The 230686-nt window shown below is 67.7% G+C and carries 189 protein-coding genes, 1 tRNA gene and 2 riboswitches (1 of these 192 running past the window's edge); of the genes, 102 read left to right on the forward strand and 88 right to left on the reverse strand.

Annotation, left to right across the window (positions count from 1 at the left end):
* Window positions 1-30 precede the first annotated feature (30 nt).
* From J2S75_RS08435 to J2S75_RS08445, 3 genes are all read right to left on the reverse strand, one after another.
* Window positions 31-1467, reverse strand: coding sequence for a phospholipase D-like domain-containing protein (locus tag J2S75_RS08435; RefSeq protein ID WP_307019384.1), 1437 nt, complete (start codon window positions 1465-1467; stop codon window positions 31-33).
* A 188-nt stretch (window positions 1468-1655) separates the two neighbouring features.
* A complete protein-coding gene (gene lon / locus J2S75_RS08440; protein ID WP_307019385.1) occupies window positions 1656-4085 on the reverse strand; it encodes an endopeptidase La in 2430 nt (809 codons plus the stop codon).
* A gap of 17 nt (window positions 4086-4102) precedes the next feature.
* Window positions 4103-4522, reverse strand: coding sequence for an Hsp20/alpha crystallin family protein (locus tag J2S75_RS08445; protein ID WP_244378286.1), 420 nt, complete (start codon window positions 4520-4522; stop codon window positions 4103-4105).
* Window positions 4523-4586: 64 nt separating this feature from the next.
* Here J2S75_RS08445 and J2S75_RS08450 point away from each other — a divergent pair, with 64 nt between their 5' ends.
* Window positions 4587-5633, forward strand: coding sequence for an AEC family transporter (locus tag J2S75_RS08450; protein WP_307019386.1), 1047 nt, complete (start codon window positions 4587-4589; stop codon window positions 5631-5633).
* A gap of 18 nt (window positions 5634-5651) precedes the next feature.
* On the opposite strand, the gene J2S75_RS08455 is transcribed toward J2S75_RS08450, so the two are convergent.
* Window positions 5652-7469: a heavy metal translocating P-type ATPase gene (locus J2S75_RS08455; protein WP_370874111.1), complete on the reverse strand. Its 1818-nt coding sequence runs from the start codon at window positions 7467-7469 to the stop codon at window positions 5652-5654.
* Between the two features lie 453 nt (window positions 7470-7922).
* On the opposite strand from J2S75_RS08455, the gene J2S75_RS08460 reads away from it, so the two are divergent.
* A complete protein-coding gene (locus J2S75_RS08460) occupies window positions 7923-8876 on the forward strand; it encodes a DUF2778 domain-containing protein (RefSeq protein ID WP_307019387.1) in 954 nt (317 codons plus the stop codon).
* Window positions 8877-9089: 213 nt separating this feature from the next.
* Here the strand turns inward: J2S75_RS08460 and hisD are convergent, their stop codons facing one another.
* On the reverse strand, window positions 9090-10370 hold the full coding sequence (hisD, locus tag J2S75_RS08465; RefSeq protein ID WP_307019388.1) for a histidinol dehydrogenase: 1281 nt from the start codon (window positions 10368-10370) through the stop codon (window positions 9090-9092).
* A 124-nt stretch (window positions 10371-10494) separates the two neighbouring features.
* On the opposite strand from hisD, the gene J2S75_RS08470 reads away from it, so the two are divergent.
* From J2S75_RS08470 to J2S75_RS08495, 6 genes are all read left to right on the forward strand, one after another.
* Window positions 10495-11043, forward strand: a complete 549-nt coding sequence (locus J2S75_RS08470) for a cupin domain-containing protein (RefSeq protein WP_307019389.1) — start codon at window positions 10495-10497, stop codon at window positions 11041-11043.
* Window positions 11044-11234: 191 nt separating this feature from the next.
* On the forward strand, window positions 11235-12233 hold the full coding sequence (locus J2S75_RS08475) for an ABC transporter substrate-binding protein (RefSeq protein WP_307019635.1): 999 nt from the start codon (window positions 11235-11237) through the stop codon (window positions 12231-12233).
* 228 nt (window positions 12234-12461) lie between these two features.
* Window positions 12462-13550, forward strand: coding sequence for an ABC transporter ATP-binding protein (locus tag J2S75_RS08480; RefSeq protein WP_307019390.1), 1089 nt, complete (start codon window positions 12462-12464; stop codon window positions 13548-13550).
* Window positions 13547-14725, forward strand: a complete 1179-nt coding sequence (locus J2S75_RS08485) for an ABC transporter permease (protein WP_307019391.1) — start codon at window positions 13547-13549, stop codon at window positions 14723-14725. The genes J2S75_RS08480 and J2S75_RS08485 overlap by 4 nt, the downstream gene beginning before the upstream one ends.
* Before the next feature lie 2 nt (window positions 14726-14727).
* Window positions 14728-15546, forward strand: coding sequence for an ABC transporter permease (locus J2S75_RS08490; protein ID WP_307019392.1), 819 nt, complete (start codon window positions 14728-14730; stop codon window positions 15544-15546).
* 246 nt (window positions 15547-15792) lie between these two features.
* Window positions 15793-16875 (forward strand): alpha/beta fold hydrolase, encoded by a 1083-nt coding sequence (locus J2S75_RS08495; RefSeq protein WP_370874102.1) that lies wholly within the window; start codon window positions 15793-15795, stop codon window positions 16873-16875.
* Between the two features lie 157 nt (window positions 16876-17032).
* Here the strand turns inward: J2S75_RS08495 and J2S75_RS08500 are convergent, their stop codons facing one another.
* Complete coding sequence (locus tag J2S75_RS08500) at window positions 17033-18034, reverse strand: LysR family transcriptional regulator (RefSeq protein WP_307019393.1); 1002 nt, start codon at window positions 18032-18034, stop codon at window positions 17033-17035.
* 181 nt (window positions 18035-18215) lie between these two features.
* Here J2S75_RS08500 and J2S75_RS08505 point away from each other — a divergent pair, with 181 nt between their 5' ends.
* From J2S75_RS08505 to rpe, 8 genes are all read left to right on the forward strand, one after another.
* A complete protein-coding gene (locus J2S75_RS08505; protein ID WP_307019394.1) occupies window positions 18216-19241 on the forward strand; it encodes a class 1 fructose-bisphosphatase in 1026 nt (341 codons plus the stop codon).
* A 12-nt stretch (window positions 19242-19253) separates the two neighbouring features.
* Window positions 19254-20129: a phosphoribulokinase gene (locus J2S75_RS08510; protein WP_307019395.1), complete on the forward strand. Its 876-nt coding sequence runs from the start codon at window positions 19254-19256 to the stop codon at window positions 20127-20129.
* Between the two features lie 14 nt (window positions 20130-20143).
* Window positions 20144-22165: a transketolase gene (gene tkt / locus J2S75_RS08515; protein ID WP_307019397.1), complete on the forward strand. Its 2022-nt coding sequence runs from the start codon at window positions 20144-20146 to the stop codon at window positions 22163-22165.
* A gap of 16 nt (window positions 22166-22181) precedes the next feature.
* Window positions 22182-23267 (forward strand): class II fructose-bisphosphate aldolase, encoded by a 1086-nt coding sequence (gene fba / locus J2S75_RS08520; protein WP_307019398.1) that lies wholly within the window; start codon window positions 22182-22184, stop codon window positions 23265-23267.
* 83 nt (window positions 23268-23350) lie between these two features.
* Window positions 23351-24820: a form I ribulose bisphosphate carboxylase large subunit gene (locus J2S75_RS08525; protein ID WP_307019400.1), complete on the forward strand. Its 1470-nt coding sequence runs from the start codon at window positions 23351-23353 to the stop codon at window positions 24818-24820.
* A 127-nt stretch (window positions 24821-24947) separates the two neighbouring features.
* A complete protein-coding gene (locus tag J2S75_RS08530) occupies window positions 24948-25367 on the forward strand; it encodes a ribulose bisphosphate carboxylase small subunit (protein WP_244378262.1) in 420 nt (139 codons plus the stop codon).
* A gap of 247 nt (window positions 25368-25614) precedes the next feature.
* Complete coding sequence (cbbX, locus tag J2S75_RS08535) at window positions 25615-26559, forward strand: CbbX protein (protein ID WP_307019401.1); 945 nt, start codon at window positions 25615-25617, stop codon at window positions 26557-26559.
* Between the two features lie 153 nt (window positions 26560-26712).
* Window positions 26713-27393 (forward strand): ribulose-phosphate 3-epimerase, encoded by a 681-nt coding sequence (gene rpe, locus J2S75_RS08540; protein ID WP_307019402.1) that lies wholly within the window; start codon window positions 26713-26715, stop codon window positions 27391-27393.
* 24 nt (window positions 27394-27417) lie between these two features.
* On the opposite strand, the gene J2S75_RS08545 is transcribed toward rpe, so the two are convergent.
* Window positions 27418-28350 carry a hypothetical protein gene (locus J2S75_RS08545; RefSeq protein WP_307019403.1) on the reverse strand — a complete coding sequence of 311 codons (933 nt, stop codon included), beginning with the start codon at window positions 28348-28350 and terminating at the stop codon, window positions 27418-27420.
* A 165-nt stretch (window positions 28351-28515) separates the two neighbouring features.
* Window positions 28516-29184, reverse strand: coding sequence for a DedA family protein (locus J2S75_RS08550; RefSeq protein ID WP_307019404.1), 669 nt, complete (start codon window positions 29182-29184; stop codon window positions 28516-28518).
* A gap of 217 nt (window positions 29185-29401) precedes the next feature.
* Between J2S75_RS08550 and J2S75_RS08555 the strand changes: the two genes are divergently transcribed.
* The 3 genes from J2S75_RS08555 to J2S75_RS08565 all read left to right on the forward strand — a co-directional run bounded on the left by J2S75_RS08555 (window position 29402) and on the right by J2S75_RS08565 (window position 33920).
* Window positions 29402-31774 carry a mechanosensitive ion channel family protein gene (locus J2S75_RS08555; protein WP_307019405.1) on the forward strand — a complete coding sequence of 791 codons (2373 nt, stop codon included), beginning with the start codon at window positions 29402-29404 and terminating at the stop codon, window positions 31772-31774.
* Window positions 31775-31892: 118 nt separating this feature from the next.
* Window positions 31893-32873 carry an HlyD family secretion protein gene (locus tag J2S75_RS08560; protein ID WP_307019406.1) on the forward strand — a complete coding sequence of 327 codons (981 nt, stop codon included), beginning with the start codon at window positions 31893-31895 and terminating at the stop codon, window positions 32871-32873.
* A 3-nt stretch (window positions 32874-32876) separates the two neighbouring features.
* Complete coding sequence (locus J2S75_RS08565; protein ID WP_307019407.1) at window positions 32877-33920, forward strand: FUSC family protein; 1044 nt, start codon at window positions 32877-32879, stop codon at window positions 33918-33920.
* On the opposite strand, the gene J2S75_RS08570 is transcribed toward J2S75_RS08565, so the two are convergent.
* From J2S75_RS08570 to J2S75_RS08585, 4 genes are all read right to left on the reverse strand, one after another.
* Entirely contained in the window at window positions 33921-34256 is a 336-nt protein-coding gene (locus J2S75_RS08570; protein ID WP_307019408.1) for a (2Fe-2S) ferredoxin domain-containing protein, read from the reverse strand.
* A 145-nt stretch (window positions 34257-34401) separates the two neighbouring features.
* Window positions 34402-37581: an efflux RND transporter permease subunit gene (locus tag J2S75_RS08575; protein ID WP_307019409.1), complete on the reverse strand. Its 3180-nt coding sequence runs from the start codon at window positions 37579-37581 to the stop codon at window positions 34402-34404.
* A gap of 38 nt (window positions 37582-37619) precedes the next feature.
* On the reverse strand, window positions 37620-38939 hold the full coding sequence (locus J2S75_RS08580) for an efflux RND transporter periplasmic adaptor subunit (protein WP_307019410.1): 1320 nt from the start codon (window positions 38937-38939) through the stop codon (window positions 37620-37622).
* Between the two features lie 17 nt (window positions 38940-38956).
* Window positions 38957-39781 (reverse strand): alpha/beta hydrolase, encoded by an 825-nt coding sequence (locus tag J2S75_RS08585; protein WP_307019412.1) that lies wholly within the window; start codon window positions 39779-39781, stop codon window positions 38957-38959.
* 152 nt (window positions 39782-39933) lie between these two features.
* On the opposite strand from J2S75_RS08585, the gene J2S75_RS08590 reads away from it, so the two are divergent.
* Window positions 39934-40884: a LysR family transcriptional regulator gene (locus J2S75_RS08590; protein ID WP_307019413.1), complete on the forward strand. Its 951-nt coding sequence runs from the start codon at window positions 39934-39936 to the stop codon at window positions 40882-40884.
* A gap of 11 nt (window positions 40885-40895) precedes the next feature.
* On the opposite strand, the gene scpA is transcribed toward J2S75_RS08590, so the two are convergent.
* The 5 genes from scpA to J2S75_RS08615 form a co-directional block, all read right to left on the reverse strand.
* The gene (gene scpA, locus J2S75_RS08595) at window positions 40896-43052 is read right to left on the reverse strand and encodes a methylmalonyl-CoA mutase (RefSeq protein ID WP_307019414.1); all 2157 of its coding nucleotides are present in this window, start codon (window positions 43050-43052) and stop codon (window positions 40896-40898) included.
* A 31-nt stretch (window positions 43053-43083) separates the two neighbouring features.
* Complete coding sequence (locus J2S75_RS08600) at window positions 43084-43473, reverse strand: hypothetical protein (protein WP_307019415.1); 390 nt, start codon at window positions 43471-43473, stop codon at window positions 43084-43086.
* 60 nt (window positions 43474-43533) lie between these two features.
* The gene (locus tag J2S75_RS08605) at window positions 43534-45399 is read right to left on the reverse strand and encodes a methylmalonyl-CoA mutase family protein (protein WP_307019416.1); all 1866 of its coding nucleotides are present in this window, start codon (window positions 45397-45399) and stop codon (window positions 43534-43536) included.
* Between the two features lie 10 nt (window positions 45400-45409).
* The gene (locus J2S75_RS08610) at window positions 45410-47425 is read right to left on the reverse strand and encodes an acetyl-CoA carboxylase biotin carboxylase subunit (protein ID WP_307019417.1); all 2016 of its coding nucleotides are present in this window, start codon (window positions 47423-47425) and stop codon (window positions 45410-45412) included.
* Window positions 47426-47580: 155 nt separating this feature from the next.
* Window positions 47581-49116, reverse strand: coding sequence for an acyl-CoA carboxylase subunit beta (locus J2S75_RS08615; RefSeq protein WP_307019418.1), 1536 nt, complete (start codon window positions 49114-49116; stop codon window positions 47581-47583).
* Between the two features lie 276 nt (window positions 49117-49392).
* Between J2S75_RS08615 and J2S75_RS08620 the strand changes: the two genes are divergently transcribed.
* Window positions 49393-50838, forward strand: a complete 1446-nt coding sequence (locus J2S75_RS08620) for a helix-turn-helix domain-containing protein (protein ID WP_307019419.1) — start codon at window positions 49393-49395, stop codon at window positions 50836-50838.
* Window positions 50839-50988: 150 nt separating this feature from the next.
* Here J2S75_RS08620 and glnT read toward each other — a convergent pair whose 3' ends face one another.
* From glnT to J2S75_RS08645, 5 genes are all read right to left on the reverse strand, one after another.
* Window positions 50989-52308: a type III glutamate--ammonia ligase gene (gene glnT / locus J2S75_RS08625; RefSeq protein ID WP_307019420.1), complete on the reverse strand. Its 1320-nt coding sequence runs from the start codon at window positions 52306-52308 to the stop codon at window positions 50989-50991.
* A 200-nt stretch (window positions 52309-52508) separates the two neighbouring features.
* Window positions 52509-53846 (reverse strand): FMN-binding glutamate synthase family protein, encoded by a 1338-nt coding sequence (locus tag J2S75_RS08630; protein ID WP_307019421.1) that lies wholly within the window; start codon window positions 53844-53846, stop codon window positions 52509-52511.
* A gap of 7 nt (window positions 53847-53853) precedes the next feature.
* Window positions 53854-54579 (reverse strand): GltB/FmdC/FwdC-like GXGXG domain-containing protein, encoded by a 726-nt coding sequence (locus J2S75_RS08635; RefSeq protein ID WP_307019422.1) that lies wholly within the window; start codon window positions 54577-54579, stop codon window positions 53854-53856.
* A complete protein-coding gene (locus J2S75_RS08640) occupies window positions 54576-55457 on the reverse strand; it encodes a class II glutamine amidotransferase (RefSeq protein WP_307019424.1) in 882 nt (293 codons plus the stop codon). Before J2S75_RS08640 ends, J2S75_RS08635 begins: the two co-directional genes overlap by 4 nt.
* Before the next feature lie 140 nt (window positions 55458-55597).
* Window positions 55598-56284 (reverse strand): helix-turn-helix domain-containing protein, encoded by a 687-nt coding sequence (locus J2S75_RS08645; protein WP_370874103.1) that lies wholly within the window; start codon window positions 56282-56284, stop codon window positions 55598-55600.
* 171 nt (window positions 56285-56455) lie between these two features.
* Between J2S75_RS08645 and sthA the strand changes: the two genes are divergently transcribed.
* Together sthA and J2S75_RS08655 are read left to right on the forward strand one after the other, a co-directional pair.
* Window positions 56456-57850 (forward strand): Si-specific NAD(P)(+) transhydrogenase, encoded by a 1395-nt coding sequence (gene sthA, locus J2S75_RS08650; protein WP_307019425.1) that lies wholly within the window; start codon window positions 56456-56458, stop codon window positions 57848-57850.
* 172 nt (window positions 57851-58022) lie between these two features.
* Window positions 58023-59549 (forward strand): FAD-binding oxidoreductase, encoded by a 1527-nt coding sequence (locus J2S75_RS08655; RefSeq protein ID WP_307019426.1) that lies wholly within the window; start codon window positions 58023-58025, stop codon window positions 59547-59549.
* An 18-nt stretch (window positions 59550-59567) separates the two neighbouring features.
* On the opposite strand, the gene folD is transcribed toward J2S75_RS08655, so the two are convergent.
* The 6 genes from folD to J2S75_RS08685 form a co-directional block, all read right to left on the reverse strand.
* Window positions 59568-60437 (reverse strand): bifunctional methylenetetrahydrofolate dehydrogenase/methenyltetrahydrofolate cyclohydrolase FolD, encoded by an 870-nt coding sequence (gene folD / locus J2S75_RS08660; RefSeq protein ID WP_307019427.1) that lies wholly within the window; start codon window positions 60435-60437, stop codon window positions 59568-59570.
* 10 nt (window positions 60438-60447) lie between these two features.
* Window positions 60448-61317 carry a formyltetrahydrofolate deformylase gene (gene purU / locus J2S75_RS08665; protein WP_307019428.1) on the reverse strand — a complete coding sequence of 290 codons (870 nt, stop codon included), beginning with the start codon at window positions 61315-61317 and terminating at the stop codon, window positions 60448-60450.
* A 101-nt stretch (window positions 61318-61418) separates the two neighbouring features.
* Window positions 61419-62042: a sarcosine oxidase subunit gamma gene (locus J2S75_RS08670; protein ID WP_307019429.1), complete on the reverse strand. Its 624-nt coding sequence runs from the start codon at window positions 62040-62042 to the stop codon at window positions 61419-61421.
* Window positions 62035-65007, reverse strand: a complete 2973-nt coding sequence (locus J2S75_RS08675; protein ID WP_307019431.1) for a sarcosine oxidase subunit alpha family protein — start codon at window positions 65005-65007, stop codon at window positions 62035-62037. Before J2S75_RS08675 ends, J2S75_RS08670 begins: the two co-directional genes overlap by 8 nt.
* Window positions 65004-65288 (reverse strand): sarcosine oxidase subunit delta, encoded by a 285-nt coding sequence (locus J2S75_RS08680; RefSeq protein WP_307019432.1) that lies wholly within the window; start codon window positions 65286-65288, stop codon window positions 65004-65006. The genes J2S75_RS08675 and J2S75_RS08680 overlap by 4 nt, the downstream gene beginning before the upstream one ends.
* Window positions 65289-65433: 145 nt before the next feature.
* Window positions 65434-66684 (reverse strand): sarcosine oxidase subunit beta family protein, encoded by a 1251-nt coding sequence (locus J2S75_RS08685; RefSeq protein WP_307019433.1) that lies wholly within the window; start codon window positions 66682-66684, stop codon window positions 65434-65436.
* 137 nt (window positions 66685-66821) lie between these two features.
* Between J2S75_RS08685 and J2S75_RS08690 the strand changes: the two genes are divergently transcribed.
* On the forward strand, window positions 66822-67793 hold the full coding sequence (locus tag J2S75_RS08690; protein WP_307019434.1) for a LysR family transcriptional regulator: 972 nt from the start codon (window positions 66822-66824) through the stop codon (window positions 67791-67793).
* A 119-nt stretch (window positions 67794-67912) separates the two neighbouring features.
* Here the strand turns inward: J2S75_RS08690 and J2S75_RS08695 are convergent, their stop codons facing one another.
* The 5 genes from J2S75_RS08695 to J2S75_RS08715 form a co-directional block, all read right to left on the reverse strand.
* On the reverse strand, window positions 67913-69127 hold the full coding sequence (locus J2S75_RS08695) for a beta-ketoacyl-[acyl-carrier-protein] synthase family protein (RefSeq protein ID WP_307019435.1): 1215 nt from the start codon (window positions 69125-69127) through the stop codon (window positions 67913-67915).
* Entirely contained in the window at window positions 69127-69396 is a 270-nt protein-coding gene (locus J2S75_RS08700) for an acyl carrier protein (protein WP_244378203.1), read from the reverse strand. Before J2S75_RS08700 ends, J2S75_RS08695 begins: the two co-directional genes overlap by 1 nt.
* A gap of 137 nt (window positions 69397-69533) precedes the next feature.
* Window positions 69534-70985: a GH1 family beta-glucosidase gene (locus J2S75_RS08705; protein WP_307019436.1), complete on the reverse strand. Its 1452-nt coding sequence runs from the start codon at window positions 70983-70985 to the stop codon at window positions 69534-69536.
* 45 nt (window positions 70986-71030) lie between these two features.
* Window positions 71031-72368: a GntP family permease gene (locus J2S75_RS08710; protein ID WP_307019437.1), complete on the reverse strand. Its 1338-nt coding sequence runs from the start codon at window positions 72366-72368 to the stop codon at window positions 71031-71033.
* Between the two features lie 145 nt (window positions 72369-72513).
* Window positions 72514-73593, reverse strand: a complete 1080-nt coding sequence (locus J2S75_RS08715; RefSeq protein ID WP_307019438.1) for an Acg family FMN-binding oxidoreductase — start codon at window positions 73591-73593, stop codon at window positions 72514-72516.
* 115 nt (window positions 73594-73708) lie between these two features.
* Between J2S75_RS08715 and J2S75_RS08720 the strand changes: the two genes are divergently transcribed.
* The 3 genes from J2S75_RS08720 to J2S75_RS08730 all read left to right on the forward strand — a co-directional run bounded on the left by J2S75_RS08720 (window position 73709) and on the right by J2S75_RS08730 (window position 77351).
* Window positions 73709-75127 (forward strand): glycoside hydrolase family 5 protein, encoded by a 1419-nt coding sequence (locus J2S75_RS08720; protein WP_307019439.1) that lies wholly within the window; start codon window positions 73709-73711, stop codon window positions 75125-75127.
* Window positions 75128-75137: 10 nt separating this feature from the next.
* Window positions 75138-76652, forward strand: coding sequence for a malonate--CoA ligase (locus J2S75_RS08725; protein WP_307019440.1), 1515 nt, complete (start codon window positions 75138-75140; stop codon window positions 76650-76652).
* A gap of 63 nt (window positions 76653-76715) precedes the next feature.
* Window positions 76716-77351 (forward strand): LysE family translocator, encoded by a 636-nt coding sequence (locus tag J2S75_RS08730; protein ID WP_307019441.1) that lies wholly within the window; start codon window positions 76716-76718, stop codon window positions 77349-77351.
* A 15-nt stretch (window positions 77352-77366) separates the two neighbouring features.
* Here J2S75_RS08730 and J2S75_RS08735 read toward each other — a convergent pair whose 3' ends face one another.
* The gene (locus J2S75_RS08735) at window positions 77367-77639 is read right to left on the reverse strand and encodes a metal-sensitive transcriptional regulator (RefSeq protein ID WP_307019442.1); all 273 of its coding nucleotides are present in this window, start codon (window positions 77637-77639) and stop codon (window positions 77367-77369) included.
* 70 nt (window positions 77640-77709) lie between these two features.
* Between J2S75_RS08735 and J2S75_RS08740 the strand changes: the two genes are divergently transcribed.
* Window positions 77710-80163 carry a heavy metal translocating P-type ATPase gene (locus J2S75_RS08740; protein WP_370874104.1) on the forward strand — a complete coding sequence of 818 codons (2454 nt, stop codon included), beginning with the start codon at window positions 77710-77712 and terminating at the stop codon, window positions 80161-80163.
* Here the strand turns inward: J2S75_RS08740 and J2S75_RS08745 are convergent.
* From J2S75_RS08745 to nadA, 5 genes are all read right to left on the reverse strand, one after another.
* Window positions 80052-80657 (reverse strand): metal-dependent phosphohydrolase, encoded by a 606-nt coding sequence (locus J2S75_RS08745; protein WP_307019443.1) that lies wholly within the window; start codon window positions 80655-80657, stop codon window positions 80052-80054. The two genes, J2S75_RS08740 and J2S75_RS08745, sit on opposite strands and share 112 nt — an antisense overlap.
* 190 nt (window positions 80658-80847) lie before the next feature.
* Window positions 80848-82143: a D-amino acid dehydrogenase gene (locus J2S75_RS08750; protein WP_307019444.1), complete on the reverse strand. Its 1296-nt coding sequence runs from the start codon at window positions 82141-82143 to the stop codon at window positions 80848-80850.
* 74 nt (window positions 82144-82217) lie between these two features.
* Window positions 82218-82339, reverse strand: a riboswitch (glycine riboswitch).
* Between the two features lie 3 nt (window positions 82340-82342).
* Window positions 82343-82444: riboswitch (glycine riboswitch) on the reverse strand.
* A 99-nt stretch (window positions 82445-82543) separates the two neighbouring features.
* Window positions 82544-83407 (reverse strand): carboxylating nicotinate-nucleotide diphosphorylase, encoded by an 864-nt coding sequence (gene nadC, locus J2S75_RS08755; RefSeq protein WP_307019445.1) that lies wholly within the window; start codon window positions 83405-83407, stop codon window positions 82544-82546.
* Between the two features lie 175 nt (window positions 83408-83582).
* Window positions 83583-85127, reverse strand: a complete 1545-nt coding sequence (locus J2S75_RS08760) for an L-aspartate oxidase (RefSeq protein ID WP_307019447.1) — start codon at window positions 85125-85127, stop codon at window positions 83583-83585.
* Window positions 85128-85165: 38 nt separating this feature from the next.
* Window positions 85166-86224 carry a quinolinate synthase NadA gene (gene nadA / locus J2S75_RS08765; RefSeq protein ID WP_307019449.1) on the reverse strand — a complete coding sequence of 353 codons (1059 nt, stop codon included), beginning with the start codon at window positions 86222-86224 and terminating at the stop codon, window positions 85166-85168.
* A gap of 210 nt (window positions 86225-86434) precedes the next feature.
* On the opposite strand from nadA, the gene J2S75_RS08770 reads away from it, so the two are divergent.
* Together J2S75_RS08770 and J2S75_RS08775 are read left to right on the forward strand one after the other, a co-directional pair.
* Window positions 86435-86674 carry a FitA-like ribbon-helix-helix domain-containing protein gene (locus tag J2S75_RS08770; protein WP_307019450.1) on the forward strand — a complete coding sequence of 80 codons (240 nt, stop codon included), beginning with the start codon at window positions 86435-86437 and terminating at the stop codon, window positions 86672-86674.
* Window positions 86671-87090: a type II toxin-antitoxin system VapC family toxin gene (locus J2S75_RS08775; protein ID WP_307019451.1), complete on the forward strand. Its 420-nt coding sequence runs from the start codon at window positions 86671-86673 to the stop codon at window positions 87088-87090. The genes J2S75_RS08770 and J2S75_RS08775 overlap by 4 nt, the downstream gene beginning before the upstream one ends.
* A 3-nt stretch (window positions 87091-87093) precedes the next feature.
* On the opposite strand, the gene J2S75_RS08780 is transcribed toward J2S75_RS08775, so the two are convergent.
* Window positions 87094-88092 (reverse strand): NUDIX hydrolase, encoded by a 999-nt coding sequence (locus J2S75_RS08780; RefSeq protein ID WP_307019452.1) that lies wholly within the window; start codon window positions 88090-88092, stop codon window positions 87094-87096.
* A gap of 123 nt (window positions 88093-88215) precedes the next feature.
* Here J2S75_RS08780 and J2S75_RS08785 point away from each other — a divergent pair, with 123 nt between their 5' ends.
* Entirely contained in the window at window positions 88216-89052 is an 837-nt protein-coding gene (locus J2S75_RS08785) for an aldo/keto reductase (RefSeq protein ID WP_307019453.1), read from the forward strand.
* Window positions 89053-89136: 84 nt separating this feature from the next.
* Here J2S75_RS08785 and J2S75_RS08790 read toward each other — a convergent pair whose 3' ends face one another.
* Window positions 89137-90093, reverse strand: a complete 957-nt coding sequence (locus J2S75_RS08790) for a DMT family transporter (protein ID WP_307019454.1) — start codon at window positions 90091-90093, stop codon at window positions 89137-89139.
* A 63-nt stretch (window positions 90094-90156) separates the two neighbouring features.
* Here J2S75_RS08790 and J2S75_RS08795 point away from each other — a divergent pair, with 63 nt between their 5' ends.
* The 9 genes from J2S75_RS08795 to ade all read left to right on the forward strand — a co-directional run bounded on the left by J2S75_RS08795 (window position 90157) and on the right by ade (window position 99025).
* Window positions 90157-90756: a TetR/AcrR family transcriptional regulator gene (locus J2S75_RS08795; protein WP_307019455.1), complete on the forward strand. Its 600-nt coding sequence runs from the start codon at window positions 90157-90159 to the stop codon at window positions 90754-90756.
* 36 nt (window positions 90757-90792) lie between these two features.
* Window positions 90793-91491 carry an energy-coupling factor ABC transporter ATP-binding protein gene (locus J2S75_RS08800; protein WP_307019456.1) on the forward strand — a complete coding sequence of 233 codons (699 nt, stop codon included), beginning with the start codon at window positions 90793-90795 and terminating at the stop codon, window positions 91489-91491.
* Complete coding sequence (locus tag J2S75_RS08805) at window positions 91488-92099, forward strand: energy-coupling factor transporter transmembrane component T family protein (RefSeq protein WP_307019457.1); 612 nt, start codon at window positions 91488-91490, stop codon at window positions 92097-92099. The genes J2S75_RS08800 and J2S75_RS08805 overlap by 4 nt, the downstream gene beginning before the upstream one ends.
* Complete coding sequence (locus J2S75_RS08810) at window positions 92096-92653, forward strand: biotin transporter BioY (protein WP_244378171.1); 558 nt, start codon at window positions 92096-92098, stop codon at window positions 92651-92653. Before J2S75_RS08805 ends, J2S75_RS08810 begins: the two co-directional genes overlap by 4 nt.
* A gap of 4 nt (window positions 92654-92657) precedes the next feature.
* Window positions 92658-94061: a class I adenylate-forming enzyme family protein gene (locus J2S75_RS08815; RefSeq protein WP_307019458.1), complete on the forward strand. Its 1404-nt coding sequence runs from the start codon at window positions 92658-92660 to the stop codon at window positions 94059-94061.
* The gene (locus tag J2S75_RS08820; protein WP_307019459.1) at window positions 94058-95230 is read left to right on the forward strand and encodes a thiolase family protein; all 1173 of its coding nucleotides are present in this window, start codon (window positions 94058-94060) and stop codon (window positions 95228-95230) included. Before J2S75_RS08815 ends, J2S75_RS08820 begins: the two co-directional genes overlap by 4 nt.
* A gap of 96 nt (window positions 95231-95326) precedes the next feature.
* Complete coding sequence (locus J2S75_RS08825; protein WP_244378167.1) at window positions 95327-96112, forward strand: DeoR/GlpR family DNA-binding transcription regulator; 786 nt, start codon at window positions 95327-95329, stop codon at window positions 96110-96112.
* 212 nt (window positions 96113-96324) lie between these two features.
* Entirely contained in the window at window positions 96325-97284 is a 960-nt protein-coding gene (locus J2S75_RS08830; RefSeq protein WP_307019460.1) for an aldo/keto reductase, read from the forward strand.
* Between the two features lie 4 nt (window positions 97285-97288).
* On the forward strand, window positions 97289-99025 hold the full coding sequence (ade, locus tag J2S75_RS08835) for an adenine deaminase (protein ID WP_307019461.1): 1737 nt from the start codon (window positions 97289-97291) through the stop codon (window positions 99023-99025).
* Window positions 99026-99045: 20 nt separating this feature from the next.
* On the opposite strand, the gene J2S75_RS08840 is transcribed toward ade, so the two are convergent.
* The 3 genes from J2S75_RS08840 to J2S75_RS08850 all read right to left on the reverse strand — a co-directional run bounded on the left by J2S75_RS08840 (window position 99046) and on the right by J2S75_RS08850 (window position 102066).
* Complete coding sequence (locus J2S75_RS08840; protein WP_307019462.1) at window positions 99046-99966, reverse strand: LysR substrate-binding domain-containing protein; 921 nt, start codon at window positions 99964-99966, stop codon at window positions 99046-99048.
* Window positions 99967-100093: 127 nt separating this feature from the next.
* Window positions 100094-101347 carry an NAD(P)/FAD-dependent oxidoreductase gene (locus tag J2S75_RS08845; protein WP_307019463.1) on the reverse strand — a complete coding sequence of 418 codons (1254 nt, stop codon included), beginning with the start codon at window positions 101345-101347 and terminating at the stop codon, window positions 100094-100096.
* Window positions 101344-102066, reverse strand: a complete 723-nt coding sequence (locus J2S75_RS08850) for a lysophospholipid acyltransferase family protein (RefSeq protein ID WP_307019464.1) — start codon at window positions 102064-102066, stop codon at window positions 101344-101346. The genes J2S75_RS08845 and J2S75_RS08850 overlap by 4 nt, the downstream gene beginning before the upstream one ends.
* Before the next feature lie 1086 nt (window positions 102067-103152).
* On the opposite strand from J2S75_RS08850, the gene J2S75_RS08855 reads away from it, so the two are divergent.
* The 9 genes from J2S75_RS08855 (at window position 103153) to J2S75_RS08895 (ending at window position 115768) form a co-directional block, all read left to right on the forward strand.
* Window positions 103153-104322: an ABC transporter substrate-binding protein gene (locus J2S75_RS08855; RefSeq protein WP_307019465.1), complete on the forward strand. Its 1170-nt coding sequence runs from the start codon at window positions 103153-103155 to the stop codon at window positions 104320-104322.
* 283 nt (window positions 104323-104605) lie between these two features.
* On the forward strand, window positions 104606-105646 hold the full coding sequence (locus J2S75_RS08860; RefSeq protein ID WP_307019466.1) for an ABC transporter ATP-binding protein: 1041 nt from the start codon (window positions 104606-104608) through the stop codon (window positions 105644-105646).
* Entirely contained in the window at window positions 105643-106587 is a 945-nt protein-coding gene (locus J2S75_RS08865) for an ABC transporter permease (RefSeq protein ID WP_307019467.1), read from the forward strand. Before J2S75_RS08860 ends, J2S75_RS08865 begins: the two co-directional genes overlap by 4 nt.
* A 135-nt stretch (window positions 106588-106722) precedes the next feature.
* Window positions 106723-107523 carry an ABC transporter permease gene (locus tag J2S75_RS08870; protein WP_307019468.1) on the forward strand — a complete coding sequence of 267 codons (801 nt, stop codon included), beginning with the start codon at window positions 106723-106725 and terminating at the stop codon, window positions 107521-107523.
* 9 nt (window positions 107524-107532) lie between these two features.
* The gene (locus J2S75_RS08875) at window positions 107533-108984 is read left to right on the forward strand and encodes a gamma-aminobutyraldehyde dehydrogenase (RefSeq protein WP_307019469.1); all 1452 of its coding nucleotides are present in this window, start codon (window positions 107533-107535) and stop codon (window positions 108982-108984) included.
* Between the two features lie 200 nt (window positions 108985-109184).
* On the forward strand, window positions 109185-110285 hold the full coding sequence (locus J2S75_RS08880) for an efflux RND transporter periplasmic adaptor subunit (RefSeq protein WP_307019470.1): 1101 nt from the start codon (window positions 109185-109187) through the stop codon (window positions 110283-110285).
* A gap of 9 nt (window positions 110286-110294) precedes the next feature.
* Window positions 110295-113369, forward strand: coding sequence for an efflux RND transporter permease subunit (locus J2S75_RS08885; protein WP_307019471.1), 3075 nt, complete (start codon window positions 110295-110297; stop codon window positions 113367-113369).
* A gap of 579 nt (window positions 113370-113948) precedes the next feature.
* On the forward strand, window positions 113949-115136 hold the full coding sequence (locus J2S75_RS08890; protein ID WP_307019472.1) for a YadA-like family protein: 1188 nt from the start codon (window positions 113949-113951) through the stop codon (window positions 115134-115136).
* A 5-nt stretch (window positions 115137-115141) separates the two neighbouring features.
* Window positions 115142-115768, forward strand: a complete 627-nt coding sequence (locus tag J2S75_RS08895) for a hypothetical protein (protein WP_307019473.1) — start codon at window positions 115142-115144, stop codon at window positions 115766-115768.
* A 144-nt stretch (window positions 115769-115912) separates the two neighbouring features.
* On the opposite strand, the gene bcsN is transcribed toward J2S75_RS08895, so the two are convergent.
* Window positions 115913-116734, reverse strand: a complete 822-nt coding sequence (bcsN, locus tag J2S75_RS08900) for a cellulose biosynthesis protein BcsN (protein WP_307019474.1) — start codon at window positions 116732-116734, stop codon at window positions 115913-115915.
* 386 nt (window positions 116735-117120) lie between these two features.
* Here bcsN and J2S75_RS08905 point away from each other — a divergent pair, with 386 nt between their 5' ends.
* From J2S75_RS08905 to J2S75_RS08925, 5 genes are all read left to right on the forward strand, one after another.
* Entirely contained in the window at window positions 117121-118095 is a 975-nt protein-coding gene (locus J2S75_RS08905) for an IS1595 family transposase (protein WP_307019475.1), read from the forward strand.
* A gap of 14 nt (window positions 118096-118109) precedes the next feature.
* Window positions 118110-120290 carry a UDP-forming cellulose synthase catalytic subunit gene (bcsA, locus tag J2S75_RS08910; RefSeq protein WP_307019476.1) on the forward strand — a complete coding sequence of 727 codons (2181 nt, stop codon included), beginning with the start codon at window positions 118110-118112 and terminating at the stop codon, window positions 120288-120290.
* 158 nt (window positions 120291-120448) lie between these two features.
* A complete protein-coding gene (locus J2S75_RS08915; RefSeq protein WP_307019477.1) occupies window positions 120449-122887 on the forward strand; it encodes a cellulose biosynthesis cyclic di-GMP-binding regulatory protein BcsB in 2439 nt (812 codons plus the stop codon).
* Between the two features lie 50 nt (window positions 122888-122937).
* Window positions 122938-123978 carry a family 8 glycosyl hydrolase gene (locus J2S75_RS08920; protein ID WP_307019639.1) on the forward strand — a complete coding sequence of 347 codons (1041 nt, stop codon included), beginning with the start codon at window positions 122938-122940 and terminating at the stop codon, window positions 123976-123978.
* Window positions 123966-126047 carry a hypothetical protein gene (locus J2S75_RS08925; protein ID WP_307019478.1) on the forward strand — a complete coding sequence of 694 codons (2082 nt, stop codon included), beginning with the start codon at window positions 123966-123968 and terminating at the stop codon, window positions 126045-126047. Before J2S75_RS08920 ends, J2S75_RS08925 begins: the two co-directional genes overlap by 13 nt.
* 25 nt (window positions 126048-126072) lie before the next feature.
* On the opposite strand, the gene J2S75_RS08930 is transcribed toward J2S75_RS08925, so the two are convergent.
* A complete protein-coding gene (locus J2S75_RS08930; RefSeq protein WP_307019479.1) occupies window positions 126073-127713 on the reverse strand; it encodes an NAD-dependent malic enzyme in 1641 nt (546 codons plus the stop codon).
* 84 nt (window positions 127714-127797) lie between these two features.
* Window positions 127798-129120, reverse strand: a complete 1323-nt coding sequence (locus tag J2S75_RS08935) for a DUF2254 domain-containing protein (RefSeq protein ID WP_307019480.1) — start codon at window positions 129118-129120, stop codon at window positions 127798-127800.
* Here J2S75_RS08935 and J2S75_RS08940 point away from each other — a divergent pair.
* Complete coding sequence (locus J2S75_RS08940; protein ID WP_307019482.1) at window positions 129112-130347, forward strand: YheC/YheD family protein; 1236 nt, start codon at window positions 129112-129114, stop codon at window positions 130345-130347. The two genes, J2S75_RS08935 and J2S75_RS08940, sit on opposite strands and share 9 nt — an antisense overlap.
* On the opposite strand, the gene J2S75_RS08945 is transcribed toward J2S75_RS08940, so the two are convergent.
* Together J2S75_RS08945 and J2S75_RS08950 are read right to left on the reverse strand one after the other, a co-directional pair.
* Window positions 130320-131342 carry a hypothetical protein gene (locus J2S75_RS08945; RefSeq protein ID WP_307019483.1) on the reverse strand — a complete coding sequence of 341 codons (1023 nt, stop codon included), beginning with the start codon at window positions 131340-131342 and terminating at the stop codon, window positions 130320-130322. The genes J2S75_RS08940 and J2S75_RS08945 overlap by 28 nt on opposite strands.
* Window positions 131320-131574 (reverse strand): acyl carrier protein, encoded by a 255-nt coding sequence (locus tag J2S75_RS08950; protein ID WP_307019484.1) that lies wholly within the window; start codon window positions 131572-131574, stop codon window positions 131320-131322. Before J2S75_RS08950 ends, J2S75_RS08945 begins: the two co-directional genes overlap by 23 nt.
* 262 nt (window positions 131575-131836) lie before the next feature.
* On the opposite strand from J2S75_RS08950, the gene J2S75_RS08955 reads away from it, so the two are divergent.
* The 4 genes from J2S75_RS08955 to J2S75_RS08970 all read left to right on the forward strand — a co-directional run bounded on the left by J2S75_RS08955 (window position 131837) and on the right by J2S75_RS08970 (window position 136968).
* Window positions 131837-132586, forward strand: coding sequence for a response regulator (locus J2S75_RS08955; RefSeq protein ID WP_307019641.1), 750 nt, complete (start codon window positions 131837-131839; stop codon window positions 132584-132586).
* Window positions 132587-132591: 5 nt separating this feature from the next.
* Window positions 132592-133854, forward strand: coding sequence for an ATP-binding protein (locus tag J2S75_RS08960; RefSeq protein WP_307019485.1), 1263 nt, complete (start codon window positions 132592-132594; stop codon window positions 133852-133854).
* A 72-nt stretch (window positions 133855-133926) separates the two neighbouring features.
* Window positions 133927-135249 carry a PQQ-dependent sugar dehydrogenase gene (locus J2S75_RS08965; RefSeq protein WP_307019487.1) on the forward strand — a complete coding sequence of 441 codons (1323 nt, stop codon included), beginning with the start codon at window positions 133927-133929 and terminating at the stop codon, window positions 135247-135249.
* Between the two features lie 96 nt (window positions 135250-135345).
* Window positions 135346-136968 carry an ABC-F family ATP-binding cassette domain-containing protein gene (locus J2S75_RS08970; protein ID WP_244378111.1) on the forward strand — a complete coding sequence of 541 codons (1623 nt, stop codon included), beginning with the start codon at window positions 135346-135348 and terminating at the stop codon, window positions 136966-136968.
* A gap of 9 nt (window positions 136969-136977) precedes the next feature.
* Here J2S75_RS08970 and J2S75_RS08975 read toward each other — a convergent pair whose 3' ends face one another.
* The 6 genes from J2S75_RS08975 to J2S75_RS09000 all read right to left on the reverse strand — a co-directional run bounded on the left by J2S75_RS08975 (window position 136978) and on the right by J2S75_RS09000 (window position 142187).
* A complete protein-coding gene (locus J2S75_RS08975) occupies window positions 136978-137481 on the reverse strand; it encodes a GNAT family N-acetyltransferase (RefSeq protein WP_307019488.1) in 504 nt (167 codons plus the stop codon).
* A complete protein-coding gene (locus J2S75_RS08980) occupies window positions 137478-138527 on the reverse strand; it encodes a histone deacetylase family protein (RefSeq protein ID WP_307019489.1) in 1050 nt (349 codons plus the stop codon). The genes J2S75_RS08975 and J2S75_RS08980 overlap by 4 nt, the downstream gene beginning before the upstream one ends.
* Window positions 138524-139465, reverse strand: coding sequence for a 3,5-dioxohexanoate:acetyl-CoA acetone transferase (gene kce / locus J2S75_RS08985; protein WP_307019491.1), 942 nt, complete (start codon window positions 139463-139465; stop codon window positions 138524-138526). Before kce ends, J2S75_RS08980 begins: the two co-directional genes overlap by 4 nt.
* On the reverse strand, window positions 139465-140820 hold the full coding sequence (locus tag J2S75_RS08990) for an aminotransferase family protein (RefSeq protein ID WP_307019493.1): 1356 nt from the start codon (window positions 140818-140820) through the stop codon (window positions 139465-139467). Before J2S75_RS08990 ends, kce begins: the two co-directional genes overlap by 1 nt.
* Window positions 140821-140989: 169 nt before the next feature.
* The gene (locus J2S75_RS08995) at window positions 140990-141502 is read right to left on the reverse strand and encodes a c-type cytochrome, methanol metabolism-related (RefSeq protein ID WP_307019494.1); all 513 of its coding nucleotides are present in this window, start codon (window positions 141500-141502) and stop codon (window positions 140990-140992) included.
* Between the two features lie 256 nt (window positions 141503-141758).
* On the reverse strand, window positions 141759-142187 hold the full coding sequence (locus J2S75_RS09000; protein ID WP_307019495.1) for a hypothetical protein: 429 nt from the start codon (window positions 142185-142187) through the stop codon (window positions 141759-141761).
* A gap of 497 nt (window positions 142188-142684) precedes the next feature.
* Between J2S75_RS09000 and J2S75_RS09005 the strand changes: the two genes are divergently transcribed.
* From J2S75_RS09005 to J2S75_RS09020, 4 genes are all read left to right on the forward strand, one after another.
* Window positions 142685-142849, forward strand: coding sequence for a hypothetical protein (locus J2S75_RS09005; protein ID WP_307019496.1), 165 nt, complete (start codon window positions 142685-142687; stop codon window positions 142847-142849).
* A gap of 250 nt (window positions 142850-143099) precedes the next feature.
* Window positions 143100-144161, forward strand: a complete 1062-nt coding sequence (locus J2S75_RS09010) for an HlyD family secretion protein (RefSeq protein ID WP_307019497.1) — start codon at window positions 143100-143102, stop codon at window positions 144159-144161.
* Window positions 144158-145135, forward strand: a complete 978-nt coding sequence (locus J2S75_RS09015) for an ABC transporter ATP-binding protein (RefSeq protein WP_307019498.1) — start codon at window positions 144158-144160, stop codon at window positions 145133-145135. Before J2S75_RS09010 ends, J2S75_RS09015 begins: the two co-directional genes overlap by 4 nt.
* Before the next feature lie 26 nt (window positions 145136-145161).
* Window positions 145162-146286, forward strand: a complete 1125-nt coding sequence (locus J2S75_RS09020; protein WP_307019642.1) for an ABC transporter permease — start codon at window positions 145162-145164, stop codon at window positions 146284-146286.
* A gap of 15 nt (window positions 146287-146301) precedes the next feature.
* Here the strand turns inward: J2S75_RS09020 and J2S75_RS09025 are convergent, their stop codons facing one another.
* Complete coding sequence (locus J2S75_RS09025) at window positions 146302-146796, reverse strand: lasso peptide biosynthesis B2 protein (protein ID WP_307019499.1); 495 nt, start codon at window positions 146794-146796, stop codon at window positions 146302-146304.
* A 160-nt stretch (window positions 146797-146956) separates the two neighbouring features.
* The gene (locus J2S75_RS09030) at window positions 146957-147646 is read right to left on the reverse strand and encodes a FadR/GntR family transcriptional regulator (RefSeq protein WP_307019500.1); all 690 of its coding nucleotides are present in this window, start codon (window positions 147644-147646) and stop codon (window positions 146957-146959) included.
* A gap of 182 nt (window positions 147647-147828) precedes the next feature.
* Here J2S75_RS09030 and J2S75_RS09035 point away from each other — a divergent pair, with 182 nt between their 5' ends.
* From J2S75_RS09035 to J2S75_RS09055, 5 genes are read left to right on the forward strand one after another with little or no spacing between them, the layout of a single operon-like run.
* The gene (locus J2S75_RS09035) at window positions 147829-148833 is read left to right on the forward strand and encodes an ABC transporter substrate-binding protein (protein WP_307019501.1); all 1005 of its coding nucleotides are present in this window, start codon (window positions 147829-147831) and stop codon (window positions 148831-148833) included.
* A gap of 10 nt (window positions 148834-148843) precedes the next feature.
* Window positions 148844-149674, forward strand: a complete 831-nt coding sequence (locus tag J2S75_RS09040; RefSeq protein ID WP_307019502.1) for an ABC transporter permease — start codon at window positions 148844-148846, stop codon at window positions 149672-149674.
* A gap of 2 nt (window positions 149675-149676) precedes the next feature.
* On the forward strand, window positions 149677-150483 hold the full coding sequence (locus J2S75_RS09045; RefSeq protein ID WP_307019643.1) for an ABC transporter ATP-binding protein: 807 nt from the start codon (window positions 149677-149679) through the stop codon (window positions 150481-150483).
* Between the two features lie 11 nt (window positions 150484-150494).
* A complete protein-coding gene (locus tag J2S75_RS09050) occupies window positions 150495-151247 on the forward strand; it encodes an ABC transporter permease (RefSeq protein ID WP_307019503.1) in 753 nt (250 codons plus the stop codon).
* Window positions 151247-151951: a fumarylacetoacetate hydrolase family protein gene (locus tag J2S75_RS09055; RefSeq protein WP_307019504.1), complete on the forward strand. Its 705-nt coding sequence runs from the start codon at window positions 151247-151249 to the stop codon at window positions 151949-151951. Before J2S75_RS09050 ends, J2S75_RS09055 begins: the two co-directional genes overlap by 1 nt.
* Window positions 151952-152085: 134 nt before the next feature.
* Here the strand turns inward: J2S75_RS09055 and J2S75_RS09060 are convergent, their stop codons facing one another.
* Complete coding sequence (locus J2S75_RS09060; protein WP_307019506.1) at window positions 152086-154176, reverse strand: DEAD/DEAH box helicase; 2091 nt, start codon at window positions 154174-154176, stop codon at window positions 152086-152088.
* A 371-nt stretch (window positions 154177-154547) separates the two neighbouring features.
* Between J2S75_RS09060 and J2S75_RS09065 the strand changes: the two genes are divergently transcribed.
* The 5 genes from J2S75_RS09065 (at window position 154548) to J2S75_RS09085 (ending at window position 159684) form a co-directional block, all read left to right on the forward strand.
* Entirely contained in the window at window positions 154548-155963 is a 1416-nt protein-coding gene (locus J2S75_RS09065) for an MFS transporter (protein ID WP_307019507.1), read from the forward strand.
* 93 nt (window positions 155964-156056) lie between these two features.
* Window positions 156057-157229 (forward strand): YheC/YheD family protein, encoded by a 1173-nt coding sequence (locus tag J2S75_RS09070; RefSeq protein ID WP_307019508.1) that lies wholly within the window; start codon window positions 156057-156059, stop codon window positions 157227-157229.
* Window positions 157230-157329: 100 nt separating this feature from the next.
* Window positions 157330-157403: transfer RNA gene (locus tag J2S75_RS09075), tRNA-Gly, on the forward strand.
* 360 nt (window positions 157404-157763) lie between these two features.
* Entirely contained in the window at window positions 157764-158699 is a 936-nt protein-coding gene (locus J2S75_RS09080; RefSeq protein WP_307019509.1) for a 2-hydroxyacid dehydrogenase, read from the forward strand.
* Between the two features lie 394 nt (window positions 158700-159093).
* Window positions 159094-159684 (forward strand): SCO family protein, encoded by a 591-nt coding sequence (locus J2S75_RS09085; RefSeq protein ID WP_307019510.1) that lies wholly within the window; start codon window positions 159094-159096, stop codon window positions 159682-159684.
* Here the strand turns inward: J2S75_RS09085 and J2S75_RS09090 are convergent.
* Window positions 159629-161563, reverse strand: a complete 1935-nt coding sequence (locus tag J2S75_RS09090; RefSeq protein WP_370874105.1) for a glycosyltransferase — start codon at window positions 161561-161563, stop codon at window positions 159629-159631. The genes J2S75_RS09085 and J2S75_RS09090 overlap by 56 nt on opposite strands.
* A 237-nt stretch (window positions 161564-161800) precedes the next feature.
* Between J2S75_RS09090 and J2S75_RS09095 the strand changes: the two genes are divergently transcribed.
* The 3 genes from J2S75_RS09095 to J2S75_RS09105 all read left to right on the forward strand — a co-directional run bounded on the left by J2S75_RS09095 (window position 161801) and on the right by J2S75_RS09105 (window position 165031).
* The gene (locus J2S75_RS09095) at window positions 161801-162562 is read left to right on the forward strand and encodes a transporter substrate-binding domain-containing protein (protein WP_370874112.1); all 762 of its coding nucleotides are present in this window, start codon (window positions 161801-161803) and stop codon (window positions 162560-162562) included.
* Between the two features lie 88 nt (window positions 162563-162650).
* Window positions 162651-164303 carry a lysine--tRNA ligase gene (locus tag J2S75_RS09100; RefSeq protein ID WP_307019513.1) on the forward strand — a complete coding sequence of 551 codons (1653 nt, stop codon included), beginning with the start codon at window positions 162651-162653 and terminating at the stop codon, window positions 164301-164303.
* A 170-nt stretch (window positions 164304-164473) separates the two neighbouring features.
* A complete protein-coding gene (locus J2S75_RS09105; protein WP_307019514.1) occupies window positions 164474-165031 on the forward strand; it encodes a hypothetical protein in 558 nt (185 codons plus the stop codon).
* A 109-nt stretch (window positions 165032-165140) separates the two neighbouring features.
* Here the strand turns inward: J2S75_RS09105 and J2S75_RS09110 are convergent, their stop codons facing one another.
* From J2S75_RS09110 to J2S75_RS09170, 13 genes are all read right to left on the reverse strand, one after another.
* Complete coding sequence (locus J2S75_RS09110; protein WP_307019515.1) at window positions 165141-166832, reverse strand: thiamine pyrophosphate-binding protein; 1692 nt, start codon at window positions 166830-166832, stop codon at window positions 165141-165143.
* 81 nt (window positions 166833-166913) lie between these two features.
* The gene (locus tag J2S75_RS09115; RefSeq protein WP_307019516.1) at window positions 166914-167396 is read right to left on the reverse strand and encodes a DUF2214 domain-containing protein; all 483 of its coding nucleotides are present in this window, start codon (window positions 167394-167396) and stop codon (window positions 166914-166916) included.
* Between the two features lie 8 nt (window positions 167397-167404).
* A complete protein-coding gene (locus J2S75_RS09120; RefSeq protein WP_307019517.1) occupies window positions 167405-167800 on the reverse strand; it encodes a DUF6152 family protein in 396 nt (131 codons plus the stop codon).
* Window positions 167801-167913: 113 nt separating this feature from the next.
* On the reverse strand, window positions 167914-170361 hold the full coding sequence (gyrB, locus tag J2S75_RS09125; RefSeq protein WP_307019518.1) for a DNA topoisomerase (ATP-hydrolyzing) subunit B: 2448 nt from the start codon (window positions 170359-170361) through the stop codon (window positions 167914-167916).
* Between the two features lie 186 nt (window positions 170362-170547).
* A complete protein-coding gene (gene recF, locus J2S75_RS09130) occupies window positions 170548-171711 on the reverse strand; it encodes a DNA replication/repair protein RecF (RefSeq protein WP_307019519.1) in 1164 nt (387 codons plus the stop codon).
* Window positions 171708-172823, reverse strand: coding sequence for a DNA polymerase III subunit beta (dnaN, locus tag J2S75_RS09135; protein ID WP_307019521.1), 1116 nt, complete (start codon window positions 172821-172823; stop codon window positions 171708-171710). The genes recF and dnaN overlap by 4 nt, the downstream gene beginning before the upstream one ends.
* A 223-nt stretch (window positions 172824-173046) precedes the next feature.
* A complete protein-coding gene (dnaA, locus tag J2S75_RS09140; protein ID WP_307019644.1) occupies window positions 173047-174465 on the reverse strand; it encodes a chromosomal replication initiator protein DnaA in 1419 nt (472 codons plus the stop codon).
* Window positions 174466-175655: 1190 nt separating this feature from the next.
* Window positions 175656-175922, reverse strand: a complete 267-nt coding sequence (gene rpsT, locus J2S75_RS09145; protein ID WP_244378045.1) for a 30S ribosomal protein S20 — start codon at window positions 175920-175922, stop codon at window positions 175656-175658.
* A 172-nt stretch (window positions 175923-176094) separates the two neighbouring features.
* A complete protein-coding gene (locus tag J2S75_RS09150) occupies window positions 176095-176868 on the reverse strand; it encodes an enoyl-CoA hydratase (RefSeq protein WP_307019522.1) in 774 nt (257 codons plus the stop codon).
* 9 nt (window positions 176869-176877) lie between these two features.
* The gene (mutM, locus tag J2S75_RS09155) at window positions 176878-177792 is read right to left on the reverse strand and encodes a bifunctional DNA-formamidopyrimidine glycosylase/DNA-(apurinic or apyrimidinic site) lyase (protein WP_307019523.1); all 915 of its coding nucleotides are present in this window, start codon (window positions 177790-177792) and stop codon (window positions 176878-176880) included.
* Between the two features lie 6 nt (window positions 177793-177798).
* Window positions 177799-178761, reverse strand: coding sequence for a class I SAM-dependent methyltransferase (locus J2S75_RS09160; protein WP_307019524.1), 963 nt, complete (start codon window positions 178759-178761; stop codon window positions 177799-177801).
* Window positions 178761-179402: an HAD family hydrolase gene (locus J2S75_RS09165; RefSeq protein WP_307019525.1), complete on the reverse strand. Its 642-nt coding sequence runs from the start codon at window positions 179400-179402 to the stop codon at window positions 178761-178763. The genes J2S75_RS09160 and J2S75_RS09165 overlap by 1 nt, the downstream gene beginning before the upstream one ends.
* A gap of 12 nt (window positions 179403-179414) precedes the next feature.
* Window positions 179415-179936, reverse strand: coding sequence for an invasion associated locus B family protein (locus J2S75_RS09170; protein ID WP_307019526.1), 522 nt, complete (start codon window positions 179934-179936; stop codon window positions 179415-179417).
* A gap of 330 nt (window positions 179937-180266) precedes the next feature.
* Here J2S75_RS09170 and coxB point away from each other — a divergent pair, with 330 nt between their 5' ends.
* From coxB to J2S75_RS09245, 15 genes are all read left to right on the forward strand, one after another.
* Window positions 180267-181136, forward strand: a complete 870-nt coding sequence (gene coxB, locus J2S75_RS09175; protein WP_370874106.1) for a cytochrome c oxidase subunit II — start codon at window positions 180267-180269, stop codon at window positions 181134-181136.
* Window positions 181137-181201: 65 nt separating this feature from the next.
* Window positions 181202-182794, forward strand: coding sequence for a cytochrome c oxidase subunit I (ctaD, locus tag J2S75_RS09180; protein WP_307019528.1), 1593 nt, complete (start codon window positions 181202-181204; stop codon window positions 182792-182794).
* Window positions 182795-182916: 122 nt separating this feature from the next.
* A complete protein-coding gene (locus J2S75_RS09185; RefSeq protein ID WP_244378030.1) occupies window positions 182917-183870 on the forward strand; it encodes a heme o synthase in 954 nt (317 codons plus the stop codon).
* A 22-nt stretch (window positions 183871-183892) separates the two neighbouring features.
* On the forward strand, window positions 183893-184075 hold the full coding sequence (locus J2S75_RS09190) for a cytochrome c oxidase system small membrane protein (RefSeq protein WP_307019529.1): 183 nt from the start codon (window positions 183893-183895) through the stop codon (window positions 184073-184075).
* A gap of 7 nt (window positions 184076-184082) precedes the next feature.
* Window positions 184083-184706, forward strand: a complete 624-nt coding sequence (locus J2S75_RS09195; protein ID WP_307019530.1) for a cytochrome c oxidase assembly protein — start codon at window positions 184083-184085, stop codon at window positions 184704-184706.
* Window positions 184707-184889: 183 nt separating this feature from the next.
* Window positions 184890-185726 (forward strand): cytochrome c oxidase subunit 3, encoded by an 837-nt coding sequence (locus J2S75_RS09200; protein WP_307019531.1) that lies wholly within the window; start codon window positions 184890-184892, stop codon window positions 185724-185726.
* 103 nt (window positions 185727-185829) lie between these two features.
* Window positions 185830-186216: a DUF983 domain-containing protein gene (locus J2S75_RS09205; RefSeq protein WP_307019532.1), complete on the forward strand. Its 387-nt coding sequence runs from the start codon at window positions 185830-185832 to the stop codon at window positions 186214-186216.
* Window positions 186213-186956 (forward strand): SURF1 family protein, encoded by a 744-nt coding sequence (locus J2S75_RS09210; RefSeq protein ID WP_307019533.1) that lies wholly within the window; start codon window positions 186213-186215, stop codon window positions 186954-186956. Before J2S75_RS09205 ends, J2S75_RS09210 begins: the two co-directional genes overlap by 4 nt.
* A 78-nt stretch (window positions 186957-187034) precedes the next feature.
* Window positions 187035-188444, forward strand: coding sequence for a threonine synthase (thrC, locus tag J2S75_RS09215; protein ID WP_307019534.1), 1410 nt, complete (start codon window positions 187035-187037; stop codon window positions 188442-188444).
* Complete coding sequence (locus tag J2S75_RS09220; RefSeq protein WP_307019535.1) at window positions 188441-189727, forward strand: M16 family metallopeptidase; 1287 nt, start codon at window positions 188441-188443, stop codon at window positions 189725-189727. Before thrC ends, J2S75_RS09220 begins: the two co-directional genes overlap by 4 nt.
* 18 nt (window positions 189728-189745) lie before the next feature.
* Window positions 189746-190402: a GNAT family N-acetyltransferase gene (locus J2S75_RS09225; protein ID WP_307019536.1), complete on the forward strand. Its 657-nt coding sequence runs from the start codon at window positions 189746-189748 to the stop codon at window positions 190400-190402.
* A 166-nt stretch (window positions 190403-190568) separates the two neighbouring features.
* Window positions 190569-191030 carry a (2Fe-2S)-binding protein gene (locus tag J2S75_RS09230; RefSeq protein WP_307019537.1) on the forward strand — a complete coding sequence of 154 codons (462 nt, stop codon included), beginning with the start codon at window positions 190569-190571 and terminating at the stop codon, window positions 191028-191030.
* 103 nt (window positions 191031-191133) lie between these two features.
* Entirely contained in the window at window positions 191134-191610 is a 477-nt protein-coding gene (gene bfr / locus J2S75_RS09235) for a bacterioferritin (protein ID WP_244378011.1), read from the forward strand.
* Between the two features lie 389 nt (window positions 191611-191999).
* The gene (locus J2S75_RS09240; RefSeq protein WP_307019538.1) at window positions 192000-193043 is read left to right on the forward strand and encodes a Fe(3+) ABC transporter substrate-binding protein; all 1044 of its coding nucleotides are present in this window, start codon (window positions 192000-192002) and stop codon (window positions 193041-193043) included.
* A gap of 89 nt (window positions 193044-193132) precedes the next feature.
* On the forward strand, window positions 193133-194797 hold the full coding sequence (locus J2S75_RS09245) for an ABC transporter permease (RefSeq protein WP_307019539.1): 1665 nt from the start codon (window positions 193133-193135) through the stop codon (window positions 194795-194797).
* A 344-nt stretch (window positions 194798-195141) separates the two neighbouring features.
* Here J2S75_RS09245 and groL read toward each other — a convergent pair whose 3' ends face one another.
* The 4 genes from groL to J2S75_RS09265 all read right to left on the reverse strand — a co-directional run bounded on the left by groL (window position 195142) and on the right by J2S75_RS09265 (window position 198514).
* Window positions 195142-196782: a chaperonin GroEL gene (gene groL, locus J2S75_RS09250; protein ID WP_307019541.1), complete on the reverse strand. Its 1641-nt coding sequence runs from the start codon at window positions 196780-196782 to the stop codon at window positions 195142-195144.
* A 45-nt stretch (window positions 196783-196827) separates the two neighbouring features.
* On the reverse strand, window positions 196828-197115 hold the full coding sequence (locus J2S75_RS09255; protein WP_026221330.1) for a co-chaperone GroES: 288 nt from the start codon (window positions 197113-197115) through the stop codon (window positions 196828-196830).
* 261 nt (window positions 197116-197376) lie between these two features.
* The gene (locus J2S75_RS09260) at window positions 197377-197901 is read right to left on the reverse strand and encodes a phasin (RefSeq protein ID WP_307019542.1); all 525 of its coding nucleotides are present in this window, start codon (window positions 197899-197901) and stop codon (window positions 197377-197379) included.
* A gap of 238 nt (window positions 197902-198139) precedes the next feature.
* Window positions 198140-198514: a phasin family protein gene (locus J2S75_RS09265; RefSeq protein ID WP_307019543.1), complete on the reverse strand. Its 375-nt coding sequence runs from the start codon at window positions 198512-198514 to the stop codon at window positions 198140-198142.
* A 320-nt stretch (window positions 198515-198834) separates the two neighbouring features.
* On the opposite strand from J2S75_RS09265, the gene J2S75_RS09270 reads away from it, so the two are divergent.
* Window positions 198835-201474 (forward strand): histidine kinase dimerization/phospho-acceptor domain-containing protein, encoded by a 2640-nt coding sequence (locus tag J2S75_RS09270; protein ID WP_307019544.1) that lies wholly within the window; start codon window positions 198835-198837, stop codon window positions 201472-201474.
* A gap of 69 nt (window positions 201475-201543) precedes the next feature.
* Window positions 201544-203157: a DUF6538 domain-containing protein gene (locus J2S75_RS09275; RefSeq protein ID WP_307019545.1), complete on the forward strand. Its 1614-nt coding sequence runs from the start codon at window positions 201544-201546 to the stop codon at window positions 203155-203157.
* Between the two features lie 144 nt (window positions 203158-203301).
* Here the strand turns inward: J2S75_RS09275 and J2S75_RS09280 are convergent, their stop codons facing one another.
* The 4 genes from J2S75_RS09280 to J2S75_RS09295 all read right to left on the reverse strand — a co-directional run bounded on the left by J2S75_RS09280 (window position 203302) and on the right by J2S75_RS09295 (window position 209166).
* Window positions 203302-204132: a ParB N-terminal domain-containing protein gene (locus J2S75_RS09280; RefSeq protein WP_307019546.1), complete on the reverse strand. Its 831-nt coding sequence runs from the start codon at window positions 204130-204132 to the stop codon at window positions 203302-203304.
* A complete protein-coding gene (locus J2S75_RS09285) occupies window positions 204129-204788 on the reverse strand; it encodes a hypothetical protein (RefSeq protein ID WP_307019547.1) in 660 nt (219 codons plus the stop codon). Before J2S75_RS09285 ends, J2S75_RS09280 begins: the two co-directional genes overlap by 4 nt.
* A 95-nt stretch (window positions 204789-204883) precedes the next feature.
* A complete protein-coding gene (locus tag J2S75_RS09290) occupies window positions 204884-208360 on the reverse strand; it encodes a class I SAM-dependent DNA methyltransferase (RefSeq protein WP_307019548.1) in 3477 nt (1158 codons plus the stop codon).
* Window positions 208361-208404: 44 nt separating this feature from the next.
* The gene (locus tag J2S75_RS09295; RefSeq protein ID WP_307019549.1) at window positions 208405-209166 is read right to left on the reverse strand and encodes a recombinase family protein; all 762 of its coding nucleotides are present in this window, start codon (window positions 209164-209166) and stop codon (window positions 208405-208407) included.
* Between the two features lie 290 nt (window positions 209167-209456).
* On the opposite strand from J2S75_RS09295, the gene J2S75_RS09300 reads away from it, so the two are divergent.
* Window positions 209457-210566, forward strand: coding sequence for an FRG domain-containing protein (locus J2S75_RS09300; protein ID WP_307019551.1), 1110 nt, complete (start codon window positions 209457-209459; stop codon window positions 210564-210566).
* Between the two features lie 156 nt (window positions 210567-210722).
* Here J2S75_RS09300 and J2S75_RS09305 read toward each other — a convergent pair whose 3' ends face one another.
* Window positions 210723-212714, reverse strand: a complete 1992-nt coding sequence (locus tag J2S75_RS09305) for an AsmA family protein (RefSeq protein WP_307019552.1) — start codon at window positions 212712-212714, stop codon at window positions 210723-210725.
* Window positions 212715-212938: 224 nt separating this feature from the next.
* On the opposite strand from J2S75_RS09305, the gene J2S75_RS09310 reads away from it, so the two are divergent.
* Window positions 212939-214936: an acetoacetate--CoA ligase gene (locus J2S75_RS09310; RefSeq protein WP_307019553.1), complete on the forward strand. Its 1998-nt coding sequence runs from the start codon at window positions 212939-212941 to the stop codon at window positions 214934-214936.
* A 47-nt stretch (window positions 214937-214983) separates the two neighbouring features.
* Here J2S75_RS09310 and J2S75_RS09315 read toward each other — a convergent pair whose 3' ends face one another.
* The gene (locus J2S75_RS09315; RefSeq protein ID WP_307019554.1) at window positions 214984-215607 is read right to left on the reverse strand and encodes a MarC family protein; all 624 of its coding nucleotides are present in this window, start codon (window positions 215605-215607) and stop codon (window positions 214984-214986) included.
* A 130-nt stretch (window positions 215608-215737) separates the two neighbouring features.
* Between J2S75_RS09315 and rnhB the strand changes: the two genes are divergently transcribed.
* Complete coding sequence (gene rnhB / locus J2S75_RS09320; RefSeq protein WP_307019555.1) at window positions 215738-216373, forward strand: ribonuclease HII; 636 nt, start codon at window positions 215738-215740, stop codon at window positions 216371-216373.
* A 109-nt stretch (window positions 216374-216482) separates the two neighbouring features.
* Here the strand turns inward: rnhB and cydB are convergent, their stop codons facing one another.
* The 3 genes from cydB to J2S75_RS09335 all read right to left on the reverse strand — a co-directional run bounded on the left by cydB (window position 216483) and on the right by J2S75_RS09335 (window position 220069).
* Window positions 216483-217508 (reverse strand): cytochrome d ubiquinol oxidase subunit II, encoded by a 1026-nt coding sequence (cydB, locus tag J2S75_RS09325; RefSeq protein WP_307019556.1) that lies wholly within the window; start codon window positions 217506-217508, stop codon window positions 216483-216485.
* Window positions 217505-218914: a cytochrome ubiquinol oxidase subunit I gene (locus J2S75_RS09330; RefSeq protein WP_307019557.1), complete on the reverse strand. Its 1410-nt coding sequence runs from the start codon at window positions 218912-218914 to the stop codon at window positions 217505-217507. Before J2S75_RS09330 ends, cydB begins: the two co-directional genes overlap by 4 nt.
* A gap of 237 nt (window positions 218915-219151) precedes the next feature.
* A complete protein-coding gene (locus J2S75_RS09335) occupies window positions 219152-220069 on the reverse strand; it encodes a uracil-DNA glycosylase (RefSeq protein WP_307019558.1) in 918 nt (305 codons plus the stop codon).
* 114 nt (window positions 220070-220183) lie between these two features.
* Between J2S75_RS09335 and J2S75_RS09340 the strand changes: the two genes are divergently transcribed.
* Together J2S75_RS09340 and J2S75_RS09345 are read left to right on the forward strand one after the other, a co-directional pair.
* Window positions 220184-221842, forward strand: a complete 1659-nt coding sequence (locus tag J2S75_RS09340) for an electron transfer flavoprotein-ubiquinone oxidoreductase (RefSeq protein ID WP_307019559.1) — start codon at window positions 220184-220186, stop codon at window positions 221840-221842.
* A gap of 9 nt (window positions 221843-221851) precedes the next feature.
* On the forward strand, window positions 221852-222883 hold the full coding sequence (locus tag J2S75_RS09345) for a hypothetical protein (RefSeq protein WP_307019560.1): 1032 nt from the start codon (window positions 221852-221854) through the stop codon (window positions 222881-222883).
* A gap of 83 nt (window positions 222884-222966) precedes the next feature.
* On the opposite strand, the gene J2S75_RS09350 is transcribed toward J2S75_RS09345, so the two are convergent.
* On the reverse strand, window positions 222967-223428 hold the full coding sequence (locus J2S75_RS09350) for a hypothetical protein (RefSeq protein ID WP_307019561.1): 462 nt from the start codon (window positions 223426-223428) through the stop codon (window positions 222967-222969).
* Between the two features lie 99 nt (window positions 223429-223527).
* Entirely contained in the window at window positions 223528-224946 is a 1419-nt protein-coding gene (locus tag J2S75_RS09355) for a DUF1254 domain-containing protein (RefSeq protein ID WP_307019562.1), read from the reverse strand.
* Between the two features lie 194 nt (window positions 224947-225140).
* Here J2S75_RS09355 and phnC point away from each other — a divergent pair, with 194 nt between their 5' ends.
* The 4 genes from phnC (at window position 225141) to J2S75_RS09375 (ending at window position 230023) form a co-directional block, all read left to right on the forward strand.
* Window positions 225141-225983, forward strand: a complete 843-nt coding sequence (phnC, locus tag J2S75_RS09360) for a phosphonate ABC transporter ATP-binding protein (RefSeq protein ID WP_307019563.1) — start codon at window positions 225141-225143, stop codon at window positions 225981-225983.
* Window positions 225984-225997: 14 nt separating this feature from the next.
* Window positions 225998-227002, forward strand: a complete 1005-nt coding sequence (gene phnD / locus J2S75_RS09365) for a phosphonate ABC transporter substrate-binding protein (RefSeq protein WP_307019565.1) — start codon at window positions 225998-226000, stop codon at window positions 227000-227002.
* Between the two features lie 136 nt (window positions 227003-227138).
* Window positions 227139-227963: a phosphonate ABC transporter, permease protein PhnE gene (gene phnE, locus J2S75_RS09370; RefSeq protein ID WP_307019566.1), complete on the forward strand. Its 825-nt coding sequence runs from the start codon at window positions 227139-227141 to the stop codon at window positions 227961-227963.
* 311 nt (window positions 227964-228274) lie between these two features.
* Window positions 228275-230023, forward strand: coding sequence for an ABC transporter ATP-binding protein/permease (locus J2S75_RS09375; RefSeq protein WP_307019567.1), 1749 nt, complete (start codon window positions 228275-228277; stop codon window positions 230021-230023).
* Window positions 230024-230027: 4 nt separating this feature from the next.
* Here J2S75_RS09375 and clcA read toward each other — a convergent pair whose 3' ends face one another.
* On the reverse strand, window positions 230028-230686 hold the 3' portion of the coding sequence (clcA, locus tag J2S75_RS09380; protein ID WP_307019568.1) for a H(+)/Cl(-) exchange transporter ClcA. It continues 643 nt past the right edge of the window; only the last 659 of its 1302 coding nucleotides appear in the window; the start codon falls outside the window, past its right edge; its stop codon occupies window positions 230028-230030.

A 230686-nucleotide genomic window follows, 5' to 3' on the forward strand; every position in this document is an offset into this window, starting at 1 on the left:
CGCGTCGAGCACCGCCGCGAGACGGGCCGCTCACAGATAGGGCGAGGCGAGCCAGATGGCGCGGTTGCGCAGCCGCTTCAGGAACGGCCGTGCGGCGAGGGTGTCCAGCGTCTCGCGGCTGCCGGCCGCCGTCATGGCGCTAATCCGGGCCTCGATCTCGGCAGCGATGGCGGGATCATAGAGTTCGAGATCCAGCTCGAAATTCAGCCTCAGGCTGCGCGGATCGAGATTGGACGAGCCGACATAGGCCCAGCACCCGTCCACCGCCATCAGCTTGGAATGGTCGAACATGCCGCCCGCCCGCCACACCCGGCACTCGCCGGCCAGTACCTGGTCAAGCTGCGCGGTCATCGCATAGTCGACCAGCTTGAGATTATTGGCCGAGGGGATGACGACATCCACCTCCACCCCGCGCCGCCCGGCGACGGAAAGCGCGCCGATAAGTTGCTGGTCGGGCAGGAAATAGGGTGAGCACAGGCTGACCCGGCTCTGCGCCATGGTGAGCGCGCCCATGATCATGCTGTGGGCGCAGGCAAGGTTGCGGTCGGGGCCGGAGGGCACCACCCGCACCGCCACCGGGCCGCGAGGCTCGGAATGATCGCCTTCCGCCCAGGCCGGCCCGTCGAGATGCTCCTCGGCCGTGAAGGCCCAGTCCTGCGTGAACACGGTGAGCAACTGCTCCACCGCCGGCCCCTCGACGCGGAAATGCGTATCCCGGGCGGGGTCGTCGCCCGCGTGGGCGGTGGTGAACTGGGCGCGGATGTTCATGCCTCCGGTGAAACCGAGCGTGCCGTCGACGATCAGCATCTTCCGGTGGCTGCGCAGATTGGCATAGGGCAGGCGCAGGCCGATGAGATTGCCCATGAACAGGTCGGTGACCACCCCGCCCGCCTTCAGCCGCCCGACGATGGAGGGGCGGGAGTAGCGCGCGCCGATGGCGTCGATCAGCACCCGCACCGCTACGCCGCGCTTATGCGCCGCGATCAGCGCGTCGGCGAATTCGACGCCGACGGGGTCGTTATCGAAAATGTAGGTCGAGAGAGCGACATGACGCTGCGCTCCCCGTATGGCGGCGAGCATGGCGGGATAGGCTTCGTCGCCGCTGTCCAGCAGCGTCACCGCATTGCCCGTCGTCAGCGCGAAGCTGGAGACGCGGTCGCCGAGCCGCTTCATCGCCGAGAGGCTGGGCGAGAGGGCGATGGCGGCCGGCGGGCGCTCGTGCCGGCGGTGCTGCCGTTCCTGGCTGGCGCGCCGGCGCCCCGCCGCGCTCTGGCGGATGCGGTTGATGCCGGCGACGAGATAGAGGAAGGCGCCGATCAGCGGCGAGAGCAGGATGACGCCGACCCAGCCGATGGCGGCGCGCACATCGTCCTTGGTCATCGCCGCATGGATGGCCGCGACGACGCCCACCGTGCCGCTCGTGACCAGCACGACATGCGGCCAGTAGGTCGACCAGAAACTCTCCATGGCACCCATTGATCGGTTAAGGCAGAGCGTCGTCTCTAGGGTTCTGTTTTGACGCAATTTCTTTACGCGAACCGGAATCCGCTTCGCGCGAAAAATGCTCTAGCCGGTTTCCCCCGCAGCGTCATCTCTGGGCCGAGCAAGGGCCGCCCCGGAGGTTCCGGGACAGCCCGCTTCGTGTCGCCGCCGCGTCAGCTCGCGGCCTTGAGCGCCGGCGCGTCGCCCACTGGCGCGGGCTCCAGCGCGGCGGCGATGGCCTCGTCCACCCGCTCCAGCCAGACGAATTCCAACCGGTCCCGCGCGTCCTGAGGAATGTCCTCATAGTCGCGCCGGTTGCGGGCCGGCAGCATCACGCGGGTGAGGCCCGCCCGCGCCGCCGCCACCACCTTCTCCTTGATGCCGCCGACTGGCAGCACCAGCCCGCGCAAGGAAATTTCGCCGGTCATCGCCGTGTCCTTGCGCACCGTGCGGCCGGTGAGCAGTGAAACCAGCGCGGTGAACATGGCGACGCCCGCGCTCGGCCCGTCCTTCGGCGTGGCGCCGGCCGGCACATGCACATGCACGTCGCTGGTGGCGAACACTCCGGGGTCGATGCCGAGTTCGACGGCGCGGCTCTTGACGAGGCTCCACGCCGCCTGCGCGCTTTCCTTCATCACGTCGCCGAGCTGGCCGGTGAGGATCAGCCCACCGCGCCCGGGAATGCGCGTCGCCTCGATGAACAGGATGTCGCCGCCCACCGGGGTCCAGGCAAGGCCCGTGGCCACGCCTGGCACCGAGACGCGCAGCGCCACCTCATCCTCGAAGACCGGCGGGCCGAGCAGATCGGGCAGCGTGCCGACACTGATCTTCGCCGTCTCGGCGGTGCCTTCCGCAATGTCGACGGCGACATGGCGGATGGCGCGCCCGATCTCGCGCTCCAGATTGCGCACGCCGGCCTCGCGGGTGTAGGCGCGGATCATGGCCTTGAGGGCCTCGTCCTCGACCTCCACCTGCTCGGGCGTGACGCCATTGGCCTCCAGCTGCCGGCGCACAAGATAGCGGCGGGCGATCTGCAGCTTCTCGCTGTCGGTGTAGCCGGTGAGCTGGATGATCTCCATGCGGTCGCGCAGCGGGCCGGGGATGGTGTCGAGCATGTTCGCGGTGGCGATGAACACCACGCGCGACAGGTCGAACGGCACGCCGAGATAATTGTCGCGGAAGGTGCCGTTCTGCTCGGGGTCGAGCACTTCCAGCATCGCCGCCGACGGGTCGCCCTGGATGCCGGAGCCCATCTTGTCGATCTCGTCCAGCATCATCACGCAGTCGCGGGTGCCCGCCTTGCGGATGCCCTGGATGATATTGCCCGGCAACGCGCCGACATAGGTGCGGCGGTGGCCGCGGATTTCCGCTTCGTCATGCACGCCGCCGAGCGACACGCGGACGAATTTGCGGCCCATGGCGCGGGCGATGGACTGGCCGAGCGAGGTCTTGCCGACGCCCGGAGGGCCGGCAAAGCACAGGATCGGCGCCTTGCCATTGGGCGCGAGCTTGCGCACGGCGAGATATTCGACGATGCGGCGCTTGATCTTGTCGAGGCCGAAATGGTCCTCGTCCAGCACCTTGCGCGCTTCAGTGATGTCGATCGGCGCCGTCTCCGGCAGTGTCCAGGGCAGGGCGATCAGCCAGTCGAGATAGGTGCGGATCATGCCATACTCGGCGCTGGCGTCCTGCATGCGGCGCAGCCGGCCCAACTCCTTGCGGGCCATCTGCTCCACATCCTCCGGCATGCCGGCTTCTGCGATCGCCTTTTCCAGATCGGCGATTTCCTGGCTGTTGCCGCCATCCTCGCCCAGCTGCTTCTGGATCGCCGCCATCTGCTCGCGCAGCAGCACCTCGCGCTGGCGTTCGTCCAGCGAGGCCTTGGTCTGCTTGCCGATTTCCTGCGACAGCCGCAGCACCTCGATGCGGTGGGCAAGCAGGCGCGAGATCTTGGTCATGCGCGCGGCGATGTCGACCGTCTCCAGAAGCTCCTGCTTCTCGTCCGGCGAGATGTCGGCATAAGCGGCGATGAGGTCGGCGAGGCCGGTGGGCGAATTGGCGCCGCGCACCGCGGCCACCAGTTCGGCGGGGGCTTGCGGCAGCAACTCCATCACCTCATTGGCCTGGCCCTGCAAATGGACGAAGCGTGCCTCGATCTCGGAGGAGCGCTCCTCGCTCTCCTCGATCCGCGTGACGCGGGCGGTGAGGAAGGGCTTTTCGTGCACGAACGCATCGACACGGAAGCGCTGCTCGCCCTGGCAGACGAGGTGGTGGGTGCCGTCCGGCGCGGTGACATAGCGCAGGATATTGGCGATGACGCCCATGCGGTGCAGGTCGGTCGGGCCGGGCTCGTCGACGCTGGCGTCGCGCTGCATGAGGATGCCGACCGGCCGCCCCTCGCGCACCGCCTGCTGGGCGGCGGCGATGGAGGCCGGGCGCGCCACCGCCACCGGCATCACCACGCCGGGAAACAGCACGAGATTGCGCACCGGCAGCAGGATCAGCTGATCCTCCGGCACATTGGCGTTCGGAGCGTTACCGCTGCCATTGCCGGTGTCGGCCATGCGGAGCGGGGAAAACCTGTCAAAATCGGGGTGTGTCATGCTGTGTCTCCCCCTCCTCAAACCTTGCGCAGCACAATGGCGAGGCAGCCATTGACGACGCGCGGGTGATTGACCTCATAGCGGCCGGGCGGCAGAGCGAGCTGGCGCTCGAACCGGCCCTGGGGCAGCTCCATGCGGTGAATGGTGGCGTTGTGCAGCTCGGGCGGCAGGATGCGCGCGCCGGCGATGGTGAGCACGCCGTTCTGGATCGAAACCGTCATGCGGTCGGGGTCGACGCCGGGAAGGGCGGCCAGCACCAAGAGTTCGTGGTCGGTCTCCAGCATGTCGACCGGCGGCTCCCAGCACGGCGCGCGATGGCGCGCCGGCGCCTCGGCGCGGGCGACCGGCTGGAACATCTGCCGGTGCAGGCGGTCGGCGCGGTTGAGCATCTCGACCGCGTCTGACCACATCCACAGGCGGGGGTCAGTCTTCTTCATGGGGTTCTCCTGGGGCGGTCCCTTTTTCCCTCTCAGGTAGGGCCCGGCCAGGGCTCATATAGTGATGCCGTTCGGCAACACCAGTGAGCGACGCGGGGCGGAGGCGGCGATCTGGAAAATCGCCCGAGTGACGTCGGGCGCGATTTCCGGCAATCCTGACCACGCTACCGCCGGGAGCGGCGGGCCGGGGAAGGTGCCGGGAATGTCGGAAATACTGCTGATCGTGCTGTGCCTCGCCATCGGCGTGCTGCTGCGCCTGTCCGGCCGGCTGCCGGAGAGTGCGACCAAGGTGCTCGGCGGCTGGGTGATCAATGTCGCCCTGCCGGCGGCGGCGCTCCACAGCGTGCAGGGCGTGACGCTGCACCCGGACTGGTGGCTGGCGGCGGCGACGCCCTGGCTCGGCGTGCTCGTCTCCATCGCCCTGCTGGTGCCGCTCTGCCGCTGGCTCGGCTGGTCGCGCCAGCGCACAGGGGCGATCCTGCTTGTGGCCGGCTGGGGCAACACCTCCTTTGTCGGCCTGCCGATGATCGCCGCCTTCGCCGGCAGCCAGTGGCTGGGGCTCGGCATCGTCATCGACCTGTTCGGCACCTATCTCGCCGTCTCGACGCTGGGCCTCGCAGTCGCCACGGTGGCGATATCCGGTCGGCTCGACCTCGCGGTCGTGGCGCGGCGCATCGCGACCTTTCCGCCCTTCTATGCCGTGCTCATCGCATTTGCGACCAACCATCTCGCCCGGCCGGACTGGCTGGCGCAACTGATCGAGATCCTCGCCAACACGCTCACCCCCATCGCGCTGGCGGCGGTGGGCTTCGCGCTGCGGCTCGACCGGCTGGCCGGCCGCACCGGGCCGGTGGCGCTCGGCCTGTGCCATCGGCTCATCGTAGCGCCGGCGCTGCTCGTCGGCTTCTATCTCGCGCTCGGCCAGGCGGGCGATCCCGTCGCCAAGGTGGCGATGCTGGAAATGGCGATGCCGCCCATGCTCGGCGCCAGCATCATCGCGATGGACCATGACCTGGAGCCCGACCTCGTGGCGCTGCTGATCGGGCTCGGCGTGCCGCTGTCGCTGCTCACCGCCTGGGGCTGGTGGTCGCTCATCGCGCCGCTCTCCTGAACCCGTCCGGCGGGCAGCTCAGCGCAGGGCTCGCAACGCGTTGAGGATAACCGCCACGTCGATCGCCTCCTGCAGCAGCGCCCCCTGCACCGGCGCCAGCAGGCCGAAAGCGGCGGCGATCATGCCGAGCGTCGAGAGGCCGATGCCGGCGACGACGCTTTGCAGGGCAATGGCGCGGGAGCGGCGGGCGATGCGCATGGCGTCGATCAGCCGGTCCAGCCGATCCACGAGAATGACGATGCCGGCGGCCTCCGAGGAGGCGCCGCCCGCCGAGGCGCCGCCGCCCATGGCGACGCCGATATCGGCGGCGGCCAGGGCCGGGGCGTCGTTGACCCCGTCGCCGATCATCATCACGGGGCCGTTGGGATGTTCGGCGGCCACGGCGGCGGCCTTATCCTGCGGTGTCATGTTGCTCAGCACGGCATCGAAGCCGAGCCCGGCGGCGATGGTTTCGGCGCGTACCGGCTCGTCGCCGGTGGCGAGGATGAGACGGGTGACGCCCAATTCGCGCAGGGCGCCGAGCACGGCCTGCGCTTCTTCCCGCACCGAATCGGCCAGCAGCAGCGCACCGGCGAGCGCGCCATCCACCGCCACCGCGACCACCACCGTGCCCGGCCGCGCCGTCCATTCCGCCCGCGCGGTGGCGATGTCAGGGTCGATGGCGGCGGGCGCCAGCTGCGCCGTGACGAAATCCCAGCCGCCGACCGCTACCGCGCGGCCGTCGACGCGGCCGGTGAGGCCCGCGCCCGGTTCTTCGACGACCTGCTGCGGCGAGCCAAGGGCGAGGCCGCGGTCCGCCGCCGCTTCCACCAGCGCGCCCGCCACCACATGAGCGGAGGCCTGGTCGAGCGAGGCCGCCAGCCGCAGCACCTCGCCCGGCGCGAAGCCATTGCGGGCACGGATGTCGACGAGCCGGGGGCGCCCGCCGGTGAGTGTGCCGGTCTTGTCGATGAGCACGGTGCGCAGCGCCGCCAGTCGTTCCAGCGCCCCGCCTTCCTTCACCAGCACGCCGCGCCCGGCGCAGCGCGAGATGCCCGAGATGATTGCCACCGGCACGGCGAGGATGAGCGGGCAGGGCGTGGCGATAACCAGCACCGCCAGCAGGCGCACGGGATCGCCGCTGAACGCCCAGGCGGCGCCGGCGATGGCCAGCGTCAGCGCGAGGAAGCCCAGCGCGTAGCGGTCGGCAAGGCGGACCATCGGCGCCCGGGAGCGTTGCGCGGTCTCCACCAGCCGAACGATGCCGGCATAGGTGCTGTCCGCCGCCGCCTGGCGGGTGAGCAGGTCGAAGGCGTCCCCGGCATTGGTCGAGCCGCTCATGACGGGCGCACCGCGCGCATGGCGCACCGGCAGCGGCTCGCCGGTGAGCGCGGACTGGTCGAGAACCGCCTGCGCGCTTTCCACCGTGCCGTCGACCGGCACCACCTCGCCCCGCCGCACCAGCAGCCGGTCGCCGGGGCGCAGCGCGTCGAGCGGCACCTCGGTGATCCGGCCGTTCTCATAGCGCGCGGCGGTGCGTGGTACACGGGCCAGCAGGGCGCTCATTTCCCGCGCCGCCCGGCGTTGGGCGAAGCCTTCCAGCGCCTCGCCGCCGGTGAACATCAGTGCGACGATGGCGCCAGCGAGGTTCTCGCCGAACAGCAGGGCGGTGCCCATTGCAAGCGCCGCGATGAGGTCGAGTCCGAATTCGCCCCGCTTCAGGCTTGAGAGGATGTGGCAGACCAGTAGCGACAGCACCAGCGCCGTCGCCCCGGCCCAGAGCCGCTGTGCCAGAATATCCTGCCCGCTGGCGAAGGCGAGCCCCCCGGCGGCGAGCGTCAGCAGCAGTCCCGGCAGCAGCAGGCGGCGCAGCGGGGCGAGGCGGGATGCAAGGCCGGCGACAGCGGAGGCGTGCACAAAGACACCCTGGGTTCGGCGCTGGGATGATCCATCGCCAATCCAGTCTTTAGTAGTTCTAAAAAAGGAGCGAGGCCATCGGCAAGATCATTCGTCTGCGGGCGGGAGGCCACCTTCCGCCCGCTTCTTCGGGCAGCCGCCGTGCGGGCCGCGTCGGTGTCATGGCCGGGTTGTCGTCACGTCATTAATGAAATATTACCTAAACTTGGCTAGGAACGATTTGGCTTGGGGGCCACCGGCGAGCCAGGGCTTGGGCGCCGGTGCCGTGTGCAACCGAAGGCTGACGCCGGGCGTGGACGATCTGCGGGTCGTGCGCGAACGTTCGTCATCTGTATAGAGATGTCTATGCGGCTAGTTGGCTCGTTCCTTATCGGCTCGGCGGGGTTTGTTGGCGTGGCGGTTGCCGTCGCGTGGATTTCCAACACCGCTATTCCGACGCCGGCCGATGCCGCGCGGGTCGATCCTCCGCCGATGGCAAGCCCCGTTTCGCCCGAAGTCGACACCGTGGTGGTGGACGAGCCGTCGCCGCCGCCGACCTACACGGTCAACGATATTCGCAATTTCCGCGCTGCCGGCGTGTTCGAGCCGCCGACCCACTGGCTGTTCGATCCCGCGCCGATGGTCGCGCGCCCGGCCGCCGTCGCTGCCGCCCCGGACGAGGTGGTGCCGCCGATGGAGACGGTGAGCACCGTGCCGCTGCCCATGGCCAATCCGCTATTCGCCGGCCGCGTCATGTCCGGCGACGAGCCCGAGGACACGCTGACCCTCGCCCCGCGTCCCCCGCGCAAGCCGGCGATGGGCACCGAGGTCGCCGCGCTTCCCCCGCCGATGGAGGAAGACCTGGCCCCCGAGCCGGAGGCGCCCGCCGCCACCGAGGCGCCGAAGGACGAACTGCGCTACCCCACGCGCGAGGACAAGTTCGCCATCTACGACATACGCGCCAAGAAGCTCTATCTGCCCAATGGCAAGAAGCTTGAGGCGCATTCCGGCTATGGCGACAAGTTCGACGATCCCCGCTACGTGCATGTGAAGATGGTCGGCCCCACGCCGCCGAACCGCTACAAACTGCGTATGCGTGAGGCGCTGTTCCATGGCACCGAGGCGGTGCGGATGACGCCGGTAGGCGACGGCAAGATGTATGGCCGCAACGGCTTCCTGCTCCACCCCTATCTGCTTGGCCCGCGTGGCGACTCCAATGGCTGCATCTCGCTGGCCGATTACGATGCCTTCCTCGTTTCCTTCAAGAAGGGCGAGATCGAGGAAGTCGTGGTGGTCGAGGCGATGCCGAAATCGGCCGAGCCCGCCAATCCCTTGCTGTCCTGGCTGACCGGCGGCAAGCGGGACTGAGCGCGGCAGCGGTGGCGCTTTCCATCCCGGAAGGGGATGGCTGACAATTGTGAGCAAGCGTTTCGAGGCGTTCCCCTTTCAGGGCGGCGGTCACATGAAAAACCCCATGGCCGGAACCGGCCATGGGGTTTTTCCGTCAGATGTGAGGGCTCGAGACGCGCCCCCGTCCGAACCGGGGCTCGGGGGACGGGGGCGCGCTCGACCTGCCGCCGCTTAGCCCTGAAGGCGGAAGGCGGCGGCGCGGCGGTGACCTTCGAGCCCTTCGCTGGCGCTCTGGCGCACAGCCGGCGGGGCGACAGCAGCGACGCCGCGCGCATCCAGCCATTGATGGGTGCAGATCTTGACGAAGGAGCCGACCCACAGCCCGCCGGTGTAGCGACCGGCGCCCATGGTCGGCAGGGTGTGGTTGGTGCCGCAGCACTTGTCGGAATAAACGACGCTCGCCAGCGTGCCGATGAACAGCGAGCCGTAATTGCGCAGCTTGGCGGCGGTGGCGTGCGGGTCTGCGGTGTGGACCTGCAGATGCTCGGCGGCGATGTGGTCGGAATAGGCGATCATCGCCTCTTCGCTGTCGCAGACGACGATCTCGCCGAAATCCTCCCAGGCCTTGCCGGCGACCGGCGCGGTGGAAAGCGTCTTCAGCTGCTTCTCAACCTCGACCAGCGTCGCCTCGGCGAGCGCGCGGCTGGTGGTGATGAGGCCGACGCGGGTGCGCACGTCATGCTCGGCCTGAGCCAGGAGGTCGGTGGCGATCATCTCGGCGTCGCCGGTCTCGTCGGCGACGATGAAGATCTCGCTGGGGCCGGCCAGCTGGTCGATGCCGACCGGGCCGAAAACCTGCCGCTTGGCCTCGTTCACATAGGCGTTGCCGGGGCCGACCACCTTGTCAACGGCGGGAATGGTTTCGGTGCCGAAGGCCATGGCGGCGATGGCCTGCGCCCCGCCGACGCGGAAGATGCGGTCGGCGCCGGAGAGGTGGCAGCCGGCGATCATGGCGGGGTGGGCGGTCGGCGGCAGGCAGGCGATCACCTCGTCGCAGCCCGCCACCTTGGCCGGCACGATGGTCATGATCGGCGCGGAGAGCAGCGGGTAGCGCCCGCCGGGCACATAGGCGCCGACGCGCTCGATCGGAATGACGCGGTGGCCGAGATGCAGGCCGGGCAGGGCCTCGACCTCCAGCGGCAGGATGGTGGCGAGCTGCGCCTGCGCGAAGGCCCGGACCCGCTCGATGGCGAATTCCGTGTCGGCGCGGGTCTGCGGGTCGAGCGCCGCCAGCGCGGCCGCGCGTTCTTCCGCGCTCACCTCGATGGCGGTCACGTCGCTCTTGTCGAACAGCTTGGAATAGTGCCGCACCGCCTCGTCGCCACGGGTGCGCACCGCGTCCAGCACCTCTTTGACGGTGGTGGCGATCTCGTTCGTGTCGCGGCCGTCATCCGGGCGCGGCGCCTTGAGGGGGTGAATCTGGTCGGCGAGAGTGGAGCTGAGCGCGGACATGGCGATTTCCTGTGAGCACGGGTGCGATGGTGAGGCCCGCCGCGCATGCCGGCAATTGGCGACCGCGCAGCTGTCTATTATATTCTCCACCTGCTGAAGGTTTGTGCGCCACACGAGGGTACCTATGCCGCATATTGGACCCGGCATTCGCGAGCTGCGCCGCCGCCGCAATCTCGGCATACGCCGCCTCGCGCTGCGTTCGGGCGTCTCGCATTCCTCGATCTCGCTGATCGAGCGCGACCGCATCAGCCCCTCCATCGACACGCTGGCCGCCATATTGGAGGCGCTGGGCACGACGCTGGTGGGCTTCTTCTCCGAACTGCAGCAGATGTCGTCCTATTCGCCCTTCTACGAGGCGTCGGAACTGCCGGAAGTCGGTAGCGGCGAGGCGATTTCCTACCGGGTGATCGGCATCAATCACCCCAACCGGCAGATTCTGGTGCTGCATGAGACCTATGCCGTCGGTGCCGATACCGGCGAGGCCTTCTCCCACACGGCGCAGGAAGCGGGCATGGTCATCCGCGGCGCGGTGGAGGTAACGGTGGAAAGCAATTCCAAGGTGCTCCGCGCCGGCGACGCCTATTACTTCGACAGCAAGCTGCCGCACCGCTTCCGCAATGTCGCGGATGAGCCGAGCGAGATTGTCAGCGCCATCAACCCGCCCACATACTAGGCGCCGCGCCGCCTTCAAATGCGGCAGGCTTGGTTATTATATTAACCGGGTTACCCCCAGGGGGCCCGGCCATTCTATTACCCATGGCAGCAGCGTGCTTTGCTGCGGCACCAGCGACAACAGGGGGAACTTCCATGAAGGCCACTTCCACTCTTCTGCGGATCGGCGGTGCCGGCCTCGCGCTCGGCCTGATGATGGCCGGCGGCACGGCCTCGGCCCGCGATCTCACCGTCGTGTCCTGGGGCGGCAACTACCAGGACGCCCAGAAGAAGATCTATTTCGAGCCCTTCTCCAAGAAGATCGGCAAGCCCGTGCTCGACGAGAGCTGGGACGGCGGCATCGGCGTCATCGCCGCCAAGGTGAAGGCCGGCGTACCGAACTGGGACGTGGTGCAGGTCGAGACCGAGGAACTCGAACTCGGCTGCGCCGATGGCTTCTACGAGAAGATCGACTGGTCGAAGCTCGGCGGCAAGGACAAGTTCCTCCCCGCCGCGGTGAGCGATTGCGGCGTCGGCGCCATCGTGTGGTCGACCATGCTCAGCTACGACGCCAACCGGCTGAAGACCCCTCCGACTTCCTGGGCGGATTTCTGGGACGTGAAGAAGTTCCCAGGCAAGCGCGGCTTCCGCCGCGGCCCGAAATACTCGCTCGAATTCGCCCTGATGGCCGACGGCGTGAAGCCGGAAGAGGTCTACAAGGTGCTCGGTACGCCGGAAGGCGTCGACCGCGCGTTCAAGAAGCTGGACGAGCTCAAGCCGCACATCGTCTGGTGGGAAGCCGGCGCCCAGCCGCTCTCCCTGCTCGCCTCGGGCGAGGTGGTGATGTCCACCGCCTATAATGGCCGTCTCGCCGGCATCAACAAGACTGAAGGCAAGAACTTCCAGGGCGTCTGGCCGGGCAGCATCTACGCCATCGACAGCTGGGTCATCCTCAAGGACAGCCCGAACGCCAAGGAAGCGATGGACTTCATCGCCTTCGCCAGCGAGCCGGCCAACCAGTCGAAGCTGCCGGACTACATCGCCTATGGCCTCCCCAACAAGGAAGCCGCCGCGATGGTGCCGGCCGCGCTGCAGAAGGACCTGCCGACCACGCAGGCCAACCTTACCGGCGCCATCGCGCTGGACGGCGCCTTCTGGGTCGACAATGTCGAAGAGCTGACCAAGCGCTTCAACGCCTGGCTTGCCAAGTAATCGTCCCAGCGGCTCACCGGGCTGCGCCGCGGCGCAGCCCGCTCACGGCTATTTCCGGACCGCGCCCCACCTCCGGCGCGGCCCGGTCACTTCTCCCCCAGCTTTTGACCGGCGATGGCGGGACGGTGCCCGCCCGGGCCGAAAGGCGGGGACGGGTCGGGCCCGCGCTTGGAGCGGGCGACCCGTCCGGGTAACGTCAGGGCCAAGGCCATCACTCGGAGATTGCGGTTGGCGCCCTTCATTCATTTCGACCAGGTCACCAAGTCCTTCGGCACGTTGAAGGTGGTCGACAAGCTCGACCTCGAAGTCGCCAAGGGCGAGTTCGTCAGCCTGCTCGGGCCTTCCGGCTCCGGCAAGACAACTCTGTTGATGATGCTGGCCGGTTTCGAGCAGCCCACCCACGGCGCCATCTGGCTCGACGGCACCCGCATTGAGAGCCTGCCGTCGCACAAGCGCAATATGGGCGTGGTGTTCCAGAACTACGCGCTTTTCCCGCATATGACGGTGGCCGAGAATGTCGCCTTTCCGCTCGCCATGCGCGGCGTGGGCAAGGCGGAAGCGGCGGCGCGGGTGACGCGGGCGCTCGATATGGTGCGCCTCGGCCATCTCAAGGACCGCCGACCGGCCCAGCTTTCCGGCGGCCAGCAGCAGCGTGTCGCGCTCACCCGCGCTCTGGTGTTCGAGCCGACCGTGGTGTTGATGGACGAGCCCCTCGGCGCCCTCGACAAGCAATTGCGCGAGCACATGCAGCTTGAACTGCGCGACCTGCACCGCACGCTCGGCCTCACCGTGATTTTCGTCACCCACGACCAGTCCGAAGCGCTCACCATGTCGGACCGCATTGCCGTGTTCAATCATGGCCGCATCGAGCAGCTCGACACGCCGGAAGGCATTTATGACCGCCCGCGCACCCGCTTCGTCGCCGAATTCATCGGCGAGACCAACCTGTTCGAGGGCGTGGTGAAGACGGTCGCCGACGGCATCGCCGAGGTAACGATCGCCGAGGACGTAACGGTGCGCGCGACCCAGCTCGGTCCGGTCGAGGTCGGCGCGCCGATCCTCGCCTCAGTGCGGCCGGAGCGGCTGCATCTGCAGGACCAGCCGGGGACGGGCAATGTCATTCCGGTCACCGTCACCGACAATGTCTATCAGGGCGACCATCTGCGGACCCATCTCGCCGGCCCGGGGATCGAACTCGTCGGCAAGGTGCAGCGGCGCGTGCCGGTGGGCCCGGTGGGCAGCACGGCGTTCGCCTGTTTCGAACCGTCCGAATGCACGCTGATCGCGCCGGACGCGGCGGCGGGGCGCGCCGCATGAGCGGGTCCTCCACACGCGGCCGCCTTTCCGCGCTGCTTCTGGTGGCGCCGCTGTTCCTGTTTCTGGCGGCGTTCTTTGTCTGGCCGCTGGTGATGATGATCTCCGTCTCCGTCACCGACGGCACGGTGCGGCAGGTGATGCCGGCCACCGCCGAGGTGATCGGCGACTGGGACGGCACCGGCCTGCCGCCGCCGGAGGTGCAGCAGGCGCTTATCGCCGATCTGCGCGCACCGAGCGAACAGATGGCCTTCGGCGACGCGGTGCGCCGGCTCAACAGCGAGGTGTCGGGCTTCCGCACCCTGCTGAGCCGTACCGCCAGCGCCGTGCGCGATGCGCCAGCCGGCCAGCCCGTGGACCTCGCGGCGGTCGATCCGCGCTGGGGTGAGGGGCGCTACTGGCAGGCGCTGCAGCGGGCGATGCCGAACTATACCGACCGCAACCTGCTCGCCGCCGTCGACCTCAAGCGTGACACTGAGGGCAGCATCACCGCCGACGCCTCGGCCAACCGCGTCATCATGCTGCGCACCTTCACCATCGCCGCGCTGGTGACGGTGCTGTGCGCCCTCATCGGCCTGCCCTATGCGATGATCGCCGCCGCCGCCACCGGGTGGGTGCGCAATGTGATGCTGCTCGCCGTGCTTCTGCCGCTGTGGACCTCGCTGCTGGTGCGCACCGCTTCCTGGGTGATCCTTCTGCAGAATGAAGGGCTGATCAACAAGGCGCTCATCGCCATCGGCATCGTCGACCAGCCCCTGCAGCTCATCTTCAACCGAACCGGCGTGGTCATCGCCATGACCCATGTGCTGCTGCCCTTCATGGTGCTGCCGATCTATTCCGTGCTGCTCGGCATTCCGCGCAATCTGATGCCGGCGGCCTCCTCGCTGGGGGCGAACCGGCTGCGGGCGTTCTGGCATGTGCTGCTGCCGATGGCGCTGCCCGGCGTCGCCTCCGGCGCGCTGCTCGTCTTCATGGTGGCGCTTGGCTACTACATCACCCCGGCGCTGGTCGGCGGGGCGGAGGACCAGATGATTTCCTCCGTCATCGCCTTCTTCGCCACCGGCACCGCCAATTGGGGCATGGCCGGCGCGCTCGGGCTGATCCTTCTGGTGACGACGACGGCGCTCTATCTCGTCTATGGCCGGCTGTCGCGCTCGCCCAACATGGTGGGGGCCTGACCATGTCGGCATCGTCTCCGGCCCTGCGCGCCGGGCAGATCGTCTTCGGCGCCGCCGTGGTGTTCTTCCTGGTGGCGCCGATCATCGCCATCCTGCCGCTGGCGTTCAATTCCAGCGTGTTCCTCAACTACCCCATGGAGAGCGTCTCCTCGCGCTGGTTCGTCGAGTTGCAGACCAGCGACACCTGGCGGCGCGCTATTCTCAACAGTCTCATCATCGGCTGCGGCGCCACGGCGCTGTCGACGGTGATCGGCACGCTGGCCGCGCTCGGCCTGCGCCATGCGCGCCTGCCCTTCGCCAATCTGCTGCGGGTGATGTTCCTGCTGCCCATGGTGGTGCCGGCGGTGGTGCTGGGTGTGGGCATGCAGATCCTCTACACCCGCCTCGGCCTCGCCAGCACCTATCTCGGCGTGATCGTCGCCCATGCAGTGCTGTGCGTGCCCTTCGTCATCGTCAGCGTCTCCGCCTCGCTCGGCGGCATTGACGGGTCGATCGAGCGGGCGGCGAGCAGCCTCGGCGCCAATCCGGCGACGGTATTTCGGCGCATCACCCTGCCGCTCGCCCTGCCGGGCGTGGTGTCGGGGGCGGTGTTCGCTTTCGCGACCTCGCTGGATGAGGTGGTGATCACCCTGTTCGTTGCCGGCCCCAACCAGCGCACGCTGGCCCGGCAGATGTTCGCCAGCATCCGCGAGAATGTGAGCCCGACGATTGCGGCGGCGGCGTTCCTGCTCATCATCGGCACGCTATGCCTCGCCGGTCTCGCCGGCCTGCTGCGCTGGCGCCAGAGCCGGCTCGCCAAAGCCGTGGCCGACGGCGCTTAGGGTCTGAGTCGTCACGCGGGCGCTCGCACGCCCGACGGGCCGCGTTCTCTATTTCGTTTGCTTTCACCTGCGCTGGCAGTGCTTTCGCTTCTTGCGAATTGAGGCGAAAAAGCGAAAGATGATGTCAGCCGTCCCGCTTCGGGGACCCGCAGCCGCGCCAACGGCCGGGTCGCCAAAATGCCAGAGGGGGGCGTCGATCAGAACCGGGCAGCACGCCCGGCGTCACAGGGAAGAAACGGAGTTCGCATGTCGATGATGATACGCGGATTGCGAGGGTTGGCGATTGCCGCCACGATCGCGATCACTTCAGTCGCCACCGCCTTCGCGGCCGATTACCCCGCCCCCAAGCAGGGCGTGTGGGTCGCCAAGGATTTCAAGTTCCATACTGGCGAGGTGCTGCCCGAACTCAAGCTCGGCTACACCACCGTCGGCGAGCCCAGTGGCGAGCCGGTGCTTATCCTGCACGGCACCACGGGCTCGGCCGCCTCAATGCTGACACCGGCCTTTGCCGGCGAGCTTTTCGGTCCGGGCCAGCCGCTGGATGCCAGCCGCTACTACGTCATCCTCACCGACTCCATCGGCGCGGGCACGTCCGCCAAACCCTCTGACGGCTTGCGCGCCAAGTTCCCGCGCTACAATTACGACGACATGGTCCGCGCCCAGTACGACCTCGTCACCCAAGGGCTTGGCGTCAAGCATTTGCGGATGATCATCGGCTACTCCATGGGCGGCATGCACGCCTGGCTGTGGAGTTCGAAATACCCGGACATGATGGACATCGTGGTCCCGATGGCCTCGCAGCCGACCGAAATGTCGAGCCGCAACTGGATGATGCGCCGCATGATCATCGACGCGGTGCGCAACGATCCCGACTGGAAGGGCGGCGACTATACCGAGCAGCCCAAGGCGGTGCAGGTCGCGAATGTGTATTTCGGCATCGCCACCAATGGCGGCAACATCGCCCTGCAGAACATGGCGCCGACACGGGAGAAGGCGGATGCGCTGCTCGACAGCCGCCTGAAGGCGCCGCTCACCGTGGACGCCAACGATTACATGTACCAGTGGGACGCATCGCGCGACTACAACGCCGCGGCGGGGCTGGACAAGATTACCGCCACCGTGCTCGCCATCAATTCCGCCGATGACGAGCGCAACCCGCCCGAAACCGGCATCATGGACCGTGAGATCAAGCGGGTGAAGAACGGCCGGGTGCTGCTCATCCCCGCCAGCGCCGACACGCGCGGCCATGCCACCCTGGCCATGGCGAAGTTCTACGCCAAGGAGATCGCCGCGCTTCTCGCCACGGCGCCACGGGCCGGCAATCCGTAAGGGTGACCGCCCCGACGTTGCAGGTTCGGGGCAAAGGGCGGCGCTTAGAGCACGTTCCGATCTGATTGCATCGCAATCAGATCGGTAAAGCGTTCTCTATCAATCATTGAGAGACTGATTCACCGATCAGGTCGATTCAACCTGATCGGATCAGGCTCTAGCCACCCTTGTGCGGCGGGGCTTCCTGGAGTTCCGCCGCCTTCCCTCGCTCCGCTTCCAGCGCAGCACGAGCCTCGGCGACGCCGGGCAGGTGCAGCGTGTCCGGCAGGAATTCCGGCCCGCGCCGGGCGAGGAATTCGGTCAGCGCCGCTGCGGGCGGGGTCAGGCGCTTGGCCGAGCGTTTGACCACGAACCATTGCCGCACCTCCGGCAGCCCCTCGACATCGAGCACGGCGAGTCGCCCGTCCGCCACCTCGGCGGCGATGGTGTGGGCGGAGATGAAGGCGAGGCCGAGCCCTGCCATCACCGCCTGTTTGATGGTCTCGTTGGAATCGATTTCCATGCCGATGCGTGGGTCGAGCCCCCATTGCTGGAAAAAGCGCTCCATCAGCCCGCGTGTGCCCGAGCCGGGTTCGCGCGACATGAAGGTGGCGTTGGCGATGGCGGAGGGGGTGATGCGGCGGCCGAGCAGGGGATGATCCGCCGGGGCGATCAGCACATGCGGATGGTCGCCGATCAGCGTCTTGTCGACTTCGATGTCGAGCGGCGGTCGCCCCATAATGGCGACATCGATCGCGTCCGCCCGCAGGCCGGCAATGATCGCCTCGCGGTTGCCGACCGAGATCACCACGTCGATGCCGGGATGGGCGCGGGTGAAGGCGCCGAGCGCCGCCGGCACGAAATACTTCGCCGTCGACACCAGTCCCACGGACACCCGCCCCGAGCGCAGCCCCTTCATCGCGTCCAGCGCGGCGCCGCAATCGGCCAGCGCCTGTTCGATGCGGGCGGTGGCGAGCAGGATTTCGCGACCGGCGGCGCTGGGCTGGAAGCGATCGCCCGCGCGGTCGAGCAGCGGCAGGCCGAGATAATGCTCGAGCAGCTGCACCTGCATCGTCACCGCCGGCGGGGTGACATTCAGCTTCTTCGCCGCCCCGGTCACGCTGCCGGTTTCGACGATGGCGGCGACGGCGCGCAGCTGCTTCAGCGTGGCATTACGCATAAACCATTACACTTCAGATAAATTGAACCTAAAGGTCAATTTATTCGAATTTCCTTACGCCGGCAAATCAGGCAGTCTGATCTCAACAAAAGGCGTCCGCCGCTTCGGGTCCCCGCCCGAAGGCTTACGGAAACGACACGCCAAAGGGCTCAAGCCCACAAGAACATAACTGGGGAACGCCATGACACGCCCGACATTGCAGGACCACCTCGAGGGGTGGTCGCAGGCCGACGCCTTGCGTCGCGACATTGCCAGCGCCGTGATCGCGCTGGCTGACGCCGGCCGCCAGATTTCCGAGCTTCTCGCCGCCGGTCCGCTGGCGGGGGCGCTCGCCAACGTGCGCGGCTATCACGCCGATGGCGACAGCCAGAAGGAACTGGACGTCATCACCGACGATCTGGTTCGCGAGGCCCTTTCGGAGGCGCCGGTCGCGCTGTTCGGCTCCGAGGAGGCCGATGCCGCGGTGGTGCTCAATCCCGCCGGCACGCTCGCGGTGGCGGTCGATCCGCTGGATGGCTCGTCCAATATCGACACCAACGCCACGGTCGGGACGATCTTCTCCATCCTGCCTTATATCGGCACCGACTCGCTGCTGCAGACGGGGCGGGCGCAGCTCGCCGCCGGATTCCTGCTCTACGGGCCGCAGACCGCGCTGGTGCTCACCGTTGGCGACGGGACGCAGATCTTCATCCTCGATCGTGCCAGCGGCGCGTTCCTGCTCGCGGAACAGCGGGCGCTGGTGCTGCCGGAAACGGCCGAATACGCCATCAACGCTTCCAATCTGCGTCACTGGGACGTGGCGATCCGCTGCTATATCGAGGACTGCTTGGCCGGCGCCGATGGCCCGCGCGGCAAGGATTTCAACACGCGCTGGGTCGCCTCCATGGTGGCCGATGTCTACCGCATCCTGGTGCGCGGCGGGGTCTATCTCTATCCGGGCGACGCCCGCCGCGGATACGGCCATGGCCGGCTGCGGCTGGTCTACGAGGCCAATCCGGTCGCATTCCTGATGGAACAGGCGCAGGGCTCCGCCACCGACGGCCGGCTGCCGATCCTCGACATCGTGCCCGAGCATCTGCACCAGCGCGTGCCGCTGGTGTTCGGCTCGCGCGCCGAGGTCGAGCGCATCGCCCGCTATCACCGCGACGCCGCCGCCATGCCGGAGCGCTCGCCCCTGTTCGGCCGTCGCGGCCTGCTGCGCGCCTGACGGAGAGGACCCATGTCGATCCATCACCCCATCATCTCCGTCACCGGCTCCTCCGGCGCGGGCACCACCTCGGTGCGGCGCATCTTCGAGCAGATCTTCCGCCGCGAGGACGTGACTGCCGCCTATATCGAGGGCGACGCCTATCACCGCTATGACCGCGCCGAGATGAAGCGCGTCATGGCCGAGGAGGCCTCGCGCGGCAACCACCACTACAGCCATTTCGGGCCGGATTCGAACCTGTTCGAGGAACTGGAGGAGACCTTTCGCTCCTATTCCCACACCGGCACCGGCAAGTACCGCCATTATGTCCATGACGACAAGGAAGCGGCGGAATATGGCGGCGCGCCCGGCACCTTCACGCCCTGGGAGCCGATTCCGACCCCGACCGACCTGCTGTTCTATGAGGGGCTGCACGGGGCGGTGGCCAGCGGCAACATCGATGTCGCCCGCTATGCCGACCTGAAGATCGGCGTCGTGCCGGTCATCAATCTCGAATGGATCCAGAAGATCCACCGCGACCGCTCCCATCGCGGCTATTCCACCGAGGCGGTGACCGACACCATCCTGCGGCGCATGCCGGACTATGTGAACTACATCTGCCCGCAGTTCACCCATACCGACATCAATTTCCAGCGCGTTCCGACGGTGGACACCTCGAACCCGTTCATCGCCCGGTGGATTCCCACCGCCGACGAATCCATCGTCGTCATCCGCTTCAAGAGCCCGCGCGGGATCGATTTTCCCTACCTGCTCTCGATGATCCAGGGCTCCTGGATGAGCCGCGCCAATTCCATCGTGATCCCCGGCGGCAAGCTCGACATCGCGATGCAGCTCATCCTCACGCCGATGATCCTCAACCTCGTCGAGAAGAAGCGGCGCGCCGCGTGAACCGGGAGGACAGCATGTTGACCAGCCATTCTGAAGCCCTGCGTCCGCCTCAGGACCCGGCCGATATCCCGCATGACGACATGGCCAATGCGCTGCGCGCGCTCGCCATGGACGCGGTGGAAAAGGCCAAGTCCGGCCATCCCGGCATGCCCATGGGCATGGCGGATGTCACCACCGCCCTGTTCTCCCGCTTCGTGACGCTGGACCCCAGCCGTCCCGACTGGCCGGACCGCGACCGCTTCATTCTCTCCGCCGGTCACGGCTCGATGCTGCTCTACGCGCTCAACCATCTGCTCGGCTATGCCGACATGGGTACGGAGCAGCTCAAGAGCTTCCGCCAGCTCGGCGCCGTCACCGCCGGCCATCCCGAGCATGGGCACACGCTCGGCGTCGAGACCACCACCGGCCCGCTGGGGCAGGGGCTCACCACCGCGGTCGGCATGGCGCTGGCCGAGCGCATGCTCAATGCCCGCTTCGGCGACGATCTCGTCGATCACCGCACCTGGGTCATCGCCGGCGATGGCTGCCTGATGGAGGGCATCAGCCACGAGGCCATCGACCTTGCGGGCCACCTCAAGCTCGCCAAGCTCACCGTGCTCTGGGACGATAACGGCATCTCCATCGACGGCAGCACGGCGCTCTCCACCTCAACCGACCAGCTCGCCCGCTTCGCCGCCTCCGGCTGGAAGGTGCTGCGGGTCGACGGCCACGCCCATCACGCGCTGATCGACGCCATCGCCGAGGCGCGGACGAGCGACCGGCCGGTGCTGATCGCCTGCCGCACCACCATCGGCTATGGCGCCCCGACCAAAGCCGGCACCGAGGCCGTGCACGGCGCCCCGCTCGGCGCGACAGAAATCGAGGGCGCCCGTGCCGCGCTCGGCTGGAACTACCCGCCCTTCGAGGTGCCGGAGAGCGTGCGCGCTTCCTTCGCCGCCATAGCCCGGCGCGGCCGCGAGGCGCGCGAGGCCTGGGAGAAGCGGCTCTCCGCCTCCGGCCGTCGCGCCGATTTCGAGGCGGCGATGGAAGGCGACCTGCCGGCCGATTTCGACGAGAAGCTCGCCGCCTACAAGCGCGAACTCTCCCAGACTGCGCCGAAGGTGGCGACGCGCAAGGCCTCCGAGATGGCGCTCGGCGTCATCAACCGCGCCACCGATCTCACTATTGGTGGCTCGGCCGATCTCACCCATTCCAACCTCACCGTTACCAAGGGCATGGAGTCGGTGACGCCGGGCAATTATGCCGGCCGCTACATCCATTACGGCATTCGCGAACATGCCATGGCGGCGGTGATGAACGGCCTCGCCCTGCATCGCGGCAGCATTCCCTATGGCGGCACCTTCATGGTGTTCTCCGACTACGCCCGAGGTGGCATGCGGCTCTCGGCGCTGATGGGCCAGCGCGTCGTCTATGTGCTGACGCATGATTCCATCGGCCTCGGCGAGGACGGGCCGACGCATCAGCCGATCGAACATCTCGCTATGCTGCGGGCGACGCCGAACCTCTATGTGTTCCGCCCCGCCGATGCGGTGGAAACGCTGGAAGCCTGGCAGCTTGCTCTGCATGCGGAAGGCACGCCCTCGGTGCTGGCGCTCTCCCGGCAGAACCTGCCGACCTTCCGTACCGAGCATTCGGAAGAGAACCTCGTCGGCTATGGCGCCTATGTCGCCCGCAAGCCCAGGCGCCGGCGTGACGTGACGCTGCTCGCCACCGGCTCGGAAGTCGAGATCGCCTTCAAGGGGGCGGACCTTCTGGCCGAGCGCGGGGTCGACGCCGCCGTGGTCTCCATGCCGTGCTGGGAGCTGTTCGAGCGCCAGAGCCATGAATACCGCCGCGCCGTGCTCGGCACCGCCCCGCGCGTCGCCATCGAGGCGGCGGCCCGGCTCGGCTGGGACCGCTGGATCGGCGAGCGCGGACGCTTCATCGGCATGGAGGGCTTCGGCGCCTCCGGCCCGGCGGCCGATCTCTACCGCCACTTCAACATCACCCCGGAGGCGGTGGTCGACGCGACCTGCGACCTCCTGACCTGCGCCTGAGCCAGAGGAAGAGCCAATGGCCCGCATCACCCTTCGACAGCTTCTCGACCACGCCGCCGAGCACAGTTACGGCGTGCCGGCCTTCAACATCAACAATATGGAGCAGGGCATCGCGATCATGGAGGCGGCGCAGGCCGTCGACTCCCCGGTCATCATGCAGGCCAGCCGCGGCGCCCGCTCCTATGCCGGCGACATCATGCTCTCGCGCATGATCGACGCGCTGACCGAGATGTATCCCGCCATCCCGATCTGCATGCATCAGGACCACGGGAACAACGAGGCGACCTGCCTCTCCGCCATCCAGCACGGCTTCACCTCCGTGATGATGGACGGCTCGCTGAAAGAGGACGCCAAGACCCCGGCGGATTACGACTACAACGTCGCCATCACCCGTCGCGTGGTCGATGCCGCCCATTGGGTCGGGGCTTCGGTGGAAGGCGAACTCGGCGTGCTGGGCTCTCTGGAGCATGGCGCCGGCGAGCAGGAGGACGGCCATGGCGCGGAAGGGCAGCTCAGCCACGACCAGCTGCTGACCGACCCCGACCAGGCGGTGGATTTTGTCGCCCGCACCAAGGTCGACGCCCTCGCCATCGCCATGGGCACCTCGCATGGCGCCTACAAGTTCTCGCGCCAGCCGGACGGCGACATCCTTGCCATGAACATCATCGAGGAAATCCATCGCCGCCTGCCCAATGTCCATCTGGTCATGCACGGCTCCTCCTCGGTGCCGCAGGCGCTGCAGGACCTGTTCAACGCGAGCGGCGGCGAGATGCCCCAGACCTGGGGCGTGCCGGTGGAAGAGATCGTGCGCGGCATCCGCCACGGGGTGCGCAAGGTGAATATCGATACCGATTGCCGCCTCGCCATGACCGCGCAGTTCCGCAAGGTGGCGCAGGGCAACAAGGCCGAGTTCGACCCGCGCAAATTCCTCAAGCCCGCCATGGACGCGATGCGCGACCTTTGCCGCGCGCGCTTCGAGGAATTCGGCACGGCCGGCCACGCCTCGCAGATCAAGGTGCTGCCGCTGGCCGCCATGGCCAAGCGCTACGCCTCCGGCAGCCTCGATCCGGTGATCGGCGGCGCCCGGGTGGCGGCGGAGTAACGCCCCTCCAAGGGGGGCCCAACAGGACATCAAGGCGCGCGCCCACCGCGCGGCGCCGACGGGAACGCACAGGGAGAAGATCGATGAACGCGATCGACAAGACCAAGCCCGCCGAGGAGAAGCGCAGCCGCTACAGCGCCGGCGTGATGGAATACCGCAAGATGGGCTACTGGCAGCCCGACTATGAGCCGAAGGACACGGACGTGATCGCCGTGTTCCGCATCACCCCGCAGGACGGCGTCGACGAGATCGAGGCCTCGGCGGCGGTGGCCGGCGAAAGCTCGACCGCCACCTGGACCGTGGTGTGGACCGACCGCCTCACCGCCTGCGACAAGTACCGCGCCAAGTGCTATCGGGTCGATCCGGTGCCGAACGCGCCCGGCTCCTGGTTCGCCTATATCGCCTATGACCTCGACCTGTTCGAGCCCGGCTCCATCGCCAACCTCTCCGCCTCGATCATCGGCAATGTGTTCGGCTTCAAGCCGCTCAAGGCGCTGCGCCTTGAGGACATGCGCCTGCCGGTCGCCTATGTGAAGACTTTCGACGGCCCCGCCACCGGCATCGTGGTGGAGCGCGAGCGGCTCGACAAGTTCGGCCGGCCGCTGCTCGGCGCCACGGTGAAGCCGAAGCTCGGTCTGTCCGGCCGCAACTACGGCCGGGTGGTCTATGAGGCGCTGAAGGGCGGGCTCGATTTCACCAAGGACGACGAGAACATCAACTCGCAGCCCTTCATGCATTGGCGCGACCGCTTCCTCTACTGCATGGAGGCGGTGAACAAGGCGCAGGCCGGCACTGGCGAGGTGAAGGGCACCTATCTCAACATCACCGCCGCCACCATGGAAGACATGTATGAGCGCGCCGAGTTCGCCAAGAGCCTCGGCTCCTCCATCGTCATGATCGACCTGATCATCGGCTACACCGCGATCCAGTCCATGGCCAAGTGGGCGCGGCGCAACGACATGATCCTGCACCTGCACCGCGCCGGCCACTCCACCTATACGCGGCAGAAGAGCCACGGCGTCTCCTTCCGCGTCATCACCAAGTGGATGCGTCTCGCCGGCGTCGACCACATCCATGCCGGCACGGTGGTGGGCAAGCTGGAGGGCGACCCCCACACGACCAAGGGCTATTACGACCTCTGCCGCGAGGATTTCGTGCCGCAGAACCTCGCCCATGGCATCTTCTTCGATCAGGACTGGGCCTCGACCCGCAAGCTGATGCCGGTCGCCTCGGGCGGCATCCATGCCGGCCAGATGCACCAGCTCATCGACCTCCTCGGCGAGGATGTGGTGCTGCAGTTCGGCGGCGGCACCATCGGCCACCCCATGGGCATCCAGGCTGGCGCGACCGCCAACCGCGTGGCGCTGGAAGCGATGATCCTCGCCCGCAATGAGGGCCGCGACCTGCTCAATGAGGGCCCGGAGATCCTGAAGGACGCCGCGCGCCACTGCCTGCCGCTGAAGCAGGCGCTGGAGACGTGGAAGGACGTGACCTTCAACTACTCCTCCACCGACACGCCCGACTTCGTGCCGCAGGCCACCGCGGCGGAGTGACGAGGCCGTATCCCGGACGCGCCCCAGGCGCGATCCGGGATCGCGAGACCAGCGTGGAAACCCTTTTCCGGAACCCGATCCCGGTTCGGCCCCCGGCCGACCGGGATGACGAGAGCGAGACACCACCATGCGCCTGACTCAGGGAGCCTTCTCTTTCCTGCCCGATCTCACCGACGAGCAGATCACCCGCCAGGTCCAGTACTGCATCGACAAGGGCTGGGCGGTGAACATCGAGTTCACCGATGACCCGCACCCGCGCAACACCTATTGGGAATTGTGGGGCCAGCCGATGTTCGACGTGCCGGACGCCGCCGGCGTCATGTTCGAGTTGAACGAATGCCGCAAGGTCTATGGCGGCCGCCAGTACATCCGCCTCAGCGCCTTCGACGCCACCCATACGTGGGAGTCGCTGCGCCTTTCCTTCATCACCGACCGTCCTGCTGAAGAGCCCGGCTTCGCGCTGGAGCGCCAGGAAATCGACGGAAGGTCGATCCGCTACACGACGCGCGCCTATGCGGCCAACCGCCCGGAGGGCGCGCGCTACTGATCCGTCGGTCTCCCACTACTCCCCCGACGGAGAACCGCGGTCGTCCGGTTTCCTCCCCGGCCGCGAGGGACCGATGTCGGAATGCCGCGCCCGGCATCGGTCCCCTTTTTCTTTTGCGACAAACATCCTTCGAGGCTCGCTTCGCTCGCGCCTCAGGATGACGTGGCACAACGAGAATATTGAACCACGTCATCCTGAGGTGCCCGGCGCAGCCGGGCCTCGAAGGATGATGTCAGGAGCAACGCCCATGGACGCCGTGATCGACGACCCGAACGTCGCCCCCGAGGCTACGCCGAAGGCCCCCGATTCCATCGACCTGCGCGCCGAGTTCACCGCCAGCGGGCTCGCCGATGTGTTCGACCAGCTCGACCGTGAACTGGTAGGGCTGGTGCCGGTGAAGCGCCGCCTGCGCGAGATCGGCGCGCTGCTGCTCGTCGACACCGCCCGCCGCCGCTTCGGGCTGGAGGCGGTGAGCCCGACTTTGCATATGAGCTTCACCGGCAATCCCGGCACCGGCAAGACCACGGTGGCGCTGCGGATGGCGGAAATCCTCCACAAGCTCGGCTATGTCCGCAAGGGCCACCTCGTCACCGTGACGCGCGACGATCTCGTCGGCCAGTACATTGGTCACACGGCGCCGAAGACGAAGGAAGTCCTGAAGAAGGCGATGGGCGGCGTGCTGTTCATCGACGAGGCCTATTATCTCTACCGCCCCGAGAACGAGCGCGATTACGGGCAGGAGGCGATCGAAATCCTGCTGCAGGTGATGGAGAACCAGCGCGACGACCTCGTCGTCATCCTCGCCGGCTATGCCGACCGGATGGAACGCTTCTTCACCGCCAATCCGGGCTTCCGCTCGCGCGTCGCCCATCATGTCGACTTTCCCGACTATTCCGCCGCCGAGCTCGACGCCATTGGCGGGCGCATTCTCGACACCATGAACTACCGCATGAGCCGCGAGGCGGAGGAGGCGTTCCGCCGCTATATCGAGCTGCGCATGCAGCAGCCGCATTTCGCCAATGGCCGCTCGATCCGCAACGCGCTGGACCGCGCCCGGCTGCGTCAGGCCAACCGGCTGTTCAATTCCGACCGGCCGGTGACGGCGGACGACCTCGTCACCCTCGCCGCCGAGGACATTCTCGCCAGCCGGGTGTTTTCCGGCGGCATCGACAGCTACCCGCCGCTGCGGTGAGAGCGTCAGGGCTCGATTCGGCCCGGGAGTGACGCCGCCAGCTTCGTCATCCCGGCCGAAGCGCAGCGCAGAGCCGGGATCGCTTTCCATTCGCACGATCCCGGATCGGCCTGTGGCCGTCCGGGATGACACCCGAGCAAGGATGATCGCTTCATGGTTCTCATCGCCCCCTCCATGCTCGCCTCCGACTTCGCGCGCTTCGGCGAAGAGGTGCGCGACGTCGCCAGCGCCGGCGCCGACTGGATCCATCTCGACGTGATGGACGGGCATTTCGTGCCCAACATCACCTTCGGGCCGGATGTCATCAAGGCCATGCGCCCGCACACGGACAAGGTCTTCGACGTGCATCTGATGATCGAGCCGGTGGAGCCCTATATCGAGGCCTTCGCCAAGGCGGGCGCGGACATCATCACCGTGCAGGCCGAGGCGACGCACCATCTCGACCGCTGCCTCCAACTCATCCGCTCCCTCGGCAAGAAGGCCGGCGTGGCGCTCAACCCGGCGACGCATGAGAGCGCCGTCGCCTATGTGCTGGACAAGGTGGACCTCATCCTGCCGATGACGGTCAATCCCGGCTTCGGCGGCCAGGCCTTCATTGCCGATGTGCTGCCGAAGATTTACCGGCTGCGGGCGATGATCGGCGAGCGCCCGATCCATCTCGAAGTCGATGGCGGGGTGACGCCTGAAACCGCCGCGCTCTGCGCTGCGGCGGGGGCGAATGTGCTGGTGGCCGGCTCGGCGGTGTTCAAGGGCGGCCGCGAGGCCTATGGCGCCAACATCGCCGCCATCCGCGAGGCCGGGCGCACCGCCCGGCGCGGGCGCGCCGCCGCCTGAGCGTGAAGCGGCCGCCGCTCGTCGTTAATTGAAGGCGTCTTCCGTCAGGTTGAGGATCAGCACCTGCCGCGCGCTGTCCGGAATGGACGGCGAGGCGCGCAACTCGACCCCGAGCGCGGGGCGGCGCTTCTGGATGATCTCCGCCACATCACTGGCCATGTCGGCGCTGCCGGCATGGAAGGAAAGCGTGTTGCTGGTGGTCTGCACCACGCCCGTGTCAGACACAACGACATCGAAGCCGGCCGCCTTCAGCGGGGCGGTGAAGGCGTCGACCCGCGCCTTGGGCACGGTGTTGATCGGCGCGAAGATGCGCACCGTATAGCCCGCCCCCGGCAGCGCCGCCGTCGCCGGCGCGGGCGGGTTTGCGGCGGGCGCATTCTGGGCCGGAGTCGGCGTGGTGCCGGCCAGCGGCACCAGCGGATCGGCCGGGGCGGAGGTTGCGGGGCCGGGCGTGGCGGGTGAGGGCGCGGCCGATGCCGGCGCGGCGAGGGGCGTCGCGCTTGCGGCCGGTGGCGTCGCCGGCGCGGCGGCCTGCGGGGCCGGCGGCACTTCCAGCGCTGCAAGACGTTCGGAGAGCATAGCTTCGGCCCCGCGCAGCGTGGTGACCTCGTCGCGCAGGCTCAATACCTGCGCCGCGAGAAATGCGACACCGGCGAGCAGCAGCACCAGCACCAGCCCGAACAGAATCGGCAGCACCGGGGGCAGGGTGCGCGGGGCGGGGGCCTCGGCGCGCCTGGTCTCCAGCTCCAGCCGGCGCATCTGCAGCTTCAGCTGCTCGATGCCGAGCCAGCGCTGGAACGCCACCGGGTCCTGCGGCGGGCCCTTGGCGCGGTTGGGTGAGGCGGCGGGGGCAGGAACTCCCGGGGCAGGGGCCGCCGGCGCACGCGGCGCGGCGCCGGCCTCTTCGCCGGCACGGGCCCGCACGGGGCCGATGGAGGGCTCAAGCTTGTCGATCATTCCGCGTTCCCGTCCGCCCATGGCCAGGCTTTCCGCCCCGTCGCCGCCGCGCGAACGGCGCGGTGCTCCAGAGGCTTTCTCCCGGCCATAGTAGCGCAAGCCAAGGAGCGGGCGGACGAATCCTTACGAAATGGTTAAGACGGCCGATGGGCTCGCGGTGGCCGTTCAGCCCGCAGGTGCTCCGCTGGGCCGGCGGCGCGTGCGCGGCCGCTTGGCGATGCGGCCCTTGATCACCCGCAGCACCACCACGGTGGCGATCAGCATGACGAGGGTGATGCCGACCATCATGACGAGCCATTCGCCCTGGCTGTGGCCGCCCATTTCGCTGGCGCTCTTCCCGGCCAGCCAGCCCGGGGCGAGCATGACCGGCGCCCAGACGATGGCCGAGGAGACGTTGGCGAGCTGAAACCGGCGCTGATCCATCCGCATCATGCCGGCGACCAGCGGCATGGTGGCGCGCACCGGCCCGAAGAAGCGGCCGACGAACACGGAGGCGAAGCCGAAGCGGCGGAAGAACAGCCGCGCCTGCGCCACCTGCTCGCGGTAGCGCAGCAGCGGCCGGCGATGCACTACGCGCGGCCCGAGCCAGCGCCCGAGCCAGTAGGAGACGACATCGCCGAGAACCGCGCCGGCAATGGCGGCGGCGATGACCGGAAGCGGTGAGACGATTCCCGTGCCCACAAGCCCGCCAATAGCGAGCATGAGGGCGGTGGCGGGGATGAGAATGCCAACGAGGACCAGCGATTCGCCGAAGGCGATGAGGCCGATGACCAGCGGGACCAGATAGTCGTGGCCGCTCAAAAACGCGACCACCTCGGCGGATAGAGCTTCCATAGCCTCTCACTGACGCAAGGTAACGGCACCAATGTGCTGATGAAGGTGACGGGAGCAAGGCGGGGCGACATTGCGCCGCTGCGTCGGGTCCGCGATAGCGGCGGCGGAACCTTTCACCGCGACGGGCGTTTAACGAGCCGCACCCGCCATTCCGGCTCCCTCACCTCGGCGTGCTCTGGGCCTCACCGCCGAAGAGCCGCGAACGACGGAAGGCCTCATGCCGCTGCGTGCTCTAAGCCGCCTGCTCCTCGCCCTTTCCCTTCTCCTCACCCCGCTCTTCGCCGGCCCACTGGCGGCCCAGACCGCCGGTGCCTCCACCGCCGTCGAGGCCCCACCCGCCGCCTCCCCGGTGCCGGAGGGCCGCACCAGCGATCTCAGGGCATTGCTCGACACGCTGAGCAATGAGGCGGCGCGCGCCCGCTTCCTCGGGCAGCTGCGGGCACTGGTGGATAGCGAGGCCGGAACGGCGGCGCCGGCGGGCGCCACTGAGCAGGCCGCGCCGGGCCGCGACGACTGGCTCTCCGGCGCTACCCAGTCGCTCGGCGCCTTCTCCGGCTCCGTGCTCTCGCTGGTCGGCGAGATCGAGCAATTGCCGGCGCAGGCCGAGAAGCTGTTCAGCGACCTCGCCGATCCATTGGTGCTGGAGCGCGTCGGCTGGGCGGTGACGATGATTATCGCCGTACTCGCCGCCGCCCTGCTGGCCGAGTATATCGCGAAGCGGCTGCTCGCCGGGCTGCGGCGGGCGATCGAGGCCCGGCCGACGCGCGGCCTGTTCATGCGCGCGCTGCTGCTGGCGCTGCGCACGCTGATCGACATCGTGCCCATCGCCGCCTTCGCGGCGGCGGCCTTCGGTGTGCTGGCGCTGGTGGAGCTGAATTTCATCGTCCGCCTCGCCGTCGTTACCGTCATCAACGCCAATGTGCTGGCGCGGCTGATCCTGGTCGGCGCGCGGGCGGTGCTGACGCCGGACGCGCCGCAGATGCGGCTGTTTCCGCTCGATCACGAAAGCGCCGCGTATGGCTATCTCTGGGTGCGCCGCTTCACCTACACGCTGGTCTACGGCCATTTCCTGCTGCGTGCCGCCTGGGTGCTGGGCCTTGCTTTGCCCACCTACCGCTTCTTCGGCAATCTGCTCGGCCTGTTCGTCGCCGGCATGGCCGTGGTGTTCGTGCTGCAGATCAGGGGCGGGGTGGCGCGACGGCTGCGGCGTCTCGGCGCGCGCGAGGGGCGGGTGGCGCGGCTGCGCAACGCCGTCGCCGATTTCTGGCACGTCCTCGCCATTGCCTATGTCATCGCCGGCTTTCTCGTCTGGACGCTCGATGTCGATGGCGGCTTCGCCTTCCTCGCGCGCGCCACACTGCTCTCGCTGCTCACTCTCGCCCTCGCCGCGCTGATCATCGCGCTGATGCTGCGGGCCTTCGAACGGGTGTTCAAGCTCAATGCCGAGATGCGCACCCGCTACCCCTTGCTGGAGGCGCGCGCCAACCGCTATCTGCCGGCGCTGCGCAGCGCCATGCAGGGACTGGTGATGCTGGTCGCCGCGCTGGTGCTGCTGGAAATCTGGGGTGCCCGCCCGTTCGAGCGGCTGGCGTCCGAGGCCGGGCGGCTGGCGGTGGGGCGGCTCATCTCCATCGGCGTGGTCGTGCTGGTCGGGCTTGTGCTGTGGGAAATCTCCACCGCCTTCGCCGAGCGGCTGCGGGCCGCCAACCCCAATTCCACCCGGCTGAAGACGCTGCTGCCGTTTTTGCAGAACGCCTTCCGCGTGGTGCTGCTCACCATTGGCAGCCTGATCCTGCTCTCCGAAATCGGCATCAACATCGCTCCGCTGCTGGCCGGCGCCGGCGTGCTGGGCCTTGCCATCGGCTTCGGGGCGCAGACGCTGGTGAAGGACGTGATCACGGGCGTGTTCATACTGATGGAGGACACCATCTCGGTGGGAGATGTGGTGGAGGTCGGCGCCCATGCCGGGCTGGTGGAGAAAATCACCATCCGCACCGTCCATATGCGCGACTTCGACGGTAACGTTCATTCCATCCCCTTCGGCGAGGTCCAGACGGTCAAGAACATGTCGAAGGACTTCGCCTATGCGGTGGTGGATGTGCGCATCGCCTATCGCGAGAGCATCGATGAAGCGCTGGCACTGATGGCGGAAGTCGCGGCCGATATGGCGGCGAACGGGCCGCTGGCGGAAACCATCACCGAGCCGTTCGAGGTGGTCGGCGTCGAGGCGCTGGACCCCTCGCATATCCAGCTGCGCGGCCGATTCAAGACCCGCCCGCTCGGTCAGTGGAACGTGCGGCGTGAATTCTACCGCCGCATCAAGGCCGCCTTCGATGTGCGCGGCATCGAGATGCCCTATCCGCATCAGACGGTTTATCTCGGCACCGACAAGAAGGGCATGGCCCCGCCGCTGCGGGTGGTGAACCAGAGCGCGGAGGAACTTGCCCCGCCCGCGCGTCCCCGCCGCGCCGCCGCACGCGCGGCAGCCGCCACGCCGGGCCCGATGATCGAGGAGCACCCCGGCGCGCGCGAGCGCAGCGAGGAGGATGAGGAGCCGGTGCTGCCCGCCATCGAGGAGCGGCGGCATTAGGCGCCCGCTTGGCGCAAACGCCGCCCGGAGGTAACGGGAGAGGATTGAGCGGGCGCGACAAAGCCGCGATGATGCGGCGCGCCGGCTCCGGGCCGGAATCCGTGGAGCCGCGCCTTTCATGCTGAGCCGTCTTATCCGCCACCCCGTGTCGCTAATCATCGGGGTGATCCTCGGCTTGTTCGCGGCGTATGAGACCAGCGTGCGCTTCTTCGCCTATACCGGCGATGCCTATGTGATGAGCGACATCGTCGTGCTCTCCGCCCAGGTGGAGGGGCCGGTGTCGCGGCTGGCGGTGCAGAACAACCAGAGCGTCACCGCCGACCAGCTATTGTTCGAGATCGAGCGCACGCCCTATGCCTTGAAGCTGCGGGAAACGCAGGCGGCGCTGGCCACCGCCCGCGCCAATCTCGAACTGGCGCAGGACGAGGTGAACGCGGCCAAGGCCGCCGTCACCTCCGCGCAGGCCGTGCAGACCAACGCCGAAGACCAGCTGACGCGGATCAAGACCCTGGAGAAGGAAGGCTATTCGCCCGAAGCGACGCTCGATGTCGCCACCCGCGATGTCGCCACCGCCAGCGCCAATGTGACGGCCGCCGGGGCGCAGCTCGCGGTGGCGGCGCGGCGCGTGTCGGTGGCGCAGGCGGCCATCGAATCCGCCGCCGCCGCAGTGGCAAAGGCGCAGTACGATCTCTCGAAAACCGTGATCAACGCCCCCGATGCCGGCCGCGTCGCGCCGTTCGTCACCCGTGTGGGCGATTATCTTCGCCCGGGCAGCGAGGTGATGGCGATCGTCACCGACAAGCGCCGCCGGGTGGTGGCCAATGTCAGCGAACGCCATCTCGCCCGCATCCGGGTCGGCCAGCGGGCGCTGCTCACCCTCGGTTCCGACCCGTGGGCGCTGCATTGGGGCCGGGTCAGCGGCATTGCCGGCGGCGTCGCCCGCACGCCCGACAACCCGCAGGTCATTCCCTATGTCGAGCCGACCACGGACTGGGTGCGGCTGCCCCGGCGCTTTCCAGTGGAGGTGACGCTGGACGCCTGGCCCGAGGGGCTCGGCCTGTTCAACGGCGCCGATGCCCGCGTGCTGATCTGGTTCTGAGCCATGGTGGAGCCGGGCGGCGGGATCAGCGATATCGACCGGCAGGCCTTCGCCACCGCCACCGGCGTGCTGGCGGCTGTCTATATCGCCCTGCTGATGGGGCTGGATGAGCCCTATTGGGCAGCGCTCAGCGTGATGATTATCGCCAATGTCGACCGCGACGCGCTGTTCACCAAGGGCGTGCTGCGGGTGCTCGGCACCTTCATCGGCGTGATCGGCGGCTACTATATCGGCCAGTGGGCGGAGGGCTATAATCTCATGCAGCTGGCGCTCGTGACCATTGCCGCGGCGGTGGGCACCTATGGCCGCCAGCGCAGCGCCTATGGCTATGCCTGGTTCTATGGTGGGCTCACCTTCGCGCTGGTCATGCTCTACACCATGACCCAGCCGGCGCAGCTTTACGGCTTCGCGCATTATCGCTGCTTCGAGATCGTGATCGGCGTGGTGTGCGGCACGTTGTCGAGCTGGGCGCTGGGGCCGCGGGCGGGGGAACTGCATGCGCGGCTGAAGGCGCAGGCGGCGGCCACCACCGCGCTCAATGCCGAGCGCCAGTCGCTCATCGCCGGGCTCGGCGCCTTCACCATCATCATCGTCTGGTCGCTGTTCGATCTGCCGCAACTGCCGCAGGTGCTGATTTCCAGCCTCATCGTGGTGGACAGCGACCCGCTGGCGACGCGTCATCGCGGTTTCCAGCGCATTCTGGGCTGCATGCTCGGCGGCACGGCGGCGCTGCTGGTGATCCTGATCGACGCCGCCGACCCCTGGTGGTGGGCGTCGATGCTGTTTCTCGGCGTGTTCTCCTTCGCCCGCATCCACCTGGGCAAATCGACCCAGGCCTATATCGGCACCCAGTCCGCCATCGCCTATCTCGTCACGCTGGTCAGCGCTTCCCCGCCCGACAGCCTCGCCCCGCCGGTCGACCGGCTGGTCGGCATCGTCATCGGGGTCAGCTTGATGACGGTGCTGGTGTGGGCGCTCAACCCGCCGGCCAAGGCGGGCTCGTCGGCGGAAACGCCCACGGACACACCGGCGAAGAAGCCCGCCTGATCAGTCCTCCTCCCGCGAGGGGGCAATCGCGTCAAGCAGCGTGTCGGGATCGGTCCCGCGCGGCACGCTGAGCCAGCGCCCCGGGCGTCCGGCGGGAATGACGATGACGGCGTTCTTCGGGCAGATGTCCAGGCAGGGCACCTCGATGACCGCGACCCCCGCGCCCTTGCGGTGCGGCTTCTTCATCGGCTTGCCGCCCTCGCGCCGGGCGATGGCGGCGCGCAGCGCCTTGGGCAGGGTCTCGTCAGAACCGGGGCCGAAGCCGCCGTCGAGCTTCTTCGCGCATTTGCGGCAGACGAGGACCACATCGGTCCAGTCGGCTTTGATCGGCTTCATGCGCGGCGGCATCCTGGCGGCGGGAGGCTCTATGTGCCATCGCCCGCCGCTCCTGTCGAACGAGACCGGCCGGAAGAACCGCGCTCCCATGCGCCGAGGGGGCAACCGACGCGTGGGAAGCGGCCTCCCGACCGGGTAGCAAGGCTCACTCGGCCGCAAGCGGCGCGATATGGGCCTCGCCGTGCTGCCGCAGCGGGCGGTTGCCCGCCAGACGCCGCAGCAGCACGTAGAAGACGGGCGTAAGGAACAGCCCGAAGAAGGTGACGCCGATCATGCCGGCGAACACGGCGATGCCCATGGCATGGCGCATCTCGGCGCCGGCGCCGGTGGAGAGCACCAGCGGCAGCACGCCCATGATGAAGGCGAAGGAGGTCATCAGGATCGGCCGCAGGCGCAGGCGGCTGGCCTCGATCGCCGCCTCCACCGGGTTGCGGCCCATGAATTCCAGCTCGCGGGCGAATTCGACGATCAGGATCGCGTTCTTCGCCGACAGGCCGACCAGCACGACGAGGCCGATCTGGGTGAAGATGTTGTTGTCGCCCCCGCCCAGCCACACGCCATAGAGCGCCGCCAGCAGGCCCATGGGCACGATCAGAATGATCGCGATGGGCAGCGTCAGGCTTTCATATTGCGCCGCCAGCACGAGGAAGACGAGCAGCAGGGCGAGCGGGAAGACGATGAGCGAGGAATCGCCGGCGAGAATCTCCTGATAGGTGAGGTCAGTCCATTCATAGTCGAAGCCCGGCGGCAGCACCTCGGCGGCGATCCGCATCGCCGCTTCCTGCGCCTGGCCGGAGGAATAGCCGGGCGCGGGGGAGGCGTTGAAGTCGGCGGTGAGGAAGCCGTTATAGCGCTGGGCCCGCTCCGGCCCGGCGGTGGTCTCCACTGTCAGCAGCGCCGAGAGCGGGATCATCTCGCCCGAGAGCGAGCGCACTTTCAGCTTGCCGATGTCCTCCGGCCGGGCGCGGAACGGCGCGTCGGCCTGCGCCCGCACCGAGTAGGTGCGGCCAAACTTGTTGAAGTCGTTGACATAGAGCGAGCCGAGATAGACCTGCAGCGTCTCGAACACGGAACTGATCGGCACGCCGAGCTGGCGGGCCTTGGTGCGGTCCACATTGGTGAAGATCTGCGGCACGTTGATCTGGTAGGTGGTGAACTGCCCCGTGAGTTCCGGCGCCGCCATCGCCTTGGCCATGAAGGCGTTGGTGACCTCGTTCAGCGCCTCGTAGCCACGGCCGGCGCGGTCCTCGATCTGCATTTTGAAGCCGCCTACCACCCCGAGACCCTGCACCGGCGGGGGCGGGAACATGGCGATGAAGGCCCCCTTGATCACCCCGTATTTCTGGTTCAGCGCCCCGGCGATGGCACCGGCCGAGAGTTCCGGGCTCGTGCGCTCCTCGAACGGGTCGAGCACCGAGAACACGATGCCGGCATTGGACGAGTTGGAGAAGCCGGCGATGGAGAGGCCGGGGAAGGCCACCGCGTTCGAGACGCCGGGCTGGGCCAGCGTGATCTCGGTCATCTGCCGGATCACCTCTTCCGTCCGGTCGAGCGTGGCACCGTCGGGCAGCTGGGCGAAGCCGACGAGATACTGCTTGTCCTGCGCCGGCACGAAGCCCGGAGGTACCGCCTGGAACAGCCACCAGGTGGCGCCCAGCATCACGGCGTAGAACACCATGACGAGGCTTTTCACCTTCAGCGTGCCGCGCACGCCGCCGCCATAGCCGCGCGAGCCGCGGGCGAACACCCAGTTGAAGCCGCGGAAGAACCAGCCGAACAGGAAGTTGATGACGCGCTGGAGCGCGTCCGGCGGGGTATCGTGGCCACGCAGCAGCAGCGCCGCCAGCGCCGGCGAGAGGGTAAGCGAGTTGATCGCCGAGATCACCGTCGAAATGGCGATGGTGAGGGCGAACTGGCGGTAGAACTGGCCCGACAGACCGGTGATGAAGGCGAGCGGCACGAACACCGCCACCAGCACCAGCGCGATGGCGATGATGGGACCGGACACCTCGCTCATCGCCTGATAGGCGGCGGCGCGGGGCGTCAGCCCGTTCTCGATGTTGCGCTCGACATTCTCCACCACCACGATGGCGTCGTCGACGACGATGCCGATGGCCAGCACGAGGCCGAACAGGCTCAGCGCGTTGATGGAGAAGCCGAACAGATACATCACCGCGAAGGTGCCGACGATGGAGACCGGCACGGCGAGCAGCGGGATGATCGAGGCGCGCCAGGTCTGCAGGAACACCACGACGACGATGACGACCAGCGCCACCGCTTCGAACAGTGTGTGCACCACGGCGTCGATGGAGGCGTCGACGAAGCGGGTGGTGTCGTAGACGATGTCGAAGTCGACGCCTTCCGGCATCGTCTTCTTCACTTCCGCCATGGTGGCGCGGACATTCTCGGCGATTTCCAGCGCGTTGGAGCCCGGCGCCTGGAACACGCCGAGGCCGACCGCCTGCTTGTTGTCGAGCAGCGAGCGCAGCGCATAATCGGCGGCGCCGAGTTCGAGCCGCGCCACGTCGCGCAGGCGTACCACCTGCCCGTTGGCGCCGGTCTTCACGACGATGTCGCCGAACTCTTCCTCGGTCTCCAGCCGGCCTTGCGCGTTGATGGTGAGCTGAAGGTCGACGCCCTCCAGCGCCGGCGAGGCGCCGACGATACCGGCGGCGGCCTGCACGTTCTGGGCGCGGATCTCGCTGACCACGTCGCCGGCGGAGAGCCCGTGCTCGGCGATCTTCTGCGGGTCGAGCCAGACGCGCATCGAGTAGTCGCCGCCGCCGAAAATGTCGATCTGGCCGACGCCACCGATGCGGGCCAGCCGGTCCTTCACGTTCAGCACGGCGTAATTACGGAGATAGGTGATGTCGTAGCGGTCATTGGGCGAGATGAGATGCACCACCATGAGGAAGGTGGGCGAGCTCTTGGCCGTGGTGATGCCGAGCGCGCGCACCTCTTCCGGCAGGCGCGGCTCGGCCTGGCCGACGCGGTTCTGCACCAGCTGCGTCGCCTTGTCCGGGTCGGTGCCGAGCTTGAAGGTGACGGTCAGCGTCATCACGCCGTCCGTCGTCGCCTGCGAGGACATGTAGAGCATGTCCTCGACGCCATTGATCGCTTCCTCGATCGGGGTGGCAACCGTCGCGGCGATGACCTTCGGGCTGGCGCCGGGATAGGTGGCGCGGACGATGACCTGCGGCGGCACGACTTCCGGATATTCAGAAATCGGCATCACCCGCAGGGCCAGCAGCCCCGCGAGGAAGATCAGAACGGAGAGGACGCCGGCGAAAATCGGCCGGTCGATGAAGAATTTGGACAGATTCATAGCGTCCTCCCCCAAGGAGGCAGAGCGGCGGGCTGCGATCAGCGCGCGGCGACGGCGGTGTTCGGGTCCGTCGCGGAGGCGGCGGAAGCGGATTCCATGGGCACGATCTCAGGCGCGACGACCGCGCCGGGGCGCACGCGCTGCAGGCCGTTGACGACGATGCGCTCGCCTTCCTTCAGCCCGTCGGTGATGACGCGCAGCCCGTCGGCCGGCGGGCCGAGCGTGACCTTGCGCCAGACGGCCTTGTTGTCGTCGCCGACCACGAAGACGAACTTCTTGTCCTGGTCGGTGCCGATGGCGCGCTCATTCACCGCCAGCGCCGGCTGGGTCTTGGCGCGGCCCATCTTCACCCGGGCGAACTGGCCGGGAACGAGGCGGCCGTCCTTGTTGTCGAACACGGCGCGCAGGCGGAATGTACCGGTGGCAGCATCGACCTGGTTGTCGACCAGCTGGAGATGGCCGCGCACCGGGCGGGCGGCCGTGGTGGCGGTGGTGATCTCGACCGGAATCTGGTCGATCTCGGTCAACGCGATGTCATGCTCGCCGACCGAGGCCAGCGCCTCGGCGACGGTGTTCTCGTCGGCGTCAAAACTGACATAGATCGGATCGACCGAAACGAGGCTGGTGAGCACCGGCGAGGAGGCGCCGGCGGCGACGAGGTTGCCGACCGTCACCTCGATCCGCCCGACCCGCCCGTCCACCGGGGCACGCACCTCGGTGTAGCCGAGATCGAGCTTGGCGGTCTGCACGGCGGCATCGGCCGCGCGCAGATTCGCCTCCGCCTCGCGGAAGGCATTGGTGCGCTGGTCGAGATCGCGCACCGAAACGGTGCGGTTGTCGACGAGCTGCTTGCCGCGTTCCAGCTCGCTGCGGGTGAGTTCAACGCGGGCGGCGGCGGCTTCGCGCAGCGATTCCGCGCGGGTCAGCGCGGCCTGGAACGGCGCGGGGTCGATGGTCACCAGCAGGTCGCCCTGCTTGACCAGCGCGCCCTCGCGGAAATGGATCTTCTCCACCGCGCCGGCGACGCGCGGGCGCACCTCCACCACCTCGACGGCCCGCAGGCGGCCGGAGAACTCGTCCCACTTCATGGTCTCGCGGGTCTTCAGCACCGCAACTTCCACCGGCATGGCCGGCGGGGCGGCAGCTTCCGCCGGAGCGGGATCGGTGGCCAGCGCGGTCGAACTCGGCCACGCCACGAACACCGCGCCGCCGGTGGCGATGAGGGCGAGGGTCAGCGCCAGCCCGGCCTCGCGCCAGCCTTTGGCGCGGCGCCCACGCGGAGCGGCTGCATCGTGGGCGATGACGGCGTGTGCGATCGGTGTCGGGGCGGCATCGGTGCCGAAGCGGTTGTCACTCATGACCTGTCTCCCGGGCCTCAGGCCCGAATGGTGCGAAGCGGTGCGGCGGAATGTTCCGCCAGAAAGGTGCCGAACAGTCCGCGCAGGACCGTTTCCCAGGCCGGGGCCGCCTCGATGGCGGCGTCGATGCTCTGGTTCGAACAGTTGGTGCCTTCGAGCAGATGGCTTTCCACCGACACACCGCCCGCACGCAGACGCTCGGCATAGGCGAGGCTCTCGTCGCGGATCGGACAGTCGGCGGAGGTGACGATCAGCGCCGGGGCAAGACCGCCGAGCCGGCGCGAGCCGAGCGGGGCGGCATAGGGATGGGCGGCGCGGTCGGCGCTGCCGAGATAAAGGTGCCAGCCATCCGCCCATTTGCAGCCCGAGGCTCCTGCCGATGCAGCGTGGATCGAGCCAGTACACAGGCTGGGATCGACCATGGGCGAGATCAGGATCTGCCCGGCCAGTGGCGGCGCCTGCTGGTCGCGCGCCATCAGGCTGAGGGCGGTGGCAAGGTTTGCCCCGGCTTCCTCGCCGGCGACGAACAGCCGCGCGCCGCGGCCCGCCCATTTCGACCGCTCGGCCGATAGCCGGCCCAGCGCCTTGAAGGAGAGGTTCAGCGCCGCCGGAAACGGGTGTTCCGGCGCCAGCGGATAATCAATCGACACCACCACCGCGCCGGCTTCGGCCATGATGCGGCAGAGATGGGCGCTGCAATCGAGGTCGCCATCGACAAAGCAGCCGCCATGCAGATGCAGCACCAGCGGCGCGGGACGCAACGGCATGGCGGGGCGGTAGACGCGCGCGGCCAGCGCCTCCCCGTCCATGTCCAGCCTTGCCTCGGTCCACGCTGCGGTCATTGCGCCCACTACCGGGAGGAAGCCTCGGCTTCCACCCGATTCCAACGGTTGTTGCTGTTGCAGTGCGGCGAAACCTAGACCTGCATCGGGCTCGAAAAAATAGCCGATTGGCGATAACATTATTCACATATGGAAATAATCGCACGGTAGCCATGGACCAGATTGCCGCGATGCGGGCCTTTGTCCGGGTGGTGGAAGCCGGCACGTTCAGCCGTGCCGCCGACCTGCTCGACATGCCGAAACCCACCGTGACCAAGCATATCCAGCAGCTTGAGGCGCATCTGCGCACCAAGCTGCTCAACCGCTCGACCCGCCGCGTCGCCGTGACCCCCGACGGCGCCGCCTATTATGAGCGGGCGGTGGCGCTGCTCTCCGATCTCGATGAGCTCGACGGGTCAATGACCCGCTCGCAGGCGAGCCCGGCCGGGCGGCTGCGGGTGGACGTGCCGTCCTCGCTCGCGCTCTACGCTCTCATCCCGGCGCTGCCGGACTTCTTCGCCCGCTATCCCGACATCCAGCTCGATCTCGGCGTTACCGACCGGCCGGTGGATCTGCTGGCCGAGAATGTCGACTGCGCGATCCGCGGCGGCGAGCGGCTCGACCCGACGCTGATTGCCCGCCGCATCGGCGCCCTGCCGCTCATGCACTACGCCTCGCCCGCCTACATCGCCCGCCACGGCCTGCCGGAGCATCCGCGCGACCTCGCGCAGGGGCACCGCGTCATCGGCTATTTCAGCGCTCGCACCGGGCGGCCCATGGCGTTCGACATGGTGCGGGGCGAGGAAAGCTATGAGCTGCGCCTGCCGCATGTGCTGGCGACGAATGATTCCACCGCCTATCTCGCCGCCGGCCTCGCCGGGCTCGGTATCACCCAGACGATCGATGCGATGGTCGGGCCTTATCTCGAGACCGGCGCCCTGGTGCGGGTGCTGCCCGAGTGGCAGGCGGGCCCCATCGTGCTGCATGTCGTCTACGCGCCGAACCGGCACCTGAGCAGCCGGCTGCGGGTTTTCGTCGACTGGGTAGCGGAACTGTTCGGTTCCGGCGGCGCCTACCGCCCCGCCGGGCCGGCGCTGCATCTGCCGGTGCGGGCGCCGGGGTGAAGCGGCGCCCTCTACTCCGCCGCGTCCTTCGCATGGCCGAGGCGGGCGGCGAGTGTGTCGACCAGTTCGCCGGCGGCCTCGGCGATCACCGTGCCGGGAGGGTAGATCGCCTCCGCCCCGGCGGCGCGCACAGCGTCGTAGTCCTGCGGCGGCACCACCCCGCCCACCACCACCATGATGTCCGGCCGCCCCTGCGCGGCCAGCGCCGCCTTCACCTGCGGCACCAGAGTGAGGTGGCCGGCGGCGAGCGAGGAAATGCCGATCACATGCACGTCGTTCTCCACCGCCTGCCTTGCGGCTTCCTCGGGCGTGGCGAAGAGCGGGCCGATATCGACATCGAAGCCGAGATCGGCAAAAGCGGAGGCGATCACCTTCTGGCCGCGGTCATGCCCGTCCTGCCCGACCTTGGCGACGAGGAGGCGCGGGCGCCGGCCTTCCTCGCGCTCGAACGCCTCGACGCGTGCCCGCACCTGCGCGACCCTGTCGCCCATCGCTCCCGCCTCCCGCCGGTAGACGCCGGAGACCGCACGGATTTCCGCCCGGTGCCGGCCGAAGACGCGCTCCAGCGCGTCGGAGATTTCGCCCACCGTCGCCTTGGCGCGGGCCGCATCGATGGCGAGGGCGAGCAGATTGGCGCCGCCGCGTGCGCCGTTCTCCAGCGCGGCCAGCGTCTGCGCTACCGCCTGCGGATCGCGCTCGGCCTTCAGCCGCGCCAGCTTGTCGAGCTGCGCCGCCCGCACGGCGGAATTGTCGACCTTGAGCACGTCGATCGGCATTTCCCGCGCGGGCCGGTACTTGTTGACGCCGACCACGGTCTGGGCGCCAGAGTCGATCCGCGCCTGCGTCGTGGCGGCGGCCTCTTCGATGCGCAGCTTCGGGATGCCGGCCTCGATCGCCTTGGCCATGCCGCCCAGTTCCTCCACCTCGGCGATATGGCCGAGCGCCTTCTGTGCCAGATCGGCGGTGAGCTTTTCCACGAAGAACGAGCCGCCCCAGGGGTCGATGGCCCGGGTGGTGCCGCTCTCCTGCTGCAGCAGTATTTGCGTGTTGCGGGCGATGCGGGCGGAGAAGTCGGTGGGCAGCGCCAGCGCCTCGTCGAGCGCGTTGGTGTGCAGCGACTGGGTGTGCCCCTGCGTCGCCGCCATCGCCTCCACCATGGTGCGCATGACGTTGTTGAACACGTCCTGCGCCGTCAGGCTCCAGCCCGAGGTCTGCGAATGGGTGCGCAGCGGCAGGGACTTGGGGTTGGCGGCGCCGAGATCCTGCATCAGCTTCGCCCAGATCAGCCGGGCGGCGCGCAGCTTGGCGACCTCCATGAAGAAGTTCATGCCGATGGCCCAGAAGAAGGAGAGGCGCGGCGCGAAGGTGTCGATGGGCATTCCCGCCGCCACCCCGGCGCGCACATAGTCGATCCCGTCGGCGAGTGTATAGGCGAGCTCCAGATCCTGCGTCGCCCCCGCCTCCTGCATGTGGTAGCCGGAGATCGAGATCGAGTTGAAGCGCGGCATCTCCTTGGAGGTGAAGGCGAAAATGTCGGAGATGATCCGCATGGAGGGGCCGGGCGGGTAGATATAGGTATTGCGGACCATGAACTCCTTGAGGATGTCGTTCTGGATGGTCCCGGAGAGCTGGGCGGGTTTCACCCCCTGCTCCTCCGCCGCCACGACATAGAGCGCGAGGATCGGCAGTACCGCCCCGTTCATGGTCATGGACACGCTCATCTGGTCCAGCGGAATGCCGGAGAACAGCGTGCGCATGTCGTAGATCGAATCGATGGCGACCCCCGCCATGCCGACATCGCCGGCGACGCGCGGATGATCGGAATCGTAGCCGCGATGGGTGGCGAGGTCGAAGGCGACCGAGAGCCCCTTCTGCCCGGCCGCCAGATTGCGGCGGTAGAAGGCGTTGGAATCCTCCGCCGTGGAGAAGCCGGCATATTGTCGGATGGTCCAGGGCTGGGTGGCGTACATGGTGGGGTAGGGCCCGCGCAGGAACGGCGCGATGCCGGGATAGCTGTCGACGGCGCCGAGCCCCGCAATGTCGGCGGGGCCATAGAGCGGCTTCACCGCCAGCCCTTCCGGCGTCATCCAGTCATGGGCGACGGCTGCCGGCGCGGTCGGTTGCGGCGCCTGCCAGTCGCGGACGGCAAAATCCGGGATGCGGCTCATCGCGCGTCCTCCCGGTGAGAGGTGCTGACGGCTAGGCCCGGCGTGCCACGAAGGAGCCGCTGCAGTTCTTCTCCGCCGATTGCCATTTGCCGGTGGCCACATCGCCACGCACCATGCCGCGCGCCGAAAGCGTGTCGCCCCCGCGCTCCACACGGATGTCGATCCGCCCCAGAGCGCTCACCGTGCCGGTGGCATTCACCGGCCACAGCCCGCCATAGCTGATCTGGCCATCTTCCACCGCCAGCCGGAACTCCAGCCGCGTGTCGCACGGCCCGGACACCGGCTCGGCCGAGACCTGCCAGATGCCGTCGTGCAGGCTCAGCGCGCTCAATTCCTGCGCCGTTGCCGGCGCCGCCAGCAGCATCCCCCAAAGCGCCGCGCCGCAGGTCGCGCGACGCCACCCGTGATCCAGCGTTTTCATGGTCTGTCCCTAGGTTGATGGCAGCCTGAGAGCTACCCCTGGGGCAACGGATGGCCGGGCTCATGGTTCCCTCCTGCGGCCAAGGCCGAGACGGGCCTGGGCGTCGTCGAGAAAGGCGACGAGGTCGAGGCCCGCAGCAAGATAGGCGTCGACGCCGGCGGCGCGCTGGGCCGCCTCGTCCTCGCCCGGCTTGCCGGCGAGATAGACGGCAACGGCCCCGGCTTCCTTCAGCGCCTGCGCCGTCTCGACCGCGCGCTCGGCATAGGTCGCGTCGGAACCGCACAGGCAGGCGAGGCGGGCGCCGGAGGCGCGGAACGCCTCCACCAGCGCCGGTTGATCGGTGAAGCCGTCATTGCCCGCCGCCGCGATGCCGCCCGCCTCGAAAGCGGCACGGGCGAAGCCGGCGCGGGCGGCGATATCCGCCGGCGTGCCGAGCCCGGCGAGAAACACCGACGGCCGCGCCGCGGCGGCCGACGCGCGCAGCCGCTCGAACGGTTCGGAAAGGCGCGCGCCTACCAGCGGCTCGCACAAGAGCGCGCCCTCGGCAGGCGCGGCGGCGGGGCGGAGGCGGGAAGGGGCCAGAACGGCCGGCACGTTTTCGTGGAGCAGCGGAAATTCCGAGGTGCCGGTGATCGGCAGCCGCCGGGTCGCCACCTCCTGCGCCCGCGCCTGCCGCGCCGCCGCCACGCGCCGCTGCCACGCGCCGGAGGTGAGCGCTTCCACCATACCGCCCTCGCGCTCGATGGCGCGGAACAGCTCCCACGCGGCGGCGGCTAGTGTTTCCGTGCGTTCCTCGATGGCGCCCGCCCCGGCACCGGGATCGGCGACGCGGTGGACGTTCGATTCCTCCATCAGGATGATCTGGGTGTTGCGCGCCAGCCGCCGCGCATCGGCGTCGGGTAGGCCCAGCGCCTGGGTGAAGGGCAGGACGGTGATGCTGTCCGCCCCGCCGACGCCGGCGGCGAAGGCGGCGATAGTACCGCGCAGCAGGTTCACCTGCGCGTCGTGCCGGGTCAGCGCGCGCCAGGCGGTTTCCATGTGGATCGTCACCGGGGAGGGCGCGAGCCCGCACGCCTCCAGCACTGCCTGCCAGAGCAGGCGGAGGGCTCTAGGCTTCGCCTGGGTGCCGAACTGGTCGACATCGGCAACCAGCGTCACCTCGATCAGCCGCGCCGCCGCGTCGAGTGGCAGGCCGGCGGCTTCCAGCGCGCGCAGATAGGCGGTGGCGGTGGCAAGAACGGCGGCGAGTTCCTGCGCGTCGGTGGCCCCGGCCGCGTGGTGAAGGCGCCCATCCGCCCGCACCATCGGCGCCGTGAGGCCGCGCCCGTGCAGGGCGGTCACCGTCTGGCCGAGCCGGGCGGCCAGCGCCTCCCACTCGATCGGCGCGGCGCCGAGCGCGGCGAAGTCGCCAATGGGGTCGAGCCCGAAGCGCAGGTCGAGCGCCGCCGGGTCTGCCTTCTCATACAGCCGGGCCAGAGCGAGGGCGATGTCGCGGCCCTGATAGGCGCCGGCCTCCACCCGCAGCGTCGCCATCTCGGGCAGCAGCCCGTCCAGCGCCGCCACAACGTCCTCATGCCGCAGTGGCAGGCCGAAGCCGGCGGCGGAGGGTGCGGAGGCGAAGACCAGCGAGATGCCATCGGCGCCGCCATTGAGATCGGCCAGCATCTGCGCATTCGCGCTGGCGGCGTCGTCATGGTCGATGCGGGCGATCACCTTCCACGGTGCCCCCGCCGGGCGGCCGGCGATGGGGGCGGCATCACGCCGCCGCTCGGGGAGCGCGTCGAGGCGGATGCCATCCGCCGTGCGCGTTACCATGCGCTTGTCATAGGCGCCGCCCTTGAGCACGCCGTCGACCAAGGCGAGCCAGTCCGCGCGCGTGGCGGGCGGGAAGCTGTCGAGGTCGAGATCGAGCGGGCGCGGGTCCATGGGCCTCTCCTCAAGCGAAATCGAGGATGACGGCGTCGACCGCCAGGCTGTCGCCGGCCTTGGCGTGGATCTTGGCGACGGTGGCGTCGCGCTCGGCGCGCAAAACGTTCTCCATCTTCATCGCCTCCACCACCGCCAGCGTCTCGCCCGCCTTCACCTCCTGCCCGGCGCTGACGGCAATCGAGACGACAAGGCCGGGCATCGGGCAGAGCAGGTGCTTGCCGCTGCCGGCCTGCTGCTTCACCGGCATCAGTGCGGCGAGCTCCGCCTCGCGCCTGGTATAGACGAGCGCCTCCACCGCGATGCCGCGGTGCGCCAGCGCCACGCCGTTGAGGCGCGGGCGCACCTGCACGGCCACCGCCTCTTCGTCGAACACGCCGTTCCACACCGGCTCGCCCGGCTGCCAGCCCGAGCGCAGCTCATGGGTGGAGACCGGCCGCCCGGCCTCATCAAGGAAGCTGACGATGAAACCGCCCGCCGCGCGGTCGACCTCGCAGGCGAGCGTGAGGTCGCCGAGCCGCACCACGCGCTGATGCTCGAACACGACAGGCCGCCCGGCGAGCTGGCCGGAAATCTTGCGCTTGCGGGAATTGCCGACATTGTCGATCACCGCCGCCACGGCCGCCAGCGTGCGGGCAAACGCCGCGCTCGGCGCGGTGGCGTGGAAGCCGTCCGGGTATTCCTCCGCGATGAAGCCGGTGGAAAGCCGGCCCGCCCGCCAGCGCTCATGCGTCATCAGCGCGGAGAGGAAGGGGATGTTGTGCTGGATACCGTCAATGGCGAAGGCGTCGAGCGCGTCGGCCTGCGCCTCGATCGCCGCGGCGCGCGTCGGCGCATGGGTGATCAGCTTGGCGATCATCGGGTCGTAGAACAGCGAGATTTCCCCGCCCTCATAGACGCCGGTATCGTTGCGCACGGTGATGGCGTCATTCACCCCCTCCGCCGGGGGACGATAGCGGGTGAGGCGGCCGATGGACGGCAGGAAGCCGCGATAGGGATCCTCGGCATAGACGCGGCTTTCCACCGCCCAGCCGGAGAGTTTCACATCGGCCTGCGTGACGGGCAACGCCTCGCCCGCCGCGACGCGGATCATCTGCTCGACCAGATCGATGCCGGTGATGAGTTCCGTGACCGGATGCTCCACCTGCAGGCGGGTGTTCATTTCGAGGAAATAGAACGACTTGTCCTGCCCGGCGACGAATTCCACCGTGCCGGCGCTGTCATAGTTCACGGCCTTGGCCAGCGCGACCGCCTGCGCGCCCATGAGGGCGCGGGTCTCCTCGTCCAGCAGCGGCGAGGGGGCTTCCTCGACCACCTTCTGGTTGCGGCGCTGGATCGAGCATTCGCGCTCGCCCAGATGGATGACATTGCCGTGCTTGTCGCCGAGCACCTGGATTTCGATATGGCGCGGCTGGACGATGAACTTCTCCACGAACACCCGGTCGTCGCCGAAGGAAGACTTGGCTTCCGAGCGGGCGCGGTCGAACCCTTCCTGCACCTCGTCGCGGGAATGGGCGATGCGCATGCCCTTGCCACCGCCGCCGGCGGAGGCCTTGATCATCACGGGATAGCCGATCTCGTCGGCGATGCGCGCGGCGTGGGCGGCATCCTCGATCACGCCGAGATAGCCCGGCACGGTGGACACCCCGGCCGCCGCCGCCGCCTTCTTGGATTCGATCTTGTCGCCCATCGCCTCGATGGCGCCGGGGTTCGGGCCGATGAAGACGAGGCCGGCGTCCTTCAGCGCAGCGGCGAAGCTCGCGCGCTCGGAGAGGAAGCCATAGCCGGGATGGATCGCCTGCGCGCCCGTCTGCTTCGCGGCGGCGATGATCTTCTCCGCGTCGAGATAGGACTGCGCTGCCGGGGCCGGGCCGATGTGCACCGCCTCATCCGCCATCGCCACATGCAGCGCGTCGCGGTCGGCGTCGGAGTAGACCGCGACGGTGGCAATGCCCATGCGCCGGGCGGTCTTGATGACCCGGCAGGCGATCTCGCCACGGTTGGCGATGAGGATCTTGGAGAACATGGGCGTCCCTGACCGTTCGTTTCTTTGCTGTCGTCATCCTGAGGTGCCCGGCGCAGCCGGGCCTCGAAGGATGGTCGTCTCGTGCCCTGTTCGGCATCCTTCGAGGCTCGCTGGTCGCTCGCACCTCAGGATGACGGCGTTGCGGCGGCAAGCGCCTACAACGGCAGATTATCGTGCTTCTTCATCGGCGCCTCGATCTTCTTCGAGGCCAGCATCGCCAGCGCCCGCGCGATGCGCTTGCGGGTCGCGCGCGGCGTGATCACCTCGTCGATATAGCCGCGTTCGGCCGCGACAAAGGGCGAGAGGAAGCGCTGCTCGTACTCTTTCGTCCGCGCCGCGATCTTCTCGGGATCGTCAATATCGGCGCGGAAGATGATCTCCACCGCCCCCTTGGCGCCCATGACAGCGATCTGCGCGGTCGGCCAGGCATAGTTCACATCGCCGCCAATATGCTTGGAGGCCATCACGTCATAGGCGCCGCCGAACGCCTTGCGGGTGATGACGGTCACGAGCGGCACGGTGGCCTGCGAGTAAGCGAACAGCAGCTTGGCGCCGTGCTTGATCAGCCCGCCATATTCCTGCGCCGTGCCGGGCAAAAATCCCGGCACATCGACAAAGGTGACGATCGGGATCTCGAACGCATCGCAGAAGCGCACGAAACGCGCCGCCTTGCGCGAGGCATCCGCGTCCAGTACCCCGGCCAGCACCATCGGCTGGTTGGCGACAAAGCCCACCGTGCGCCCCTCCACCCGGCCGAAGCCGGTGAGGATGTTCTTGGCGAAGCCCTGCTGAATCTCGAAGAAATCGCCCTCGTCGGCGACTTTCGCAATCAACTCCTTCATGTCGTAGGGCTTGTTCGGGTTGTCCGGCACCAGCGTGTCGAGCGAGGGATCGAGCCGCTCGCCATCGTCGAAGCTCGGCCAGACCGGCACGCCGGAACGGTTGCAGGCGGGCAGGAAGTCGATCAGCCGGCGCATCTGCAGCAGGCATTCGACATCGTTCTCGAACGCGCCATCGGCGACCGAGGATTTGGTCGTGTGCACCTTGGCGCCGCCGAGTTCTTCCGCCGTCACGCTTTCATTGGTGACGGTCTTCACCACCTCCGGCCCGGTGACGAACATGTAGGAGGTGTCGCGCACCATGAAGATGAAGTCGGTCATGGCCGGGGAATAGACATCGCCGCCGGCGCAGGGGCCCATGATGACCGAGATCTGCGGAATGACGCCGGAGGCGGTGACGTTGCGCTTGAACACCTCGCCATAGCCGCCCAGCGCCGCCACGCCTTCCTGAATGCGCGCGCCGCCGGCATCGAACAGGCCGATGATCGGCGCCCGCACCTTGAGCGCCATGTCCTGGATCTTGGTGATCTTGGCCGCGTGCGCCTCCGAGAGCGAGCCGCCGAACACGGTGAAATCCTTGGCGAAGACGAACACCTTGCGCCCGTTCACCGTGCCCCAGCCGGTAACGACGCCGTCGCCGGGAATCTTCTCGGCCTTGTCCATGCCGAAATCGGTGCAGCGGTGCTGCACGAAGGTGTCGAACTCCTCGAAGGAGCCGGTGTCGAGCAGCAGTTCCAGCCGCTCGCGCGCGGTGAGCTTGCCGCGTTTGTGCTGGGCGGCGACGCGCTTCTCGCCGCCGCCGGCCCGCGCCCCGGCGCGGCGCTGTTCCAGTTCGTCGAGAATGGGCTTCATCGCGCTCCCCCAGCCGGCATTCGGACCGTTGCATTGGTTCTAGGCGCTTGCGACGGAAAACATAAGCTGTGAAAATGCGGATCGTGAAGTTGTAAAAACTTCACAAAAATGACGGTTCTATGCCGCCGCCTCTCGCGCCGTCATCCTGAGGTGCGAGCGCGGCGAGCCTCGAAGGATGTTCGTCCGGGCGCGCGTGAGCGGCCATCCTTCGAGGCTGGCCCCCGGCCAGCACCTCAGGATGACGGTGCTCTGTAGCTGGTTCTGGGAGAGGCGATTATGTCCCGAAAAGTCTTCGCCGGCCATGCGGTGCGCCATGTGCGTGAGCGGCTCGGGCTGACGCAGATGGATTTCGCCCGGCGCCTGTCGCTTTCCCCGAGCTACATCAACCAGATCGAGAGCAACCAGCGCCCCGTTACCGCCGCCGTGCTGCTCGCCATCAGCCGGGTGTTCGATCTCGACATCACCCGCTTCGGCGCTGACGATCTCGACCGCGTGGTCGCCGATCTGCGCGAGGCGCTGGCCGATCCGGTGTTTCGCGGCATCGAGCCGAGCCTGCAGGATCTGAAGAACGCCACCACCCATGCCCCCGCCTTTGCCCATGCTTTCCTGCGCCTGCACGGGGCGCTGCGCCGGCTGGAGGAGCGCCGCGCCGCGCAGGAGGATGCGCTTGTCTCGGTGGCGCGCGAGGTCGACGGGGCGGCGCCGGACGAGGTGCGAAATCTCGCGCCCTATGAGGAAGTGCGCGACCATTTCCACTACATCGACAATTATGTCGACGGACTCGACCGTGCCGGCGAGGAGCGCAACGCGGCGCTCGACCTGTTCGGCCGCGACGATGCGGTGGGCGTGCTGGCGGCGCATCTGCGCCAGCGCCACGACATCACGGTGGAAATGGCACCCGCCACCCGGCTCGACGCGCCGCTTCTCGCCTATGACCGCCACCGCCGGGTGGCGACACTGGCGCGCACGCTCGACCCCGCGAGCCGCGCCTTCCGCCTCGCCGCCTTTCTCGCCCGCTTCGAGCAGAACGAGATCATCGACCAGCATGTGCAGGAGGCCGGGTTCCGCAGCCCTACGGCGCGCGACGTGTGCCGGCTGTCGCTGCAGAACTATTTCGCCGGCGCGCTCCTGCTGCCCTATCGCCGCTTCGCCCGGCTGGCGCGCGAGACGCGGCACGATCTCGACCGGCTGGCCGCCCTCACCGGGGCGAGCCTGGAACAGGTGTGCCATCGCCTCTCGACGCTGCAGCGGCCGGGCGAGAAGGGGGTCCCGTTCTATTTCCTCAAAGTCGACCGCGCCGGCAATGTCATCAAGCGCCACAGCGCCACGCGCTTTCAGTTCGCCCGCTATGGCGGCGCCTGCCCGGTGTGGAACGTGCACGAGGCGTTCGAGCAGCCTTCGCGCACGCTGGTGCAACTGGGCGAGATGCCGGACGGGGCGCGCTATCTGTGCCTGGCGCGCGGCACGTCAAAGCCGGCGCTGCGCCACGGCGCGCGCGAGCGCCGCTTCGCGCTCGGCATTGGCTGCGAGATTTCCTATGCCGGCGAGCTCGTCCATGCCGACGGGCTGGACCTGAAGGCGGCCGCTCCCGCGCCGCTCGGCGTCAATTGCCGCATCTGCCCGCGCACCGCCTGCCCCGAGCGTGCCTTCCCCCCGCTCGACCGCGCCATCGTGCTCGATCCCGACCAGCGCGACGTGGTGCCGTTCTCCGTGCGGGAGTGAGGGGCGCTGGGAACGGTTCTGCCCGCATCGTCATCCCGGCCGGAGGCGAAGCCGGAGAGCCGGGATCGTGCGCAGGATGGAGCCGGATGCGATCCCGGATACGGCCTCGCGGCCGTTCCGGGATGACGCCGGCGCGGGGAAAACTCCCCCTCAGATATCCAGCGTGTTGTCGCGCTCCCACTGGGTGAGGTGGCGCGAATAGGCGTTCCATTCCTCGTGCTTGAGCTTGGAATAGCCGTCCACCAGCGGCGCGCCGAGCGCGCTGCGCAGCACGCTCGACTTTTCCAGCGCGCGGATGGCGTCGAGCAGGTTCAGCGGCAGCTTCTTGGCGCCCCTCACCTTGTGGCCGTCCGTGTACATGTTGATGTCGAGCCGCTTGCCCGGGTCGCGCTGGTTCTGGATGCCGTCGAGCCCGGCGGCCAGCATGGCGGCGGGGGCGAGATAGGGGTTGGCGGCGCCGTCCGGCAGGCGCAGTTCCAGCCGGCCCGCATCGGGAATGCGGATCATGTGGGTGCGGTTATTGCCGGTATAGGTGACGGTGTTGGGCGCCCAGGTGGCGCCGGAGACGGTGCGCGGGGCGTTGATGCGCTTGTAGGAATTCACCGTCGGGTTGGTGAAGGCGCACAGCGCGTCGGCCGAGTGGATCAGCCCGCCGATGAAGCCGTAGCCGAGGGCGGAGAGGCCGAGTTCGCCGTCCTCGTCCTCGAACAAATTGGCCCCCTCCGGGCTCCACAGCGAGGTGTGCATGTGGCAGCCCGAGCCGGTGAGGTCGATGAAGGGCTTGGGCATGAAGGTGGCGCGCAGCCCGTGCTTCTCGGCGATGGAGCGGGCCATGAACTTGAAGAACACATGCCGGTCGGCGGTGATGAGCGCGTCGGCGAAGTCCCAGTTCATCTCGAACTGGCCGTTGGCGTCCTCATGGTCGTTCTGGTAGGGGCCCCAGCCGAGGGTGAGCATGCAGTCGCAGATTTCCTTGATGACGTCGTAGCGGCGCATCAGGGCGGACTGGTCGTAGCAGGGCTTGGTGGCGTTGTCGGCGGCATCGGAAATCTTGCTGCCATCGGCATTGGTGAGGAAGAATTCGCACTCCACCCCGGTCTTCATGACATAGCCGAGGCTTTCGGCGCCGAGCATGGTGGATTTCAGCACGTTGCGCGGCGCCTGGGCCACAAGCTCGTCGTTCATCACGAGGTCGGAGGCGAGCCAGCCGACTTCCGGCTTCCATGGCAGCTGGATCAGGCTGGAGGCGTCGGGAACGGCGAACAGGTCGGCATCGGCCGGGCTCATGTCGAGCCAGGTGGCGAAGCCGGCGAAGCCCGCCCCGGCCTTCTGCATGCCGCTGATGGCGCTGGCGGGCACGAGCTTGGCCCGGAGCGCGCCGAACAGGTCGACATAGGAGATCAGGAAGTACTTGATGCCGAGCTCTTTGGCGGCATGTTTCAGATCGGCTTGGGCAAGGTCGTTGGCCATGGTGCTATCCGGTTTCGCTGTTCCCCGGCCCGTTCGGGCTCGTTGGTGAATGCATTTTCAGGGCCGTTCCTTGCCCTTCGTCCCACCGTTCCGTCATCCCGGAACGGCCGTCAGGCCGTGTCCGGGATCGCGAAACAATCAGGCACGCGATCCCGGCTCTGCGGCTGCGCCTCGGGCCGGGATGACGGTTGCCAAACCCCTCAGAAACCGCCGTTGCGGCCCGGTATCCAGTCGGTGCCGGCCAGCGGCACATTGGCCATGGCGGCGGCCTCGATGGTCAGCGCGACGAGGTCTTCCGGCTCCAGATTGTGCACATGGCTCTTGCCGCAGGCGCGGGCGATGGTCTGGCACTCCAGCGTCAGTACGGCGAGATAATTGGCCAGGCGGCGACCTGCGGCCACCGGGTCGAGCCGCTTCATCAGCTCGGGGTCCTGGGTGGTGATGCCGGCGGGGTCGCGGCCCTCGTGCCAGTCGTCATAGGCGCCGGCGCGGGTGCCGAGCGCCGCATATTCGGCGGCATAATGCGGGTCGTTGTCGCCCAGCGCCACCAGCGCGGCGGTGCCTATCGCCACCGCATCGGCGCCGAGCGCCAGCGCCTTGGCGACGTCCGCGCCGTTGCGGATGCCGCCGGAGACGACGAGCTGCACCTTGCGGTGCATGCCGAGGTCCTGCAGCGCCTTCACCGCCTGGCGCACGGCGGCGAGAGTCGGGATGCCGACATGCTCGATGAAGATTTCCTGCGTCGCGGCGGTGCCGCCCTGCATTCCGTCGACCACCACCACATCGGCGCCCGACTTCACGGCGAGGGCCGTGTCGTAATAGGGGCGGGCGGCGCCGACCTTCACATAGATCGGCTTTTCCCAGTCGGTGATCTCGCGCAGTTCCTCGATCTTGATTTCGAGATCGTCCGGTCCGGTCCAGTCCGGGTGGCGGCAGGCGGAACGCTGGTCGATACCGACGGGCAGGGTCCGCATGGCGGCGACGCGCTCGGTGATCTTCTGGCCGAGCAGCATGCCGCCGCCGCCGGGCTTGGCGCCCTGGCCCACCACCACCTCGATGGCGTCGGCGCGCTTGAGGTCGTCCGGATTCATGCCGTAGCGCGAGGGCAAATACTGGTAGACGAGCTGGGTGGAATGCCCGCGCTCCTCATTGGTCATGCCGCCATCGCCTGTCGTGGTGGAGGTGCCCATGGCCGAGGCGCCACGCCCGAGCGCTTCCTTGGCATTGGCCGAAAGCGAGCCGAAGCTCATGCCGGCGATGGTGATCGGGATCTTCAGCTCGATCGGCTTCTTGGCGAAGCGGGTGCCGAGCACGACCTCGGTCGAGCACTTCTCGCGGTAGCCTTCCAGCGGGTAGCGCGACATGGAGGCGCCGAGGAACAGCAGGTCGTCGAAGTGGGGCACCTTGCGTTTGGCGCCGCCGCCGCGAATGTCGTAGATGCCGGTCGCCGCCGCGCGGCGGATTTCCGAGAGCGTGTAATCGTCGAAGGTAGCGGACGCGCGGGGCGTCGTGCGCGGAGTATTGCTGTGGTCGGTCATCGCGCCCTCAGTAGCTCGACACGTTGTCGACGTGGAAATGGTAGAGCGTGCGGGCCGAGCCGTAGCGGCGGAACTCCGCGATATCGACCTCACCGAGAATGCCGGCCGCTTTCAGCTTCTCGGCCAGCAGGGCCTTGTGCTCCTCACGCATCTCCTTCTCGATGCAGTCGGCACCGAGCGAGGAGACGGAGCCGCGCACGAACAGCTTGGCCTCATACAGGCTGTCGCCCAGCGCCTCGCCGGCATCGCCCAGCACGGTGAGGGTGCCGGCCTGCGCCATGAAAGCGCTCATATGGCCGACCGAGCCCTTCACCACGATGTCGATGCCCTTCATCGAGATGCCGCAGCGGGCGGAGGCGTTGCCGTCGATGATGAGCAGCCCGCCATGGGCGGTGGCGCCGGCGGCCTGGCTGGCGTCGCCCTTCACATGAACGAAGCCGCTCATCATGTTCTCGGCGACGCCGACACCGGCATTGCCATGGACGATGACGCGCGCCTGCTTGTTCATGCCGGCGCAGTAATAGCCGACCGGCCCGTCGATCTCGATGGTGACCGGCACGTCGAGCCCGGCGGCGATGGCGTGGCGGCCGGCGGGATGGGCGATCTTCCACAGCGTCTGGTTGGTGTCGGGCGCCAGCTTGTGCAGCGCGCCGTTCAGCTCGCGCAGCGGGGTGGTGGCGAGGTCGACGAGGGTTTCGCCCTCGGCGGTGGCAGGCTTCAGCGAGAGGTTCATGCGGCGCGATCCCAGAAATAGACACGTGCCGGCTCCGGCTCGAACACCCGCGCGGTCTCGATGCCCGGCAGGCCGGCGAGCGCGCGGTATTCGGAGGCGAAGGCGACGTAATCATCGGTTTCGGCCATGACGGCCGGCTTGCAGGCGATCGGGTCGCGCAGCACGCCGAAGCCGCTCTCCGTGCCGACGACGAAGGTGTAGAAGCCGTCAAGGTCGCCCAGCGAGTGCTCCAGCGCCTCGCCCAGCGTATCGCCGCCGCGCATGCGGTAGGTGAGATAGGCGGCGGCGACCTCGCTGTCGTTCTCCGTCGTCACCGGCAGCCCCTCGCGGGCGAGCAGCCGGCGCACGCCGGCATGGTTGGACAGCGAGCCATTATGCACCAGGCACTGGTCCGGCCCGGTGGAGAAGGGGTGGGCGCCATCCGTGGTCACGGCGCTCTCGGTCGCCATACGTGTGTGGCCGATAGCGTGGGTGCCGCTCATCTCCTCCAGCTTGAAGCGCTTGGCGACATCGGCAGGCAGGCCGACCTCCTTGTAAAGCTCCATGCGGGTGCCGGCGCCGACCACGCGCAGCTCAGGCGCGAGGCGGGCGAGCGCGGCGCGGACGCTCGCTTCCTCCTCCACCGGCACGCTCAGCACGCCATGGGTGTCGCGGGGACGAATGGGATGGCCGATCGCCTCGCCGAGCGCGGCGAAATCGGTGCCGGCGGGCCCGCGCAGCGTCAGTTTCACGAAACCGGGCGTGCCGCCGCCATAGACCGCGAAGCCGGCGGAATCCGGCCCACGGTCGCACATGATGTCGAGCATCTGCGAAAGCAGGGCGCCGAGCTCCGGCTCCAGCTTCGGCTGCTTCAGGAACAGGCCGACAATGCCGCACATGGCTTGAGAACTCCTGCAGGCAAGGGAAGGGCAAGGGCCATGAGGCCGTGCCTCCTCTTGTAGGAGCGGCGCGGGCGGGCGTCAATCTGTGTGAATATAATTTTCTTCTGAGGAAAATATCGCGGTGTTCCGTTCCGGCCTCAGCGTTCGCTCTCACGCGGGTACATGATGATGGAGAGGTAGCGCATCGGCCGCACCAGCAGTTCCTCCGGCCCATGGGTGGCGGCGCTGTCGAACAGCAGCGAGTCGCCGGGCTTGAGGTGATAGGTGCGGTCGCCATGGCGGTAGATCACCTCGCCGGAGAGCATGTGGATGAACTCCACCCCGGCATGGCGGAAGCCGGTATAGGGCACCGCCTCCTCGCTCAGCGTGATCAGATAGGGTTCGACCCCCACCTCGCCGCCGAGCGCGTGGCCGAGCAGTTCATATTCGTGCCCCACCTTGGTGCCGCGCCGCTCGATCCGCACTCCGCCGCCGGCCGGCACGAAGGAGCAGTCGCGCTTTTCCTCGAAGCTGGTGAACAGGGTGGAGATCGGCACGTTCAGCACGGTGGAAATGGCTTGCAGCGTCGCCAGCGAGGGCGAGATCAGCCCGTTCTCGATCTTCGAGAGCATGCCGACCGAGATGCCGGCGGCGCTGGCGACATCGGAGACGGTGAGGTCGAGATCCCTGCGGATCGCCCGCACCTGATGGCCGAGCGCCTGTTCCAGCGTGCGCTCGCGCGCCACCGGGGCGCCCGAACCGGTGGTCAGTTCCTCCGCCGGCACCTCGGCCATCGTTGCGCGCGCCTTGCGCCGTCCATCCGTCACGCGAGCTTCCCCCTTCATTTCCCTTGGGCGATGGGACGCGGTTTGCCGGCAAAAGCAAGCCCCCCGACAGGCTCGCCGGGCAAGATCACTCGGCAATGTGCCCGCCCGGCACTGTCATGGAGCCTTGGCATTCATCGTGCATCGAAGGGCGAGCCCCTACCTCGTTGCCACAGGACGGTTCGTCGCGCCATGTACGATTTCGACATGATTGTCATTGGCAGCGGCCCCTCCGGCCGCCGCGCCGCCGTCCAGTCCGCCAAGATCGGCAAGTCGGTGCTGGTGGTGGAAAAGGGGCGCCGCGTCGGTGGCGTGTCGGTCCACACCGGCACGATACCCTCCAAGACGCTGCGCGAAACCGTGCTCAACCTCTCCGGCTGGCGCGAGCGCGGCTTCTATGGCCGCTCCTACCGGGTGAAGCAGGATATCGGCGCCGGCGACCTGATGGCGCGGCTGCACAAGACGCTGGACCATGAGGTTGAGGTTCTGGAACACCAGTTCGCGCGCAACGCGGTGAAGACCGCGCGCGGCGAGGCGCGTTTTGTCGACCCACACACCATCGAGATCACCGCCGAGGGCGGGGAGGTCGACACCGTCACCGGCGCGCATGTGCTGATCGCGGTCGGCACCCGCCCATTCCGGCCGGACTATGTGCCTTTCAACGGCATGAGCGTGTTCGACAGCGACGAGATCGTCGACCTGCCGCGGCTGCCGCGCAGCCTCGCGGTCATCGGCGCCGGCGTCATAGGCGTGGAATATGCCTCGATCTTCAGCGCGCTCGACGTGTCGGTGACGCTGATCGAGCCGCGCGCCACCTTTCTCGACTTCATCGACAAGGAACTGATCGAGGAATTCACCCACGAACTGCGCGACCGCAATGTCGGGCTGCGCCTCGGCGCCGCCGTCAGCTCCATCACGCTGGATGCGCGCGAGCGGCCGGTGTGCAAGCTGGCGGACGGGCGCACCGTACAGTCCGACATGCTGCTCTTCGCTGCCGGTCGCGTCGGCGCCACCGACCGGCTGAATCTGGAAGCCGCCGGCCTTAGCGTCGATCATCGCGGGCGCATCACCGTCGAGCCGAAGACACTGCAGACCGCCGTGCCGCATATCTATGCAGCGGGGGATGTCATCGGCTTCCCCAGCCTCGCTTCCACCTCAATGGAGCAGGGCCGCGTCGCCGCCTGCCACGCCTTCGGGCTGGAGCCCCCGCCCCCGCCGGAATTCTTCCCCTATGGCATCTATTCCGTGCCTGAGATGTCCACCGTCGGCATGAGCGAGGAGGAGGTGCGCAAGCGGGAGATACCCTATGAATGCGGCATTGCCCGCTTCCGGGAGACGTCGCGCGGCCACATTATGGGGTTGAACAGCGGGATGATGAAGATGATCTTCTCGGTGAAGACCCGCCGCCTGCTGGGCGTCCACATTGTCGGCGAGGGCGCCACCGAGCTGATCCATATCGGCCAGGCGGTGCTCAACCTCAAGGGCACGATCGACTACTTCATCGAGAATACGTTCAACTATCCCACCCTTGCGGAGGCCTACAAGATCGCCGGCCTGGATGCTTGGAACCGCATGACCCGGGTGTGAGCCCCGCCGCCGGTGCCCGCGGAGGGGAGTGGTGCAATCAAAAATTGATTTTATGCAACCCTGAGATTTATTGCTATCCCCTTCACAAGTCGCCACCAATATGGGACGCATGGGGAAAAGGCGTGGGGGCCGCTTTGCGGAGGTCCGTATCCGCGTCACGGGGGGCCACCAGATGAACGCAGCGCCACGGCTTAACCGCCGCAGTCTTCTCCTCGGCACGGCGGCGAGCGCCGCGCTGGCTGGCTTCGCGCCGCTGCGGGCGCAGGAAGCGTCGACCCCGGCCCCAGCGCCTGCTCCCGCAACGGTCACGCCCCCGGGCCCGCTGGTGGATCGCTGGCAGGCACTGGCCCGCATTACCGATGGCGCGCTGCTGCGCCCCTCCGATGCCGGCTTCGCCGCCGAGGCGCTGCCCAACAATCTGCGCTTCCGCCATGTCCGGCCGGAAGGCATCGTGCGCTGCCGCACGCCCGAGATGATCGGCAACGTGCTGAGCTGGTGCCAGGACTATGAAGTGCCCTTCGCCCTGCGCGGCGGCGGCCATTCCTATGCCGGCTTTTCCACCACCCATGGCCTGCTCATCGACATGGCGGCGATGAACACCATCGCCTATGACCCTGCCACGGGGCGGGCCAAGGTCGGCGCCGGTGCGATCAACCAGCCGATCTACGACGCGCTGCGCCAGTCCGGGCGGATGATGACGCATGGCCGCTGCCCCACCGTCGGTGTCGCCGGCTTCGTGCTCGGCGGCGGCATCGGCTTCAACATGCGCCGGCTCGGCCTCGCCTCGGACAGCCTCATTGCCTCCGAGATCGTCACCGCCGATGGACGGGTGCGCACCCTCTCCGCCAGCGAGGAGCCGGACCTGTTCTGGGCGATAAGGGGCGGGGGCGGCGGCAATTTCGGGGTGAGCACCTCCTTCACCTTCGACACCATGCCGGCCGACCGCCAGATCACCGCCTTCCGCATCGTCTGGCGCCAGAACACGCGGAAAGTGGCCGGCGCGCTGTTCGCCGCGCTCGACGACGCGCCGGTGACGCTCGGCACCCGCATCAGCCTCGCCGGCGTGACGCCTAAACTTCATGCCGGCGGGCGGCAGGTGTCGATCACATTGCTCGGCCAGTTCGCCGGTGACAGGCAGGGGCTGGAAAAGCTGCTGCAGCCGGTGATGGCCGTCGCCGTGCCTGAACTGGCCGACATCCGCGAACTGCCCTATTGGGACGCGCAGGCTTTCTTGATGGAGCCCGGCGCCCCGGCCTGGTACCGCGAGCGCTCGGCCTTTCTCGACACCGCCCCAACCGATGCGTTTCTCGACCGGGCGTTCGATCATCTCGTGCGCTGGCCCGGCACCGGCGCGCATGGCGACCTGTTCTTCTTCCAGACTGGCGGGCGCATCAACGAGACCGCGCCGGCGGCGAGCGCCTTCGTGCATCGCGCCAGCCGCTGGCTTTCCGTGGTGGGGGTGAGCTGGAGCGAGGACGACACGGTGCGTCCGGAGATCGTGCGTGCCGCCAAGGACTGGCAGGACGCACTCTACCGCGCGGTCGACCATGCCGGCGGGCACGGGGCCTTCGTCAATTTCCCCGACGCTTCGCTCGCCGAGTGGCGCGCCCGCTATTACGGCGCCAACCTGCCGCGCCTTGCCGCCATCAAGGCGGCGGTCGACCCCGGCAATCTGTTCAGCTTCCCGCAGGCGATCTGAGCCTTCGCGGCCGCCGCGTCAGGTGAGCTGGCGGCGCGCGGCGGTGAGGGTGTTGGCCAGCAGGCAGGCGATGGTCATCGGCCCGACGCCGCCCGGCACCGGGGTGATGGCCCCGGCGATGCCCTGCGCTTCCTCGAAGGCCACATCGCCCACCAGCCGCCCCTTGCCATCCGCGCCAGTGATGCGGTTGATGCCGACATCGATCACCGTCGCGCCCGGCTTGATCCAGTCGCCGCGGATCATCTCCGGCCGGCCCACCGCGCCGATGAGGATATCGGCGCGCCGGCACACGGCGGGCAGGTCGCGGGTGCGCGAATGGGCGAGGGTGACGGTGCAGTCCTCCCGCAGCAGCAGCTGGGCGAGCGGCTTGCCGACGATGTTGGAGCGCCCGACCACCACCGCTTCCAGCCCGGCGAGGCTGCCGAGCGTGTCCTTCAAGAGCATCACGCAGCCGAGCGGGGTGCAGGGCACCAGCGCATCAAGCCCCACCGCCAGCCGGCCGGCATTCACCACATGGAAGCCGTCGACATCCTTCGCCGGGTCGATGGTGGCGAGCACCGCCTGCGCATCGATATGCCCGGGCAAGGGCAGCTGCACGAGAATGCCGTGCACGGCAGGGTCGGCGTTGAGCGCCCGCACCAGCGCCAGCACCTCGTCCTGCGTGGCCTCCGCCGGCAGCTTGTGTTCGATCGAGGCCATGCCGGCCTCCAGCGTCTGCTTGCCCTTGTTGCGGACATAGACCGCGCTGGCGGGGTCCTCGCCCACCAGCACGACGGCGAGGCCCGGAGTCACGCCGGTCTCCTTGATGAAGGCGGCGACCTCGCCCTTCAGCCGGGCGCGCATCGTCTCGGCAAAGGCCTTGCCGTCGATCAGCCGGGTCTCGATCATGAAAGCCTCCTCAGTCGCGGAACACGACCGTCTTGTGCCCGTTCACCAGCACGCGGCCGTCGAGATGCCAGGCCAGCGCGCGGGCGAGCACGCGGCGCTCGATGTCGCGGCCCTTGCGCACGAGGTCCTCGGCCGAGTCCTGATGGCTGATGCGCTCGACATCCTGCTCGATGATCGGGCCTTCGTCGAGATCGGAGGTGACATAGTGCGCCGTGGCGCCGATCAGCTTCACCCCGCGCGCATGCGCCTGGTGATAGGGCTTGGCGCCCTTGAAGCCAGGCAGGAAGGAGTGGTGGATGTTGATGCAGCGGCCCGACAGCTTGGCCGATAGCCCATCCGACAGAACCTGCATGTAGCGCGCCAGCACCGCCACTTCGGCGCCGCTCGACTGGAACAGCTCCCACAGCTGGGCTTCCTGCTCCATCTTGGTCGATTTGGTGATGGGCAGATAGTGGAAGGGAATGTCCGCGAAATCGAGATGTGCATAGGTCTCGCGCGGGTAATTGGCGGCGATGGCGACGATGTCCATGGGAATTTCGCCGATGCGCCAGCGATAGAGCAGGTCGGCGAGGCAATGGTCGAATTTCGAGACCAATAGCATCACCTTCGGCTTGCGGCCACGCGGGCGCAGGCGCCAGTCGAGCGCGAATTTGCCCGCCACCGCTTCGAAATCGCTCTTCAGCGCCTCCAGCGGGCCGGCGCCGGCGGGGCGGTCGAACATCACCCGCATGAAGAAGCGGCCGCTTTCCGTGTCGTCGAATTGCTGGGCTTCGAGGATGTTGCCGCCCTGCTCGAACAGGAAGCCGGCGACGCTGGCGACGATGCCGGGCCGGTCGGGGCAGGACAGGGTGAGCACATAGGGGTCGCGGGTGTCGGTCATGTCAGGTCTCGTCGAAACGCCGGTCGCGGCGTCGGTGATGCGCGCGCCGACAGGCTTCTAGGGGAGAAGGGGCGAGGGGGGAAGCGCGCTCTGCGCCGCCGTCAACCTCGTCCCGCCGTCCCATTCTCCAGAGCGAGGCCGAATTCCGCGCCGCTGGCGACGAGGAAGCGGGTGAAACTGGCTTCAAAGCTGCGCGCCACGAGGAGGCGCCAGCCGCTCTCATGCACCCGCCACAGCGTCACGCCGATATGGGCGATCACCGTGGTGGCGGCGTGCCCGGGCAGAAACACGCGGGGGTCGAGGTCGATCAGCGCGCCCTTGGCGAGGAGATCAGGCACCTTCTCGCCCGTGAGATTGAAAGCGACGGAGGCGTCGCTCTGTTCGCTCACCGCCGCCTCGGCCCCCAGCAGCGCGCGCAGCGTGCCTTCAAGGTCCGGCTCTATGGTCGACAGCACGAGAAAGCGCCCCGGCCCGGTGCCGACCACGGTGGAGGCGGCGCTGATCGCCGCGCCGGCCCGGTCGGCCACCTCCACCCCGAAGGCCCGCCCCAGCCGGGCGGCGACGCTGGCGGCAAAGCCGTTGCGGGCGACGACAAGGGCGATGAACGGCGTGTCCGTGGTGGAGACGGTGACGCCGGGCTCGCCCGCCGCGCCATAGCGGCCGGAGGGTGGCACGCGGTCGAACGGGATGCCCGCGAGGGGATCGTGAGACGAATGGTCAGCCACGGAGACGCACTCCTTCCGGGTCGATGAAGCCGGGCGCGCAGATTTCGACTTCGATTTCCTCGCCGCGCACCGGATCATAGGCGCGCACGCGCTCGCCGAGCCGCTCCGGCCCGCGCTTGATCAGGCCGAGGCCGATCCAGTGGCGCAGATGCGGGGAATAGGCGACCGAGGTCATGTAGCCCTGGTCGTTCGCCAGGGTGGGCGCCGCGCCGAGCTTGAGGAAGTGCGCCCCGGCCCGCAGCCGGCGCGAGCGGTCCACCGGCCTGAAGCCGACGAAGCACGGGCGCTCCGGGTCGGTCAGGCCCGGCCGGGCGGCCATCACGCGGCCGATATAGTCCTTCTTGGTCGAGGCCATGCGGCCGAAGCCGAGATCGCCCGCCGTGGTCTGGCCGGAAAGCTCGTTGCCGGAGACATGGCCCTTCTCGATCCGCATCACCCCCAGCGCCTCGATGCCATAGGGCGTGATGCCGAACTCTTCGCCCGCCTGCATCAGCGCCGCCGCCAGCGCCGCGCCATGGCGGGCCGGCACCGCGATCTCATAGCCGAGCTCGCCGGAGAAGGAGAGGCGGAACAGCCGCGCCTTGACCCCGCCCATGACCGTGCACTCGATCGCGCCCATGAAGGGCAGCGCCGCGTTGGACACGTCGCCATCGGCCACCCGGGCCAGCACGTCGCGGGCACGCGGGCCGGCGAGGGCGATCTGCGCCCATTGCTCGGAGACGGAGGACAGCGCCACGTCGAGTTCCGGCCACAGCACCTGCAGGCAGAATTCGAGATGCTGGAACACCTTGGCCGCATTGGCCGTGGTGGTGGTCATCACGTAATGCTCAGGCGACAGGCGCGCGGTGGTGCCGTCATCCATCACCATGCCGTCCTCGCGCAGCATGACCCCATAGCGCGCCTTGCCTACCGCGAGCCCGGCGAAGCCGTTGATGTAGACGCGGTCGAGGAAGGCGCCGACATCCGCCCCCTGCAAATCGATCTTGCCGAAAGTCGAGACGTCGATCAGCCCCACGGAGGCGCGCACGGCCGTCACCTCGCGCGAGACGGTCTCCAGCCAGTCTTTTTCGCCCTTACGCGGGAAATACTGCGCGCGCAGCCACGCCCCGGTTTCGATGAACACCGCGCCCTGCGCGCGCGCCCATTCATGCGTCGGGGTGAGGCGGACCGGGCGGAAATCCTTCCCCCTATGATGCCCGGCCAGCGCGCCGAGCGACACCGGCGTGTAGGGCGGGCGGAAGATCGTCGTGCCGGTCTCGGGGATCGAGGCGCCGGTGAGGCTGGCCATGATGGCGAGGCCGGTGACGTTGGAGGTCCGCCCCTGATCGGTCGCCATCCCGAGCGTGGTGTAGCGCTTGAGCAGTTCGACCGAGCGGAAGCCCTCTTTATGGGCGATCCCGACATCCTTGGCGGTGACGTCGTTCTGCAAATCGACAAAGGCCGGGCCCTTCGAGCCCTCGACATGCCAGAATGGGGTGAGGGCGAAGGCGGCATCCGCCACTTCGGGCACGTCGGGCGCCGGCACGGTGAAGCCGAGCGCCTCAGCCGCTTCCGCCCCCATGGCCGCGCCGTCCTTGAGGCACGCGCCGAGGCCGAAAATCCCACGCGCCGCCCCGGCCACGGAGAGCCCCGGCGGGCAGGTGCCCGGCACGAAGGCGGCGAGACCCGCGTCCCACATCGGCTTGCCGCCATGGTGGCACGTGAGATGCACGGCGGGCGACCAGCCGCCCGATACCGCCAGCGTGTCGGCGGCGATCCGCTCGGTGCCCGAGGGCGTGGCGACGGTGAGTCCGGTGAGTGTCTTGCCGGCCGTGGCGATCACCTGCGCGCCGGTCAGCACGCGGAGGCCCTCGGCACGCGCCGCCGCGACCAGGGCCGGCGCCACCTCGGCGCGCACGTCGATGATGGTCTCCACCGGCGCACCAGCGGCCTGGGCGGCCAGCATCTCCCGCCAGGCGCCGTCATTATTGGCGAACAGCGCGATCTTCTGCCCCGGCAGCACGGCGTGGCGCTGCACATAGGTGCCGACCGCGCCCGCCAGCATCACCCCCGGCCGGTCATTGCCGCCGAACACGATGGGTCGCTCGGTGGCGCCCGCCGCCAGCACGGCGCGCCGCGCGATAAGCCGCCACAAGCGCTGGCGTGGCTGGAAGGGCAGGGGTTCGGGCAGATGGTCGCTCACCCGCTCCAGCGCGCCATAGGTGCCGCTGTCATAGACGCCGAACACCGTGGTGCGGCGCATCACCCGCACATTGGGCAGGCTGGTCAGTTCCGCCACGACATGGGCGGCGAAGGCCGGCGCGGGCCGGCGGTCGATATCGCCCGCCTCGGCATTGAGCCCGCCGCCGGGCAGGAAATCCTCGTCGGCGAGGATCACCCGCGCGCCGGAGCGCGCCGCGGTAAGTGCGGCCATCAGCCCGGCCGGGCCGGCGCCGATCACCAAGAGGTCGCAGAAGGCGGTCGCCTTCTCATAATGGTCCGGGTCCGCTTCCTCCGCCGCCCGCCCGAGCCCCGCCGCGCGGCGGATGATCGGCTCATAGAGCTTCTCCCAGAAGGCGGCAGGCCACATGAAGGTCTTGTAGTAGAAGCCGGCGCCGAGAAACGGCGACAGGAAGCGGTTGAGGCTCAGCGCATCGAAGGCGAGCGAGGGCCAGCGGTTCTGGCTGGAGGCCACCAGCCCGTCATAGAGCTCGGTGACGGTGGCGCGGGTGTTGGGCTCGCGCCGCGCGCCGGAGCGCAGTTCCACCAGCGCGTTCGGCTCCTCCGCCCCGGCTGCGACGATGCCGCGCGGGCGGTGATATTTGAACGAGCGGCCCACCAGCCGCACGCCATTGGCCAGCAGCGCCGAGGCCAGCGTGTCGCCTTCATAGCCCTGATAGGAGGTGCCGTCGAAGCTGAAGCCGAGAGACTTCGCCCGATCGATCAGGCCGCCGCTGGTAAGCCGGTTACGGTTCGGCGCGCTCATGCCGGCTCTCCCGAGGCCTGTTCAGTCGCACGCGCGGCAACGGCGCCTGAGATGGCGTGGGTGCGGGTGTCGCGCGCCACGCGCAGCCACTGGCGGCAGCCATTGGCGTGGTACCACCACTCCTCATGTGCCCCGGCCGGGTTGTCGCGCAGATAGACATAGTCATGGAACTGCGCGTCGGCGTCCGCCGCCGCCGGGTCAGGGCGCGTCAGGGTGGCGTCGCCGAGAGTGGCGAATTCATGGGCGTCGCGTTCGCCGCAATAGGGGCAGGGGATACGCATCAGGTGGCACCTTCGGGAGGAAGCCCCTCACCCGGATCGCTGGGCGATCCGACCTCTCCCCGTCGGGGAGAGGTGAAGGGCGGCCGGCTTCCTCTCTCCGTGGGGGAGAGGGGTGGGGTCAGGGGGAGGGCGCGAGGAGGGAGCATTAATGCAGGTTCGGCTGCGCGCCGACTCCCTTCTCGTCGATGAGATGGCCGGTGCGGAAACGGTCGAGCCGGAAGGCGCCGGCGGTCTCGTGCGGCGCTCCCTTCGCCAGCAGATGGGCGAAGCACCAGCCGGAGGCTGGCGTCGCCTTGAAGCCGCCATAGCACCAGCCGGCATTGAGATAGAGCCCCGGCACCGGCGTGCGGTCGATGATCGGCGAGCCGTCCATCGACATATCCATGATGCCGCCCCAGTGGCGCAGCAGCCGCAGTCTTCCGATGCGCGGCATCAAGGCCATGCCGCCCTCGCACACATCCTCGATCACGGGGAGGTTGCCGCGCTGGGCGTAGGAATTGTAGCCGTCAATATCGCCGCCGAAGACGAGGCCGCCCTTGTCGGACTGCGAGATGTAGAAATGCCCGGCGCCGAAGGTGATGACGCCGTCGACCAGCGGCTTCAGCCCCTCGGAGACGAAGGCCTGCAGCACATGGCTCTCGATCGGCAGGCGCAGCCCGGCCATGGCGGCGACGCGCGAGGACGAGCCCGCCACCGCTACCCCGACTTTGCCCGCCCGCACCGGCCCGCGCGTGGTCTCGACCCCGACAATGGCGTCGCCCTCGCGGATGAAGCCGGTCACCTCGCAATTCTGCACGATGTCGACGCCGAGCCGGTCGGCCGCGCGGGCATAGCCCCACACCACCGCGTCGTGGCGGGCAGTGCCGGCGCGGGCCTGCAGCAGCCCACCCTGAATGGGAAAGCGCGCATTGTCGAAATCCAGGAACGGGTACATGGCACGCACCTGCGCCTTGTCCAGCAGCGCGGAATCCACGCCGGCGAGGCGCATGGCATTGCCGCGCCTGGCATAGGCGTCGCGCTGGGCGTCGGAGTGGAACAGGTTGAGGATGCCGCGCTGGCTCACCATCGCGTTGTAGTTCAGCTCCTGCTCCAGCCCTTCCCACAGCTTCATCGACCATTCGTAGAACGGCTCGTTGCCGGGCAGCAGGTAGTTGGAGCGGATGATGGTGGTGTTGCGCCCGGCATTGCCGGAGCCGATGACGCCCTTTTCCAGCACCGCCACATTGCGGATGCCGTGCACCTTGGCGAGGTAATAGGCGGTCGCCAGCCCATGCCCGCCGCCACCGACAATGATGACGTCATAAGCGGGCTTCGGCGCCGCCTCGCGCCAGGCCGGCACCCAGCCCTTCTGGCCGTTCAGGGCATTGGCGAGCAGGGAAAACACGGAATAGCGCATGGGCGGGGCTCGTTCGGGGCTCGCGTGGCATTGGCTGCCGGACACCGTCAAAACCTATAGATCAACCCTGATCTGGTGATAATATAAGTTTTAGTTATATATAGACCCGATGACGGCGCGACACGAAAGACCGCCCCATGCCCCCCGCCGACACGTTGCCCTTCGACCTGCGGGCGCTGGAAATCTTCCTCGCCGTCTGCGACGCCGGCACCATGGCGCAGGCGGCCCGGCGGCTCGGGTTGACCCAGCCGGCGATCTCGCAGGCGGTGGCGGACCTTGAGCGTCGCATCGGCATCGGCCTGTTCGACCGTACCGCCCGCCCCCTCGGCCTCACCGCCGCCGGCGGGGCGTTGCGCCAGCGGGCGAGCGCCCTGGTTTCCGAAGCACGACAGATCGCGCCGCTGCTGCGCGAGGCCGAGCATGCCCGCCTGCCGCTGCTGCGCGCCGGCCTGGTGGATTCGCTGGCGCGGGTGCTGATGGCCCCGCTCGCCCGCGCGCTGGGGGAGAAGGCGGAGCAGGTGTCGCTGCTGTCGGGCCTCACCGCCTCGCATGCCGGGGCGCTGCTGACCCGCCAGCTCGACCTGCTCGTCGGCGCCGACGCGCTGGACGAGATCGAGGGGCTGGAGCGCTGGCCGCTGCTCACCGAGCCCTATGTGCTGCTGCTGCCGGCGGCGGCGCCTGCCCCGACGACGGTGGAAGCGCTGGAAGACCTCGCCCGCGCCCTGCCGCTGGTGCGCTTCTCCGCCCGTTCCAAAACCGGCATGGAGGTGGAGCGGCATCTGCGCCGGCTGCGGCTCGATCTGCCGCGTCCGCTGGAATTCGACACGCCCTATGGCGTCACCAGCGCGGTGCTGGAAGGGGCGGGCTTCGCCGTGACCACGCCGCTCTGCCTGGTGGAGGCTGGGCTGAAGCTCGACGGCTTCGCTTGCCACAAGCTCCCCGGCCCGGGGCTGACGCGCCACCTCACCCTCATCGCCCGCCGGCAGGAATTGGGGCGCCTGCCGCGCGAGACCGCCGCCTTCTGCCGCGCCCGCCTCGCCGCGCAGCGCGGCGCGGTGGCGGCGCTGGTGGGAGAGAGTTTGGCCGGGGAATTCGCGGTAGAGGGGTGAGGGGCGCGTGCTTCAAGGCCCGGCTTTGCCCGGGCACGTCAGCCTGACGATGGGAATCAGGCATGCGCCGTCATCCCGAGGTGCCCGGCGTCAGCCGGACCTCGACGGATGCCGCAGGTCTAAGCGTCGAACCGCTTCACCGCCAGCACGGCGTTGAGCCCGCCAAAGGCGAAGGACGAGGAGAGCGCGGCCTCGATCGCCGCCGCCCGCGCCGCGTTGGGCACGCAGTCGAGGTCGCAATCGGGGTCGGCCTCGCGAAAGCCCATGGTCGGCGGCAGGAAGCCCTCGCGCAAGGCGAGCACGGTGGTGACGAAATCCAGCGCACCTGAGGCGTTCATGGTGTGGCCGTATTGCGACTTGGACGACGACACCGGCAGCCTGGCGAGGTGATCGCCGAACACCAGCCGCAGCGCGCCGGCCTCGGTCTTGTCGTTCAGCGCCGTGGCGGTGCCATGGGCGCTGACATAGCCGATCGCTTCCGGCGCCAGCCCGGCATCCTCCAGCGCGAAGCGCATCGAGGCGGCCGCACTTTCCATATCGGGGGCGGTGATGTCCATGCCGTCCGCGCTCATGCCGAAGCCGACGATCTCGGCATGGATGGTGGCGCCGCGCGCGCGCGCCCGGTCCAGATTCTCCAGCACCACGGCGCCGGCCCCCTCGCCGATGACGAGGCCGGAACGGTCCTTGGAGAAGGGGCGGCAGGCCTCTGGCGAGAGCACGCGCAGCGCCTCCCAGCTCTTCAGCATGCCGTAGGTGATCTGCGATTCGCCCCCGCCCGCCAGCGCCACATCCAGCATGCCGGAACGCACCATGTGGAAAGCGGTGCCGATGGAATGGGCGGCGGAGGAGCAGGCCGAGGCGATGGAAAAAGCCGGGCCGTGAATGCCGAGATCCATGGTCACATGGCTCACCTGCCCGCTCGGCATGGCGCGGGGCACGGTGAAGGGGTGCGGGCGCGGCGCGCCCTCGGCATAGAGCTTACGGTAGCTGTCATCGACGGCATGGAAGCCGACCGAGGCGGCGAAGATGGCGCCGACGCGGTGGCGCGCCACACCTTCGAAGGCCGGGCCGGCATCGGCCAGCGCCTGCCGGGCGGCGACCACGGCGAATTGCGAGGTGCGGTCGACAAGGCCAAGCTGGCGCGGCTCGAAATGCTCTTCCGGCACGAAGCCACGCACTTCGGCGGAAATCTTCGTCTTCATCGCGGAAACGTCGAGGCCCTGTGTCGGGCCGATGCCCACCGTACCGGCGCGCAGACCGGCGAGATGGGCGGCGACATCATTGCCCAGCGCGGAAAGTGAACCGAGGCCGGTGACGGCGACGCGTGCGGCCATCAGGCGGTCTTCGCCTTCTGCGCCGCCAGCAATTCGGCGACATGATCGACCAGCGTGCCGACCGTGACCTCGCTGCCGCTCAGCGGGCCGTCATTGGGAATCTCGATGCCGAAACGGCTTTCCAGCTTGAAGATGGTCTCGATCAGGTCGAGCGAGGAGATGCCCAGCTCCGCCACCGGCGTGTCCGGCGTGAGCAGGCTCGCATCGACACCGACCTCGCCGGAGATGAAGGCGACGATTTCGGCGACGGCGGGATCGTCTGTCTGCATGCGTCTGTGCTCTGTCTCGTGCGTCGGCCCGCGAGCCGGCAATGCGGTTAGGTATCACATAGAAAGGGCCGTGGGGCACCTACCGTCAAATGACCGACATATGTGTCGGGCGCATGTCGGCCTGTTAACAGGATACCTCAGGGCGCCACGGCACCGCCCTGCGCTTTCATCAGGCTGGCGAGATAGCGCGCGGACTGCTTGGGCGTGCGCTGCTGGGTGGCGAAATCCACCCGCACCACGCCGAAGCGCCGGCGCTCGCCTTCCGCCCATTCGAAATTATCGAGCAGCGACCAGACATAGTAACCCTTCAGCGCGCAGCCCTGCGCGATCGCCTCGCCGGCGGCGACGAGATGGGCGCGCAGATATTCCGTCCGCTCCGGGTCGGCCACCACCCCGTCCACCGGCGCGGGGTCCTCGTAGCAGGCACCATTCTCGGTGATGAAGACCGGCGGGTTGCCATAGGTGTCGCGCAGCCGGGCCAGCACCTCCACCATGCCCTGCGCGCTGATCGGCCAGCCGAGCAGCGTCTGCGGCGTGTCCGGCGGCAGCGCGCCCCAGCTTGCCTGGCCGAGAAAGGCGTTGGCGTCGTGCTTGATGTAGGACGGGCCGTAATAGTTCACGCCGAGGAAATCGAGCGGGGCGCGGATCGTCTCCATATCGCCGGGCTGGACCAGCGGCGCGAAGGCCTCAGTGAAGAGGGCAGGGTAGCGGCCATGGAACAGCGGGTCGAGATTGATCGTGTTCCAGCAGGCGTCGAAGCGCGCGGCCGCCGCGATGTCGGCAGGCTCCGATGAGGCCGGATAGATCGGCTGCAGCGACAGCACCGTGCCGAGCTTGAGGTCGGGGTGCAGCCCCTTCACGGCGGCGATGCCGGTGCCCTGCGCGAGATTCTGGTGGTGCTGCGCCTTCACATAGCTGTCCCAGCCGGTGAGGCCCGGCGCGTGATTGCCGAAGCCATGGCCGAAAATGGCATGCACCGACGGCTCGTTCAGCATCGCCCACGGCTTCACCCGGTCGCCGAGCCGCTGCACGGCGACGCGTGCATAGTCGGCGAACCAGTTTGCCATGTCGCGATTGTGCCAGCCGCCGCGTTCCTGCAGCGCCTGCGGCAGGTCCCAGTGATAGAGACAGGCCATGGGCTGTATGCCCTGGGCCAGCAGGCGGTCCACCAGCCGATCGTAGAAATCGAGCCCCGCCGCGTTCACGGGGCCGGTGCCGTCGGGCATCACCCGCGGCCAGGCGAGGGAGAAGCGATAGGCCTTGAAGCCGAGATCGCCCATCAGCGCCACGTCGTCAGCGTAGCGGTTGTAGTGGTCGCAGGCGACATCGCCCGTCGTGCCGTCGGCGATGCGGCCGGGCGTGTGGGAAAATACATCCCAGATGGAAGGCTTGCGCCCGCCTTCCGCCACTGCGCCCTCGATCTGGTAGGCGGAGGTGGAGGCGCCCCAGACGAAATCCGCCGGCAGGCGCGGCGTGCCGGAGGGCGGCAGCGGCACGGCGGCAGCGGCTTGCGCTCGGTTGGACAAAGGCAGGGCCGGCAGGCTGGCGGCGGCAAGGGCGGAGAGCAGCAGGTCACGGCGTCGGAGCATCGGCGCGGATTCCTCGAACAGGCAGTTCCTTGAACGGGCGGTTCCTCAGGCGGTGACCAGCCGGATGGCGATGAGCCCGGCGAGGATCAGCCCGCCCTGCAGCAGGGCGCCGGCGGAGAACCGCGCCAGCGCCGCCGGCGGGGTGAAGCGCCCGGCCCGCGTCACCAGCCAGAACAATCCGTCATTGATCTGCGGCACGGTCATGGCGCCGGCGCTCACCGCGAGCGCGGCGAGAGCGCGCCCCATCGGGTCGCCGAGGCCGAGCGGCGCGGCGAGTTCCATCATCATGCCGGCGCTGGTGATGGCGGCGACCAGCGAGGAACCCTGCAGAATCTTGATGGTGGCGGCGAGCGCGAAGGGCAGCACCAGCACCAGCGCGCCAGAGGTGGGGGCGAGGGGGATGAGATATTCCGCCGTCATCTCCGCCATGCCGACATCCTGCGCCACCTTGGCGAGGCCGCCGGCGGCGCCGAGGATGAGCAGCAGCGGCGCGACTTTCGTCACCGCCCGCCCGGCCCAGCCGGCCTCCGACAGGCCGCCCTTTTCCCAGCTCCAGCTCAGCAGCAGCAGCAGGCCGATGCCGGTCACCAGCAGCAGCGCCGGGCTGCCGAGGGCGAGAATGAAGTGGCGGTCATTGCCGCCGCCGAAGGGTTCGGAGGCGATGTCGCCCAGCGCCTGCACGATCAGCATAGCCACCAGAACGAGGCTGACGATGAGCAGCGCCAGCGCCCCGCGCTGCGGCGCATGCATCGTCGCGCCCTCGATGCCGGCGGTGGTGTCGAGCGGGTTCGGCGCGCCGCTGGCGCAGCCCTTCGCCCACAGTGCCCCAAAGCCGACGGCGATCAGCGCCAAAGGCAGGCCGACCGCGATGGCCAGCCCCCAGTCGGCGCGCAATATGGTGAGGCTCGCCAGCACGGTGGGGGCCGGGATCAGCAGGCCATGGCCGGCGGAAAGGGCGAGGCCCAGGGTGAGCGCCGAGCGCGGGCTGTCGCCGCCAATGCCGCGCCGCAGTGGGTTCAGCACCGCGAACGCCGCCGCCGGGGTCGAGGCCATGCCGCCGATCAGCCCGAGCACAGCGAGCGGACCGGAGCGCGTGCGCCAGCCGCGCGCCATCTGCTGCAGCCGTGCCGTGGCGCCTGACCCGTCGGCGATCTCCGCCATCAGCGCCCCCGTCACCACGATGATGCCGAGCGCCGCCAGCGTCTGGCCGAAGCCGACGGAGAAGGATTTCACCACGAAGCTCAATGACCAGCCGACGCCCTGGTTGAAGGCGAAGGCGGCGAGCACCAGCGCGAGGAAGGGATGGACGCGCCCGCGCGCCGTCACCAGCGCGAACAGGGCCACGACGACAAGCAGGATGGCGGCGTAGAGAAGATAGGACATGGAGGTAAGGGTCTGCCGGGGCGGGAGGCGGGAGCCTCACGCTTAGCCTGCCGCGCGCGCGCTGTCACCGTGGCGGAAAGGGCGATGGCGGCAATGTGGCCGCCGCGCCCGGCTACCGCCGGCCGCTCCCACTCCTTCCCCGCACCTAAGCAAGCACCGCAGCCACCGGCCGGCGGGGCGCGAAGGGCAGGGTCGGCCCATAGCCGAAGCGCATCACCATGTCCGGCCGCAGCCCCGTCTCGCCGGCGAGTGCGGCGAGTCCCGGGCGCAGCGCCGCGACCTCCACCGCCGGGTTGAGGCAGGCGAGCTTCAGCCCCTGCGCGGTGGCGGCGAGGGCAAAGCGCTGGCAGGCGCGGCCGACGGCGGTCCAGCCCGCCGGGTCGGCCTGTTCGGCGAAGAATACCGCGATGCCGGGCGAGGAATCGATCTGCCGCGCATATTTGTCGTTTTCGGAAGCGGGGGTGACGAACAGGTCGAAGGCGTAGGATCCGAGCCCGTCCGGCAATGGTGGGCTGCCATTGGCCGGCGCATAGAGCCCGTCGCCGTGGCGCATGGCGCTGGCGGGGTTGAAGCGCAGCCACTGCTTCAATTCGGCGAGAAAGGCGGGGTCGCGCATCTGCGCTTCGTTCCCGGCGATGGTGAGGTCGCGCAGCGCGTCGAGCCGGGCGCGCGCGGTCAGTAGCACGCAGCGGACACCCTGCTGCGCCGCCGCGCGCGCCAGCGCGTCCAGCGTCTCGGCGGGCACCGGCCGGCCGTCATAGAGCCCGCGCGTGCTCTGGCGCTGGCCGATGGCGGCGGCGAGCGGATCGGGGCGCGGCGGCGCGGTCGTGAAGCGGTAGCGCAGCCGGCCGTCCGGCGCCGTCTCGATCGCGCCCGGCCGCCCGGCGGCGGCGCCGGCGAGGGCGAGCGTCTCGGCCGCGCAGCCGAGGCTGACGAAAAGATGATGATCGTCGGGGTCGACCACCGGCGTCGCCCGGGTGAGATCCGGCAGTAGCTCGATCGCCCCCGGCCCGAGCCGGAAGCGCCAGGGCTGGGTGTTGTGCCCGCTCATCGCCAGCGTCGCGCTGCGGATCAGCTCGGCGAAGGGCGGATCATCGGCGAGCGGCCCCCGCAACTCGCGGCTATAGGCCTCGTAAGCGGCGGCGCTGCCAACCGCCTGGCGCCAGCCGAGCCACCCGGCCGCCGCTGCCACGCCACCGGCCACCAGCATTTGCCGTCGGTTCATGCCGCGTCCCTCCTGCCGGCCAGTCTAGCGACCGGTGGGGCGGGCACGATTGATCGGGCTCAAGCGCCTGCGCGGACCATTGCCGGGGCGCGCGGGCTTTACTAGGTTGCCGTCCATGATCCGCTGCGCTCTCCCCCTCGCCACCGCCCTCCTTCTCGCCGCCGCCCCCGCTCTGGCGCTGACCGACACGCCGGCCGCGCCGGCCGGTTCCGCGACCGTCGTCGCCCCGGCGACGCCGGGGGGGGTGCCCGCCGCCGCGCCCGGCTTCATCCGGGCGGAAGGCACGCGCTTCGTCAATCCGGACGGATCGACCTTCAATATCAAGGGCATGAGCTTCGGCAACTGGCTGCTGCCGGAAGGCTATATGTTCAAGTTCACGGTCCAGCGCTCGCCGCAGGATATCGAGGACGTGATCGAGTACCTCGCCGGCCCGGAAGAGGCCGCGCGCTTCTGGAAGGAGTTCCGCGAGGCCTATATCCAGGAAGAGGATGTCGCCTTCCTCGCCGCCTCCGGCTTCACCACCATCCGGGTGCCGCTGCACTGGAAGTTCTTCCTCGACCCCGCCAATCCCGACAAGGTCGACCCGAACGGCGAGGGTTGGGGCCGCATCGACCGGCTGGTCGGCTGGGCCAAGGCGCACAATATCAAGCTCATACTCGACATCCACGCCGCCCCCGGCGGACAGACCGGCGTGAACCATGATGACGGGGTGGGCTACCCGCTCACCTTCTATGTGCCGGAATACAAGCGCCGCACGCTGACGATGTGGCGGGCCATCGCCGAGCGCTACAAGGACGAGACGGCGGTGCTGGGATACGATCTGCTCAACGAGCCGATCACCCCCTATCACGACACGGATTTCCTCAATTCGCGGCTGGAGCCGTTCTATCGCGAGCTGGTGGAGACGATCCGCGCCGTCGATCCCAACCACCCGATCATGCTGGCGGGCGCGCAGTGGAGCACGAATTTCGACGTGTTCGGCAAGCCTTTCGCCGACAATCTCGGCTACACCTACCACATGTTCTGGGCTGGCCCGCAGCGCAGCTCGATCCAGAAATATGTCAACTTCGCCAATCGCTGGCAGGTGCCGATCTTCATCGGCGAGACCGGCGAACTGAACGACGACTGGAACCAGAAATTCCGCACGCTGAATGAGCGCTTCGGCCTCGGCTGGAGCTTCTGGACCTACAAGAATCTCGACACGCCCTCCACCGTCGCCTCCATCAACCGCCCGCAGGGCTGGGACGCCATCGCCCTGTTCGGCAGCGTGCCGAAAAGCCAGTGGCCGACGATGGACAAGCCCTCGCGCGAGCAGGTGGCGGCGACGCTGCGCGAGTACATCGCCAATGCGCGCTTCGCCAACACGACGATCCGCGCTTCCTATGTCGCCTCGCTCGGCCTCAGCGCCACCTGCCCGCGTCTCGCTGCCGCCGGTGCGGCGGCGCCCGCGTCTGCTCGCCCCGCCGCTGCCTCCGCCGCCCCGCTCGCTGCCGTGGGAGAGGCTTCGCTCGCCGCCGTGACCTCCTGCCCGTGATGCCCCGCTCATGACCAATCATCTGATCGACCGCCTGCGCACCGGCGGCACCGACCCCGCCCGCCCCTTCGCCGAAACGGCGGACGGGGCCGTCCTCACCTATGCCGAGCTTGAGCGGCGCACGGCGCACTACGCGAATGCGCTGCTGGCGATGGGTCTTGCGCCCGGCGACCGGGTGGCGCTGCAGGCAGAAAAGAGCCTGGAGGCGGTGTTCGTCTATCTCGCCACGGTGCGGGCCGGCGGCGTGTTCCTGCCGCTGAACACCGCCTATACGCCGCCCGAGGTCGACTATTTCCTCGGCGATGCCGAACCGGCGATCTTCATCTGCGATCCCGCGGCGGAAGCGGTTCTGGCGCCCATCGCCCGCGCCCGCGGCGTGGCGCAGGTGGTCACAATGGATGCGAACGGGCAGGGCACGCTGCGCGAGGCCGCCGAGGCTTGCCGTTCCAGCTTCACCGATGTGCCGCGCGGGCCGGACGACCTCGCCGCGCTGCTCTACACCTCAGGCACCACCGGCCGCTCCAAGGGGGCGATGCTCACCCATGAGAACCTCGCCTCCAATGCGCAGGCGCTGGTCGAGGCCTGGCATTTCACGTCCGACGACGTGCTGATCCACGCCTTGCCGATCTTCCACACCCACGGTCTGTTCGTCGCCATCAATGTGACGCTGGCGGCGGGATCGTCGATGATCTTCCTGCCGAAGTTCGATCCGGCGCGCATCCTGTCGCTCATGGGCCGGGCGAGCGTGCTGATGGGCGTGCCGACCTTCTATGTCCGGCTGCTGAAATCCCCCGAGCTCACGCCCGAGGCCGCGGCCGGTATGCGGCTGTTCATCTCCGGCTCGGCGCCGCTGCTGGCGGAGACGCACCGGGAATGGCGCGCCCGCACCGGCCACGCCATTCTCGAACGCTACGGCATGACCGAGACCGGCATGAACACCTCCAACCCCTATGAGGGCGAGCGTATCGCCGGCACGGTCGGCTTCCCGCTGCCCGGCGTGGAACTGCGCGTGGTGGCGCCGGAGAACGGGGAAGTGCTCGGCACGGGCGAGATCGGCATGATCGAGCTGCGCGGCCCCAATATCTTCAAGGGCTATTGGCGCATGCCGGAGAAGACGGCAGCGGAGTTCCACGACGGCTGGTTCGTCACCGGCGATCTCGGCCTCGTCGGGCCGGACGGCTATGTGCAGATCGTCGGGCGCGGCAAGGACCTCGTCATCACGGGTGGCTACAATGTTTACCCCAAGGAGATCGAGACCGAGATCGACGCGCTGGAAGGCGTGATCGAGAGCGCGGTGATCGGCATTCCCCATCCCGATTTCGGTGAGGGCGTGACGGCGGTGGTGATCGCCCGCCCCGACGCGGCCTTGGACGAGCAGGCGGTGCTTGAGGCGCTGGAAGGGCGGCTGGCGCGCTACAAGCTGCCCAAGCGCGTCATCTTCCTCGACGACCTGCCGCGCAACACCATGGGCAAGGTGCAGAAGAACCTGCTGCGCGAGCAGTATAAGGGGCTTTACGGGGGGTAGGGAGCGCGGCGCGCGTATGTGCTAGCGTCGCGTCTCTCGCCAGTGCTGTTTCCGGAAACCGCCATGCCGCGCACGGACCTCTTTCTGGCCTTCCTTGCCACGGCTGGCCTGTTTGCGTGCATTCCCGGCCCCGCCATGCTCTATACGGCGGCGCAGACGCTGGCGCGCGGCCGGCTCTCCGGCCTGATGGCCGTGCTGGGGCTGCATCTGGGCTGCTATGCCCACGTCATCGCCGCGGCGGCGGGCCTCTCCGTTCTCTTCCACGCCGTGCCGCTGCTCTACATGGCGGTGAAGTTCGCGGGCGCGGCCTATCTGATCTGGCTCGGCATCGGCATGTTCCGCGCGAAGGCGAAAGGCGAGGAGGCCTCGCTTCCGGTGTTCGAGCGCAAATCCTCCCGCCGCGCCTTCGTGGAGAGCGTGGCCGTCGAAGTGCTGAACCCGAAGACGGCGCTGTTTTTCGTGGCGCTGCTGCCGCAGTTCATCGATCCAGCGGCGAGCCTGCCGGTCTGGGCGCAGTTCCTCGTGCTCGGCACTCTGGTGAACATCATGTTCACCTCCACCGATCTTGGCTGTGTTTTTGTGGCGGGGGCGCTGGTGGAGCGGCTGCGCCGTTCGGGCCGGGCGCAGCGTATGATGCGCCGGGCCGGCGGGGCGGTGCTGGTGGGGCTCGGCACGCACCTCGCGCTTCAGCGGCACTGAGGCGGCATCGCCCCCTCACCGGAGCTTGCCGAGCACCTCGATCAGCTCGTCCACCTTGGTGCGCTGGGCGTCGGCGTCGCCGGACTGGATGGCGTGGGCGACGCAATGGGCGACATGGTCGCGTAGCACCTCCTCCTCCACCTTCTTCAGCGCCGCGCGCACTGCCGCCACCTGGGTGACGATGTCGATGCAGTAGCGGTCTTCCTCCAGCATGCGGGAGAGGCCGCGCACCTGGCCCTCAATGCGGCTCAGGCGTCTCAGGCAGGCGGTGCGGGTATCGTTCTGCATCCTTGCCATATACCCTCATGGGGTATATATCGCAAGGGGTAGATACCTCATGGGGGTATAGGAGGGTGCCATGGCAGCGAGCAATCACGGGCGGGCGGGCGACGGCGAGCCAGCGGGTCACGCGCTTGCCAAGGGCGGTGGCTGCTGCGGCGGGCATGCCGCACACGATCACGCCCATCATCACCATGCCGGCGCGCCCGCCCATCCGCACGATCACGCACACGCCCCCGCCTCGCACATGGCCAAGGACCCGGTCTGCGGCATGGATGTCGACCCACACACGGCGACGCTGAAGGCGGAGCACAACGGCATCACCTATTATTTCTGCGCGCCGGGCTGCCGCTCCAAATTCATCGCCAACCCGGAAAAATACCTCGGCGACAAGGCTCCGGCCGAGCCGGTGCCGGAGGGCACGGAATATACCTGCCCGATGCACCCGGAGATCGTGCAGGTCGGCCCCGGCAGCTGCCCGATTTGCGGCATGGCGCTGGAGCCGATGCTGGTCAGCCTCGACGACGGCCCGAACCATGAACTGATCGACATGACCCGCCGGTTCTGGATCGGTCTCGCGCTCACCGTGCCGGTCTTCGCGCTGGAGATGGGCGCGCATCTCATTCCGGCGCTGCATCACCTGGTGCCGCCCGCCACCTCGGCCTGGATCCAGCTCGCGCTGGCGACGCCGGTCGTGCTGTGGGCGGGGTGGCCGTTCTTCGTGCGCGGCGCGCAGTCCGTGGTGACGCGGCATTTCAACATGTTCACGCTGATCGCGCTCGGCACCGGCGTCGCCTATCTCTACAGCCTCGTCGCTGTGCTGGCGCCGGGCCTGTTCCCGCCCGCCTTCCGCGGTGCGGATGGGGCGGTGCCGGTCTATTTCGAATCCGCCGCCGTCATCACCGTGCTGGTGCTGCTCGGCCAGGTGCTGGAGCTGCGCGCCCGCGAGCAGACCTCCGGCGCCATCAAGGCGCTGCTCGATCTCGCGCCGAAGACCGCTCGCCGGATCAACGACGATGGCAGCGAGGAGGAAGTGCCGCTCGCGGACATCGTGGTCGGCGACCGGCTGCGGGTGCGGCCGGGCGAGAAAGTGCCGGTCGACGGCACGGTGGTGGAAGGTCGCTCGGCGCTCGATGAATCGCTGGTTACAGGCGAATCCCTGCCGGTGAGCAAAAGCGAGGGCGATGCCGTCATCGGCGGCACGCTCAACCGTTCCGGCGGCCTCGTCATCACGGCGCAGAAGGTGGGGCGCGACACGCTGCTCGCCCGCATCGTGCAGATGGTGGCGCAGGCGCAGCGTTCGCGCGCGCCGATCCAGCGCCTCGCCGATCAGGTCGCCGGCTGGTTCGTGCCGCTGGTTGTGGCCTGCGCCCTGCTCGCCTTCGCCGCCTGGGCGCTGTTCGGGCCGGAGCCACGCTTCAGCCACGCGCTCATCGCCGCCGTGGCGGTGCTCATCATCGCCTGCCCCTGCGCGCTCGGCCTCGCCACGCCGATGTCGATCATGGTTGGCGTCGGGCGCGGCGCCCAGATGGGCCTGCTCGTCCGCGATGCCGAGGCGCTGGAGCGGATGGAGAAGGTCGACACGCTGGTGGTCGACAAGACAGGCACGCTGACCGAGGGCAAGCCCTCCGTTACCGCCATCGTGACGCAGGAAGGCTTCGAGGAGGCCGAGGCGCTGCGCCTTGCCGCCGCCGTGGAGCGCCCGTCCGAGCACCCGCTCGCCCATGCCATTGTGGCGGCGGCAGAGGCGCGCGGTCTCCCCATCCCCAAGGTGCGTGGCTTCGATTCCCCCGTCGGCAAGGGCGCCTATGGCCTCGTCGAGGGCAAGCGCGTCGTTATCGGCAGCGCGGCGTTCCTCGGCGAACTGGGTATCGACGCCGCCCCGCTTGCCGCGCGTGCGGACGAATTGCGCGGCGAGGGCGCCAGCGTCGTGCTGCTGGGTGTCAACGGCAAGCTTGCGGCGGCGCTCGCCATCGCCGATCCGGTCAAGGCGACGACGCCGGCCGCGCTCGCCGCCCTCGCCAAGGAAAGCATCCGCGTCGTCATGCTCACCGGCGACAACCGCGTAACGGCGCAGGCGGTGGCCCGTCGGCTCGGCATCACCGAGGTCGAAGCCGAGGTCGCGCCGGAGGACAAGGCGGCGGTGGTGGAAAGGCTGAAGGCGCAAGGCCGCGTCGTCGCCATGGCCGGCGACGGGGTGAACGACGCGCCCGCGCTGGCGGCGGCCGATGTCGGCATCGCCATGGGCTCGGGCACCGATGTCGCCATTGAGAGCGCCGGGGTGACGCTGCTGCATGGCGACCTCGCCGGCATCGTCACCGCCCGGCATTTGTCGCAGGCGACCATGCGCAACATCCGCCAGAACCTGTTCTTCGCCTTCCTCTACAATGGCGCCGGCGTGCCGATCGCGGCGGGCGTACTCTACCCCGTCTTCGGCCTGCTGCTCTCGCCCATGGTGGCGGCGCTGGCCATGGCGCTGTCCTCGGTCAGCGTCATCAGCAACGCGCTGCGGCTGCGGTCGGTGAAGCTGTAGCCATCGACGGCGGGCACGCCCAGCCCGGATTCGAGCAGGCGACGCGCGGGCTCATAGCGCGTGGCGAGGCGGTGTTGTCCGTCCGCAAGCGCCGCCACGCGCTCTGGAGCCCGGTTGTCTTCATTGTCCGCCAGTTTCCCCCGGAGGGCGGAGCGGTCGCCGCTTCGCGCCAGCGCGCCGATCCAAGCGAGGTAGTCGGAGCCGGCAGGCCGCGTCACAGCGGCGACGATCCGGCAGCTCTCCTGCGAGGCTCCGATCTCATGCAGATCCTGGGCGGTAATCGCACAGTCCTCGATAAGATCGTGGAGCCATGCTGCGGCGATCTCGTCTCGGCTCGCGTCGGGCCAGCGTCGAAGCAGGTTGGCGACGACCCGTTCGAGCTGACCGAAACAGGGCTCGCCCGCCTTGTCGAACTGTCCGACATGCAGACGTTTCGCAAGTGCGGCGGCGTCCGTTCCGATGGTCGTGCGTTTGCCCCGGATGTGGACGACCATTTTTGGCGTAGGGCGCGATGCCGGGCCGGCCCCCGTCTCACATAAAACCGCCCCCGGCGTTCGTCCGGGGGCGGGGCGGGAGCCGGAAGGGTCGGCTCTCACAAGACCCGGAGCGGAAACGCGGACCGGGGCGGGGGGTCGGAAAGGGTGGTGCACGCACCCCGCCGCGTGAGCGGCGGGGGCGGCAGCGTCACTCCGCCGCCATGCGCAGCATGGGGGCCGGGGCTTCCACCGGCAGCGCGTCGGCCACCTTGGCGGCAATGATCTCGGCGGTGGCGCAAGAGAGCGTCCAGCCGAGATGCCCATGGCCGGTGTTGTAGAACACGCCCGGCTTCGTGCCGGCAGCGACGCGCGGCATCATGTCCGGCATCATCGGCCGCAGCCCGGCCCACGGCACCACGCGCGCGGTGTTGACGCCGGGGAACAGCTTGCGGGTCCAGTCGACCAGCGGACGGATGCGGTCGGCACGGATGTCGCGGTTCTCGCCATTGAACTCGGCGGTGCCGGCAACGCGGAAGCGGTCCTTGCCGAGGCGCGAGGTGACGATCTTGGTCTTGTCGTCGAGCAGGCTCACCCAGGGCGCGGCCTTCTGGCTCGCCTCATCGTCGAGCATGACGGTGATGGAATAGCCCTTCACGGGATAGATGTTCACCCGGTCGCCCAGCCCGGCGGCGATGGCGCGCGAGCCGATGCCGGCGCAGATCACGGCGCCGTCGAAGGCGAGCGTCTCGCGGCGCGGCAGCGCGTCCTCGGCGTCGGGGGCGATGGAGAAGGTCACCTCCACCCCGGTGCCGTCCTTGCCTGTGCCGGTGTGGACGACGCGCTCGACGCTCGCCTCGTTGATGAAGCGCACGCCATAGCGCCGGCACACTTGCGCCAGCCCATAGGTGAATTTGTGGATGTCGCCGGTGGAATCGGACGGCGTGAAGAAGCCACCATAGTACTTGCCATGCAGCGTCGGCTCGATCGCGCGGATTTCCTCCGGCGTCACTTCGCGCCGCTCCAGCCCGCCCCGGGCATAGAGCGCGGACACCTTGCGGGCATGGTCCTGAGCTTCCTTGTCCCGGTAGATGTGCAGGATGCCGCGGGTCTCGTGGTTGAAGTCGATACCCTCGCGCTTGGCGATGTCGAACATGTAGTTGCGGGCCTGAATGGCGAGACGGGTCGTCTCGACCGTGTTGGCCTCGTAATTCGGGATGTTGGCGAGGAATTCGGCCATCCAGGAATATTTGTGCCAGGAGGGCTTGGGGTTCATCAGCAGCGGGGCGTCCGGCGTGAACATCCACTTGATGCCCTTGAGCACGGTGGCCCAGGAGTTCCATACCTCGGCATTGGAGGCGGAGAGCTGTCCGCCATTGGCGAAGGAGGTCTCCATCGCCGAATAGCGCTGGCGGTCGATGACGGTGACGTCATAGCCCTTCTGATGGAGGGCATAGGCGGTGGTGACGCCGGTGATACCGGCGCCGATAACGGCGATGTGGCGCATGGGTGGCTCCCGCGCTTGAGGACGACATGGCCCGAACGCGCGGTACCCCGCTTGGCGTCCGGCCGGCTGTCCCCATCTGTCGCGGTACCTGAGAGCTCGCCCCGGGACCGACGGCGACGCCGTCACACCATCCCGGGCTTCCCCTTCGGTGGGCGTCCTACCCCGGAAATTCCCGGCGCGACGCCTCTCTCCAGATCGTCCTGATCATGCGGTCCTTGGTGCCTGAGAGTTTCCTGGGGGGTTGCTCCGTCGGCGCCGACACTTATCCGGGAGGACGGTCGATCTCTCCCGCATGACCATTAGCAGACGCCTATATGCATCGCACAACGGCATGCCTTCTTCAAGTGCAGTCGCGCGTCCTCGCGCCGAGTTGAGCCTGCGACCTTGGGAGGGGGGAGGCTCAAGCCCCCGCCGCGTCGAGCCCGAGGTCGAGGATCGGCGCGGAATGGGTAATCCACCCGACCGAGATCAGGTCCACCCCGGTCGCGGCGATCGAGCCCACCGTCTCGCGCGAGACGCGGCCGGAGGCTTCGGTGAGCGCGCGCCCCGCCACCAGCGCCACCGCATCGGCGAGCATGGCCGGGGTCATGTTGTCGAGCAGCACCGCGTCGACCCCCTCGGCCATCGCCGCGTCGAGCTGCGCCAGCGTGTCGACCTCGACCTCAATCTTCACCATGTGGCCGGCATGCGCCTTGGCGGCGCGGATGGCCGGCACCACGCCGCCCGCCACGGCGATGTGGTTGTCCTTGATCAGCACCGCGTCGTCGAGCCCGAAGCGGTGATTGGAGCCGCCGCCTGCCCGCACCGCGTGCTTTTCCAGCGCGCGCAGGCCCGGCGTGGTTTTGCGGGTGCAGACGATATGCGCCTTGCCATGCTGCCGGGCGATGGCCACCAGCCCCGCCGTCGCGGTGGCGACGCCGGACATCCGGCAGGCGATGTTCAGCGCCGCCCGCTCGGCGGTGAGGATGGAGCGGGCGGAGCCTTCCAGCCGCAGCACCACATCGCCCGGCGCCACCTCGGCTCCGTCGCCGCGCTCGACCGTGACCTTCAGCGCGGGGTCGATCAGCGCGAACGCGATCACCGCCGCGTCGATGCCGGCGATCACCCCATGCTGGCGCGAGCCGATCACCGCGTCGAAGCGGGCGCTGGCGGGAATGCAGGCGTCCGTCGTCACATCGCCGGCGCGGCCGAGATCTTCCAGCAACGCGGCGCGTACGATGGGTTCCACCATCAGGCGGGGAAGGGGGGGGAGGGAAGATGACATCACTCGACTCGCTTCACATTCAAGGCCCCTCATGGCCGGGCTTGACCCGGCCACCCAGTCGTCTGGATCCCCGGGTCGGGCCCGGGGATGAGGGTGGTTCAATGGCATCCCGTCGCGGGCGCCGGAGTGGAAGACCTGGACACGCCCGGGCATGGCGTCGTCGTCCGGACGGTTCTCACGCCACCTGCCGCGCCTCGATCGAGGGCGCGACGCCCGGCGTCTCGTCGAATCGCGTCTGCGAATGCCGGGCCAGCGCCGCTGGCGCGGGATGGTCGGCGCGGAAATGCCCGCCGCGGCTCTCGCAGCGCCGCAGCGCCGCCTCGGTGATCGCCAGTGCCACCAGTGAGAGGTCGCAGCCGTCGCGCGCGGAAAGCGCGCCGAGCCGGGCGGCGGCGGCCTCCAGCCCCTCGGCGTCGCGCACCACCCCCACCTGCCGGTCCATCAGCGCGCGAATCTCGGCCCGGGCCGGAGAGCGCGGGCGCGGGGGAGAGGGCGCGCGCGCCAGGCCGGGCGCGGCGTTCTCGCCGGCGATATCTTGGGCGATCCACCGCGCATAGGCCAAGGCTTCCAGCAGCGAATTGCTGGCGAGCCGATTGGCGCCGTGCAGCCCGGTGGAGGCGACCTCGCCGCAGGCCCACAGGCCGGGGACGCTGGCGCGGCCGGCCGCGTCCACCCGGATGCCGCCCATATGGTAATGCGCCGCCGGCCGCACCGGGATCGGCGTCACCGCCGGGTCGAGCCCATGGGCGCGGCACAGCGCGGCGACGCCGGGAAAGCGGCGGTCGATATGCTTCAACCGGGCGTCCAGCACCACGGTCTCCCCGGCGGCGATCTCAGCGAAGATCGCGCGCGCCACCACGTCGCGCGGGGCGAGTTCCTGCCCCGGCACGTCGGCCATGAAGCGCTCGCCGCGCCCGTTGTACAGCCGCGCGCCCTCGCCACGCAGCGCCTCGGTGGCGAGCGGCATGGGCGCAGGGCCGCCAGAGGCGGTCCGTTCGGGATCTCCGCCCACAGCCATGGCGGTGGGGTGGAACTGCACGAACTCCATATCGCGCAGCACGGCGCCGACGCGCGCGGCGAGGGCGAGGCCCGATCCCACCGCCCCGAGCGGATTGGTGGTGGCGCCATAGAGCCCGCCGAGCCCGCCGGTCGCCAGCACCACGGCGCGGGCGGGCAAGGTGAGGGTGCGCCCGTCGCGGTCGCGGGCGGCGAGGCCGGCGATGCGGCCCTGCGCATCGGGGAGCAACTCGCCCGCGCGCCAGCCTTCCATCACATGAATGGAGGGGCAGGCGCGCACGGCGTGGGTCAGCGTTTCCAGCACCACGCGACCGGTGCCGTCGCCCTCGGCATGGACGATGCGCCGGCGGGAATGCGCGGCCTCCAGCCCGAGGGCGAGGCCGCCCTCGGCGTCGCGATCGAAGGGCGTGCCGAGCCCGACCAGCCAGTCGATCGCCTCCGGCGCCGCCGCCGCCACGCGGCGCGCCACCTCCGGCTCGGACAGGCCGGCACCGGCGGCCAGCGTGTCGATGGCATGCAGATCCGGCCGGTCGTCGGCGCCAAGCGCGGCAGCGATGCCGCCCTGCGCCCAGCCGGTGGCGGCCTCCGCCCCCAGCGGCGCGGCGACGACCAGCGTCACAGGGAGCGGTGCGAGCCGCAGCGCGGTGGCAAGACCGGCCACCCCGCCGCCGACGACGACGATGTTCTCACGCGAATGGCTCACGGTGTGGCCTCTCCGGGCTGCGAGCGAAGGAGCCGCGATCAGCGGATGGCGAGCATGCGCTCCACCGCGAGGCGGGCGCGGTCGGCAATAGCGGGGTCGATCGCCACCTGCGTCGTCATCGTCTCCAGCGCCCGGCGGATATTCGGCAGGGTGATGCGGCGCATATGCGGGCAGAGATTGCACGGGCGCACGAACTCGATATCCGGGTGGTTCACCGCCACATTGTCGGCCATCGAGCATTCGGTGATCAGCACCACCCGCGCCGGCTTCTCGTCGCGCACATAATCCGCCATGCCGGCAGTGGAGCCGGCATAATCGGCCTCCGCCACCACTTCCGGCGGGCATTCGGGATGCGCCAGCACCACGACGCCGGGATGGTTCTCGCGCAAATCGCGAATGTCCTGCGGGGTGAAGCGCTCATGCACCTCGCAATGGCCCTTCCAGGCTATCAGCTCCAGCTCCGGCACTTCCTTCTGCACATTCTGCGCGAGGAACTCGTCGGGGAGCATGAGGATGCGATTGACGCCCCATTCCTTCGCCACGGCGCGCACCACCTTCACGGCGTTGCCCGAGGTGCAGCAATAGTCGCTCTCGGCCTTCACCTCGGCCGAGGTGTTGACATAGGTGACGACCGGCACGCCGGGATAACGTTCTTTCAGCAGGCGGATATCGGCGGCGGTGATGCTGTCGGCGAGCGAGCAGCCCGCGCCCATGTCAGGCATCAGCACGGTCTTGGACGGGTTCAGCAGCTTGGCGGTCTCCGCCATGAAATGCACGCCGGCCATGACGATCACGTCGGCATCCACCGTCACCGCCTCGCGGGCCAACGCCAGCGAATCCCCGACAATGTCCGCCACCGTGTTGAAGATTTCCGGCGCCTGGTAATTGTGGCCCAGCACCACGGCGTTGCGCTCGCGCTTCAGGCGCTCGATCGCCTCGACCTCGCGGGCGATCAGCGGCCATTCCGCCAGGGTGACGTGCTTGGCGACGCGGGCATAGAGATGCCCCAGCGCCGGCGCGGCAGGCCGCTCGTCGGTCAGGCCCGGGACAAACGCCTCGGGGCGCTCGGCATGGGCGGCGACGTCGAAATCCAGCATCGCGTCCTCCATTATGCTCTTTTTGAGTATAACTCAGGCCAAAGAAGACCGGGCAACAGGGCCCGGCGGATCGTCGTTATGCTAGGACTGAGTATAAGTCGCTGTCAACACTTCGTCACAAATCGGGTCATGCGGATTTTGGATGGTAGCATAGCCAGTTGATATCATTTCCCGTAATATGATATCATTGATGTTGCCGGGAGCAGAACCATGTCGGCCGTCACCATCCGCAACCTGCCCGAAGAAGTTCACCGCGCTCTCAAGGACCGGGCGGCCCGCCATGGGCGCAGCACGGAAGCGGAGATCCGCGAAATCTTGCAGGCCGCTGTGCGCCCGCCGGAGCGGGTCAAGGTCGGCTCGGCCCTCGCCGCCTTCGGTCGTCGCTTCAATGGGATCGAGTTCGAGCCCATGCGTGCGAGCGACCCGGCTGAGCCGGCCTCGTTTGAATGATCATCCTCGACACCAATGTCGTCTCCGAGCCGATGCGCCCGGCCGGCATCCCCGCGGTGCTGGACTGGCTCGACCGTCAGGCCGCGTCGACGCTGTTTCTGACCGCCACCAGCCTGTCTGAGCTCATGCTCGGCGTGGAAATCCTGCCCGCCGGCCGCCGGCGGGACGAGCTGCGCGCGGGCCTGGCCGAACTTCTTGATACCTTGTTCGATAGCCGCATCCTGCCGTTCGACGCGGCCGCCGCGCACGCCTTCGCCCGGCTGGTGGCGCAAGCCCGGAGCGCCGGGCGGGCGATTTCCGTGGCGGACGGCCAGATCGCCGCCATCGCCGCCGTGCACGGCTTCCGCGTCGCCACCCGGGACCGCGCCCCGTTCGAGGCAGCGGGGGTCCCGGTCATCGACCCCTGGACGGAATAACCCTCACCGCCGCCCGAACCCGCCGGGCAGGCGCACCCCCGGCGCCGGGCGCTCCAGCAGCACCTCGCGGCGGAAGCGCACCAGCCGGGCGGGGCGGCCGCCGGTTTCCGCCGTGCTCTCGCCGGTCTCTTCCACCAGCCGCTGCTGCTCCACCAGCCGGCGGAAATTCTGCTTGTGCAGCCGCGCCCCGGACAGTGCCTCCACCGCCTGCTGCAACTGGCCGAGCGAGAAGGCGGGCGGCATCAGTTCGAACACCACGGGCCGGTATTTGATCTTGCCGCGCAGCCTTGCAATGGCGAGCGCCAGCATGCGGCGATGGTCCTCGCGCATCTCGTGCCCGGAAGGCGCGGCAGCGACGCGGTCCGAGCCGCGCTCGCGCAGCGCCTCGCCCACCAGCCCGGCCTCATAGAGCAGTTCATAGCGCTCCAGCACCCGCTCCTCGTTCCAGCCGGCCTCGGTGCTGCCGCTTGGGCCGCCGAAGCACAGGGCGATGCGCTCGGCGCGCCGCTCGCTCAGCCGTCCCTGCGCCGCGCCCGCCGCCCAGGCGCGCAGCCCTTGCTCCAGCGTGTCGAGCACGGCGGGGCGCCCGCCGCGCCAGTCCTCCCAGGGGAAATAGCGGTACCAGCTCTGCCAGGCGGCATCGGTGTCGCCGGCCGGGCGCGCCTCGCGCACCAGAGCGAGATAGGCCAGCGAGAGCGCGCGCGTGCCGTCCTCGCCACGGTCGCGGTCGCCGAAAGTGTAGAGCTGCTCGACATAGCCGAGCTCCTGCAGCGTCTGCCGTTCCACCCAGCTGCGCAGGCCCATTTCCAGCGTGCGGTGGCCGCGCTCCAGCGGGCCGGAGGGCAGCGAATCGCGTCCGTCCTCATGGCGCAGCGTCAGCACCTTCGGGTCGTCCCCGGTCACGGCCACGATCACCGCCGACAGGCCGATGGCCAGCGCCGGCTCCGGCACGGGCGGGGCAGGGGCGGGCGCGCGGGGGTCGGGGGTCGGCGAGGGCGGCATCGGGTTCCGGGCGGTGAGGGTCGGCGGGGCGCGTGCCCGTGCACATTAGCACGACGGCGCCCGCGCGGCTTGCGCCGAGGGCGCGGGAGTGGCACTCCGGCGGAGGATGAAACGGAGGCGCAGATGAGCGGCAAGGTGGTTCTACCCGGCGGTCACAAGGTTCCGGCGCTCGGCATCGGCACCTGGATGATGGGCGAGCGCCCCGAAGTCCGGGCGGAGGAAACCGAATCGGTGCGCCTCGGCGTCGAGCTCGGCCTGACGCTGGTCGACACGGCGGAAATGTATGGCGAGGGCGCCTGCGAGCGCTTTCTCGGCGAGGCGCTGGCCGGGCTTCGCGACAAGGTGTTTCTCGTCACCAAGGTCTACCCGCACAATGCCAGCCGCAACGGCGTGGTTTCCGCCTGCGAGCGCAGCCTGCGTCGGCTGAAGACCGACCATATCGACCTTTATCTGCTGCACTGGCGCGGCAGCGTGCCGCTGGCCGAGACCATCATCGGCTTCGAGCACCTCAAGAGCCAGGGCAAGATCCGCGACTGGGGCGTGTCGAATTTTGACACCGACGACATGAACGAATTGTACGAGACCCCCGGCGGCGAGGCCTGCGCCACCAATCAGGTGCTTTACAACCTCACCCGTCGCGGACCGGAATGGGACCTGCTGCCCTGGCTGCAGGAACATGAAATCCCGCTCATGGCCTATAGCCCGATCGAGCGCGGCCGGCTGAAGAGCACGGGCGTGCTCGCCGATCTCGCCGCCAAGCACAATGCCCGGCCCTATCAGATCGCGCTCGCCTGGGCGCTGCGCATGCCCGGCAACATCGTCATCCCCAAGGCGTCGCGCGCCGCCCATATGCGCGAGAATGCCGGCGCCCGTGACATCCGGCTGGATGCGGAAGACCTCGCCGCGCTCGACGCCGCCTTCCCGCCGCCCTCGCGCCGGCGGGCGCTGGAAATGCTGTAGGGGCCGCCTAGGTGCCGGCCGCGACGCCGGCCTGTTCGCGCCGCCTTCCTGATCCCACCTGGCAGGGGGCGGCGGCCGTGCCGTTCACGGCGCCGGGCAGGCCAGCGTCCGCCGCCGCGCATCGGCGAAGAGATAGACGGCGACGGCGGCCACCACCAGCCCGCCGCCCAGCAGCGCCGGCGCGCCCACCCGCTCGTCAAAGACGAGCCACACCCAGAGCGGGGACAGCGCCACGTCGAGCAGCAGCAGCAGACCGGTCTCGCCGGAACGTATGTGCCGCCCGCCCATCAGCGTCAGCACATTGGCAAGGCCGGAGGTGAGCGTGCCAAGCAGCGCGCAGGCCCAGAGCGAAGCGACCGGCGGCAGGCCGGGCGTGGCCAGCGGCAGGGCGATCACCGCCGCGATAAGAGCGGAGATGAGGCTGATCAATGTGAGGTCGAGCCCTGGATGCTTCTTGGCCTGCACCAGCAGCCCACCCCAGCTCAGCGTCATCAGCGCCGCCACCACCATGCCGGCGGCATCGCCCGCCGACAGCGCGGCCCCGGCGGTGATGGCGATGCCGGCCGCTGCCACCAGCGCGGCCGCGCCGAAGCGCCGGCTGAGCTTCTCCCGCAGCAGCCAGAGGCCGAGCAGCCCGGTGACGAAGGGCAGGGTGGCATAGACGGTCATCACCGTCGCCACCGAGGTCAGCTGCAGCGCGGCGATGTAGCCGACATTGCCGGATACTGCGAGGCCGATGGCGACGAGGCCGGCTGGGGCGATCATGTCGCGCAGCGCCCGCCCCTTGTCGCGTGTCGCCAGCAGCCAGAACGGCGCCAGCGCCAGCGCGGCGAACACCGAACGCCAGAGGATGATGGTCCACGCGTCGAGATCGGCCATGCGCACGAACAGGCCGACGAGGCTCCACAGCAGGGTCGAGAACAGCACCACGCCGAGGCCGATGGCGCGCCGGGACACGAAGATGCCGGGCGAGGCCGGCTCAGCGGGCGCGGGTGCTGTTGCAACGGGTGCGGGCACGCTAGGCTTCGGCACGATGGACATGGGCGCCTCTGTGTGTTCCGATCCGCCGCAGGATACGCAACAGTAGACCGGTCGTCTAGTATGATGGAAAAGCCATCCACGCGCGACAGGATCGTCGTCGCAGGTCGAAGGGCCATGTTGGAACAGGGCTATGAAGGCACTGGCATCGGCCCGCTTCTGGCGTCGGTGGCGGTGCCCAAGGGCTCCTTCTACCATTTCTTCGCCAGCAAGGAGGACTTTGCCGGCGCGGTGCTCAAGTCCTATGCCGATCAATATCGCCAGCAGCGGCAGGAGCTCTTTGCCGATACGGGGCTCAGCCCGCTGGCACGGATCGAGCGCCATCTCGTGCAGGTGGAGCATGATTCGGCGGAGGCGGCGGTGCCGGGCTGCCTTTACGGCGCCTTCGCCCAGGCCGTCCCCAGCCTGGGCGAGGAACTGCGCGGCCAGCTGGCGGAGGTGTTCGCCGCCTGGGAACAGGACCTCGCCGCCCTCATCGCGCAGGCCCAGCAGGAAGGCGAAGTCGAGGGCGGGCTCGATCCGGCCGAGACGGCGGCGCATCTCATCGATCTCTATGAGGGGGCGGTGATCCGCGCTCGCGCCGGCGACGGGCCGGCGGCCTTCGCCCGCTTCCGCAAATTCGCGCGCGCCACGCTGCGGCGCGGAGCCGGCACCTCCCGCGATTAAGCGCAGATGCCGCCTTCCTCACCGTTGGATGTCCCCGTGCCGCACGCCCCGCTGATCCAGCTCGAAAACGTCACCCTCACCCGTGGCGGGCGGGTGGTGCTGGACGATTTGTCGCTGGACATTGCCGAACGCCGCGTCGGGCTGATCGGCACCAATGGCTCGGGCAAAAGCTCGCTGGTGCGTCTGCTCAATGGCCTTCTGGCCGCTGAGAAGGGCCGCGTCACCGTGCATGGGCTCGATGCGGCGACGCAGGCGGGCGAACTGCCGCGCAAGGTCGGCTTCATTTTCCAGAACCCCGACCACCAGATCATCTTCCCCACCGTGGCCGAGGAAATCGCCTTCAGCCTGGAACAGGCGGGCATGCCGCGCCGGGAGGCGGCGAAGGAGGCGGTGCCGGCGCTCGCCCGCTTCCAGCGCGCGCACTGGGCCGAACGGCCGGTGCACGCGCTCTCGGAGGGCGAGAAGCAGTTCCTCTGCATCATCGCCGTGCTGGTGATGCGGCCGGCGCTGGTCATTCTCGACGAGCCGTTTTCCAGCCTTGATTTGCCCACCCGCCGGCGGCTGGAGTCATTGGTCGCAGGGCTGGAGCAACAGGTGATCCTCGTCGCCCATGAGCTCGATGCTTTCGAAGGCTATGACCGGGTGATCTGGCTGCATGCGGGCCGCCTGCGCGGCGACGGCCCGCCCGAGGCGGTGATCGCCGCCTACCGTGCCTTCGCCGAGGCGCTGGCGTGATCTCGCTCTATCTGCCTGAGCGTACCTGGCTGCATGCCGTTCCCGCCGGGTGGAAGCTCTTGGCGCTGGCGCTCATCAGCCTTGTCGCCGCGCCGCTGAACAGCCTGCCGGTCATGGCCGGGCTGCTTCTCGCCGCGCTTGTGCTCTATGCCTCGCTCGGCAAGGCGGCGCTCAAGCAGATCGCCCTGCTGCGCCCGCTGTGGCCGCTGTTCCTCATACTGCTGGCTTTTCATTGGTGGAATGGCGACATCACCGCCGGCCTCGTCGTGCTGGCGCGCATCCTCGCCATGGTGCTGCTCGCCAATGCGGTGACGATGACCACCCGCATGGACGCGATGATGGACGCGGTTGAGCCGCTGCTCGCCCCGCTGCGGCTGTTCGGCGGCTCGCCGCGTGCGGTGGCGCTGGCGGTGGCGATGATGATCCGCTTTGTGCCGCTGCTCTTTGCCCTGTGGGAGGCGTTGAACGACTCCTGGCGCGCTCGCACCGGCAAGCGCGGCGGCTGGCGCCTGCTCGCGCCATTCTGTATCCAGACACTCAGACTGTCCCATCACACCGCCGAGGCGCTGGCCGCGCGCGGCGGCGCACCCCGCGGAGACCGCCGATGAAAGACCGCAGCCTCGTCCAGATCGCGCTTTATGCCGCCATCTTCGCCGTGCTCGGCCTGCTGCCGCGCTTCGACCTGCCCTTCGCCGCCGGCGTGCCGATCACCGCCCAGAGCATGGGGGCGATGCTGGCGGGGGTGATGCTTGGCGCCTGGCGCGGGGCGCTGGCCATGGTGCTGCTGCTGTTCGTGGTCGCGCTCGGCGCGCCGCTGCTGGCCGGCGGGCGCGGGGGACTGGGCGTGTTCTTCACCCCGTCCGTCGGCTTCATTTTCGGCTGGATCGCGGTGGCCTTCGTTGCCGGCTGGATCATGCAGGCGCTGCGCAAGGCGCCGGTCTTCCCCGCCGCGCTCATCGCCGCCGTCACCGGCGGCATCGTTGTCATGTACGCCTTCGGCATTGCCGGCATGGCGCTGGTCGGCGGGCTGTCGGTGCTGGACGCGGCCAAGGCCTGTCTCATCTTCATTCCCGGTGACGCCATCAAGGCGGTGCTGGTGGCGCTGATCGCGCAGACCGTGGCGCGCGGCCTGCCGGAGGCGCTGCTCTCGCGCAACGCCTGAGGCGATGACCCGCACCATCGGCGCCGGCCTGCCCGCCCTCGCAGCGGCGGAACCCACACGGCCGGCGCTGGTCTGCGACGACACCGTGCTGACGCGCGAAATGCTTACCGCCCGCATCGCCACGCGGGCCGCGCTTCTGGCCCAGCGCAGCGCGCCGGGCGCGCCCATCGCCCTTGCCCTGGGCAATGGGCCGGAACTGGTGGACGCCTTCTTCGCCTGCGCCATCGGCGGCCGGCAGGCGCTGGTGTACGATCCCGCCTGGCCCGCGCCCTACCGCGCCGCCATCGATGCCGCGCTGGCCCCGGCGATCACGCTGGAAACGCTGCCAGACCTCGCCTTGTCCACGCCCGCCCCGTTCCCGCCGCCCCCCGCGCCGGACGCGCCCTTCTATGTCGGCTTCACCTCCGGTTCGACCGGGCTGCCGAAGGGCTATCGGCGCAGCCACCGCTCCTGGATCGACAGCTTCAAGGTGAGCGCGGCGGCGTTCGGCCTCGGCGAACAGGATGTCGTGCTCGCGCCGGGCGGGTTGGCGGCGTCGCTGCATCTCTATGGCGTCGTCCACGCGCTGCACGGCGGCGCGACAGCGGTGATGATGCGCCAGTTCCACCCCCGCCGGGCGCTGCGGCTCATCGCCCGCCACGGCGTCACCGCAATCTACGCCACGCCGACGCAGCTGCAGATGCTGATCGAGGCGGGAGGCGGCGAGCGTTTGCCAACCGTCCGCCTCATCCTGATTTCCGGCGCCAAATGGCGGGCGGAAACACGGGCAGCCACATTGGCGCTGTTCCCCAAGGCTGGCATCGCCGAATTCTACGGCGCCTCGGAAACCAGCTTCATCACCCTCGCGCACCCCAATGAGGCCGTGCCCGCCGGCTCGGTCGGCCGCGCCGCGCCGGGTGTCACCCTGCGCATCCGCGACGCCGCCGGGCGCGACCTCCCGGCCGGGGAGGCGGGGGCGATTTGGGTCAAAAGCACGATGCTGTTCGATGATTACGCCTGCGGCCATGCCCCGGAAACCCGCCGCGAAGGCGGTTTCCTCACCATTGGCGACCATGGGCGGCTGGACGAGGCCGGCTTTCTCTATCTGCATGGGCGGGAAAAGCGCATGCTCGTCACGTCAGGCCTCAACGTCTATCCCGAGGAGGTGGAGAGCGTGCTCGTCAGCCTGCCCGGCATCGCGGAGGCCGCCGTCTTCGGCCTGCCGGATTCTTTGCGCGGCGTGGAGCTTGTGGCCGTGCTGCGCGGCACGTTTGACGAGCCCGCCCTGCGCGCCGCCTGCCGGGCGCTGCTGCCGGCGGCGAAGATCCCGCGCCGCTTTCTCAGGCTGGAGGAGTGGCCGCGCACATCGGGCGGCAAGGCGGATTTGCGGGCGCTGGAAGCCGTCGCGCGGGAGAAATTCACGCGATGAACCCCGCCTTTATCCTCGCCGCCCGCCGCACGGCGGTGGCCCCACGCGGCGGCGCCTTCCGCGCAGTGGAGGCGCACGATCTCGCCGCCCCGGTGCTGCGCGCCTGCCTTGATGAGATGTGCGTGGCGCCGGGCGAGCTCGATTACGTCATTCTCGGCAATGCGCTGTCCGGCGGCGGCAATGTCGCCCGGCTCGCCGCGCTCGCCGCCGGCTTCTCCGAATACGTGCCGGCGCTGACCGTCGATACGCAATGCTGCTCCGGGCTCGACGCCATCCAGCTGGCCGCCTGCCTCGTGCAGTCGGGTGTGGCGCGTCTCGTTCTCGCCGGCGGGGTGGAGAGCTTCAGCCGCTCCCCCCTGCGCGCCGTGCGGCCGAAGGCCAAGGGCGAGGCGCCGCAGTTCTACGACCGCCCGCGCTTCACCCCGTGGCCGGCGCGCGATCCTGACATGATCGAGGTGCTGGCCCGCGCGGCGAAGGGCTACAGCCGCGAGCGGCAGGCGGAATTCGCCATGGCGAGCCACGCCAAGGCGCTCGCGGCGCGGGCGCGGCTGGAAGCCGAGATCGTGCCGGTGGCGGGCCTTGCTTTCGACCGTTTCACCCGCGCGCTGACCCCGGCTCTGTGCGCCCGCGCCCCGGTGCTCCACCGCGACGGCGAGAGCGAACTCGACGCGGCCGGCGTGGCGGTGGAGGCGGACGCCGCCGCCGTCGTGCTGGTCGGCTCGGAGGGCTGGGCGGACCGGCGTCGGCAGGGCGGCCATCCGGTGGCAGAGGTGTTCTTCGCCCAATCCTTCGGGGCGGCCGCGGACAACCCGCCGGAGGCGCTGAATTACGCCCTGGCGCAAAGCTCCCGCGAAACCTGCGTCATGGATCTCGATCGTCTCGACCTCTACGGGCATATACTCGACTGGGCACAGATTCCGGTCGTCGAGCTGATGGAAGCCTCCGCCGGGCAGGCGCTGGCGAATTGCCGGCACAACGGCCTCGATCCCACCGCCATCAATCGCGGCGGCGGGGCGCTGGCGCGCGGCCATCCCATCGGCGCGTCCGGCGCTATTCTCGCCGTGCGCCAGTTCCATGAGCTGGCCCGGGAGGCGCCGGGCGCGCTCGGCCTTTCCGCCATCGCGGCGGCGGGCGGGCTCGCCAGCGTGCTCATGTTGCAGCGCCTCTAAACAGGCGTTTGCGGCGCCGGGCCTCCTTGTGCAGGATGCGGTTCGAATCGTCCGCAGAAGACGGTCGTCCATTTCGGGAGAAAGGCCGTTGGCCGCATGAACGCGATCTCCTCACGCCAGCAGGACATTCTCGGCCTCGCGCGCGCCCAGGGCCGCGTGAGCGTGGAAGACCTCGCCGGCCGTTTCGATGTCTCGCCCCAGACCATCCGCAAGGATCTCAACGATCTGTGCGTGCGGCGGCTGATGTCGCGCGTGCATGGCGGCGCCGTCGTCGCCTCCGGCGTCGAGAACCTCGCCTATGAGGCACGCCGCGCCATGGCGCAGGGCGCCAAGCGCGCCATCGCCGAAGCCGCCGCCAGCATGGTGCCCAACCGCGCCTCGCTGTTCATCAATATCGGCACCACCACGGAAGAGGTCGCCCGCGCCCTGTCCGACCATGAGGACCTCCTGGTCATCACCAACAACCTCAACGTGGCGACGCTACTCTACCGCCATCCCCGCATCGAGCTGATCATGGCCGGCGGCCCGGTGCGTCAGGCCGACGGGGCGGTGATCGGCTCGGCGGCGGTGGATTTCGTCCGCCAGTTCCGCGTCGACTACGCCGTCATCGGCGCCTCGGCGATCGAGGAAGACGGCACGCTGCTCGATTTCGACTATCGCGAGGTGCAGGTCGCCCGCGCCATCATCGACAATGCCCGCCAGATCATTCTGGTGGCCGACCGCTCCAAGCTGGAGCGCACGGCGCCGGTCCGCATCGGCTCCATGTCGGAGGTCGACACCTTCGTCACCGACACCGTATCATCGCCCGAACTGCGCAATGTGTGCCAGCGCGAGCAGGTGGAACTGATCGAGGTCGGTTCGCTTGACGAGGACGGGTTCTAGAGCACGCGCCGATCAGCTTGCATCGCAAGCTGATCGGACAACGCGTTCTCTATCTTAGAGTTAGAGGGCGATTTACCGATCAGCCTGGTTCAATCTGATCGGATCGCACTCTAGCGATCCCGCATTGCAACATCGGGGCGGCGCGCGCCGGGGCCGATGAGCCCTGAGCCGTTCGCGGCACCCCTTCCGCCCAACCGCCGGAGGAGAGACGAATGGAACTGCGCCGCCTCGGACGCTCGGATATTCTGGTGCCGCCGCTGTGCATCGGCGGCAATGTCTTCGGCTGGACCGCTGACGAGCCCACCTCCTTCCGCCTGCTCGACGCGCTGTTCGATGCCGGCCTGTGCTTCATCGACACCGCTGATGTCTATTCCCGCTGGGCCGAGGGCCATCAGGGCGGCGAATCCGAGACCATCATCGGCAAGTGGATGAAGGCGCGCGGCAATCGCGACCGGCTCATCATCGCCACCAAGGTCGGCAGCGACATGGGGCGGGGCAAGGTGTGCCTGCAGGCCGACTATATCCGCAGCGCCGTCGATGCCTCGCTGGCCCGCCTGCAGACCGACTATATCGACCTCTACCAATCGCATTGGGACGACCCGGACACCCCGTTCGAAGAGGTGCTGGGTGCCTATGACGAGTTGGTCCGCGCCGGCAAGGTGCGGATCATCGGCGCCTCCAACCTCACTGCGCCGCGTCTGTTCGAGGCGCTGGCCGTGTCGACGCGCGAGAAGCTGCCGCGCTATGAGACGCTGCAGCCGGAATATAATCTGTGCGAGCGCGCCGGCTATGAGGCGGATGTCGAGGCGGTGTGCGCCGCCAACGGCCTCGGCGTCATCCCCTATTTCTCGCTCGCCGCCGGCTTCCTCACCGGCAAGTACCGCAGCGCCGCCGATGCCGACAAAAGCGTGCGCGGGGGCGAACTGGTGGCGAAATATCTCAACCCGCGCGGGGAGCGTATCCTCGCCGCGCTGGACGAGGTCGCCGCCGCCCATGGCGCGACCCCGACCCAGGTGGCGCTCGCCTGGGTGATGGCGCGGCCCAGCATCACCGCCCCCATCGCCAGCGCCTCGCGGGTGGAACAGCTTGCCGATCTCATCGCCAGCGTTGATCTCGCCCTCACCGGCGCGGACATGGCGCGGCTCGACACGGCCAGCGCCTGGAAGGAGTGATACCATGACCGCCCGCAGCCCGGCCGAAATCGCCCGCTTCATCGAGGCCGGCCGCGGCACCGCGCCGGCGGATCTCGTGATCAAGGGCGTCCAGTTGCTGGACGTCATCACCGGCGCGCTCACCCGCACCGACATCGCCATGGTGGGCGAACGCATCGTCGGCACCTATGGCGAGTACAGCGGCGCGCAGGAAATCGACGGCGCCGGTCTGTTCGCCGTGCCGGGCTTCATCGACACCCATCTGCATGTCGAATCCTCATTGGTCACGCCGCTGGAATTCGACCGCTGCGTGCTGCCGCACGGCGTCACCACGGCGATCTGCGACCCGCATGAGATCGCCAATGTGCTGGGCGCGGAGGGCATCGCCTATTTCCAGCGCTGCGCCGAGGAGATGGTGATGGACCTGCGGGTCCAGCTTTCCTCCTGCGTGCCCGCCACCTCCTTCGAGACCGCCGGCGCTGAACTCGCCGCGCCCGATCTCGCGCTTCTGCGCGGCCACGAATCCGGCATCGGCCTCGCCGAATTCATGAACTTCCCCGGCGTGCTGTTCGCCGATGAGGGGTGCCTCGCAAAGCTCTCCCTCTTCTCCGACGGGCACATCGACGGCCATGCGCCGCTGCTGCGCGGGCGCGACCTCAACGGCTACATCGCCGCCGGCATCCGCACCGAGCATGAGGCGACGGGACTGGAGGAGGCGCGCGAGAAGCTGATGAAGGGCATGTCCGTCCTCATCCGCGAGGGCTCGGTCTCCAAAGACCTGCACGCGCTGATCCCGCTCATTTCCGCCGATACTTCGGCATTCCTCGCCTTCTGCACCGATGACCGCAACCCGCTCGACATCGCCGAGGAGGGCCATCTCGACTACATGATCGCCGAGGCCATCCGCCACGGCGCGCCGCTGCACCATGTCTACCGGGTGGCGAGCTGGTCGGCGGCCAATGCCTTCGGCCTCACCGATCGCGGCCTCATCGCGCCGGGACGGCGCGCCGACATCGTGCTCGTGGATAATCTGGAAGCCTGTTCGGTGCGCCAGGTCATATCAGCCGGCCGGCTGGTGACGCCGGAACTGTTCGCCGCGCGTGGCCATGTCGCCCCGGTCGGCATGGATTCGGTAAAGGCGCGGCCCGTGACGGCGGAGGATTTCCGCATCCCGGCCTCGGAAAGTGCCACCCGTGTCATCGGCGTGGTGCCCGGCCGCATCATCACCGAGGATATCCGGCTTGACCTGGACCTGATCGACGGCGAGAAGCGGGCCGATCTGGAGAAGGACGCGGTGAAGGTCTGCGTCGTCGAGCGGCACGGGCGCAACGGCAATATCGGCCGCGGCTTCGTCCATGGCTTCGGCATGAAGCGCGGCGCCATCGCCTCCTCGGTCGGGCATGACAGCCACAACATCACCGTCGTCGGCGTCGACGAGGCCGACATGGCGCTGGCGGTGAACCGGCTCATCGAAATGCGCGGCGGCTTCGCGGTGGCCGATGGCGGGGAGGTGACGGCCGAACTCGCTTTGCCCGTCGCCGGGCTGATGGCGGACACCACGTTCGAGGACGTACACGACGCGCTGATCCCGCTGCGCGCGGCGGCGAAGGCGCTGGGCGTCAAGCTGGCCGAGCCGTTTCTGCAGGTCGCGTTCCTGCCGCTGCCGGTCATTCCGCATCTGAAGATCACCGATGTCGGCCTGTTCGATGTCAACGCCTTTGCCCTTCTGGAACCCGCTCCGGCCCCCGGGGGAAATGGGTGAGCGTGGCACGACCTCGCGCGTCACCCTCGGGCGTGCGGCGCGGAGCGGGTGCGGGTGGCGGCGATGGCGACAAAGCCGGCGGCGGCGGGGGAAAGCGGCGAGCCGCGGCGCCAGGCGGTGGCCACCTCCACCGCCGGCACCGTGTCGATCAGCGTGCGCGCCTCGATCTTGTCGCCTTCCAGCGACCAGGGGCGGTAGGTGAGGTCCGGCAGCACCGCCACGCCGGCGCCGGTCGCCACCAGCGAGCGCACCGCCTCCACCGAGCGGGTGCGGAACGCCACCGGCGGGCGGATGCCGAGCCGGCGCCAGACGATCTCCGAGGCCTCGGCGATTTCGTCAATGGCGAGAAGCACATGCGGCTCCTCGCTGAAGGCGCGCAGACTCACCCGCTCCTCCACCAGCGCGGGGTGGCCGAGCGGCATCCACACGCGATAGGGCGAGACTTCCACGGTTTCCGTCTGCAGCGCCGCCGAATGCCGGCCGGGCGGCAGCACCATGACCGCGACATCGAGCTCGCCGCCCACCAGCAGATGTTCGAGATAATCTCCAGCATCTTCAACGGCTTCCACGGCGACGCCGGGGAAGGCGCGGCGGAAGCGGGCGATGAGGTCGGAATAGATGTAGCCGGCGACCAGCGGCGTCACCCCCACCGCCAGCCGGCCGGTCAGCGCCGCCGTTTCCGGCCCGGCCAGCGCCCGCCGCGCATCGGCGACATCGCCAAGTATTTTGCGCGCATGGCGCAGGAAATGATGGCCCTTGAGGGTGAGATCAACGCCGCGCGCGTGGCGTTCCAGCAGCTTGAAACCAAGGTCAAGTTCCAGTTCGCGCAGCGATTCCGTCACCGTCGACTGCGAGATCGACAAGGCGTGCGCGGCGGAGGAGACGGAGCCGTTCTCTGCCACCGCCACGAAATACTGGAGCTGGCGCAGCGAAAAGGCCATCGGAACTCCGCAGGGAGGGGGACCAAACGCGAGAGTAGGCGCCCGATTTCGCCCCGCCAAGTGCCGCTTTTCCACTGGCCGATGAGGCCGATGAGGTGGACGATGAGACCGAAGCGGCCGGCCGCGCCTATTTCGCCAGCAGGGACTTCAACTCGAAGCCCTCGTCGCCCGCCTGTTCCGGGGTGATCGCCGGGGTGCCGGCGAGCAGGCGGCGGCCGAGCATGTGGTCGGCCGGGCGGTTCACGCTCTCGATGGCGGTGAGCACACCGTCGCGGAAGCGGAACACCGAGAAGCGGCGCGAGGCGGGGTCGCCGCGCAGTACCGCGCTGTCGGTGGCGGCGGCGAGGCCGACGATCTGCAGCTTGAGATCGGCCTGGTCACTCCAGAACCACGGCACGGCGTCGAACGGCGTGCCCTTGCCGGTGAGGCGATGGGCGAGGCTGCGCGCCTGATCGGCGGCGTTCTGCACCGATTCCAGCCGCACAGAACCGGCGGCGAACCGGCTGGGATAGGCCACGGCATCGCCCAGGGCGGAGATGGCGGGATCCATGGTGGCGAGATGGGCGTCGACGACGATGCCGTTCGCCACCTCCAGCCCGGCCTCGGCCGCGAGTTCGACATTCGGCACCACGCCGATGCCGACCAGCACGAAATCGGCGGGGTAGACCGTGCCGTTGCCGGTTCTGACGCCGGTGACGTGGCCGCCCTCGCCCTCCAGCCCGATCACCCCGGCGCCGAGCACGAGATCGGTGCCCATGGCGGCATGGGCGCTGGCGAAGAAGGCCGACATTTCGGGCGAGACGGCGCGGGCCAGCACGCGGCTGGCGCCTTCCAGCACCGTCACCTCATGGCCGAGCGCGCGGGCGACGGCGGCGAATTCCAGCCCGATGAAGCCGGCGCCGATCACCACCACGCGGCGGGCGGCGGCGAGCCGGTCCTTGAGCGCGTCGGCGTCCGCCCGGGTGCGCAGATAATACACGCCGGCGAGATCGTGCCCCGGCACGGGGAGCGGCCGGTTGCGGGCGCCGGTGGCGAGGATGAGATGGGCATAGGGCAGCGCCTCGCCGCCCTCCAGCACCAGGCGCCGGCCGGCGCGGTCGATGGCGGTGGCGCGGGCATTCACCAGTTCGATGCGGTGGTCGACATAGAAGGCGCCGGCGCGCAGCTCGATCTGCTCGATGCCGGCCTCGCCCTTCATATAGGCCTTGGACAGCGGCGGGCGCTGATAGGGCAGGCCCGGCTCGTCGCCGACCAGAACGAGCCGGCCCTCATAGCCGGCTTCCCGCAGCGAGGCCGCCGCCTGGAAGCCACCTTGGCCTGCCCCGACAATGACGATGCCCGCCTTGCTTGTGCCCGCCTCGCTTGTGCCCGCCGCGCTCATGACTGCCCTCGCTCCTGCGCCACCAGCCGGTCGCGCTCCTCATAGATCGCCTCGGTGAGCCGGGCCATGAACTCCTTGTCCGGCAGGCCGGGGGGGATGGGCGGCAGGTAGGAGACGGTGATGGTACCCGGCCGGATGCTGAAGCTGCGCGCCGGCCAGTACAGGCCGGCATTGTTGACGACCGGCACGACCGGCAAATCCAGCGCCTTGTAGAGCAGCAGCACGCCGCGATGGAACTCCGCCCGCTCGTCCACGGCGCGGCGGGTGCCTTCGGGGAAGATCAGCAGATTGCGCCCGGCCTCGCTGGCCTCGCGGCCTTCGCGGAACATCTTCTTCACCGAGGAAGCGCCGCCCGCACGGTCGATGGCGATCATCGGCGAGCGCTTGAGGAACCAGCCGAACACCGGGATGCGGTACAGCTCCTCCTTCAGCACGATGGCGACATCGGGAATGAGCACGGCGGCGGCGATGGTCTCGAAGGCGGATTGGTGGTTGCCGACATAGAGCGCCGGCTCGGGCGGGCGGTTTTCTTCGCCGATGGTGCGGTAGGCGAGCCCGACGAGGCGCAGGATCGCCATGACACCGCCGGCCCAGAAGCGGGAGAAACGGCGAGTGGCGGTCGGCCGGTCGAGCCATGCGAAATAGGGAATGGTGAGCGCCAGCAGCGCCGTCCACAGAACCAGCAGCACGAGGAAGATGGAGGAACGCAGGCGGGCCATCGGCGGGGGTCTCGGCAGAGAAGGCTCGGTTGGGAGGCTCGGCGGGGGTCTCTATCAGGGGCGGGCAGGTCTAGCAGATCGCACGGCCGGACGGGAGGGGTGCGGTGGTGGAGGGGATCGCCGGCCGTCCGCGATCGACGCCGGAGGGGCCCCGCCACGATCGTCATCCCGGCCGAAGCGCAGCGCGGCGCCGATCCAGGGCACAGGGGACCGGCCGCCGCCCTGCTGACGCGTCCCTCATCCCCGGGCGGGTGCCGCGCTGCAACCTTCCGCATCCCCGGGCGTGACCCGGGGACCCAGCCCCACCGCCCGTGCCCGGTTTCAAGGCTGGGTGGCCGGGTCAGGCCCGGCCATGAGGGGTGTGAATGATGAGAGGGCGCCGTAGAGATGGCCGAAGCCTCGAGCGCCCTGCGTGCCCTCATCCCCGGGCGTGACCCGGGGACCCAGCCCCACCGCCCGCGCCCGGTTTCCAAGGCTGGGTGGCCGGGTCAAGCCCGGCCATGGGGGGTGTGAATGAAGAGAGGGCGCCGTAGAGATGGCCGAAGCCTCGTGCGCCCTGCGTGCCCTCATCCCCGGGGCGTGACCCGGGGACCCAGCCCCACCGCCCGCGCGATTTCAAGGCTGGGTGGCCGGGTCAAGCCCGGTCCTGAGGGCGCAGGGGTGTTGAGGGCGCCGTAGAGATGGCGGAAGCCTCGTGCGCCGTGCGTGCTCATCCCTGGGCGTGACCTGGGGACCCAGCCCCACCGCCCGTGCCCGGTTTCAAGGCTGGGTGGCCACCCCAACCGTCACGCGATCCCGGATCGGTTCTGCGGACCGTCCGGGCTGACGGGACACAACGGCATGCGATGGGCGGGGACACGGGTGATCCGGGCAGGGAAGGTCAGGCGCCTGCCGCGCGGCTCAACCCGCTAACCCCCCGCTGCCGCCTCATCGAATTGTCCGGCCTCACGGCAGAACCGTGCTCATCTGTTACTCATCGTTTTTTCCGATATTACCGTTCTGATCTTTGGTGTGGCGCGGGGCAGGACGCAGCGTCACACTCAAGCCAAAGGGCCGCAAGCGCCCGCAGAACAGAGGGAAACAGATATGCCGAAACTCTCCCATTATCTGCGTCTGCCGGCGCTCGCCGCCAGCGCCTCTCTCGCCTTGAACCCTGTTTTCGCTGCGGAAATGACCGCCGTCGGCAAGGGCGAAGGGCAGGTCGATATCGTCGCCTGGGCCGGCTATATCGAGCGCGGCGACACCGACAAGGCCTATGACTGGGTCACCGATTTCGAGAAGAAGACCGGCTGCAAGGTCAATGTGAAGACCGCCGGTACTTCCGATGAGATGGTCGCGCTGATGAATGAGGGCGGCTTCGACCTTGTCACCGCCTCCGGCGACGCCTCGCTGCGCCTCATCGCCGGCAAGAAGGTCGCCCCCATCAACACCAAGCTGATCCCGAGCTGGGGCACGGTGGACGAGCGGCTGCAGAACGCGCCCTGGCACACCGTCAATGGCGTGCATTACGGCGCGCCCTACCAGTGGGGTTCCAATGTGTTGATGTACAACACGGAAGCGTTCAAGGGCCAGGCGCCGAAGAGCTGGAAGGTGGTGTTCGAGGAACAGACGCTGCCCGACGGCAAGTCGAACAAGGGCCGCGTCCAGGCGTTTGACGGGCCGATCTACATCGCCGACGCCGCGCTCTATCTGATGGCCCATAAGCCCGAGCTCGGCATCAAGGACCCCTATGAGCTGACCGAGGCGCAGTACAAGGCCGCGCTCGACCTGCTGCGCGAGCAGCGCAAGATCGTGCAGCGCTACTGGCACGACGCGATGATCCAGGTTGACGACTTCACCAATGAAGGCGTCGTTGCCTCCTCTTCCTGGCCGTTCCAGGTGAACCTGCTGCAAAGCCAGAAGAAGCCGATCGCCTCCACCATTCCCAGCGAAGGCGCCACCGGCTGGGCCGACACCACCATGATGCATGCCGACGCCGCCCACCCGAACTGCGCCTATATGTGGATGGAGCATTCGCTGAGCCCCAAGGTGCAGGGCGATCTCGCCTCCTGGTTCGGCTCGGTGCCCGCCGTTCCCGCCGCCTGCAAGGGCAATGAACTTCTCGGTGCCGAGGGCTGCAAGACCAACGGCATGGACGAGTTCGAGCGCATCCATTTCTGGCGCACGCCGGTGGCCAAATGCGCCACCCAGGCGGAAGGTTGCGTGCCCTATTACCGCTGGGTGTCGGACTATATCGCCGTGCTCGGCGGGCGGTAACGCGCCGCGTCACACAACGCAGTCCTGAGGTGCCCGGGCGAAAGCCCGGGCGTTGAGGGATCATCGGCAAGCGCCCGCGCGCATCGTGCGAGACCCGCGTCGCAACGTGCCCGATGTCCTCATCCCCGGGCTTGACCCGGGGACCCAGCTCCGCCGCCGGTTGGTCCCCGTATCCTGGGAGGTCGGGTCAAGCCCGGCCATGAGGGAGTGCGGGGAGGAACCCAAACACAGAACGCGCGCAGCGCCCTGTTTCCAGTCTTCCTAACGGCCCCCGGATTTCCTCATGCACGCTCACGCCGCCCCGCTCGCTTTGCCGGCTGTCCGATTTGCCCGTGTTGTCAGGCATTTCGGCGCGGTGCGCGCGGTTGACGGGGTCGATCTTTCCATCGCGCCGGGCGAGTTCTTCGCCATGCTCGGCCCTTCCGGTTCCGGCAAGACCACCTGCCTGCGCCTCATCGCCGGCTTCGAGCAGCCGGATGACGGCCATATCGAGATTTTCGGCGAGACGGTGGAAGGCCTGCCGCCCTATCGGCGGGCGGTGAACACGGTGTTTCAGGACTACGCGCTGTTTCCGCACCTCTCTGTGGGCGAGAATGTCGCCTATGGGCTGCGCGTGCGCGGCGTCGGCCGGGCCGAGCGCGAGCGGCTGGCGCGCGAGGCGCTCTCCCTCGTCAAGCTCGCCGGCATGGAAACGCGCCGCCCCGCCCAGCTCTCCGGCGGCCAGCGCCAGCGCGTCGCCTTGGCCCGCGCGCTGGTGGTGCGGCCGAAAGTGCTGCTGCTCGACGAGCCGCTGGGCGCGCTCGACCTCAAGCTGCGCGAGGAAATGCAGAGCGAACTGAAGGGCTTGCAGCGCGCGCTCGGCCTCACCTTCGTCTTCGTCACCCATGACCAGAGCGAGGCGCTGTCCATGGCCGACCGCGTCGCCGTGTTCAATGAGGGGCGGATCGTGCAGGTCGGGCCGCCGGAAGAGGTGTACGAACAGCCGGCGACCCGTTTCGTCGCCCGTTTCGTCGGCTCGGCCAATGTGCTGGAGGCACGTGAGGCGCAGGCGCTGGGCGGCCCGGCGCGGCCCTGCAGCCTGCGGCCGGAGAAGATCCTGCTGCTCGCGCCCGGCGCGCCGGTGCCCGAGGGCGCGGCGGTGGTGGACGCGCGCGTCACCGACATTTCCTATCAGGGCCCGGTGCGCCGGATCAGCGCCCGCACGGGGCAGGGGCTCGCCCTCACCGCCGCTGTTCCCGCCACCGCGGCGGGGGTGATGGCGGGTGCCGATATCCGCTTCGCCGTGCCCGCCGGGGCGGTGCGGGCGATGGAGGGCGAGCAATGAGCCTCAGCCTCGATCTTCCCGCCCCGCGCGAGGGCGTGCTCCGACGTGCGTCGGACGTGCTGGTGCGGCGCGGCCGGCTGCTGACGCTGCTGCTGCTGGTGCCGCCGCTCCTGTGGCTGGGCCTCGTCTATCTCGGCAGCCTGTTCGTCTTCCTCGCGCAATCGGTTTTCTCGATCGACGAGTTCTCAGGCACCATCGTCCGCGAGCCGACCACCGCGACGCTGCTCGAACTCTTCCGCCCGGCCAATCTCGACATTCTGCTGCGAACGGTCGGCATTTCCGCCGCGGTGACCGGGCTGTGCGCGATCATCGCCTTTCCCATCGCCTATTACGCCGCCCGCTATGCCGGGCCGAAGGTGAAGGCGGCATTCTATCTCGCGGTCATGATGCCGCTGTGGTCGAGCTATCTGGTCAAGGTCTATGGCTGGAAACTGCTGCTGGCCAAGGAGGGCGCCATCGGCTGGTTCGCGGCCAAGCTCGGCCTCGGCGGCGCGCTGGAGGCGTGGCTGGCGCTGCCGCTGGTCGGCGGGCCCTCGCTCTCGGTCAGCTATACCGGCATGGTGCTGACCTTCACCTATCTCTGGCTGCCCTTCATGATCCTGCCCGTCCAGGCGGCGCTGGAGCGTGTGCCGCCGCATCTCATTGAAGCGGCCGGTGATCTCGGTGCGGCGCCGGCGCTGGTCTTCCGCACCATCATCCTGCCGCTGGCCATGCCGGGCGTGGTGGCGGGGGCGATCTTCACCTTCTCGCTGACGCTGGGCGACTACATCGTGCCGCAGATCATCGGCACCTCGGCGCTGGTGCTGGGGCAAGCGGTGTACACGCTGCAGGGCACCGCCGGAAACATCCCGCTGGCGGCGGCCTTCTCGCTGGTGCCGATCCTGGTCATGGCGATTTTTCTCACCCTCGCCAAGCGCACGGGAGCGTTCGATGCGCTGTGACGCGGATGCCCGGTTGGCAACACCCTCATGCCCGGGCTTGACCCGGGCACCCAGAGGGCCGGGAGCTGCGCCTGCCAATCTGGGTCCCCGGGTCAAGCCCGAGGATGAGGGGGCGATCGAGGCCGGGAGGACCGCATGACCCGCGCCCCGCTCTCCCTGAAGATCGCCGCCCTTGGCGGGCTGGCCTTCCTGCACGTCCCGCTGCTGTTCATCCTGCTCTACTGCTTCACCACGGAAGAGAAGAGCTACGCCTTTCCCCCGCCCGGCTTCACGCTGAAATGGTTCGGCGTGGTGTGGGGGCGGGCCGATATCTGGGCGGCGGTGGGGCTGTCGCTGAAGGTGGCGAGCATCGCCACGCTGCTGGCGCTGGTGCTCGGCACGCTGGCGGCCGGGGCGCTGGCGCGGGCGCGCTTCTTCGGCCGCGAGCCGATTTCGCTGCTGTTCGTGCTGCCCATCGCCCTGCCGGGCATCGTCACCGGCATCGCGCTGCGCCAGGCCTTCGGGCTGATGGAGATACCCTTCTCCGTCTGGACCATCGTTCTCGGCCACGCCACCTTCTGCATCGTCGTGGTCTACAACAATGCGGTGGCGCGGCTGCGGCGGCTCTCGCCCTCGCTGATCGAGGCGTCGATGGATCTCGGCGCCGATGCGTTCCAGACCTTCCGGCTCGTCATTCTGCCCAATATCGGCACGGCACTGCTGGCGGGCGGCATGCTCGCCTTCGCGCTGAGCTTCGACGAGGTCATCGTCACAACCTTCACCGCCGGCCAGCAATCGACCTTGCCGATATGGATGCTGTCCGAGCTCATCCGCCCACGGCAGCGGCCCGTCACCAATGTCGTCGCCGTGCTCGTGATCCTCGTGACCTTCCTGCCCATCCTCGCCGCCTATTACCTCACCCGCCATGGCGAGGCGGTGGCCGGCTCGGGAAAATAGGAGACGCCCATGACTGCCCTTTCCGACACCCAGATGCTCATCGGCTCCGCCTTCGTCGCCGGCACGGAAACGCCGGAAACGGTGCTGAACCCGAAGACCGAGGAGACGCTGCTCGACCTGCCGGAGGCCTCGATCGACCAGATCGATGCGGCGGTGAACGCGGCGGACAAAGCCTTCCGCACCTGGTCGCGCACCACGCCGGCCGAACGCGCCACGCTTCTGCTCAAGCTTGCCGACCGCATTGAAGCGGAAGCGGAATCCTTCGCCACGCTGGAGGCGCTGAACTGCGGCAAGCCCCGCCATGCGGTGCTCAATGACGAGTTGCCCGGCGTGGTCGACTGCTTCCGCTTCTTCGCCGGCGCGGCGCGCACCCAGCACGGCATGGTGGCGGGCGAATATCTCGCCGGTCACACCTCGATGATCCGCCGCGACCCGATCGGCGTCGTCGCCTCGATCGCGCCGTGGAACTACCCGCTGATGATGGCGGCGTGGAAGCTGGCGCCGGCGCTGGCGGGCGGCAATACGGTGGTGATCAAGCCTTCCGAGCAGACGCCGCTGACGCTGCTGAAACTGGCGAGGATCATCGCCGATCTGTTCCCCGAAGGCGTGGTGAATGTCGTGGTCGGGCGCGGCGAGAGCGTCGGCAATGCGCTGATCCACCATCCCAAAGTGGCGATGGTCTCGCTCACCGGCGACATCGCCACCGGCAAGAAGGTGCTGACCGCCGCCGCCAAGACGGTGAAGCGCACCCATCTGGAACTCGGCGGCAAGGCGCCGGTGATCGTGTTCGACGATGCCGACATCGACGCCGTGGTCGAGGGGGTGAAGGTGTTCGGCTATTACAATGCCGGCCAGGACTGCACCGCCGCCTGCCGCATCTATGCGGGGTCCAAGGTCTATGAGAAGCTGGTGGCGGACCTCTCCTCCGCCGTCTCCGGGCTCAAATTCGGCCAGGCGGACGACAGCGCGAACGATATCGGCCCGCTGATCTCCGCCCGCCAGCGGGCCCGCGTCGCCTCCTTCGTCGAGCGCGCCTCGGAACTCAACCACATCGAAATCGCCACCGGCGGCAAGCTCGCCGGCGGGGAGGGCACCGGCAAGGGCTTCTTCTATGAGCCGACCGTCGTCGCCGGCGCGCTGCAGTCGGACGAAATCGTCCGTCGCGAAGTGTTCGGTCCGGTCGTGTCGGTGACGCGCTTCAGCGATGTCGACGAGGCGGTGGGCTGGGCCAATGACAGCGATTACGGCCTCGCCTCCTCGGTGTGGACGCGCGATGTCGGCCGCGGCATGGCCACCGCTTCGCGCCTGCAATATGGCTGCACCTGGGTGAACTGCCATTTCATGCTGGTGAGCGAGATGCCGCATGGCGGCCTCAAGCAGTCCGGCTATGGCAAGGATCTCAGCGCCTATGCGCTGGAAGACTACACGGTGGTCCGCCATGTCATGGTGAAGAACGCCTGACGGCGCGTCTCCGCGCGGTTGCGCGCGGAAAAGGCGGGCCGGTTTCACAGGGCGGCGCCAGGGAGTATGATGTTCCGGCAGCCGCGCGAATGTGATCGCGCGGCTTGGAATGTGACGCATAATTAAGTTGGAACTCCTCCTCATATCTGTTGTGTCGCAACATGGATTTCCATGCTCCGACGCAGCTTCATGGGGGCTTGATGCGACGCCGATCCGCCTTGCTGATGACCATCGCCGTTCTGGCGGGAGCCGGATGGCTTGCGCATGACCGGGGATGGGTCGACGCGACCGGCCTGTTCGGCGCGCGCAGCCAGGCGAAGGCGGCCGCCCAGCCGGCGGCGGCGCGAAAAGTGCCGGTCGAAGTGGCACCGGCGCGCGCCGCCTCGGTGACGACGGACATTTCTTCCATCGGCTCGCTTCAATCCGACGAATCCGTGCAGGTTGCGTCCGAAGTCGCTGGCCGCATTCAGGAAATCGGCTTTCGCGAAGGGCAGCACGTGAAGGCCGGCGATGTGCTGGTGCAGCTCGACGCCGCTTTGGTGAAAGCCTCGCTGGACGAGACCGAGGCGCGGCTGGAACTTGCCCAGGCGAATTTCGGCCGTGCCCAGCAATTGCAGAAATCCGGCTCCGGCACCGCCCGCGCGCTGGACGAGGCGCAGGCGGAACTCAACACCGCCCGCGCCCTGCTCAATTCCCAGCGTGTGCAGATCGCCAAGCACACCATCACCGCGCCGTTCGACGGCGTCGTCGGCCTGCGCACCGTGTCCAACGGGGCCTATATCGCCGTCGGCACGGAACTGGTGAACCTTGAGAAGATCGACACGCTGAAGCTGGATTTCAAAGTGCCGGAGACGCAGCTCTCCAGCATCGCCGAAAACCAGACCGTGACCATCACGCTCGACGCGCTGCCGGGCCGTTCCTTCACCGGCACCATCTACGCCATCGACCCGATGGTCGATGTCAATGGCCGCTCGCTCAGTGTGCGCGCCCGGCTCGACAATAAGGACCTGACCCTGCGCCCGGGCCTGTTCGCCCGCGTCGTGGTGAAGGGCCGCGAGGCGCGCGACGCGGTGTTCGTGCCGGAAAGCGCGATCGTGCCGCGCGGGCAGGAGCGTCTCGTCTGGCAGATTGTCGACGGCAAGGCGCAACAGCTGAAAGTCGAACTCGGCCAGCGCGCCAAAGGTGAAGTCGAAGTGAAGGGCGTGGCGCCCGGCGCCAGCATCGTCGTGGCGGGGCAGGGGCGCTTGCAGCCCGGCGCTGTGGTGGAGGTGGTGCCGCCGCCGCCGGCGCCGCAGGGCTGAGGCCGCGCCATGGGCATTTCCGAGTTCTGCGTCCGCCGTCCCGTCTTCGCGACGGTGCTGAGCCTTTTGCTCATCCTCATCGGCATCGTCTCCTACAGCCGCCTCTCGGTGCGGGAATATCCCAATATCGACGAGCCCGTGGTGTCGGTGGTGACCACCTATCCCGGCGCCTCGGCCAGCATCGTCGAGAGCCAGGTCACCCAGGTTCTGGAGGGCTCGATCGCCGGCATCGCCGGCATCGACGTGCTGGAATCCACCAGCCGCTCGGAATCCAGCCGCATCACCGTCCGCTTCCGGCTGGAGGTCGACCCCGATGTCGCCGCCAGCGATGTGCGCGACCGGGTGAGCCGCGTGCGCCAGCGCCTGCCGGACGAGATCGACGAGCCGGTCATTTCCAAGGTCGAGGCCGACGCCCAGCCGGTGCTGTTCGTGGTCTTCCGCTCCGACCGCATGTCGGCGCTGGAACTGTCCGACTATATTGACCGCTACATCGTCGACCGCTTCAAGAACATCAACGGTGTCTCCGATGTGCAGATCTATGGCGAGCGGCGCTATGCCATGCGCATCTGGGTCGACCGCGAGCGGCTCGCCGCCTATGAACTGACCGTGCAGGATGTCGAGGATGCGCTGCGGGCGCAGAATGTCGAGATTCCCTCCGGCCGCATCGAGAGCGTCGACCGCGAATTCACCGTGCTCTCGCGCACGGGCCTGACCTCGGTCGACCAGTTCGACCAGATCGTCGTCAAGCGCGCGAATGGTGCGCAGGTGCATATGCGCGATGTCGCCCGCGTGGAACTCGGCGCCGCCGACGAGCGCCGGGCCAGCCGCTTCAATGGCGGGGCGGCGATCTTCATCGGCGTGATCAAGCAGGCCGTGGCCAACCCGCTGGACGTTTCCGCCGGCGCCCGCGCCATCTTGCCGGCCGTCAATGAGAGCCTGCCGGAAGGCATGAGCGCCACCATCGGCAACGACAATGCGGTGTTCATCGAGCGCTCCATCGAGGCGGTGTTTCACACCATCTTCGAGGCGGTCCTCCTGGTGGTGCTGGTCATCGTGGTGTTCCTGCGCTCCTTCCGGGCCTCGATCATTCCGATCGTGACCATTCCGATCTCGCTCGTCACCACCTTCGCCATCATGTATGCGCTGGGATTCAGCGTGAACACGTTGACGTTGCTGGCATTTGTGCTCGCGATCGGCCTCGTGGTCGACGATGCCATCGTCGTTCTGGAGAATATCTTCCGCCACATCGAGCACGGCATGAAGCCGATCCCCGCCGCCATCAGGGGCGCGCGCGAAATCGGCTTCGCCGTCATCGCCATGACGTTGACGCTCGCCGCCGTCTACGCGCCCGTCGCCTTCGCCCCCGGCCGCACGGGGCGGCTCTTCCTCGAATTCGCGCTGACGCTGGCGGGCGCCGTCATCATCTCCGGCTTTGTCGCGCTAACGCTGACGCCGATGATGTGCTCGCGCCTGCTCAAGCATGAGGAGAAGCCGGGCCGGGTGTCCGCCTTCATCGAGCGCCGGCTGCGGGCGATGGAGAACGGCTATCGCCGGCTGCTGGGTTCGACCTTGAAGCTCCGCCCGCTGATCCTGCTGCTGGCGCTCGGCGTGGCGGGCGCGAGCGCCTTTTTCCTTACCGTGCTGCCCTCGGAACTCTCGCCGGTCGAGGACCGCGGCGTCGTCCGCGTCACCGGCAGCGCGCCGGAGGGCTCCACCCTCGCCTATACCTCGCGCTACACCAACCAGATCGACACCATCGTCTCCAAGGAGAAGGAGGTCGACAGCGTCCTCATCATCAACGGCTTCCCCGAGGTCCACCGCTTCCTGGTCATCGGCCGGCTGAAGGATTGGGGCGAGCGGGATGTGCGCCAGCAGGAACTGGTGGCCAAGCTGACGCCGGAACTGCGGCGCATTGCCGGCATCAATGCCTATGCCAACAACCCGCCCTCGCTCGGCGCCTCCAACAGTTCACGGCCGATCGAGTTCGTGCTGCAGACCTCCGGCACCTATGAACAGCTCGACGACTACACGACCCGGTTCCTGGAGCGCATCCGCGATTATCCCGGCCTTGTGAGCATCGACAGCGACCTCAAACTGAACAAGCCGGAGATTTCCGTCTCGGTGGACCGGGCCAAGGCGGCCGATCTCGGCATCGACATCGCCGTTCTCGGCCGCACATTGGAGAGCCTGCTCGGCGGGCGGCAGGTCACGCGCTTCGAGGTGGGCGGCGAGCAGTACGATGTCTATGTCCAGCTCGACGCCCGCGACCGCTCGACCCCGGCGACACTCGACACCATCTATCTGCGTTCGGCGAGCGGGGAGATGGTGCAGCTTTCCAACCTCGTCACCGTGCGCGAAAGCGTGGCGCCACAGGAACTGAAGCGCTTCAACCAGCTACGCTCCGCCACTATTTCCGCCAATCTGGCGCCCGGCTTCTCGCAAGGCGAGGCGCTGGCCTTTCTCGACCAGACCGCCCGCGAGGTACTGCCGCAGACCGTTCAGACCGATGTCGCCGGCCAGAGCCGCGAGTTCCGCGCCGCCGGCCAGAGCCTGGTGGTGATCTTCCTGCTGGCGCTCGGGTTCATCTATCTCGTGCTCGCGGCGCAGTTCGAGAGCTTCCGCGATCCCGTCATCATCATGCTGACCGTGCCGCTTTCCATGACCGGGGCGCTGGCGGCGCTGTATTTCACCGGCGGATCGCTCAATGTCTATTCGCAGATCGGACTGGTGACGCTGGTCGGCCTCATCACCAAGCACGGCATTCTGATCGTCGAATTCGCCAATCAGCAGCAGGAGGCGGGTCTCGACCGCCGCGCGTCGGTCATCGAGGCGGCGGTTCTGCGTCTGCGGCCCATTCTGATGACCACGGGCGCCATGGTGCTGGGCGCGGTGCCGCTGGCGCTGGCGAGCGGCGCCGGAGCGGAGAGCCGGTCGCAGATCGGCTGGGTCATTGTCGGCGGCATGACGCTGGGCACGCTGCTCACCCTGTTCGTCGTGCCGGTGGTCTATTCGCTGATCGGGCGTGTCCACCACACGCCCCATGCCGAGATCGCCCCCGGCATCGTTCATACGCCGGCCGAGTAGATCGGGAGCGCGTCAACGCCGCGCGCGGCGCCGCTGGGCCATGGAACCGCGCGGGGGCATTATTTTATCGCCCAGAGTGCCAAACATTCCTCGCAAAGTTCTTCGCTTTCGCAGTAAGGGCATTCGCGCTCATAGGCATCTGTGAGCCAGTGCCAAATATCTACGAGCCATTTCAGCATAGGGGCTGCTCACCGCGATAACAACTTGTTGACTGTACATTCGCGCGCCAATCCGGTGAGAGTGTGGTGGTAATATTTCCAGCCAATACAATAATGTTTCCGAAAATTACTGTCTAAACTCGGTCAAAGCTGTGGCTGTATCATGGCGGCTCGGCCGCAGGCGGCGGGAAAGCGTGTCGCCTTCTGCGCGCGGGCAGGCCGTGCGGTTTCCGGACATGTCGGCGCGACGCGCCCTGCCGGCTTCCAGCGCTTGCGCGATTTCCACTGCTCAGCGAACTGGTTAACGCGGCGTTAACCATGTTGCCGCGATGTTACCGGCAACGGCGCTGCGGGGGCGTCGCGCGAATTTCGAGACGTGTTTATGCGACGGTGCCTTGTGGGGATTGGTGGATCGGCCGGCTTGGCCCTGCTGGCGGGCCTTGCGCCGCAGGCGGCGTCCGCCGAGGAGATCAGTTGCGACCTCACCGTGACCGCCCTGCAGTGCGGCGGCGTGGCGAGCGGAGCCGATTCGACCGCGATCGGCGACGATGCGCAGGCGACGCAGGCCGGCACGACGGCCGTAGGCCAGGGGTCGCGCGCCTTTTCCGACAAGGCCAGCGCCTTCGGCCAGCTCGCCGTGGCCAATGGGGTGTCCTCCACCGCCATCGGCTGGAGCGCGACGGCCAATGGTGAGCAGTCGACCGCGACCGGGCAGGGAGCTGCCGCCAATGCCGGCTTCTCCTCGGCCTTCGGCAGCGGGGCGAGCGCCAACGGCACCGCGTCCTCCGCGCTCGGCCAGGACGCCCTCGCCAATGGCGCCAACGCGACCGCCGTCGGCCAGGGCGCGCGCGCCAATGCCGATGCGTCGACCGCTGTCGGGCAGGGCGCGGTCGCCAACGCCGGCAACGCGACCGCGCTGGGCACGGCGGCCACCGCCAATGGCGCCGGGGCCACCGCGCTGGGGAAGGGGGCCGTCGCCAATGCCGCCAACGCCACCGCCGTCGGTTTCGGCGCCACCGCCAATGGTGCTGGCGCCACGGCGCTGGGACAGAATGCCGTCGCCGCCGGGGCCGGTGCCGTTGCGTTGGGTCAGAACGCCAACGCCTCCGCCACGAACGCCGCCGCCCTTGGCACCGGCGCCATCGCTTCCTTTGCCGGTTCCACCGCCGTCGGTGCCGGCGCGTCCACCAGCCGGGCCAACCAGATGGCGCTGGGCACCGCCGGTTCGACCTATACGATGGCGGGGCTGACCTCGAGCGCCAGCCGGTCCGCTCAGAGCGGGGCGGTGCAGATCGTCACCACCGATGCCGTCGGCAATCTCGCCAGCGCGAGCACGGCGGAACTCTTCGACCTGCGCCCCGTCTGGGCCGAGATCGACCGGGTGAGCGAAGGCGTTGCCATGGCGATGGCGATGGACACGCCGACCCTGCCCAATGGCAAGAACATGGCGGTGAGCGCCCAGTGGGGCACCTTCGGGGGGCAGAATGCGCTCGCGCTCTCCAGCATTGCGCGGATCGCCGACGATTCCTTCTTCGTCACCGGCGCCATCGGCGTAGGTTTCAACGAAGGCACGGTCGGCGGCAAGGCCGGCCTGCTGTTCGCGTGGTGACGATCATGCGCCGCCCCGCCCGCCTTGCCGTTCTTGCGCTCGCCCTGGCTCTGCTCGCGCCGGCTCTCGCCCACGCGCAGAAGAAGCCGGCCGATGCGATGCCGCCGCCGGCGGTGCTTCTGGCCCTGCTGCGCGGCACGATGATCGCGCTCAACCAGGCCAATTTGACCGGCAATTATTCGGTGCTGCGCGATCTCGCGGCTCCCTCCTTCCGCGACGCCAATTCCAGTGCCGCGCTTGCCGACCGCTTCCGCCAGTGGCGTGAGGGCCGGCTGGATTTCGCCGCCGTCACCCTTCTCGACGCCAAGCTCTCGGCCCCGCCCTCCATCGGGGCCGATGGGGCACTGCGCCTGCGCGGCTATTTCCCGACCGCGCCGCTGAGGATCGGCTTCGATGTGGCCTTCCTGCCCGTGGACGGGCATTGGCGTCTCGGGGCCATTACGGCCGAGCCGCTGGCGGTAGAGGTGACAGGGGCCCTGGCGCGCGCCGCTGAAGCGCCGGCTGGGGGCCAGAAGATGGCGGAGGCTGAGCCGGCCAAAGCTAGGGCGACGACGACGTTCCGTCTGCCGGACCTTCCGCCCGCCGCGAGCCTCGGCATCGCGCTTCCCCCTGGCGATCGCCCGCGCGGCTAGAGAAATTCCCGCAAAAGCGCATAGCGATCTTGCGACAGAAATTGCGTAAAATCAGAGAGTTAGAGTCGGCCCGGTGAATGTGGATTCACCGGGCCGGCTCTTGAGCACGTTCCGACCTGATGGCATCGCCAGCTGCGACACCGTTCAGGGCTGAGGCGCGGGCACGGTCGGGTATCCTTCGAGCGGTGCGCTCGGCGCGCTTGGTCCGGTGTCGGCGGGCGCCGGCACGGACGGGGACGCGGCGGGGGCTATGGTGCGCGCCGGTGCCGGCGGCGGCGCGGTGGCCGCGCCCGTGCCGAACACGGTCGAGGGATAGACGACCGGTCCGCCGACCCGGCCAAGCTCCGGCGCGACCGGGAGAGGGCGACCATAGGGTTGCCAGCTGCGTGGCAGGAAATAGCCATTGATGGTGTAGCGGTACATGATCCGCAGCAGCGCGGCTTCGCTGGCGCCGCTCTGGCAGAAGCGCAGACGCACCGACAAGACGCCACGATCCGCCGCCAATACGTTCATCCGTTGCTGGCCCTGAATGCGCTGCCAGGCGTAGAGGCAGAGGTCGCGTCCTTCTCCCGGCCCCACGGCGTAGCCGAAGGGTCCGTAGCGGTTCTGGACGAAATAGGTTGACGGGCGCAGGTCGATGCCGGGCAGTGCCTGCTCCATCTCCTCCGCCAGGGCGTATTCGCTGAGGAAGCTGTCGTTCTTGATGTTCTCGGGGCCGGTTCGCCCTTCCACGGGGCCGAAAAACACGACGCTGAAGGCATTCTGGCCCGGCGTCGCCGCCTCGGTCGCCAGCATCACCTCCTGCTGCAGCGCATTGGCATAGCGCGTTTCGATCACGCCGATGATGCGCGGGCCGCCGGGCTCTGGCAGCACCAGTGCCTCCACGGCGGGAACCTCGGCCGAAAGAGTGGCAACGACCGGCGGTCGGCCCGTCGTGCAGCCCCCCGCCAGCAGCAGGCAGCCCATGGCGAAGGCACCCCGACGCAAGCTTTTGGCGCTGGAATGTCCGAGGCGCGCAGCCGCGCGGCCTGCAGTGTCGCCTGTCGTTTCCTGGGGCGGGCGGGACATGGCGGGCCTGTCAATCTCGCAAAACGAATCACGCATCGATGCAATCTAGCGCCCCAGCGCCGCGGCAGAAACGGTCAAAGATCGAACAAGATGTTAGCAGATGTGAGCGCGCGCCCATGACTTGTGTACCCGGGCGACTTGCGATCAGAGCACGTACCACGTAAGAGCCGCCGTAAGGGCGACTGCGGAGACCAGCCGAAAATTATGAATAGAAAAGGCTCAATTCGCGTTAGCTATGCACGATCCGATTTGGTAGGCTGGCGATCTGCACGCAGGAGGCGAAGGTGGACCGGCAAGACTACATGGCGTGGCTTTCGCAGATCGACGAACTCTCGGCGGAGCAGCGTGTGGAAGCCGGCCGGGCGCTGGCGGGCCAACCATCTCTGGAAGCTGTGGTCGGCCTGCTCGAAGAGCGGATTGGCGCGGAACGGCGCTGCCCTCACTGCACGGCGGAAGGGGCGGTCATTCGAGGCCAGTCCAACGGTCTGCGCCGCTATTTCTGCCGCGGCTGCGGCAAGACGTTCAACTGCCTGACCGGGACGCCGCTGGCGCGGCTGCGGTACAAGGAGCGCTGGACGGCATTCGGCGCTTCGATGAGCGAGGGCGAGACGGTGGCGGCCGCGGCCCAACGCTGCGGCGTCGCCGGCAGCACGGCTTTTCGGTGGCGGCATCGCTTTCTGCGCGCGGTGAGCAGCGGAGTTGTCAAACTGCGCGGCATTGTTGAGGCCGATGAGACCTTTGTGCTGGCCAGCCGCAAAGGCGAGCGACATCTCGATCGCAAACCCCGCAAGCGCGGCGGCAAGGCGTCCAAGCGAGGGCTGTCCGACGAACGGGTTCCCGTCCTGGTGGCCGCCGACCGATCCGGCTCCACCGTCAGCGCCGTATTGCCGTCCGTCTGCGCCGCCGCGATCGAAGCCGTCCTTCGGCCCGTTCTTGGCAAGGACGCCCTGCTGGTCACCGACGGCTGCACCAGCTATCCGCCTTGCGCCGCCGCGTTGGGCGTCAGCCATGAAGTGCTCAACCAGACCGCTGGCGAACGGATGCGTGGCGATCTCCACATTCAAACGGTCAACAGCCGCCATGAGCGCCTCAAGGACTTTCTCCGCCGCCACCGCGGGATCGCCACCAAATATCTCGACAGCTACCTGCGGTGGTATCACCTCGCTATCCTCCCGCGCGCTCCCTCACCGCGCGCGGTTCTCGCCGCCGCCGCGGGAATGCTGAATGTCAGGCCAGCGTGCATAGCTAATGCGAATTGAGCCATAGAAAATGGGTGACGGGTATCTGGGTAGTATTAATCGCCCTAGTCGCATTTATAGTGACCTTACCGGTTAACTTGCAGGCGCAGCTGGTTACCGGCTGTATAGTGATTCTACTAATTGTATTTTTGAGAATGTTTGCGCCAGAGGGTGTGCCCCGCATGGTTGCACTCGCTCTGGGCGTAGCAATGGTATCAAGGTACGTGTATTGGCGGACGACGTCAACACTACCTCCGGTAGAAGAACTGGCGAATTTCATTCCCGCCGTACTGCTCTACGTCGCTGAAATGTACAGCGTCGCGCTTATGGCGCTCAGCCTTTTCGTGGTGTCGGCGCCCCAGCCCGCGCGCGTTGCGCCAGCGATCGAGCCCGGCAGCGAGCCGACCGTCGATATCTTCGTCCCGAGCTATAATGAGGATGCGGGATTGCTGGCGACGACGCTGGCTGCCGCGATGGCGATCGACTACCCCCGCGACCGGTTCACCGTGTGGCTGCTCGACGATGGCGGGACCGATCAAAAATGCGAACAGCACGATCTGGCGGCCGCGCGCGAAGCGCAGGAGCGGCGGGCGACGCTGACCCAGCTCTGCGAGGAGCTCGGGGTGAACTATCTCACCCGTCCGCGCAACGAATTTGCCAAGGCCGGCAATCTCAACCACGGCCTCGCCCATTCGCATGGCGAACTCGTCGTCGTCTTCGATGCGGATCATGCGCCGGCGCGCTCGTTCCTGCGCGAGACGGTGGGCTATTTCCACCAGGACCCGCGCCTGTTCCTCGTCCAGACGCCGCATTTCTTCATCAATCCCGATCCGGTTGAGCGCAGCCTCGGCACATGGCGCCGCATGCCGTCGGAAAACGAGATGTTCTATGGCGTCATCCAGCGCGGTCTCGACCGCTGGGGCGGCGCGTTCTTCTGCGGGTCGGCGGCGGTGCTCCGGCGCGAAGCGCTGCTGGAGACGGACGGTTTCGCCCATTCCTCGATCACCGAGGATTGCGAGACGGCGCTGTCGCTCCACGCGCGCGGCTGGCATAGCGTGTATGTGGACACGCCGCTCATTGCCGGGCTGCAGCCGGAGACGTTTGCCAATTTCATCGGCCAGCGTTCCCGCTGGGCGCAGGGCATGTACCAGATCCTTCGCTTCCACTTCCCGCTGTTCCGCTCGGGTCTGACGGTTGCGCAGCGTATCTGCTACATGTCCAGCATCCTGTTCTGGTTCTTCCCGATTTCGCGCGCGATCTTCCTGATCTCGCCTTTCTGCTACCTGTTCTTCTCGCTGGAGATATTCAATGGTTCCGGCGCGGAATTCATAGCCTATACGGCCGTTTATCTTCTCACCAATCTCTTCATCCAGAGCTATCTCTTCGGAAAATACCGCTGGCCGTGGTTTTCCGAGCTCTATGAATATATTCAGACGGTTTATCTTCTTCCGGCGCTTCTTTCCGTCATGATCGATCCGAAGAAGCCAACCTTCCGGGTGACGTCGAAGGGCGAGACGATTGACGAGAACCGCATCTCGGAAATCGGGATTCCGTTCTTCATCATCTTTGTCATCCAGATCGTCGCCGTGTTCGTGACGTTCTGGCGGATCGCCACCGAGCCTTACTCCGCCGACATCACCCTCGTCGTCGGTATCTGGAACCTGCTGAATCTCATCATCTCCGGCTGCGCGCTCGGCGTGGTGTCGGAGAAGGCGGTCAAGCGGCATAGCCAGCGCATGGCGATCAGCCGGCGATGCAACCTTCTGATCGACGGTGTCGAGGTGCCGGCCGTCATCGACGACGTGTCCATGGGCGGCTTGCGCGTGCGCACGGAGCTTCCTCCGGAGGCTCAGGCGCGGCTCGGGATGCACGCCGTGGTGCGGCTGACGCCCCCGGACGAATGCATCAGCGACACGCTTCCCGTGCTGGTGCGCAACATCGCCCATGATGATGGCGTGATCGTTCTGGGGACCCAGTTCAACGCCAAGTGCGCCGCTCACTATCAGCTCATCGCCGATCTGATCTTCGCCGATGCCGACGAATGGAAGAAGTTCCAGGAGGGGAGGCGGCGAAACCCGGGCGTTCTCAGAGGAACCGTGATGTTCGTGCTGATCGCGGGCTACCAGACCCTGCGCGGGCTCGCTTATGTCACGCTGCTGGAAAGACTGACGCGCCGTCTCGCGCCCGGCATGTTCGCGGGAGCGACGGGACGATGAAAGCGCTTCGTATTGGCCTGACCGGCGGTGTCCTCTTCACCGCCCTCTTCCTCGCGGTTGTCGGCGCGGCGGCAAAGCCACCGCCCGACACGCCGGCGAACGCGGCTGTCCCGAGCCGCGCCCCGATTGCGCCCGCCTATGACATCCCCGCCTTCGACATGCAGGGCGGTGAGGACTCGGAGGCTGAGCCGCTGGTGCTTCCCGCCCTCATGGGGCCGACCGGCGCTCCCTTCGGCATGACGCCGCCCGCGCCCGAAGGGGCGCCCCAGAGCGTGCCCGGTGGGGGATCGCCGGGCTCGGTGGCCCCGTTCCAGATGGTGCCGGGTCGGCCTGTGGCCGCAGTCCCGGCGAAGATCGAACCGCCGGGCCCCAGAACCCCCGATCGCTTCATCGTCCCGGTGCCCCGTCTGAGACTGGAAGGGGAGTCGGTCTCGCGCGGCTGGGTGACCTGGTTCACGCAGCAGGAGGTGGAGCGCCCGGCCACGCTGCTCATCGGCTATCTCAACGCCATCTATGTGATGCCGGAACGCTCGCGCCTGAGGGTCACCATCAACGGCCAGCTTGTGGCGGAGATTCCGATCGCCTCGCCGCAGGGGCCGACCCAGGTGACGGCAGCCATTCCTGCCGGTGTGCTCCGTTCGGGCGGTAATCTCATCCGCATCGACATGCTGGCGGTGCACCGCACCGATTGCTCCATCGAATCCACCTACGACCTCTGGGTGGAACTCGACAATGCGCTGACCGGCGTGGCGTTCGGAGGCGGTCCCGTGCCGCCGCCCGTCATGGTCGATGATCTTCCCGCCGTTGGGGTCGATGCGAGGGGATCAACCCATATTCGCTTCATCCACAGTGGGCCGATCGAGCCCCACCATAGCGCGCATTTCCTGGCGGCCGCCCAGGCCCTCACCCAGCGCGGGAGCTACTCGCATCCGGTTGTCTCGATCGTGGGGCCGAATGTCGGTCCGGCCGAGCCGGGGACCTTGAACGTCGTGGTGGGCATGGCGGAAGACCTGCGCGCCGTGATGGCCAGTCCGCCCGCCCTTATGGGTGGCCAGCCGCTGGTGCGCTTTTTCAACGATAACCGTGCGGGCGGCACCGTTCTCGTGCTGGGGGGAGAGACCGCGCGGAGCGTGGACGCCGCGATTGAGCGCCTCGCCGCCAGCAGCAGCCAGTCCGAACCTAGTAAGCTGTCGATTTCCAGCCGCTTCGCGCCGGACGCGCCCTACTTCACCGGCGCGGGCAGCGTCCGTTTCTCCGAATTGGGGGTGATGACGCAGGAGTTTTCCGGCCGCCGGCTGCAACTGCGCTTTCCGATCGGCCTTCCCGCCGATTTCTACGGTTCCGCCAATGGCCAGGCACGCATTCTGCTGGACGCGGCCTATGCGCCGAGCGTGCGGCCCGGAAGCCAGCTGTCGGTCTATGTGAATGGTTCGCTGGCGTCTTCCTACATGCTCACCGATCGGCATGGCGGGTTGATGGAGCGGAAGGTCATCAAGGTTCCGCTGACGCATTTCCGGGCCGGGCTCAACCGGGTCTGGATCGAAGTGATGCTGGATGTCGACAGCGACCGGATCTGCGGTCCCGGCGCGACGCTGGAGCGTGACAAGCGCTTTGTCGTCTTCGACTCCAGCGAGTTCGTGATGGACAGTTTCGCCAGGATCGGCACGAGCCCCAATCTGGCGGCGTTTTTCGGCGGCGGCTTCCCGTACTTCAACGCCGCGCAGCCTATTGCGGTGGTGATGCGCCAGGATACGCCGACGGTTGCGGCCGCCGCGACGATCATGGCGCGGCTGTCCTTTGCGCAGGAACACATAGCCCCTGTCGACACGTCGCCGCCGCCGGCATCGCTCGCCAGCCGGCCGGTCCTGTTCATCGGGGAGATCAACCAGATCGCACCCGAAGTGCTGCGGCAGGTGGGTGTGGTGGATGCCAGCAAGATCCGCTGGCGCACCGATCGGGACGCCGACAAGGGCGCGCGAGGCCCGGCGCCCGTCTTCTGGGATGGAGGCGCTACACTGCCGCCGGAGCCGATGCCGATGCTGGAGCAGGGTGTCCGCGTACGCTCCGGCTCGGGCAACGACGCCATCTTTGACCGCTGGCGGGATCAGGTCGCGGCAGGAAGCAACATAAGCGCCGAGTTGCTCCACTTTCAGAAATGGCTCACCGGCACGTTCGGTGTGTCTTTCGGCATGCCCAATGGCGGCGATGTCGAGCCGTTCAATCCCCCGCACAACACCTCGGTCCTGGTGGCGCAGGGTTTTGCCCCGAACAGTGACGCGGTCTGGACGCTCATTGCCGGGCATACGGCGGAGAGCTTCGATGCCGCCATCGATGAGTTCACCCTGCCGGAGTTCTGGGCGAAGAGTTATGGTCAGGCGTTGGCGTTCGACGCCGCGACCGGCCGGTTGGACATTCGCATGCCGAGCAGCGTGCGGTTCATCGTGACCCAGCCGCTGGGCCCGTCCAACCTCCGGCTCATCGCGGCCAATTGGCTGTCGCTCAATATTGTCACTTACGCGCTGGTTCTCGTTTTATGCTGTATCGCCTTCGCCATCGTCGCCAGCCTGCTGCTTCGCCGCACGGGGCGGCGCGCCTGATGGCGCGCTTGATGGCGCGTTTGGGCCGCGGTGCCGGCGTCGCCGCCGCCATGCTGGTGGCGGCGGCGTGTCTCGTCGCGCCGGGCGCCTTCGCAAAGGAGCCGGCCGGCATGATCTCCCGCGACGACTGGGCCGCCTATTCCGCACGCTTCGTCGATCCCAGCGGCCGGGTCATCGATGACGCGAACGGCCGTATCAGCCATTCCGAAGGGCAGGGCTATGGCATGCTGCTCGCCTATCTCGCCGGCGACAAGGCGGGCTTCGAGCGGATATGGACCTTTACCCGTACCGAACTGCTGATCCGCGACGACGGCCTCGCGGCCTGGCGCTGGGACCCGGAGGCGGATCCGCACGTCACCGATATCAATGCCGCCAGCGACGGCGACATTCTCATCGCTTATGCGCTCGCGCTCGCGGGGGAGGCGTGGAGCGTGCCGGACTATGTGAGCAGCGCGACCCGCATCGCGCGGGCGCTCGGCCAGCAGGTGGTGCGGCGTGAGGCCGGGCGGCTCGTGCTGCTGCCGGGCGTCACCGGCTTCTCGGTCGGCGAGCGGCCGGATGGGCCGGTGCTGAACCTGTCCTATTGGATCTTCGAGGCCTTTCCGGTCCTTGCCCGGCTCGCGCCTGAAGTCGACTGGGCGGGTCTTGCCGCCTCCGGCCGGGAACTGCTGTCCCTCGCCCGCCTCGGCCCGGCCAAGCTGCCGCCAGACTGGATTTCCGCGCCGGCCGGTCGCCCGCTGGCGCCGGCCGACGGTTTCGAACCGGTCTTTGGTTACAATTCGTTAAGGATAGTTCTTTACCTTCTGCGCGCCGGTATCCCCGACTCCGACGTTCAAAAAGCCATTCTCAACAATTGGATGGTGCAGAATGGGGGAATGCCGGCGATCGTGAATATCCCGACCGGCAAGGCCCTGGCCCGGCTGTCGGAGCCCGGCTACCGGATGCTGGCGGCAACGCTGGCCTGTGCGATCGACGGCACGGCGATTCCGGCAGATCTCAGGCGCCTGCAACCGAGCCAGTACTACCCGTCGACCCTTTATCTCCTAAGCCTGTCGCTGGTGAGTGAGAAATATCCGACATGTCTTCGCTGAGGGTGCTTTTGCTGATCCTGGTCGGGGCGGCCGCCGTCCCGGCCATCGGCCAGCAACTCGCCTCGCCCTCTGAGAATGGCGCCGCTCCTGCCGGCGCCGCCACGACGCCGAAAGTCGACGAATCGGCGCTGCGCTTTTTCGCCGCCCAAGGCGACAAGCAGCGGCTGGACGCCGAAATTGCACGGCTGCGGGCGCTTTATCCGAACTGGCAGCCGCCCAAGGACCTGTTTTCCCCGACGCCGGACCAGGACCCCGACATTCCGCGCTTGTGGGCGCTGTTTGCCGAAGGGAAGTTCTCCGACATCAGGGCCGCCATCGCCCAGCGTCAGGCGTCGGAGCCGGGCTGGCAGCCGCCGGCCGATCTGATGGAGCGGCTCGACGAGGGCGAGGCCGCCCGCCGGCTGGTCAATGCCTCGGAGGCCAAGCAATGGGCTTCCGTCCTGCGCATCGCCACCGACACGCCCGGCATGCTCGTCTGCGCCAATATGGACGTGCTCTGGCGCGTGGCGGAAGCCTTCGTGCGGACCGGCACTCCCCAGCGCGCCAAGGATCTGTTCATTTATATCCTGACCTCCTGCCCCAATCCGCAGGAGCGCGTCGCCACGGCGCAGAAGGCGCTGCAACTGCTCGACGGTCCCGATCTCGACGCGGTGCTCGCCCGCGCCAATCCCGATAACACGCCCGAATTCGCCGGCCTGCGCGAAGACCTCCTGCGCATGCGTGTCGGCCGCGCCGCGCAGGATACGACGCTGTCGGTATCGCCCGGCGACATCGCGGCGCTGGAGCAACTGGCCCGCAATGGATCGGTTGCCGACGATGCGCTGGTGCTCGGCTGGTACGCCTTCCGTCGCGGCGACGCGGCGCGAGCGGTCGACTGGTTCAAGCTGGCGCTGGACCGGCAGGGCGGGGCCTCGGCGGCCGAGGGCTATGTGCTGGCGCTCGCCGCCACCGGCCGCGCCCAGGAGGCGGAACCGATCGCCTATCAGTGGCGCGATGCCGGGGCGAGCAACCGCAAGGCCTATATCGACCTCATGGCGGGCCTGCTGGCCACGGCGCCGCCGCCGCGCCTCGAACAGTCGGTCGTCGCCCGGTTCGCCCCGGTCGTGCAGGAGGCGAAATCCGCCACCGGGGCGCAGGCGCTGGGCTGGTACGCCTATAATACCGGGCAGATCCGCACCGCAGCCTCCTGGTTCCGTACCGCCGTGCAATGGGCGCCGGCGGACGAGGTGTCCGCCTATGGGCTGGCGCTTGTCAGCCAGCGGCTGAAGGACACCGCGACCCTTGACGCCATCGCCGCCAGCTGGGCGGGGAAGTCCGAGCGCATCCTGGCGCTGGTCTCGCCCGCCGCCCGCCGCCGGCTGGCGAGCCGTGCGCCGGCTATTGCCTCACAGCCGGCCCCGATCTCGCAGCCGACGCCTATGCCCGTCAGCCGGCCGACGGCCGCGACCGCCGCGCCCCTGCCGCTCAATGGAGCCTTGCCGGACAGGCTGGCCGGATACGAAGACGGCCCGGCCTCCGGTGCTTCCGCCCCCCGCGGTGCGCCGTGTTCCAGCGCCGGCGATGCGGCGTTCCGTGCCGGCCGCGTGTCACCCGAAGAGGGCCTCGCGCGCGGCTGGTGCCTGCTTGAGCTGAACCGTCCCCTTGAAGCCATCAACGCCTTCGACATCGCCGTCCGCGACGGCGCCGGCCGGACGGCCGAAGACGCGGCCTATGGCAAGTCGCTGGCCTATATGCGGCTCGGCCTGACCAACGAGGCCCAGGTGGCCGCGATCGAGACGCCCCAGCCCCCGGCACGGGCGGTGACGCTGAGCGCCGACCTGCTCGCCCAGCGGGCGATCGCCGCCTATCGCGATGCCCGCTATGTCGAGGCGATCCTGGCGCTCGACGAGCGCAGCCGCCTCGCCCCGGAGCAGCAGGACCTGATGTCGATCCGTGCCTGGTCCTACTACCATCTCCGCGACTTCGTCTCCGCCCGGCGCATTTTCACCGCGCTCCGGGACGCCGGCTATCCCGAAGCCGGCGCCGGCATCGATGCCATCCTGGCGGTGACCCGCCAGGTCCGCAGCTGACTCGCGCCGTAGCTGACCCGCGCCGTCACAGCGCGGGATAGCGGGGGATATAGGCCAGTTCGTTGATGTGGGCCTCGATATCGGCGGGACGCGGCACGCGGGCGAGGCCCTTGTCGAAGATGAGTTCGGCGATGCGCGCCGCCACATGCAGCGAGGCTTTGCGGATGTCGCGCTGCGGCGGATAGATCAGGCCGAGCGCGAGGTCTTCCGGCGTCACCTGTTCCGCCACCGCCTTGGCCGCGACGATGAACATGTCCTCGGTCACGCGGCTGGCCTGGGTGGCGAGCACCGCCATTCCCATGGCGGGGAAGATGTAGACATTGTTGCCCTGGCCCGGGACGAAACGCTTGCCGCCGAATTCCAGCGGCGGAAACGGGCTGCCGCTGGCGAAAATGGCCTGACCGTTCGACCATTTATAGGCCTCTTCCGCCGTGCATTCCGAGCGTGAGGTCGGGTTGGAATAGGGGAAGATGATCGGCCGGGCATTGATCCGCGCCATCGCCTCGATCACCGCCTGGTTGAACAGCTTCGGCACGGTGCTGACGCCGATGATTCCCGTCGGCCGGATCGCCTCGATGGCCTCGACGAAATTCGAGATCGGTGCATGGTCATGGGCGAAGGGCTTCTGGAAGCCGGCGATGTCGCCGCGCGAATTCACCATCAGCCCGTTGACGTCGAACAGCCAGTTGCGGGCGCGGGCTTCCTCGATGGTCGCGCCTTCGAGCACCATGGCTTCGCTGATCAGCTCGGCGATGCCGGTCGCCGCCGAGCCGCCGCCAAGGAACAGGAAGGTCTGATCGGTGAGCTTCTGGCCCGACAGCTTGAGCGCGCCGTAAATGCCCGCCACGGCGACCGCGGCCGTGCCCTGGATGTCGTCATTATAGGTGCAGATCCGATCCCGGTAGCGCTCAAGGATCGGCACGGCGTTGATGTTGGCGAAGTCTTCCCACTGCAGGCAGCACAGCGGGAACAGCTCGGTCACCGCCTCCACGAACTCGGCGATGAAGGCGTCGTACTCCGCGCCCCGCACGCGGTTCTGGCGCAGGCCGAGATAGAGCGGATCGTCGAGCAGCGTGCCGTTGTTGGTGCCGACATCGAGGGTGATCGGCAGCGTCATTTCCGGCGGCACGCCGGCGCAGACGGAATAGAGCGCGAGCTTGCCGACGGGAATGCCCATGCCGTTCACGCCGAGATCGCCGAGCCCGAGAATCCGCTCGCCATCGGTCACGACGATGAAGCGCACATCCTTCTGCGGCCAGTGCGACAGCACCTCCTTCAGCCGGCCCTTGAACGTGATCGGCAGATACATGCCGCGCGTGGCCCGCAGCACATGGTCGTATTTCTGGCAGGCTTCGCCCACGGTCGGGGTGTAGACCAGCGGCATGAACACCGCCGGGTCGGACATCAGCACCGCATAGTACAGCGTCTCGTTGCGCGCCTGCAGGTCGCTGAGCAGCAGATATTTCTGCAGATCATTGTCGAGCACCGAAAGCTGCAGGTGAATGCGCGCCACCTGCGTCTCCAGCGTATCGGCCACCGGCGGCAGGAAGCCCTCAAGCCCGAGCCGCGCCCGATCCTCGGCCGAGAAGGCGCTGCCGCGGTTGAAAACAGGATCATGCAGCAGCGAAGGGCCGGAGGGGCTCGGCTGGGTGGCGGACGGCGACATGGCGTTTACTCCCGGTGAATGCGTCGTTGTCCCGATGTTAGCACCCGCCATGACCTTGGCGAGCATCCCGATCGGGGCGAGACATCATCCATAGGGATAGGTAGGCCCGTGAGGTGAAACGCCGATGTCGAACGATCTGAGCGAGGCCCCGCTTTCGGATTCGATGGCGGCGGCAAGACGCCGCAAGGTGTCGCGCGCCTCGGGTGCCGCCCGGGCTTCCAGCACGCTCGTGCTGGCGAGAAGCTGGCGCACCACATCGGCATCGTTCATCCCATAGCGTGCGATGGCCGCAAGCGCCGGGCAGGCGAATTCCTCGAACGTGTTGACCGGGACGAACACCCTCGGCCGCCCCCCTTCGTCCGCCCGCACCGGAGACGGCATGTCGCGCCCGGCCAGCAGCCATAAGGCCTGGGCCAGTCTGTCGATGCAGTACAGAGCCGTGGTCGGATCATTGATGCCGGGGGAGAGGGCGCGCTGGGCGATCTCGACAAATCGGTGAAGAGAGAACTGCAGGTCCTGCATGGGCGTGCGATCCGCGCCGAGGACGAAAGCCTGGCGCAGGCGATCCTTCACCTCCTCCGACACACGAGCCCGGGGCGCGGCGCGGAGCAGGGGAACCCGCTCGGTGACGAACCGGCCCGGAGGCGAGTCCACGCCGATGACCAGATCATGTTCGGTGGCGATTCGCATCAAGGCGGCCTCGTCGAGGCGCTGCACATAGCCGCTGCCTTCGACGAAGACCGCGCGTGAATCCCCCTCCAGCGTGTGGAGCAGGCCGGCAGAGATGCGGCCGTCGCGCCCCTTTGGCTCCTGGCCCATCTGGGCCGGAAAGAGACGCTCGATGGTGCTTCGTGTCTCCTGAGAGAGATCGGCAAGCACCGTTTCGATCCGGATCGAGTTGGCGACGTGATGAATGAAGTAGATCAGTATGGCGAGGCTCAGCGCGGCCAGCACGACGCCGAAGGTGACGGACAGATGCGGAACGAAGCTTGCGTCCTCGGTGCCGCGCACGGTGCGCAGCACCAGCAGGCAATAGAGGAATGTGCTCGTGAAGGTTCCCAGTACCAGCTGGTTGCCGCGATCGCTCATGAAGCTGCGCAGCAGTCGCGGGCCGAATTGCTGCGAGGCCAGCTGAAGCGTCAGCATGGTCATTGAAAAGGTGAGGCCGGCCACGGTGATCATCGAGCCCGCGACGGCGGACAACACCGCGCGTGCACCCTCCGGCCCGAAGCCGTAGAGCCAGCCCAGTCGCTCGATCGACTCCTGGCCCAGCCACGTGTCGAGCCAGACGAGGGCAAAGGAAAGTGCGGTGGCACCGGCGGCCATCGCCGAGGGCAGGAACCAGAAACTTGACCGCAGGCGGTCCCAAACGCCAAGCAGCCATGTCGGCAATGACAAGTGCTCCATCCCCACCTCCGGCGATTAAGCGGCGGAGCGGCCGCTTGGTTCCATCGGCTGGCGTCGGCGGGGCCTCGCGTCGCCTGTGGCGGAGAAACGCCCGAAAAAATGTGGGGCCCCAGCCCCGGACGGGAGTTTTCGCCGGTCTCGACGCCCGCTAGAACGGCGTTGCTGCGAATGGAACATGCGATGCCCGATACGCCGACGATCCTCCTTCTCGGACATGAGACCACCCTTCACCAATCCTATTCGCCGATCCGCCTTCGCGCCGTCGTTGGCGAGGCGGCCTATCGCGGCGTCCGTGTGCTGCTTGCCCGCAGCGCCGACTGCGACATGCAAGCGGAGCGGATAAGGGCGCATGAGTATGTCGACGGGGCTTGGAGGCCTGTCGAAATCGACGTGCCGCGGCTCGTGGTGGCGGCCGCACCGCCGACCCGACCCGCGCATCGCGTCGTTGATGCCTGGCTGCGGGCGCGCACCAAGGTTCTCGCCTTCGATGGCTATGACAAGCACCAGATGGCCGCGATGCTGGCCGCCTATCCGCATCTGAAGCCGCATATCATTCCTGAAGAGGTGCTCGTCGCCGAACGGGTCGAGGCGCAGCTCGCCGAATGGCTGGCCGGCGGCCCCATCGTGGTCAAGCGCGCCGATGGCGCTCTGGGGACCGGCATCTTCTTTCTCATTCCGCAGGACGACGAGGTTGCCGTTCACAAGGACGAGCACTCCTGGCGCGGCACGCGCGCGGAGGCGATTGCGCGCGTCATTGGCGCGATACGCGTGCGCATGGGCTACCGCACCTATCTGGTGCAGCGCTTCATCGACACCCACGACCTGGCCGGCCAGCCGGCGACGGTGCGCGCCGACATGGTCCGTCGGCCGGACGATGGCTGGGACTTCTTCCGCCTGACGGGCCGCGTCTCGCTTGGTTCCAAGCTGATTTCGAACCGGGCCAAGGGCAGCGCGCTGATCGACGCGGAATCCTATTTCATCGCGCGCGGGGCGGCCGATCCCGAGGGCAAGGTCCGCGAAGCCCAGGCACTGTCACGGGAGATCGCCAGCACGCTGTGCCAGCAGCCGGGCCTTGGCGCCTGTTATGAGTTCGGCATCGACCTTGCCGTCGACCAGGATCTGCATTTCTGGTTCCTCGAAGCCAACAAGCGCCCCCTCGCCAATGGCGCCGAGATCGAACGCATGATGCCCGCGATGACCTATTGGCTGTCGCAGCTCAACGACTGATCGCCGCCCCTCCAGCCGCCGGGGCCGGAGGCGCGGACGAAGCTGTCCAGCAGCGGTCCGAACGTATTATTGGCGACGGTGACCTGGATCGTCCCATGGTCGCTGACGCCCGGCAGGGGATGCTCGACGACCATGGGCAGATCCGCGAGATAGCGCGCGGAGGCCACGTCCGCCTTATTCTCGGTGCCGTAGACAATCTCGATATGCGGCGCCCTCGGGGCGGCGGCAATCTGCTCGCGCAGCTGCGTGTCGGCATCGGTGAGGGATCGCCCGATCCGGTTGCCGATGCGCTCGCGCACCTTGCCCCGTGTCACCGGCAGGAGGATGGGGCTGAAGGTCATGACGCCATCGGCGCCGAGCTTCACGCCGTAATGGAGCGCGCCAAAGCCGCCGGCGGACTGGCCGAGGCAGAGCACACGGCGCGACTTCAGTTCCGCGCAGAGGCCGCGCAGGCGCTCGACCGTCGCGTCGACGCTGCCGCCCAGCCCCGACACGCCGCCGAAATAGAAGTTGTTCGACCAGTCGAAGAGATAGATCAGGTTGGCATTCAGCCGACCGAGCAGGCTGTGCATGAAATAGATGGACAGGCCCAGCAACTGCGCCTTCCCGGCAAAGGCGATCAGCGTCGTGTCCGAATCGGCCGGAACCACCCAATAGCCGCGGTCTTTCGCCCCCGCATCGGCGATTCCCGCCGCAGGAAGAAACAGGTGATCCTCGCTGCGCGCCCGGCGCAGCGCGCGCAGCTCCCCCATGATCTCCGTCACGCTGCCCCGCAGATCGCGCACATCCATAAGGGTGGCGAGCATGGCGACCGTCTCGCCGATCATGCCGCAGCGGACGAACTGCCGGCACACCTCAAGGCGCAGCTTCGGGTCGGAGTTCCCGTGCGCAATGGACTTGGCATAGGCGAGATAGGACGCGTCGAGGCGCGAGGCCGCGTGAATCCGCGCCGACGGCCGCAGCGCCTCGGGATCAATCGGCGTGCGCGGCGGCATTGGCGATGATCAGCTCGGCAAGCCCCCGCACCGTCGCGTTCGCGGCGAGGAAGAATTCCGCTCCGATCTGGCGATCGAACGTCTTCTCGAACTGGAGCGCCATTTCGACGGCGTCCACGGAATCGAGGTCGAAATGCGAAAGCGGCATGCCCGGGTCGATCGTATCGCTGTCCTCACCGGAAATGACAGCGAGATAAACGACGATCCAGCGGAGAACGCGCTCGCTGTCCAATGATGCCTGCATGGGTAACGCCAACTTGATGACCTTTGGTTTCAAGGCGATACCATGTGGGCTGAACCGAATCCAGAGTCACCCGGGAGCTGGAAAACGGCGGCGTGTCGACGTGCCTTTAGTGTTTCAGGCATGTTTCCCGCTACCGGTGAAATGCGCCACAATTGTTGCCCAACGTTGCGCATGGCGGCCCGGCAACGCTGGTTCGCAAAATTTTCCGGCGGAGGCCGCATGGGGCGCGTATAGCGGCGGCATGAACGACATGCGCGGTTCGGAAGCGGGCAGCGGCCCGCACATACTTGTGGTCGACGACGACCAGCAGATACGCAAGCTGCTCGGGCGCTACCTCGCCGAGCAGAGTTTCCGCGTGTCGCTGGCGGCTGATGGCAAGGAGGCCGAGCGCCGCCTCACCGAGGGGCGGATCGATCTCATCGTGCTCGATCTCATGCTGCCTGATGTGTCCGGGCTCGACCTGTGCCGGACGATCCGGACGCGTTCCTCTGTTCCCATCATCCTCCTCACCGCACTGAAGGAGGATGTGGATCGCATCATCGGATTGGAGATCGGCGCCGACGATTATCTCGGCAAGCCGTTCAATCCGCGGGAACTGGTGGCGCGCATCCGCGCCGTTCTCCGCCGCCTTTCTCCGCGCGACACCACGCCTGCGCCGGCCCTGCGCCTGCGTTTCGGCGGCTTCCTCGCCGATTCCACCAGCCGCCAGCTGTGGGATTCGCAAGGGCGGGAAATCGTGCTCACCGGCGCCGAGTTCGACCTGCTCCTCGCCTTTCTCGAACGCCCGGGACGCATGCTGTCGCGCGAGCAGCTGCTGGACCTCACCCATGGGCGGGTCCCTTCCGGCTTCGACCGCTCCATTGATGTCCTCATCAGCCGGCTGCGTCGGAAGATGGGCGATGCCGGCAATTTCCAGATCATCAAGACATTGCGCAATGGGGGGTATCAGCTCGCCGCGCGCGTGGAGCCTGCGCCTGACGAGGGCGAGGTTTCGCGATGAAGTCCATGCGGGCCAAGCTCACGGCGCTTCTGGTCGGGTCCGTTCTTGGCGTGCTTCTGATAGCGACGGGCCTCTCGATGCTCTTCCTGAAGCAGCCCAATTTCGCGAGAGTTGACGAGGCGGCGGCGACCCAGATCAGCATGCTTGTCGATCTGGCCACACGCACCCAAGGCTCGCTGGAAGAGGGGCTCTATGGCCGCATCGCGGACGCGCCCGCTGGCGGGCCACAGGTCCGGCCGATGACCGACGCCATCAATGGTGTCCTGACGCGCCGCGGACATAAGCTGCATGTGGTTGTTTCCAACCCGGCTGATTTCGACTGGCCCGTTATCTCAGCCCCGCTGGCTGACGGGCGCTGGGTGATCATGCCCTTGGGGATTCCGATGCCGGGTCCCCAAAGAAGCTGGGCCCTGGTGGGCTGGATCCTGCTGGTGGCCGTGGGCGTGACGCTGGTCATGGTGTTCGCGGTCCGCCGGTTCACCGAACCGCTGGCGCTGCTGCAACGGACGGCGGATGCCATCACGCCCTGCAGCGGCCTTCATCCTGTCGCGGAGAAAGGCCCCGCCGAAGTGAGGGCGGCGGCGCGCGCCATCAACCAGCTTGCGGCGCGGCTGCATCAGGTGATGGAAAGCCGCATGCGGCTGGTCGCCGCCGCCGGTCACGATCTGCGCACCCCGATGACGCGCATGCGCCTGCGGGCCGAGTTCCTGGGGGAGGAGGAGCGCGCGGCCTTCATCGACGACCTCGACGAACTCGACGGGATCGCCGACAGCGCCATTCGGCTGGTGCGCGAGGAGGTGGAAGATGGTCGCGGCGAGGCGCTTTCGCTCGACGCCATGGTGGCCGACACGGTCGCGGAATTGCGGGCGATCGGATATGCGGTGTCTCTGGAGCGCGCTTCTCCAGTGGTCATCCAGGCCCGGCCGGAGGCGCTGCGGCGCGCGCTCCGCAACCTGTTCATAAATGCCGCCACCCACGGACGGCAGGCACGTGTGCGGGTGGAGGCGGTCGAAGGCCTCGGCCGTGTGGTGATCGAGGATGTCGGCCCGGGGATTCCGGAAGAACTGCTTCCCCAGGTCTTCGAGCCCTTCTTCCGCGTCGATCCGGCGCGCGGTGCGCCGGGGGCGGGGCTGGGCCTTGCCATCGCCGAGCAGATTGTCACCCGCAGCGGGGGCAGCCTGATCCTCGAAAACATGGCCGTGGGGTTGCGCCAGCGCGTCGACTTTCCCGCGATCGGCAGCGGCGCCGACCTATCCGAGGCAGGATAAGCCGAAGAAGCTATTGCGCTGGCGCGACTTTCCGGGCTGAGATGGCGCATCCCCCCTCTGCCGGAGCCAGTCATGGCCAACTACGTGAAGATCAGCGGCTTTCTGGGCGCCTGCATCACCGGCGTCGTCCATTTCCTCACGGATCTGCGCAAGGCGCCCGCCCTTGCCGAGGAAGCCGGCTATGGCGACCTGCCCAAGCTGCCCAAGCCCAAGCCGACCCTCATCCCCATCATGAAGATCGCCCCGGCCGTCGGCTGGGGGCCTGGCCAGAAGCCCAAGCCCGCCCCGGGTTTCAAGGTGAGCTTCTTCGCCGAGGGCCTGGACCATCCGCGCTGGGTCTATGAGCTGCCCAATGGCGACATTCTCGTCGCCGAGACCGCCGGCCCGCCCTGGCCGGCCGGCATCTTCAGCCTGCGCTGGTGGGCGATGGGCTTCGTGATGGTGCGCGCCGGCGCCGGCGTGAAGAGCGCCAACCGCATCACCCTGCTGCGCGACGCCGATGGCGACGGGGTGGCCGAGATCAAGCTGCCCTTCATCGAGAACCTCTATTCGCCCTTCGGCATGGCCCTGGTGGGTGACCAGCTCTATGTGGCGAACGCGGATTCGCTGGTGCGCTTCCCCTATGTGCCCGGCGCCACCCGCATCGACGCGCCCCCGGTGAAGATCTGCGACCTGCCTTCCGGCCGCAACCACCACTGGACCAAGAGCCTTGTCGCCAACAAGGAGGGGACGAAGCTCTATGTCGGCGTCGGCTCCAACTCCAACGTCGCCGAGTTCGGCATGGAGGAGGAAGTGGACCGCGCCGCCATTCTGGAAGTGGACATCGCCACGGGAACGTACCGCGTGTTCGCCGGCGGCCTGCGCAATCCGGTGGGCATGGACTGGAACCCGGTGACCGGCGAATTGTGGACCAGCGTGAACGAGCGCGACGAGATCGGCGACGATCTGGTGCCGGACTACATGACCTCGGTGAAGGACGGCGCCTTCTATGGCTGGCCCTATTGCTACTACGACAAGATCGTCGACGAGCGGGTGAAGCCGCAGCGGCCGGATCTGGTCGCGGCCTCGCTCAAGCCGGACTATGCGCTCGGGTCCCACACCGCCTCGCTCGGCCTTACCTTCGTCGATGACGACCGTTTCGGCGCACGCTTCCGCAACGGCGTCTTCATCGGCCAGCACGGCTCCTGGAACCGCAACCCGCCTTCCGGCTACCGGGTGATCTTCGTGCCCTTCGCGGATGGCAAGCCGGCCGGCCCGCCGGAGGAGATCCTCGGCGGCTTCCGCGTCGACGGCAAGGCGCTGGGGCGCCCGGTGGGGGTGATCGTCGACAGGCGCGGCGGGCTTCTGTGCGTCGACGATGTCGGCGACTGCATCTGGCGCGTCTCGCCGGTCTGATCGCTGCAACGCAACAGGCCGCAGGCGCCGGCCCTTCCTCCGGGGCCGGGAATGGCTTAAACGCGCGGGAGCTTCTCTCTAGGACCTCCCGCGCGCATGATCCGGCTCGATTCCATCGGCAAGCAGAACGGCAAGCAACTCGTCTTCATCGAGGCGTCGGCGACGCTGCTGAAGGGCGAGAAGGTGGGGCTCGTCGGCCCCAACGGCGCCGGCAAGACCACGCTGTTCCGCCTCATCACCGGCGAAGAGGCCCCGGATGAGGGGCAGGTCTCGGTCGATCGCGGCATCACCATCGGCTATTTCAGCCAGGATGTCGGCGATATGGCCGGCAAGTCGGTGCTGGCGGAGGTGATGGACGGCGCCGGTCCGGTCAGCAGCATTGCCGCCGAACTGCGCGAACTCGAAGCGGCCATGGTCGACCCCGACCGTGCCGACGAGATGGACGCCGTCATCGAGCGCTATGGCGAGGTGCAGGCGCGCTTCGAGGAACTGGACGGCTACTCGCTGGAGGGCCGGGCGAGCGAGGTGCTGGCCGGCCTCGGCTTTTCGCAGGAGATGATGGAGGGCGATGTCGGCCGTCTCTCCGGCGGCTGGAAGATGCGCGTGGCGCTCGGCCGCATCCTGCTCATGCGTCCCGACGTGATGCTGCTCGACGAGCCTTCCAACCATCTCGACATTGAGAGCCTGATCTGGCTGGAGGCGTTCCTGAAGAATTTCGACGGCGCGCTGATGATGACCTCGCACGACCGCGCCTTCATGAACCGCATCGTCAACAAGATCGTCGAGATCGACGCCGGCGCGCTCACCTCCTATTCCGGCGATTACGAATTCTACGCCCAGCAGCGGGCGCTCGCCGAAAAGCAGCAGCAGGCGCAGTTCGAGCGCCAGCAGGCGATGCTGGCCAAGGAAATCGCCTTCATCGAGCGTTTCAAGGCCCGTGCGTCCCACGCCGCGCAGGTGCAGAGCCGGGTCAAGAAGCTCGACAAGATCGAGCGTGTCGAGCCGCCGCGCCGGCGCCAGACGGTGGCGTTCGAGTTCCAGCCGCCGCCGCGCTCCGGCGAGGATGTGGTCAGCCTGAAGAATGTCCATAAAAGCTACGGCGCCCGGCGCATCTATGAGGGGCTGGATTTCCATGTGCGCCGGCGCGAGCGCTGGTGCGTGATGGGCGTCAACGGTGCCGGAAAGTCGACATTGCTCAAGCTGGTGACGGGAGAGACCGCGCCGGATGATGGCAGCGTCGCGGTGGGCGGCAGCGTGAAGATGGCCTATTTCGCCCAGCACGCCATGGAGGTGCTGGAAGGCGAGCGCACCGTGTTCGAGACGCTGGAAGACGCCTTTCCGCAGGCGGGGCAGGGTTCGCTGCGCTCCCTGCTCGGCTGCTTCGGCTTCTCCGGCGACGACGTTGAGAAGAAGTGCCGGGTGCTGTCGGGCGGCGAGAAGGCGCGCCTCGCCATGGCCCGCATGCTCTACGATCCGCCGAACTTCCTCGTGCTCGACGAGCCGACCAACCATCTCGACATCGCCACCAAGGAAATGCTGATCGCCGCGCTGGCCGACTATGAGGGCACGATGCTGTTCGTCAGCCATGACCGGCACTTCCTCGCCGCGCTGTCGAACCGCGTGCTGGAACTGACGCCGGACGGCATCCACCAATATGGCGGCGGCTATGTCGAATATGTCGCGCGCACCGGGCAGGAAGCGCCGGGGCTGCGGAACTGACGGGCGCCTTCAGAACGGCGAAGTGATCGCGCGCAAGCCCTCTTCTTCGAGGGTGAGCGTGTGGTCATGTTCCTCGATCGCGAAGCCGAGCCGGGCATAGAAGGCCTGTGCGCCGGCATTGGCCTTGTCGACCTGCAGCTTGATGAAGCTGCAGCCCTTCGGCGCCTCGCGGGCGATGACGGCGGCCAGCAAAGCGCGGCCGAGGCCGTTGCCGCGCTCCGTCTCCGCGACATAGAGGTCCTCGACGAAGACGCCGGGCCGGCCGCGCCAGCCGGAAAAGGCGTAGGTGTAGAGGCAGAGCCCCACCGCTGCGCTGTCCCGCCGGGCGATGACCGCCTCGAACAGGCCCAGCCCGGTCGGGCCGTAACGTTCCAGGCTCGCCGCATCGGCGCCCGGTTGGAAGCCGGGCCGGACGTGATGCGCCAGCCGTGCGATCATGTCGGCGGCGGGGGCGAGGTCGGCCCGCTCCATCGGTCGGATCGTCGTCGCCGGCCGTGCGTCTGCCGCCGTCACCGGCTGACCTCCGTCACCACGCGATGGCTGGCACGGAAACCATCGAGGAAGGCGACCAGATTGTCGCCCAGCGCGTCGCAGACATAGCCGCCTTCCTGCACCACCACGGTGGGCAGGCCGAGCTCGCCGATCTTCGCCCCGATGCGGCCGAAGCCGGGGGTGGAGACGCTGAGCCCCGCGAAGGGATCGCCCTCATAGGCGTCGAGCCCGAGCGCGACGACGAGCGCCCCCGGACAGAAGGCGGCGATGCGCGACAAGGCGTGATCCAGCGCGGTGAGGAAGCCCTCGTCGCCGGTCTTGCGCGGCAGCGGAAGGTTGAGATTGTAGCCGAGGCCCGCGCCGTCGCCGCGCTCCGCCGCATGGCCCCAGAAGAAGGGGTAGAAGCGCGCCGGGTCGGCGTGGAGGGAGACGGTGAGCACATCCGCCCGGTCGTAGAACACGCCCTGCGTGCCATTGCCGTGGTGCACGTCGATGTCGAGAATGGCGACGCGGGCGGTGCTTGCGCGCAGCCTCTGCGCGGCGATGGCGGAATTGTTGAGGTAGCAGAAGCCGCCGGCCATGTCCGTGAAGGCGTGATGGCCGGGCGGGCGGCAGAGCGCATAGGCCGCTGCCGCACCCTCCGCGACCTGCTGCGCCGCATGGGCGGCGGCGTGCGCGCTGCGCAGCGCGGCTTCATAGGTCTCCGCCCCGATCGGGCAGGAGGTGTCGGCCATGTGGTAGCCGGCCTGACCGACGGCGGAGAGCGGGTAGGAGCCTCCGCGCCCATTGGGATGGATGTTCGGGATCACCTCCTCCGACGCCCCTTCGATGCGCTGCCAGCGCGCAAAGATGCCTTTGAGGAAGGCGAGATATTCCGGCGTGTGGATGGCGGCGGCCGGCGCAAGGCCGAGATCGGGCGGCTCCTCCGGCGTGAGGCCAGCGGCGCGGGCGGCGGCGAACAGAATATCGGCGCGGGCGGGCACTTCCGGGTTCGGGGCGCGCGCCCCGCTGGTCAGAAAGAAGCCCGGATAGTGCTTCTTCTGCGCGGCATCGAAGATCACCTTCATGGAGATGCGCTCCCGGTTTCGATGGAGGGGGTGCCCTTGAGCCCGAGCCGGGCGCGCACCTCGTCCGGGGTGGCGAGGCGATGGCCGAGTTCCTCGATGATCCGCCGCATCTTGCGCACCTGCGCTTCATTGGAGGTGGCGAGTTCGCCGCGGGCGATGGCGAGGTTGTCCTCCAGCCCGACCCGCACATTGCCGCCGAGAATGACGCCCATGGTGCCGAGCGGCATTTGCTGGCGGCCGGCGGCGAGCACCGAGAAACGATAGTCGCTGCCGAGCAGCCGGTCGGCGCTGGCCTTCATGTGCATCAGCTGTTCGGGCGCCGCGTCGATGCCGCCCAGCACGCCCAGCACGAATTGCAGGAACACCGGCGGCTTCAGCAGGCCCTGCTTGAGGTAGAAGGCGACGGTCTGGAGATGGCTGACATCGTAGCATTCCAGCTCGAACCGTGCGCCGCGCCTCGCGCCGAGATCGGTGAGAATGGTCTCGATATCCTCGAAACTGTTGCGGAAGATGACCGAGCGGGTGGCTTCCAGAAAGCCGCGCTCCCACTCGTGCTGCCAGTCATAGCGATCGGCGAGAGGGAACAGGCCGAAATTCATCGAACCCATGTTGAGCGAGCACATTTCCGGTTCGATCAGGCGTGCCGCTGCCAGCCGGTCGTCCAGCGTCATGCGCGAGGAGCCGCCGGTGGAGAGATTCAGCACGGCATCGCAGCGGGCGCGGATGCGCGCGACGATCTCCTGGAACAGCGCCGGGTCGGCCGAGGGCGCGCCGGTTGCGGGATCGCGGGCGTGCAGATGCAGGATCGCCGCCCCCGCTTCCGCCGCCTCGATCGCCTGCTCGGCGATCTGTTCGGGCGTGATGGGGAGATAGGGGCTCATCGACGGCGTGTGGATGGAGCCGGTGACGGCGCAGGTGAGAATGACGGGTGAGCTCATCACGCGCCACCCACCGGCAGCCCGGCCTCGGTCGCGAAGGCTTCCAGCGCGCCGCCGAGCTTCTCCATGATCTCGTCGATCTGTTCATCCGTGACGATCAGCGGCGGACACACCATGAAATGGTCGCCGATGCGCCCGCCGCGGGTGCGGCGGGAATAGATGATGAGCCCGGCCTCGTAAGCGATATCGACGAGGCGCAGATGCGCGTTCAGCTCCACCGGCAGTGGTGCCATGGTCGCCCGGTCCGCCACCAGTTCGAAGGCCAGCAGCAGCCCCTTGCCGCGCACGTCGCCAATGAAGGGGAAGCGCGTCATCAGCCCTTCCAGCCGCCCCTTCAGCAACGCGCCCTGTCGCGCCGCGGCGGCGATCAGGTCGAGCCGGTCGATTTCGTCGACCACGGCGAGGCCGGCGGCGCAGGCGAGCGGATTGCCGGCATAGGTGTGGCCGTGGACGAAGCCGCCATGGTCGATCACCGTCTCGGCGATGATGTTGTCCGCCACCATGGCCCCGAGCGGGGCGTAGCCGGCGCCGAAGCCTTTCGAGAGCGCCACGATGTCCGGCCGCAGGCCCCAATGCTCGCTGGCGAGATAGCGCCCGGTGCGTCCCGCCCCGCTCATCACCTCGTCGCAGATCAGCAGCAGGCCGAACTCGTCGCAAATGGCGCGAATGGTGGCGTAGTAGCCATCGGGCGCCACCAGCGCGCCGGTCGAGGCGCCCCCGACCGGCTCCATGATGAAGGCGAGGCAGGTCTCCGGCCCCTGCCGCAGGATTTCGTCCCGCAGCATGTGGGCGTAACGCAGGCCGCGCTCTTCCAATGTCCGTCCGTCGCGGTCGAGATAGCAGGTGGGGGCGGGGATTTTCGGCATTTCCCGCAGCATCGGCGCAAAGGGCGCACTCATGAGCGACATGCCGGTGACCGCCAGCGCCCCCAGCGTCGAGCCGTGATAGGAGGGAAAACGCGATATCACCTTCCAGCGCTCGGCCTGCCCGCGCGCCACCGCATATTGCCGGGCGAGCTTCAGCGCGCTCTCCACCGCTTCCGAACCGCCGGAGACGAAGAACACCCGGTCCAGCCCTTCCGGCATGCGTTCCGCAATGCGGGTGGCGAGCCGCTCGGCGGGTTCGTTTTCGAAATGCAGCCGATAGCCGAAGGTTGAAAGCTCCATCTGCCGGCGCATGGAATCGAGCACGGCGGGGTTGGAATGACCGATATTGGAAACCATCGCGCCGCTTGAGCCGTCGAGATAGCGCTTACCCGCGCTGTCCCAGAGATAGACGCCCTCGCCATGGGCCAGCATCGGCCGGCGCAGGCGGCTTTGGTAGAAAAGGTGGGAAGCGGGGCGATCGGCGGTCATCAGGGGCTCTCAGGCGACGGAGGACAGAATGCCCTCCCATGACCCGCCGGCGGAGGCGACGTGGTAAAGGCAGCCTCGCCTCACAGGTCCGTTCGAATCGGACGCTCACGGTGAATGCGGCGCAGACTATCATCGCGCTGGCCTGGGCATCACGCTACCTCGGGAACGCCTAGCCGAGGCATGCATCCTCGCGGGCGGTGTAGCCGGCCGGCCGCGGCGCACTGTTCGCCGGCTGCCCCCGCCCGAGGGCGCCGTCCGACCGGGCGCGAAGATAGACGAAAATGGCGTCGATGAAGCACATTACATTCGGATTGGTGCCGAAGGCCGGCATCACCAGATCCTGGCTCGCGCTCACATTCTGCTTGCCGTTGGTGACGGTGTCGATGAACTGGCTGTAGTTCAGGGACTGCAGCGCGTCGGTCAGCGAGGGGGCGAAGCTGGAGCCAAGGCCGTCCGGGCCATGGCACTGCAGGCAGTTGGCGGTGTAACGGAGGTAGCCGATCGACGTGTACCAGTCGACCGTTCCGTCCTTGCTGATCCGATAGGTGGGATTGCCCCGGGCGTCGCTGTACAGGCCATCCGTGGAACTGGCAGCGGACGGATCGCCCGAGGGGTCGGCCAAGGCCGTGCTGATGAGAATAACAAGGCCGGCGGCGATAGCCGCGCCCGTGCGAGCAGGCATGCGATCCTCCCGCTCCGCCGTCTTGTTGTGTCGTGGCGCGGTCGGAGCAGGCCATGCTCCTTCGGGCGAGGCGGCCGGTCAAGCCGAGCCGGCTGCAAACAGACAAGGCGATGGGGTATAGGCCGGGCCGAGGTGTCTTTTACCTCAAGGCCAGATGCGGCCCTCCCGCCAAAGAGAGCGCCGCGACTCATGCGTGCGGGGGGATAGCCGGGTGCACCGAGATGCACCCCAAGCTGACGAGGTCAGCGTCTCGGGCTCAGGGGCTGACGGGGATGATGATGACGCTGCTGCCGCTGCTATCCAAAGTGGACAGCGCCGCAGCAAGGCCGCCGCCGGCCGCCAGCATGCCCCCGACCGCGAGGCCCGGGTTCCCGCCCGAATTGGTCACGCCGAAGCCGCAGCCCGGAGCACGCAGCGTTTCGGTGGTGGAGCTGGGAATGGTGATCGTCCGGTTGTCGCCGAAATCGACAACGGCATTGCCCTGGCCGCGCACGGAGACCTTGTCGCCCGTCTTAAGCGACGTACCGATCACGCCCGGCGTGAAGCCGTTGCCCTTGTCGATCATGACCGAGCCGGCAGCGGACGCCAGCCGACCGGCGGTCTGACACGCGTCCTGGGCGGCAGCGGTACCGGCCGCGCCGAACGAAAGAGCAGCCACAGCCGCCATCGACAACACAATTCGCATCAGAGCCCCTTGAGTTTCGAGGACACAGAGTGCCACCGTCAAACCCTAGCACCTCATAACACAGATCGCTCTGTAGGAAACTACCGTTGGGAAAAGGGCGCGGAATGAAGAGAAGGCATTTCCTCTTTTGTAGGTTGCAGATCGCGTTTTTTCGCGTGAAACGATCTAAAAAGCCGTTACTTACAATGCCTTACGCGTCACCACGGGCGCTGTGGCCATAAGGCAACAGCGCTTCTGTTTTGACGCGCGCGGGCTTGGCGTTCGCCTGTCGCGACGAATCGCGTCGCTCCCTTCCGGCGTCCTGCCGCGCGCAGGGATCGGGAAACGGTCCCGGATCGTCCCTGGCCGGGAAAGAAAACGGGTCGTGAACCCGCTCAGAATGAAGGGCTGGATTTTGCCCGGCGCCCCAGCCTATAGCCAAGGCCATGAGGCTTGGAGGGGCGCGCGAGATGGCTGGAGAGGAGTTGCGGACGATTCTGTGTCGGTTGGAGACGGGAATGGTCCTCACCGTGCCGGACAGTTGGATCGACAAGACGATCCCCGGCTCGCATGTCACCCGCGCGCGCCTCGTCGCCGAAATCGCCCGGCAGTATTTTTGCACGCACTATCAGGATTTCGGCTCGCAGCGCTTCGAGAAGCAGGAAGTCGCGTTCACAGGGTGAGACACGGCGCGGTATCTGCGCGACGCACGCGATCATGGCTGCGGAGCCTGTCTTCGCTTTGATATCGGCCTAGGCTGGAGTTCGACGCCTCTCTTCCGCGTGCCCGATGAGCCGCGTGCCTCCGACTATTTTTGATTGCAACGGGGTTGGGTCGGCCTTCGCCCGTGGGGAGCGCTGGAAGTACGCCGCGAAGTCTGGTCGTATGGGCAGGCTTCGGCCTGGCCACATCCGTGCAAGACGTGGCCGGCGCGTGGTCATCCGGGAAACGCGTGGGTCTCTGGATGCTTGCCGGAGGGCAAGAGGGCATCGAAACGGCCCTAAGGCCGAGGACATGATGACATTGCCTTTCCGCCTGCCCACCAATGTCGTCGTCCTCATTCTCACCCTCATCCTGTTTTCACTCGCTGCCCTCTTCGTCGTCTCCCGTCCCGGCGGGTATCAGGGCTATGCGGAGGCCGATTTCATCTTTGTCGGGCCGGACGAGGCGGGCCGCATCATCGAGCTGAACGTGGATGAAGGCGACGTGGTGACCACGGGAATGCCGCTTTTCACCGTTGATGCGGACATTCAACAGGCGAACGTAAAGGCGGCGGAAGCGAGCCTGGGGCAGGCGCTTTCCCAGCTTGCCAATATCAAGGCGTCGACCCAGCGGCCCGAAGAAGTGGCCGTGCTGGAGGCCGGCGAGAGGCGGGCCGCCGCCGCGCTCGAACTTTCTCGCCTTGAACTGGAGCGCCAGAAGGATCTGCAGTCCAAGCAGGTTTCCTCCAAGGCGGCGCTGGACACGGCGCAGCAGACCTTCAACCAGAACGAAGCGTCGCTGGACGAAGTGCGCCGCAAGATCGAGGCGGCGAAGCTCGCCGGCCGCGACGAGGAAATCGCTGCCGCCGAAAAGGCTGTGGATGCGGCCCGCGCCTCCCTGGCGGTGGCGCAGGTGCGGCTGGACCGGCGACGCATGTCCGCACCCGTGAGCGGCACGTTGGAGACGGTGTATTTTCGCGTGGGCGAGCTGGTGCCGGCGGGCCGGCCCGTCGTGTCGATCCTGCCGCCCGATCTGATCAAGGTTCGGTTCTTCGTGCCGGAACCGTCCCTTCCGCACTTCCGCATGGGCCAGGCGGTGGCGGTGAGTTGCGATGGTTGTGCGGAGTCGATCGACGCCACGGTCAGCTACATCGCCAGCAGCGCCGAATACACGCCGCCGGTGATTTACAGTCTCGATGAGCGCTCCAAGCTGGTGTTCATGCTGGAAGCCAAGCCGCGGGACCCTTCCAAGCTGCGCCCCGGGCAGCCGGTCACGGTCGAGATCGCGCCATGAGCGCGCGGGCGGAGGGGGAGCAGGCGGAAGTGCCCCTGGCCGCGGAGGGCGACAACAACTACGCCATCGACGTGCAGGGCCTCAGCAAGAGTTTTGGCGGCCACCGCGTCGTGCACGATCTTTCGATGCGCGTCAGGCGCGGCCAGATCTATGGCTTTCTCGGGCCCAACGGTTCCGGCAAGACCACGACGATCCGCATGCTCTGCGGGCTGCTGACGCCGGATGAGGGGCAGGGCACCTGCCTCGGCATGGACATCCTCACCGAAGGCCGCCGGATCCGCCGCCATGTCGGCTATATGACGCAGAGATTCAGTCTCTATGCGGATCTCTCCGTGCGGGAGAACCTTGAATTCGTTGCCCGAATCTATGGCGTGCCCGATGCCGCGACGGCGGCGGAAGAGGCCATCGCCTCGCTCGGGCTGAAGGGGCGCGAGCGGCAACTGGCCGGGAGCCTGTCCGGCGGCTGGAAGCAGCGTCTCGCCCTTGGGGCGTGCATCCTGCCCCGGCCCCAATTGCTCTTGCTGGATGAGCCGACCGCCGGCGTCGATCCCAAGGCCCGGCGCGAGTTCTGGGCTCAGATTCACGATTTGGCAGCGGAAGGTGTCACGGTGCTCGTCTCCACCCATTACATGGATGAGGCCGAGCGCTGCCACGAGATCGCCTATATCGCCTATGGCGAATTGCTGGCGCAGGGCAGCGTGGAGCAGGTGGTCGCCGACTCCGCCCTCCACATGTGGCGTGTCACCGGTCCTGATCCTGCGGCGCTGGCCCGCGAACTGATGGCAGTGCCGGGTTTCGAGCTGGTCGCTCCGTTCGGCACGAGCGTGCATGTGGGCGGGCGCGACCGGGAGGCGCTGGAGCGCGCCATCGACGGTCTCAGTGGGCGGGACGATCTCGTCTGGCGCGCCGACAGTCCAAGCCTTGAGGATGTGTTCATCGACCTGATCAACCGCTCGAAGGACAAGGTCCGGTGAGAGGCGCGGCCGGTTCCCTGCGCCGCATGGGCGCGATGATGCGCAAGGAATTCATCCAGTTGCTGCGCGATCGCGTCTCCTTCGCCGCGATGGTGTCGATCCCTCTCCTGCAGCTGATCTTGTTCGGCTATGCCATCAATACCACTCCGCGCCATTTGCCGACCGCCGTGCTCGCCTATGAGCAGTCGGCGCTGACCCGCGCCATCCTCGCCGCGATCGAGAACACCCAGTATTTCGCCATCACCCACCATCCCTTGAACGAGGCGGAGGCCGAGCATTTGCTGCGCTCGGGGCAGGTGCTGTTCGTGGTGGAGATTCCCGCCGGCTTCGAGCGCGCGGTGCGGCGCGGAGAGAGCCCGGCGCTGCTCGTGTCGGCCGACGCGACCGATCCTGTCGCCTCGACAAGCGCACTCGCGGCCCTGGGGCGTCTCGTGGAAACCTCGGTCCGCCGCGAACGTTTCAACCTTGACGACGCGCCCGAGGGCAGCGGGCTGGAGGCCGCCCCGCCACCCTTCGAGTTCCGTACCCATCCCCGCTACAACCCTGCCGCCGTCACCCAGCTGAACATCGTTCCGGGCCTGCTCGGAACGATCCTCACCATGACCATGCTCATTTTCACCGCGCTCTCCGTGACGCGGGAGGTGGAGCGCGGCACGATGGAGACGCTGCTCGCGATGCCCATCCGGCCGGTGGAGATCATGGTGGGCAAGATCGCGCCCTATGTCATGGTCGGGGCGCTGCAGGCGGCGATGATCCTTGGCGCGGCGGTGGTGCTGTTCCAGGTGCCGGTCGTGGGCAATCTCGTCCTCCTCATCGTCCTGACCGGCCTGTTCATCCTCACCAACCTGGCGATTGGTTACACCTTCTCCACCCTGGCGCAGAACCAGCTGCAAGCGGTGCAGATGACCTTCATGTATTTCCTGCCCAACATCCTGCTGTCCGGCTTCATGTTTCCCTTCGCCGGCATGCCGACATGGGCGCAGTGGATCGCCGAGGCGCTGCCGCTGACCCATTATCTGCGCGTCGTGCGGGGCATTCTGCTGAAGGGGGCGACCTCCGCCGACCTGGCGCAGAGCATTCTGGGGCTGAGCGTGATCATGATCGTGGCGATGGTCATTGCCGTCACGCGCTTCCGGCAGACGCTGGACTGAGCGGTTGCGTGGCGGTCAGTGCGCGTGACCGTCGCCGAACGTGTCGCCCGCCCGCTCACGTGGAGGAAAGGTGGCGACAAGCGTGAACTGGTCGGCATTCTCGGTGCCGATCACGTCAAGGGGGCCCGAGCTCACCCATAAATGCGCCGCCAGCCGGCCTTCCCTGTCTTTCGCGACGCCATAATGAAGTGTCGTCGCCACGCCGCGCCGACGCAGCAGCACCCGCGCCGCGAGGCCCTGCTCCAGGCATAGAGCCCGGAACGGCACACGGCGCGCCACGGCGCGGACGGCCCAGCGGGTGCGGCCGATGATGTGCGCGCGTGTATCGTCGGCACGCGGTTTCGCCGGTTGTGCGGCCGCAAGACGAACCGCATGGCGGAAGGGCAGGGTGACAAGCGCCAGCCGGGCGAGGCTGATCACCAGCAGCGCTTCCGCCAGCAGCGCCCGGTCACGCCAACGCAGTCGCCGCCAGCGGGCAGCAAGCGTCGCTGGCTGGCGTGCGCTGCTCACGGGGCGATCTTCCGCCGTGAGACGGATGCGGCAGACCTTCTCGCAGTTGCGCCGCTCCGCACGGTCGGATGCCTCGATGCCCTTGGCTGCCGGCCCGGCGCCGACAGTATATCCAATGTCGACGCCGTCCTTTTATCAAGCCCGCGGCGACGGTTCGGCCTCACTGCCGGTCGAGAAGCTTGCGCTCGACGGTCTGCAGATGCGCGCGCATGCAGGCGGCTGCGGCGGCGATGTCACGCTGCTCGATGGCGTCGACGATCGCCTCATGCTCGGCGAAGCTGTGATGGTTGGGCAGGGGTTTCACCGGTTCGGTCCGCAGCCGACCCCACGTCACTGCGCGGCGTACCGCGTTCAGCGTGTCGAAAAGGCCGAGAAGCAGCGTGTTCTGCGACGCTTCGGCGATGGTGCGGTGCAGGCGCGTGTCCCAGGCCTCATACTGGCGCCAGGTTTCCGCCTGACGCGAGCGGGTCAGGCACATGCGCATTTCCGCGATGTCTTCCGGGGTCGCGGTGAAGGCGGCGGCGCGGCAGATCTCCGGTTCCATCACGATGCGCGCCCGCATCACCTCCGCCGGATTGCTGCGTCGCGCCAGGGCCGCGATGTCGGCGAAGGTGTCCAGCGGCCGGCTGCCCATGAAGGTGCCCTTGCCGACATGGCGCCAGAGCTGGCCTTCCGCCTCCAGCACGTCGAGCGCCTTGCGCAGTTCGGTCCGCGAGACTCCCAGCGCCGTCGACAATTCACGCTCGGGCGGCAGGCGGCCATCGTCCGGCAGCTCGATCTGGGCGAGATAGGCGCGTAGTTGCGTGACGATACCTTTTTCGAGGTGGGTGTCAGCGGCAGGATTAAGCATGGGAGTCGGATCAACCAAATTGCGAATTGGTTCATTCTATGGCGCCAACAAGTGGTGTGGTCAAGCCGATCCGGCCTTGACCGGTCATATCAGCCAATATAAACCAAAATGAAATTGGTATCCGACCTCGCGGGTCGGGTGAGTGGCGGATTGAACCGCTCGGCTCTCATGGGAGACTGGAAATGCTCAAGGAAATCACGAGAAAACTGCGCGATCTTTCCGGCGTGGCGGTCGCGGTCGGTATCGGCCTTGCCCTGTCCGCGCCCTCGCAGGCGGAGGCGAAGGTCCGCGTCGCCTATGGCGACATTGCCTCGGTCGAGAACCTGCACCTGCTCGCCGCCTTCGAGCTCGCCAAGGAGCGCGGCGTCGACATCGAGATGACCTATCTGAAGTCCGAGGACATCGCCGCCCAGGCGGTGGTGAGCGGGCAGGCGGATATCGGCGTCGGCGGTCCCTATGCGCTGATGCAGAAGGTGAAGGTGCCGGTGCGCATCTTCCTGCAGCTCTCCACCCTGCGCTTCTATCCCGCTGTGAACGCCGAGTTCTACAAGACGTGGAAGGACCTCAACGGCCAGGAAGTCGCGGTCCATTCGCGTGGCTCCGGCACCGAGGCCATCATGAAGCTGATGGAGGAGAAGCAGGGCATCAAGTTCTCCAAGATCAGCTATATCCCCGGGTCGGAAGTGCGCACCGGCGCGCTGCTGCAGGGCAATGTCAAGGCGACGATCGTGGATTCGGCCGGCCGCCGGCTGCTGCAGGAAAAGGCGCCGGGCAAGTTCATCATCCTGCCGCTCGACGGCATCAACGCCACGGATGAGGCGCTGTTCGCCCGCCAGGATTTCCTCGACAAGAATCCCAAGGACGTGGACGTTATCGTCGAGTCGGTGCTGACCACCTGGCGCGAAGTGACCAAGAACCCGGCGGTCGTCGCCGAGTGGCGCGCCAAGTACAAGCTGCTGCCGGATCTCCCGGCCGATCAGGTGGCGGAAATCACCCCCTACTTCACCGAGCTCGCCGAGGGTAAGGCGTTCCCGCTCAATGGCGGCGGCGAGGCGGCGGCCAAGGACGATTTTGCCTTCTACACGCTCTCGGGCCAGCTTCAGGGCGACCCCAAGACCCTGAAGGTCGAGGATTTCTGGGCGCTCGAGCCGCTGAACCGCGCGCTCGCCAAGGTCGGCACGAACTGAGGCCGGCGGGATGACCTATCCGGTCCAGGCGAACGGCTCCTCGCGAGCCGTTCCCCCCTCCGAAGCTTCCTTCTTCTGGAGGAAGCTCTCGGAGCACCGCACCGCTCTCTGGCGCCTGGCGTCGGTCGGGCTTTTCTTCCTCATCTGGGAAATCGCCGGGCGTATCCCGATCAGCTTCGCCTTCCCGACCTTTCTGGAGACGCTGAACGCCTTCGTGACGATGACGCTCGACGGCTCCTTCGTGGCGGCCTATGCCGAGACGTTGCAGCCGCTGGTGATCGGCATTGCCGTTTCCGCCGTCATCGGCATCGCTCTCGGCATCGTCATGGGCCTATCGCGCTTCGCGGAATGGCTGGTGGCGCCGGTGTTCATCGTGCTTCAGGCCGCGCCGATGGCGGCGCTGATCCCGCTGATCACCTTCGTCTACGGCATCGGCCTGGTGTCGAAGACGCTGGCGGTGATCATGCTGGCTTTGCCGGTGATCGTGCTCAATGGCTACAAGGCGGTGCGCAACGCCAACCCCTCGCTGGTCGCCATGTGCTACTCATTCCAGGGCAATCTGTGGCAGCGCATCACCAAGATCATCATCCCCGATGCCAGCCCGGTGATCTTCGCCGGTCTGCGCCTCGGCCTCGCCGCCGGCTTTATCGGCGTGATCCTGGCCGAGCTTCTCATCACCCCGACGGGGATCGGCGACCTCATCACCTATCACCGCTCGGTGGCCAACTATGCCGAGATGTATGCGGCCGTGGTCTCCATCATCCTTGTGTCCACCCTGACGCTCGCCGCGCTTGAGGCTTTCGAGCTTCGCGTGCTGCGTCCCGAGAAGAAGAGGTCTTGACCATGCGCAACATCACCGCCCAGGCGGCGAGCGCTGCCTCCCGTCCCGCCGGTTCGGATGTCGCGGTCGAGGTGCGCGGCGTCTGCAAGATGTACAATGAGGTGGAGGCCCTGCGCGGCATCGATCTCGACTTTCCCTCGGGCAAGCTGACCACGCTGCTCGGGCCGTCGGGCTGCGGAAAAACCACGCTGCTCAAGATCATCGCCGGCCTGATCCCCGCCACGTCGGGCGAAATCCGCGTGAACGGCAAGACCGTCACCGGCCCGGGCCCGGAACGTGCCTTCGTGTTCCAGGACTTCGCGCTGATGCCGTGGGCCACGGTGATGCGCAACGTCGCCTTCGGCCTTGAACTCAAGGGCATGGGCAAGGATGAGCGCCAGGCGATTGCCGCCAAGTACATCGCCGAAGTGGGGCTTGCAGGATTTGAGAACAAATACCCGCACGAACTGTCCGGCGGCATGCGCCAGCGCGTCGGCCTTGCCCGCGCCTTCGCGGTGAACGCCGATGTACTGCTGCTCGACGAACCGTTCTCGGCGGTGGACGAACAGAACCGGCGCAAGTTCCAGGAAGATTTGCTGGAACTCGTCGAGAAGGAGAAGAAGACCTTCATCTTCGTCACGCACTCGATCGAAGAGGCGGTCTATTGCTCGGACCGCATCGTCATTCTCTCGCGGCGCCCCGGCCGGATCGCGCAGATCATCGAGCCGGAGATCGACCGTTCCGCAACGCCGGACGCCATCCGCCGTGACCAGGGCTACCTCGATACGGTCGAGGAAATCTGGCAGGGCCTGAAGCGCTACGTCGATTAGGGGAGGGCGCGATGACCTTGTTTGGATTTCGCGTGCCCATGATGGCGTCGCTGCTGGTGTGGTGCGTCATCTGGGAGATCGTCGGGCGTTCCGGGGCGATGTTCCTCATTCCCCCGCTTTCCGACGTGCTGGTGGCCGCCGTGGCGCTGGTGCAGACGGGAACCTGGCAGGCGGCGGCGCTCACCACGCTGAACAGCTTCTTGCTCGGCATGTTCTTCGCCATCGTCGTCGGCATTGCCATCGGCGTGCTGATGGGGCGTTCGGCCACGGCCGACAACCTTCTGGGGATCTGGGTCAATATCTTCGTCTCCGCCCCGCTCTCGGCGCTCGTGCCGGTGCTGATGATCCTGTTCGGCATGGGCGAGACCACGGTCGTGGTGACGGTGTTCCTCTTCGCGGTGTGGATCATCGTGCTCGACACGCGCGCCGGCATTCAGAGCGTGCCCAATTCGCTGCTGGAAATGGGCCGCAGCTACGGCGCCTCCCGCTTCGCGCTCTACAGCAAGATCATCCTGCTGGCGGCGCTGCCGGAAATCCTTGCCGGCATCCGCCTCGGCGTGGTGCGCGGCGTCAAGGGTGTGGTGATCGGCCAGCTGCTGGTGGCGATCATCGGCTATGGCGAATTGTTCGAGCTCTATTCGCGCAATTTCGACATGGAGAATTTCTGGGCCCTCACCATCATCCTCTTCGCGGCGGCGATGGGATTGTCGGCCCTGATCGAGAACATTGAAAAACGCGTCGACTATTACGCAGGAGTACGCTGATGAACGCGCCTATCGACACTTCCACCTATGTGATTACGCCTCCTGGCATTCCGACGCTGCCCGTCGAAGGCTCGGACAAGCTGTTCCCGATCCACCGCATCTACTGTGTCGGCCGCAACTACGCCGAGCACGCGATCGAGATGGGGCATGATCCCAACAAGGAGCCGCCCTTCTTCTTCCAGAAGAATCCCGACAACGTCATCACCGACGGCACCTTCCCCTATCCCGACAAGTCCAGCGATGTGCATTACGAGCTGGAAATGCTGGTCGCCATCGGCAAGGGCGGGGTGAACATCCCGGTCGAGTCCGCCCTCGATCACGTCTGGGGCTATGGCGTCGGCCTCGACATGACCCGCCGCGACCTTCAGGGCGAGGCCAAGAAGCTCGGCCGTCCGTGGGAAGTGGGCAAGGCCTTCGAGGCCTCCGCCCCGTGCTCGGCGCTGGTGCCGGCCTCCGCCATCGGCCATCCCGCCGCCGGCAAGGTGTGGCTCAACGTCAACGGTACCCAGCGCCAGGTCGGCGACCTCAACCAGATGATCTGGAAGGTGCCGGAGATGATCTCCTACCTCTCCGGCCTGTTCGAACTGCGGCCCGGCGACGTCATCATGTCCGGTACCCCGGCGGGTGTCGGCGCCATTGTGCGCGGCGATGTGATGGAAGGCGGCGTCGACGGCGTCGGCACGCTCACCGTCAAGGTCGTCTGAACCGCTTCAGGCCGGCACCCGATCCCGAACATCGGGTGCTGCCGACGCGTGGATGAACGGGACGCAGCGCGATCGCTGCGTCCCGTTTTCGTTTGCCTTTTCAGGTGGTGGGCCGAAGCCGAGGCCCGTGCCGGTCAAGGCCGGCGCGGCGGCTTGCTCTTGCCGGGCTTGGTATAGGGTTTCTTGCCCTCTGTGCCCTTGTCGAAGCGCGGCTTGCCTTCCGGCTTCTTGCCGTCAAAACGTCCCGGCTTCTTGCCTTCAAATGTCTTCGGGCGTTCGGGGCGTGCCGAACGCTCCCTGTCGGCGTCCGTCAGCGGGCTCCATTCACGCTTCTCCGCCCCGCCCTTGCGATGAGCGGTCTTGATGCGCTCGGGCCTGTCCCCCGGCATCGCCTCGTGCCGCGGCCGACCATCGGCCGCGGCTTCGTGCGAGCGCTCATGGCGTGGCGCCGGCGCGCGCGGAGGCTTGGTGTCGACAGGCGCCTCATAGCGAGGCTTGTCGTGGGCGGACCTGTCATCGGCAGGTTTTTGCCGTTCCGGTCGTGCGCGTTCGGGACGTGTACGTTCGGGACGGTCCGTCCGCTCGCGCATCGGCCGCTCGCGGGGCGTGCGGACAAAGCGACCTTCCGGCGGGCCACCGGGCATAGGCTCGATCACCACGTCGCCGCCCTCGATCCGGCGCGCCGCCTTGGCGAAGCGGTCTGCGGCGGCGAGGCTCACCTCGAAAGCGGTTTCCTCGTCGAGAATGCGGATGACCCCGATGTCCTTGCGGGTGACATTGCCGCGCCGGCAGATCAGCGGCAGCAGCCATTTGGGATCGGCATTGCTGCGGCGCCCGACATTGAGCCGGAACCAGGCGCTGCCGCCGCCCGAGGGACCACCAAATTCGCGGTCGGCCGCGCGGTCGCGCACGGCACGCGGCTCGCCGGGGTCGGCCACTTCCTCGGGGGCCGGCAGGCCGGCGCGATAGAGCCGCACCAGTGCGGCGGCCAGATGCTCGGGCGTATGGGCGGCGAGCAAAGTGCGCCCGGCGGCGAGGTCTTCCTCGTTCGGCTCCTCCGTGAGCAGCGCATCGCCCAGCATGCGCTCATGATCGAGGGCGCGGATTTCTTCTGCCGTCGGCGGGCCGGACCAGACCGGCGCGATGCCGAGCCCGCGCATCAGCTCCTCGGTCCGCCGGCGCCGGAAGGGCGGCACCAGCAAGACGCTCACGCCCTTGCGTCCGGCGCGCCCGGTGCGCCCGCTGCGATGCTGGAGGCTTTCGGCATCATTGGGCAGTTCGGCATGGACGACGAGGCCGAGATTGGGCAGGTCGATGCCGCGCGCGGCAACATCCGTGGCGACGCAGACTTTCGCCCGCCCGTCACGCAGCGCCTGAAGCGCATGGTTGCGCTCGTTCTGGCTCAATTCGCCGGAGAGCGCGACGGCGGAAAACTGCCGCTCCTGCAGCATGGCATGCAGCCGCCGCACCGCCTCGCGCGTGTTGCAGAACACGATGGCGGAGGGTGTGTCGTAGAAGCGCAGCACATTGACCACGGCGTGGTCGATCTCGGTCGGCGCCACACGGATGGTGCGGTATTCGATATCGGCGTGCCCACCTTCGGCGCTCGCCACCTCGATGCGCAGCGCATCGTTCTGGTAGCGCTTGGCCAGCGTGGTGATGCCGCGCGGCATGGTGGCGGAGAAAAGCAGGCTGCGCCGTTCCGGCGGGGTGGCGTCGAGGATGAATTCGAGATCCTCGCGAAAGCCGAGATCGAGCATCTCATCGGCTTCGTCGAGCACCGCGACTTTCAGCGCGGAGAGATCAAGCCGGCCGCGTTCCAGATGGTCGCGCAGCCGCCCCGGCGTGCCGACGACGATGTGGGCGCCCTGGTTCAGCAGGCGCTGTTCCTGCCGGGGGTCCATGCCACCGACGCAGGAGACGATGCGGGCGCCGGTCGCGGCATAGAGCCAGCCGAATTCCCGCTGTACCTGAAGCGCCAATTCACGCGTCGGCGCCACCACCAGCGCCAGCGGAGCCGCGGCGGGGGCAAAATGCTCCTCGGCGGCAAGCAGCGTCTCGGCCATGGCGAGCCCATAGGCGACGGTCTTGCCCGATCCGGTCTGCGCCGACACCAGCAGGTCGCGGGTTGCGGCCTCCGGCGCAAGCACGGCGCGCTGCACGGGCGTTGCGCTGGTGTATTCCCGCTCGGCAAGCGCACGGGCGAGCGCCGGGTTGGTCGTCATGAATGTCACGGCAGGTCCGCCTATATCGCAGGTCGTCGGGCGCGCAAGCGCCATCCGAGAAGATCTCTAGGCTTCTCCTTAATCGTGCCGGCGCCACCGCGCTACTGTCACCAGCGCATTCCGGGGTCCAGCCGGGCGCGGAGCCCCGCCAATAGGTTTGCTGGGGAGCATCAGCCCGGCCATCGGCGCCGTCACGCGGCTTTCACACAAGGTGATGACGTTGCATCTTACCATTGCTTGATGTCGCAGGGATACCGATGCCTCCTAAGCCCTTACAGACCAGTCACGAACCTGACATCGGCAGGACCGTTCAACACTATATCGATGAGCGGCCGAGTTGGCCGGACGGAACATTGGTGCCGGTCACCCCAATGACGGCCATGCAGTGGCGCATCTGGGGTCTCGCCGCAGCCGGCAAGTTCTTCGAGGGACTGGTCGTCTTCATGACCGGCGTCGCGATGCCGCTGATCGCCAGCGAATTCGGTCTCGACGCTGTCGAGCACGGTGCCGTGGGCGCTGCCTCGCTGGCCGGCATCCTGGTGGGTGCGCTGCTGCTCGGCGGTCTTGCCGATCAGTTCGGCCGCAAGCTCATGTTCATTGCCGAGATGGTACTGTTCATCATCTTCCTGGTGCTGCTGTCGGTGGCGCCCAGCTATTCCTGGCTGGTCGTCTTCCTGTTCGGCATCGGTCTGGCGCTCGGCTGCGACTACCCTACGGCGCATCTCATCATTTCCGAGAGCATTCCGAGCAGCGCCCGGGGGCGCCTCGTGCTTGGCGCCTTCGCTTTCCAGGCGGTCGGTGCTCTGGTCGGCACCGGCGTCGGTTATGTGGTCCTTACGCTGGATCCCGACGTCACCGCGTGGCGGTGGATGTACGCAGCCGCGATCATGCCGGCGACGATTGTGCTGGCCGGTCGCTTCTTCGTCACCGAGAGCGCGCCCTGGCTGTTCGCCCGGGGGCGCAAGCATGAGGCTGAGCGTGAGACCGCCCGCCTGCTGCATCGCAAGCCCGCCTATCCCAAGAAGGTCGTGCTCTCGGCCTCCATCAAGGCCGAGACGGAGAGCAGCGGCTGGATGGCGTTGTTCAACCGGCGGAATCGGCGCGCCACCATTCTCGCGGCGGTGCCGTGGTTTCTGCAGGACCTGTCGACGTATGGCATCGGCATCTTCACGCCCACCATACTCGCCGCGGCGCTGGGGCATGACAGCGCCAATGCCCGCAACGTCGCTGAGATCATCCAGAACGACATCTCCGCCGCCCAGGGCGCGGCCATGATCGACGTGCTGCTCATCGTCGGCATCCTCTTTGCGGTAGCGCTCGCCGACAGGGTTGGCCGTGTTCCGCTGCAGATACTCGGCTTTATCGGCTGCGCGGCCGGTCTGCTGATCGCGTCCTTCTCCGCCTATTACGAGGGCACCTTCGCGACGGCCCTCATCTTCGTCGGTTTCATGATGTTCAACTTCATGACCAATCTCGGTCCGAATGCGCAGACCTACCTTCTCGCCGGCGAGGTGTTTCCGACCGCCATTCGCGGCAAGGGCGCTGGCTTCGCCGCCGCCTTTGCCAAGATCGGTGCCGTTCTCACCGCCTTCGGCTTTCCCATCCTCCTGGCCACCATCGGCCAGCAGGCGCTGCTCTATGGGCTGGTGGCGATGTCGCTGCTCGGCGCGGCAGTCACATGGTGGTTCCGCATCGAAACCACGGGCGTCAGTCTCGATGACGTGGGAGGGCGCAAGCACCCGGCCGAGAAAGCGCGGGTGCCGGACAGCGCCATCGCTGAAATCTGACCCAAAGCTGCAACTCCCGAATGGGGGGTGCCGTCCTCAACGCCGAATTGTCGCAAAGGGTTGGAACTGATACTTCAAAGCGACCTCCGATGATTGGACCTGTTGCTGCCGATCACGGATGCGGCAAGGAAAATGAGGGTGGCGACCGATCCAGCGCATTCGGTGCCTGCCGCTGTGGGGGCCGATAGCGGCTCACCAGCGGCCATCGGTCCCGTCGCCATGATGGGTCACAGGGGCTATCACCCCGCCAAGATGCGTCCCGTGCGCCTGCGGGCCTTGCTGGCCGAGTCGGCGCTTCAGAGCGTGGATCTCTGCTTCCTGAACAGCTCCGATTGCGAGCCCGTCACCGGAATGGTGCGCGCCTGGAGATGGAGTGCGGAGGGGTGGCGCCAAAGCTCCCATCCTCTGCCTCCCGTGGTCGTCATCCTCAATGAACCCGCAACGCGGCAAGAGGCCGAGGTGGAACGATGGGTGCGCGCCTCCTCGACGGCCCTCGGTACCCTGAGACGCGATAAGCTTGGCAATGCGGAGCTTCTGGTCGGCACGCCATGGGAGAGGCATGTCATCCCATCCGAATTGCTCGGTGCCGACCGCCTCCAATGGCAATTGGCCGCGTGGCTGGCGGGCGGTGGGATCGTGGTCAAGCCGAATGACGGCATGCGCGGCATCGGCGTGCAGTTCGTCATTCCCGCCGGGAGTGGTCGATGGGAGATGATCCAGGGCGACCGTCGTCACGTGGTGAACACCGATGAGGCCATTGCGCGGGTGAGCGCGGCGATAGGCGCGCGCATGGGTTATCGAGACTATGTCGTTCAACGTTACATCGACACGCGCGATGGCAGCGGCCGGCCAGGAACGCTGCGCTCGGAAGTGATGCGTATGCCGGGCGGCGCGTGGGGCTCGGTGCGCATCACAGGCCGCATTTCGCCGCCGGGCAAGGTGGTATCGACCATTTCGCAAGGGGGCTCGTTGATGCCGGTCGAGAGTTATCTCGGCGGGCGCGGCGAGCCCGATATCGGCGGGCGGATACGCCAGATCGAGGCACTCTCGCTCGCACTTGCCGAACGGCTGACGGAAAGTGACACGGCGCACCATTTCGAATGGGCCTTCGACCTCGCATTGGATCAGGACCGCCAGCTCTGGTTCCTGGAGGCGAATGCCCGTCCGCTCAACTTCGGCGGGGAGTTTGAGCGCGCCACCTGGCTCATCGCCTATCTCAAATCCTTTGTCCCGGTCGGCTCGGGCTCGGCGCCGGCGGGCCCATGATCCTCCGCGCGTTAGCAGGTGTTTGGCGTCTCTTCTGTGCGCTTAGGTGTCTGGGGGCTTGAAGAGGCTGCGCGGCGCCCTTAATGTGCCGCCGGCCTGAGCGGGCGTAGTTCAATGGTAGAACGGCAGCTTCCCAAGCTGCATACGAGGGTTCGATTCCCTTCGCCCGCTCCAATTCCCCTCCGGCTGCGACTGCTGTTGGTGGGACATCTCGTATTTTCAGCCATTTTGAAGGCGCTCACCGAGTGTCGGTGACAGCCCTTGTTTGCCCGTGGACCTACGGACAAGGCCGGCGCCGGGGCTCGGGAGCTCCCCAAGGGAAGGGGGCACCAAATGGTGCCTGTCACTCCCGGCAAGCATCTCGATGGCTTGCGGGACGCGGCGTGATCCACGCGCATGATGGCCCGCTGTGGAGGCAGCGTGAGGGGCGCCAAATCGGGCGGCATCGGCTGCTGCCGTCTATGTCCGCCCGGCTCCGAGCCGATAGGATGGGGCGGCCGGCGAGTCGGGCGGCTTTGAAAGCGGAGAATGCGCGTGAGCGGGGATGCCCTGGTCTTCTACAGCGCGGTGGATGATGGACAGGCGTGGCAGGCGGCGCTCAACGCTGAACTCCCCGAGCTTGATGTGCGGATCGACCCGGATGTCGGCGATCCCGCCGACATTCGCTACGCGCTGGTGTGGACGCCTCCCGCCGGCTTCTTTGCGCGCTTTCCCAATCTGCAGCTGGTGGTCAATCTGGGAGCCGGTGTCGACTCATTGATGCGGCGGGAGGATCTGCTGCCGGTGAAATTCGCCCGTCTCAATGATCCCGGTATGGAGGCGATGATGGCGAGCTACGTCATCTTCGCGGTGACGCGCTATGCCCGCGACATACCGGTGTTCGAACGCGCCAAGCGGCGCGGCGAATGGGACTATGTACATCCCCGTCCGCTGTACGAGATCAAGGTCGGTGTGCTGGGGCTCGGCGAGCTCGGCGCGGCTTCGGCCAAGGCGCTGGCGGGCATGGGCTACACGGTGTCCGGCTGGTCGCGTAGCCCGAAGGACATTGCCGGCGTCACCGCCTTCACCGGCCGCGAGGGGCTGGAACATGTGCTCGGTGAAAGCGAGATCGTGGTCTGTCTGGTGCCGCTGACGCCGGAGACGCATCACCTGCTCGGCGCCGCCGAACTCGCCCTCATGCCGCGGGGGGCAAAGCTCGTGAATGTGTCGCGCGGGCCGCTGGTGGATGAGGTGGCGCTTGTCGAGGCGCTGCGCTCGGGTCATCTCGCGGAGGCGACGCTTGACGTATTCGAGACCGAGCCGCTGCCGAAGGGCCACCCCCTGTGGACCCTCGACAATGTGCTGATCACGCCCCATGTGGCGAGCATCACCGTGCCGGCCCTGGCGGCGCGGGATGTGGCGGAGAGCATTCGCCGGGTGCGCCAGGGCTTGCCGCCCTTGCACGAGGTGGATCCTCGGCGGGGTTATTGAGGCACTGAACCGCGGGCGCGCCGGCGTCGCTCGTGCTAGACTGTGCTGGGGGTATGAGCACGATGGCGACACCAATGGCACACATCGCGGCTTCGCGGAGCAGGGTCTTGGCCTGGGGTGCGGGGATTGCCGGGGTCCTCGCCGTCGCTGCGGCGATCGGCCTGTGGGCGCGCCACGGTGCGGTCGTTTTCTTCGAGATGCTGACGGCCGGTCTCGCATACTGTTTCTAGAGCCGTTCCGGCGAATTCACATTCACCGGAACGGCCCTAACTCTCTGATTATACGCAATTCCTATCGCAAAACCGCTATGCGCTTTTGCGGGAATTGCTCTAGGCCTTTGAAGAGTGATCCGTGGCGCGCGCCGGTCGGCGGCGCCGAGCCTTGCTGTGGTGCCATGTCGAACCGTCGTGTCGTTCTGCTCCTCGCCGCCTTCGTCGTCGGTGCCGTGGCCATCGTCGCGAGCGCCCTCGCTCTGCTGCCGTCCGGCCGGGGCACTGTATCGAACGAGGTGGCGATCGGCGGTCCTTTTCAGCTCGTGGACCAGAACGGCAATGCGGTGACGCAGGACAGCTATCGCGGCAGGCCGACACTGGTGTTTTTCGGCTTCACCCACTGCCCGGACATCTGTCCGACCGCGCTGTTCGAGATGTCGCAACTGTTCGAGGCTCTGGGGCCGGATGCGCGCAAGGCCACGGGGTTGTTCATCACCGTCGATCCCGAACGGGATACGCCTGAGGTGATGAAGGCCTATCTCGGCAGCTTCCATCCGAGCATTCAGGGATTGAGCGGCACGCCGGAGCAGATCGCCGCCGTCACCCGCGCCTACCGTGCCTACGCCAAGAAGGTGCCGACCCAGGGAGGTGATTACACGATGGACCATACGGCCATCGTCTATCTCATGGACAAGAACGGCCGGTTCGTTGCCCCGTTCAACCTGAAGCGCTCGCCCGAAGATGCCGCTGCCGAATTGCGCCGCTATTTCTGAGCCGCAACGTCGGCCGCCATCCCTGCCGCCGGCGTGATGTGCGCGCCAGCCCGTGTTCGGTCTTCTCCCAGTGCGACGGGGCGATGACGAGCGCGATAAGGGCCCGCCACGCCGCCGCCGACATCATCAGCCAGTACACCGGCATGCTCAGCGCCACGCTGACCATGCCGGGAATCCGTCGCCGCTGCATGCCCAGCAGGGTCGAAAGCACGGTGCCGAGACATCCCGCCACCAGCACGCAGAACCAAACCCCGTCGAGCAGTGTCGACGTAAACGACAGCTCATGGATGGGCTCCAGAAACAGCCCCAGCAGCACTGAAGCGAACAGCACGGGATGAAGCAGCGCGGCCGCCGTGCCGCTGCCGAGAAGGAACAGGAGGGTCAGCGTTTCCGCCCATCCGGCCTCGCGCGCCATGCGCAGGGGCTGGCGTATGTGCACCAGCAGCGTCTGCATCCATCCCTTGTACCAGCGTGTGCGCTGGCGCATCCACGCACCGAACCGCTGGGGCGCTTCCTCATCCGTGGCGGAGGCGATGACGTCCGTTCCCCAGCCGGCCCGCGCCAGGCGCACGCCCAGATCGGCATCTTCCGTGACATTGAAGGGATCCCAACCGTTCACGTCGTCAAGCGCAGCTCGGCGGAAGTGATTGGACGTGCCTCCGAGCGGCAGCGGCAACCGGCAGAGGCCGAGCATCGGCAGCACCACATCGAAATAGCCGGCATATTCGGCGGCGAACTGCCGGGAAATCCACCCATCGGCGAGATTGTCGATGACAAGGCGGGCCTGAACGCAGCCAATACGTTCATTCCCGCGTGCATTGAGCCTGCCGCAAACGTGCCGAAGCTGCAGCGGATCGGGCACATCCTCGGCATCGTAGACGCCGATCACTGTGCCGCGCGCGAAGGGCAGGGCGGCGTTGAGCGCCTTCGGCTTGGTACGGGGCCCGACCGGGGGAGCGACGATGACCTCGAAGCCGGGGCGGCGGGCATGGAGCGCGAGCGCGGTTGCCGTTGCCTCATCATCGGGTTCGATGACCAAGAGGATCTGGAGTTTTTCGCGGGGGTAGTCGATCCCGTCCAACGCGTCGACCAGCTGGGGCACGACCCTCGCCTCGCGGTAGAGCGGAACGATCAGGCTGTAGCCCGGCAAGGACTTGTCGTCCCTTGCCGGGCGGGGAGGCCTCTGAGGCGGTATCGTGCAGGCCGCCAGCTTCAGTGTCGCGCTACCTATGAGCATGAGAGCGACCAGGCCAGGCGGTATCCAGGCGCCGATGAAGGAGGTGGCGGTCGTGGTGAGGAAGAGGGCGGCGAGAAGGCAGGCGATCAGGCCGAACAGATAGCGGGACGCATGGAGCGTTCCTGCCGACTGATGGGGCTGCTTATCGCGCAGCCGATAGGTGGCGAGGTTGCCGAGTTGCCGCCCGAAGCGCGCATGAACGAAGCGCGACAGCCGCTCCGGCGTCGTCAGGCTCACCCGTCCACGAAGCTGCGGGCGCTCCGCCAGCGCCGCCGCAAGCCGTCGCAGCCGCGCCCCGCGCGCCGCGGCGACGAGCCGTCCATCCGTCGTTCGCATGACGCCGCTGCGCAGCATGGAGCAGACATCGGTCGCGGCCAGCCTTGGCAAGGCCTTGAACACCGCTGGGTCGAGCGGCTCGAAGTCGATCCCGAGATCCAGCGCCGCGGCCTGAGCCAGCGTGTCCGGCGAGGCATGGCCCGTGGCGAGCAACGTCTCGTCGAGCCCGGTTCCCAGCCGCAGGGCCCGGCGCCGGGCGTAATGCAGCACGGCCGGGTCGAGCCCTTGCGCGATCCCACGCATCTCGATGGGGATGCCGGGAGCGTCCAGCGGTTCCAGCGGGCCCCATGAGCGCCAATGCGCCAATTGCGTCATCGCGCGGCCCCTCGCCTAGTGCACACCAAGACGGTAGAACATCGAAGGCGCGGCATCCGCCTGGTCCAGCGTGAGGAAAGTGTGCGGTATTTTTATCCGGCAGTTAAGTCCTGTTTGATGACGGTGCTTACCGGGGCGGCTGTTCTTGCGCTGGGATTGCATGGCGGTGTGGTGTGGGCGCAACAGGGGCCGACCACAGCCGCGGCCGCCAGCGCGCCGGAGGCGGTGATGGTTCCGGGCTTCTGGGACCCGAAACGGCGGCCGGAGCGACCGGATGTCACCCGACTGCCGGTCCAGATACGTTTTGTCACCACCGAGGACTACCCGCCCTTCAGCTTCCGCGGCGAGGACGGGCGCCCGACCGGGTTCAATGTCGACATCGCCCGTGCGATCTGCACCGAGCTTGCCATTCGCTGTACGCTGGAAATCCTGCCCTTCGAGCAACTCGTCGAGGCGCTGGAAAGCGGCAAGGCGGATGCCGCCATCGCGGGAATCGCTATCTCCGCCGCCAGCCGCGAGCGTACCGATTTCTCCGACCGCTACTTCCGCTCGCCCGCCCGCTTCGTCGCTCGTCGCGGCGATCCGGCGCAGAAGGTGACGCCGGACGCGCTCGCCTCCAAATCGGTCGGCGTAGTCGCCGACACCGCGCACGAGGCCTATCTGCGCGACTTCTTCAACGAGATCGCCATCCGCCGCTTTCCCGATGCGGAAGCGGCGCGTGCCGCCTTGCAGAAGGGCGACATCGACCTGCTCTTTGGCGATGGCGTGCAACTCGCCCTGTGGCTCAACGGCACGGCCTCCGCCGGCTGCTGCGTCTTCGTCGGCGGCCCCTTTACCGAGAGCCTTTATTTCGGCGAGGGGATGGGCATCGCGGTCAAGCGTGGCAATGACCCGCTGCGTCAGTCGCTGAACTATGCGCTGGCCCAGCTCTGGGAGGAGGGGGTGTATACCGACCTCTATCTGCGCTGGTTCCCGATCAGCGTTTATTGACGCGGACCGCCGCACTACCTAGAGCATGCGCCGAGGCGGCGCGGCCGCCTTTGACGTTTCGATGAAGCCAAGCCCAGGAGGGCCTATCATGACGGCGACCGCTCCGGTCGAAGATTTTGCAGTCGAACTGCGCACGCTGGCGGAGACCGCCGGCGCCTGGCCGTTCGAGGAAGCCCGCAAGATCGTCGAGCGTCTGAAGCGGAAACCCAAAGACGAGGTTCTGTTCGAGACCGGCTACGGCCCGTCCGGCCTGCCGCATATCGGCACCTTCGGCGAGGTGGCGCGCACCACCATGGTGCGTCACGCCTTCCACGTACTGACCGAGGGCAAGATTCCGACGCGTCTGCTCTGCTTCTCCGACGACATGGACGGCATGCGCAAGATTCCGGAAAACGTGCCGGATCCGGCGGCGCTTAAGCCTTATCTGCAGATGCCGCTGACCAAGGTGCCGAATCCGTTCGGTGGCGGCTATGAGAGCTTCGGCCACCACAATAACGCGATGCTCCGCCGGTTCCTCGACACGTTCGGCTTCGACTACGAGTTCGCCAGCGCCACGGATTACTACTTCTCCGGCAAGCTCGACGCCGTGCTGCTGAAGGCGGCGGAGAAGTACGAGGCCATCATGGAAGTGATGCTGCCGACGCTGGGTGAGGAGCGGCAGGCAACCTATTCGCCCTTCCTGCCGATTTCGCCGGTTTCCGGCCGCGTGCTCTACGTGCCGCTGAAGGCTGTCGACGCCAAGGCCGGCACCATCACCTTCACCGATGAGGACGGGGTGGACAAGACTCTTCCCGTGACCGGCGGCCATGTGAAGCTGCAATGGAAGCCGGATTTCGGTGCCCGCTGGGCGGCGCTCGATGTCGATTTCGAGATGTTCGGCAAGGACCACCAGACCAACGCACCGATCTATGACCGGATCAGCGAAATCCTCGGTGGCATCGCGCCCGAGCATTTCGTCTATGAGCTGTTCCTCGACGAGAACGGCCAGAAGATCTCGAAGTCGAAGGGCAACGGCCTGACCATCGACGAATGGCTGACCTATGCGAGCCCGGAGAGCCTGGCGCTGTATATGTTCCAGTCGCCGCGTTCGGCCAAGAAGCTGCATTTCGACGTGATCCCCAAGGCGGTCGATGAGTATTTCAGCTTCCTCGCCCGCTACCCGACCCAGGACTGGAAGAACCGGCTCGGCAATCCTGTGTGGCACATCCATTCCGGCAACCCGCCGGTGGAGGAGTTGCCGCTGAGCTTCGGCCTGATGCTCAAGCTCGCCTCGGCCTCCAACGCCGAGGACAAGGGCGTGCTCTGGCGCTTCATTGAACGCTACGCGCCCGGCACGTCGCCGGAAACCCACCCGACCGTCGACCAGCTGGCCGGCTATGCGGTGCGCTACTTCATCGACCGGGTGAAGCCGCACCGGAGCTATCGCCTGCCCGACGAGGTCGAGGCGCAGGCTCTGGCACGGCTCGACGCGGCGCTGGCGGAGGTGGATGGCGACGATCGCGACGCGATCCAGAACGCCGTGCTCGATGTCGGCCGGGCCGAACCGCGCTATCAGGACCACAAGCGCAAAAGCCCTTCCGGCGGGCCGGGCGTGACCTTTGCGTGGTTCAGTGCGCTCTACGAGCTTCTGCTCGGCGAGAAGGAAGGACCGCGTTTCGGTGGCTTCGTCGCCGCCTACGGCATTCCCGAAACCCGCGCCCTGATCGCGCGGGCGCTTTCCGGTGAACTCGCCAAGGCGTAGCGAAAGCAGTGTGGCGGCGAAGAGGAGGCGCACGCGCGAGCGGCGCCCCTCACGCTAGAGCGTTTCCGGTGAAACCACATTGACCGGAAGCGCTCCCACTCTCTGATTAGACGCAATGCCTCGCGCAAAACCGCTATGTACTTCTGCGGGAATTGCTCGTGGGGGGACGAATGCCGAGACGGCGCAAGGGGCAGATCGATCTGCGGGTGGATGACCCGCAGCAACTGCTCGACATGCTCGACCCGTTTCCCTTTCGCGAGCGCGGCCTTGACGGGGAGGTCGACGATTATGTGCGCGAGCACGCCCTTGACGTGCCGCCCGATGCTTCGCTGGCCATCATCATCCACCTTCCGCCCGCGCAGGTCGAAGGGCCGCTGTCCCAGAGTCTGCCGGCTGTTTTCCGACAGCATTTCCAGAACCAGGCGGAACGGCGCAGCCGCGAATTGACCCGGCTTTTTGCCGAAGGCCGCAAGGCTCTGGCCATCGGGGTTCTCGTGCTCGGCCTCTGCCTGCTGGTCGGCCAGTCGCTGGTCAACCTCTTCCCCTACTCGCGCCTCGCCAGCGTTGTCATGGAAGGCCTCGTCATTCTCGGCTGGGTCGCGAACTGGCGGCCGATGGAGATCTTCCTGTTCGACTGGTGGCCGCTGGTGCAGGAGCGGCGGCTCTTCGACCGCTTGGCCAAGGCGCCCGTCACAGTGACCGCGCAGACGCGGCCCCCGTCCCGCTAGAGCACGTTCCGATCTGATTGCATCGCGATCGGATTGGTAAAACGTTCTCTATCAATACTTTAGAGACTGATTCACCGATCAGGTTGTTTCAACCTGACCGGATCAGGCTCTAGGCGTTTGACCGTCCCGCCAGCGCCTTATCCCGCAGTGCGCTGAGCGAGGTGGTCGGTGTGATCGCTTCCGGGTCGAGCTTCACGTGCACGATTGCCGGCAAGCCGGACGCAAAGGCCGCGTCGAGCGCGGGCACGAACGCCTCGTTCGACTCCACCGTCACGCCGAAGCCGCCAAAGGCGCGGGCATAGGCGGCGAAATCCGGATTCTTCAACGTCGTGCCGAAAACACGCGTCGGATATTCGCGCTCCTGATGCATGCGGATGGTGCCATACATGCCGTTGTCCACCACGATGGCGACGATGGGCGCGCCATACTGCACCGCTGTGGCGAATTCCTGCCCGGTCATCAGGAAATCCCCGTCGCCGCACACGGCCACCACGGGCGTCTCCGGCTGGGAGATTTTCGCCGCGACCGCAGCCGGCAGGCCATAGCCCATGGACCCCGAGGTTGGCGCGAGTTGCGTGCCATAGGCGCGGAAGCGATGGAAGCGATGGACCCAGATGGCGAAATTGCCCGCGCCGTTGCAGATGACCGTGTCTTTGGGCAGGGCGCGCAGATAGTGCACGAGGCTTGCCATCTGCACCGCGCCGGGATTGGCGGGGGGGACCTCGGTCCATTCGAGATAATCGGCCCGCGCCTGCGCCCGCCAGTCACCCCAGGTGATGGTGTTTGGCGGCTGCACCCCTTCCAGCGCGGAGGCGAAGGCGCCTGAGGAGGCGTTGATGGCGAGCGCGGGCTGATAGACCCGGCCCAGCTCTTCGGCATCGGCATGGACATGCACCAGCGGCACGCCGGGATCGGGAATGCCGAGCAGGCTGTAGCCCTGCGAGGGCACCTCGCCGAACCGCCCGCCGGCGAGAATGACGAGATCGGCGTCCTTCAGCCGGGCCGTGAGCTTCGGATTGACGGAGAAACCGATGTCGCCGGCGAAACAGGCGTGATCCGCCGGAAACAGCATCTGCCGCCGGAAGCTGACCGCCACGGGGAGGTCGAAGCGCTCGGCGAAGCGGGCGACGGAGGCGACCGCCCGCTCATTCCAGCGCGCCCCGCCGAGGATCATGAGTGGCCGCTTCGCCGCCCAGAGCAGGCGCTGCAGCCGCATCATGTCGGCAAGGCCCGGCCAGGTTTCGGCCGGCTCCACGGCGGGCGCGTCGGGTACCTCGGCGAGCGCGCTCAGCACGTCTTCCGGCAGGGCGACGACTACCGGCCCCGGCCGGCCCTGCATGGCGACGCGGAAGGCGCGGGAGACGATTTCCGGGATACGCGCCGCGTCGTCGATTTCCACCGCCCATTTGGCGAGCGGGCCGAAGACGGCGCGGTAATCGACCTCCTGAAACGCTTCACGCCCGCGCATCGCCCGCGAGATCTGGCCGACGAACAGGATCATCGGCGTCGAATCCTGCTGGGCGATATGGATGCCGGCGCTCGCATTGGTAGCGCCGGGCCCGCGCGTGACGAAGCAGATTCCCGGCCGCCCGGTGAGCTTGCCGCAGGCTTCCGCCATCATCGCCGCGCCGCTTTCCTGCCGGCAGATCACGAAGTCGATGGCGCTATCGGACAGCGCATCCAGCACGTCGAGATAGCTTTCGCCAGGCACGCCGAAGGTGCGCGTAACGCCGTTGGCGAGGAGTGCGTCGACGAGGAGGCGGGCGCCGGTGCGGGGGGCGGGGCAGGGCAGGGAGGTCATGGGCAAGAACTCGACGCGAAGGACGGAACACTCTAGAGCCAGCGGACGGCGAAGGCGAGTGAACTTGCGGCCAAGTCCGCCTCAGGCGAAACCGATCCACCGTCCCGCCACGAGAAGGGCGATCCAGAGCACGAAAGACGCGGCGGCACAGGCGCGCACAGCCGTCGTGACAGGCGCGCCCCTCATCGCCCGCCGGAAGCCCGGATTGGCGTGCTGGAGGCCGATATTCGCAAGCGCTGCGGCTAGGAGGGCCAGCTTGATCTGGAAGGCGGGGTTGGCGGCATAGTCGGTGGGTCGTATCGAGATCAGCCACGCCCCCGTGAGCACAGCGAGGCAAAGGCCAAAAGCCGCCACCCGCAGCTGAAGCGGTCCCATCACGGCAAGCGGCACGGAGCTGAACGCCCCAAGCAGCCGCAGGTCGAACACGAGAATGGTACCGAGCAGCAGCGCAACGCCGAGAATGTGGGCCGCATTGACGAGGAGATAGGCGATCCACGACGCCCGCAAGGCGCGGGCGCCGGGCCAATCTGCCAGCGCGGCGAGAGTGCCCCACAGCTCTTCCACCTGCGGCCTCAGTTGCGGCCGATCCGCTCGGGGTACATGTCGTAATTCGTGCCTGCGAGGGTGATGCGCACCGCTTTCATATGCGCCTTGGCGCTGTCGCGGTTGCGGTTGCCCAGCACGGTGATGGCGTCGCCGGGCTTGGCCGTATCCCCGGTGAAGCCGGACGCGGCGGTCTGGCGGGGATTGCCGAGATCGACCTGCCACACAGTGCCGTCGCCGGCCGTCACCTCCAGTGAGGGATGCGGCGGCGCCATCGAGATGGTTTTGATGGTGCCTTCCAGCGTCATCTGCTCGCTTTCCGCCCAGCTCCAGCCGTGATGGGCGAGAGCGGGGGCGGAGAGTACGAGGAGGCCGGCAAGGCCGGCGCCGAGCATCGTGCGTGGCGGGCGGAGGGGTGTGGGCATTGTGCGGCTCCTATCGTAAGGGAAGTCGCACAAGACTATGGGGCGGGCGGGCTCCGCGACGAGCCGTCCGCCCCTCACATCTGCGCCAGCACAGCGCTTCGCGGAAGGTGGCCTCAGACGTCGACGCTGGCGCGCAGCGCGTTGTCCTGGATGAACTCGCGGCGCGGTTCCACCACATCGCCCATCAGGCGGTTGAACAGGTCGTCGGCGTCCGCGACTTCCTTCACCTTCACCTGCAGCAGCGAACGGGCATCGACATCGAGCGTCGTCTCCCACAGCTGCTCGGCATTCATCTCGCCGAGACCTTTGTAGCGCTGCAGCGCGACGCCCTTACGGCCGGCATCGGTCACGGCGTCGAACAGGTCCATCGGGCCGAAGACGAGGGTCTCGGATCCCTTGCGGCGCAGGGTGGCGGGGTCGGCATGCACGTCCTGCAGGTCAGCCGACAGGCTGTCGAGCCGGCGCGCCTCGGCGGAGCCGATAAAGGTGGCGTCGAGCACGGCCACTTCCTTCACCCCGCGCACCGTACGCGTGAAACGGAAGCCGGCGCCGTCGGCCTCACCGACCCATCCGCGTTCCGTGTCCTCGGCGATCCGGTCAAGCCGGCCCGCGACGACATGGGCGATCTCGGTGGCGCGCTCCTCCTCGACCAGCAGGCCGGGCGTCAGCGCTCCGGCGATCGCCGCCTGTTCGACCACCGCGCGGTTGTAGCGCGGATGCAGCCCGTTCATCACATGGCGGAAGGAGCGGGCGCTTTCCAGCACATGATGAAGATCGGCACCGCCGCGGACTTCGCCGGTGGCAAGGTGCAAGGACGCCTCGTCCAGGCCCTGGGTGATGAGGTAATCTTCCAGCGAGCGCTCGTCCTTGAGATACTGCTCGGACTTGCCGCGCGTCACCTTATAGAGCGGGGGCTGCGCAATGTAGATGTGCCCGCGCTCAAGCAGTTCCGGCATCTGGCGGAAGAAGAAGGTCAGCAGCAGGGTGCGGATGTGGGAACCGTCCACGTCCGCGTCCGTCATGATGATGATCTTGTGGTAGCGCAGCTTGTCGACATTGAAGTCGTCGCGGCCGATGCCGGTGCCGAGCGCCGTGATCAGCGTGCCGATCTGGTCGGACGAGAGCATCTTGTCGAAGCGGGCGCGCTCGACATTCAGGATCTTGCCGCGCAGCGGCAGGATCGCCTGGAAGGCCCGGTTTCGGCCCATCTTGGCGGAGCCGCCGGCCGAGTCACCCTCGACGATGAACAGTTCGGATTTGGCCGGATCGCGCTCCTGACAGTCGGCGAGCTTGCCGGGCAGCGAGGCGACATCGAGCGGGTTCTTGCGACGGGTGAGTTCGCGCGCCCGGCGCGCCGCTTCGCGCGCGGCGGCGGCTTCGACCACCTTCGTCACCAGCGCCTTGCTCTCGCCGGGGTGCTCCTCCAGCCAAGTGCCGAGCGCGTCGTTCACCAGCGCCTCGACCACCGGCCGCACTTCGGACGAGACCAGTTTGTCCTTGGTCTGCGACGAGAATTTCGGGTCCGGCACCTTTACTGAGAGCACGGCGGTGAGGCCCTCGCGGCAATCCTCGCCCGTCGGGTCGACCTTTTCCTTCTTGGCGATGCCGGAGCGCTCGGAATAGCCGATGATCTGGCGTGTCAGGGCCGCCGCAAAACCGGTGAAATGGGTGCCGCGGTCGCGCTGAGGGATGTTGTTGGTGAAGCACAGCACGTTCTCATGGTAGCTGTCGTTCCATGAGAGCGCGCATTCCACCATGATGCCGTCGCGCTCGGCGCGGATTACGATCGGCTTGGGCAACAGAGCCTGCTTGGAACGGTCGAGATACTGCACGAAGGCTTCGACGCCGCCTTCATACATCATCTCTTCGCGCTTCACCTCGGCATGGCGCGCGTCGGTCAGCACGATCCGCACGCCCGAATTGAGGAAGGCGAGTTCGCGCAGCCGGTGTTCCAGCGTCGCATAGCTGAACTCGATATGCGTGAATGTCTGCGGGCTTGGGACGAAAGTCACCATCGTGCCGCGTCGGCCTTCCGGCGCGGGCCCCTTCACCGCCAGCGGTGCTTCGGCATCGCCATGGCGGAAGCGCATGTGATGTTCGAGCCCATTACGCCAGATGGTGAGATCAAGGGTCGTCGACAGGGCGTTGACCACGGAGACGCCGACGCCGTGCAGGCCGCCGGAGACCTTGTAGGAATTCTGGTTGAACTTACCGCCCGCGTGCAGCTGGGTCATAATGACCTCAGCCGCCGAGACGCCTTCCTCGTCATGGATGTCGGTCGGGATGCCGCGGCCATTATCGGTCACGGTCACCGACCCGTCGGCGTTCAGCGTCACCGTCACTTCGTCGGCATAGCCGGCCAGCGCTTCATCGATGGCGTTGTCCACCACCTCATACACCATATGGTGGAGGCCGGAGCCGTCATCCGTGTCGCCGATATACATTCCCGGGCGCTTGCGCACCGCGTCGAGGCCGCGAAGCACCTGAATCGACTGCGCGCCATAGTCTTCCCCGTTCGCGGTGTTCGCGGCGGGGGACGGAGCGTTGTCAGGGTCGGCCATGGAATGAAGCTCTACGAATCGAGGACGTGATTGGGATTTATACCGCACTCGCACGGTGAATTCGTGGCGGGGCTTGAGCACTTTGACAAGCTGGCGCCCGGGTGAAAGGCCACGACGACGGAGCCCGCCGACAAGCCCATTGGCATAGGCAGATTTCTAGGGTGTTTTCCCTTTTATTTCAAGGGTTCAGGCGTGCTTCTCGATATGGCCGGGCGTCACCGCGAAGGTTTCCGCCCGTCCGGCCAGCGCCGCGAAGGCCGAGGGGTCGGCGCCGGTCATCCACACCTGCGCGCCGAGCGCGTCGAGCGCGGCAAAAAGGGCGATGCGGCGTTCGGGGTCGAGATAGGCGACGACATCGTCGAGGAGCATGACAGGCGTCCCGCCCGTCATCTCCGTCACCAGCCGGGCATGCGCGAGGCCGAGCCCGATCAGCAGCGCCTTCTGCTCGCCGGTGGAGCCCTGTCCGGCCGGAATGGCTTTCGGCCCGTGGCCGACGAGCAGGTCGGTCAGATGCGGCCCCTCCAGGGTCCGCCCTGCCGCCCGGTCACGCGGGCGGGCGACACGCAAGGCCATCCGGTAGTGATCCTCGACGACCGTTGCCGGCTCGGTCGCCAGCGCGCGCTCCACCTCGCCGTCGAGCGCAACCGTTGCCCAGGGGAAAAGGGACGCGCCGTCGTCATGCGCCTCGCGCCCCTGCGCGATGCCAGCGGCAAGCCGTTGCACCGTCTCCATCCGCGCCGCGGCCACCGCGATCGCCAGCGCCGCCAGTTCCTGTTCCACGGCGTCGAGATAGCGGGGATCGGTCGTGGGCTCCTCAAGGAGGCGGTTACGCGACCGTAGCGCCCGCTCCAGTGCGTTGACCCGCGCCCCGTGCTCGGCATCGACCGCCAGCACCAGCCGGTCGAGGAAACGCCGACGTTCCGAAGGCGGGCCCAGAAAAAGCCCATCCATGTCGGGTGTCAGCCAGACAATGCGGATATGGGCGGCGAACGCCGCAGCCGACCCCACGGTCTCACCGTCGATGCGGCAGCGGCGGGTTCGCGCCTCGCTGTCGGCTTCGACACCGGTGCCGAGCACGACCTCGCCATACGCTCCTTCGACCACGGCGGACACCGCCCAACCCTGGGGTCCGGGCCGCCGCGTCGCGAACTGGTCGAGCGTGGCCCGCCGCAGGCCACGACCGGGCGCAAGCAGCGAGATCGCTTCCAGAAGATTGGTCTTGCCGGCCCCGTTTTGCCCCAGCAACACGATGGGCCCTTTGCCGACGCGAATATCCGCAGACGGGTAGCTGCGGAAATCGGTCAGCCGCAGGCGGGCGAGGCGGGCCGTAACCGTCGTGGCCGCGCTCACACCCGCATCGGCATCAGCACATAGAGCGCGCCGCGCTTGTCCGGGTCCTGCACCAGAGTGGGCGAACCGGGATCGGCGAGCTTCAGCTCGGCCGTGCTGCCTTCGATCTGCGAGGTGATGTCGAGGAGGTAGCGGCTGTTGAAGCCGATATCGATCGGCTCAGCCGCGTACTCGACCTCGATTTCCTCGGTGGCGCTGCCCGAATCCGGATTGGTGACGGAGAGGGTGAGCTTGCCATCGGCGATGGAGAGCTTCACCGCCCGGCCCCGTTCGCTGGCCACGGTGGAGACGCGATCGACGGCGGAAGCGAAGTCGGCCTTGTCGACGACGAGGGTCTTGTCGTTGCCGACCGGAATGACGCGCCCATAATCCGGGAAGGTGCCGTCGATCAGCTTGGAGGTCAGCACCACGCGATCGAGCGACACGCGAATCTTGGCAGCGGAAAGCTCGACCGTCACCTCGGCATCCGCATTCTCGGCAAGTCGCTGGATCTCGGCCACGGCCTTGCGCGGCACGATGACGCCGGGCATGCCGCTGGCGCCGGCAGGCGCGGCCGTCTGAGCCTGCGCCAAGCGATGGCCATCGGTGGCGACAGCCCGCAGCACCGGTCCGCCGGCGTCCGCTACGTGGAGATAAATGCCGTTGAGATAATAGCGCGTCTCTTCGGTCGAGATCGCGAACTGGGTCTTGTCCACGAGGCGCTTCAGCTCGCCGGCCGGCAGGGTGAAGCTGTGTGACATCTCGCCGGCGGCCAGATCGGGGAACTCATTCTCCGGTAGCGTCTGCAGCGCGAAGCGCGAACGGCCGGCGCGCACGGTGAGCGTGCTGCGGTCGCCCGACGTCTCGATCTGAACCTGGGCGCCTTCCGGCAGTTTGCGGACAATGTCGTAGATCGTATGCGCGGGGACGGTTGTCGCGCCTTCTTCCTGAACCTCGGCCGCGATCGTCTCGACAATCTCGATGTCGAGGTCGGTGGCCCGCAGCGCGAGCCCGCGCGGATCGCTCCGCATCAGCACGTTGGCGAGGATCGGAATGGTGTTGCGCCGCTCGACGACACGATGGACGTGGGCCAGAGACTTGAGCAACTCGGCCCGCTCGACAGTGACCTTCATGGCCGCGACACCCGTGGCTTTACGAAAAAGGAAAGGTGCACGAGGCACGGGCGGCCGAACGACCCCGGCCACGCGCCCCGGGCAGCGGCGCGACCGCGCCGCCGGGGGCGCCGACATTGCCGCCCCTCGCGTATCAAGGCAAGCGGCGCATCCAAGGGATGCGCCGAAATGATGGGGAAATCTGCGGGTATATCGGGTAAACCGCCGTTCGCGGCGCCCGGGGCTACTCGTCGTTGACCAGCCGCTTCAGCGTCTCGACCTCATCGGCGAGCACGCGGTCGGTGCCGACGAGACCGTCGATCTTGCGCACGGCATGCAGCACCGTGGTGTGATCGCGCCCGCCAAAGCGCCGGCCGATTTCCGGCAGCGAGCGCAGGGTCAGCATCTTGGCGAGATACATCGCGATCTGGCGCGGTTTCACCACATTGGCGGTGCGGCGCTGGGAGAGGATGTCGGCGCGGCTGACATTGTAGTGCTTGGCGACGACGCGCAGAATATCGTCCACCCGCACGCGCTTGGGTTCGCTCGAACGCACCAGGTCGCGCACGGCGGTCTCGGCCATTTCGAGCGTGATGGCGCGGGATGTGAGCTGGTTATGCGCGAGCAGGCGATTCAGCGCACCGTCGAGGTCGCGGCCGTTCTGGCCGCAATGGCGGGCGATGAAGTTGAGCACGTCTTGCGGAACGCCGAAGCCGGGATGCTGCTGCGCCAGCGTCGCGATGCGGGCGTTCAGGATCTCGAGCTTCAGTTCATCGTCGAGCGGCGCGATCTCGACCACGAGCCCGCCGGCGAGGCGCGAGCGTACCCGTTCCTCCAGCGCGTCGAGCTCGGCGGGCGGGCGGTCGGCGGCGATCACCACCTGACGGCCGGAATCCATCAGGGCATTGAGCGTGTGGCAGAATTCCTGCTGCACGCTCTTGCCTTGCAGAAACTGCAGGTCGTCAATGACGAGCGTGTCGATGCCGCGAAGCTGCTCCTTGAAGGCGAGCGAGGACTGGCTCTTCAGCGCGGCGACGAAGCCATACATGAAGCGCTCGGCAGTGAGATAGACGACGCGGCGACCATGGCCGGCGCCGTCGGCGGCGATGGCCTGAAGCAGGTGCGTCTTGCCCAGTCCGACGGCCGCATGGAGATAGAGCGGGTTGAACACCGGGCCGCTGCCGGCGGGCGCATGCGCCACCTTCAGCGCCGCCGCATGGGCGAGGCGGTTGGAGTCGCCAAGGTGATAGGTCGAGAACGTAAGGCGCGGGTCCAGCGGAGAGCCATTGGCCACCTCGGCCGGATTGGCCAGGGATGCCGGAGTCGACGGCGCGGGTTCAGCTTCGACGGGCGGCGCGACGCGCGTGATCGCCGCGCGCACCGGCATCGGAGCGGCGCCCGGCGTGCGCATCACGGCGGTGCGGACGATCAGTTCGACGCGGTCCGCCGAGGCTTCTTCCTGCCACAGAGCGACGAGACGCTCGATATAATGCTGCTGGATCCAGGTCTTGAGGAAACGCGTGGGCACGGACAGGCGCACGAAGCCGTCATTAATCCCATCGAGCTCGATGCGCGGGAACCAGCTCGAATAGACTTCCTCACCGACCTCGGCCCGCAGCCGACGGCGAACCCGATCCCAGGCGTCGCGCGCGTCGCTTTCCAGCCCACCCCTCGCACCGGCGCTTGCCGCCACGCCGGGAAACTGGGTTTTGCCTGAGGATTCGATGCCATCTTTGAACATATCGGCTCCGCGCTTCTTATGCGGTTGTTGGGACACACGAGAGCCGCGCCGCTCCGCCGGATCGCGGACGCGTTCCAGCAGGCGGCAGGCTCATCAGTGCGAATGAAGTGATCGACGTGGCCTCTCGGCCGTCGGGCGGGGGATGTCTTTAGACGACCCGCATCAGCGCCTCAACAGGCCAAAAGGCCAAGGCATGAGGCTCATGCAGAACGCACCTTATCCGAGGGGTGGATATATCGTCGTCGCAGACGCCTTCCGCCGCGGAAGCAGCGGGGCGAATGGAACACGCACCCTCTTGTGCGTTCTTGCGCGTAGTCATAGCAGCCCCTTCACGGCAAGATTATTGCCGTCGTCAAATGTTAAATTGTTATGATTCAACTAAAATCGCCAACACTACGCACTACGCGGACAAGATCTTCCCTCTTGGAAGACCTGTCGATCAACGCCCGGCGACAACATCGCTGTGGAGGTAGGGTCATGAATACAGCACACGCCACCCTCCCCACGTCGCAAAGGACCGCTCCAAAACTCAACATTTCGCTGAGGTGCCCGGCCCAACCGGATGAAGACAACATACACAGCCCCCCCCTGCGGTGCAACGCCGTCAGTGCCGCAGGGGCTGTATCGGGGTGCCGCAGGGCGGTGATTCGAGCGCCCAAAAAAGAGCCATCAGTCGGCAAATCTCTGAGTCACTTGCAAGATTCAATGGGGGGCATTGGCGGGTCTTTCCGCAGCTAAATTTGTGCCGCGAGGGGTGTGGAGGGGGCAGGAGATGCCGATTCGGGGGGTGGTGGTCGGCGTGGGTCATAAGTAATTGAAAAAAAAGAGAAAACTCTGCGCGGCGGCGTCTCTTTTTTCGGCCGGTTTGGCAGGTTTGGTCGCTGCTTGGGAGCGACGGAAGAGTCAAGAAACAACTGGTTCGTCGGAGCCGGATTTCCGCTGGCACTTCCTTCCGTGACACTTTTGCAACGCGGTCCTGATGGCCACGGGGAACGCAGGCGGGACGTGGCGGAGCTCTGGCGAGGCCGCGCTCGCAAACGCAAAAAGCCCGGCGCGAGGCCGGGCTTTTACGTTGTTTTGTCTTTGGCGATCTAGTCGATCGGGCCGCCTGTTCAGGCGCCGAGCTTGGCCAGACGCTGCGCCAGACGCGAAACCTTGCGCGAGGCAGTGTTCTTGGGCAGGACGCCCTTCTGGGCGGCGCGCATGATCTCCGGCTCGGCGGACTTGAAGGCGGCGCCAGCCGCGTCCTTGTCGCCCGAGGCCAGCGCCTCTTCGACCTTGCGCACGAAAGTGCGCATCCGGGAACGGCGGTTCCGGTTGACCTCGGTCCGGCGCTCAATCTTGCGAGCCGCCTTTTTGGCGGAGGGCGTATTGGCCATCGGCCATCCTCTTCATCGTCGCAAGGACGCCGCGTACCGCGCCTTGCCGAAATGTCGGTTGCAAATGTTGAAGCGGAGCAAACCCGAAGGAGCTCCGCGCGAGTGGCGGGCTTATAGTCGGCGGGCGCCGCCGCGTCAACATGCATGGCGCGGGCCCCCGCCCGCACAATGGTTAATTGTTGGTGAATGAGGCGCCGCGCTTGGCCGCGAAGGCGGCCATACCCTCCTTCTGATCGGCCGTCGCGAACAGCGCCTGGAAGAGGCGGCGTTCGAATCGGATGCCTTCGGCCAGTGAGGATTCGAAGGCGCGGTTCACGCTCTCCTTGGTCATCATCACGGAGGCCAGCGACAGGCCGGCGATGGTGTCGGCGACCTTCATCGCCTCCTCCTTCAGCGACGCCAGCGGCACCACCCGCGACACCAGCCCGTAGCGGTCGGCCTCCTCCGCCGTGAGGGTGCGGCCGGTGAGGCACATCTCCATCGCCTTCGCCTTGCCGACCGCCCGGGTGAGCCGCTGCGAGCCGCCGGCGCCCGGCATGATGCCGAGCTGGATCTCCGGCTGGCCGAAGCGCGCATTGTCGGCGGCGAGGATGATGTCGCACATCATCGCGATCTCGCAGCCGCCGCCGAGCGCGTAGCCGGCCACCGCCGCGACCACCGGCTTGCGGCAGCGCGAGAGCCGTTCCCAGGAGGTGATGAAGTCGTCGACATAGGTGGCGGGGAAGTTAAGTGCCTGCATTTCCTTGATATCCGCGCCCGCCGCGAAGGCGCGCTCGGAGCCGGTGAGGACGATGCAGCCGATGCCGGCGTCGCTCTCGAAGCGGTCCAGCGCCCGCCCCATCTCGGCGATCAGCGCGGCGTTGAGGGCATTCAGCGCCTTGGGGCGGTTCAGGGTGATGACCCCGACGCGTCCATTGGTGTCGACGAGAATGGTGTCGTAGGACATGCGCGTCTCCTATGTCTGGCAGGCGGCACAGTAGAAGGTGGAGCGTCCGCTTTGTACAAGCCGGGCGATTGTACCCCGGCAGCCAAGTGTCTGGCAGGGCTCGCCTTCGCGGTCATAGGCGCGGAAGGTGTGCTGGAAATAACCGAGCGTGCCGTCGACCTGGGCATGGTCGCGCAGGGTCGAGCCGCCCGCCGCGATGGCCTCCTGCAGCACCTCGCGGATGGTCTCGACCAGGCGGACCGTGAGTTCGATGGGACCGCCAGTGAGACCGGCGAGAGTGAAGGCGCCGCGCTCCGGCGACAGGCCGGCGCGGTGCAGGGCCTCGCACACATAGATGTTGCCGAGCCCGGCGACGACCTTCTGGTCGAGCAGCGCCGCCTTCAGCGGGGTGCGCCGCCCGGCCAGCGCGCGGGCCAGCGTTTCGGGGGTGAAGTCCTCCCCCAGCGGCTCCGGCCCGATGGAATTGAACAGCGGGTGCGTCGCCAACTCTGTGCGCGGCAGCAGCAGCATGAAGCCGAAGCGTCGCGGGTCGTTATACACCACCTCCGCCGCGCCCGTCGTCCCGTCGCCTTCCATCCGCAGCACGACATGATCGTGTGCGGCGAGACGCGAGCGCGGCAGGTGGAAATCGCCGGGCATTTCCGGCGGGCCGGCGTCGGGCTCGATGCGGAAGGAACCGGACATGCCGAGATGCATCACCAGCACCTCGTCCCTGCCGTCGGCGTCGGATCCGACATCGGCCATGAGATATTTCGCCCGCCGCTCCAGCCGGTGCAGCGTGCGCCCGGTCAGCCGCTCGGCGAAGCGCTCGGGCAGCGGCCAGCGCAGATCCGGCCGACGGGCGACGGCGGCGAGGATGCGGCGGCCTTCCATGACCGGGGCCAGGCCGCGCCGGACGGTTTCGACTTCAGGCAGTTCGGGCATGGGCGCTCATTCCGGGGGATGACCGCCGCCGCCCGCCTCCGAGGGCTGGCGAGCCTCCCGCAGCGCGGCGAGCTCCCCGTCGAGGGACAGGGCCCAGGCGGTGCGGCTCGCCGCCATGTCCGCGAAGAAGAACCAGGCGAGGCCCGACCGGGCCAGCAGGCTCGGCACCGATTCGATCGCCCCGCCGCCGGAGAGAAAGGCGAGGTTCTCCGGCAGCGGATGATAGATGCGGTGATCAAACGCCACGGGGCGCGGCGCCTTCTCGACGATGAACGCCCAGCTACGGCCGGGCACGGGCGAGACCGTGAGTCCGAAGGGCGCTGCAAGCCGCGCCATCGCCTCGACGGTCCAAATGGTGATGTGGCCGCGCCCAAGCGGGTCCAGATAGGCCGGGTCCTCGTTTTCCACGAAGGGCGTGAGGCCGGTGTTGAACAGGAAGCAGCTGCCCTCGCTCGCCACCGAGGCGAGTGCCCGCAGAAGAGTCGCGACCATGCGCGGCGTCAGATGCTCGATCACTTCCATGCACAGGCCGGCCTCGAAGGTCATCGGGGCAAGGGAGTCGAGCGTGCCGATATGGTAGTTGGGCGAGGTCGTCCGCCAGCGCGCCGGCGGTGGGAAAAGCTCCACGCCGTGAATGGCGGGGGCGGCATGGGGCATCAGCCGCGCCATGTGATCGAGCAGGACGCCCGGGCCGGTGCCGATGTCCAGCACGGTGCGCACCGGGGTGGAGGCGAGAAAGATCGCCTCGCACAGCCGGGCCATGCCGGGCCCGGCCGCCCTTTGCCCGGCGGCGTGCATTTCCGCGTCCCAATACTCCACCTCATAGGTGCGGAGCGGCTTGCCGGCGTCGATGTCGCGCAGAATGTCGGGCGGCAAATGCAGGACGCCGCAGCCCGAGCACTTGAAATAGGCGAATCCCTCGACCACCCGGAAGGGAGCGGACGCGGCCTCGCAAACGGGACACAGCATCAGAGGGTCTCCCCCAGCCCGGCCTCCGCCAGAAACGCCGCGAGATCGCCCGCGCGGGTGAAGCAATGGGCGCGCAGGCCGGCCTCTCGGGCGCCGGCGACATTGACCGGCTTGTCGTCGATCATCACCGCCTCCTGCGGGGCGACGCCGTAGCGGGCCGCCACACCTTTATATACGGAGGGCGCCGGCTTCTTGGCGCCGAACTCGCAGGCGACATGCATGGCCGGGCCGAACAGGGCCCGCAGTTCCGGCACCAGCGCGTCGAAATGCTCGCGCATGATGTGGCCATTATTGGTGAGCAGGGCAATGGGAACGCGGGCGCTGACCCGCGGCACCAGCGCCAGCATGTCCGGATCCAGCGTCATGGCGAGGGCGCGGGTGCGCAGCCATTCGGGCCGGCCGAACGGCGTGCCGAGCGCTTCAGCCACCGCGGCGAGATAGGCGTCCGGGGTGAGATGGCCGAGATCGGAGGCGTCCTCAATGCCGCTGTGCCAGACGCGGCGCTCGACCTCGGCGGCGGAGAGCCCGGCGGGGGCGCCCATGGCGGCCCGGCGAGCCTCGACATCATAGCGCAGCAGCACGTCATCCATATCGAAGATGACGAGGCGGGGAGGGGGCGCGTCAGGAGGGGAGGGGTTCACGGGCCCGCGCCTTCAGGGAAGCGCGTCGTAGCCCTGGCCGAACCCGTTGAGATTGAGCGGGATGCCGATGCCCTCATCCGGCTCGGGCGTTTCGCGGATGACGAAGATGGCCTTCTTGCCGTTGCGCAGCCTGTCCATCAGCGTCGCGTCCATCTCCACCTCGGCGACGCAGCCATTGGGCACGCAGCGCACAAAGCCGACGCTGCCGATGGGGGTGTCGTCGATGATGAGGCCGAGGCCGGAGGGCAGCAGCACGCCCAGCGGGGCGAGCACGCGCAGCAGGGTCTTGCCGTTGTCGCGCATCTTCAGCACGATCGCGGTGAGGCCGACATTGGGGCGGTCGTCGGCCTGCACGCTTTGCAGCAGCACGCATTGCTCGGATTGCGCCCCGGGCGGGGTGTCGCACCGGATCTGCCATTCGCCATGGACGGAGCGCACGACGCCCTGCGCCGAGGCCCCACCGAGGGAGGCGAGCAGCGCTGCGGCGGCGAGCGCCGCGACAATGGCTGAACGGAGGGCCGCGAAGCCGGGCATGGCTGTCTCCCGAAAAGTGTCGTTCGCTATGTCTTCTAAAGAATCGGCGGCAGGGGACAAGGCGAATCGTGCGGCGTCCCCTTTTCGGCCGCTCCCCAGTGCAGGATGCGGTAGAAGCCCGAGGGTGATGTCAAGAATGCGGCAATCCATCGCTGCATGGAGATAGAACGGTTCCAGGCACCCGACGTCATGTCGCAGGAGTCGAACGCCCCAGGCGCGTTGCCCGCGTGTCCTTTTTGTGTTTGATGAAGATCAAATGCCGCTGTCCCGGAGAGCGATCATTATCGCTTGGGCTGGGCCGTGGGGAAGCTGATGGGAGTGACGTTCGCGATGAAATCGTGGATCCGCAATGCTGCGCGCACGGTCGCGGGCCTGGCCGGCGGGATGTTCGGCATGCTGGCGCTGGCTGGGGCCGCGCTGGCGGGGACCGGGCAGCCTTCGCCCTGGCAGATCAATCTTCAGGGGGCGGCTTCTCCGGTCATGGAGAGCATGCACTCCTTCCACTTCTTCCTTCTGGTGATCATCGTCGCCGTGGTGCTGCTGGTGCTGGCGCTGCTGGTCGTGGTGATGGTGAAGTTCAACGAGAAGGCCAATCCGGTCCCCTCGCGCACCACGCATCACACGATGATCGAGGTGGTGTGGACCGTGGTTCCGGTCCTCATCCTGGTGGCGATCGCCATTCCCTCCTTCCGCCTGCTGTTCCATCAGCTGGACCTGCCGCAGGCCGATCTCACCGTGAAGGTGACGGGGCACCAGTGGTACTGGTCCTATGAATACCCGGACAATGGCGCGTTCAGCTTCGACAGCCTGATGGTGCCGGAAGCCGAGCTGAAGCCCGGCCAGCCCCGCCTGCTGGCGGTGGACAACGACGTGGTCGTGCCGGTGAACAAGATCGTCCGTATCCAGGTGACGGCGGCGGACGTGATCCATTCCTTCGCTCTTCCGTCCTTCGGCGTGAAGATCGACGCCCTGCCGGGCCGCCTGAACGAGAGCTGGTTCCAGGCGACCAAGGAAGGCATCTATTACGGCCAGTGCTCCGAGCTGTGCGGCAAGGACCACGCCTTCATGCCGATCGCCATCCGGGTGGTGAGCGAGCAGGAATTCGCGGCGTGGGTCGAGAAGGCCAAGCAGGAGTTCGCGGCGGCCCCGGCGCCGGCGCGTGTCGCGCAGGGCGAGGTGGCGGGCGTCGCCGCCCGCTGAGAGTGCCGGTTCGGCGCATTGAAGTTTCTAAGTGCCCCTAAAGGGCGCGCATGAGGGACGGTTCCATGGCATACGCAGCCGGTCACGCGGGCGATCCGACGGGTTGGAAGCGCTGGGTCTATTCGACCAACAACAAGGACATCGGGCTGATGTACCTGATCTTCGCGATCGTCGCGGGGATCGTGGGCGGCGCCCTCTCCATCGGCATCCGCATGGAGCTGCAGGAGCCGGGGATGCAGATCTTCTCCGATCCGCAGACCTTCAACGTGTTCACCACCGGCCACGGCCTCATCATGATCTTCTTCATGGTGATGCCGGCGATGATCGGCGGCTATGGCAACTATTTCGTGCCGCTGATGATCGGCGCGCCGGACACGGCCTTCCCGCGCATCAACAACGTCGCCTTCTGGCTGCTGCCGCCCGCCTTCGCGCTGGCGCTGCTGTCGCTGTTCGTGGAAGGCGCGCCGGGCACCAACGGCTTCGGCGGCGGCTGGACGATCTATCCCCCGCTCTCCTCTAAGCTCGGCCATCCCGGCCCGGCGATGGACCTGCTGATCCTCTCGCTGCACATTGCGGGCGCTTCGTCGATCCTCGGCGCGATCAACCTGATCACGACGATCCTCAACATGCGCGCCCCTGGCATGACGCTGCACAAGATGCCGCTCTTCGCCTGGTCGCAGCTGGTGACCGCGTTCCTGCTGCTGCTGTCGCTGCCCGTGCTCGCCGGCGCCATCACCATGCTGCTGACGGACCGCAATTTCGGCACCACCTTCTTCGATCCGGCCGGCGGCGGTGACCCGATCCTGTTCCAGCACCTGTTCTGGTTCTTCGGCCATCCCGAAGTGTACATCCTGATCCTGCCGGGCTTCGGCATCATCTCGCACATCGTCTCCACCTTCTCGCGCAAGCCCGTCTTCGGCTATCTCGGCATGGCCTATGCGATGGTGGCGATCGGCGTGGTCGGCTTCGTGGTGTGGGCGCACCACATGTACACGGTCGGCCTGTCCTCCTCGACCCAGGCCTATTTCGTCGCCGCGACCATGATCATCGCGGTGCCGACGGGCGTGAAGATCTTCTCCTGGATCGCCACCATGTGGGGCGGTTCGATCTCCATGCGCGTGCCGATGCTGTGGGCGATCGGGTTCATCTTCCTGTTCACCGTCGGCGGCGTCACCGGCGTCGTGCTCTCCAATGCCGGCATCGACCGCGCGCTGCACGACACCTATTACGTGGTGGCCCACTTCCACTACGTGCTGTCGCTCGGCGCCGTGTTCGCCATCTTCGCCGGCTGGTACTACTGGGCCCCGAAGATGTTCGGCTACATGTACAGCGAGGGCATCGCCAAGCTGCACTTCTGGCTGACCTTCATCGGCGTCAACCTGGTGTTCTTCCCGCAGCACTTCCTCGGCCTCGCCGGCATGCCGCGCCGCTACGCGGACTATCCGGACGCGTTCGCCGGCTGGAACTTCGTCTCCTCGATCGGTTCCTACATCTCCGGCTTCGCGGTGCTGGTGTTCCTGTTCGGCATCTGGCGCATGTTCGCCGCCAAGGTGCCGGCCGGCGCCAACCCCTGGGGCGAAGGCGCGACCACGCTGGAATGGACGCTGAGCTCGCCGCCGCCCTATCACCACTTCGACGTCCTGCCGAAGATCAAGTGAGCGGCCCGGCCGTTTGAGAGACGACCCGGCGCGGTTCTCCGCGCCGGTTCCACAAGAGGGGCGGCGCCGCGTGCGGCCGTCCCGAAGAAAAGTGCCGCCCCCGGGCGCGCCGGAGTGAAGTGATGAGCGACGTCGCCTCGCGCGAATACGACCTGACCCCGAGCGAGCCCCGCGCGCTCGACATGCCGTCGCCCGCCTCGGTGGCCGACTATGTCGCGCTGCTGAAGCCCCGCGTCATGTCGCTGGTGATCTTCACCGCGCTGGTCGGCCTCGTGCGTGCGCCGGGCGAGGTGCACCCGGTGATCGCCTTCACCGCGCTGCTGTGCATCGCCATCGGCGCCGGCGCCTCGGGCGCGCTCAACATGTGGTGGGACGCCGACATCGACGCGGTGATGAGCCGCACCCGCCGCCGCCCGATTCCCGCCGGCCGCGTCACCCCGGGCGAGGCGCTCGCTTTCGGCATGACGCTCTCGGTCGGCTCGGTGATCGTGCTCGGCCTTCTGGTGAACATGGTCGCGGCGGCGCTGCTGGCCTTCACCATCTTCTTCTATGTCGTCATCTACACGATGTGGCTGAAGCGCTGGACGCCGCAGAATATCGTCATCGGCGGCGCCGCCGGCGCCTTCCCGCCCATGGTCGGCTGGGCGGCGGCGTCCGGCGGCATCGGGCTGGAAAGCCTGCTGCTGTTCCTCATTATCTTCTTCTGGACCCCGCCGCATTTCTGGGCGCTGGCGCTCTACAAGTCGGGCGACTATGCCCGCGCCGGCGTGCCGATGCTGCCCGTGGTCGCCGGCCCGTCGGAGACCCGCCGCCAGATCCTGCTCTACACGCTGCTGCTGGTGCCGCTCGCCATGTCGCCCTTCTTCCTCGGCATGGCCGGCCTCGCCTATGGCGTCGTCTCCGGCGTCACCGGGGCGCTGATGCTGCTGCTGGCGGTCCAGGTCTATCGCCGGCGCGAGGGCGCCCCGGCGGAAATCGCGGCGCGGCGGCTGTTCGGCTTCTCGATCCTGTATCTTTTCCTGCTCTTCGCGGTCCTCCTCGTCGAGGCGGTCGCGCCGGCCGGTTTCGGGCTGTGAGCGCATGGCGGCGAGGGCTGGAATGAGCGACGACAACAAGCGACCCGGCGGCGAGCCCGAAGGTGTGGTGCTGACCGAGGAGCAGAAGCGGCGCCGGCGCGCCCGTTCCATCGCCATCGCGGCGGTGCTCGCGGCGCTCTGCGTGCTGTTCTATGTGGTGACCATCGTCAAGCTCGGCCCGGCCGTGCTGATCCGTCCGCTGTGAGGGTGCCATGGCATCAGACCGCGAAGACACCACCGACACCGAAGCTGCCCCGGCCGCCCCGCGCCGGAAGGTGAGCCATCGCGGCGTGGCGCTGAGCTGCGTCGCTTTCGTCGTCGCCATGACCGGCGCCGCCTATGCCGCCGTGCCGCTTTACCAGATGTTCTGCCAGGTCACCGGCTTTGGCGGGGCTACCCGTGTCGCCGCCTCGGCGCCGGGCGCGGCCCTGGAACGGATGGTGGAAGTGCGCTTCGACGCCAACACCGCGCCGGGCCTCGACTGGGAATTCGCTCCCGAGCGCCGCTCGGTGCAGGTGCGGGTGGGCGAGACCAAGCTTGCCTATTACCGGGTGAAGAACCGCAGCGACAAGCCGGTGACCGCCGCCGCGACCTATAATGTGACGCCGGCCCAGTCCGGCTACCACTTCGCCAAGATGCAGTGCTTCTGCTTCACCGACCAGACGCTGCAGCCGGGCGAGAGCCTCGACATGCCCGTCGTCTTCTTCGTCGATCCGGCCTTTGCCGAGGATCCGGAGATGCGCGGGGTGAAGACCATCACCCTTTCCTACACCTTCTTCCCCAAGGCGACGCCGCTGGCCGCCGGGGCGGCGAAGGACGGAAAGGCGCCGCTCTAACCGGGCGGCAGGGAAAGTTGCGGCCGCGCGCGCGGCTTGCCCGTGCCTTTTCCGCGAGGGTCGGACGACCCTGGCGTCGAGAGGGGCGGGTGCAGTGAATACGGTGCCGTTTCCCGTCGCTTCGGTGGTTCCACCGGCGCGGAAAGGGCTCTAGAGAAGCAGACGGAACGGAGAGCGCGACCCATGGCCGAGGCCCACGCCAAACATCACGACTACCACCTCGTTGACCCGAGCCCGTGGCCGTTCGTCATTTCGATCTTCGCGTTCATCATGGCCGTGGGCGCGGTGTTCTGGATGCACGGCCAGCTGACCTCGCTGGTGTTCATCGCCGGCCTGCTCGGCGTGATCTACACCATGGTGGTGTGGTGGCGGGACGTGATCCGCGAAGGCGAGCACGAGCACGCTCACACGCCGGTGGTGCAGCTTCACCTGCGCTACGGCATGATCCTGTTCATCGCCTCCGAGGTGATGTTCTTCGTCGCCTGGTTCTGGGCCTTCTTCGATGCGTCGCTCTTCGTCGGCGAGGAGATCAATTATGCCCGCGCCACGGCGACCGGCGGCGTCTGGCCGCCGAAGGGCATCGAGACCTTCGATCCCTGGCACCTGCCGCTGCTCAACACGCTGATCCTGCTGACCTCCGGCACGACGCTGACCTGGGCGCACCACGCCCTGGTGCATGGCGACCGCCAGAGCGCCAAATGGGGCCTGTGGCTCACCGTCGGCCTCGGCTTCATCTTCTCGCTGCTGCAGGGCTTCGAGTACAGCCACGCCGAATTCGCCTTCTCCGGCAACATTTACGGCGCCACCTTCTTCATGGCGACCGGCTTCCACGGCTTCCACGTCATTGTCGGCACCATCTTCCTCGCCGTGTGCCTCGGGCGTATCTATGCCGGCCATTTCACCCCGACCCATCATTTCGGGTTCGAGGCGGCGGCCTGGTACTGGCACTTCGTCGACGTGGTGTGGCTGTTCCTCTTCACCTTCATCTATGTCTGGGGCAGCGCGGGCGCTCCGCACTGATCCGGTAACAGCTTTCGGCAAGGGGCGGCTTCGGCCGCCCCTTTTCGTTTATGTGGCGAAATGCCCGTGCCACCCCGGCCCGGAATGGGAGTAGAAACCGGCCATGGACCTGCAACCTTACGATAGAGGGGTCTCGCCCTATACGGCCGGCCTCACCTGCCGCTGCCCGCGCTGCGGCCGGGGCAAGCTTTTCAACGGCTTCATCACCGTGGCGCCGTCCTGCACCGCCTGCGGGCTGGATTACAGCTTCGACGATTCCGGCGACGGGCCGGTCGTGTTCATCATCCTCGCCGCCGGCGCGCTGGTGGTGGGGCTGGCGCTGTGGGTGGAACTCGCCTGGCAGCCACCCTTCTGGGTGCATGCGCTGCTCTGGACGCCATTGGTGCTGCTCTCCACGCTCGGCCTGCTGCGGCCGCTGAAGGCGACGCTGATCGCGCTGCAATATGCCAAGCGCGCGCAGGAAGGCCGTCTCGACAAGGGGGATAAGTGAGCGCTCCGGCCCCCTCGCGGCACCGGCTGCTGCCGGTCGCGGCCGCGGCGCTGCTGGCCTTCGCCGTGCTGGTGGGGCTCGGCCTGTGGCAGTTGCAGCGGCTCGCCTGGAAGGAAACACTGATCGCCCAGGTGGAGGCACGCATTCACGAAGCGCCGGTGCCGCTGCCGCCGGAAGCCGATTGGGGCAAGATCGACTTCGCCAATGACGAGTATCGCCGCGTCACCGTGCAGGGGCGGTTCCTCAACGCTCTCGAAGTGCAGGTCTATGCCCTGGTGGATCAGGCACCGGATGGCTCCGGCGGGCCGGGCTATTGGGTGGTGACGCCGCTCAGCCTGCCCGATGGCGCCGTCGTGCTGGTCAATCGCGGCTTCGTGCCGCTGGCGCAGAAGGCGCCGGCGACGCGGGCGGAGGGCCAGGTGGAAGGTCCCGTCACCGTCACCGGCCTGCTGCGCCTGCCGGAAGAGGCGGGGCCGTTCACCCCCGCCAACGACGCGGCCAGGGACAGCTGGTATGTGCGCGACCCCGAGGCGATCGCCAGCGCCAAGGGGCTGGTGCGGGTGGCGCCCTTCCTCATCGACGCGGATGCGACGGCAAACCCCGGCGGCCTGCCGCGTGGCGGGCTGACGCGCATCGTGTTCCCGAACCGGCATCTCGAATATGCGCTGACCTGGTTCGGCCTCGCCGCCTCGCTCCTCGGCGTGTTCATCGCCTATGTCTGGAGCCGGCGGCGGGTGTGAGCGCGTGAGGTGAGCGTTTGCTTGCCTCATCGGCTCCCCGCCACTAGGTTGCGGCCACTTTCTCCAGCGGAGGCGCGCGTGCGCTACATCTCGACTCGCGGCGAGGCTCCCGTGCTCGCCTTCTCCGACGCCCTGCTCGCCGGCCTTGCGCGCGATGGCGGGCTGTATGTGCCCGAGGTCTTCCCCGCGCTGGCGCCGCAGGCGATTTCCACCCTCGCCGGCCATTCCTATGCCGAGGTCGCCGGCCGGGTGATCGCGCCCTTCGTCGATTCCGCCTTCACGCCTGACGTGCTGGGGCCGATGCTGGAGGAGGCCTATGCCAGCTTCCGCCATCCCGCCACCACGCCGCTGGTGCAGATCGCCCCCAACCGCTTCGTGCTGGAGCTGTTCCACGGCCCGACGCTCGCCTTCAAGGATGTGGCGATGCAGCTTCTGGGCCGGATGATGGACCATGTGCTGAGCGCGCGCGACCAGCACGCCACCATTGTCGGCGCCACTTCGGGCGACACGGGCAGCGCGGCCATCGAGGCGTTTCGCGGCTCCAAGCGCACCGATGTGTTCATCCTCTACCCCGCCGGCCGCGTCTCCGAGGTGCAGCGCCGGCAGATGACCACGGTGCCGGACGCCAATGTCCACGCCATCGCCATCGAAGGCACGTTCGACGACTGCCAGGCGCATGTGAAGGCGATGTTCAACCATCACGCCTTCCGCGACCGCCAGCGCCTCGCCGGGGTGAACTCGATCAACTGGGCGCGCATCGTCGCGCAGGTGGTGTACTATTTCGTCGCCGGCGTCGCGCTGGGGGCGCCGCAGCGCAAGACCTCCTTCGTGGTGCCGACCGGCAATTTCGGCGATGTGCTCGCCGGCTATGTCGCCAAGCGCATGGGCCTGCCGGTAGAGCGGCTGGTGGTGGCGACCAATGTGAACGACATTCTCGCCCGCACGCTGGCGACCGGGCGCTATGAGGTGACCGGCGTGCATCCCTCCTCCTCGCCGTCGATGGACATCGAGGTGTCGTCGAATTTCGAGCGCGTGCTGTTCGAGGCGATGGACCGCGACGCCGGCGCGCTGCGCGGGCTGATGGCCTCGCTGGCGCAGTCCGGGGCCTTCGCGCCCTCCAGCGCCGCCATGGCCGCGCTGCGGGCCGATTTCGACGCCGGGCGGGCGGACGAGGCGCAGACGCTGGGTACCATCGCCCGGGTGCGGGCGGAGACCGGCTATCTGCTCGATCCGCACACGGCGGTCGCGGTGTCGGTGGCCGAGCGCGTCGCGCATGATCCGCATGTGCCGCAGGTGGTGCTCGCCACCGCGCACCCCGCCAAGTTCCCCGACGCGGTGGAGCGGGCCTGCGGCGAGCGCCCGGCGCTGCCGCCGCACCTCGCCGACCTCCTGGAGCGGCCCGAGCGCACGCCGACCCTGCCCAATGATGTGGCGGCGATCGAAGCCTACATCACCCGCCATGCGCGGGCCTCGGAGACCGCCGCGTGAGCACTCCCACCGCCCCGGGGCCCCGCATCACCACGCTCGCCAACGGTGTCACCGTCGTTTCCGAATCCATGCCGCATCTGGCCACGACCTCGCTCGGCATCTGGGTCGGGGCCGGGGCGCGCGACGAGGAGGCGGACGAGCACGGCATCTCTCATCTCTTGGAGCATATGGCGTTCAAGGGCACGCGCCGCCGCTCCGCGCGCGGCATCGCCGAGGAGATCGAGGCGGTCGGCGGCGACATCAACGCCGCCACCAGCGTCGAGCACACCTCCTACAATGCGCGGGTGCTGGCCGAGGACATGCCGCTGGCGCTCGACGTGCTGTCCGACATTCTCGCTGAGCCGGCCTTCGACCCGGAAGAACTGGCGCGCGAGCACAATGTGATCGAGCAGGAGATCGGCGCGGCGCTGGATACGCCGGACGATCTGGTGTTCGACCTGTTTCAGGAGCGGGCCTTTCCCGGCCAGCCCATCGGCCGTTCCATCCTCGGCACGCCGGACAGCGTGCGCTCCTTCGGGCCGGAAAAGCTGCGCACCTATCTCGGGCGCACCTACCGCGCGCCGAAGATGATCGTCTCCGCCGCCGGTGCAGTGTCGCATGAGGCGCTGGTGGCGGAAGCGGAAAAGCGCGTGGCGGGCTTTGCCGGCGCCGACAAGCCGGCGGTCGTTCCCGCGCGCTATGAGGGCGGGGTGGAGATCGGCGGCGGGCGCGAACTGGAGCAGGCGCATCTCCTGATCGGCCTGCCCGGCCTTTCCTACCGCGACCCCGGCATCCATGCGCTGCAGGTGTTCACCAATGTGCTCGGCGGGGGCATGTCCTCGCGGCTGTTCCAGGAAGTGCGCGAGGCGCGCGGCCTGTGCTACGCGGTCTATTCCTTCCACTGGGGCTATGCCGATACCGGGCTGTTCGGCGTCTATGCCGGCACGGATGGCGGCGATGTCGGCGAACTTGTCGACGTGGCCGTCGACCAGATCCTTGCCACCATCGACAGCATGACCGAGGCGGAGCTGGCGCGTTCCAAGGCCCAGGCCAAGGTGGGGCTGCTGGCGGCGCTGGAGAGTTCCGGCGCACGGGCGGACCAGCTGGCGCGGCAGATGCTGGCCTTCGGCCGGCCGATCCCGCTGGAAGAGATCGTCGCCAAGGTGGAAGCGGTGACGCTGGACGATGCCCGCGCCGCCGGCAAGGCGCTGATCGGCCGCGGCCGGCCGACCTTCACCGCGCTGGGGCCGGGAAAATCGCTTGAATCGGCGGCGCGCATCGCGGAACGTCTCAGCGCAGCATAACGCCCGCCGGCAGCGCACATGGCCCTGTTTCGCACCGTGTCCTGGTCTGAGCCCCCCATGCTCGTCGAGGGGGCGAGCGTGCTGCTGCGCCTGCCGCAAATGTCGGACTTTGCCGCCTGGGCGGCCCTGCGCGAGCAGAGCCGCGACTTCCTCGCGCCGTGGGAGCCGACCTGGCCGGCCTATGACCTCACGCGCGGCTCATTCCGGCGCCGCATGCGCCGCTATGCCCGCGATGTGCGCGAGGACGCGGCCTATCCGTTCCTGGTGATCCGCCGTGCCGACCGTGTGCTGCTGGGCGGGCTGTCGCTGTCCAATGTCCGGCGGGGCGTGACCCAGACCGCCAGCCTCGGCTACTGGATGGGCGCCCCTTTCGCCGGGCAAGGCTATATGAGCGCGGCGGTGCGCACCCTGCTGCCCTTCGCCCATGGCACGCTGGGGCTGCGCCGGATCGAAGCCGCCTGCCTGCCGAGCAACACCCCTTCCATGCGGCTGCTGGAGGGCGCCGGATTCCGGCGCGAGGGCTATGGGCGCGAATATCTCTGCATCGACGGCCGCTGGCAGGACCATGTGCTCTATGCCCGGCTGGCGGGCGATCCGATCGCGCGCGTGCCGGGGTTCGAGGGTGCCAGTTTGGTGCCATTCAAAAGTGCTGATGAGATGAGTTCCGGCGCTTAATCTGGAATCTCTCAAATCTATGCCAATGAAGACTGATCGATCACCTCACATGATCGGCAGATTTGTATTTGCCGATTGACGCTTGGCCGGAATAGCGCGAAAAGAGAAGAGAAAGGCGATATTTAGAATAATTCTAAACGCCTGAAAGCTTCGGTTTCGCGTCGCGATGATCGTGTGTTCCTGCAATGTGCTTTCCGATCGTCAGATCCGCAGCGCGGTGTCGGAGACGACGGCGCCCGTGCGAACCGTGGGGCAGGTCTATCGCTGCCTCGGCTGCAGCGCCCAATGTGGCCGCTGCGCCCGCACCATCCGCAAGCTGCTCGACGACGTGAACGCCAGCGCCTGTTCGGTTTGCCCGCGTGAATGCCCGGCCGCCCTGCAGGGGGAGGGGGCGCCCGCCCCGCACGCTCATCCCGCGGCTCCGCACTACCACGCGCCACAAGGCCATGCCGCTCACACCCATGCGCCGCACCCCCACGGCCCGCATGGGCATGAGCCTCACGCACACGATCACAGCCATGGGCACGGCCATGCGCACAGCCATGGGCACAGCCATCCCCATGCCCATTCCCACGGCCATGGGCATCACGAGCCTGCGCTGGCTCTGCCGGCCATTGCGGCTGAGTGAAGCGCCGCGCGGTCTCTCGCGCGTGACCTGTGGAAGAGTGGTTGCCTTCTCCTTAGAAGTTTTCTAAAAAGATGCCGCTACTCGCAACAGGAGAGGCGGCGCCATGAAGGGCGATTCAAAGGTCATCGAATATCTCAACCGCGGCGTCCGCTCGGAGCTCACCGCGATCAACCAATACTGGCTGCATTACCGCATGCTGGACAATTGGGGCTTCAAGAAGCTCGCCGCCAAGTGGCGCGCCGAGTCGATCGAGGAGATGCAGCACGCGGATCGCTTCATCGACCGCATCCTGTTCCTCGAAGGCCTGCCGAACCTGCAGGTACTGGACCCGCTGCGCATCGGCCAGGACATCAAGGAAGTCATCGAGTGCGATCTCGCCGCCGAGATCGAGGCGCGCGCGCTCTACCAGGAAGCCGCGACCTATTGCGAGAGCGTGCAGGACTATCCCAGCCGCGATCTGTTCAAGGCGCTGATGACCGATGAGGAAGGCCATATCGACTTCCTCGAAACCCAGCTCGACCTGATCAAGACCCTGGGTCTGCAGCTCTACGCCCAGCACCATATCGGCGAGCTGGAGTGAGCCTTTTCGCCGTCATTACCTAGAGCACGTTCCGATCGGATTGCCTCGCAATCCGATAGGTAAAACGTTCTCTATCAATAGCTTAGAGACTGATTCACCGATCAGGTTGATTCAACCCGATCGGATCAGGCTCCAGGGTTAGCAAGGGCCGGTCGCGAGACCGGCCCTTTTCGTTTCAGGCTGCGGTACGGGCGTGTGGTCTCCGCCCGGCCTCGGCGCGGCGCACCGCCGCCCAGGCATGCCGCAGCCTTTCCTTAGACTTATTCTAACATATTGACTTCACTTTGCTTTTCGTTGACCGGCGGGGCCGCGTCGGCTACCGCCTCGGACAGACGTACCGTCCACCATGCAACCGCCCCTTGACGGTGGTGCGCACACAGGAGACGCCCATGCCTGCCCGCAGCTCCCTTCTGTCCCGCTACGCGCTTTCCGGCTTCATCGCCGCGACGCTCGCCCTCGCGCCCCTGGCCGCTTCGGCGGAGGAGGTGGTGAACATCTACACCACCCGCGAGCCGGGTCTCGCCAAGCCGCTGTTCGACGCCTTCAGCGAAAAGACCGGCATCAAGGTCAACAGCGTGTTCGTCAAGGAAGGCCTCGCCGAGCGTGTGAAGGCCGAGGGCGACGCCTCCCCCGCCGACGTGCTGATGACGGTGGATGTCGGCGCGCTTCTCGACCTCGTGGATCAGGGCGTGACCCAGAAGGTCAGCTCCGACACGCTGGAAAAGGCCATTCCCGCGAACCTCCGCGGCAAGGAAGGCGAGTGGTTCGCCCTTTCCGCCCGCGCCCGCGTCGCCTACACCGCCAAGGACCGGGTGAAGGACACGGCGATCACCTATGAGAGCTTCGCCGATCCGAAGTGGAAGGGCGAGGTCTGCATCCGTTCGGGCAAGCACCCCTACAACACCGCGCTGATCGCCGCCTATATCGTCCATCACGGCGAGGCGAAGGCCGAGGAGTGGCTGAAGGGCGTGAAGGCGAACCTGGCCCGCAAGGCCGCCGGCGGCGACCGTGAAGTGGCGCGCGACATTCTCGGCGACATCTGCGACATCGGCCTCGCCAATTCCTACTATGTGGGCCTGATGCGCTCCGGCAAGGGCGGCCCCGAGCAGGAGGCATGGGGCAAGGCGATCAATGTCGTGCTGCCCACCTTCGAGAATGGCGGCACCCATGTGAACATCTCCGGCGCCAGCGTCGCCAAGAACGCCCCGAACAAGGGCAATGCGGTCAAGCTGCTGGAATATCTCGTCTCGCCGGAGGCGCAGGAAATCTACGCCAAGGCGAATTTCGAATATCCCGTGGTGCCCGGCGTGCCGGCGGACCCGATCATCGCCGCCTTCGGCCCGCTGAAGGTCGACAATATCGATCTGGTGCAGGTCGCCAAGGCGCGCAAGGCGGCGACCGATCTCGCCGACAAGGTCGGCTTCGACAACTGAACGGACCCGGCGGCGCCACCCGCGCCGCCCTTTTCCCCCTGACATGAACGGGTCCCGGGGTGGTTCGCCGCTCCGGGACATTTGCCGAGATGAGCCTGGTCCTCTCCCCCAGCCCGCACCGCGCCCCCTTGACCGGCTCCCGCCTCGTGCGGGCGGCGGCGGGGGCGGTCGTGCTTCTGGTACTGCTGCCGCTGGCGGCGCTGGGCTGGACCGCGCTGCAGGGCGCGCCCGATCTGTGGCCGCATCTCATCGCCAATGTGATTCCGCACGCGCTGTATGAGACCACGGTGCTGGTGCTCGGCGTCGGCCTGTTCGTCGCCATCATCGGCACCGGCACCGCCTGGCTGGTGGCGGTGTGCCGCTTTCCCGGGCGCGGCGTGTTCGAATGGGCGCTGCTGCTGCCGCTCGCCATACCGACCTATATCCAGGCCTTCATCTATGTCGACGCGGTGCACCCTCTGGGGCCGATCCCGACGCTGATCCGCACCAGCTTCGGCCTGCGCCCGCGCGATCTGTGGCTGCCGGAAGTGCGCACCCTGCCGGGCTGCATCATCCTGCTCGGGCTGGTGCTCTACCCCTATGTCTATCTCTCCGCCCGCGCCGCCTTCCTGGTGCAGACCGCTTCCGTGCTCGACGCCGCGCGCACGCTGGGGGCGGGAGCGGGGGAGGCGTTCTTCCGCATCGCCCTGCCGCTCGCCCGCCCGGCGATCGCGGTGGGGGTGACGCTGGCGCTGATGGAGACGGTGAACGACATCGGCGCCTCGGAATTTCTCGGCGTGCAGACGCTGACGCTCTCCATCTATTCCACCTGGCTCAACCGCTCCAGCCTGCCGGGCGCGGCGCAGATCGCCCTGTGCATGCTGGCGCTGATGTTCGCGCTGGTGCTGCTGGAGCGCTGGGGACGGCGCCACCAGAGGACCGGCAGCATCGGCGACCGCGCCCGCCCGCCGGCGCGGCGCACGCTTTCCGCCGGGGCGTCGGTGCTCGCTTTCCTTGCCTGCCTCCTCCCCGTCCTGCTGGGCTTCGTGCTGCCGGCGGGGCATCTGGCGCTGGCAGCGTGGAAGCGCGTGGCGTTCCACGGCGTGTCGCCGACCATCCTGCATGAGGCGGCCAATACCGCGCTGTTCGCCGCGCTCGGCACCGCGCTGGCTTTGGCTCTCGGCTTCGCCGTGGTGGTGGCGCTGCGCACCGGGGCGCTGCGCTCCGGGCTGGCGCTGCGCCTCGCCAGCCTCGGCTATGCCGTGCCCGGCACGGTGCTCGCGGTCGGCCTGCTGGTGCCGCTGGCGGGCTTCGACAATCTGGTCTCGCACCTGTCCGAGCGCCTGACCGGCCTCTCCACCGGCCTGCTGCTCTCGGGCTCCGGCGCGGCGCTGATCATCGCCTATGTCATCCGCTTCCTCGCCATCCCCATCGGTGGGGTTGAGGCGGGCTATGGCAAGGTGGGCGTGACGCTCGACATGGCGGCGCGCAGCCTCGGCGAGAAGCCCGGCGGCGTGGTGCGGCTGATCCATCTGCCGATGCTGCGGCCGGCGCTGGCCACCGCCGCGCTGCTGGTGTTCGTCGACTGCATGAAGGAACTGCCGGCGACGCTGATGCTGCGCCCGCTGAATTTCGAGACGCTGGCGAGCCATGTCTATTCCGAAGCGGCGCGCGGCACCTATGAGGACGGCGCGCTGGCGGCGCTGCTCATCGTGCTGGTCGGGCTGGTGCCGGTGATCCTGCTGGCGCGCCTCTCCCGTCCCCGGCAGGGCTGAGGGCAACTCCTCCTTTACCGATCCGAACACGGCAAGCGGCGGCGGGCCTGCGTCCTTCGAGGCCCGGCTTTGCCGGTCACCTCAGGATGACCGGCTTTGCCGGTCACCTCAGGATGACCGGCTTTGCCGGTCACCTCAGGATGACGACGCGTTGCCCCAGCAAAAAGGGCGCAGCTCGCGCCGCGCCCTTGATGTCTGCTGCCGCCGCCTGAACCGGGCTTGCCCGGTTCAGGCCTTCAGCGAAAAGCAGGGGCGGATGGACTTCCTCAGAAGTCCATACCGCCACCTGAGCCGGGCAAGCCCGGTTCAGGCGCTCAACCAACCGCAGGGGCGGATGGACTTCCTCAGAAGTCCATACCGCCCATGCCGCCGCCGCCCGGCATGGCGGGGGCGCCGCCGTCGCGCTTGGGCGCGTCGGCGATCATGGCTTCGGTGGTGATGAGCAGGCCGGCGACCGAGCCGGCGTCCTGCAGCGCGGTGCGCACGACCTTGGCGGGGTCGACGATGCCGGAGGCGATCATGTCGACGAACTGCTCGGTCTGAGCGTTGAAGCCGAAGTTCTGGTCCTTCGTCTCCAGCACCTTGCCGACCACGATCGAGCCTTCCACGCCGGCATTCTCGGCGATCTGGCGGATCGGGGCCTCAAGCGCGCGCAGCACGATCTTGATGCCGGCCTGGATGTCCGGGTTGTCGGAGGAGAGCTTCTCGACCGCCTTCTTGGCGCGCAGCAGGGCGATGCCGCCGCCGGGGACGATGCCTTCCTGCACCGCGGCGCGGGTGGCGTTCAGCGCGTCGTCGATGCGGTCCTTCTTTTCCTTCACTTCGACTTCGGTCGCGCCGCCGACGCGGATGACCGCGACGCCGCCGGCGAGCTTGGCGAGGCGCTCCTGCAGCTTCTCGCGGTCGTAGTCCGAGGTGGTTTCCTCGATCTGCGCCTTGATCTGCGCGACCCGGCCCTCAATGTCCTTCTTCTTGCCGACGCCGTCGACAATCGTGGTCTTTTCCTTCTCGATCACCACCTTCTTGGCGCGGCCGAGCATGGAGAGGTTGACGCTCTCAAGCTTGATGCCGAGCTCTTCGGAGATGACCTGGCCGCCGGTGAGGACAGCGATGTCTTCCAGCATGGCCTTGCGGCGGTCGCCGAAGCCCGGAGCCTTCACCGCCGCGACCTTCAGGCCGCCGCGCAGCTTGTTGACCACCAGCGTGGCCAGCGCCTCGCCTTCCACGTCCTCGGCGATGATGAGCAGCGGCTTGCCCGACTGCACCACGGCTTCGAGCACGGGCAGGATCGCCTGCAGGCCGGAGAGCTTCTTGTCGAAGATGAGCATGTAGGGATCTTCGAGATCCACCGTCATCTTCTCGGCATTGGTGATGAAATAGGGGGAGAGGTAGCCACGGTCGAACTGCATGCCTTCGACCACGTCGAGCTCGGTCTCGGCGGTCTTGGCTTCCTCGACGGTGATGACGCCCTCATTGCCCACGCGCTGCATGGCGCCGGCGATCATCTCGCCGATGGAGGCATCGCCATTGGCGGAGATGGTGCCGACCTGAGCGACTTCGTCGCTGTTCTTCACCTTCTTGGCGCGCTTCTCGATGTCCTTGATCGCCTCGGCGACGGCGATGTCGACGCCGCGCTTGAGGTCCATCGGGTTCATGCCGGCGGCGACGAACTTGGCGCCTTCGCGGACGATGGCCTGGGCGAGAACGGTGGCGGTGGTGGTGCCGTCGCCGGCAAGGTCGTTGGTCTTGGAAGCGACCTCACGCACCAGCTGCGCGCCGAGATTTTCGAACTTGTCCTCGAGTTCGATCTCCTTGGCGACGGTGACGCCGTCCTTGGTGATGCGCGGAGCGCCGAAGCTCTTCTCGATGACGACATTGCGGCCCTTGGGGCCGAGCGTGACCTTCACCGCATTGGCGAGGATGTCGACGCCGCGCAGCATCCGCTCGCGGGCATCGCCGGCAAATTTAACGTCCTTGGCAGCCATCTGGCCTACTCCTGAAAATCAGTGTGTCCGGGAAGGAAAGTCGGCTCAGCCGACGATGCCCATCACGTCGGATTCCTTCATGATCAGGAGGTCCTGACCGTCGATCTTGACCTCGGTGCCCGACCACTTGCCGAACAGCACCTTGTCGCCGGCTTTCACGTCGAGGGGAACGAGCTTGCCGGCTTCGTCGCGGGCGCCGGGGCCCACGGAGAGAACTTCGCCCTGCGAGGGCTTTTCCTTGGCGCTGTCGGGGATGATGATGCCGCCCGCCGTCTTCTCTTCGGCGTCGAGGCGCTTCACCACGATGCGGTCATGCAGGGGGCGGAACTTCAGCTGGGCCATCGGTAGATCCTCGGTCTTCCTGTCGCGCGCCGGTGCGGCGCTGGTGAGAAGCGTATTAGCACTCTTCATGAGTGAGTGCCAAACCGTCGCCGAGATAGGAATGGTACCGGATTGAGTCAAGCGCGCGGCAAGCGGCGGCGCCGTCATAAAATGTCATGCGCCGGTGGCGGGGAGCCGGCGGGACGCCCGACGTGAAAAACCCGGCCTGCGCGGGGCGCGGACCGGGTTTCGATGTCACAGGCGAAGCGGCGATCAGGAAGCCTTCTTGATCGTCTTCTCGACCGAGGCCTTGATCGGCTCGGCGGTGTCGGTGGCGACCTTCTGCGCCAGGGTGGAGAGTTCCTTGGCCTGGCTGGAGAGCACGTCGAACTGCTTGCGCAGATGGCCGGTGGAGAGTTCCACGGCTTCCGACACGCTCTTGGCGCCGAACAGCGCGCCCATATAGTCGAAGGCAGCGTTCACATTGGTGCGCAGGGATTCCAGCGCCGCCGTGTTGTATTCGGCGAGGCCGCGCGACGCGGTGGAATAGGTGTCTTCCAAGAGGTCGGTGGTCTCTTCGGCGTTGGCCTTGAACTTCTCATAGGTCTCGCGCGCGTTCTGCACGCTCTTCTCGGCCATCTCGCGCACCACGGCGGGCACTTCGACGGCGGAAGCGACATCGAACTTCGGAACTTCGAACTTCGGCATTTCGAACTTCGGCAGCGACGACTCGAAAGCGGCGGTCGTCGCCTTGGCGGTCTTCTTCGGGGTGGGGGTGACGGGGGCAGCGTCGACCATGGGGGTTCTCCTCGCAGTCGCGGTGGATTGGGAACTGGCGACAACCGCTCCGCGCCTGCGGCCGCGCCCTGACCGGCAAAGGCCTGTCCGAGTGAAACCCGACCCTCTGCCCTGTCCTGTTCCCTATAATTGTGCAATGCAGCATCATATTGCAATGCACAATTTGCGCTGGCGAGCGATTTTTTTGACTTTTTTCACGAGGGCGGCGCCCGGCCGCCCGACGGCGCGGCGTGGATGCCTATTTGTCGCCCTTGCCGAAGGGCGAGGCCGCGCTGGCCTGCTGGCCGAGCGCCTTGGCCTGCTCCGCGAGGCGGGCGGCCTGTTCCTTCACATATTCCGCGTGAAGACGCGCCCATTCGTCCACCGTGGTCGCGCCGGCGAGGCGGGAGGCGAAATCGAAGCCGGCGGCGATGTTGGCCTCGACGAAATCCAGCGTGGTGCGGCCGAACTCGCGGGCATTGCCCTGCGCCGTATCGACATGGCGGCTGGCGTCGTCGAGCGCCTTGTGCGCGGCGCCAAGCAGGCCATCAATGGCCGCGCGCGCCTGCCCCACGCCCTGCTCGGCAATGGCGCGCAGTTCGGGGGGAACGTCGAGTTTCGGATTGTCGGCCATGGCGAAAACTCCTCCGGATGACGATGTGGGAGTGTAGACGCAACGGAAGGCACTGCTATCCGGCCGGATGCCTACATCTAAAGTAGTAGAGTGCGGCCAGAACGCAATCGAATTCGCGCCGCTGCGGGTCAGCCGGTTGCACTTGGTTAACCGGGATCGGTGGCAACCAATTAACCGGAAAAGGTGAAGCTGGCGCGACAGGGCAGGCGGCGCATGGCAAGCGGCGCCGGCCCGCATTATTGTTGGAATGCGGCGGCAGGTCCTTGCGGGGCCTCCGTTTGCGGCATCCGGTTCTCACCGGCGGGATCATTCGGGCGCTCATGACCACCGACGACATCGGCACATTGGCGACGCAGAACCTGCGTGCTCAGGCGGCGACCGCGCTCGCCGGGGCGGCGCCGGCGGTGCTCGCGCTCGCCGATGGCCGCGTGCTCGACGCCAATGACGCCGGCCGTGCCCTGCTCGACCCCGCGACTCTCGCCACGCTGGCGCCTCGCCTTGCCGCCACGCTGCGCCCGTCGCGTCCGGCGCGGCTGGAGCGGCTGCGCCTGCCCGGCACGCTCACCCCCGTCACCTTCGCCTGCTCGCTGATTGCGGCCGGCGGCGCCCGCGCCCTGCTGCTGGTCGGGCTCGACGCCAAGCCCGCCCGTGCCCCGGCCGCGCCCGCCCCGGCCGGCGCACCGCCCGAAGCGCCGTCCGTGGCGGCGCCCGCCCGCTTCACCTGGAGCACCGGCCCGGATGCGCGGCTGAACCGTATCGACCCGCGCCTCGCCGCGGCGCTGGAGCGCGCGCCGGACGACCTCGCCGGCCGCGACTGGCGCGCGCTCGGTGCGCCCGACGCTCACCGCGCGGTGCTGGAGGGGCGCAGCTTCACCCATTTGGCGCTGCTTCTGCCGACGGCGCGCGGCGAGGGGCTCGCCATCGAGCTTGGCGGCGCCCCCATTCGCGGCGACGGCATGCGCGGCTTCGGCGTGATAAGGGGCCGCCGGCCGCTGGACGCGCGGGCCGAGACGCCCGCCCGCCCGGACCTTTCCCCGCCGGTGAGCCCGCCGGCGCCGCGTCTCCCCGAAGCTGCGCCCCCGGCGCCCGAGCCCGCCCCGCCGGTGCGGGTGACGCTGAGCCTGGTGCCGTCGCCGGCCAATGTCGTGCCGCTGCGCGCCGGAAGCGAACCCGGCCGCGACGCCGCCCGCTCCTCCTGGGAGGGGCTGTCGACCGGGGAGCGCAACGCGTTCCGCGATATCGCCCGCGCCCTCGGCGCGCGGCTGGAAGGCGTCGACGACCCTGCCGACATCTCGGCCGATGCGCCCGCCGAGCCCGTCATCGAGCCGCCCGCGCCTCCCCCCGCGCCGCCCCGCGAGACGCCGCCCGAAGTCCCGCGCCCTGTCGAGCCCGCCGCCGCCGAGGCTTCCCCGGACAGCACCGGCCTGCGTCGCGTTCTCGCCGAGGGCGAGCGCCCTGTGCTGGACCGGCTGCCGCTGGGCCTGCTCGCCTTTCGCGGCGACCGTCTGCTCTATGCCAATCGCGCGCTGCTCGACTGGACCGGGCATGAGGACCTCGCCGCGCTGGAAGCGGCCGGCGGTCTCTCCGGCCTGTTCGACACCGCACCGGCGGCGGGAGGCGGCGACGTGCCGCTGACCATCGTCGGCGCCGAGGGCGCGCCGATCCGCGTCGAGGCGCGGCTGATGTCCTCTCCCTGGGAGGGCGGCTCAGCCATGCTCTATGTGCTGCACCGCGCCACCGCGCCGGTTCCTGCGCCCACCGATATAGCCACCGAGGCGGCGGCGGCCGAGGCGCTCAATGATGAACGGCTGCGCCAGGCCGAACTCGCCCTGCGCGAGGCGGAGCGTTCCAGCCGCGAATTGCGCGCCATTCTCGACACCGCCACCGACGGTGTGGTGCTGATCGACGCCGCCGGCACCATCCTGTCGATGAACCACCCGGCGGAGGCGCTGTTCGGCTTCCACGCCGCCGAGGTGAAGGGCGAATCCTTCACCCTGTTGCTGGCGCCGGAAAGCCACCGCGCGGCGGTCGACTACCTCGACGGCCTCGCCGCCAATGGCGTCGCCAGCGTGCTCAATGACGGGCGCGAGGTGATCGGCCGCGTGCGCGAAGGCGGGCTGATCCCGCTGTTCATGACCGTGGGCCGGGTCGGCGACGACCCCACCAAATTCTGCGCCGTGCTGCGCGACATCACCCAGTGGAAGCGCGCCGAGGAGGAGCTGATCGAGGCCAAGCGGCTCGCCGAGCGCGCCAACCTCGCCAAATCCGACTTCCTCGCCAAGATCAGCCACGAGATCCGCACCCCGCTCAACGCGATCATCGGCTTCTCCGAAGTCATGATGGAGGAGCGATTCGGGCAGGTGGAGAACCAGCGCTACCGCGACTATCTGCGCGACATCCACGCCTCTGGCGAGCACCTCGTCTCGCTGATCAACGATCTGCTCGATCTCTCCAAGATCGAGGCCGGCAAGCTCGACCTCGCCTTCACCAGTGTGTCGCTGAACGAGGTGGTGCAGCAGTGCATGGGCATCATGCAGCCGCAGGCGAACCGCGAGCGCATCATCATCCGCTCCTCGCTCGCCACCGACCTGCCGCCCGTGGTGGCCGATACGCGCTCCATCCGCCAGATCGTGCTCAACCTCGTGTCCAACTCGATCAAGTTCACCCAGCCCGGCGGGCAGGTGATCCTGTCGACGACGCTGACGGAGGAGGGCGAGGTGGTGCTGCGGGTGCGCGACACCGGGGTCGGCATGTCGGAATCCGACGTGATGGTGGCGATGGAACCGTTCCGCCAGATCACCACCTCGGCCCGCGCCGGTTCCGGCGGCACCGGCCTCGGCCTGCCGCTGACCAAGGCGCTGGCGGAAGCCAACCGCGCCGCCTTCAACATCCGCAGCGCGGTGGATGTCGGCACCATCGTCGAGATCATCTTCCCCTCGACACGGGTGCTGGCGGAGTGAGTATTTCCAACAGGTTGTTGATCTAAAAGGAGTTTCGGCCGCCTCTTTGGTCCAGTGAGGCGACCCAGAATGCAGATGGCCTACCCCTCTCCGAAGCTCAACCGGACGTCAGGACGCTGGCGCTTCCGCAAGGTGGTTCCTGCCGCCATTCGCTCTCGTCTGGGCAAGACCGAGATTGTGCGATGGCTCGGCACCGACCGCGACGAGGCCCGCAGGCGGAACGCTGAACTGCATGCCGAGTGGGAGGCGCGGTTCGCAGCGCTGGCGAGCGGCATAACCGTTCTCTCCCGCAAGCAGGCGCTGGCGTTGGCCGGGCGGTGGTACGGGTGGTTCGTCGCGCGGCATGATGATGATGCCGGTACGACACCCGAGGGCTGGCAGCTCTCCCTTGAAGCCCTGCAAGCGCTGGAGGATACGGGCAGCCTGCTGGATGAACGTGACATCTCGCCTTTGGACGAGAGGCCGCGCGGGCCGAAGACGACCCAGCGGGTGCATGCCTTCCTGCACGACCGGGGACACCTCGCTCAGTTCTTCTTGGACGAGGGTGTGACCCTCGCGCCGGCTTCGCTCCCGCTCTTCATGGAGGCGATGGAGGATCAGTTCTATGCCGCTCACCAGCGGCTCATGCAGCTTGCTAGGGGCGACTACAGCCCCGATGAGCGGCCGGCACGGTTCCCTGTGTGGGAGCCTGCTGCGCCGGCCTCAAAGGCTTCTGGCGCCGCCGCTGCGTCAGGCGAGAAGCTGACATTGCCGGTGCTCTTCGAGCGGTGGAAGGCCGCTCATCCCGAGATTTCGCCCGGCACGCTGAAGGTCTATGCCCCGTCGATCCGGGCCTGTGACGCCTTCCTGAGCGGCATGGATGTGCGGTTCATCACAGAGGATGACCTCTGGCGATGGGTGAAGCACCGCCTAGAGGTCGAAGGTGTCTCCGGGAAAACCATCCGCGACAACAGTTTGACAGCCCTCAAATCGGTCCTCGGCTGGGCCGCGTCCTATGAGGGCGGGCGTGTGCTGACCAGCAACGCCGCTGCGGCTGTGAAGCCGAAGACGCCCAAGCGGGTGCGCGAACGCCAGCCGAATTTCCGGGCCGATGAGATCAAGGCCGTGCTTGGCGCCGCGCTGGCCGTGCCGGACGACCCGAAGAACCCGACGCAGGCTTTCACGCGGCGTTGGGTGCCGTGGCTGTGTGCCTATACAGGCGCTCGCGTCCGGGAAATGACGCAGTTACGCGGTGTGGACGTGCGCCAAGAGGGCGGCGTCTGGGTCCTCGACATCACGCCGGAGGCCGGCACGGTCAAGAGCGGACAAGCCCGGCGCGCCTTCCTGCATGAGCACCTTGTGGCGCTTGGCTTTCCCGACTTCGTTGCTTCGCGGGGACCGGGGCCGCTCTTCTATGACCCCGAGCGCCGGCAGGCCGATGCCAAGACCTCGCAGGCGGAGACGCGGGCGCTGCATCTCGCGAAATGGGTGCGCGACACGGCGAAGCTCGATCCGCGCCTTCAGCCGAACCATGCGTGGCGGCACACACTGAAAACGCGGCTGACCGAGGCGAAGGTTGAGCCGTCCATCCGCGACATTCTGGTCGGGCACACGGTCAAGGGTGTCGCCCGGTCCTATGAGCATGTGAGCCCCGCCGTGCTGGTGGCGGAGCTGAACAAGGTGCCGCGCTACGAGGTGGATTGACCGGGCCGGTGCCCTCGCGACTAGCAACCACGCATTGGTCCGACGTTGCGGCCGAAGCGCCTTATCTGGTGGGCTCCTAAGCCTTCCTCTTGTTGACAGCACCGTCTCAATGAAACGGTAGTGAACCGCAAAGCGTTGTAACGGCTAGAACACGCCGTGGTCCTGCGGCGTCAACGGCTCGTCTTCCCAATGCAGGGACAGCTCATCTTCGACCTCGTGCTGGTCCCCGATCATCGTCAGCATGCTCCGGGCGAGGGTCAATATCTCGTCCCGCACCCAATAATCCGAAGCATCGCCGAACGCCTGCCGCAGTTTGGCGAGGGCGGAACGGGCGGCCTCCAGCTCCTTTTCATGGTCCTCGCGAGTCGGCGGCGTGCCGCCCTCTCCGACAAACTCCGCCGCTCCACCCATCTTGAGCGCCGTCTTTTTGAAGTCCTTCTGCATCCACCGCCACACCGTGGGCTTGGGTATGGCTAGGTCCCGCGCGATGTCGTCATAGGACTTGAGCTGCCCCGCGAGGCTGCTGCCGTCCTTGCCATATCCAGCTCTGAGGACATGCTGGCGAGTGCGGACATAGGTTCGGAACATCTCCCGACGCTCTCGCGGCTTGAGCGGCAGGCCGTGCTTGGTGTTCGCATCTGCCGCTCGCCACAGTGCCTGCGAGCGCGGCAACGCCATTGCGACAGCGTTGACGGTCGTGGCGCCCGTCTGCCGGAACGCGCGGCAACGGTGGTGGCCGTCCACGACCACCGGCTCTTTGTCGTCACCACAGAAGGCAATCGTGATGGGCGGCAGTTCGGCCCCCGCCTTGATGGCCCCCACCAGCCTGCCGACGTGCCCCGTATCAAGATCAACACGCACCTGAAACGCTGGGTCACGCCGGATGTCGTCCAGCTTCACGACGAAAGCCTTCGTGGCCTCCCCCTTGGCCTCTACAGCCGCCTTGCGCAGGGCTTCCAAGCTCGTCACCGTCACGTCAAATCCTCCAGCGCGTTCCGGAAGGCGTCGCGCTTGGCGGCGGCCTCCTCTTGCTCGCGTCGTTCCAGTTCGGCCAAGCGTAGCCCCACCACACCCAGCGTCTCGACCAGCCATTGCGCGAAGATGGCGGACACGGCGGGGGGAACGTCGCGATAGACGCGCTTCGTCCGGCCGCTCGCATGATCGAACCAGACGCCCGCATTGACCTCCGAGAGGCCCCGCACCCGGCGCACGAGCTGGGCATTGAAGGCGGCATCGGTGCGGAATTTGCGGGGGTCGGCGTCGCGCATGAGGTAGAGCGCCGCCACGGTCTCCATCACCGCCCGCGCCTCGATATCGACCAGCCGCAGCACCTCGCCGGCCGCCCGCAACTCGAAGCGGTTCACCGCCCGGCCGCCCTGAAAGGCCGCGAGAATGCGCTGTGCGTGCTCCACGGTGGCGCGCCATCGGTCATCGCACTGCGACCAGAGCGGGCTCCCGGTGTTCTTAGCGATGCGGGCGCGCACGCGGTCTACATAGGGCGCCAGCGCGGCCTTGGTGATGCCGAGCTGGGCAACGTCGCCGTGGCGGCGGACGCGGGACTTGTGAGTGGTGCAATAATGCCCGAAGCGGGTCGCCTCAGCGCCGCATCCGGGGACGCGACAGAGAGCCATGCGAAACCCGAGAAATCTGCGTCCGTCCCCGGACAGACAGACGCGAATTAATTCACGCGGACGGAGGTGGCAACCCCGTCACGGCCTGCCCCGCCTCACGCCACGCGGCGGAACATGAAGCTGCGGCCGTCCGGGGTGCTGGCAAAGCCCATGCGGACCAGCGAGGCCAGGGTGGCCTGTATCGGCGGCTCGACACGCTTGCCCTGCCGGAAGCTGGCGGCGATGGCGGCGGCGTCCACCGTGCCGGAAGCGTTGGCGAGCGCGGCCATGATGGCGGCGGTGCGCTCCACCTCGCCGGCCGGGAATTGCGGCTTCTGCTCCTTGGCGGCGTCCACCACCAGCGCCATGCTGTCCTGCGCCTCTTCCGGCTGCACGGCGGTGGCGATGCCGGCGCGGGCCTTCTGGTAGTCCGGCCGCAGCCAGCGGATCAGGCCCCGCGCTTCCTCCTTGGCGCGCTCCTTGTTGAGCGCCACGAGGCGGGCGATGATGTCCTCGTCCGAGAGGTCGCGCGGCCAGCCATAGGCGTCGAACACCAGCGCGTCGAGCCTGTCGTGCAACTCCTTCAGGATCAGCACCAGCCCCTCGTCGCGGATGCGGGTGTCGTCCGCGTCCAGCGGCTCACCGGCGCGCAGCTTTTCCAGCACGTTGTACATCTGAGTGAGGGTCAGGCGCGGATGCTCCGCCTGCCGGGCCTTGCGGAAGGCGTCCAGCTCCTCGGCAACGGCGCGGATTTGCGCCTTCAGCGCCTCGGAGGCGTCCGGGAAGGGGAAGGGGTCGAACGTCCTCGACTTCGAGTAGACAGAATCGTTTCCGATGCCAAGCCAGCCGCCCACTCGGGTGGCCCAGCAAACATGGAGGCGAGAAGAGAGAATACCCATTACCGCAAAATCATCAGAAGCGACGAGAACGACCTTATCGTCGCATATCACCGAAGGCTCAACCGACTGAAAGACGCGGTGCCTTGCCGTATCTACGGTAGCAAAATAGCACCGCAATCCTTCGAGGGCCGGTCGCATTTCCTGTCTGGGCTCGCCGAAGATCCACCAGTTATCCCGATAAGCGGCTCGGTTATTGACGTCCCGTCCATTTGGTCGGCCGTCAGGCCCGACAGACTGCTTAACCGTTGCCACCACATGCTGGTAAACCTCGGGGAAGCGTCGCCTGACGTCCTCAGCCTTGAGACCAAAGAGATCAATTACAAGAAGGCCGCGCGGCGTGCCAATTAGGTCTCGCCCGTTCCGGTAGGGTCGTATGTAGTGATCAAGCTGATCGCGGCTTCCGTAGCCAAGCAATTCGGCTTGTTGAGGGTGAACTATGAACCCAGAGCCGTGCAGCTTAACGCCGTCATGGCAAATTGACCTATTGGCCTGAAGCTTTTCAAGGCTCGTAACGTCTATGCCAGCCGACAAATCCGGATTGATCACCCCGGATACGCTGCCATAGACGATTAGGGGAGTGTCCGTGTCCAGCCGTTGCTCGCTGATGACGTCATTCAGTAGGCCGTCATGCTTCCCGGCCGCCGCCACGGTCATGGCGATGCGCACGGCCGCCGCGTCCCGCGTCGCCTTGGTCCATGGGTGGTCCGGTATCGCCATCAGCAGGGAAATCGGCTTCTTCGCCTTCATCCGTGCCGCCATGACGCGGCGGGAAAATTCCTGCGTGATCGAGTTGGTGGTGACGAAGCCGAAGCGCCGCAGCTTCGTGCCGCGCCGGGTCAGCAGGTCCGCCGCGCGGTCCCACCAGTACATGACGAAATCGGCGCTCTCGTTCATGTGCGGGTGTGCCGCCCACAGCGCCTTGGCATAGCCGTCCCCCAATCGGCCACGAATAAGAGAGCCGCCGATGAAGGGCGGGTTGCCGACAATGTATTCCGCTTCCGGCCATGGCGGCAGGCGCGGGTTGCGGAAGGTGAACACCGGCACGCGGCGCCCCTCCGCATCCGTTTGCATGACAGGCTGGCCGGAGGCGTCCCGCGCCGGCTCGCTGCCATCGTGCAGCAGCACCGCGTCCATCGCCTTGATGGTCTTGAAGTCGCGCAGAATGGGCTCGGTCGGCTGGCCGCCCTGCGTGCGGAAAAACCATTGCAGGAAGCCGATCCACACCACCAGTTCGGCAATCGCGGCGGCATGCGGGTTCAGCTCCATACCGAGGAACTGGTGCGGGTCGATGGTGTGGCGGTCCAGCCCCAGCGTTTCCTGCCCGCCAAGGTCCGCCACCGCTTCCAGAACCTCGCCCTCCAGCCGCTTCATCAGCTCCAGGGCGACATAGAGGAAGTTGCCGGTGCCGCAGGCGGGGTCCAGCACGCGCACGCCGCAGAGCTGCGCATGGAATTTCATGACCTCCGCCAAGGCCGCGCCTTGGTTGCCCTCGCTGCTCAGCCGTTCAGCCGTGGCGCGCACGAGGTCCCATTCCGCCCGCAGCGGCTCGATGATGGTGGCGACCACCAGCCGCTCGACATAAGCGCGCGGGGTGTAGTGCGCCCCCAGCTTGCGGCGCTCCACCGGGTCCAGCGCCTGCTCCAGCAGCGTGCCGAAGATGGCAGGTTCCACCTCGCGCCAGTTCGCCTTGGCGGCCTCGAACAACTCGCCAATCTCCTCGCGCGGCAGCGGCAGCACCGTGCGGTCCTTGAACAGATAGCCGTTGAAGCGCTTCACCTTGGCCTCGATGGCGAAAGCGAAGGTGCCGGCGTCCATCGCCTCCCAGAGCTGGCCGACCAGTTCCGGGAACAGCTCCGGGGTCGCGCGGCAGCGGTCCAGCACGCGCTTGAAGCTCTCCTTCGGGATAAGCTCCACGTCCTCGGCGAACATCGTGAAGAGGCAGCGCATGAGGAAGGAGGCGATGGCCTCGCGCTTGTAGCGCGGCGTGCCGTCCGCCCCGCGCTGCTCCTCAAGGAACTTCGACACCTTGGCGAGGCGCTCGGCGATGTCGCGCGTGACCTTGGCAGCGCGCTTGGTCGGGTCGAGGCTGTGCGGGTCGGTCCAGACCTTTTTCAGCCGCTCGCGCACCTCCTCCGAGCGGAGGTCTTGCAGGAAGATGCGGAACCCCTGCCGATCCGGGAACTGCGCATAGTTCTTCCCCTGCCCGGAGAAGTCCGCGTACAGTTCGAAGCAGTTGCCGACATCGCAGACGATGAGGAAGGGCGGCCAGCCCTCGGCAGGCGGCAGCGCCTTGGCGTAGTCCTCCGCCTGACGGCGGGCGTTCATCATCAGCACGTCCCAGCGGCGGCTTACGCGGCGCCCCTGCGGCGGCTCCTCTAGCGGGAACAAGGCGGGTTGATCGGCGCCGGGCGCGGCTTTCGGCCCCTCGCCCTGCCGGCTCTGCTTGGCCTCCAGCACGAAGCAGCCGCGCTTGTAGAGGTCGATGCGGCCTTTCGCGGTGGACCCGTCCGGCTCGCGGAAGGTCACGGCCCGCTCGAACACATAGGCGTTCAGCTCTGTGGCGTGCGCGGCCGGGTCCGGCGACTCCACGCCGATCAGCCGGCAGAACTCGGTGAGGAACAGAGCGTAGTTGGCGCGCTCCTGCCCGCCTTCGCGGCCTGTCCAACGGGAAATGAAGCGCTCGACGTCGGTCATGCCCGCCCAAGTGACACGAGGTGAGGCGCGAGGCTAGCCTTCCCTTACGCGCCCGGCAATGCGGTATTGGAGGCGGTCCCCGATGCTGTCTCCAGCGCCCGGTAGACGCTCGCCCGGCCGATGCCCAGCGCCTTGGCAATCTCGGTCACGGTCTTGCCCTCGCCATGCAGCCGCCGCGCGTCGTCCGCCTTGAGCCGCGCCGATGGCTTGCGGCCGGTGTAGCGGCCTTCGGCCTTGGCCTTGGCGATGCCCTCCTTCTGGCGCTCCAGCATCATCTCGCGCTCGAACTGCGCAAAGCCCGCGAAAATGTTGAGGATCAACCGCCCGGTGGCGCTGCGTGTGTCCACCATCTCGCCCCCGAGATTCAGCACCCGCAAGCTGACGCCCTTCATGTCGAGGTCACGGACGATATCCCACAGGTGGATGGTGGAGCGTGCCAGCCGGTCAATCTTGGTGACGACCAGCGTGTCGCCCTCGCGCACGAAGTCCATCGCCCGCGCCAGCTCCGCCCGGTTGCCCACCGAAGACGCCTGCTCGCTGAACACCCGCCCGCACCCGGCCGCGCCAAGGTCCCGCTGCTGCGCCTCCAGCCCGGCCGCCTGCTCCGCCGTGGAGGTGCGGGCATAGCCGACCAGAAGCGGCGCCGGGGGCGGCATGGGCGTGCCATTGGGCGGGCGCTGCGGTGGTTCTTCGCCCGGCCGCATACCGGCATGCACCGCCGCTTCGCGCTCCAGCCGCTCCCGCTGGCGTTCGAGCTTCTGCTGCTGCCTTAGCAGCCGTTCAAGCGGATCGGTGATGCGTGCCATGCCCGGCCCTCGTGTCCAAAAGGTCTAGGCATGAGAGTCGAGTGCGTCCAAAATGTCAACACCCATCCTATTGGGCGCGCTTGGGCACGGAAGCGGACGTGTCCGGATGGGCAAGGTCTATTGGACGGATGCGGGGTGTCACCGCCGCCGACTCATTGGTCTGTTGCGGTAGTTTTGGCTAGAATGAATGAGAGGGATGGGCCCGGGAGGGGGATAGCGCGCGGAACGCTGTTCCAAGATGCTCTGACGAATTTCTGTGAAAAATTGCTGCGGGATGCTGAAGGGCGACAATGAACGGGCAATGGCTTGGCACCTATGAGGGGACCAACACGGGCTCCGCAATTCTCGAACTGGACGATATGGGAGACCGCTACGCCGGTGCTCTATATGCCTATGACGCAAGGCCCGGCCTTCCGAGTTCGGTGGTCTGGTTTGAGACCCCGGGCAAAAGCGATCAGTTTGAGCTTGATGCTCACGTCGCACCCCTTCACCCCGGCACGGGCGAGCCCGTCTCGCGGGAATTCATCAAGGAAATTTACCCCGATGCAACGATGCCAGAGCGCATCCGTCTGAGTTGCTCAGTCGTCGGCGACGTACTCCATATCAGTTGGACAACCCCGTTGGGCACCGAGGGCACAGCCCAGCTGACAAAACCCGATGCGTCACGCCCTTCAGACTATGAGCCGATCGATATAAAGGACTGGAATTCTTTCAAAGCCTTTGCCACAGCTCAAGAACCATACCGATACATATATCGCGGACAAGAAAGCAATGAATGGCGACTTAGGACGCACTTTCATAGAACTGGTCGAGCTTATATCGTTCGTTTCATCAATCAAGACATACCAGCTCTGCATAAAAATCTAACCAATCTGACACGGCATTTCTTCCGGCTAGAGAGCAACATCGAGAACGCAGCGTTTTATTCGCTAGTTCAACACCATGGCTATCCGACCCCCTTGTTGGATTGGACGCACTCGCCGTTCGTGGCGGCGTATTTTGCATACAAGGGGCTCCGAAAGGACAAGATCAACCCGACCAAGAAGGTCCGAATTTTTGTGTTTGACAGCACAGCGTGGCGCAATGATCGGCGGCAATTCACGAAGATCAGCCCTGCGCCGGAGCACTTCTCCCTGTTGGATCCCATCGCTCTAAACAACCCGAGGATGGTGCCGCAGCAGGCTCTATCGAGCGTCACTAATTTGGACGATGTGGAAGGCTACATCCGGAGGCGGGAAAGCGAGGCGCAGAAGACATATCTTCGCGTGATTGATCTTCCATCGATTGAACGCAAAGAGGCGATGCAGCAGCTGAGCATCATGGGCATCACGGCTGGTTCGCTCTTTCCGGGCATAGACGGCGCCTGCGAGCAGTTGCGAGAACGGTTCTTCGACTTGTGACCGGTGCTCTGCGCCAAGTCGCGGGCACCTTGACGAAAACCCATTTCTCTGGTCCAGTGCAACGCATCGACGGCTGAAAATATCCAGCCAGATCAATAACCTACGGCTCCGTTCCGGAAGCATCTTCCCCTCGACGCGGGTGCTGGCGGAGTAGCCTCAGGGCGCGGGGGCGGAGACTTCGAGTTTTTCCGACGGCGCGAGCAGCGCGCGGCCGGCGCCGGAGCGGCGGATCAGCGCCTGCGGGTCGGGCAGAAGGATCGGCCTCACCCAGTCGCCGCGCACGATGAAGGGTAGCTCGAATGCCACCGTGACCGCCGGCGCCGCAGCGCTCGCGGCGAGGGTCGACGTGTCGGCGGCGAGGCTCGCCGCCACGCCGGCCACCGAAGGGGCGGCGCTTTCCGCATTTGCCGCGCTCGCGGCGGGCACGGGGCCCGACGCCGGCGCGGCATTCGGCACCGGCGCCGGATCTGGCGCGGGCGCTGCGGCCTTGGCCAGCTTGCCGGCTGAGGTGGCACGCACCAGCTGGGCGACGCCGGAAAGATCGAGGCCGCGCGAGGCGACCGCACTCTCGCCGGTGAGCGCCACATGCAGCGTGCTGCTCGACAGATCGAGCCGGTCGAGCTTGACGATGCCGTCGGCGATGCGGGCATCGACCACGATATCGGTGAAAGGCGTGCGCCCGCCCCGCAGATCGCCGCCGGACAGCGGCCGCTTTTCCAGCCGGGTCAGGATGCGGCCGACATCGATGCCCACCAGCGCGCCCTCGCTGCCACCGAGCGTGAAGGCGCCGCCGAGCCCCTCGGCGATCTCCATGATGCTGGCCCCGCCGCCAATGGCCGAGAGCCGGAACGAGCCGGTGCCCTCCAGACGCTGGACGCGGAACAGGTCGCTCAGCGCCGGGCCCAGCGCCACATCGTCGGCGGAAAGATCGAGGCGCACATTCATCCCCGGACCGGCCGGGCGGGGGGAGAGCTGGACGGCGGCGCGGAACAGGCCGCCCCAGGCCTCGGCCTCGCCGATGGTGAGCGACAGCCGCCCGCCCTTGGCGGTGGCGGCGGCCGCCATGCGCTGGAAACTGGCCCCGCCGAGACGCACCTGGCCGGCGGAAAGCCGCAGTTCCACGTCCAGTCCCCGGGCGGGGCCGAGATCGAGCGCCTCGCGGCTCCAGCTGCCCTCATGCGGGTTGGACAGGCTGAGTTCGCCATAGGGCGAGAGGTCCATGGTCTCGCAGGCCAGCGAGCCCTGCAGCATCGGCCGGGGGCCGTCGATGCGCAGATTGAACGCGCCGATGCCGGTATTGCCGTCGAGATCGAGCTTGGCCTGGCTCAGCTGGACGCCCTGCGCCGACAGCAGCGCCATGCCGCGCAGCGCGAACGGGCCGAAGCCGCGTTCGGTCGGCGCATCCATGCCAAGCCAGGCCAGCGCCTCACGCAGCTCTCCGGCGCCGACCTTGAGATCGCCCGACACCACCGGCCCGCCCGCCAGCCGGGCACCGCCGGTGAAACTGGCCGTGGCCAGCGGCGCGGCGAGCGACAGGGAGAGCCCGCCGACCTCGCCCGCCGCCAGCGCGCGCAGATTGCTGAGCTTGCCGTCGATCGCCACCCGCTCGCCACGCCAGACAGCGGTGCCGGCCACCGTGACATTCGCCCCGCCGCGCCAGCCAATGGCGAGGTTCGCGTCGGGAACCAGCATTTCCGTGCCGTCGCCACGGGCGAGGGCGACGCTGCCATTGGTGACAACGAGATCACCGCGCGAATCGGCGCTGCCCAGCGAGGCAATGAAGCCGCCAAGCGCCGTCAGCCCGTCGCCGGGATCGGCGAGAACCAGCCGGGCCTCGGGGAGTTCGATGGAATCGGCCCGGACATGGCCGGCGAGCAGAGGCAGCAGGTCCAGCACCACCCGCACGGAGGGGGCTTCGAGCCGGGCGCGCGGGTCCTCAAGGCTCACCCCGTCAAGGGTGAAGGCAGGCCGGGGCAGGACGGTGAAGGAAACCGGGCCATCGATTCGTGGCTCGACGCCGGTGGCGGCGGCGATCATCGCTCCCGCCTGCGCCCGCAGCGTTTCCTCGGAGGCGAGCTTGGGCGCAAGCGCTCCCGCCACCATCGCCAGTGCCACTGGCACGAGGAGGAATGGAATGTATTTCTTCATTGCGTCGTCAGGCTCCACGCCCTCGCTACCCCATCGCAGCCAGGCCGCGCAAGCAAGAGCGGCGCTCGGAGAGGTACGGATCGCGCGCAGTTGGCGTACCGAAAGTTGCCGCACCATGTTGGCGCTCTGTGTCTGTTTGATGGCCTGACAGGCGGCGTGGCCGGCGCTATGAGTGTTGCAGTGCAAAACGCCGACGCAACGGCGCCTGAAACGGGAGGAAGGCCATGGGGGCAGACGGCAACGCAGGCATGGTGCAGGACAGCGCGGGGAGCGCGCCCTTGTGGACGCCGAGCCCGGAACGGGTGGCGCGCACGCAGATCGCCGCCTTCCTCGCGCGGGTGAATGCCCGGCACGGCACCGCGCTCACCGATTATCGCGGGCTGCACGCCTGGTCGATCGCCCATCCCGACGCCTTCTGGGAAGAAATCTGGGACCTCGGCGGGGTGATCGGCAGCCGCAGCGGGCCGTCGCTGGTCGATGGCGACCGCATGCCGGGTGCCCGCTTCTTTCCCGAGGCGCGGCTGAACTATGCCGAGAACCTGCTGCGCCCGCGCGAGCGCGACAGCGTGGCGCTGGTGTTTCGCGGCGAGGACAAGGTGGAGCGCCAGCTGCGCTTCGGCGAATTGTCCGACCTCGTCTCGCGGCTGCAGCAGGCGCTGCGCGCGGCCGGGGTTGGCGTTGGCGACCGGGTGGCGGCGACCCTGCCGAACCTGCCGGAGACGATCGCGGTGATGCTGGCGGCGTCCTCGCTCGGCGCGGTGTTTTCCTCCTGCTCGCCGGATTTCGGTGAGCGCGGCATTCTCGACCGCTTCGGCCAGATCGAGCCGAAGGTCTACGTCGCCTGCGACGGCTATTGGTACAATGGCAAGCCGGTCTCCATCGCCGAGAAGCTGAAGGGCGCGGTGCCGCAGCTGCCGAGCGTCACGGCGACGGTGATCGTGCCCTATCTCGGCCAGGCCGAGGAGGTGGCGGGCGCGCTGCCGAACGGGGTGACGCTGGACGCCTTCATCGCCCCCTTCGCGCCGGCGCCGCTGAGCTTCGAGCGGCTGCCCTTCAACCACCCGCTTTTCATCCTGTTCTCCTCCGGCACGACAGGCGCGCCGAAGTGCATCGTGCACGGCGCCGGCGGCACGCTGCTCCAGCACATCAAGGAGCACCGGCTGCAGTGCGACCTCGCGCCGGGCGACCGGCTGTTCTACTTCACCACCTGCGGCTGGATGATGTGGAACTGGCTGGTGAGCGGCCTCGCCAGCGATCTCACTCTGTGCCTGTATGACGGCTCGCCCTTCGCGCCCAATGCCGCGGTACTGTGGGACTATGCCGAGACGGAGCGCTTCGCGCTGTTCGGCACCTCGGCGAAATATATCGACCAGCTGCGCAAGGAAGGCGTGCGGCCGGGCGCGACGCATGACCTCTCGGCGCTGAAGGCGGTGACCTCCACCGGCTCGCCGCTGGCGCCGGAGAGCTTCGCCTTCGTCTATGAGGCGATCAAGCCGGACCTGCACCTCGCCTCCATTTCCGGCGGCACGGACATCGTTTCCTGCTTCGTGCTCGGCGATCCCACCGCGCCGGTTTACAAGGGCGAGATTCAGGCGCCCGGCCTCGGCATGGCGATCGAGGTGTGGTCGGAAGAGGGGCGCCCCGTCACCGGCGAGCGCGGCGAACTGGTCTGCGTGAAGCCGTTCCCGTGCATGCCCGTGATGTTCTGGAACGATCCGGAGGGCGCGAAATACCACGCCGCCTATTTCGAGCGTTTCCCCAATGTGTGGTGCCATGGCGATTTCGCGGAATGGACCGCGCATGGCGGGCTGATCATCCATGGCCGCTCCGACGCGACGCTGAACCCGCAGGGCGTGCGCATCGGCACGGCGGAAATCTATGCCCAGGCCGAGCAGATCCCGGAAATCGTCGAGGCTATCGCCATCGGCCAGGAATGGGACAATGACGTGCGCGTGGTGCTGTTCGTGCGGCTGCGCGAGGGGGCGGTGCTCGACGCCGAACTCGACAAGCGCATCCGCACCCAGATCCGCACCGGGGCCAGCCCGCGTCATGTCCCGGCCCGCATTCTCGCGGTGGCGGACATTCCGCGCACCCGTTCCGGCAAGATCACCGAACTCGCGGTGCGCGACGTGGTGCATGGCCGGCCGGTGAAGAACACCGAGGCGCTGGCCAACCCGGAATCGCTGGAACTGTTCCGCAACCGGCCCGAACTGGCGCAATAGGCCGGTATCAATGCGGCTCCCGGGGCGCGGCCCCGAGGGCGTACCCGTCAGATCGCCGGCAGGTCCAGCCACTTGGCCGCGGCGCTGAGGATGAGGTCCACCGCCAGCGCAGCGAGGATCATGCCCATCACCCGGCTGATGATGGAGGCGCCGCCACGGCCGATGATGTTCACCAGCCGCCCCGCCGCCAGCATGATGGCGAGCGTCACCAGCAGCACCAGGCTGAAGGTGGCGATGGTCATCATCCGGTCGGGAAAGTCGTGCCGCGCATTGTCGGAAAGCACCACGGCGGCCAGCATCGCGCCGGGGCTGGCGATGGAGGGGATCGCCAGGGGATAGATGGCGATTTCCATCGGGTTCATCTCGGCCGGCGTGTGCGGGTCGGCGTGGCTCTTGCCGTGGATCATGGTGAGGGCGAAGAGGAACAGCACGATGCCGCCGGCGATCTGGAAGGAGTCGATCGACACATCCATCGCCCGCAGCAGCCAGCTACCCGCCATGGCGAAGAACACCAGCACGCCGAAGGAGATGATCACCGAGAGCACCGCCGCCTTGTTGCGATCGGCGGCGGAGAAGCCGGTGGTGACGGCGAGGAAAACGGGCAGCGTGCCCAGCGGATCGATCACCACCCACAGGGTGACGAATTCCTGAATGCGTTCCGCCCAATTCATGATCCGCCCACCCGTTCGCCTCTGCCTTATAGCGGTATCTTCGGCGGCGCCAAGTTGCATCGCGGCCGGGCCGTGGGCATGGTGCCGGCCGGCGCGCCGGCGCCGGCGAATCGTATGAGAGACCCTGCACATGGCGGAGCCGCGACAGAAACCGGACTTTTCGCGGGAGATGGACGCCCATCGCGCCGGCGAGGTGCCGGTGGCCGGTGTCGACGAAGTGGGGCGTGGCCCCTGGGCCGGGCCGGTGGTGGCCTGCGCGGTCGTGCTCGATCCCGCGCGGGTGCCGGTGGGCCTCGACGATTCCAAGCGGCTGTCGGCGGGCCAGCGCGAGAAGCTGTTCGAGGAAATCTGCGCCACCGCCGATGTCTCGCTGGCTTTCGCGCCGCCGACGCGGATCGACGGCCACAATATCCGCCAGGCGACGCTGTGGGCGCTGGCCCGCGCGGTGGCGGGCCTCGCCTGCACCCCGCGCCTCGTGCTGGTGGACGGCAACGACCTGCCGCCGGTGCCTTGCGCCGCGCGCACCATCATCGGCGGCGACGGGCTGGTGGCGTCCATCGCCGCCGCCTCCATCGTCGCCAAGGTGACGCGCGACCGGCTGATGGGGGCGCTCGGCGCCGCCCATCCCGGCTATGGCTTCGAGCGCCATATGGGCTATGGCACGCCCGAGCATCAGCAGGCTCTGGCGGCGCTCGGCGTGTGCCGCCACCACCGCACCTCGTTCGCGCCGATCCGCCTGCGCCTCGGCGAAACCCCGGCGGCCTGAGCCGCGAGGGAAGAGGCAGCGGGCAGGAGAGGCGGGCAACAGGCGGCGGGCAACAGGCAGGCGGCGGGCAACAGGCGGCGGGCCGGATCAGCCGCCCGCCGCGCGTGCTTTAGTGGTAGCCCTCGCCCTCGCGCACCTTGCCGCGGAACAGCCAGTAGACGAAGGCGATGTAGCCAAGGATCACCGGCAGCATGAAGATGGTGCCGATGAGCATGAACACCTGGCTCGCCGGGGCGGCGGCGGTTTCCCACACGGTGAGCGAGGGCGGCACCAGATAGGGGAAGATCGACACGCCGATGCCGACATAGCCGAGCAGGAACAGGCCGATGACGCCGAAGAAGGGCAGATTGTCATGGCCCTTCTCCAGCCAGCGCCACACCGCATAGGCCAGCACCAGCGTGAGCAGCGGCACCGGCGCGAGGTAGAACAGGTTCGGCGTGGTGAACCAGCGCTCGGCGATGCGCGGGAAGGCGATGGGCGTCCACAGGCTGACAATGCCCATGAAGACGAGCACCGCCGGCAGCAGCAGCTTGGCCCGCGCCCGCGCACGGGCAGCGGCGGCGCCGTCGGTCTTCATGACCAGCCACACGCAGCCGATCAGCGCATAGCCGGCCACCACGCCGACGCCGCACAGCAGGGCGAAGGGGGTGAGCCAGTCCAGCGGGCCGCCAGCGAAGGCGTTGTTCTCCACCTTGATGCCCTGAACGAAGCCGCCCAGCAGCACGCCCTGAAAGAAGGCGGCGAGCGTCGAGCCGCCGGCGAAGGCGATGTTCCACAGGAAGCGGCTGGTGTCCGCGACATGGCGGAACTCGAAGGCGACGCCGCGAAAAACCAGCGCCAGCAGCATGAAGATGACCGGCAGATACAGCGCCGGCATGACGATGGAGTAGGCGAGGGGGAAGGCGACCAAAAGGCCGCCGCCGCCGAGGATGAGCCAGGTTTCGTTGCCGTCCCAGAACGGGGCGACGGAACTCATCATCTGATCCTTCTCGGTCTCGCTGGCCGCGAAGGGGAAGAGAATGCCCATGCCGAGGTCGAAACCGTCCAGCACCACATACATGGCGATGGCGACGGCCAGCAGCAGCGACCAGATGACGGGCAGATACCATTCCATGCCAAGGCCGGTCATGTTCATTCCCCCGGATGGTTGATGGCGGCGCGCGTCGCCTTGTGCGCCGAGGCGAGCGGACGGCTCGGCACGCCTTCCGGCGGCTCGACGGCGGAACCCTGCGGGCCGCGGGCGATCAGGCGGTTGATGTAGTAGATGCCGCCGGAGAACACGATGCCGTAGACGAAGACGAACAGCGCCAGCGTGGTGGCCACCGCCCAGCCCTCGACCGGCGAGATCGCGTCCGCCGTCCGCAATATGCCATAGGCGACCCAGGGCTGGCGGCCGACCTCGGTGACGAACCAGCCGGACAGGATGGTGACGAAGCCGATGGGCCAGATGTGCTGCAGCGGGGCGAGATACCAGTCGGTTTCGAACAGCCGGTGCCGCCAGAGCAGGAACACGCCGAGCCAGCCGACGAGGATCATGACGATGCCGAGCCCGACCATGACGCGGAAGGCGAAGAACGGCACGGCGACCGGCGGGCGCTCGTCGCGCGGGTATTCCTTCAGCCCCTTGAAGGTGTCGTCCCAGCTATGGGTGAGGATGAGGCTGCCCAGATGCGGGATGGCAATCTGGTAGTCGTTGCGCTCTTCCGCTTCATTGGGCCAGGCGAACAGCACCAGCGGCACGCCGCTGGCGCCGGGCTCGTTCTGCCAATGCGCCTCGATGGCGGCGATCTTGGCCGGCTGGTGCGCGAGCGTGTTCAGCCCGTGCGCGTCGCCGATGAAGGCCTGCAGCGGCGCGAGAATGGCGATGAGGCCGAGCGCCATGCGCATCATGGTGCGCCCGTCTTCCGGGTAGCGGCCGGAATAGACATAGCGCGCGCCCACCGCCAGCACCACGAAGGCGGTGGTGAGGTAGCAGGCCGTCACCATATGGGCGAGGCGGTAGGGGAAGCTCGGGTTGAAGATCACCGCCAGCCAGTCCACGGGATGGGCGACGCCGTCGATGATCTCGTGCCCGGCGGGGGTCTGCATCCAGCTATTGGCGGAGAGAATCCAGAAGGCGGAAAGCGTGGTGCCGACCGCGACCATGACGCAGGAGAACACGTGCAGGCCGCGCGGCACCCGGTTCCAGCCGAACAGCATGATGCCGAGGAAGGTCGCTTCCAGGAAGAAGGCGGTCAGCACCTCATAGCCGATGAGCGGGCCGATGACATTGCCGACCACACGGGAGAAATGGCTCCAATTCGTGCCGAACTGGTAGGACAGCACGATGCCGGACACCACGCCCATGGCGAAGGAGACGGCGAAGATCTTGGTGAAGAAGCGGGCGATGCGGTGATAGCGCTCATGCCCGGTGCCGATCCACAGCAGCTCCAGCGTCGCGATATAGGCGGCGAGGCCGATGGTGAAGCTGGGAAAGATGATGTGGAAGGAGACAGTGAAGGCGAACTGAATGCGCGCCAACATTGTGGGATCTAGTTCCATCGCTCACACTCCGCAGTCACCACCAGCGAGGGTGACGCCGGCAGGGTAAGCCGCCGGGCGCGTCAATGGAATGACTCAAATCAGCCGCACCATGGTCAAATTGTCTGAGGTGCACGCCGGCGCTGGGGCGAAAGCCAGAGCACGTCCGGTGAAAGCCCGTTCACCGGACGTGCTCCAGCTTGTTGATTTGACGCATTTTCTTCATGCGGACCGGAGCCCGCGTCGCTCGAAAATGCTCTAGGCGCCGTCGGGCTTTTCCGCCAGCTTCGCCTCGATGGCGAGCAGGTCGCGCCAGGCCATGCGCTTGCCGAGCGGCGTGCGCAGGAGATAGGCGGGGTGGAAGGTGGCCAGCGCGGGGATGACCCGGCGGCCGGTATCGTACGCCATCCAGCGCCCGCGCGCCTTGGTGATTCCGTCGCGTATGCCGAGCAGGGTCTGCGCCGAGGGGCCGCCGAGGCAGACGAGGATGTCCGGGTTCGCCAGTTCGATCTGCCGGCGGATGAAGGGCAGGCAGATGGCGGTTTCCTGCGGGGTCGGCGTGCGGTTGCCCGGCGGGCGCCAGGGCACGACATTGGCGATGTAAGCGCTCGTGCGGTCGATGCCGATCGCCGCCAGCATGCGGTCGAGCAGCTTGCCGGAGCGGCCGACAAAGGGCTTGCCCTCGATATCCTCCTCGCGCCCCGGCGCCTCACCCACCAGCATCAGCCGCGCCGCCGGATTGCCATCGGCGAAGACGAGGCGGGTGGCGGTGTGCTTGAGCGGACAGCCGTCGAAGCTCTCCAGCAGCGCCCGCAGCGCGTCGAGGTCCGGGGCGGAGGCGGCGGCTTCGCGGGCCTCCAGCGCGGCGACATCCGGCGGCGGCGGGGCGGCGGGGCTGAGCAGGGCAGGGGCGGGCGCGACGGCGCGGCGCGCGGCCGGCTCGTCCGCCGGGGGGGATGCGGGCGCACGGGTCAGCGCCGGGCGCGAGGCGTCGCGTGCCGGGGCGGTGGATGGGGCGGCGCGGCTCGCCTCGCTCTCGGCGAAGCGGTTCACCGGCTCTTCGCCCAGCGCGACATCGACTCCCGCCTCCAGATGGAAGGCGAGAATGTCGGCGAGGGCGTCGCGGTCGCCCGCCCAGTCGTCGCCGCTCCCGCTATCGCTAAGTGTCGAACTCATCAGGTGCATTCTATCCCGTCGGAGCGGTGATCCTATCCGTCGCGGGGAGAGTTGTCAGGCCGGGGCAAGCGTGGAAGAAGTCCAATCAGCACCCGGCGGGAGCGGAGAGACGGAATGAATGCGGCGGAACTGCCCGAACGCGAGGCGATGGAGTTCGACGTGGTGGTCGTCGGCGCGGGGCCGGCGGGGCTCGCGGCGGCGATCCGGCTCAAGCAGCTGGACGAAAATCTCTCGGTGGTGGTGGTCGAGAAGGGATCGGAGGTCGGCGCGCACATCCTCTCCGGCGCGGTGGTGGACCCTTCCGGGCTCGACATGCTGTTCCCGGACTGGCGCGCGGAGGCCGACGCGCCGCTGAAGACCCCGGTGACGGATGACCGCTTCTATTTCCTCGGCCCCGCCGGCTCGCTGCGCCTGCCCAATGCGCTGATGCCGCCGCTGATGAACAATCACGGCGCCTATATCGGCTCGCTCGGCAATGTCTGCCGCTGGCTCGCGGCCAAGGCGGAGGGGGTGGGCGTCGAGATCTATCCCGGCTTCGCCGCCGCCGAGGTGCTGTATGAGGACGGCGCGGTCGTCGGCATCGCCACCGGTGACATGGGGATCGGCCGCGACGGCGCGATCACCGACCGCTTCACCCGCGGCATGGAACTCAGGGCCAAATACACGCTGTTCGCGGAAGGCGCGCGCGGCCAGCTCTCCAAGCAGCTCATTGCCCGCTACGGCCTCGATGCCGGGCGCGAGCCGCAGAAATACGGCATCGGCCTCAAGGAATTGTGGACCGTGCCGGCGGACAGGCACCGGCCGGGGCTGGTGCAGCATTCCTTCGGCTGGCCGCTCGACAACGCCACCGGCGGCGGCTCCTTCCTCTACCATATGGAAGACCGGCAGGTGATGGTGGGCTTCGTCGTCCACCTCAACTACGCCAATCCCTGGCTCTCGCCCTTCGAGGAATTCCAGCGCTTCAAGACGCATCCGCTGGTGCGCGAGACGCTGGAGGGCGGCAAGCGGATTTCCTATGGCGCCCGCGCCATTACAGAGGGCGGCTACCAGTCGGTGCCGAAGCTGGTGTTCCCCGGCGGGGCGCTGATCGGCTGCGCCGCCGGCTTCGTCAATGTGCCGCGGATCAAGGGCAGCCATAATGCGGTGCATTCCGGCATGCTCGCCGCCGCCGAGGTGGTGAAGGCGCTCGGTGAGGGGCGCCAGCATGACGAACTCGCGGGCTATGAGGCCGGCTGGCGCCAGTCCGCCATCGGGCGCGATCTGTGGAAGGTGCGCAACGCCAAGCCGCTGTGGTCGAAGCTCGGCACCGCCATCGGTATCGCGCTGGGCGGGGTCGATATGTGGCTGAACACGCTGCTGGGCGTCTCGCCCTTCGGCACGCTGGCGCATGGCAAGCCGGATTCGGCGACGCTGGTGCCGGCCGCAAAGGCGAAGCGGATCGACTACCCCAAGCCGGATGGCGTCGTTTCCTTCGACCGGCTGTCCTCGGTGTTCCTGTCCAACACCAATCACGAGGAAGACCAGCCGATCCACCTCAAAGTCGCCGACATGACGGTGCAGAAAGCCTCGGAACACGATGTCTATGCCGGGCCGTCGGCGCGCTACTGCCCGGCGGGCGTCTATGAATGGGTGGAGGAGGGCGCGGGCCCGCGCTACGTGATCAACGCGCAGAACTGCGTCCACTGCAAGACCTGCGATATCAAGGACCCGAACCGCAACATCACCTGGGTGGCGCCGGAAGGCGGGGGCGGGCCGAACTATCCCAATATGTGAGGAACGACGATGCGGAGCCGTGTTCTCGCCGCCCTGGCGATCGGGGCCAGCCTGTTCATGGGGGGCGGCCTGCCGGCGCGGGCGCAGGAGAAGCCCGACTACGCCCCCTACCGGGAAGGGCTGTTCCTGCGCTACCTCAACGCCGAGTCGGGCGAGATCGACGGCGTGCCGCGCATCGGCCTCTCCTTCGGCGGGCGGCCGCTGCGGGCGGTGATCGATTCCGGTTCCACCGGCATCGTGGTGGCGGCCGAATTCGTCCCCGGCTTCGAGACCATGCCCTCGCTGGGGCCGGCCAAGCTCACCTATTCCAGCTCCGGCCGGGTGATGCTGGGCCAGTGGGTGGTGATGCCGGTCACGCTTTCCGGCCGCGAGGGGGCGAGCGTCACCACCGATCCGCTGCCGGTGCTCGTCGTCACCGAAGTGCAGTGCCTCGACTATGCCCGTGTCTGCCAGCCCACCACCTCGCCGCGCAACATCGCCATGGTCGGTGTCGGCTTCGCCCGCGAGGGCGACAGCCAGAGCCAGAGCACGCCGGACAAGAACCCGCTGCTGCATGTGACCGGCGGCGAGCGGCGGCAGGGCTATATTCTCTCGCCCGAGGGCGTGCATGTCGGGCTCACCGCCGCCAATACGCGCGGCGCCTTCCGCTATGTGAAGCTGGAGCGGCGGCCCGATGGCACGGACTGGGCGCCGCTGCCCGCCTGCATTTCGCTGAACGGCGCCACGCCGCCGGCCTGCGGCACGGTACTGGTCGATACCGGCGTGTCGGTGATGTACATGACGGTGCCGGAAGCGCAGGCGCAGGGGGCGCAAGGCACGCTGCCTCCGGGCACGCAGGTCGCCATCAGCATCGGCACGGAAGAGAGCGCCTTCCCGCTCTACAGCTTCAGCGCGGGGGATGGCGGGCCGGTGACGCCGAGCGCGATCCATCTGCGGGTGGCGGCGGACCGCACCTTCGTCAACACCAGCTACCACCTCTTGAACGGCTTCGACGTGCTGTTCGACGGCGAGGGCGGCTATGTCGGGTTTCGGCCGCGCTGAGGCGCGGCCTTGGTTCGCTCTTGCCGCGCAGAGGCGCGGCCTGGAGTTGAAGTCCTGCCGCGCTGAGGCGCGGCCCGCAACCTTCAGAACAGGCTGAACAGGAACACGGCCAGCAGGATGGCGGCGGCCCAGAGGTCGGTCACCATGGCGACGTTCTCATGCATGGTGCGGTGCGGGCGCATCAGGTGATTAATGCCGGCGAGGCCGAGGAACAGCCCGCCGATGAAGGCCACCGGCAGCGCCCAGATCGAGAACAGGATCGACAACAGCCCCGCGAGGCCGAGGGAGACATTGGCGAAGCCGAGTTCCTGCACCACCACATGCGCGCCCGGCGCGTCGACGCCGAGAATGCCCTTGAGGGTGAAGCCGGGCTTGAGAATCTGCGACAGGCCCGCCAGCAGCAGCCGCACGCCCACCGCCCAGAAGGCGAACCATTTGGTGGCGATGACGATGAAGCTGCCGAGCCCGGTGATGTTGGGGTATTCGGCCGCGATGCTCATCAGCGGCGCCACGACCATCGTCACCGCGACCAACACGTAATACATGCGCCATTCCCCGTGCGGCGGAAGAGCCTTCTCCCGCATTCCCATTCCCCGGCGGCAGTTGGAGCCGGGGAATGGGGCGCTGTCAATCGCGGGGGCGGTTCACGGCGTGCCGAGCGGCAGCACCGCGCCGGCGCGCGTGACCGCAGGCGGATTCCAGCGCCCGGTCAGCGCGTCGGTGCGCGGGGCGTAGAGGCGCATGGTGAGGTTGAACGGGCCTTTCGGCGCCGGCAGCCAGTTCGATTCGCGGTCCGCGCCGGGGCTGTCGGGCTGGATGTAGAGCACCAGCGTGCCGTCCGGCTCGGTCTTCAGTGGCATCCAGCTCGACAGGGCGAAGCGGTCGAGCGGGTTGGCGACCTGGTAGCCGGCCGCGTCATAGAGCGTGACCGACCAGAACGCATCCGCCGGGGGCTGGTGGCCGGGCGGGAAGCGCACCGTGTAGCGGTGCGTCCCGTCCAGCGGGTGCCCGCCGGCATCGACGAAGTTGAGCGGGTAGATGGCGTCTTCCGGCAGATTCGCGCCGAGGCCCTGCTGCGCGACGATGGCGCGCTTGAGATAGTAATTGCCGTACACGCCCATCGTGTCGACATTCATGCTCCAGCCGTTCACCACGTCGGCGAGCGTCGGCACCTTCCACGCCATCAGTTCTTGCGCGCGCGCGGGGGCGGCGTCGATGGCGGCCTTCACCGAGGGCGACTGCGCGCGCGCATCGAACGAGGCACCGGGCACGAGGCCGAGACGCTTCATCTGGGCGAGGATCGGCTGGTCGGTGAGGTGCGGCGGGTGCAGCTTCAGCAGCTCGGCCGCCTTGGCGAAGAAGGCGGGGCCGCTCATGCCGTCCACCTGCAGCTTCGGCGGGGTCTTCACATCCACCGCCGGGTCGATCTTCTGCACCGGCGGCGGCTCCGGCGCGCGGCCCCAGGCGGCGAGCGGGGTGACGCGAAAGCCGGCCTGCACCTTGTGCACGGCGGCATAATCGGCCGGCCCGTCGGTCTTGGTGCGGCCGATGATCCAGACAATGGGCGTCGGCGCGGCGATGCGGGTGAGGCCGGCGGGCACGTCGCCGCTCCAGCCGGGCGGGGTGAGGAGATAGTCCGCCGCCGCCGTGCCGGTGGTGCGCCAACCCGGCGAGGCGAACACGTCGGTCCACATGTCCAGCATCGGCAACAGGTAGTAGCGGCCCTGCGTGTCGGGGGCGGAGATCACCAGCGGCCCGGCGGAGAGGTCGAGCCAGGCGGAGGAATAGAGCGTGTCGAAATTGGGCCGCACCACCGTCTTCATCTCGGCGGTGGGAAAGCCCGGCACATTGACGAACACGTTCATCGGCCCGCCGAGGCCGGAGGACGGCGGCAGGTTGATGAGCTGCTGGCGCGTCACTTCCATGGTGACGAGCGGGTAGAGATAGATATAGGCGTCGCGCGCAATCGTCGCTTCGTCCGGGCCCTCGCTGGCGCGGGCCGGGGTGCCAGCCGCCAGAAATGCCGCCATCAGCGCGGCGGCGCGCCTTGCAATCGCTTTCATGCCTTCCTCCTCGCAGCGCCTTGACGGCGCTTGGCGGCGCCATTGTACCGCCGAGGCAGCGTGCCGTTTTGAGGCGGCGCAAGGCCCTGCCGCAGCTGGATGGGGGATGTCATGAAACTGTAATCCCGGTTTCATCCACCCGTCACCGGGGGCGACTACCCCAAGCCGGTCTTCAACAGGCCGGCGGAGCTCCGATGGCGGCAGCCCTTCAACTCGACCGAGTGAGCAAGACCTACGGGCAGATGCGTGCGGTGGAGAATGTCTCGCTCACCATTCAGCCCGGCGAGCGTGTCGCCCTCATCGGCGCCTCGGGCTCCGGCAAGTCGACGCTGATCCGTCTCGCTTCCGGCCTCATCCTGGCCGACCGCAACGGCGCCGGTTCCGGTGCCGTGCACTCCTTCGGCGTCAAGGTGCAGGAAGGCGGCAAGCTCAGCAGCGAAGTGCGCAGCGCCCGCCGCCATATCGGCCTCGTCTTCCAGCAATTCGCGCTGTCCGGCCGGCTTTCCGTGCTGACCAATGTTCTGGTCGGCGCGCTCGGGCGGATGAACGCGCTGCGCGGCACGCTCGGCCTGTTCAACGCCGATGAACGCCGCACCGCCTATGCCGCGCTCGCCGAGGTCGGCATCGCCCAGCACGCGGCCAAGCGTGCCCGCGAGCTTTCCGGCGGCCAGCAGCAGCGCGTCGCCATCGCCCGCGCGCTGGTGCAGGGCGCCAAGCTGGTGCTCGCCGACGAGCCGATCGCCTCGCTCGACCCCAAGAGCGCCAAGCGGGTGATGGATACGCTCGTGACGATGAGCCGCGACCACGGCATCGCGCTGGTCGTCTCGCTGCATCAGGTGGACTACGCCACCGCCTATTTCGACCGCGTCGTGGCGATGAACGCCGGCAAGGTCGTGTTCGATGGGCCCGCCTCGCAGATCAACGCGGCCTTTTTGACCGAACTCTACGGCGCCAGCGCCGAGGAGCTGATCCTGCCCAGCCAGTTCGTGGTGCCGGCGCCCGCCGATGCCGCTCCCTCCACCCAGACCGTTTCCTGACAGGAGCAACCCCCATGAAGCGTCTCATCGCCGCCGGCCTCGCGCTGGCCGCTCTCGCGAGCACCCCGGTTCGCGCCGAAGAGATCAAGGAGCTGAACTTCGGCTTCATCTCCACCGAGTCCTCGGCCAACCTCGCCAAGAGCTTCGAGCCCCTGCTCAAGGACATGGAAAAGGCCATCGGCATTCCGGTGAAGCCCTTCTTCGTCGGCGACTATGCCGGCGTGATCGAAGGCATGCGCTTCAAGAAGGTCGATATCGGCTGGTTCGGCAACAAGTCGGGCATGGAAGCGGTGGACCGCGCCAATGGCGAAGTGTTCGTCAAGACCGCCAAGCCGGACGGTTCCTCGGGCTATTACGCCCTCATCGTCACCAATGCCGACCGCAAGGACCTGAACGAGCTGAAGGACGTGCTCGACTGCTCGAAGGGCTTCAACTTCGGCAATGGCGACCCGAACTCCACCTCGGGCTTCCTCGTCCCCAGCTACTACGTCTTCGCGCTGAACAATGTCGACCCGAACAAGTGCTACAAGCGCGTCGTGGCCGGCAACCATGAAGCCAACCTGCTCTCGGTCGCCAACAAGCAGGTCGACTTCGCCACCAACAACACCGAAAACATCACCCGCCTGCAGCAGACCCGTCCGGAAGAAGCCGCCAAGATCAAGGAAATCTGGCGCTCGCCGCTGATCGCCGGCGACCCGATCATTTGGCGCAAGGACCTGCCGAACGATCTCAAGGCGAAGATCTACTATTTCTTCATGAGCTATGGCCGCCTCGGCACCGACGAGGAAGTCGCCCACGCCCGCGAAGTTCTCGCCAAGACCTCCGATGGCTGGGGCCCGTTCCTCGCCTCCTCCGACGCCCAGCTGCTGCCGGTCCGCCAGCTTGAGCTGTTCAAGGCCAAGGTGAAGCTGCAGAACGACGACAAGCTCTCGGCCGACGAGAAGGCGAAGAAGATCAGCGAGATCGACGCCAAGCTCGCCGCGCTGGTGGAAGAGCAGAAGAAGTTCCCCGCCATGTGAGACGCGCGGGGCCGCTCGTCCGGTCCCGCCTTCTCGCCATCGACACACGTATCCCGGACGGCCGAAGGGCCGGTCCGGGATCGCTGTGACAGAGCCGCCGACGATTCAGGCCGCACGACGCTCACGGGGATAGCCAATGTTTGCCGCCGCCGACGCCGCCCACCGCACCGCCACGCGCACCATGCCCGCCCCGCCGGTGACACCGCTGGGCACACGCCTGTTCCGTCTCGCGGTCGCGGCGCTCACCATCGTGGTGCTGGTCGCCGCCTGGTACGAGGCGGAAATGAACCCGGCGCAGCTCGTCCGCGACGCCGGCAACATGGCGACGCTCGGCGCCGACTTCCTGCGCCCTGATTTCACCGATTGGGATGTCTACGCCAACGCCATGCTGGAGACGCTGGCGATCGCCATCTGGGGCACGCTGCTCGCCGTCATCGCCGGCATTCCGCTCGGCATCCTCTCGGCCGAGAATGTCGCCCCGCACTGGCTGGCCTTCGTCATCCGCCGGCTGATGGACGCCTGCCGCGCCATCAACGAACTCGTCTTCGCGCTGATCTTCATCGCCGCCGTCGGCCTCGGCCCCTTCGCCGGCGTGCTGGCGCTGTTCATCCACACCACCGGCGTGGTCGCCAAGCTGTTCTCCGAGGCGGTGGAGGCCATCGACCCCGCGCCGGTGGAGGGCATCCGCGGCACGGGCGGCACCTGGCTGCAGGAAATCATCTATGGCGTGCTGCCGCAGGTGCTGCCGCTGTGGATTTCCTATGCGCTCTACCGCTTCGAATCCAATGTCCGCTCCGCCACCGTGCTCGGCATCGTCGGCGGCGGCGGCATCGGCATGACCTTCAACGAGACCATGCGCGGCTTCCTCTATTCGCAGGCCTCGGCGATCCTGATCATCGTCATCATCACCGTGACCGCGCTCGACATGGTGAGCCAGCGCATCCGCAAGAAGTTCATCTGACCGCGCGCCTCCGGGCACCCCAATTCCATCAGAAGCGCGGACGCCCGGCGTCCGCGCTTTTGCCGTTTCGCACGCTAGAGTGCGATCCGATCAGATTGAATCAATCTGCTCGGTAAATCGCCCTCTAACTCCAAGATAGAGAACGCGTTATCCGATCAGCTTGCGATGCAAGCTGATCGGCGCGTGCTCTAGGGGCGGCGGTAGCCCGGCATGGTACGCAAGCTCTCCAATCGGTAATGTGGCGGACACGGTCCCGCCAGCTTCGCCCGGCGTAGATGAGCGGATCGCGACCTCTGCCCGGAGTAGCCCCCTTGCACGCCCTTCGTTCCCTGCTCGCCGATGTCTGGCGGCTCTCCATCCCCTATTTCCGCGGCGAGGACCGCTGGCGCGGCGGGGCGCTGCTGGCGGCGATCATCGCGCTGGAGGTCGGCTGGGTCTATGTGATCGTGCTGCTCAACGAGTGGAACGCGGTGTTCTACAATGCGATCCAGGAGAAGAACTATCCCGCCTTCGTCCACCAGCTCTGGATCTTCGCGCTCTATGCGGCGGTGGCTATCGCCGTGGCGGTGTACCAGATTTATCTGCGCCAGTGGCTGCAGATACGCTGGCGGACCTGGATGACGGAGAAATACCTCACCGCCTGGCTGGCGGACGAGACCCATTACCGCATGCGGCTGAAGGGCGACGAAGCTGACAACCCCGACCAGCGCATCGCCGAAGATATCAGCTCCTATGTCACCCAGACGCTCAGCCTGTTCCTCGGCGTGCTGAACGCGGTGATGACGCTCGCTTCCTTCGCGGTGATCCTGTGGGGCCTGTCGGGCGATTTCTCCTTCAACCTGTTCGGCGCCGACTGGAGAATCCCCGGCTATCTCGTCTGGGCCGCCTTCGCCTATGCGGCGCTCGGCACCTATCTCACCCATCTCATCGGCCAGGTGCTGATCAAGCTGAACTACGACCAGCAGCGTTATGAGGCGAATTACCGCGTCGATCTGGTGCGGGTGCGCGAGAATGGCGAGCAGATCGCACTCATGCAGGGCGGTCCGGTGGAACGCGAGCGCCTGCTCTCCCGCTTCGGCCATGTGGTGCACAATTACTGGGGCATCATGGTCGCGCAGAAGCGCCTGACCTGGTTCACGTCAGGCTATGGCCAGCTCTCGACCGTGTTCCCCTTCGTGGTGGTCGCGCCGGCCTATTTCACCGGCGCGATCCCGCTCGGCCAGCTGATGCAGACCGCCTCCGCCTTCGGTCAGGTGCAAAGCTCGTTCTCTTTCTTCATCAACGCCTATACCACGCTGGCGGAGTGGAAATCGGTGGTCGACCGCCTCGTCGGTTTCGAACGCTCGGTGCAGGAGACGCAGGCCGAGGCGCTGCGCAGCGACTTCCGCCGCGTGCCGGCGCACGGGCCGGCGCCGCTTTCGGCGCAGGCCATGGAGGTGCGGCTGCCGGACGGGCGGGCGCTCTTGGAAGTGGCGGCGCTGGATCTGGCGCGCGGCGAGCGGGTGCTGCTCACCGGCCCTTCGGGCAGCGGCAAGAGCACGCTCTTGCGCGCCATCGCCGGCATCTGGCCGCACGGCCATGGCGAGGTGGCGGTGGCGCCCGGCGCGCGGGTGCTGACCCTGCCGCAGCGGCCCTATCTTCCCTTCGGCACGCTGCGCGGCGCGCTCGCCTATCCCGACCCGCTGGAGAACTATGACGACGAGCGCCTGCGCGAGGCGCTGGAAGCGGTGGGCCTGCCGGCGCTGGCCGCGCGGCTGGACGAGAGCGGGCCCTGGGCCTCGATCCTCTCCGGAGGCGAACAGCAGCGCCTCGCGGTCGCCCGCGCGCTGCTGGTGGCGCCCGACGTGCTGCTGCTCGACGAGGCGACCTCGGCGCTCGACGAGGCGAGCGAGGCGGCGCTCTACCGCCTGCTGCGGGCGCGGCTGCCGCAGACCGCGATGCTCTCCATCGGCCACCGCTCGACGCTGATCGAGCAGCATGAGCGCCAGCTGGTGCTGACCCGCGAGGGCGAGGGGCCGGCGCGGCTGACCGATCTTCCGCCGGCGCCGGCGGCGGCGTGAGCGATCAGCGCGAGGCGGCGGCGCGGGCCTCCGCCTCGATGGCGAGGGTGCGTTCCAGCAGGATCTCGTAGATCGGCCGCCCGCCGAGCGCGAGGAACACCATATGGGCGAAGATGGCGGTGATCATGACCGGCACCAGCACCGCATAGGCGCTGGTGAGTTCCAGCACCAGCACCATGCCGACCAGCGGCGCGCCTATGGTGGCGGCGAACAGCCCGCCCATGGCGGCGATGGCGAAGGTGGTGTGCGCGAGGTCGGGCAAGGTGAAGAACAGGTCGAGCGTGGTGCCGTAGCACAGGCCGATCGTGGTCGCCAAAGCGAGGATCGGCGCGAAGATGCCGCCGGCGACGCCGGTGGAATAGCTCGCCATGGTCATGACGAAGCGCAGCAGCACCACGAACACCAGCATGGCGAGCGGCAGGTTCTCGCGCGTCAGCTGCACCGCCAGCAATTCGCCGCCCTGCGTCGCCTCCGGCCGCACGAACATCAGCACGCCGACGGTGAGGCCGACAAAGCTCGGGAAGATGTAGAAGGAGCTGCGCTGGCCGAGCCGGCGGACATGGTCGAGCGACCACACCAGCGTGCGGTTGAACACGAAGCCGGCCCCGCCGAGGATCACGCCCAAGACGGCGAAGGCCGGCAGCCAGACATAGGGAATGGTGA

Origin of the sequence: Ancylobacter polymorphus (assembly GCF_030813495.1) — a bacterium.
GTDB classification, from domain to species: domain Bacteria; phylum Pseudomonadota; class Alphaproteobacteria; order Rhizobiales; family Xanthobacteraceae; genus Ancylobacter; species Ancylobacter polymorphus.

Bases quoted from the DNA above. Each gene is read 5' to 3' on its own strand.
- J2S75_RS08435 (WP_307019384.1), bottom strand. From the start codon at position 1,467: ATGGAGAGTTTCTGGTCGACCTACTGGCCGCATGTCGTGCTGGTCACG.
- lon (WP_307019385.1), bottom strand. From the start codon at position 4,085: ATGACACACCCCGATTTTGACAGGTTTTCCCCGCTCCGCATGGCCGAC.
- J2S75_RS08445 (WP_244378286.1), bottom strand. From the start codon at position 4,522: ATGAAGAAGACTGACCCCCGCCTGTGGATGTGGTCAGACGCGGTCGAG.
- J2S75_RS08450 (WP_307019386.1), top strand. From the start codon at position 4,587: ATGCCGTTCGGCAACACCAGTGAGCGACGCGGGGCGGAGGCGGCGATC.
- hisD (WP_307019388.1), bottom strand. From the start codon at position 10,370: ATGTCCGCGCTCAGCTCCACTCTCGCCGACCAGATTCACCCCCTCAAG.
- J2S75_RS08470 (WP_307019389.1), top strand. From the start codon at position 10,495: ATGCCGCATATTGGACCCGGCATTCGCGAGCTGCGCCGCCGCCGCAAT.
- J2S75_RS08475 (WP_307019635.1), top strand. From the start codon at position 11,235: ATGATGGCCGGCGGCACGGCCTCGGCCCGCGATCTCACCGTCGTGTCC.
- J2S75_RS08485 (WP_307019391.1), top strand. From the start codon at position 13,547: ATGAGCGGGTCCTCCACACGCGGCCGCCTTTCCGCGCTGCTTCTGGTG.
- J2S75_RS08490 (WP_307019392.1), top strand. From the start codon at position 14,728: ATGTCGGCATCGTCTCCGGCCCTGCGCGCCGGGCAGATCGTCTTCGGC.
- J2S75_RS08495 (WP_370874102.1), top strand. From the start codon at position 15,793: ATGTCGATGATGATACGCGGATTGCGAGGGTTGGCGATTGCCGCCACG.
- J2S75_RS08500 (WP_307019393.1), bottom strand. From the start codon at position 18,034: ATGCGTAATGCCACGCTGAAGCAGCTGCGCGCCGTCGCCGCCATCGTC.
- J2S75_RS08505 (WP_307019394.1), top strand. From the start codon at position 18,216: ATGACACGCCCGACATTGCAGGACCACCTCGAGGGGTGGTCGCAGGCC.
- J2S75_RS08510 (WP_307019395.1), top strand. From the start codon at position 19,254: ATGTCGATCCATCACCCCATCATCTCCGTCACCGGCTCCTCCGGCGCG.
- tkt (WP_307019397.1), top strand. From the start codon at position 20,144: ATGTTGACCAGCCATTCTGAAGCCCTGCGTCCGCCTCAGGACCCGGCC.
- fba (WP_307019398.1), top strand. From the start codon at position 22,182: ATGGCCCGCATCACCCTTCGACAGCTTCTCGACCACGCCGCCGAGCAC.
- J2S75_RS08525 (WP_307019400.1), top strand. From the start codon at position 23,351: ATGAACGCGATCGACAAGACCAAGCCCGCCGAGGAGAAGCGCAGCCGC.
- J2S75_RS08530 (WP_244378262.1), top strand. From the start codon at position 24,948: ATGCGCCTGACTCAGGGAGCCTTCTCTTTCCTGCCCGATCTCACCGAC.
- cbbX (WP_307019401.1), top strand. From the start codon at position 25,615: ATGGACGCCGTGATCGACGACCCGAACGTCGCCCCCGAGGCTACGCCG.
- rpe (WP_307019402.1), top strand. From the start codon at position 26,713: ATGGTTCTCATCGCCCCCTCCATGCTCGCCTCCGACTTCGCGCGCTTC.
- J2S75_RS08545 (WP_307019403.1), bottom strand. From the start codon at position 28,350: ATGATCGACAAGCTTGAGCCCTCCATCGGCCCCGTGCGGGCCCGTGCC.
- J2S75_RS08550 (WP_307019404.1), bottom strand. From the start codon at position 29,184: ATGGAAGCTCTATCCGCCGAGGTGGTCGCGTTTTTGAGCGGCCACGAC.
- J2S75_RS08555 (WP_307019405.1), top strand. From the start codon at position 29,402: ATGCCGCTGCGTGCTCTAAGCCGCCTGCTCCTCGCCCTTTCCCTTCTC.
- J2S75_RS08560 (WP_307019406.1), top strand. From the start codon at position 31,893: ATGCTGAGCCGTCTTATCCGCCACCCCGTGTCGCTAATCATCGGGGTG.
- J2S75_RS08565 (WP_307019407.1), top strand. From the start codon at position 32,877: ATGGTGGAGCCGGGCGGCGGGATCAGCGATATCGACCGGCAGGCCTTC.
- J2S75_RS08570 (WP_307019408.1), bottom strand. From the start codon at position 34,256: ATGAAGCCGATCAAAGCCGACTGGACCGATGTGGTCCTCGTCTGCCGC.
- J2S75_RS08575 (WP_307019409.1), bottom strand. From the start codon at position 37,581: ATGAATCTGTCCAAATTCTTCATCGACCGGCCGATTTTCGCCGGCGTC.
- J2S75_RS08580 (WP_307019410.1), bottom strand. From the start codon at position 38,939: ATGAGTGACAACCGCTTCGGCACCGATGCCGCCCCGACACCGATCGCA.
- J2S75_RS08585 (WP_307019412.1), bottom strand. From the start codon at position 39,781: ATGACCGCAGCGTGGACCGAGGCAAGGCTGGACATGGACGGGGAGGCG.
- J2S75_RS08590 (WP_307019413.1), top strand. From the start codon at position 39,934: ATGGACCAGATTGCCGCGATGCGGGCCTTTGTCCGGGTGGTGGAAGCC.
- scpA (WP_307019414.1), bottom strand. From the start codon at position 43,052: ATGAGCCGCATCCCGGATTTTGCCGTCCGCGACTGGCAGGCGCCGCAA.
- J2S75_RS08600 (WP_307019415.1), bottom strand. From the start codon at position 43,473: ATGAAAACGCTGGATCACGGGTGGCGTCGCGCGACCTGCGGCGCGGCG.
- J2S75_RS08605 (WP_307019416.1), bottom strand. From the start codon at position 45,399: ATGGACCCGCGCCCGCTCGATCTCGACCTCGACAGCTTCCCGCCCGCC.
- J2S75_RS08610 (WP_307019417.1), bottom strand. From the start codon at position 47,425: ATGTTCTCCAAGATCCTCATCGCCAACCGTGGCGAGATCGCCTGCCGG.
- J2S75_RS08615 (WP_307019418.1), bottom strand. From the start codon at position 49,116: ATGAAGCCCATTCTCGACGAACTGGAACAGCGCCGCGCCGGGGCGCGG.
- J2S75_RS08620 (WP_307019419.1), top strand. From the start codon at position 49,393: ATGTCCCGAAAAGTCTTCGCCGGCCATGCGGTGCGCCATGTGCGTGAG.
- glnT (WP_307019420.1), bottom strand. From the start codon at position 52,308: ATGGCCAACGACCTTGCCCAAGCCGATCTGAAACATGCCGCCAAAGAG.
- J2S75_RS08630 (WP_307019421.1), bottom strand. From the start codon at position 53,846: ATGACCGACCACAGCAATACTCCGCGCACGACGCCCCGCGCGTCCGCT.
- J2S75_RS08635 (WP_307019422.1), bottom strand. From the start codon at position 54,579: ATGAACCTCTCGCTGAAGCCTGCCACCGCCGAGGGCGAAACCCTCGTC.
- J2S75_RS08640 (WP_307019424.1), bottom strand. From the start codon at position 55,457: ATGTGCGGCATTGTCGGCCTGTTCCTGAAGCAGCCGAAGCTGGAGCCG.
- J2S75_RS08645 (WP_370874103.1), bottom strand. From the start codon at position 56,284: ATGAAGGGGGAAGCTCGCGTGACGGATGGACGGCGCAAGGCGCGCGCA.
- sthA (WP_307019425.1), top strand. From the start codon at position 56,456: ATGTACGATTTCGACATGATTGTCATTGGCAGCGGCCCCTCCGGCCGC.
- J2S75_RS08655 (WP_307019426.1), top strand. From the start codon at position 58,023: ATGAACGCAGCGCCACGGCTTAACCGCCGCAGTCTTCTCCTCGGCACG.
- folD (WP_307019427.1), bottom strand. From the start codon at position 60,437: ATGATCGAGACCCGGCTGATCGACGGCAAGGCCTTTGCCGAGACGATG.
- purU (WP_307019428.1), bottom strand. From the start codon at position 61,317: ATGACCGACACCCGCGACCCCTATGTGCTCACCCTGTCCTGCCCCGAC.
- J2S75_RS08675 (WP_307019431.1), bottom strand. From the start codon at position 65,007: ATGAGCGCGCCGAACCGTAACCGGCTTACCAGCGGCGGCCTGATCGAT.
- J2S75_RS08680 (WP_307019432.1), bottom strand. From the start codon at position 65,288: ATGCGTATCCCCTGCCCCTATTGCGGCGAACGCGACGCCCATGAATTC.
- J2S75_RS08685 (WP_307019433.1), bottom strand. From the start codon at position 66,684: ATGCGCTATTCCGTGTTTTCCCTGCTCGCCAATGCCCTGAACGGCCAG.
- J2S75_RS08690 (WP_307019434.1), top strand. From the start codon at position 66,822: ATGCCCCCCGCCGACACGTTGCCCTTCGACCTGCGGGCGCTGGAAATC.
- J2S75_RS08695 (WP_307019435.1), bottom strand. From the start codon at position 69,127: ATGGCCGCACGCGTCGCCGTCACCGGCCTCGGTTCACTTTCCGCGCTG.
- J2S75_RS08700 (WP_244378203.1), bottom strand. From the start codon at position 69,396: ATGCAGACAGACGATCCCGCCGTCGCCGAAATCGTCGCCTTCATCTCC.
- J2S75_RS08705 (WP_307019436.1), bottom strand. From the start codon at position 70,985: ATGCTCCGACGCCGTGACCTGCTGCTCTCCGCCCTTGCCGCCGCCAGC.
- J2S75_RS08710 (WP_307019437.1), bottom strand. From the start codon at position 72,368: ATGTCCTATCTTCTCTACGCCGCCATCCTGCTTGTCGTCGTGGCCCTG.
- J2S75_RS08715 (WP_307019438.1), bottom strand. From the start codon at position 73,593: ATGAACCGACGGCAAATGCTGGTGGCCGGTGGCGTGGCAGCGGCGGCC.
- J2S75_RS08720 (WP_307019439.1), top strand. From the start codon at position 73,709: ATGATCCGCTGCGCTCTCCCCCTCGCCACCGCCCTCCTTCTCGCCGCC.
- J2S75_RS08725 (WP_307019440.1), top strand. From the start codon at position 75,138: ATGACCAATCATCTGATCGACCGCCTGCGCACCGGCGGCACCGACCCC.
- J2S75_RS08730 (WP_307019441.1), top strand. From the start codon at position 76,716: ATGCCGCGCACGGACCTCTTTCTGGCCTTCCTTGCCACGGCTGGCCTG.
- J2S75_RS08735 (WP_307019442.1), bottom strand. From the start codon at position 77,639: ATGCAGAACGATACCCGCACCGCCTGCCTGAGACGCCTGAGCCGCATT.
- J2S75_RS08740 (WP_370874104.1), top strand. From the start codon at position 77,710: ATGGCAGCGAGCAATCACGGGCGGGCGGGCGACGGCGAGCCAGCGGGT.
- J2S75_RS08745 (WP_307019443.1), bottom strand. From the start codon at position 80,657: ATGGTCGTCCACATCCGGGGCAAACGCACGACCATCGGAACGGACGCC.
- J2S75_RS08750 (WP_307019444.1), bottom strand. From the start codon at position 82,143: ATGCGCCACATCGCCGTTATCGGCGCCGGTATCACCGGCGTCACCACC.
- nadC (WP_307019445.1), bottom strand. From the start codon at position 83,407: ATGTCATCTTCCCTCCCCCCCCTTCCCCGCCTGATGGTGGAACCCATC.
- nadA (WP_307019449.1), bottom strand. From the start codon at position 86,224: ATGCTGGATTTCGACGTCGCCGCCCATGCCGAGCGCCCCGAGGCGTTT.
- J2S75_RS08770 (WP_307019450.1), top strand. From the start codon at position 86,435: ATGTCGGCCGTCACCATCCGCAACCTGCCCGAAGAAGTTCACCGCGCT.
- J2S75_RS08775 (WP_307019451.1), top strand. From the start codon at position 86,671: ATGATCATCCTCGACACCAATGTCGTCTCCGAGCCGATGCGCCCGGCC.
- J2S75_RS08780 (WP_307019452.1), bottom strand. From the start codon at position 88,092: ATGCCGCCCTCGCCGACCCCCGACCCCCGCGCGCCCGCCCCTGCCCCG.
- J2S75_RS08785 (WP_307019453.1), top strand. From the start codon at position 88,216: ATGAGCGGCAAGGTGGTTCTACCCGGCGGTCACAAGGTTCCGGCGCTC.
- J2S75_RS08790 (WP_307019454.1), bottom strand. From the start codon at position 90,093: ATGTCCATCGTGCCGAAGCCTAGCGTGCCCGCACCCGTTGCAACAGCA.
- J2S75_RS08795 (WP_307019455.1), top strand. From the start codon at position 90,157: ATGGAAAAGCCATCCACGCGCGACAGGATCGTCGTCGCAGGTCGAAGG.
- J2S75_RS08810 (WP_244378171.1), top strand. From the start codon at position 92,096: ATGAAAGACCGCAGCCTCGTCCAGATCGCGCTTTATGCCGCCATCTTC.
- J2S75_RS08815 (WP_307019458.1), top strand. From the start codon at position 92,658: ATGACCCGCACCATCGGCGCCGGCCTGCCCGCCCTCGCAGCGGCGGAA.
- J2S75_RS08820 (WP_307019459.1), top strand. From the start codon at position 94,058: ATGAACCCCGCCTTTATCCTCGCCGCCCGCCGCACGGCGGTGGCCCCA.
- J2S75_RS08825 (WP_244378167.1), top strand. From the start codon at position 95,327: ATGAACGCGATCTCCTCACGCCAGCAGGACATTCTCGGCCTCGCGCGC.
- J2S75_RS08830 (WP_307019460.1), top strand. From the start codon at position 96,325: ATGGAACTGCGCCGCCTCGGACGCTCGGATATTCTGGTGCCGCCGCTG.
- ade (WP_307019461.1), top strand. From the start codon at position 97,289: ATGACCGCCCGCAGCCCGGCCGAAATCGCCCGCTTCATCGAGGCCGGC.
- J2S75_RS08840 (WP_307019462.1), bottom strand. From the start codon at position 99,966: ATGGCCTTTTCGCTGCGCCAGCTCCAGTATTTCGTGGCGGTGGCAGAG.
- J2S75_RS08845 (WP_307019463.1), bottom strand. From the start codon at position 101,347: ATGAGCGCGGCGGGCACAAGCGAGGCGGGCACAAGCAAGGCGGGCATC.
- J2S75_RS08850 (WP_307019464.1), bottom strand. From the start codon at position 102,066: ATGGCCCGCCTGCGTTCCTCCATCTTCCTCGTGCTGCTGGTTCTGTGG.
- J2S75_RS08855 (WP_307019465.1), top strand. From the start codon at position 103,153: ATGCCGAAACTCTCCCATTATCTGCGTCTGCCGGCGCTCGCCGCCAGC.
- J2S75_RS08860 (WP_307019466.1), top strand. From the start codon at position 104,606: ATGCACGCTCACGCCGCCCCGCTCGCTTTGCCGGCTGTCCGATTTGCC.
- J2S75_RS08865 (WP_307019467.1), top strand. From the start codon at position 105,643: ATGAGCCTCAGCCTCGATCTTCCCGCCCCGCGCGAGGGCGTGCTCCGA.
- J2S75_RS08870 (WP_307019468.1), top strand. From the start codon at position 106,723: ATGACCCGCGCCCCGCTCTCCCTGAAGATCGCCGCCCTTGGCGGGCTG.
- J2S75_RS08875 (WP_307019469.1), top strand. From the start codon at position 107,533: ATGACTGCCCTTTCCGACACCCAGATGCTCATCGGCTCCGCCTTCGTC.
- J2S75_RS08880 (WP_307019470.1), top strand. From the start codon at position 109,185: ATGCGACGCCGATCCGCCTTGCTGATGACCATCGCCGTTCTGGCGGGA.
- J2S75_RS08885 (WP_307019471.1), top strand. From the start codon at position 110,295: ATGGGCATTTCCGAGTTCTGCGTCCGCCGTCCCGTCTTCGCGACGGTG.
- J2S75_RS08895 (WP_307019473.1), top strand. From the start codon at position 115,142: ATGCGCCGCCCCGCCCGCCTTGCCGTTCTTGCGCTCGCCCTGGCTCTG.
- bcsN (WP_307019474.1), bottom strand. From the start codon at position 116,734: ATGGGCTGCCTGCTGCTGGCGGGGGGCTGCACGACGGGCCGACCGCCG.
- J2S75_RS08915 (WP_307019477.1), top strand. From the start codon at position 120,449: ATGCAGGGCGGTGAGGACTCGGAGGCTGAGCCGCTGGTGCTTCCCGCC.
- J2S75_RS08920 (WP_307019639.1), top strand. From the start codon at position 122,938: ATGCTGGTGGCGGCGGCGTGTCTCGTCGCGCCGGGCGCCTTCGCAAAG.
- J2S75_RS08925 (WP_307019478.1), top strand. From the start codon at position 123,966: ATGTCTTCGCTGAGGGTGCTTTTGCTGATCCTGGTCGGGGCGGCCGCC.
- J2S75_RS08930 (WP_307019479.1), bottom strand. From the start codon at position 127,713: ATGTCGCCGTCCGCCACCCAGCCGAGCCCCTCCGGCCCTTCGCTGCTG.
- J2S75_RS08935 (WP_307019480.1), bottom strand. From the start codon at position 129,120: ATGGAGCACTTGTCATTGCCGACATGGCTGCTTGGCGTTTGGGACCGC.
- J2S75_RS08945 (WP_307019483.1), bottom strand. From the start codon at position 131,342: ATGCCGCCGCGCACGCCGATTGATCCCGAGGCGCTGCGGCCGTCGGCG.
- J2S75_RS08955 (WP_307019641.1), top strand. From the start codon at position 131,837: ATGCGCGGTTCGGAAGCGGGCAGCGGCCCGCACATACTTGTGGTCGAC.
- J2S75_RS08960 (WP_307019485.1), top strand. From the start codon at position 132,592: ATGCGGGCCAAGCTCACGGCGCTTCTGGTCGGGTCCGTTCTTGGCGTG.
- J2S75_RS08965 (WP_307019487.1), top strand. From the start codon at position 133,927: ATGGCCAACTACGTGAAGATCAGCGGCTTTCTGGGCGCCTGCATCACC.
- J2S75_RS08970 (WP_244378111.1), top strand. From the start codon at position 135,346: ATGATCCGGCTCGATTCCATCGGCAAGCAGAACGGCAAGCAACTCGTC.
- J2S75_RS08980 (WP_307019489.1), bottom strand. From the start codon at position 138,527: ATGAAGGTGATCTTCGATGCCGCGCAGAAGAAGCACTATCCGGGCTTC.
- kce (WP_307019491.1), bottom strand. From the start codon at position 139,465: ATGAGCTCACCCGTCATTCTCACCTGCGCCGTCACCGGCTCCATCCAC.
- J2S75_RS08990 (WP_307019493.1), bottom strand. From the start codon at position 140,820: ATGACCGCCGATCGCCCCGCTTCCCACCTTTTCTACCAAAGCCGCCTG.
- J2S75_RS08995 (WP_307019494.1), bottom strand. From the start codon at position 141,502: ATGCCTGCTCGCACGGGCGCGGCTATCGCCGCCGGCCTTGTTATTCTC.
- J2S75_RS09000 (WP_307019495.1), bottom strand. From the start codon at position 142,187: ATGCGAATTGTGTTGTCGATGGCGGCTGTGGCTGCTCTTTCGTTCGGC.
- J2S75_RS09005 (WP_307019496.1), top strand. From the start codon at position 142,685: ATGGTCCTCACCGTGCCGGACAGTTGGATCGACAAGACGATCCCCGGC.
- J2S75_RS09015 (WP_307019498.1), top strand. From the start codon at position 144,158: ATGAGCGCGCGGGCGGAGGGGGAGCAGGCGGAAGTGCCCCTGGCCGCG.
- J2S75_RS09020 (WP_307019642.1), top strand. From the start codon at position 145,162: ATGGGCGCGATGATGCGCAAGGAATTCATCCAGTTGCTGCGCGATCGC.
- J2S75_RS09030 (WP_307019500.1), bottom strand. From the start codon at position 147,646: ATGCTTAATCCTGCCGCTGACACCCACCTCGAAAAAGGTATCGTCACG.
- J2S75_RS09035 (WP_307019501.1), top strand. From the start codon at position 147,829: ATGCTCAAGGAAATCACGAGAAAACTGCGCGATCTTTCCGGCGTGGCG.
- J2S75_RS09040 (WP_307019502.1), top strand. From the start codon at position 148,844: ATGACCTATCCGGTCCAGGCGAACGGCTCCTCGCGAGCCGTTCCCCCC.
- J2S75_RS09045 (WP_307019643.1), top strand. From the start codon at position 149,677: ATGCGCAACATCACCGCCCAGGCGGCGAGCGCTGCCTCCCGTCCCGCC.
- J2S75_RS09050 (WP_307019503.1), top strand. From the start codon at position 150,495: ATGACCTTGTTTGGATTTCGCGTGCCCATGATGGCGTCGCTGCTGGTG.
- J2S75_RS09055 (WP_307019504.1), top strand. From the start codon at position 151,247: ATGAACGCGCCTATCGACACTTCCACCTATGTGATTACGCCTCCTGGC.
- J2S75_RS09060 (WP_307019506.1), bottom strand. From the start codon at position 154,176: ATGACGACCAACCCGGCGCTCGCCCGTGCGCTTGCCGAGCGGGAATAC.
- J2S75_RS09065 (WP_307019507.1), top strand. From the start codon at position 154,548: ATGACGGCCATGCAGTGGCGCATCTGGGGTCTCGCCGCAGCCGGCAAG.
- J2S75_RS09085 (WP_307019510.1), top strand. From the start codon at position 159,094: ATGTCGAACCGTCGTGTCGTTCTGCTCCTCGCCGCCTTCGTCGTCGGT.
- J2S75_RS09095 (WP_370874112.1), top strand. From the start codon at position 161,801: ATGGTTCCGGGCTTCTGGGACCCGAAACGGCGGCCGGAGCGACCGGAT.
- J2S75_RS09100 (WP_307019513.1), top strand. From the start codon at position 162,651: ATGACGGCGACCGCTCCGGTCGAAGATTTTGCAGTCGAACTGCGCACG.
- J2S75_RS09105 (WP_307019514.1), top strand. From the start codon at position 164,474: ATGCCGAGACGGCGCAAGGGGCAGATCGATCTGCGGGTGGATGACCCG.
- J2S75_RS09110 (WP_307019515.1), bottom strand. From the start codon at position 166,832: ATGACCTCCCTGCCCTGCCCCGCCCCCCGCACCGGCGCCCGCCTCCTC.
- J2S75_RS09120 (WP_307019517.1), bottom strand. From the start codon at position 167,800: ATGCCCACACCCCTCCGCCCGCCACGCACGATGCTCGGCGCCGGCCTT.
- gyrB (WP_307019518.1), bottom strand. From the start codon at position 170,361: ATGGCCGACCCTGACAACGCTCCGTCCCCCGCCGCGAACACCGCGAAC.
- dnaN (WP_307019521.1), bottom strand. From the start codon at position 172,823: ATGAAGGTCACTGTCGAGCGGGCCGAGTTGCTCAAGTCTCTGGCCCAC.
- rpsT (WP_244378045.1), bottom strand. From the start codon at position 175,922: ATGGCCAATACGCCCTCCGCCAAAAAGGCGGCTCGCAAGATTGAGCGC.
- J2S75_RS09150 (WP_307019522.1), bottom strand. From the start codon at position 176,868: ATGTCCTACGACACCATTCTCGTCGACACCAATGGACGCGTCGGGGTC.
- mutM (WP_307019523.1), bottom strand. From the start codon at position 177,792: ATGCCCGAACTGCCTGAAGTCGAAACCGTCCGGCGCGGCCTGGCCCCG.
- J2S75_RS09160 (WP_307019524.1), bottom strand. From the start codon at position 178,761: ATGCTGTGTCCCGTTTGCGAGGCCGCGTCCGCTCCCTTCCGGGTGGTC.
- J2S75_RS09170 (WP_307019526.1), bottom strand. From the start codon at position 179,936: ATGCCCGGCTTCGCGGCCCTCCGTTCAGCCATTGTCGCGGCGCTCGCC.
- coxB (WP_370874106.1), top strand. From the start codon at position 180,267: ATGAAATCGTGGATCCGCAATGCTGCGCGCACGGTCGCGGGCCTGGCC.
- ctaD (WP_307019528.1), top strand. From the start codon at position 181,202: ATGGCATACGCAGCCGGTCACGCGGGCGATCCGACGGGTTGGAAGCGC.
- J2S75_RS09185 (WP_244378030.1), top strand. From the start codon at position 182,917: ATGAGCGACGTCGCCTCGCGCGAATACGACCTGACCCCGAGCGAGCCC.
- J2S75_RS09190 (WP_307019529.1), top strand. From the start codon at position 183,893: ATGAGCGACGACAACAAGCGACCCGGCGGCGAGCCCGAAGGTGTGGTG.
- J2S75_RS09195 (WP_307019530.1), top strand. From the start codon at position 184,083: ATGGCATCAGACCGCGAAGACACCACCGACACCGAAGCTGCCCCGGCC.
- J2S75_RS09200 (WP_307019531.1), top strand. From the start codon at position 184,890: ATGGCCGAGGCCCACGCCAAACATCACGACTACCACCTCGTTGACCCG.
- J2S75_RS09205 (WP_307019532.1), top strand. From the start codon at position 185,830: ATGGACCTGCAACCTTACGATAGAGGGGTCTCGCCCTATACGGCCGGC.
- J2S75_RS09225 (WP_307019536.1), top strand. From the start codon at position 189,746: ATGGCCCTGTTTCGCACCGTGTCCTGGTCTGAGCCCCCCATGCTCGTC.
- J2S75_RS09230 (WP_307019537.1), top strand. From the start codon at position 190,569: ATGATCGTGTGTTCCTGCAATGTGCTTTCCGATCGTCAGATCCGCAGC.
- bfr (WP_244378011.1), top strand. From the start codon at position 191,134: ATGAAGGGCGATTCAAAGGTCATCGAATATCTCAACCGCGGCGTCCGC.
- J2S75_RS09240 (WP_307019538.1), top strand. From the start codon at position 192,000: ATGCCTGCCCGCAGCTCCCTTCTGTCCCGCTACGCGCTTTCCGGCTTC.
- J2S75_RS09245 (WP_307019539.1), top strand. From the start codon at position 193,133: ATGAGCCTGGTCCTCTCCCCCAGCCCGCACCGCGCCCCCTTGACCGGC.
- groL (WP_307019541.1), bottom strand. From the start codon at position 196,782: ATGGCTGCCAAGGACGTTAAATTTGCCGGCGATGCCCGCGAGCGGATG.
- J2S75_RS09260 (WP_307019542.1), bottom strand. From the start codon at position 197,901: ATGGTCGACGCTGCCCCCGTCACCCCCACCCCGAAGAAGACCGCCAAG.
- J2S75_RS09265 (WP_307019543.1), bottom strand. From the start codon at position 198,514: ATGGCCGACAATCCGAAACTCGACGTTCCCCCCGAACTGCGCGCCATT.
- J2S75_RS09270 (WP_307019544.1), top strand. From the start codon at position 198,835: ATGACCACCGACGACATCGGCACATTGGCGACGCAGAACCTGCGTGCT.
- J2S75_RS09275 (WP_307019545.1), top strand. From the start codon at position 201,544: ATGCAGATGGCCTACCCCTCTCCGAAGCTCAACCGGACGTCAGGACGC.
- J2S75_RS09285 (WP_307019547.1), bottom strand. From the start codon at position 204,788: ATGGCTCTCTGTCGCGTCCCCGGATGCGGCGCTGAGGCGACCCGCTTC.
- J2S75_RS09290 (WP_307019548.1), bottom strand. From the start codon at position 208,360: ATGACCGACGTCGAGCGCTTCATTTCCCGTTGGACAGGCCGCGAAGGC.
- J2S75_RS09295 (WP_307019549.1), bottom strand. From the start codon at position 209,166: ATGGCACGCATCACCGATCCGCTTGAACGGCTGCTAAGGCAGCAGCAG.
- J2S75_RS09300 (WP_307019551.1), top strand. From the start codon at position 209,457: ATGAACGGGCAATGGCTTGGCACCTATGAGGGGACCAACACGGGCTCC.
- J2S75_RS09305 (WP_307019552.1), bottom strand. From the start codon at position 212,714: ATGAAGAAATACATTCCATTCCTCCTCGTGCCAGTGGCACTGGCGATG.
- J2S75_RS09310 (WP_307019553.1), top strand. From the start codon at position 212,939: ATGGGGGCAGACGGCAACGCAGGCATGGTGCAGGACAGCGCGGGGAGC.
- J2S75_RS09315 (WP_307019554.1), bottom strand. From the start codon at position 215,607: ATGAATTGGGCGGAACGCATTCAGGAATTCGTCACCCTGTGGGTGGTG.
- rnhB (WP_307019555.1), top strand. From the start codon at position 215,738: ATGGCGGAGCCGCGACAGAAACCGGACTTTTCGCGGGAGATGGACGCC.
- cydB (WP_307019556.1), bottom strand. From the start codon at position 217,508: ATGAACATGACCGGCCTTGGCATGGAATGGTATCTGCCCGTCATCTGG.
- J2S75_RS09330 (WP_307019557.1), bottom strand. From the start codon at position 218,914: ATGGAACTAGATCCCACAATGTTGGCGCGCATTCAGTTCGCCTTCACT.
- J2S75_RS09335 (WP_307019558.1), bottom strand. From the start codon at position 220,069: ATGAGTTCGACACTTAGCGATAGCGGGAGCGGCGACGACTGGGCGGGC.
- J2S75_RS09340 (WP_307019559.1), top strand. From the start codon at position 220,184: ATGAATGCGGCGGAACTGCCCGAACGCGAGGCGATGGAGTTCGACGTG.
- J2S75_RS09345 (WP_307019560.1), top strand. From the start codon at position 221,852: ATGCGGAGCCGTGTTCTCGCCGCCCTGGCGATCGGGGCCAGCCTGTTC.
- J2S75_RS09350 (WP_307019561.1), bottom strand. From the start codon at position 223,428: ATGTATTACGTGTTGGTCGCGGTGACGATGGTCGTGGCGCCGCTGATG.
- J2S75_RS09355 (WP_307019562.1), bottom strand. From the start codon at position 224,946: ATGAAAGCGATTGCAAGGCGCGCCGCCGCGCTGATGGCGGCATTTCTG.
- phnC (WP_307019563.1), top strand. From the start codon at position 225,141: ATGGCGGCAGCCCTTCAACTCGACCGAGTGAGCAAGACCTACGGGCAG.
- phnD (WP_307019565.1), top strand. From the start codon at position 225,998: ATGAAGCGTCTCATCGCCGCCGGCCTCGCGCTGGCCGCTCTCGCGAGC.
- phnE (WP_307019566.1), top strand. From the start codon at position 227,139: ATGTTTGCCGCCGCCGACGCCGCCCACCGCACCGCCACGCGCACCATG.